This window comes from Brevibacillus fluminis (assembly GCF_052072235.1).
GTDB lineage: Bacteria > Bacillota > Bacilli > Brevibacillales > Brevibacillaceae > Brevibacillus_D > Brevibacillus_D fluminis_A.
The window spans coordinates 4,852,672-5,083,357 of the sequence record NZ_CM125436.1 but is presented as its reverse complement, the minus strand read 5'-3'; the positions used below and the strand labels follow the sequence as shown (position 1 = coordinate 5,083,357).

General features: G+C 52.5%; 222 protein-coding genes, 3 pseudogenes and 4 riboswitches (2 of these 229 running past the window's edge). Of the genes and pseudogenes, 160 read left to right on the top strand and 65 right to left on the bottom strand.

All coding sequences use genetic code 11. The features are described from left to right. The 5 genes from ctaD to ACTID9_RS24915 form a co-directional block, all read left to right on the top strand. Positions 1-714 carry the final stretch of a cytochrome c oxidase subunit I gene (ctaD, locus tag ACTID9_RS24935; RefSeq protein ID WP_441067775.1) on the top strand. The gene continues 1,131 nt to the left of window position 1, outside the view, so the window shows 714 of its 1,845 coding nt (coding positions 1,132-1,845); its start codon lies beyond the left edge, outside the window; it ends in the stop codon at positions 712-714. Continuing rightward, entirely contained in the window at positions 714-1,349 is a 636-nt protein-coding gene (locus ACTID9_RS24930) for a cytochrome (ubi)quinol oxidase subunit III (RefSeq protein ID WP_441067773.1), read from the top strand. The genes ctaD and ACTID9_RS24930 overlap by 1 nt, the downstream gene beginning before the upstream one ends. A 2-nt stretch (positions 1,350-1,351) precedes the next feature. After that, complete coding sequence (locus ACTID9_RS24925; protein WP_441067771.1) at positions 1,352-1,669, top strand: cytochrome C oxidase subunit IV family protein; 318 nt, start codon at positions 1,352-1,354, stop codon at positions 1,667-1,669. 75 nt (positions 1,670-1,744) lie between these two features. Next, the gene (locus ACTID9_RS24920; RefSeq protein WP_441067769.1) at positions 1,745-2,659 is read left to right on the top strand and encodes a cytochrome c oxidase assembly protein; all 915 of its coding nucleotides are present in this window, start codon (positions 1,745-1,747) and stop codon (positions 2,657-2,659) included. A gap of 34 nt (positions 2,660-2,693) precedes the next feature. After that, positions 2,694-3,152: a DUF420 domain-containing protein gene (locus tag ACTID9_RS24915; RefSeq protein ID WP_441067767.1), complete on the top strand. Its 459-nt coding sequence runs from the start codon at positions 2,694-2,696 to the stop codon at positions 3,150-3,152. Between the two features lie 72 nt (positions 3,153-3,224). On the opposite strand, the gene ACTID9_RS24910 is transcribed toward ACTID9_RS24915, so the two are convergent. Next, positions 3,225-3,992 (bottom strand): sulfite exporter TauE/SafE family protein, encoded by a 768-nt coding sequence (locus ACTID9_RS24910; protein WP_441067765.1) that lies wholly within the window; start codon positions 3,990-3,992, stop codon positions 3,225-3,227. A gap of 322 nt (positions 3,993-4,314) precedes the next feature. Between ACTID9_RS24910 and cyoE the strand changes: the two genes are divergently transcribed. The 6 genes from cyoE (at position 4,315) to addA (ending at position 18,602) form a co-directional block, all read left to right on the top strand. Beyond that, the gene (gene cyoE / locus ACTID9_RS24905) at positions 4,315-5,256 is read left to right on the top strand and encodes a heme o synthase (RefSeq protein WP_441067763.1); all 942 of its coding nucleotides are present in this window, start codon (positions 4,315-4,317) and stop codon (positions 5,254-5,256) included. Between the two features lie 31 nt (positions 5,257-5,287). After that, on the top strand, positions 5,288-6,199 hold the full coding sequence (locus ACTID9_RS24900; RefSeq protein WP_441067761.1) for a COX15/CtaA family protein: 912 nt from the start codon (positions 5,288-5,290) through the stop codon (positions 6,197-6,199). A gap of 156 nt (positions 6,200-6,355) precedes the next feature. Further along, positions 6,356-7,612: an exonuclease SbcCD subunit D gene (locus ACTID9_RS24895; protein ID WP_441067759.1), complete on the top strand. Its 1,257-nt coding sequence runs from the start codon at positions 6,356-6,358 to the stop codon at positions 7,610-7,612. Continuing rightward, on the top strand, positions 7,609-11,259 hold the full coding sequence (locus ACTID9_RS24890) for an AAA family ATPase (protein ID WP_441067757.1): 3,651 nt from the start codon (positions 7,609-7,611) through the stop codon (positions 11,257-11,259). The genes ACTID9_RS24895 and ACTID9_RS24890 overlap by 4 nt, the downstream gene beginning before the upstream one ends. Positions 11,260-11,278: 19 nt before the next feature. After that, positions 11,279-14,764, top strand: a complete 3,486-nt coding sequence (gene addB, locus ACTID9_RS24885) for a helicase-exonuclease AddAB subunit AddB (protein WP_441067755.1) — start codon at positions 11,279-11,281, stop codon at positions 14,762-14,764. After that, positions 14,748-18,602 carry a helicase-exonuclease AddAB subunit AddA gene (gene addA, locus ACTID9_RS24880; RefSeq protein WP_441067753.1) on the top strand — a complete coding sequence of 1,285 codons (3,855 nt, stop codon included), beginning with the start codon at positions 14,748-14,750 and terminating at the stop codon, positions 18,600-18,602. The genes addB and addA overlap by 17 nt, the downstream gene beginning before the upstream one ends. 1 nt (position 18,603) lies before the next feature. Here the strand turns inward: addA and ACTID9_RS24875 are convergent, their stop codons facing one another. After that, positions 18,604-19,299: a DUF4362 domain-containing protein gene (locus tag ACTID9_RS24875; protein WP_441067751.1), complete on the bottom strand. Its 696-nt coding sequence runs from the start codon at positions 19,297-19,299 to the stop codon at positions 18,604-18,606. 136 nt (positions 19,300-19,435) lie between these two features. Here ACTID9_RS24875 and purU point away from each other — a divergent pair, with 136 nt between their 5' ends. Next, positions 19,436-20,335, top strand: a complete 900-nt coding sequence (gene purU / locus ACTID9_RS24870; RefSeq protein ID WP_441067749.1) for a formyltetrahydrofolate deformylase — start codon at positions 19,436-19,438, stop codon at positions 20,333-20,335. Positions 20,336-20,536: 201 nt separating this feature from the next. Then, the gene (locus ACTID9_RS24865) at positions 20,537-21,430 is read left to right on the top strand and encodes an AEC family transporter (RefSeq protein ID WP_441067747.1); all 894 of its coding nucleotides are present in this window, start codon (positions 20,537-20,539) and stop codon (positions 21,428-21,430) included. A 263-nt stretch (positions 21,431-21,693) separates the two neighbouring features. Here ACTID9_RS24865 and ACTID9_RS24860 read toward each other — a convergent pair whose 3' ends face one another. The 3 genes from ACTID9_RS24860 to ACTID9_RS24850 all read right to left on the bottom strand — a co-directional run bounded on the left by ACTID9_RS24860 (position 21,694) and on the right by ACTID9_RS24850 (position 23,881). Further along, the gene (locus ACTID9_RS24860) at positions 21,694-22,359 is read right to left on the bottom strand and encodes an alpha/beta hydrolase (RefSeq protein WP_441067745.1); all 666 of its coding nucleotides are present in this window, start codon (positions 22,357-22,359) and stop codon (positions 21,694-21,696) included. 143 nt (positions 22,360-22,502) lie between these two features. Then, positions 22,503-23,159 (bottom strand): CoA transferase subunit B, encoded by a 657-nt coding sequence (locus tag ACTID9_RS24855; RefSeq protein ID WP_441067743.1) that lies wholly within the window; start codon positions 23,157-23,159, stop codon positions 22,503-22,505. Between the two features lie 29 nt (positions 23,160-23,188). Continuing rightward, positions 23,189-23,881 (bottom strand): CoA transferase subunit A, encoded by a 693-nt coding sequence (locus ACTID9_RS24850; RefSeq protein WP_441067741.1) that lies wholly within the window; start codon positions 23,879-23,881, stop codon positions 23,189-23,191. 260 nt (positions 23,882-24,141) lie between these two features. Here ACTID9_RS24850 and ACTID9_RS24845 point away from each other — a divergent pair, with 260 nt between their 5' ends. Together ACTID9_RS24845 and ACTID9_RS24840 are read left to right on the top strand one after the other, a co-directional pair. After that, entirely contained in the window at positions 24,142-25,755 is a 1,614-nt protein-coding gene (locus ACTID9_RS24845) for a hypothetical protein (RefSeq protein ID WP_441067739.1), read from the top strand. A gap of 85 nt (positions 25,756-25,840) precedes the next feature. After that, complete coding sequence (locus ACTID9_RS24840) at positions 25,841-26,644, top strand: Cof-type HAD-IIB family hydrolase (protein ID WP_441067737.1); 804 nt, start codon at positions 25,841-25,843, stop codon at positions 26,642-26,644. A gap of 59 nt (positions 26,645-26,703) precedes the next feature. Here the strand turns inward: ACTID9_RS24840 and ACTID9_RS24835 are convergent, their stop codons facing one another. Both ACTID9_RS24835 and ACTID9_RS24830 read right to left on the bottom strand, forming a co-directional pair. After that, on the bottom strand, positions 26,704-27,261 hold the full coding sequence (locus ACTID9_RS24835) for a GNAT family N-acetyltransferase (protein ID WP_441067735.1): 558 nt from the start codon (positions 27,259-27,261) through the stop codon (positions 26,704-26,706). A gap of 105 nt (positions 27,262-27,366) precedes the next feature. Continuing rightward, positions 27,367-27,726 carry a putative RNA methyltransferase gene (locus tag ACTID9_RS24830; protein WP_441067733.1) on the bottom strand — a complete coding sequence of 120 codons (360 nt, stop codon included), beginning with the start codon at positions 27,724-27,726 and terminating at the stop codon, positions 27,367-27,369. 162 nt (positions 27,727-27,888) lie between these two features. On the opposite strand from ACTID9_RS24830, the gene ACTID9_RS24825 reads away from it, so the two are divergent. The 5 genes from ACTID9_RS24825 to ACTID9_RS24805 all read left to right on the top strand — a co-directional run bounded on the left by ACTID9_RS24825 (position 27,889) and on the right by ACTID9_RS24805 (position 34,492). Beyond that, positions 27,889-29,133, top strand: a complete 1,245-nt coding sequence (locus ACTID9_RS24825) for an efflux RND transporter periplasmic adaptor subunit (protein ID WP_441067731.1) — start codon at positions 27,889-27,891, stop codon at positions 29,131-29,133. After that, positions 29,123-32,377 carry an efflux RND transporter permease subunit gene (locus ACTID9_RS24820; RefSeq protein WP_441067729.1) on the top strand — a complete coding sequence of 1,085 codons (3,255 nt, stop codon included), beginning with the start codon at positions 29,123-29,125 and terminating at the stop codon, positions 32,375-32,377. The genes ACTID9_RS24825 and ACTID9_RS24820 overlap by 11 nt, the downstream gene beginning before the upstream one ends. Before the next feature lie 32 nt (positions 32,378-32,409). After that, entirely contained in the window at positions 32,410-32,913 is a 504-nt protein-coding gene (locus tag ACTID9_RS24815; RefSeq protein WP_441067727.1) for a VanZ family protein, read from the top strand. Between the two features lie 221 nt (positions 32,914-33,134). Next, a complete protein-coding gene (locus tag ACTID9_RS24810) occupies positions 33,135-33,554 on the top strand; it encodes a S1 RNA-binding domain-containing protein (protein ID WP_441067725.1) in 420 nt (139 codons plus the stop codon). Between the two features lie 125 nt (positions 33,555-33,679). Further along, a complete protein-coding gene (locus ACTID9_RS24805) occupies positions 33,680-34,492 on the top strand; it encodes an alpha/beta hydrolase family protein (protein WP_441067723.1) in 813 nt (270 codons plus the stop codon). On the opposite strand, the gene ACTID9_RS24800 is transcribed toward ACTID9_RS24805, so the two are convergent. Together ACTID9_RS24800 and ACTID9_RS24795 are read right to left on the bottom strand one after the other, a co-directional pair. Further along, positions 34,478-36,307 (bottom strand): ATP-binding protein, encoded by a 1,830-nt coding sequence (locus ACTID9_RS24800; protein WP_441067721.1) that lies wholly within the window; start codon positions 36,305-36,307, stop codon positions 34,478-34,480. The two genes, ACTID9_RS24805 and ACTID9_RS24800, sit on opposite strands and share 15 nt — an antisense overlap. Continuing rightward, a complete protein-coding gene (locus tag ACTID9_RS24795) occupies positions 36,307-37,320 on the bottom strand; it encodes a BMP family ABC transporter substrate-binding protein (protein WP_441067719.1) in 1,014 nt (337 codons plus the stop codon). The genes ACTID9_RS24800 and ACTID9_RS24795 overlap by 1 nt, the downstream gene beginning before the upstream one ends. Positions 37,321-37,500: 180 nt before the next feature. Between ACTID9_RS24795 and yhfH the strand changes: the two genes are divergently transcribed. After that, on the top strand, positions 37,501-37,632 hold the full coding sequence (gene yhfH / locus ACTID9_RS24790) for a protein YhfH (protein ID WP_441067717.1): 132 nt from the start codon (positions 37,501-37,503) through the stop codon (positions 37,630-37,632). A 50-nt stretch (positions 37,633-37,682) separates the two neighbouring features. Here the strand turns inward: yhfH and ACTID9_RS24785 are convergent, their stop codons facing one another. The 3 genes from ACTID9_RS24785 to ACTID9_RS24775 all read right to left on the bottom strand — a co-directional run bounded on the left by ACTID9_RS24785 (position 37,683) and on the right by ACTID9_RS24775 (position 39,207). After that, a complete protein-coding gene (locus ACTID9_RS24785; RefSeq protein ID WP_441067715.1) occupies positions 37,683-38,195 on the bottom strand; it encodes an N-acetyltransferase family protein in 513 nt (170 codons plus the stop codon). 336 nt (positions 38,196-38,531) lie between these two features. Beyond that, positions 38,532-38,723 carry a hypothetical protein gene (locus ACTID9_RS24780; RefSeq protein WP_441067713.1) on the bottom strand — a complete coding sequence of 64 codons (192 nt, stop codon included), beginning with the start codon at positions 38,721-38,723 and terminating at the stop codon, positions 38,532-38,534. Positions 38,724-38,823: 100 nt separating this feature from the next. Next, positions 38,824-39,207 (bottom strand): hypothetical protein, encoded by a 384-nt coding sequence (locus ACTID9_RS24775; protein WP_441067711.1) that lies wholly within the window; start codon positions 39,205-39,207, stop codon positions 38,824-38,826. A gap of 161 nt (positions 39,208-39,368) precedes the next feature. Between ACTID9_RS24775 and ACTID9_RS24770 the strand changes: the two genes are divergently transcribed. The 7 genes from ACTID9_RS24770 (at position 39,369) to ACTID9_RS24740 (ending at position 46,124) form a co-directional block, all read left to right on the top strand. Then, positions 39,369-39,614 carry a hypothetical protein gene (locus tag ACTID9_RS24770; protein WP_441067709.1) on the top strand — a complete coding sequence of 82 codons (246 nt, stop codon included), beginning with the start codon at positions 39,369-39,371 and terminating at the stop codon, positions 39,612-39,614. A gap of 51 nt (positions 39,615-39,665) precedes the next feature. Next, the gene (locus tag ACTID9_RS24765) at positions 39,666-40,022 is read left to right on the top strand and encodes a response regulator (RefSeq protein WP_441067707.1); all 357 of its coding nucleotides are present in this window, start codon (positions 39,666-39,668) and stop codon (positions 40,020-40,022) included. Positions 40,023-40,204: 182 nt separating this feature from the next. Continuing rightward, the gene (locus ACTID9_RS24760; RefSeq protein ID WP_441067705.1) at positions 40,205-41,425 is read left to right on the top strand and encodes a PucR family transcriptional regulator; all 1,221 of its coding nucleotides are present in this window, start codon (positions 40,205-40,207) and stop codon (positions 41,423-41,425) included. A 163-nt stretch (positions 41,426-41,588) separates the two neighbouring features. Further along, the gene (ald, locus tag ACTID9_RS24755) at positions 41,589-42,713 is read left to right on the top strand and encodes an alanine dehydrogenase (RefSeq protein WP_441067703.1); all 1,125 of its coding nucleotides are present in this window, start codon (positions 41,589-41,591) and stop codon (positions 42,711-42,713) included. 91 nt (positions 42,714-42,804) lie between these two features. Continuing rightward, positions 42,805-43,857, top strand: coding sequence for a hypothetical protein (locus tag ACTID9_RS24750; RefSeq protein WP_441067702.1), 1,053 nt, complete (start codon positions 42,805-42,807; stop codon positions 43,855-43,857). Between the two features lie 68 nt (positions 43,858-43,925). Next, positions 43,926-45,014 carry a quinone-dependent dihydroorotate dehydrogenase gene (locus ACTID9_RS24745; RefSeq protein ID WP_441067700.1) on the top strand — a complete coding sequence of 363 codons (1,089 nt, stop codon included), beginning with the start codon at positions 43,926-43,928 and terminating at the stop codon, positions 45,012-45,014. Positions 45,015-45,170: 156 nt separating this feature from the next. After that, a complete protein-coding gene (locus ACTID9_RS24740) occupies positions 45,171-46,124 on the top strand; it encodes a 3-hydroxyacyl-CoA dehydrogenase family protein (RefSeq protein WP_441067698.1) in 954 nt (317 codons plus the stop codon). A gap of 73 nt (positions 46,125-46,197) precedes the next feature. On the opposite strand, the gene ACTID9_RS24735 is transcribed toward ACTID9_RS24740, so the two are convergent. Further along, complete coding sequence (locus ACTID9_RS24735; protein WP_441067696.1) at positions 46,198-46,632, bottom strand: MarR family winged helix-turn-helix transcriptional regulator; 435 nt, start codon at positions 46,630-46,632, stop codon at positions 46,198-46,200. A 479-nt stretch (positions 46,633-47,111) separates the two neighbouring features. Further along, positions 47,112-47,195: riboswitch (cyclic di-GMP riboswitch) on the top strand. A gap of 153 nt (positions 47,196-47,348) precedes the next feature. On the opposite strand from ACTID9_RS24735, the gene ACTID9_RS24730 reads away from it, so the two are divergent. Together ACTID9_RS24730 and ACTID9_RS24725 are read left to right on the top strand one after the other, a co-directional pair. Then, complete coding sequence (locus ACTID9_RS24730; RefSeq protein ID WP_441067694.1) at positions 47,349-49,574, top strand: methyl-accepting chemotaxis protein; 2,226 nt, start codon at positions 47,349-47,351, stop codon at positions 49,572-49,574. Next, entirely contained in the window at positions 49,571-50,731 is a 1,161-nt protein-coding gene (locus tag ACTID9_RS24725; protein ID WP_441067692.1) for an ATP-grasp domain-containing protein, read from the top strand. The genes ACTID9_RS24730 and ACTID9_RS24725 overlap by 4 nt, the downstream gene beginning before the upstream one ends. Positions 50,732-50,843: 112 nt before the next feature. On the opposite strand, the gene ACTID9_RS24720 is transcribed toward ACTID9_RS24725, so the two are convergent. Further along, positions 50,844-51,548: a L,D-transpeptidase family protein gene (locus ACTID9_RS24720; protein ID WP_441067690.1), complete on the bottom strand. Its 705-nt coding sequence runs from the start codon at positions 51,546-51,548 to the stop codon at positions 50,844-50,846. Between the two features lie 653 nt (positions 51,549-52,201). Further along, positions 52,202-53,620 carry a type I glutamate--ammonia ligase gene (gene glnA / locus ACTID9_RS24715; RefSeq protein WP_441067688.1) on the bottom strand — a complete coding sequence of 473 codons (1,419 nt, stop codon included), beginning with the start codon at positions 53,618-53,620 and terminating at the stop codon, positions 52,202-52,204. A 250-nt stretch (positions 53,621-53,870) separates the two neighbouring features. Between glnA and panE the strand changes: the two genes are divergently transcribed. From panE to pyrH, 5 genes are all read left to right on the top strand, one after another. Then, entirely contained in the window at positions 53,871-54,794 is a 924-nt protein-coding gene (gene panE, locus ACTID9_RS24710; RefSeq protein ID WP_441067686.1) for a 2-dehydropantoate 2-reductase, read from the top strand. A 19-nt stretch (positions 54,795-54,813) separates the two neighbouring features. Further along, the gene (locus ACTID9_RS24705) at positions 54,814-55,749 is read left to right on the top strand and encodes a 4-hydroxy-3-methylbut-2-enyl diphosphate reductase (RefSeq protein ID WP_441067684.1); all 936 of its coding nucleotides are present in this window, start codon (positions 54,814-54,816) and stop codon (positions 55,747-55,749) included. A 16-nt stretch (positions 55,750-55,765) separates the two neighbouring features. Next, positions 55,766-56,965, top strand: coding sequence for an MFS transporter (locus ACTID9_RS24700; RefSeq protein WP_441067683.1), 1,200 nt, complete (start codon positions 55,766-55,768; stop codon positions 56,963-56,965). A 47-nt stretch (positions 56,966-57,012) separates the two neighbouring features. Next, positions 57,013-57,333, top strand: coding sequence for a DUF4870 domain-containing protein (locus tag ACTID9_RS24695; protein ID WP_441067681.1), 321 nt, complete (start codon positions 57,013-57,015; stop codon positions 57,331-57,333). A gap of 239 nt (positions 57,334-57,572) precedes the next feature. Further along, positions 57,573-58,310 carry a UMP kinase gene (gene pyrH / locus ACTID9_RS24690; RefSeq protein ID WP_441067679.1) on the top strand — a complete coding sequence of 246 codons (738 nt, stop codon included), beginning with the start codon at positions 57,573-57,575 and terminating at the stop codon, positions 58,308-58,310. A gap of 60 nt (positions 58,311-58,370) precedes the next feature. On the opposite strand, the gene ACTID9_RS24685 is transcribed toward pyrH, so the two are convergent. From ACTID9_RS24685 to ACTID9_RS24650, 8 genes are all read right to left on the bottom strand, one after another. Next, positions 58,371-59,135, bottom strand: a complete 765-nt coding sequence (locus ACTID9_RS24685) for an SDR family oxidoreductase (RefSeq protein WP_441067677.1) — start codon at positions 59,133-59,135, stop codon at positions 58,371-58,373. 141 nt (positions 59,136-59,276) lie between these two features. Continuing rightward, positions 59,277-59,657 (bottom strand): spore coat protein, encoded by a 381-nt coding sequence (locus ACTID9_RS24680; RefSeq protein ID WP_441067675.1) that lies wholly within the window; start codon positions 59,655-59,657, stop codon positions 59,277-59,279. Positions 59,658-59,669: 12 nt separating this feature from the next. Then, positions 59,670-59,966, bottom strand: coding sequence for a ferritin-like domain-containing protein (locus ACTID9_RS24675; RefSeq protein WP_441067673.1), 297 nt, complete (start codon positions 59,964-59,966; stop codon positions 59,670-59,672). Between the two features lie 77 nt (positions 59,967-60,043). Beyond that, positions 60,044-60,853 (bottom strand): hypothetical protein, encoded by an 810-nt coding sequence (locus ACTID9_RS24670; RefSeq protein WP_441067671.1) that lies wholly within the window; start codon positions 60,851-60,853, stop codon positions 60,044-60,046. A 51-nt stretch (positions 60,854-60,904) separates the two neighbouring features. Next, positions 60,905-61,765, bottom strand: coding sequence for a pyrroline-5-carboxylate reductase (gene proC, locus ACTID9_RS24665; RefSeq protein ID WP_441067669.1), 861 nt, complete (start codon positions 61,763-61,765; stop codon positions 60,905-60,907). Between the two features lie 24 nt (positions 61,766-61,789). Further along, a complete protein-coding gene (locus ACTID9_RS24660; protein ID WP_441067667.1) occupies positions 61,790-63,058 on the bottom strand; it encodes a glutamate-5-semialdehyde dehydrogenase in 1,269 nt (422 codons plus the stop codon). A 50-nt stretch (positions 63,059-63,108) separates the two neighbouring features. Continuing rightward, on the bottom strand, positions 63,109-64,236 hold the full coding sequence (gene proB / locus ACTID9_RS24655; protein WP_441067665.1) for a glutamate 5-kinase: 1,128 nt from the start codon (positions 64,234-64,236) through the stop codon (positions 63,109-63,111). Positions 64,237-64,611: 375 nt separating this feature from the next. Further along, entirely contained in the window at positions 64,612-65,229 is a 618-nt protein-coding gene (locus ACTID9_RS24650; RefSeq protein ID WP_441067663.1) for a DL-endopeptidase inhibitor IseA family protein, read from the bottom strand. A gap of 162 nt (positions 65,230-65,391) precedes the next feature. Between ACTID9_RS24650 and ACTID9_RS24645 the strand changes: the two genes are divergently transcribed. From ACTID9_RS24645 to ACTID9_RS24630, 4 genes are all read left to right on the top strand, one after another. Beyond that, entirely contained in the window at positions 65,392-65,805 is a 414-nt protein-coding gene (locus tag ACTID9_RS24645; RefSeq protein ID WP_441067661.1) for a hypothetical protein, read from the top strand. Positions 65,806-66,007: 202 nt separating this feature from the next. Further along, a complete protein-coding gene (locus ACTID9_RS24640) occupies positions 66,008-68,416 on the top strand; it encodes a 3-hydroxyacyl-CoA dehydrogenase NAD-binding domain-containing protein (RefSeq protein WP_441067659.1) in 2,409 nt (802 codons plus the stop codon). Positions 68,417-68,431: 15 nt separating this feature from the next. Then, positions 68,432-69,613, top strand: coding sequence for an acetyl-CoA C-acyltransferase (locus ACTID9_RS24635; protein WP_441067657.1), 1,182 nt, complete (start codon positions 68,432-68,434; stop codon positions 69,611-69,613). Between the two features lie 22 nt (positions 69,614-69,635). Further along, positions 69,636-71,417, top strand: coding sequence for an acyl-CoA dehydrogenase family protein (locus ACTID9_RS24630; protein ID WP_441067655.1), 1,782 nt, complete (start codon positions 69,636-69,638; stop codon positions 71,415-71,417). Between the two features lie 95 nt (positions 71,418-71,512). Here the strand turns inward: ACTID9_RS24630 and ACTID9_RS24625 are convergent, their stop codons facing one another. From ACTID9_RS24625 to ACTID9_RS24605, 5 genes are all read right to left on the bottom strand, one after another. Then, positions 71,513-71,734, bottom strand: a complete 222-nt coding sequence (locus ACTID9_RS24625) for a hypothetical protein (protein WP_441072727.1) — start codon at positions 71,732-71,734, stop codon at positions 71,513-71,515. A 247-nt stretch (positions 71,735-71,981) separates the two neighbouring features. Continuing rightward, positions 71,982-72,491 (bottom strand): cupin domain-containing protein, encoded by a 510-nt coding sequence (locus ACTID9_RS24620; protein WP_441067653.1) that lies wholly within the window; start codon positions 72,489-72,491, stop codon positions 71,982-71,984. 271 nt (positions 72,492-72,762) lie between these two features. Then, positions 72,763-73,425: a methylthioribulose 1-phosphate dehydratase gene (locus tag ACTID9_RS24615; protein WP_441067651.1), complete on the bottom strand. Its 663-nt coding sequence runs from the start codon at positions 73,423-73,425 to the stop codon at positions 72,763-72,765. Between the two features lie 12 nt (positions 73,426-73,437). Continuing rightward, positions 73,438-74,103: a 2-hydroxy-3-keto-5-methylthiopentenyl-1-phosphate phosphatase gene (locus ACTID9_RS24610; RefSeq protein ID WP_441067649.1), complete on the bottom strand. Its 666-nt coding sequence runs from the start codon at positions 74,101-74,103 to the stop codon at positions 73,438-73,440. A gap of 3 nt (positions 74,104-74,106) precedes the next feature. Further along, the gene (locus ACTID9_RS24605) at positions 74,107-75,318 is read right to left on the bottom strand and encodes a 2,3-diketo-5-methylthiopentyl-1-phosphate enolase (RefSeq protein WP_441067647.1); all 1,212 of its coding nucleotides are present in this window, start codon (positions 75,316-75,318) and stop codon (positions 74,107-74,109) included. A 128-nt stretch (positions 75,319-75,446) separates the two neighbouring features. Further along, positions 75,447-75,575, bottom strand: a riboswitch (SAM riboswitch). Between the two features lie 231 nt (positions 75,576-75,806). Beyond that, a riboswitch (SAM riboswitch) is annotated at positions 75,807-75,925 on the top strand. Positions 75,926-75,936: 11 nt separating this feature from the next. On the opposite strand from ACTID9_RS24605, the gene ACTID9_RS24600 reads away from it, so the two are divergent. From ACTID9_RS24600 to mtnA, 3 genes are read left to right on the top strand one after another with little or no spacing between them, the layout of a single operon-like run. Beyond that, positions 75,937-76,632: a DUF1722 domain-containing protein gene (locus ACTID9_RS24600; RefSeq protein WP_441067646.1), complete on the top strand. Its 696-nt coding sequence runs from the start codon at positions 75,937-75,939 to the stop codon at positions 76,630-76,632. Positions 76,633-76,662: 30 nt separating this feature from the next. Further along, complete coding sequence (gene mtnK, locus ACTID9_RS24595; RefSeq protein ID WP_441067644.1) at positions 76,663-77,877, top strand: S-methyl-5-thioribose kinase; 1,215 nt, start codon at positions 76,663-76,665, stop codon at positions 77,875-77,877. 33 nt (positions 77,878-77,910) lie between these two features. After that, positions 77,911-78,951 carry an S-methyl-5-thioribose-1-phosphate isomerase gene (gene mtnA, locus ACTID9_RS24590; RefSeq protein ID WP_441067642.1) on the top strand — a complete coding sequence of 347 codons (1,041 nt, stop codon included), beginning with the start codon at positions 77,911-77,913 and terminating at the stop codon, positions 78,949-78,951. Between the two features lie 61 nt (positions 78,952-79,012). Here mtnA and ACTID9_RS24585 read toward each other — a convergent pair whose 3' ends face one another. Further along, positions 79,013-79,459: a hypothetical protein gene (locus ACTID9_RS24585; RefSeq protein WP_441067640.1), complete on the bottom strand. Its 447-nt coding sequence runs from the start codon at positions 79,457-79,459 to the stop codon at positions 79,013-79,015. Positions 79,460-79,549: 90 nt separating this feature from the next. Between ACTID9_RS24585 and ACTID9_RS24580 the strand changes: the two genes are divergently transcribed. The 10 genes from ACTID9_RS24580 (at position 79,550) to ACTID9_RS24535 (ending at position 93,076) form a co-directional block, all read left to right on the top strand. Then, positions 79,550-80,116, top strand: coding sequence for a GNAT family N-acetyltransferase (locus ACTID9_RS24580; RefSeq protein ID WP_441067638.1), 567 nt, complete (start codon positions 79,550-79,552; stop codon positions 80,114-80,116). 183 nt (positions 80,117-80,299) lie between these two features. After that, positions 80,300-82,054 (top strand): ABC transporter ATP-binding protein, encoded by a 1,755-nt coding sequence (locus ACTID9_RS24575; RefSeq protein WP_441067636.1) that lies wholly within the window; start codon positions 80,300-80,302, stop codon positions 82,052-82,054. Beyond that, positions 82,051-84,129 (top strand): ABC transporter ATP-binding protein, encoded by a 2,079-nt coding sequence (locus ACTID9_RS24570; RefSeq protein ID WP_441067634.1) that lies wholly within the window; start codon positions 82,051-82,053, stop codon positions 84,127-84,129. The genes ACTID9_RS24575 and ACTID9_RS24570 overlap by 4 nt, the downstream gene beginning before the upstream one ends. Positions 84,130-84,742: 613 nt before the next feature. Beyond that, a complete protein-coding gene (locus tag ACTID9_RS24565) occupies positions 84,743-85,489 on the top strand; it encodes an aspartate/glutamate racemase family protein (protein WP_441067632.1) in 747 nt (248 codons plus the stop codon). 36 nt (positions 85,490-85,525) lie between these two features. Continuing rightward, positions 85,526-86,878: an MFS transporter gene (locus ACTID9_RS24560; RefSeq protein ID WP_441067630.1), complete on the top strand. Its 1,353-nt coding sequence runs from the start codon at positions 85,526-85,528 to the stop codon at positions 86,876-86,878. A gap of 49 nt (positions 86,879-86,927) precedes the next feature. Continuing rightward, the gene (locus ACTID9_RS24555) at positions 86,928-87,470 is read left to right on the top strand and encodes a helix-turn-helix domain-containing protein (protein WP_441067628.1); all 543 of its coding nucleotides are present in this window, start codon (positions 86,928-86,930) and stop codon (positions 87,468-87,470) included. A gap of 45 nt (positions 87,471-87,515) precedes the next feature. Further along, on the top strand, positions 87,516-89,558 hold the full coding sequence (locus ACTID9_RS24550; protein ID WP_441067626.1) for a hydantoinase/oxoprolinase family protein: 2,043 nt from the start codon (positions 87,516-87,518) through the stop codon (positions 89,556-89,558). Between the two features lie 3 nt (positions 89,559-89,561). Beyond that, positions 89,562-91,289 carry a hydantoinase B/oxoprolinase family protein gene (locus tag ACTID9_RS24545; RefSeq protein WP_441067624.1) on the top strand — a complete coding sequence of 576 codons (1,728 nt, stop codon included), beginning with the start codon at positions 89,562-89,564 and terminating at the stop codon, positions 91,287-91,289. 41 nt (positions 91,290-91,330) lie between these two features. Further along, positions 91,331-91,666, top strand: a complete 336-nt coding sequence (locus ACTID9_RS24540) for a cupin domain-containing protein (RefSeq protein WP_441067622.1) — start codon at positions 91,331-91,333, stop codon at positions 91,664-91,666. Between the two features lie 219 nt (positions 91,667-91,885). Beyond that, positions 91,886-93,076, top strand: coding sequence for an MFS transporter (locus ACTID9_RS24535; protein ID WP_441067620.1), 1,191 nt, complete (start codon positions 91,886-91,888; stop codon positions 93,074-93,076). Between the two features lie 216 nt (positions 93,077-93,292). Here ACTID9_RS24535 and coaA read toward each other — a convergent pair whose 3' ends face one another. Further along, positions 93,293-94,264: a type I pantothenate kinase gene (gene coaA, locus ACTID9_RS24530; protein ID WP_441067618.1), complete on the bottom strand. Its 972-nt coding sequence runs from the start codon at positions 94,262-94,264 to the stop codon at positions 93,293-93,295. A 240-nt stretch (positions 94,265-94,504) separates the two neighbouring features. Next, the gene (locus ACTID9_RS24525; RefSeq protein WP_441067616.1) at positions 94,505-95,335 is read right to left on the bottom strand and encodes a stalk domain-containing protein; all 831 of its coding nucleotides are present in this window, start codon (positions 95,333-95,335) and stop codon (positions 94,505-94,507) included. Positions 95,336-95,563: 228 nt separating this feature from the next. Here ACTID9_RS24525 and ACTID9_RS24520 point away from each other — a divergent pair, with 228 nt between their 5' ends. Genes ACTID9_RS24520 through ACTID9_RS24505 form a run of 4 tightly spaced genes read left to right on the top strand, consistent with a single transcriptional unit; the run spans position 95,564 to position 98,953 of the window. Further along, positions 95,564-96,859 (top strand): right-handed parallel beta-helix repeat-containing protein, encoded by a 1,296-nt coding sequence (locus tag ACTID9_RS24520; protein WP_441067614.1) that lies wholly within the window; start codon positions 95,564-95,566, stop codon positions 96,857-96,859. Next, on the top strand, positions 96,856-97,383 hold the full coding sequence (locus tag ACTID9_RS24515; RefSeq protein ID WP_441067612.1) for a nitrous oxide reductase accessory protein NosL: 528 nt from the start codon (positions 96,856-96,858) through the stop codon (positions 97,381-97,383). Before ACTID9_RS24520 ends, ACTID9_RS24515 begins: the two co-directional genes overlap by 4 nt. A gap of 15 nt (positions 97,384-97,398) precedes the next feature. Beyond that, positions 97,399-98,223, top strand: a complete 825-nt coding sequence (locus ACTID9_RS24510; RefSeq protein ID WP_441067610.1) for an ABC transporter permease — start codon at positions 97,399-97,401, stop codon at positions 98,221-98,223. Next, entirely contained in the window at positions 98,216-98,953 is a 738-nt protein-coding gene (locus ACTID9_RS24505) for an ABC transporter ATP-binding protein (RefSeq protein WP_441067608.1), read from the top strand. Before ACTID9_RS24510 ends, ACTID9_RS24505 begins: the two co-directional genes overlap by 8 nt. A 34-nt stretch (positions 98,954-98,987) precedes the next feature. Here ACTID9_RS24505 and ACTID9_RS24500 read toward each other — a convergent pair whose 3' ends face one another. Then, positions 98,988-99,716 (bottom strand): polysaccharide deacetylase family protein, encoded by a 729-nt coding sequence (locus ACTID9_RS24500; RefSeq protein WP_441067606.1) that lies wholly within the window; start codon positions 99,714-99,716, stop codon positions 98,988-98,990. A 69-nt stretch (positions 99,717-99,785) separates the two neighbouring features. Here ACTID9_RS24500 and ACTID9_RS24495 point away from each other — a divergent pair, with 69 nt between their 5' ends. From ACTID9_RS24495 to pdxR, 13 genes are all read left to right on the top strand, one after another. Continuing rightward, positions 99,786-100,586, top strand: a complete 801-nt coding sequence (locus ACTID9_RS24495) for a DUF2797 domain-containing protein (protein ID WP_441067604.1) — start codon at positions 99,786-99,788, stop codon at positions 100,584-100,586. 43 nt (positions 100,587-100,629) lie between these two features. Beyond that, positions 100,630-101,010, top strand: a complete 381-nt coding sequence (locus tag ACTID9_RS24490; protein ID WP_441067602.1) for an arsenate reductase family protein — start codon at positions 100,630-100,632, stop codon at positions 101,008-101,010. Then, entirely contained in the window at positions 101,007-102,185 is a 1,179-nt protein-coding gene (locus ACTID9_RS24485) for an aminotransferase class I/II-fold pyridoxal phosphate-dependent enzyme (RefSeq protein WP_441067600.1), read from the top strand. The genes ACTID9_RS24490 and ACTID9_RS24485 overlap by 4 nt, the downstream gene beginning before the upstream one ends. Before the next feature lie 127 nt (positions 102,186-102,312). Continuing rightward, the gene (locus ACTID9_RS24480; RefSeq protein ID WP_441067598.1) at positions 102,313-102,852 is read left to right on the top strand and encodes a peroxiredoxin; all 540 of its coding nucleotides are present in this window, start codon (positions 102,313-102,315) and stop codon (positions 102,850-102,852) included. A 133-nt stretch (positions 102,853-102,985) separates the two neighbouring features. Then, positions 102,986-103,438: a redoxin domain-containing protein gene (locus ACTID9_RS24475; RefSeq protein ID WP_441067596.1), complete on the top strand. Its 453-nt coding sequence runs from the start codon at positions 102,986-102,988 to the stop codon at positions 103,436-103,438. 61 nt (positions 103,439-103,499) lie between these two features. Beyond that, complete coding sequence (gene gcvH, locus ACTID9_RS24470) at positions 103,500-103,880, top strand: glycine cleavage system protein GcvH (RefSeq protein WP_122919285.1); 381 nt, start codon at positions 103,500-103,502, stop codon at positions 103,878-103,880. 173 nt (positions 103,881-104,053) lie between these two features. Continuing rightward, positions 104,054-104,668 carry a PH domain-containing protein gene (locus ACTID9_RS24465; protein WP_441067593.1) on the top strand — a complete coding sequence of 205 codons (615 nt, stop codon included), beginning with the start codon at positions 104,054-104,056 and terminating at the stop codon, positions 104,666-104,668. Positions 104,669-104,919: 251 nt separating this feature from the next. Then, complete coding sequence (locus ACTID9_RS24460; protein ID WP_441067591.1) at positions 104,920-105,951, top strand: ABC transporter substrate binding protein; 1,032 nt, start codon at positions 104,920-104,922, stop codon at positions 105,949-105,951. Between the two features lie 96 nt (positions 105,952-106,047). Further along, positions 106,048-107,103, top strand: coding sequence for an ABC transporter substrate-binding protein (locus ACTID9_RS24455; RefSeq protein WP_441067589.1), 1,056 nt, complete (start codon positions 106,048-106,050; stop codon positions 107,101-107,103). A 41-nt stretch (positions 107,104-107,144) separates the two neighbouring features. Then, the gene (locus ACTID9_RS24450; RefSeq protein WP_441067587.1) at positions 107,145-108,068 is read left to right on the top strand and encodes an ABC transporter permease; all 924 of its coding nucleotides are present in this window, start codon (positions 107,145-107,147) and stop codon (positions 108,066-108,068) included. Next, entirely contained in the window at positions 108,069-108,863 is a 795-nt protein-coding gene (locus ACTID9_RS24445) for an ABC transporter ATP-binding protein (RefSeq protein WP_441067585.1), read from the top strand. It begins immediately after the preceding gene. A 176-nt stretch (positions 108,864-109,039) separates the two neighbouring features. Then, on the top strand, positions 109,040-110,254 hold the full coding sequence (locus tag ACTID9_RS24440) for a branched-chain amino acid ABC transporter substrate-binding protein (RefSeq protein ID WP_441067583.1): 1,215 nt from the start codon (positions 109,040-109,042) through the stop codon (positions 110,252-110,254). 146 nt (positions 110,255-110,400) lie between these two features. Next, on the top strand, positions 110,401-111,819 hold the full coding sequence (gene pdxR / locus ACTID9_RS24435; RefSeq protein WP_441067581.1) for a MocR-like pyridoxine biosynthesis transcription factor PdxR: 1,419 nt from the start codon (positions 110,401-110,403) through the stop codon (positions 111,817-111,819). A gap of 26 nt (positions 111,820-111,845) precedes the next feature. On the opposite strand, the gene ACTID9_RS24430 is transcribed toward pdxR, so the two are convergent. Further along, positions 111,846-112,268 (bottom strand): Gmad2 immunoglobulin-like domain-containing protein, encoded by a 423-nt coding sequence (locus ACTID9_RS24430; RefSeq protein WP_441067579.1) that lies wholly within the window; start codon positions 112,266-112,268, stop codon positions 111,846-111,848. A gap of 200 nt (positions 112,269-112,468) precedes the next feature. Between ACTID9_RS24430 and ACTID9_RS24425 the strand changes: the two genes are divergently transcribed. From ACTID9_RS24425 to ACTID9_RS24395, 7 genes are all read left to right on the top strand, one after another. Beyond that, complete coding sequence (locus tag ACTID9_RS24425) at positions 112,469-112,903, top strand: hypothetical protein (protein WP_122919275.1); 435 nt, start codon at positions 112,469-112,471, stop codon at positions 112,901-112,903. A 47-nt stretch (positions 112,904-112,950) separates the two neighbouring features. Continuing rightward, positions 112,951-113,343 carry a VOC family protein gene (locus tag ACTID9_RS24420; protein WP_441067577.1) on the top strand — a complete coding sequence of 131 codons (393 nt, stop codon included), beginning with the start codon at positions 112,951-112,953 and terminating at the stop codon, positions 113,341-113,343. Between the two features lie 65 nt (positions 113,344-113,408). Beyond that, the gene (locus ACTID9_RS24415; RefSeq protein ID WP_441067575.1) at positions 113,409-114,275 is read left to right on the top strand and encodes an MBL fold metallo-hydrolase; all 867 of its coding nucleotides are present in this window, start codon (positions 113,409-113,411) and stop codon (positions 114,273-114,275) included. Positions 114,276-114,407: 132 nt separating this feature from the next. Next, complete coding sequence (locus ACTID9_RS24410; protein ID WP_441067573.1) at positions 114,408-114,758, top strand: hypothetical protein; 351 nt, start codon at positions 114,408-114,410, stop codon at positions 114,756-114,758. A gap of 388 nt (positions 114,759-115,146) precedes the next feature. Then, positions 115,147-116,724: a phosphoenolpyruvate carboxykinase (ATP) gene (pckA, locus tag ACTID9_RS24405; protein ID WP_441067571.1), complete on the top strand. Its 1,578-nt coding sequence runs from the start codon at positions 115,147-115,149 to the stop codon at positions 116,722-116,724. A 74-nt stretch (positions 116,725-116,798) separates the two neighbouring features. Beyond that, positions 116,799-117,752: a carbohydrate kinase family protein gene (locus ACTID9_RS24400; protein WP_441067569.1), complete on the top strand. Its 954-nt coding sequence runs from the start codon at positions 116,799-116,801 to the stop codon at positions 117,750-117,752. Positions 117,753-117,845: 93 nt separating this feature from the next. Then, on the top strand, positions 117,846-118,436 hold the full coding sequence (locus ACTID9_RS24395) for a DUF1802 family protein (protein ID WP_441067567.1): 591 nt from the start codon (positions 117,846-117,848) through the stop codon (positions 118,434-118,436). Positions 118,437-118,514: 78 nt separating this feature from the next. On the opposite strand, the gene ACTID9_RS24390 is transcribed toward ACTID9_RS24395, so the two are convergent. Further along, positions 118,515-119,390, bottom strand: coding sequence for an NAD-dependent epimerase/dehydratase family protein (locus tag ACTID9_RS24390; RefSeq protein WP_441067565.1), 876 nt, complete (start codon positions 119,388-119,390; stop codon positions 118,515-118,517). Between the two features lie 259 nt (positions 119,391-119,649). Between ACTID9_RS24390 and sufC the strand changes: the two genes are divergently transcribed. From sufC to sufB, 5 genes are read left to right on the top strand one after another with little or no spacing between them, the layout of a single operon-like run. Then, positions 119,650-120,435 (top strand): Fe-S cluster assembly ATPase SufC, encoded by a 786-nt coding sequence (gene sufC / locus ACTID9_RS24385; RefSeq protein ID WP_441067563.1) that lies wholly within the window; start codon positions 119,650-119,652, stop codon positions 120,433-120,435. A gap of 18 nt (positions 120,436-120,453) precedes the next feature. Continuing rightward, a complete protein-coding gene (sufD, locus tag ACTID9_RS24380) occupies positions 120,454-121,752 on the top strand; it encodes a Fe-S cluster assembly protein SufD (protein ID WP_441067561.1) in 1,299 nt (432 codons plus the stop codon). Continuing rightward, positions 121,753-122,979, top strand: coding sequence for a cysteine desulfurase (locus ACTID9_RS24375; RefSeq protein ID WP_441067559.1), 1,227 nt, complete (start codon positions 121,753-121,755; stop codon positions 122,977-122,979). Further along, positions 122,966-123,403 (top strand): Fe-S cluster assembly sulfur transfer protein SufU, encoded by a 438-nt coding sequence (gene sufU / locus ACTID9_RS24370; RefSeq protein ID WP_441067557.1) that lies wholly within the window; start codon positions 122,966-122,968, stop codon positions 123,401-123,403. Before ACTID9_RS24375 ends, sufU begins: the two co-directional genes overlap by 14 nt. A gap of 45 nt (positions 123,404-123,448) precedes the next feature. Next, complete coding sequence (gene sufB, locus ACTID9_RS24365) at positions 123,449-124,846, top strand: Fe-S cluster assembly protein SufB (protein ID WP_441067555.1); 1,398 nt, start codon at positions 123,449-123,451, stop codon at positions 124,844-124,846. A 57-nt stretch (positions 124,847-124,903) separates the two neighbouring features. Here sufB and ACTID9_RS24360 read toward each other — a convergent pair whose 3' ends face one another. Continuing rightward, the gene (locus ACTID9_RS24360) at positions 124,904-125,095 is read right to left on the bottom strand and encodes a tyrosine-type recombinase/integrase (protein WP_441067553.1); all 192 of its coding nucleotides are present in this window, start codon (positions 125,093-125,095) and stop codon (positions 124,904-124,906) included. A 336-nt stretch (positions 125,096-125,431) separates the two neighbouring features. On the opposite strand from ACTID9_RS24360, the gene ACTID9_RS24355 reads away from it, so the two are divergent. From ACTID9_RS24355 to ACTID9_RS24315, 9 genes are all read left to right on the top strand, one after another. Beyond that, entirely contained in the window at positions 125,432-126,457 is a 1,026-nt protein-coding gene (locus ACTID9_RS24355; RefSeq protein ID WP_441067551.1) for an NYN domain-containing protein, read from the top strand. Positions 126,458-126,851: 394 nt separating this feature from the next. Next, positions 126,852-127,478: an STAS domain-containing protein gene (locus ACTID9_RS24350; RefSeq protein ID WP_441067549.1), complete on the top strand. Its 627-nt coding sequence runs from the start codon at positions 126,852-126,854 to the stop codon at positions 127,476-127,478. Positions 127,479-127,760: 282 nt separating this feature from the next. After that, positions 127,761-128,459, top strand: coding sequence for a hypothetical protein (locus tag ACTID9_RS24345; protein ID WP_441067547.1), 699 nt, complete (start codon positions 127,761-127,763; stop codon positions 128,457-128,459). Between the two features lie 264 nt (positions 128,460-128,723). Further along, positions 128,724-129,956 carry an aminopeptidase gene (locus ACTID9_RS24340; RefSeq protein WP_441067545.1) on the top strand — a complete coding sequence of 411 codons (1,233 nt, stop codon included), beginning with the start codon at positions 128,724-128,726 and terminating at the stop codon, positions 129,954-129,956. A 194-nt stretch (positions 129,957-130,150) separates the two neighbouring features. Then, entirely contained in the window at positions 130,151-130,969 is an 819-nt protein-coding gene (locus tag ACTID9_RS24335) for a suppressor of fused domain protein (RefSeq protein ID WP_441067543.1), read from the top strand. Between the two features lie 6 nt (positions 130,970-130,975). Beyond that, complete coding sequence (locus ACTID9_RS24330; RefSeq protein WP_441067541.1) at positions 130,976-132,097, top strand: DUF418 domain-containing protein; 1,122 nt, start codon at positions 130,976-130,978, stop codon at positions 132,095-132,097. Between the two features lie 359 nt (positions 132,098-132,456). Next, positions 132,457-132,969 (top strand): NfeD family protein, encoded by a 513-nt coding sequence (locus tag ACTID9_RS24325; protein WP_441067539.1) that lies wholly within the window; start codon positions 132,457-132,459, stop codon positions 132,967-132,969. A gap of 17 nt (positions 132,970-132,986) precedes the next feature. Next, positions 132,987-134,567 carry an SPFH domain-containing protein gene (locus ACTID9_RS24320; RefSeq protein WP_441067537.1) on the top strand — a complete coding sequence of 527 codons (1,581 nt, stop codon included), beginning with the start codon at positions 132,987-132,989 and terminating at the stop codon, positions 134,565-134,567. A gap of 28 nt (positions 134,568-134,595) precedes the next feature. Then, on the top strand, positions 134,596-135,039 hold the full coding sequence (locus ACTID9_RS24315) for an OsmC family protein (protein WP_441067535.1): 444 nt from the start codon (positions 134,596-134,598) through the stop codon (positions 135,037-135,039). Between the two features lie 74 nt (positions 135,040-135,113). Here ACTID9_RS24315 and ggt read toward each other — a convergent pair whose 3' ends face one another. Continuing rightward, entirely contained in the window at positions 135,114-136,718 is a 1,605-nt protein-coding gene (gene ggt, locus ACTID9_RS24310) for a gamma-glutamyltransferase (RefSeq protein ID WP_441067533.1), read from the bottom strand. Positions 136,719-137,013: 295 nt separating this feature from the next. On the opposite strand from ggt, the gene ACTID9_RS24305 reads away from it, so the two are divergent. Together ACTID9_RS24305 and ACTID9_RS24300 are read left to right on the top strand one after the other, a co-directional pair. Beyond that, positions 137,014-137,631 carry a chromate transporter gene (locus tag ACTID9_RS24305; protein ID WP_441067531.1) on the top strand — a complete coding sequence of 206 codons (618 nt, stop codon included), beginning with the start codon at positions 137,014-137,016 and terminating at the stop codon, positions 137,629-137,631. Then, entirely contained in the window at positions 137,628-138,179 is a 552-nt protein-coding gene (locus ACTID9_RS24300) for a chromate transporter (protein ID WP_441067529.1), read from the top strand. Before ACTID9_RS24305 ends, ACTID9_RS24300 begins: the two co-directional genes overlap by 4 nt. A 104-nt stretch (positions 138,180-138,283) precedes the next feature. Here the strand turns inward: ACTID9_RS24300 and ACTID9_RS24295 are convergent, their stop codons facing one another. Both ACTID9_RS24295 and ACTID9_RS24290 read right to left on the bottom strand, forming a co-directional pair. Further along, on the bottom strand, positions 138,284-138,772 hold the full coding sequence (locus ACTID9_RS24295; RefSeq protein WP_441067528.1) for an Lrp/AsnC family transcriptional regulator: 489 nt from the start codon (positions 138,770-138,772) through the stop codon (positions 138,284-138,286). Between the two features lie 123 nt (positions 138,773-138,895). Next, positions 138,896-139,339 carry a M67 family metallopeptidase gene (locus ACTID9_RS24290; protein WP_441067526.1) on the bottom strand — a complete coding sequence of 148 codons (444 nt, stop codon included), beginning with the start codon at positions 139,337-139,339 and terminating at the stop codon, positions 138,896-138,898. Positions 139,340-139,374: 35 nt separating this feature from the next. On the opposite strand from ACTID9_RS24290, the gene ACTID9_RS24285 reads away from it, so the two are divergent. From ACTID9_RS24285 to ACTID9_RS24260, 6 genes are all read left to right on the top strand, one after another. Further along, entirely contained in the window at positions 139,375-140,232 is an 858-nt protein-coding gene (locus tag ACTID9_RS24285; protein ID WP_441067524.1) for a DUF72 domain-containing protein, read from the top strand. Between the two features lie 19 nt (positions 140,233-140,251). Next, positions 140,252-141,076 (top strand): sulfite exporter TauE/SafE family protein, encoded by an 825-nt coding sequence (locus ACTID9_RS24280; protein WP_441067522.1) that lies wholly within the window; start codon positions 140,252-140,254, stop codon positions 141,074-141,076. Between the two features lie 77 nt (positions 141,077-141,153). Continuing rightward, the gene (locus ACTID9_RS24275) at positions 141,154-142,587 is read left to right on the top strand and encodes a bifunctional metallophosphatase/5'-nucleotidase (RefSeq protein WP_441067520.1); all 1,434 of its coding nucleotides are present in this window, start codon (positions 141,154-141,156) and stop codon (positions 142,585-142,587) included. A 45-nt stretch (positions 142,588-142,632) separates the two neighbouring features. Beyond that, the gene (locus ACTID9_RS24270) at positions 142,633-142,869 is read left to right on the top strand and encodes a DUF6154 family protein (protein ID WP_354094623.1); all 237 of its coding nucleotides are present in this window, start codon (positions 142,633-142,635) and stop codon (positions 142,867-142,869) included. A 69-nt stretch (positions 142,870-142,938) separates the two neighbouring features. After that, entirely contained in the window at positions 142,939-143,241 is a 303-nt protein-coding gene (locus tag ACTID9_RS24265) for a YunC family protein (RefSeq protein WP_441067518.1), read from the top strand. Between the two features lie 411 nt (positions 143,242-143,652). Beyond that, a complete protein-coding gene (locus ACTID9_RS24260; RefSeq protein ID WP_441067516.1) occupies positions 143,653-144,729 on the top strand; it encodes an HD-GYP domain-containing protein in 1,077 nt (358 codons plus the stop codon). Here the strand turns inward: ACTID9_RS24260 and corA are convergent. Further along, positions 144,707-145,642 carry a magnesium/cobalt transporter CorA gene (gene corA, locus ACTID9_RS24255; protein WP_441067514.1) on the bottom strand — a complete coding sequence of 312 codons (936 nt, stop codon included), beginning with the start codon at positions 145,640-145,642 and terminating at the stop codon, positions 144,707-144,709. The two genes, ACTID9_RS24260 and corA, sit on opposite strands and share 23 nt — an antisense overlap. A gap of 202 nt (positions 145,643-145,844) precedes the next feature. Further along, positions 145,845-145,927: riboswitch (cyclic di-GMP riboswitch) on the top strand. A gap of 123 nt (positions 145,928-146,050) precedes the next feature. Here corA and ACTID9_RS24250 point away from each other — a divergent pair. Next, on the top strand, positions 146,051-147,346 hold the full coding sequence (locus ACTID9_RS24250; RefSeq protein WP_441067512.1) for a protoglobin domain-containing protein: 1,296 nt from the start codon (positions 146,051-146,053) through the stop codon (positions 147,344-147,346). A gap of 248 nt (positions 147,347-147,594) precedes the next feature. Here ACTID9_RS24250 and ACTID9_RS24245 read toward each other — a convergent pair whose 3' ends face one another. After that, on the bottom strand, positions 147,595-148,197 hold the full coding sequence (locus ACTID9_RS24245) for a DapH/DapD/GlmU-related protein (RefSeq protein WP_441067510.1): 603 nt from the start codon (positions 148,195-148,197) through the stop codon (positions 147,595-147,597). A 127-nt stretch (positions 148,198-148,324) separates the two neighbouring features. Continuing rightward, positions 148,325-149,020: pseudogene (locus ACTID9_RS24240) on the bottom strand (polyphosphate kinase 2 family protein); the annotation flags it as partial. Positions 149,021-149,159: 139 nt separating this feature from the next. Between ACTID9_RS24240 and ilvA the strand changes: the two are divergent. The 5 genes from ilvA to ACTID9_RS24215 all read left to right on the top strand — a co-directional run bounded on the left by ilvA (position 149,160) and on the right by ACTID9_RS24215 (position 155,627). After that, on the top strand, positions 149,160-150,437 hold the full coding sequence (gene ilvA, locus ACTID9_RS24235) for a threonine ammonia-lyase IlvA (protein ID WP_441067508.1): 1,278 nt from the start codon (positions 149,160-149,162) through the stop codon (positions 150,435-150,437). Positions 150,438-150,516: 79 nt separating this feature from the next. Then, positions 150,517-151,770 (top strand): GNAT family N-acetyltransferase, encoded by a 1,254-nt coding sequence (locus ACTID9_RS24230; RefSeq protein ID WP_441067506.1) that lies wholly within the window; start codon positions 150,517-150,519, stop codon positions 151,768-151,770. Positions 151,771-151,903: 133 nt separating this feature from the next. Continuing rightward, on the top strand, positions 151,904-152,632 hold the full coding sequence (locus tag ACTID9_RS24225) for a copper homeostasis protein CutC (RefSeq protein WP_441067504.1): 729 nt from the start codon (positions 151,904-151,906) through the stop codon (positions 152,630-152,632). Positions 152,633-152,849: 217 nt separating this feature from the next. Further along, the gene (locus tag ACTID9_RS24220; RefSeq protein WP_441067502.1) at positions 152,850-154,103 is read left to right on the top strand and encodes an exosporium glycoprotein BclB-related protein; all 1,254 of its coding nucleotides are present in this window, start codon (positions 152,850-152,852) and stop codon (positions 154,101-154,103) included. Between the two features lie 261 nt (positions 154,104-154,364). Continuing rightward, on the top strand, positions 154,365-155,627 hold the full coding sequence (locus ACTID9_RS24215) for an MFS transporter (protein ID WP_441067500.1): 1,263 nt from the start codon (positions 154,365-154,367) through the stop codon (positions 155,625-155,627). On the opposite strand, the gene ACTID9_RS24210 is transcribed toward ACTID9_RS24215, so the two are convergent. Further along, positions 155,592-156,389: an ABC transporter ATP-binding protein gene (locus tag ACTID9_RS24210; RefSeq protein ID WP_441067498.1), complete on the bottom strand. Its 798-nt coding sequence runs from the start codon at positions 156,387-156,389 to the stop codon at positions 155,592-155,594. The genes ACTID9_RS24215 and ACTID9_RS24210 overlap by 36 nt on opposite strands. A gap of 381 nt (positions 156,390-156,770) precedes the next feature. Between ACTID9_RS24210 and ACTID9_RS24205 the strand changes: the two genes are divergently transcribed. The 9 genes from ACTID9_RS24205 (at position 156,771) to ACTID9_RS24165 (ending at position 167,181) form a co-directional block, all read left to right on the top strand. Beyond that, the gene (locus ACTID9_RS24205; RefSeq protein ID WP_441067496.1) at positions 156,771-157,220 is read left to right on the top strand and encodes an RrF2 family transcriptional regulator; all 450 of its coding nucleotides are present in this window, start codon (positions 156,771-156,773) and stop codon (positions 157,218-157,220) included. Continuing rightward, positions 157,204-157,398: a YezD family protein gene (locus tag ACTID9_RS24200; RefSeq protein WP_441067494.1), complete on the top strand. Its 195-nt coding sequence runs from the start codon at positions 157,204-157,206 to the stop codon at positions 157,396-157,398. The genes ACTID9_RS24205 and ACTID9_RS24200 overlap by 17 nt, the downstream gene beginning before the upstream one ends. Positions 157,399-157,602: 204 nt before the next feature. Further along, a complete protein-coding gene (locus ACTID9_RS24195; RefSeq protein WP_441072725.1) occupies positions 157,603-158,628 on the top strand; it encodes a sulfate ABC transporter substrate-binding protein in 1,026 nt (341 codons plus the stop codon). A gap of 21 nt (positions 158,629-158,649) precedes the next feature. Next, positions 158,650-159,486, top strand: coding sequence for a sulfate ABC transporter permease subunit CysT (gene cysT, locus ACTID9_RS24190; RefSeq protein WP_441067492.1), 837 nt, complete (start codon positions 158,650-158,652; stop codon positions 159,484-159,486). A gap of 13 nt (positions 159,487-159,499) precedes the next feature. Further along, on the top strand, positions 159,500-160,378 hold the full coding sequence (gene cysW, locus ACTID9_RS24185) for a sulfate ABC transporter permease subunit CysW (protein ID WP_441067490.1): 879 nt from the start codon (positions 159,500-159,502) through the stop codon (positions 160,376-160,378). Beyond that, positions 160,375-161,448, top strand: a complete 1,074-nt coding sequence (locus tag ACTID9_RS24180; protein WP_441067488.1) for a sulfate/molybdate ABC transporter ATP-binding protein — start codon at positions 160,375-160,377, stop codon at positions 161,446-161,448. Before cysW ends, ACTID9_RS24180 begins: the two co-directional genes overlap by 4 nt. Positions 161,449-161,625: 177 nt before the next feature. After that, positions 161,626-162,228: a TetR family transcriptional regulator gene (locus ACTID9_RS24175; RefSeq protein WP_441067486.1), complete on the top strand. Its 603-nt coding sequence runs from the start codon at positions 161,626-161,628 to the stop codon at positions 162,226-162,228. 171 nt (positions 162,229-162,399) lie between these two features. After that, positions 162,400-165,093, top strand: a complete 2,694-nt coding sequence (locus ACTID9_RS24170; RefSeq protein ID WP_441067484.1) for an ATP-binding protein — start codon at positions 162,400-162,402, stop codon at positions 165,091-165,093. A 36-nt stretch (positions 165,094-165,129) separates the two neighbouring features. Then, complete coding sequence (locus ACTID9_RS24165) at positions 165,130-167,181, top strand: PAS domain S-box protein (protein ID WP_441072723.1); 2,052 nt, start codon at positions 165,130-165,132, stop codon at positions 167,179-167,181. 34 nt (positions 167,182-167,215) lie between these two features. On the opposite strand, the gene ACTID9_RS24160 is transcribed toward ACTID9_RS24165, so the two are convergent. Further along, on the bottom strand, positions 167,216-168,244 hold the full coding sequence (locus ACTID9_RS24160) for a M23 family metallopeptidase (protein WP_441067482.1): 1,029 nt from the start codon (positions 168,242-168,244) through the stop codon (positions 167,216-167,218). Between the two features lie 137 nt (positions 168,245-168,381). On the opposite strand from ACTID9_RS24160, the gene larC reads away from it, so the two are divergent. Then, complete coding sequence (larC, locus tag ACTID9_RS24155; protein WP_441067480.1) at positions 168,382-169,359, top strand: nickel insertion protein; 978 nt, start codon at positions 168,382-168,384, stop codon at positions 169,357-169,359. Here larC and ACTID9_RS24150 read toward each other — a convergent pair. After that, positions 169,356-170,129 carry a LarC family nickel insertion protein gene (locus ACTID9_RS24150; protein WP_441067478.1) on the bottom strand — a complete coding sequence of 258 codons (774 nt, stop codon included), beginning with the start codon at positions 170,127-170,129 and terminating at the stop codon, positions 169,356-169,358. The genes larC and ACTID9_RS24150 overlap by 4 nt on opposite strands. Before the next feature lie 99 nt (positions 170,130-170,228). Between ACTID9_RS24150 and ACTID9_RS24145 the strand changes: the two genes are divergently transcribed. Then, entirely contained in the window at positions 170,229-171,506 is a 1,278-nt protein-coding gene (locus tag ACTID9_RS24145) for a DNA recombination protein RmuC (RefSeq protein ID WP_441067476.1), read from the top strand. A gap of 83 nt (positions 171,507-171,589) precedes the next feature. Further along, complete coding sequence (gene lipA / locus ACTID9_RS24140; RefSeq protein ID WP_441067474.1) at positions 171,590-172,477, top strand: lipoyl synthase; 888 nt, start codon at positions 171,590-171,592, stop codon at positions 172,475-172,477. Positions 172,478-172,531: 54 nt separating this feature from the next. On the opposite strand, the gene ACTID9_RS24135 is transcribed toward lipA, so the two are convergent. Beyond that, entirely contained in the window at positions 172,532-173,476 is a 945-nt protein-coding gene (locus ACTID9_RS24135; RefSeq protein ID WP_441067473.1) for a YhcN/YlaJ family sporulation lipoprotein, read from the bottom strand. 122 nt (positions 173,477-173,598) lie between these two features. On the opposite strand from ACTID9_RS24135, the gene ACTID9_RS24130 reads away from it, so the two are divergent. Then, positions 173,599-174,153 carry a YutD family protein gene (locus tag ACTID9_RS24130; protein ID WP_441067471.1) on the top strand — a complete coding sequence of 185 codons (555 nt, stop codon included), beginning with the start codon at positions 173,599-173,601 and terminating at the stop codon, positions 174,151-174,153. A gap of 52 nt (positions 174,154-174,205) precedes the next feature. Here ACTID9_RS24130 and ACTID9_RS24125 read toward each other — a convergent pair whose 3' ends face one another. From ACTID9_RS24125 to glpX, 3 genes are all read right to left on the bottom strand, one after another. Next, positions 174,206-174,484: a hypothetical protein gene (locus tag ACTID9_RS24125; protein WP_441067469.1), complete on the bottom strand. Its 279-nt coding sequence runs from the start codon at positions 174,482-174,484 to the stop codon at positions 174,206-174,208. Between the two features lie 109 nt (positions 174,485-174,593). Next, the gene (locus ACTID9_RS24120; protein WP_441067467.1) at positions 174,594-174,863 is read right to left on the bottom strand and encodes a DUF3055 domain-containing protein; all 270 of its coding nucleotides are present in this window, start codon (positions 174,861-174,863) and stop codon (positions 174,594-174,596) included. A gap of 9 nt (positions 174,864-174,872) precedes the next feature. Then, positions 174,873-175,847 carry a class II fructose-bisphosphatase gene (gene glpX, locus ACTID9_RS24115; RefSeq protein ID WP_441067465.1) on the bottom strand — a complete coding sequence of 325 codons (975 nt, stop codon included), beginning with the start codon at positions 175,845-175,847 and terminating at the stop codon, positions 174,873-174,875. A 138-nt stretch (positions 175,848-175,985) separates the two neighbouring features. Here glpX and ACTID9_RS24110 point away from each other — a divergent pair, with 138 nt between their 5' ends. The 4 genes from ACTID9_RS24110 (at position 175,986) to ACTID9_RS24095 (ending at position 178,400) form a co-directional block, all read left to right on the top strand. Then, complete coding sequence (locus ACTID9_RS24110) at positions 175,986-176,102, top strand: amino acid ABC transporter permease (RefSeq protein WP_122919420.1); 117 nt, start codon at positions 175,986-175,988, stop codon at positions 176,100-176,102. A gap of 13 nt (positions 176,103-176,115) precedes the next feature. Further along, a complete protein-coding gene (locus ACTID9_RS24105; protein WP_122919421.1) occupies positions 176,116-176,550 on the top strand; it encodes a DUF86 domain-containing protein in 435 nt (144 codons plus the stop codon). Between the two features lie 351 nt (positions 176,551-176,901). Continuing rightward, complete coding sequence (locus ACTID9_RS24100) at positions 176,902-177,543, top strand: helix-turn-helix transcriptional regulator (RefSeq protein WP_441067462.1); 642 nt, start codon at positions 176,902-176,904, stop codon at positions 177,541-177,543. Between the two features lie 68 nt (positions 177,544-177,611). Then, entirely contained in the window at positions 177,612-178,400 is a 789-nt protein-coding gene (locus ACTID9_RS24095; protein ID WP_441067460.1) for a TIGR01457 family HAD-type hydrolase, read from the top strand. On the opposite strand, the gene ACTID9_RS24090 is transcribed toward ACTID9_RS24095, so the two are convergent. After that, a complete protein-coding gene (locus tag ACTID9_RS24090) occupies positions 178,360-178,884 on the bottom strand; it encodes a phosphatidylglycerophosphatase A family protein (protein ID WP_441067458.1) in 525 nt (174 codons plus the stop codon). The genes ACTID9_RS24095 and ACTID9_RS24090 overlap by 41 nt on opposite strands. Positions 178,885-179,016: 132 nt before the next feature. Here ACTID9_RS24090 and ACTID9_RS24085 point away from each other — a divergent pair, with 132 nt between their 5' ends. Continuing rightward, entirely contained in the window at positions 179,017-180,066 is a 1,050-nt protein-coding gene (locus ACTID9_RS24085; RefSeq protein ID WP_441067456.1) for a hypothetical protein, read from the top strand. A gap of 30 nt (positions 180,067-180,096) precedes the next feature. Next, positions 180,097-181,029: an alpha/beta hydrolase gene (locus ACTID9_RS24080; protein ID WP_441067454.1), complete on the top strand. Its 933-nt coding sequence runs from the start codon at positions 180,097-180,099 to the stop codon at positions 181,027-181,029. A gap of 29 nt (positions 181,030-181,058) precedes the next feature. On the opposite strand, the gene ACTID9_RS24075 is transcribed toward ACTID9_RS24080, so the two are convergent. Next, a complete protein-coding gene (locus tag ACTID9_RS24075; RefSeq protein ID WP_122919427.1) occupies positions 181,059-181,286 on the bottom strand; it encodes a NifU family protein in 228 nt (75 codons plus the stop codon). 233 nt (positions 181,287-181,519) lie between these two features. Here ACTID9_RS24075 and cysK point away from each other — a divergent pair, with 233 nt between their 5' ends. From cysK to ACTID9_RS24050, 5 genes are all read left to right on the top strand, one after another. Continuing rightward, positions 181,520-182,443 carry a cysteine synthase A gene (gene cysK, locus ACTID9_RS24070; protein WP_441067452.1) on the top strand — a complete coding sequence of 308 codons (924 nt, stop codon included), beginning with the start codon at positions 181,520-181,522 and terminating at the stop codon, positions 182,441-182,443. A gap of 2 nt (positions 182,444-182,445) precedes the next feature. Continuing rightward, on the top strand, positions 182,446-183,579 hold the full coding sequence (locus tag ACTID9_RS24065; protein WP_441067450.1) for a bifunctional cystathionine gamma-lyase/homocysteine desulfhydrase: 1,134 nt from the start codon (positions 182,446-182,448) through the stop codon (positions 183,577-183,579). Between the two features lie 28 nt (positions 183,580-183,607). Next, positions 183,608-183,937: a YuzD family protein gene (locus ACTID9_RS24060; RefSeq protein ID WP_441067448.1), complete on the top strand. Its 330-nt coding sequence runs from the start codon at positions 183,608-183,610 to the stop codon at positions 183,935-183,937. A gap of 66 nt (positions 183,938-184,003) precedes the next feature. Further along, on the top strand, positions 184,004-184,345 hold the full coding sequence (locus tag ACTID9_RS24055; protein WP_441067446.1) for a hypothetical protein: 342 nt from the start codon (positions 184,004-184,006) through the stop codon (positions 184,343-184,345). Between the two features lie 326 nt (positions 184,346-184,671). Continuing rightward, positions 184,672-187,626 carry an EAL domain-containing protein gene (locus ACTID9_RS24050; RefSeq protein ID WP_441067444.1) on the top strand — a complete coding sequence of 985 codons (2,955 nt, stop codon included), beginning with the start codon at positions 184,672-184,674 and terminating at the stop codon, positions 187,624-187,626. Between the two features lie 41 nt (positions 187,627-187,667). Here the strand turns inward: ACTID9_RS24050 and ACTID9_RS24045 are convergent, their stop codons facing one another. Continuing rightward, positions 187,668-188,732, bottom strand: a complete 1,065-nt coding sequence (locus ACTID9_RS24045) for an NAD(P)/FAD-dependent oxidoreductase (RefSeq protein WP_441067442.1) — start codon at positions 188,730-188,732, stop codon at positions 187,668-187,670. A 200-nt stretch (positions 188,733-188,932) separates the two neighbouring features. Here ACTID9_RS24045 and ACTID9_RS24040 point away from each other — a divergent pair, with 200 nt between their 5' ends. Next, the gene (locus tag ACTID9_RS24040; protein WP_441067440.1) at positions 188,933-189,190 is read left to right on the top strand and encodes a DUF1450 domain-containing protein; all 258 of its coding nucleotides are present in this window, start codon (positions 188,933-188,935) and stop codon (positions 189,188-189,190) included. A 57-nt stretch (positions 189,191-189,247) separates the two neighbouring features. On the opposite strand, the gene mqnE is transcribed toward ACTID9_RS24040, so the two are convergent. Further along, positions 189,248-190,351 (bottom strand): aminofutalosine synthase MqnE, encoded by a 1,104-nt coding sequence (gene mqnE, locus ACTID9_RS24035; RefSeq protein ID WP_441067438.1) that lies wholly within the window; start codon positions 190,349-190,351, stop codon positions 189,248-189,250. Positions 190,352-190,740: 389 nt separating this feature from the next. Between mqnE and ACTID9_RS24030 the strand changes: the two genes are divergently transcribed. The 3 genes from ACTID9_RS24030 (at position 190,741) to erpA (ending at position 191,995) form a co-directional block, all read left to right on the top strand. Beyond that, positions 190,741-190,968 (top strand): aspartyl-phosphate phosphatase Spo0E family protein, encoded by a 228-nt coding sequence (locus ACTID9_RS24030; RefSeq protein WP_246009443.1) that lies wholly within the window; start codon positions 190,741-190,743, stop codon positions 190,966-190,968. 223 nt (positions 190,969-191,191) lie between these two features. Beyond that, positions 191,192-191,530 carry a cupin domain-containing protein gene (locus ACTID9_RS24025; protein ID WP_441067435.1) on the top strand — a complete coding sequence of 113 codons (339 nt, stop codon included), beginning with the start codon at positions 191,192-191,194 and terminating at the stop codon, positions 191,528-191,530. A 105-nt stretch (positions 191,531-191,635) separates the two neighbouring features. Then, a complete protein-coding gene (gene erpA, locus ACTID9_RS24020; RefSeq protein WP_441067433.1) occupies positions 191,636-191,995 on the top strand; it encodes an iron-sulfur cluster insertion protein ErpA in 360 nt (119 codons plus the stop codon). Between the two features lie 163 nt (positions 191,996-192,158). Here the strand turns inward: erpA and ACTID9_RS24015 are convergent, their stop codons facing one another. Next, positions 192,159-193,727 (bottom strand): acyl-CoA synthetase, encoded by a 1,569-nt coding sequence (locus ACTID9_RS24015; protein ID WP_441067431.1) that lies wholly within the window; start codon positions 193,725-193,727, stop codon positions 192,159-192,161. A gap of 154 nt (positions 193,728-193,881) precedes the next feature. Here ACTID9_RS24015 and ACTID9_RS24010 point away from each other — a divergent pair, with 154 nt between their 5' ends. After that, the gene (locus tag ACTID9_RS24010; RefSeq protein ID WP_441067430.1) at positions 193,882-194,421 is read left to right on the top strand and encodes a DUF402 domain-containing protein; all 540 of its coding nucleotides are present in this window, start codon (positions 193,882-193,884) and stop codon (positions 194,419-194,421) included. Positions 194,422-195,332: 911 nt separating this feature from the next. Here the strand turns inward: ACTID9_RS24010 and ACTID9_RS24005 are convergent. The 3 genes from ACTID9_RS24005 to ACTID9_RS23995 form a co-directional block, all read right to left on the bottom strand. Further along, the gene (locus tag ACTID9_RS24005; RefSeq protein ID WP_441067428.1) at positions 195,333-195,839 is read right to left on the bottom strand and encodes a SurA N-terminal domain-containing protein; all 507 of its coding nucleotides are present in this window, start codon (positions 195,837-195,839) and stop codon (positions 195,333-195,335) included. 105 nt (positions 195,840-195,944) lie between these two features. Continuing rightward, on the bottom strand, positions 195,945-196,199 hold the full coding sequence (locus tag ACTID9_RS24000) for a hypothetical protein (RefSeq protein ID WP_441067426.1): 255 nt from the start codon (positions 196,197-196,199) through the stop codon (positions 195,945-195,947). 113 nt (positions 196,200-196,312) lie between these two features. Beyond that, on the bottom strand, positions 196,313-197,323 hold the full coding sequence (locus ACTID9_RS23995) for an NAD(P)/FAD-dependent oxidoreductase (RefSeq protein ID WP_441067424.1): 1,011 nt from the start codon (positions 197,321-197,323) through the stop codon (positions 196,313-196,315). 344 nt (positions 197,324-197,667) lie between these two features. Here ACTID9_RS23995 and ACTID9_RS23990 point away from each other — a divergent pair, with 344 nt between their 5' ends. The 5 genes from ACTID9_RS23990 to ACTID9_RS23970 all read left to right on the top strand — a co-directional run bounded on the left by ACTID9_RS23990 (position 197,668) and on the right by ACTID9_RS23970 (position 200,319). Further along, a complete protein-coding gene (locus tag ACTID9_RS23990; protein WP_441067422.1) occupies positions 197,668-198,858 on the top strand; it encodes an NAD(P)/FAD-dependent oxidoreductase in 1,191 nt (396 codons plus the stop codon). An 11-nt stretch (positions 198,859-198,869) separates the two neighbouring features. Beyond that, a complete protein-coding gene (locus tag ACTID9_RS23985) occupies positions 198,870-199,118 on the top strand; it encodes a hypothetical protein (protein ID WP_441067420.1) in 249 nt (82 codons plus the stop codon). Between the two features lie 110 nt (positions 199,119-199,228). Then, positions 199,229-199,708 carry an NUDIX domain-containing protein gene (locus tag ACTID9_RS23980; protein WP_441067418.1) on the top strand — a complete coding sequence of 160 codons (480 nt, stop codon included), beginning with the start codon at positions 199,229-199,231 and terminating at the stop codon, positions 199,706-199,708. Positions 199,709-199,812: 104 nt separating this feature from the next. Beyond that, complete coding sequence (locus ACTID9_RS23975) at positions 199,813-199,971, top strand: YuiA family protein (protein WP_441067416.1); 159 nt, start codon at positions 199,813-199,815, stop codon at positions 199,969-199,971. Between the two features lie 87 nt (positions 199,972-200,058). Next, positions 200,059-200,319 carry a YuiB family protein gene (locus ACTID9_RS23970; protein ID WP_441067414.1) on the top strand — a complete coding sequence of 87 codons (261 nt, stop codon included), beginning with the start codon at positions 200,059-200,061 and terminating at the stop codon, positions 200,317-200,319. Between the two features lie 67 nt (positions 200,320-200,386). On the opposite strand, the gene ACTID9_RS23965 is transcribed toward ACTID9_RS23970, so the two are convergent. Then, positions 200,387-200,557 (bottom strand): hypothetical protein, encoded by a 171-nt coding sequence (locus ACTID9_RS23965; protein ID WP_441067413.1) that lies wholly within the window; start codon positions 200,555-200,557, stop codon positions 200,387-200,389. A gap of 172 nt (positions 200,558-200,729) precedes the next feature. Between ACTID9_RS23965 and ACTID9_RS23960 the strand changes: the two genes are divergently transcribed. Further along, on the top strand, positions 200,730-201,365 hold the full coding sequence (locus ACTID9_RS23960) for a 3D domain-containing protein (RefSeq protein ID WP_441067411.1): 636 nt from the start codon (positions 200,730-200,732) through the stop codon (positions 201,363-201,365). A 43-nt stretch (positions 201,366-201,408) separates the two neighbouring features. Here ACTID9_RS23960 and ACTID9_RS23955 read toward each other — a convergent pair whose 3' ends face one another. Both ACTID9_RS23955 and ACTID9_RS23950 read right to left on the bottom strand, forming a co-directional pair. Next, a complete protein-coding gene (locus ACTID9_RS23955) occupies positions 201,409-202,191 on the bottom strand; it encodes a cobalamin-binding protein (protein WP_441067409.1) in 783 nt (260 codons plus the stop codon). Positions 202,192-202,235: 44 nt separating this feature from the next. Beyond that, positions 202,236-202,721, bottom strand: coding sequence for a divergent PAP2 family protein (locus ACTID9_RS23950; protein WP_441067407.1), 486 nt, complete (start codon positions 202,719-202,721; stop codon positions 202,236-202,238). A gap of 130 nt (positions 202,722-202,851) precedes the next feature. Between ACTID9_RS23950 and ACTID9_RS23945 the strand changes: the two genes are divergently transcribed. From ACTID9_RS23945 to ACTID9_RS23910, 8 genes are all read left to right on the top strand, one after another. Beyond that, a complete protein-coding gene (locus ACTID9_RS23945) occupies positions 202,852-203,232 on the top strand; it encodes a DUF309 domain-containing protein (RefSeq protein WP_441067405.1) in 381 nt (126 codons plus the stop codon). Positions 203,233-203,279: 47 nt separating this feature from the next. Next, complete coding sequence (locus ACTID9_RS23940) at positions 203,280-203,717, top strand: CoA-binding protein (RefSeq protein ID WP_441067403.1); 438 nt, start codon at positions 203,280-203,282, stop codon at positions 203,715-203,717. A gap of 14 nt (positions 203,718-203,731) precedes the next feature. Continuing rightward, positions 203,732-204,331 carry a sulfite oxidase-like oxidoreductase gene (locus ACTID9_RS23935; RefSeq protein WP_441067401.1) on the top strand — a complete coding sequence of 200 codons (600 nt, stop codon included), beginning with the start codon at positions 203,732-203,734 and terminating at the stop codon, positions 204,329-204,331. 606 nt (positions 204,332-204,937) lie between these two features. Beyond that, positions 204,938-205,318 carry a hypothetical protein gene (locus tag ACTID9_RS23930; protein WP_441067399.1) on the top strand — a complete coding sequence of 127 codons (381 nt, stop codon included), beginning with the start codon at positions 204,938-204,940 and terminating at the stop codon, positions 205,316-205,318. Continuing rightward, the gene (locus tag ACTID9_RS23925; protein ID WP_441067397.1) at positions 205,311-206,015 is read left to right on the top strand and encodes a hypothetical protein; all 705 of its coding nucleotides are present in this window, start codon (positions 205,311-205,313) and stop codon (positions 206,013-206,015) included. The genes ACTID9_RS23930 and ACTID9_RS23925 overlap by 8 nt, the downstream gene beginning before the upstream one ends. Positions 206,016-206,171: 156 nt before the next feature. Next, positions 206,172-208,091: a DUF4077 domain-containing protein gene (locus ACTID9_RS23920; RefSeq protein WP_441067396.1), complete on the top strand. Its 1,920-nt coding sequence runs from the start codon at positions 206,172-206,174 to the stop codon at positions 208,089-208,091. A 118-nt stretch (positions 208,092-208,209) separates the two neighbouring features. After that, a complete protein-coding gene (locus ACTID9_RS23915) occupies positions 208,210-209,742 on the top strand; it encodes a DUF4077 domain-containing protein (RefSeq protein WP_441067394.1) in 1,533 nt (510 codons plus the stop codon). 387 nt (positions 209,743-210,129) lie between these two features. Beyond that, positions 210,130-211,245: an aminopeptidase gene (locus tag ACTID9_RS23910; RefSeq protein WP_441067392.1), complete on the top strand. Its 1,116-nt coding sequence runs from the start codon at positions 210,130-210,132 to the stop codon at positions 211,243-211,245. A 237-nt stretch (positions 211,246-211,482) separates the two neighbouring features. On the opposite strand, the gene ACTID9_RS23905 is transcribed toward ACTID9_RS23910, so the two are convergent. Further along, entirely contained in the window at positions 211,483-212,217 is a 735-nt protein-coding gene (locus tag ACTID9_RS23905; RefSeq protein WP_441067390.1) for an MBL fold metallo-hydrolase, read from the bottom strand. A 114-nt stretch (positions 212,218-212,331) separates the two neighbouring features. Beyond that, positions 212,332-213,093, bottom strand: a pseudogene (locus ACTID9_RS23900) (serine hydrolase domain-containing protein); the annotation flags it as partial. On the opposite strand from ACTID9_RS23900, the gene ACTID9_RS23895 reads away from it, so the two are divergent. The 6 genes from ACTID9_RS23895 to ACTID9_RS23870 all read left to right on the top strand — a co-directional run bounded on the left by ACTID9_RS23895 (position 213,087) and on the right by ACTID9_RS23870 (position 220,555). Continuing rightward, positions 213,087-214,061, top strand: coding sequence for a MerR family transcriptional regulator (locus ACTID9_RS23895; RefSeq protein ID WP_441072721.1), 975 nt, complete (start codon positions 213,087-213,089; stop codon positions 214,059-214,061). The pseudogene ACTID9_RS23900 and the gene ACTID9_RS23895 overlap by 7 nt on opposite strands. 184 nt (positions 214,062-214,245) lie before the next feature. After that, positions 214,246-215,103, top strand: a complete 858-nt coding sequence (locus ACTID9_RS23890) for an MBL fold metallo-hydrolase (protein WP_441067388.1) — start codon at positions 214,246-214,248, stop codon at positions 215,101-215,103. Between the two features lie 13 nt (positions 215,104-215,116). After that, entirely contained in the window at positions 215,117-216,529 is a 1,413-nt protein-coding gene (locus ACTID9_RS23885; RefSeq protein WP_441067386.1) for an MATE family efflux transporter, read from the top strand. Between the two features lie 246 nt (positions 216,530-216,775). Further along, a complete protein-coding gene (locus tag ACTID9_RS23880) occupies positions 216,776-218,026 on the top strand; it encodes a sensor histidine kinase (protein WP_441067384.1) in 1,251 nt (416 codons plus the stop codon). Positions 218,027-218,334: 308 nt separating this feature from the next. Then, the gene (locus tag ACTID9_RS23875) at positions 218,335-219,711 is read left to right on the top strand and encodes a DJ-1/PfpI family protein (RefSeq protein WP_441067382.1); all 1,377 of its coding nucleotides are present in this window, start codon (positions 218,335-218,337) and stop codon (positions 219,709-219,711) included. A gap of 13 nt (positions 219,712-219,724) precedes the next feature. Further along, positions 219,725-220,555, top strand: coding sequence for a methyl-accepting chemotaxis protein (locus ACTID9_RS23870; RefSeq protein WP_441067380.1), 831 nt, complete (start codon positions 219,725-219,727; stop codon positions 220,553-220,555). 95 nt (positions 220,556-220,650) lie between these two features. On the opposite strand, the gene ACTID9_RS23865 is transcribed toward ACTID9_RS23870, so the two are convergent. Continuing rightward, on the bottom strand, positions 220,651-221,856 hold the full coding sequence (locus ACTID9_RS23865) for an MFS transporter (RefSeq protein WP_441067378.1): 1,206 nt from the start codon (positions 221,854-221,856) through the stop codon (positions 220,651-220,653). A 142-nt stretch (positions 221,857-221,998) separates the two neighbouring features. Next, positions 221,999-222,301 (bottom strand): ArsR/SmtB family transcription factor, encoded by a 303-nt coding sequence (locus ACTID9_RS23860; protein ID WP_441067376.1) that lies wholly within the window; start codon positions 222,299-222,301, stop codon positions 221,999-222,001. Positions 222,302-222,481: 180 nt separating this feature from the next. Here ACTID9_RS23860 and ACTID9_RS23855 point away from each other — a divergent pair, with 180 nt between their 5' ends. Continuing rightward, a complete protein-coding gene (locus ACTID9_RS23855) occupies positions 222,482-223,972 on the top strand; it encodes a nitrate/nitrite transporter (protein WP_441067374.1) in 1,491 nt (496 codons plus the stop codon). A gap of 51 nt (positions 223,973-224,023) precedes the next feature. On the opposite strand, the gene ACTID9_RS23850 is transcribed toward ACTID9_RS23855, so the two are convergent. Further along, positions 224,024-224,731 carry a Crp/Fnr family transcriptional regulator gene (locus ACTID9_RS23850; protein WP_441067372.1) on the bottom strand — a complete coding sequence of 236 codons (708 nt, stop codon included), beginning with the start codon at positions 224,729-224,731 and terminating at the stop codon, positions 224,024-224,026. A 185-nt stretch (positions 224,732-224,916) separates the two neighbouring features. Between ACTID9_RS23850 and ACTID9_RS23845 the strand changes: the two are divergent. From ACTID9_RS23845 to ACTID9_RS23820, 6 genes and pseudogenes are all read left to right on the top strand, one after another. Next, positions 224,917-225,957: pseudogene (locus tag ACTID9_RS23845) on the top strand (hypothetical protein). Next, a complete protein-coding gene (locus ACTID9_RS23840; protein ID WP_441067370.1) occupies positions 225,944-228,118 on the top strand; it encodes a molybdopterin oxidoreductase family protein in 2,175 nt (724 codons plus the stop codon). Before ACTID9_RS23845 ends, ACTID9_RS23840 begins: the two are co-directional and overlap by 14 nt. Continuing rightward, on the top strand, positions 228,111-228,680 hold the full coding sequence (locus ACTID9_RS23835; RefSeq protein WP_441067368.1) for a 4Fe-4S dicluster domain-containing protein: 570 nt from the start codon (positions 228,111-228,113) through the stop codon (positions 228,678-228,680). The genes ACTID9_RS23840 and ACTID9_RS23835 overlap by 8 nt, the downstream gene beginning before the upstream one ends. Before the next feature lie 15 nt (positions 228,681-228,695). Beyond that, complete coding sequence (locus ACTID9_RS23830) at positions 228,696-229,202, top strand: Rieske 2Fe-2S domain-containing protein (RefSeq protein WP_441067366.1); 507 nt, start codon at positions 228,696-228,698, stop codon at positions 229,200-229,202. 183 nt (positions 229,203-229,385) lie between these two features. Then, positions 229,386-229,634: a hypothetical protein gene (locus tag ACTID9_RS23825; RefSeq protein WP_441067364.1), complete on the top strand. Its 249-nt coding sequence runs from the start codon at positions 229,386-229,388 to the stop codon at positions 229,632-229,634. Between the two features lie 107 nt (positions 229,635-229,741). After that, positions 229,742-230,287: a hemerythrin domain-containing protein gene (locus ACTID9_RS23820; RefSeq protein WP_441067362.1), complete on the top strand. Its 546-nt coding sequence runs from the start codon at positions 229,742-229,744 to the stop codon at positions 230,285-230,287. A gap of 131 nt (positions 230,288-230,418) precedes the next feature. Here the strand turns inward: ACTID9_RS23820 and ACTID9_RS23815 are convergent, their stop codons facing one another. Continuing rightward, positions 230,419-230,686, bottom strand: partial view of a DUF3231 family protein gene (locus ACTID9_RS23815; RefSeq protein WP_441067360.1) — the end only. 776 nt of this gene lie beyond the right edge of the window; 268 of the gene's 1,044 nt are visible here — the last part of the coding sequence; the start codon falls outside the window, past its right edge; the stop codon is at positions 230,419-230,421.

Sequence of the window (230,686 nt, the reverse complement as noted above, 5' to 3'; positions counted from 1 at the left end):
AGCTATTTCGTCGTTGCTCACTTCCACTACGTTATCGTCGGTGGTTTGATCAACGGATTGTTCTCCGGTCTCTATTACTGGTGGCCAAAAATGTTCGGTATCACCCTGAGCGAAAAAGTAGGGAAATGGAACTTCTGGCTGTTCTTCATCGGTTTCCATTTGACCTTCTTCCCGCAGCACTTCCTCGGCTTGATGGGGATGCCGCGCCGCGTATTTACGTTCTTGCACAACCAGGATCTGGATACAGGCAACATGGTCAGCTCGATCGGTGCGATCATCATGACCGTCGGTGCACTGCTGTTCCTGGTAAACATCCTGGTAACTGCGAAAGCCGGCAAAAAAGCACCAGCAGACCCATGGGATGCGCGTACGCTGGAATGGTCCATTCCATCGCCGCCGCCTGAGTACAACTTTGCCCAAACACCATTGGTTCGCGGTTTGGATGCCCTCTGGGTCGAAAAAATGGCGGGCAACAAAGGCATGACATATGCAGAGCCGCTCGGTTCGATCCATATGCCGTCGCCATCGTTTATCCCGTTCCTGATGTCTGTATGTTTCTTCATCGCAGGCTACGGCCTGATGTATCACATTGTTCCAGTGATCGTGATCGGCTTGGCCGGCGTACTGGTATGCATGTTCTTCCGCTCCGTATACGATGACCACGGTTATCATATCGAACCGGATGAGATTGACGAGAAGGGGGTTAAGGCGTAATGGGAAACGATCATGCACTTCACCACGGCGCTCTTCCTGACGAACCGGAAAAAGCCACCCTTGAAGGTAGAAATAAGGTTCTCGGTTTCTGGCTCTTCCTCGGCGGGGAAACCGTATTGTTCGGCAGCTTGTTTGCCACCTTCCTGGCACTCCGTCATCAAACGAATGGCGGCCCGACCGGAGCAGAATTGTTCCAATTGGGCATGGTTGCAGCCGCAACCTTCATTCTTTTGACCAGTAGCTTGACATCTGTATTGGCGATTTTGGCGATGCACAAGAAAAACGTGAGCGCGATGGTCGCTTGGCTGGTCGTCACGGTCATCTTGGGTCTTGCGTTCCTCGGTCTTGAAATTTATGAGTTCACCGAGTATGTGCATGAAGGTCACACGATGACTTCCAGCGCATTCGGTTCTGCTTTCTATACGCTTGTCGGCTTCCACGGTGCGCACGTATTGTTCGGTGTGCTTTGGATCAGCCTATTGATTGCACAGGTCTTCAAAAAAGGCCTGACAGTCGTCACGGCACCAAAGCTGTATGTTGCAAGCCTGTACTGGCACTTTGTTGACTTGGTGTGGGTTTTCATCTTCACAGTGGTTTATTTGATGGGCATTATGGGCGAAAAGGTGGCTGGATAACGATGGGAGCAAATGCACACAACACTTCGGTAGAGCGCAAACCTGTAACGAAGCATGATGGGGCAAAAGTTCATCTCGTAGCATTCTTTTTGTCGATCGTACTGACCATGCTGGCGTTTGTTGCAGTCGCGTATGAGGCGGTTCCGCGCAAATTCGTGTTTCCGTTTATCTTGCTGCTAGGCATCGTTCAAGCTGCATTTCAATTTTATGTGTGGATGCATGCGAAAGATCGCGCTCATGAATTCCCGAAAATCGCGGTATTCGGCGCAGTTCTTGTCATGCTTCCGGTGTTTCTTGTATTTACATTGTTGATTTGGTAAGTTGGTTGGGGGCGCTGGCAATAGTGCCCCCTTTCCTTTAAACTTGAGGATAGCTTGTTTGAGAGGGGGATGATTATGAATCACGACCAGATGAACCACATGAACCATTCGATGACGACAGGTTCCGGCTTTGATACCTTTGTACAGCTTTGGGGACCTGAGATCATGCTGATCGCCGTTTTGCTCGCAGCGCTTTATTTAGCGGTTGTTGGTCCTTACCGTAATCGATTCGCAGATTCCGCTCCTGTTCCGCGTCATAAAAAACTCGCCTTTATGGCGGGCTTGTTCATGTTTTACCTGGCTCTCGGCAGCCCGGTTGCATACTATGGACACCATTTTCTCTTCAGCGTCCACATGGCACAGCAGTGCCTCCTGTTCATTTTTATGGTGCCTCTGATGATCATGGGCACACCTGCGTGGTTGGTTCAACCGCTCTTCAATCGGAAAATTCTCGGGGCGGTCCTGACAAAGCTGACCAATCCGTTTCTCGGTATAATGTTTTTCAACATGCTGTTCTCGTTTTACCACATTCCGCAAATCTTCGATGCCTTTCACGCGATGCCGGCGTGGAATATCGCGTTTCACGTACTCTTGACCTTGCTGGCCTTCCAAATGTGGTGGCCGATCCTCACGCCGATTCCGAGCCAGCAGCGCTTGTCTGAGCTGCGCAAAATGGCGTATATTTTTATCAACGGGCTTTTGCTGACGCCAGCGTGCGCACTGATCACATTTGCGGGAACACCTTTGTTCGAAACCTACATGAATGCCCCTCAGCTGTTCGAGTACCACAGCGTGCTTGAAGACCAGGTGCTCGGTGGCGTATTGATGAAGCTGATGCAAGAAGCGAGCTATGGCTCGATTCTGGCTTACACGTTCTTCCGTTGGTATCGCAAGGAACGCGAAAAAGATGCGCCGCTTGACGTGCTGCCGAACCAACAAATGGCCATACTGCCTCGACCTGTCGGGGATGGCAACGGCGGCACAGCATAGGACCGACTATTTGTAAACTGAAAGGGTTTTTTTGATGGTTACAATCTTGCCTACAATCAGTACATCTTTCATCGTCCTGAGTGCGATCTGTGTTGCGATTGGCTGGTATTATGTCAAAAAGAGGAATCTGGATGCCCATCGAAAATGGATGGTCGTCGGAGGAATTTGCGCCTCGATCTTCTTCCTTACCTACGTATCCCGCACGGCTTTTGTCGGTAATACGTTGTTCGGCGGGCCAGCCGAAATCAAAATGATTTATCAGATCTTCCTGGTGTTCCACATCATTTTGGCAACGGTGGCGGCTGTCATGGGGATTATCACCTTCCTGCACGCCTACAAAAACCGGATTGCCAAGCACAAAAAGATCGGACCTTGGACAGCGTCGATCTGGTTTGCCACCGCGATTACGGGAGTTACGGTTTACACGCTTCTGTACGTGATTTATCCGGGCGGCACAACGTCCAGCGTCATCAAAGTCATACTGGGCTTCTGACAAGAAAAACCGCCGGTGCTTACGAAAGCAGGCGGTTTTTTTGCATGTGGAGCGCAGAGACGATGAAAGACTTCAGAGAAGCTTGATTCCGCTGATCAGGATCAGCAGGGTAATGCACCAGCGCAAAAGGAAGGTAGGCACCTTCGTCGAAAGAATGCTGCCGAGAAAAACGCCGGGAATCGAACCGCTGAGCAGCTGAACCATCAAGGAATAATCCACGTTGCCGAAGCTTGCGTGCGCGAGACCGGCGGCAGTGACGAGCAGTAGGGCGTGGGCGATGTCGGTTCCGACGATTTCCTTTCCGCTCATCGGGAAAAGATACATGAGAGCGAGTGCAAACAGAGAGCCGCTGCCGATGGAGGTCAACCCGACGATGAAGCCGAGGATGGCCCCGATGGCGATGGGCAGGCCGCGTTTTTCGGCGAACGGTTTTTCCGGCCGGTCACTTGGCTTGCCGCTGCGACGGGAGTGAATGGCTTTGATAATCATGCAGACGGGGATCAAGATCAGGGCGAATCCGAGCACCTTTTTGATCAGGAAATCACTGCTGCCGTAAAGGTGACGGATCCATTGGCTGGTTAATACGGCGATGATCGCGCTGGGGACGCTTCCGATCGCAAAGAGCCGGACCACCTTCCAGTTGACGGTTTGCTGCCGCCAATGCTGAAAGGTGCCGAAAATCTTCGTGATCGAGTTATAGGCGAGATCGGTGCCGACGGCGATCGTGGGTGAAATGCCCAGTAGGATCAAAAGCGGTGTGAGGATTGCCGCACCGCCAACGCCAGTCAAGCCGACCATGAAACCAACGAACAGACCGATCGCGGTTAAGTGAAAATCCATGCGGGCATCCGTCCTTTTAAAACGGTCGATGAAATTATGGTTAAAAGGGGAAGGGCTATAACACACTATGGTTAGCCACCCATTTCTGTGCAGGAGACAGAAAAAATAGGCAGAGGGAAGTTTGCTAATTTGTCACCAGTACGTGTGTTTTTGCGCTGCTGTATTTGATAAAGTAGCTTTGTCGGGTAGTAGCGAGAGTGCGCTTTTGCCCTGTTGTTGACTGTGTTTGACAAATTTCGTTACAATGACGTTATGTCGATTTTTGGTCGTTTTTGAGCCGGGTTCTTAAATAGATAGAGCGTCAGAAGGAGGTATTTTGGGAATGGATCAACCCGCCGTTTACGAAGAACGCATGCAGTCCGAGCCATCACTCGCAAGCGAGCATGTGGATACGCCAAATCAGAAAGCGACTTGGCGAGATTATTGGCAATTGTGCAAACCAGGCATCATTACATCGAACTTGATGACAGCTTTCATCGGCTTGTGGCTTGCAGCAGCAGGGACGCTGCAATTGGCTTTGACAATCAATACGCTGTTGGGGACTGCGCTGGTCATCGCGTCAGGCGCAGCTTTGAACAACTACTGGGACCGCGATATCGATACGAAGATGAAACGGACGAAAAACCGGGCGGTCGCAACCGGCAAAATTACGCCGCGTACGGCACTGCTGTTCGGTCTGTCGCTTCTGGTGATCGGCCTTTTGATTTTGACTGTGCTGGTGAATCCGCTGGCAGCCGTGTGGAGCCTGATCGGCCACGTGTTCTACGTGCTGATTTACACGCCGATGAAGCGCGTGTCTTCGCTCAATACCGTCGTGGGCGCGATTTCCGGCGCAACCCCGCCCGTCATCGGCTGGGTGGCGGTAACCGGCCGTGTGGATATGGGGGCATGGCTGCTGTTCCTGATCATCTTCATCTGGCAAATGCCGCACTTCCTGTCGCTTGCCATGATGAAAGTCGAGGAGTACGGAAATGCAGGCTTGCCGATGCTGCCGAATGTCAAAGGGTTCGAGGAAACCAAGCGTCAAATGTTCCTCTGGACCGGGGCGCTGGTTCCAGCATCGCTCTTGCTGTTTTTCCATGGCAACGTAGGCTACATTTACTTGATTACCGCGCTGGTGCTTGGCGTCGTTTACCTGGTTGAGCTGTTCAAAGGCTTCCATACGAAAGACGACATGGCATGGGCGAGAAAATTGTTTGGTTATTCCTTGATCTACCTGACGGCGATGTGTGCCGCGATGTTCATAAGCGCGATCCAGTTCTAGGGTGATCATCAGGATAAAATGAGGTGTCGAAATGGATCGGTGGCTGAAATGGCTCGCCATTTTCGCAACTATCATCATGATGCTTGTCATGATTGCCGGATCGTTGGTGACCAAAACCAACTCCGGACTCGGTTGCGGGAATGACTGGCCGCTATGCAACGGGAAATGGGTACCTGAATATACGCTGCAATCCATGATTGAATACATGCATCGGTTCGTGACCGGCTTGGCGGGGATGGTTGTCGTGCTGTTCACGGTCTGGGCATGGCGTCGCTATAAAGGAAACAAAGAGGTTCGCGCGACTGCCATCATCGGCCTGTTCTTCATCGTGCTGGAGTCGTTAGTCGGAGCGTCGGCTGTCATATGGCCGCAAAGCTCGCCTGTACTGGCGCTGCATTTCGGATTTTCCTTGCTTGCGTATTCAGGAGTATTTTTGTTAACGCTGTTCGTACTGAGCAAAGAGCGATCGCAGGTTGTTGTCCAGACAAAGCTTGCTGCGGGTCATCGCAATTTGATCTGGTTTACGACGATTTTTGCTTACGGGGTTGTGTATCTCGGCGCGTACGTCCGCCATACCGGCTCCAACCTGGGATGTCCGGACTGGCCGCTGTGCCATGGCCGGTTGATCCCCGAGCTTTCCGGCCAAGTGGGCATTCAGTTCGCACACAGGCTCGCGGCTGCCACGCTGCTATTCTTGCTGCTGGCAGTGATGGTGATCGCCATCCGTCATTACAAAGAGACGCGCCGCGATATTTACGTGGCAAGCATTTTGTCGTTCGTCTTGGTGGTCGTGCAGGTGTTCAGCGGCGGCTACGTGATTTTGTCCAAGCTGAGCTTGTTTGCTACCCTTTTCCACTCGTTTGTCATCACGTGCCTGTTCGGCGTGATGTGCTATCTCTGCCTGCAGTCGCTGAAAGGACCGCAGGAGACGAGCAGCAAATAAAAGATCGGCGTTGAACCGCTCCCGTTGTGCGCAAGGGGTGCGGTTTTTCTTTTTTTTGCCTGCCACTCCCAACAAGAGATGTTTTCCTTATACGCAGCAGTCTATCTTTTGATAGAATAAACATATGCAAACACATGATCGATTGAGGTGAGAGGAATGAGAGTGCTTCATACCGCAGACTGGCATTTTGGCCGGTTGCTGGAGGGACGTGACCGGAGATTGGAACAGGAGGCATTTGTAGCCGAGCTGTGCGCGATCGCTGACGAGAGGAACGTGGATGTTGTGCTGATTGCAGGCGATGTGTACGACTCGGTGAATCCGCCGGCATGGGCGGAGGAATTGTTTTACGAGGCATTGGAGCGGCTCTCCAAAAACGGGAAACGCGGTGTCGTGGTCATTGCGGGCAATCATGACCAGCCGGAACGGGTGCGCGCTGCGGCGCCGCTTGCACACAAGCAAGGGATCGTGCTGCTTGGCTTGCCAAAGGAAGCGCCGTTTTGTACGGAGCCGGACACGCCAGCCGAGCAGGTGCGCATTTTGCAGGGAGGGCCATCCTGGTTTGAGCTGGCGGTGCCGGGGGTGGCACATTCGGCGGTCATCATCGCCTTGCCTTATCCTTCCGAGGCGCGGCTGCGGGAACTGATCAGCGAGAGCTTTAGTCCGGAGCAGATGCAGCTCGCCTTTTCCGAGCGAATTCGCGACTTGCTGGCGGATCTGTCCGGCCACTTCCGCGCAGATACGGTGAATCTCATCATGAGCCACATGTTTGTCATGGGCGGAAATGAGAGCGATTCGGAACGGCCGATTCAAATCGGCGGCACGCATTCGGTTTCGCTGTCGGCATTTCCTGAACAGGCCGATTATGTGGCATTGGGGCATCTTCATCGACTGCAAAAGCTGTCGGACAAGCCGCTGGTCCGCTATAGCGGCTCGCCGCTCGGCTACAGCTTTTCCGAAGCCGGGCAAAGCAAGGCCGTCGTCATGCTTGATCTCGTGCCGGGAGAAGCGCCGGTAGAGGAAATCATTTATTTGCAAAGCAGCAAGCCGCTTGCCCGCTGGAAGGCGACCGAAGGCATCGGGCAGGTGGAGCAATGGCTAGCCGAGGGGCGTGACGCGGAGGCGTGGATTGAGCTGGAGCTGCATGTCAGCGATACGATCGATCCGGCCGAATTTCAGCGGTTGAAAAAGCTGAGCGACCAATTCCTCAAAATCCAGCGTGTGGCAGTAAAGCCGGAAGTGAGCAGCGAGGAAGCGGAAGAAACGCGGCAGGAGCGCGCGCAGATGAGCCCTGAGCAGCTGTTTCGGCGCTTTTATGAGCGGAAAAAAGGGATGCAGCCGGATGAAAAGCTCATTCAGCTGTTTTCCCGCTTGATGGTGAATGAACAAGCGGATGAGGGAGGCGGATTGGCATGAAGCCGATACAATTGCAGATCGCCGGTTTGCACAGCTACCGCGACCAGGTGGAGATCGATTTCGAAACATTGTGCGCAGCAGGATTGTTCGGCATCTTCGGTCCGACCGGAAGCGGCAAATCCACGATTCTGGATGCGATCACGCTTGCGCTGTACGGGCAGGTTGTCCGCGCAGGCGGAACTTCCCATCCCCAAGAGTCGCTGAATCAGCATGAGCAGCGGCTGTTTGTCTCGTTCACATTCGAATTGGGGCTTGATCGCGAACGGAAGCGCTATACGATCGAGCGAGAATTCGGACTCGACAAAAAGGGGAAGAAACGGCAGCCGGAGGTACGGCTGATCGAGCGCGCCACCGATGATGGAGCGGATATCGTGCTGGAGTCGAAAGCGACGACGGCGACACAAGCGGTTGAACAATTGCTCGGCTTGACGCTGAACGATTTTACCCGCGCGGTTGTGCTGCCGCAAGGGCAATTCTCCAAATTTTTGACGCTGAAAGGCAGCGAGCGCAATGAAATGCTGCAGCGCATCTTCCAGCTGCACGAATATGGAGAAAAGCTGGGGGAGCGGATTCGGCGGACAGTCGAACAAAATAAAGAAGCGGTGAACCGGATCGAGAAAGAGCTGGCGGCTTTAGGCGACGCGGGCCCTGACGCTTTGGCGGGGGCAGAGGCGGAGCTGGCCGCAGCGATGGAGCAGGCGCAGCGCTTTACCGCGCAGCGCGCTGATTTGGAGAAACAAAAAGCGGAGCAGGAGCAGCTGCGCGCCTGGCAAAGGGAGCTTGGTCAGATCGAGCAGGAGCTTTTGCAGCTGGATAGCCGCAAGCAGGAGATGGACTCGCTGCAAGAGCGCAGCCTGTTGATCGAAGCGGCGCTGCACGTGTGGCCGCAGCTGGAAAAAGTGGAGCGGCTTTTAGCGGAGCATGTGGCGCTTGGAACCCGTCTCGATTCGCTGCGCGCGGAAAAGGCGCAGGCAGAGCAAGCGCATGAAGAAAGCGAGCGGCGCTTTTTGCAGAGCCAGGCGGAGCGAAAAGGAGAAGAGCCGCTTTTGCTGGAGCAAAAAGGCAAGCTGGCGCAGGCGCTGGAATGGGAGCAGGAGCTTGTCGCGCTGAAGGCGGAGCTTGTGCAGACACAGCAAAAATGGCAGCAGCTTGCGGCGCGGCAAGGCGATGTGCACGCTCGTCTTGGACGGCAGCAGGAGCAGCTGGCAGAATGGTTCAAGCAACGGGAGGGCATGGAGGCAGAGCTGCGCGAGACTACCGTGGCCGTCGAAGAGCGCAAATCCATCCTCGCGCTGCGCGAGCTGAAGCAGGCGTGGGAGCGAGAGCTTGCCCGCACCCGGCAGCTGGAAGCGGAAGCTGCGCGCGCGCACGATGAGCTGGACAAGCAGACGGAAGCTGCCAAGGAGCAGGAAGTGCGCTGGAAGCAGGCTACCGCAAAGCGGGAGGAGCTGGCAGAACGCATCGCTGCTGTTGAAGCGCAGCCTGTCATGGGGGAAGAGGAACTCGCTTCCATGCGTGACGTATTGCAGCAGATGCGCAACATCGGGAAAGAATGGCGCGAGCTTGGCAAAGAACAGGAAGAGTGGGCGAAAAAGCGGGCGGAATGGGAAGCCCAGCGCAAGCGCGTGCAGGCCGCACTGGAAAAAGCAGAGGCCGATCATGCGCAAAAGTCGGCCATCGCCGTCAAGCTGCAGGACGAAAAAGCGCGGCTGGAAGAGGAACTGCAGAAATGGCGCCAGCACAACATGGCGAGAGTGCTGCGCGAGCATCTGCACGATGGGCAGGAATGCCCGGTTTGCGGCTCGGTGGAACATCCGCGTGCCAAAGCGGGAGCGGTGGAGACGGAGCATGCCATCGAGCAGGAAGGACAGGCGATGCTGCAGCGGCTGAAGGCTGCTGATACGGCTCTGAAAGCGGCTGAGCAGGAAGCGCGGGAGGCTGAGCAGCGTCTGCAACAGGAAAAGGTGGCCGCCGCGGTTACAGGCGAACGCGAGGCTGCATTGACCGAAGAGCAGCGTTCCCATGAGGCGCGTCTGGCAAGAATCAGGCAGGAGTGCCGCGATTGCGGCGAGAGGTGGACTGTCGCAAGTGTCGACGATCTCCTGGAAGTATACCAAGAGCAGGACAAGCTGCTGCGTACGAAAACGGAGGAGCGGGTGCGGCGCAAGCAAGAGCTGGATCGGCTGATGGCGGAGCAGAAGGAGCAGCACGACCAGGAGCTTGCCCAACAGCGGCTGTATGAGCGGCTGCAGGTTAGGCTGGAGCAGGCCCGCGAAAACGTCAAGGCGGCAAAAGCGCGGTGGGAGGAAGCAGACCAGCTCACCAAAGCGGCAGCGCAAGCTTTGCATGTCAGCCGCAAGGACATGCCGATCGAGGCGATCGAGCCAGTATATGCACAGATTGAGGAGCGTGACCGGCGGCAGGCGCAGCTCGTTGCCTTGCGCAGCGAATTGGAGCCGCGAATCCAGCAAGCCCAAGCGAACCTGCAAAGCTTGCAGGCGGAGCAAGCCGAGCTGGAAAAGGAAGCAGCGGTGGCGAAAGAGCGGATTGGCAAAGAGGAGCAGCTGTGGAATGAAAAGCATCAGCGCTGGCACGAGCGGACCGGCGGGGCAAAGGCGGCAGACTGCCTGGCACAGGTGGAGAGCAAGCTGACCTCGTTGCAGCAGGCTGCGGAAGAGGCGGAGCAGGCTTTTGCCCGTGCGCGCGAGGAGCGCCAGCGTGTGCAGGAAGCGCTGGTGCAGGTCGAATCGTCCGTTCAGGCGCAGGAGCGGCAGCTCGAGATGGAAAAAGCCGCGCTTGCCGACATGCTCCAAGCCACGAAGCTGCAAGATAACGCAAGCGTCATGGCGTACTGCCAGGAGCGCGACCAGCTCCCCGCTTATCGGGAAGCGATCCGCTCCTATCAAACACGTATCGACCAGCTTCACTATGATGCGGCGCGCTTGCAAGACAAGCTGGGCGACCGCGTCGCGACGGAGGAAGAGTACCAGCTTCTTTGCGAGGCGTGGGAAGCGCTGGAGAGCCAGCTGCTGTCCTCGCGCGATCGGGTGGCGGTCTCCCGCCAGACGCTGACCCGGATTCAAAGCTCCCATGAGCGCTGGCTTGCGCTGCACGCCGACTGGCAGGAACGGATCGATGAACTCTCCCGACTGGAAGAGCTGAGAAAGCTGTTTGAAGGGAAAGCGTTCGTCCAGTTCATCGCGGAAGAGAAGCTCGCGTCGATCGCGCGCGACGCTTCCTACCATTTGATGCAGATGACCAAAAATCGTTATGCGCTGGAGCTGGGCGATGGCGGCGAATTCGTGCTGCGCGATGAAGCAGCGGGCGGAATCAGGCGCGCGGTCAGCACGCTGTCCGGCGGTGAGACGTTTCTCACCTCGCTCGCCTTGGCACTGGCCCTTTCCGTCGAAATCCAGATGCGGGGCGCAAAGCTGGAATTTTTCTTCCTGGATGAAGGCTTCGGGACGCTCGATCCCGAGCTGCTGGAAGTGGTTTTGCATGCATTGGAGCGATTGCGCATGAACGATTTGACGATCGGGATCATCAGCCACGTGCCGGAGCTGCGCGTGCGGATGCCGCGCAGATTGATCGTGACGCCGCCGGAACCGCTTGGAGCGGGCAGTCAGATTCATGTGGAAATGGAATAAACGGGAAGGAGGAGAAACGGTGTCGGTTCGATTGATTGTAGGAAGAGCGGGTACGGGAAAAACGACCCGCATGATTGAAGAGCTGCACGAACGGCTCATGCGAGAGCCAGCTGGCGATCCGCTGCTGTATATCGTGCCGGAGCAGGCGACGTTTCAGGCGCAGTATCGGCTTGCCACCTTGCCCGAATTGGGGGGGACGATCCGCGCGCAGGCGATCAGCTTTGAGCGGCTGAGTCACAATCTGATGGCGGAGCTGGGCGGACATGCGCTTACTCCGGTGAATGAAATCGGGAAGCAGATGGTGCTGCGGCTGCTTTTGGAGCGCCATAGCAAGGAGCTGCAGGCGTTCCATCGGGCTGCGCTGCAGCACGGCTTCGCCGCCCAGCTCGCACGGATGATCAGCGAGTGCAAAACGTACGGCATCCATGCGGACATGCTGAAGGAGCGGGATTGGGGAACAGGGACGCTGGCAGGAAAGCTGCACGACCTTTGTTTGCTGATGAACGCCTATGATGGCTACTTGCTGGAAAACGGGTATGATGCGGACGAGCTGGTGGCCCGGATGACAGAAAATATCGGACAGTCCGACTGGATTGCGCGCGCAGAAATTTGGATCGACGGGTTCAGCGGATTTACCCCGCCGGAGTTCGCCGTGATTAAACAGCTCATGCTGCATGCGCGGCGCGTGACGATCGCCCTCACGCTTGATCCGCGGCATAATACGCCCGCCGCTGCGGCAGATGAGCTGCAGCTGTTCTACCCGACGCTGCAGACATACCAGCGCTTGCAGACGCTGGCAGAAGAAGCCCGCGTCGAGGTCGAAGAGCAGGTGGAGCTGGACGATCCGAAGCGGTTTGCCGCAAGTCCGCTGCTTGCCCATATCGAGCAGCATTACTTTTCCTGGGAGACGCCGACGGCGAGGCCGGGGGCCCGACGGGAGGGGGAACTGTCGCTCTATACGGCGGCCAACCGACGCGCAGAGGTGCAGGCGGTCGCGCTGCAAATCCTTGCGCTGGCCCGCAAGGAGAACTACCGCTATAGCGATATGGCTGTTCTTTTGCGCAACATGGACGACTATGCGGATGAGCTGGAAGGGACGTTTGCCGACTATCAGATTCCGTACTTTCTGGACCAAAAGCGCACGGTCATGCATCACCCGCTGATCGAGCTGATTCGCTCGGCACTTGAGGTGGTGACGGGGCGCTGGCGGTATGAGGCGGTTTTTCGCTGTCTCAAGACCGACTTGGTCGCAGAACTGGCGCAGCCTGTCGGGCAAAGCCGCTCGCAGATTGACCAGCTGGAGAACTACGTGCTTGCGTACGGCATCCAGGTTGGCGATTGGAAAAAGGAAGAGGCTTGGAATTATCATGGAGCCTCGATGAAAGGCTTCGAGAAAATTGATTCGTGGCGGCGCCGCTATGGAGAACCGCTGCTCTCGCTGGAACGAGGCCTGAAGCAGGCTGGTCATGATGGCAGACAGCTGGCTGCAGCGCTGTACAGCTGGCTTGTGGAGCTGCAGGTGCCGCAAAAGCTGGAAGCGTGGCAGGAGCAGGCGCAGGAGGAGGGCGATTTGGAGGCAGCGCGGGTGCACGGCCAGGTGTGGGACGGCGTCATGGAGCTGCTCGACCAAATCGTCGAGGTGATGGGCGAGCAGCAGATGAGCCTCGATACGTTCGCCAAGGTGATCGACAGCGGGATGGAAGGGATCTCGCTTGGGATCGTGCCGCCAGCGATCAATCAGGTGAGCATCGGTTCGATGGAGCGCTCGCGTCAGCCTGATGTCAAAGCGCTGTTTATCCTCGGTGTCAATGAAGGGATGCTCCCGATGCGCCCCAAGGAAGACGGCCTTTTGGACGAAGCGGAGCGCGACAGGCTCGCGGCAGCCGGCATCGAGCTGGCGCCAAGCGCCAGGCAGCGCCTGCTCATGGAGCAGTTTTTATTGTATCAGGCATTGACCCGCCCGTCGGAACGGCTATGGCTCAGCTGCGCGCTGGCTGATGAGGAAGGGAAGGCGCTCTTGCCTTCCAATGTTTTTGATCGCCTGAAAGAGCTGCTTCCGGATGAAAAGGTTCGCTTCTTTTACAACGAACCGATCAACGTCGCGGAGGAGGACGCGTTTTTGTTGGGGCGTCCGCGCCAGGTGTTCGGCCATTTGCTGACAGTGATCCGGCAGATGAAAAAAGGAACGCCGCTCGCGCCGTTTTGGCTGGAAGTGTATGACTGGTTTTTGACGCATTCGGACGATGTCGAGCGCGAACGGCGCCTGCTGTCCGGCTTTGCCTACACCAATCAGGCGAAGCCGCTGGCGAAGCGGCGCAGCAGGCAGTTGTACGGAGAGCAGCTGCGCATGAGCGTATCGCGGCTGGAACGGTTCCAATCCTGCGCATTCAGCCATTTCGCTTCGCATGGTTTGCGGCTGAAGGAGCGGCTGAGCTATCGGCTGGAACGGTTCGATGTCGGGGAGCTGTTCCACGCGTCGCTCAAGCTGGCCGTCGATAAGCTGAACGGCTCCGAGCAGGAATGGTCGGGCATGACGGAGCCGGACAGCTTGCAGCTTGCAAGCGAGGTCGTCGAGGAGCTGATTCCGCAGACGCGTGGGAGCATCCTCAACCGGACGGCGCGCTACCGCTATATGGCAGGCAAGCTGAAGCGTGCGGTGGGGCGCGCGATCTACGTGCTGGGTGAACATGCGAGACGAAGCCGGTTCGTGCCGATCGGTCTGGAGATCGATTTCGGCCCAGATGGAGAATTGCCGGGGATGACGCTTGAAATCGCGCCGGGGATCACCGTCCAGCTGGTGGGGCGAATCGACCGTGTGGACCAGTCGATCGACGGCGAGCGCACCTATTTGCGGGTGATCGACTACAAATCAAGCCCCAAGCAGCTGCAGCTGTCCGATGTTTGGAACGGGCTGAATTTGCAGTTGCTGGTCTATCTCGATGTGGTCGTTTCCAATGCCCCGCAATGGCTGGGCAAACCGGCAGAGGTCGGCGGCGTGTTCTACTATCAGGTGGCAGACCCATTCGTTACGGAAAAAAGGGCGCTCTCGGAAGCGGAGGTCGCCAAAAAACGCGCAGCCAAGCTGAAGATGAAAGGTTTGATGCTGGCGGATACGGATCTGGCCCGCTTGATGGACGAGCAGGTGGAGACCGGCAAATCGGACTTGTTCCAAATCGCGATCAACAAGGACGGGTCTTTTTCGCAGCGTTCATCGTCGGTCGCGACCAAGGAGCAGTTCGACATGCTGCAATCGTACGTGCGCGGGCAGATCAAGCAGCTGTCCGCCCGGATGATCGACGGCGACATCGCCATCGCACCGTATGCCATTGGCCAGACGGTCGCCTGCATGACCTGCGATTACAAGGCGGTGTGCCAGTTTGACGCGAGGATGGCGGGCAATGAGCAAAAGCAGTTGACCAAATGGAAAAATCCAGAGGTGTTCGCCAAGCTGGAGCAGCTGCTGGCAAATGAACAGAGGGGGGAGCAGCATGGTTCAGATCGCTGAGACGAGCAAGATCGCCAAGCCGGACAAATGGACACAGGAGCAGTGGCAGGCGATCATTCAGACCGGGAACAATCTGCTGGTCGCGGCCGCTGCCGGTTCAGGGAAAACCTCGGTTCTGGTCGAGCGGATCATCCGCAAGATGACGGACCTGCCGGAACCGGTCGGCGTCGATCAATTGCTGGTGGTGACCTTTACCAATGCCGCGGCAGCGGAGATGCGCCATCGGATCGGCGACGCGCTGCGCACGGCATTGGTCGCTCATCCGCATTCATCCTTTTTGCGCAGGCAGCTGGCTTATTTGCAGCGGGCGTCGATCACCACGATCCACAAATTTTGCCTCGGGCTGTTGCGTCAGCACTATTATGCGGTTGACCTTGACCCGGATTTTCGCATCGGGGATGAAATGGAGACGCAATTGCTGCGGCAGGATGTGCTGGAAGCCAAGCTGGAGGAATGGTATGAAGCGGACGAAGCGTTTTGCCGGCTGGCTGACACGGTTGTTGACGGGCAGGACGATGATCGGCTGATTTCGCTGATCTTTGGGCTGTACAACTTTTCGCAAAGCCATCCCCGCCCGCAGCAATGGCTGGATGAGGCGGCTTCGATGTTCCGGTGCGCAGGGACGCAGAGCATCGATGAATTGCCGTGGACACAGAGCGTCGTTCAAGAAATCGTGTCCGAGCTGGAAGCGTTGGCCGAAACGGCAGGACAGGCGATTTTGCTCGCGTCCTCCCCGGAAGGGCCGAACGCCTACGCAGGCTTGCTGGAACAGGAAAAAGAAGCGCTGCAGCGCGCCGCTAAGGCTGGAGAAGAAGGCTGGGAGCGGCTGGAACAGATGGTTCGCGCCATTTCCTTTCAGAAGCTCCCTACCGTAAAGGATTCCGATCCGGAGCTGAAAAAGCAGGTGCAAAAGCTGCGCAACAAAGTGAAAGAGGGAGTCAAGGACATTCTGGACGAGCATTTTGGCGCGCAGCCGCATGAGCTTCTGGAAGACTTGCTGAAAACGGCTCCGCATATGGAAACGCTGGCTCGCATCGTCGGTGAATTCGCGGCAGCGTACCAGGCCGCCAAACGGATGCGCACGATCGTCGACTTCAACGATCTTGAGCATATGGCGCTGGCCGTGCTAAGCGAAACGGATGAATCGGGGCAGATTGTGCCGTCCGCTGTGGCGAAAGGCTTGCGCGAGCAGTTTGCCGAGGTGCTGGTCGACGAGTATCAGGACATCAACCTGGTGCAGGAAACCATCCTGCGGCTCGTGTCGCGGGAAGCTGCTGTCGACGGGGTGTCCAACCGGTTCATGGTTGGCGATGTCAAGCAGAGTATCTACCGATTCCGCTTGGCGGAGCCCGGTTTGTTCATGCAAAAATATAAGACCTACCCTCACCCGGATCTGGCGACAGACGCAAGCGATGGCGTTCGTATCGATTTGGCCGCCAATTTCCGCAGCCGCAAAGAAGTCGTTGACGCGATCAACTTTTTGTTCCGCCAAATCATGTCGCCTGGCGTAGGCGAGCTGGATTATGACCGGTCAGCCGAGCTGATTTTTCAAGCCAGCTATCCGGAGATCGAGCCGGAGCGGCTTGCGGTCGAAATGCATCTGATCGATCGGACGGGTCCGGAAACGGAAGACATCGCAGAGGACGCAGGCGCAGCGGTCGCCGCCTCGGGAGCAGAGCCGGATGACAGCGGAACGACTGGCGAGCCCGCCGAGGAAAACCCGACGGAGGAAGCTGGTGTCGCAGAGCTGGAAGCCCGCCTGATCGCCAAGCGCATTCGCCAATGGATGGAGCCGGGGGAGGGCGAGAAGCCGCTTCTGGTTTACGACCGAAAAGAGAACGGCATGCGCCCGCTCGCGTATCGCGACATCGTGATCCTGCTCCGCGCCACGTCCAGCTGGGCGCAGCCAATGACCGAAGAGCTGCGGGCAGCGGGCATTCCGGTGTACGTGGAGCAGAGCGACGGCTATTTTGAAGCGACGGAAGTTGAGTTGATGATCTCCTTGCTCAAGCTCGTCGACAATCCGCTGCAGGACATTCCGCTGGCGGCGGTCCTGCGCTCCGCATTGGTCGGCTGCAGCGAGGAGGAGCTGGCGGAAATCCGCATTCAAGAGCCTGCAGGCACGTTTTATTTAGCGGTTCAGGCATTTGTCGAAAGCGATGGCCAGACAGAGCTGCACAAGCGCGTGCGCTCGTTTTTCCGCCAGCTGGCTGCGTGGCGCACGGTCGCCCGCCAAGGCTCGCTCACCGGGCTGCTGTCGCTCATTTATCGCGAGACCGGTTATCTGGAGTATTTGGCGACGCTGGAAAACGGCGAGCAGCGGCAGGCCAACCTGCGCCTGCTCTACGATCGGGCGCGGCAGTACGAGGCGACGTCCTATCGCGGGCTGTTCCGTTTCCTGCGGTTCGTCGAACGGCTTCGGGAAGCAGGCAGCGACCTCGGCGAGGCGCGGACGATCAGCGAGGCGGAGAATGTCGTGCGGATCATGACGATCCACAAGAGCAAAGGGCTGGAGTTCCCTGTCGTCTTTGTAGCTGGCATGGGCAAGCAGTTCAATCAGATGGACATGATGAAGCCGTTTTTGCTGCACAAGGAGCTGGGCTTCGGCCCGCAGGTCGTCGATTTGCAGTTGCGCCTGCGCTATCCGAGCCTCGCGCAAAAAGGGATCAAACACCGCTTGAAGCGAGAGATGCTCGCGGAGGAAATGCGCGTCTTGTACGTCGCGCTGACCCGCGCGCGCGAAAAGCTGGTGCTGGTCGGCTCCTCGAAAAAGCTGGCGGATCGGATCGGCGGCTGGTGCGATGCGGCTGGTCATAAAGAGCGGCTCGGCGATGGCGCACTGTTGAAGGCCAAAGGGTATCTCGACTGGGTCGGCAGCGCGCTCGTCCGCCATCCACACGCGCAGCCGCTGCGCAATTACTTGCCAGAAGGCAGCTTTGCCGCGGCCCCGGGCATCATCCGTGATCAATCCCGCTGGACGTTTCATTTCCATCAGGCAAACGAGCTGGTGCGCAAGGTGGAAGAGGATGAAAAGCTTGCCGTGCTGTGGGAGCGGCTGGTAAGGCGCGAGCCGATCGCCGATCTGGCAGCGAACAGAGACCCACAGTGGCGGCAGCGTATCGACGCTGAGCTTTCGTGGCGAGACCCGCATGCGGAAGCGTCGGCGACGAAGGTCAACTGGAGTGTCAGCGAACTGAAAAAAGCGGCGCAAATGGAGAACCAGCCGTTTGCAATGCCCAAGATCACCCGGAAGCCCCGGTTTTTATCGCAGGAGAAATCGCACCGCTTTACCGGAGCGGAGCAGGGCACCATTTTGCATACGGTGCTGCAGCAGGTGGATCTTGCGAAAGCCTTGGACAGCGAAGAACTCGCGCGGCAAATCCAGGAGATGGTCAGCAGGCAATTTTTGACGGCAGAAGAAGCGCGACAGGTCGATGTCGAGCGAATCTTGGCCTTCTTCCACACGCCGATCGGCATGAGGCTGAGGAAGGCGAAAGCGATCCACCGCGAGCTGCCTTTCACCATGGCGCTCCAGGCAAGCGAAGTGTCACCGGATTTTGCGCCGGACGCGTACAATCAGGTGCTCGTGCACGGGATCATCGACTGCCTGTTTGAGGAGGAAGATGGCACGCTGGTGCTGCTTGACTTCAAATCGGATGCGTTCCGCGATGATTCGCCCGAGCAAGCTTCCGCGCAAATCGTCAACCGCTATCGCGAGCAGATTCGCCGCTACGAGCAGGCCGTTGCGCAAATTTGGAAAAAACCTGTGGATGAGAGTTGGCTGTATTTGTTTTCAGGCGGCATAGGCGTGCGGATCGATACGGAGGATCGCGGGTAATCTATTTTGTTCCTTTCAAGGTATTGAACCAATGCTGCCGCCACGTCTGCTTATGGATCGCGATGGTATACGTTTGATGCTGCAGTTGCAATTGATAGGTGTAATAGTCGGCTGCCGGTTGGATTTCGGCCGGCAGCGGCAAGCCGTCGACAGCTTCAACTGAAAGGAATTCATCTTTCCATTGCAGACTCGCGAAGCTCCTCAGGTGCGCGAGCCCATTTTCTTTTGTCATCGGAAGCAGCGGAGTTCCGTCCAAAGGAAAGAACCTGGACTGATCGCATCCGGTGAGACTGTCAGCGACCTCATCAAACCGGGCGCACGTCATGGTCGTGACGGAAGGAGAGCCGAATTTGTCATCGGTCGTATCGATCGTCACTTGATAGGTATGCTGCTCGGACTGATAGACGATGGTATGATGGATGGGGTCCCCCTCGGTCGTATACTTGTCAAACGTCCAGCGCACAGAGGTGCCTTTTTTCGCTTCCGCAAAAAATTGCCGCTTCAGCTCGCCGTTCTCTACACGGGTATGGATGTAGGCCGTCTTGCCAATGTCGAGGACGTCCGGTGCCGGAGCTTTTACGTCAGCAAAAGGAAAGAGGATGGCAAGAGGCGTCAGCCACCTTTGTGACATCGCGTAGGTCAAAAGCAGAATAAGCCCCAAACCGATAATAAAACCAGCCAAAAACCGCCGTTTCATCACAATCGCTCCCTCAATCGTTTTCTCTTTGACGAGAGAATAGGGGGAGCTGTTTCAACCAAATTTTTTTTGCCAAGCACGAAAAAAAGAGAAGTGCTATACTGGGGAGAAAATGCTTTGATGGAGGCTACTACAGATGTACCGTTTGTCTGATCGGGAATGGCACAATTATCGTGAAAAAAACAAGGACCGCGCAAGAATGCTGATCGAGTGTCCGGACCGGGCGGGGATCGTCGCAGAAGTTTCCCGTTTCCTGTTTGAGCATGGCGCCAACATCGCGCAGTCTGACCAATATACGACAGACCCTGAAAATGGGCGATTTTTTATGCGCGTCGAGTTCGACGTCGTTGATCTGGAAAAACGCTATGAAGAGCTGCAGCGCAATTTCGCGCAAATCGGCGAATCGTTTCAAATGAACTGGTCCATCGTGGAGGCGAAGCGCCGCAAGCGGATGGCGATTTTCGTGTCGAAGGAAGACCATGCATTGCTTGAGCTGTTGTGGCAATGGAATTCCGGCGTGCTCCATGCCGATATTCCGATGGTCATCAGCAACCACCCGGATTTGAAGGAGACGGTCGAGTCGTTCGGCATTCCGTTCTATCACATTCCGGTGACCAAGGAGACAAAACAGGAAGCCGAGCAAGCGCAGATCGAGCTGGTCGAAGGAAAAGCCGACCTGATCGTGCTGGCGCGCTACATGCAGATCCTGTCGCCATACTTCCTGAAAGATTACCAGCACAAAATCATCAACATCCACCATTCGTTCCTGCCAGCTTTCGTCGGAGCGAAGCCGTATGAGCGCGCGTATGAGCGCGGCGTGAAGCTGATCGGTGCGACCGCGCACTATGTTACGGAAGAGCTGGATGCGGGTCCGATTATCGAGCAAGACGTCCATCGTGTGAACCACCAGTTTGACGTGAGCGATTTGAAGCAGATCGGCCGTCAGGTGGAGCGCACCGTATTGGCGCGTGCAGTCGGCTGGCATCTCGAAGACCGCGTGCTGGTGTATCAAAACAAAACGGTTGTATTTCCATAGAACAGACGGATAGGGAAGCTACCCTGGCGTAGCGGGATCGAAAGCAACATAAGAAGGTCACTTTCTGGAGGAATTTTCATCCGGGAGGTGGCTTTTTTATTGAATCAAAACGAAGACTCGCCGTATCAGGCGAGTTTTTTTCCGTGTGCCTCTGCTATACTGTTCGTAACATTCACTCCATTCGGAAAGGAGGTATCGACTGTGATTTTTCTGCAAGTCATCCTGCCGGTCTTGCTGATCTTTCTTTCGGGATACATTCTTCAGCGTATCTTCAAGCTGGATCTCAAGCCGATATCGACACTGGCGATTTACGTTTTGTCGACTGCCCTGGTGTTTCGCACCTTTTACAAGACAGTCCTGGATCTTCAGCTATTTTACATCGTCATCATTTCCATGCTGCTGTTGGGCGCATTGATTCTTCTCACCCTGCTGACGGCAAAGCTGCTCAAATACGACAAGCAGCAAGAGAGCGCCATGATGCTTTCGACCGCGTTTATGAACAGCGGAAACTACGGGACCCCGATCATCCTGTTTGCGTTTGGGCAAAGTGGGTTCACGTACGCTGTACAAATCATGGTCTTTCACTCCATTATCATGGGCGTGTTCGGTGTGTATTTTGCTTCGCGAGGCAAAGGGGGAGTAGGGACCGCGATTAAAGCGGTGTTCAAGCAGCCCTCCAACTATGCGGTAATTGTCGCGATCCTGTTTCAACAATTGCACATCGTCATCCCCCAGAGCTATGACCAGGCGATCGACCTGGTGGCACAAGCGGCGATTCCGGTCATCATGCTGATTCTCGGCATGCAGCTCGCCAATGTGTCGTCCGCGAACTTCGAATGGCAGGAACTCAGCGTCGCAAGCGTCATCCGCCTCATCGCCTCTCCGCTCCTGGCCTATGCAATCTGTCTGTTCTTTCCGATCGACCCGCTGCTGCGAAATGTGCTGGTCATTCTTGCGGCCATGCCGTCCGCCGCTACGACAGCGATCTACGCGATCCAGTTCAACATGCGGCCACAGTTCGTATCCAGCAGCGTGCTGGTGACAACCGTGATCAGCGTAGGAACGCTGACGTTATTGCTGAGCGTGTTGCAATGAAGGAGAGGAGAAGCCAGCAGCCCAGGGACTCGGGGAAAAAGGGCAGAGCACAGCCTTGACAACGCCAACAGAGGCGGAGCAGCAAAACGGAACGGCTTTCGCGCGTCAGATCATCCCTGAGATACACCCGCCGCGCAGCGTGTGGCATTGGCGCGCGGTTCCGTTTTGCTGCGGAGCCGGTCTTGCACGCTTCCCTGCAGGCGATGTCACGAGCGAAGCGGCGCCCTTTTTCCCCGAGTCCCCGTGTAACCACAACAGCCAACCTAAACCCGCCGAATCCGCTCCGTAATCACCCTGATCGCCTCACCCGCCTCCGAACCCTTAAGCAGCAAATGCCCAGACTCAGGAAAATAGCTGACATCAACCTCATCGCTTCCGATCGATTGCCGTAACAGACCGGCGCTGATCGCCTGAACCGTGTCATCCCGTTCTCCCTGCAAAAGCAGACACGGGCAGGTGACGGCGGGCATGATCGATTTGGTTTCGCCCAAAAGCTGGCGGAATTGCAGCATGCTGCGCAGCGGGATGCGCACCATTCCCTGCACATAGCGAGCCGCCTCCGTGCCGAAATCGTCGCGCAGATTGCGCAGCGCCTGCCTTACATCCCAGTAATGGTAGGGAGTATTCATGGTGACGAGCAGCTTGACCGGATACTGGGCCGCCACTTGAATCGCCAGCAAGCCGCCCATGGAAAAGCCGATCACGACGATCTCCGAGGCACGCATGGAGAGGCGCTTGTAGGCCTCGATCGCCGAGTTTACCCATTCGTGACGCGTGCTCTGCCGCAAATGGCGACGCGTCCGCCCATGCCCATCCAATGTCGGGCATTCCACGGCATAGCCTAGCTCGCTCAAATGGCGGGCGAGGGGCATGACCTCATGAATATCGCCAGCAAAACCGTGAAGCACCAGACAGCCGATTGATCGCATCGTATGGATGCCTCCTTTTGCGAGAAATTGTGAAAAAGCCCGATAACCCAAGTATATCTTTTGGCAGGTCTCGATTCTATTTTGCGTATAAAAAAACCAGCCTCTCGCAAAGAAAGGCTGGATTCGTTCGACCAGTAACACAGTTACAACTGAATCGTCTTCACATTCTCCGAAATGATCAACGGCGGTTCCGTGCACGCCTGAATGTCTTCCGGCGTAAACCCTTCCGCCACCTCAACCAAGACCAGCCCTTCCGCCGTTACATCCATCACCGCGCGATCCGTGATGATCCGGTTGATCACACCTTTACCTGTCAGCGGCAGGGCGCATTCGTTCAGCACTTTGGTTTCGCCGTGCTTGTTCACATGCTCCATGATCACGACGATCTTTTTCGCGCCATGGACCAAATCCATCGCACCGCCCATGCCTTTCACCATTTTGCCCGGAATCATCCAGTTGGCCAAATCGCCGTTGGCGGATACTTCCATCGCGCCCAGGATGGCGAGGTCGATATGACCGCCGCGAATCATTCCAAACGACTCGGCGCTGGAGAAGTAGGCCGCGCCCGGAATGGCGGTGACCGTCTCTTTGCCAGCGTTGATCAAATCTGGATCGATCTCGTCTTCAGTCGGGTAGGGACCGATGCCCAAAAGCCCGTTCTCGGATTGCAGAACGACGGTTTTGCCCTCGGGAATATAGTTGGCGACCAGTGTCGGCATGCCGATTCCCAGGTTCACGTAAAAACCATCCTCGATTTCTTGTGCTGCGCGCATTGCGATCTGTTCACGTGTGAGTGTCATGAATATCCTCCTTTCAACGGGTATGCTGCTTATTTGCTGACGGTCCGGCGTTCGATTCGTTTCTCGAAAGACGGAGCCTGTATGATGCGTTGCACATAGACGCTTGGCGTATGGATCGCATCGGGATCGAGTTCGCCGTTCTCGACGATTTCCTCGACCTCAACGATGGTGATTTTGCCAGCAGCGGCCATCATCGGGTTGAAGTTGCGCGCGGTTTTGCGGTAGACCAGGTTGCCCATCTTGTCGGCCTTCCACGCCTTGATCAGGGCGAAATCGCCTGTGATCGCGGTTTCCAGCAAATATTCCTTGCCGCCAAACACGCGTGTTTCGCGCCCTTCCGCAATCGGCGTACCTACGCCAGCTGGCGTATAGAAAGCCGGAATGCCCGCGCCGCCCGCACGAATGCGTTCTGCCAGCGTACCTTGCGGCGTCAGTTCCACTTCCAGCTCACCGGAGAGGAATTGGCGCTCGAATTCTTTGTTTTCCCCGACATAGGAGGAAACCATCTTCTTGATTTGCTTTTCCCGCAGCAAGAGCCCGAGACCCCAGTCATCCACACCGCAGTTGTTGGAGACAACGGTCAATTGACGGACGCCTTTATCGCGCAAGGCAATGATCAAATTTTCTGGTATGCCGACAAGTCCAAAACCACCGACCAGCAATGTCGCATCATCGTGGATGTCTGCGACGATCTCGGTGTAGGAGGTATAAATTTTCGCCATGGCGTTCACTCCCGCATCAAAAAGTTAAGATCAGATTACTACTCATTATATAAAGCAGGGTAACAAACATGTTGCAGCCAGGCCTTCTTGCAGCCAATCGGTACAGGCTCGCGTTTGTAACCGGTTTGTAACCTTGCTGTTAACGGATTGTAACGCTTTTATCCGCCCCGGGCGGTACGATGTACATGTAAGCGAAGACGCACGCGAAAACAACGAAACAACGATACAGCAATACAGCAACAATTCACGGAGGGGTATCTATGAAAAAAATGATGGCAATGACGACGGCTGCAGTGATGTGCGGCGGATTTCTGGCGACAGCATGGGGAGCGGCAAACGTTCCGGTCAACGCGATGACAACCGAGGCGGCAGCACAGACGTTTGCGCCTGGACAGGCGTTTGCAGCAAAAGAGCTGCCGTTTGCACAGAGCATGACCGTGCTTGATGCGACGCAGATCGATGTGACGGGCGACGGCGAGGCAGACGATGTGCTGTTGCTTGGTCATAAAGAAAAGGCAGACGATCTGTACAGCACAGACGTGACCGTGGTGGTAAAGGACGGGAAGGCGAAAACGTATGCGAAGCTTTCTGTCGGCAAGGTTGACGGCGGCTATGAGCCAAAAATGACCAGCATGGATTTCAATGAGGACGGCGCAAGCGATCTCTTTGTTCAGCTGGCCAACGGCGGAAGCGGCGGCACCAGTACATACAGCCTGCTGACGTTTGCAGGAGGCAAAGGAAAAGAGCTGGTTCCCCAGGAAAAATTGAGTGAAGGCATTACGCTGGAAGCCAAATTCATCGACGGCTTCAAAGTGCAAGTGACCAACAAGCTGACAGGCAAAACAAGCACAATCGACATCAGCGCGGGAAAAGAAGCGTACCTCGATGCCGGCATCTATGACAAAGCAGGCAAGCTCCTCATTCCGGTGAAGGGGGCTTATGACGGATACAGCGCGCTCACTCCACAAATCCAGCCGGATGGGACGATTGCACTGGCTGGCGTGCAGCAAATTTGGGGAGCGGCGCATGCCGATACGATCGGGATTGCCAAGACGGTATGGGCGCTGGAAAATGGCCAGCTGACGCTGAAAGAAGCGGTGATCAGCCCGCTCGATCGCGATAACCTGCCATCGGCACGCGTGGAGGCGAACAAACCGTTTACGGAAAAAGACGCGAAGCCAAACACCATGATTGTCGATGCCAAATATGCCGATGTGACAGGGGACGGAGTGAAAGATGATATTTTGCTGGTGGGCACCAAGGAAGCGGACAGCCCGTACGTGACCGATTTGCGCGTCGTCGTGAAAGACGGCAAAACCGGCAAAGAAGCGCAGACAAGCGTAGGAGAAGAAAATGGCGGTTACGAGCCAGCCTTGTTTATCGGACAGTTCAACAAAACGCCTGGCAAAGAGGTGCTGGTGGAAACGGCGACAGGCGGCAGCGGCGGCGTGTATACGTACAGCTTGCTCTCCTTTGCAGATAACAAGCCAGCCGAGGTCGTCAAACAATCGCTCCTGAACCAGGGACTCTCGTATGACATCCAATTTGCCGACCAGTTCAAGGTGAATCTGACCAGCACAGCAGATAAAGACATGCAGACGATTGATGTGAAGGGCGCCAAAGACGCTTACATCGAAATGGGCATCTACGCCAGGGACGGGGTGCTGAAAGAAAAAACAACCGGCATGATCGACGGTTTCGGCCAGCTTGCCCCGATTGATTCAGACGAGGACGGCGTGCTGGAACTGCGCGGTTTGCAGCGTATTTCCGGCGCCTACCATGCGGACGGATTGGCGACTGCGGTTTCTGTTTGGAAAGTGGACGGCGACAAGCTCATGCTGCAAACAAAAGAGATTGTGCCGTTGAAACGATAATCAACGTCCGAGGGAGTCTCTTCCTTTGCGCCTTCTTTTTGTTGGGGTACAATAAAGCCAGCGATAGGGGAGGGAAGAGAAAGAGATGATCAAACTGTTCGTAACCGATTTGGATGGAACGCTGCTGGACGACGATAAACAGGTGCCGGAAAAGAACCGCCAGGCATTGCGCGAGCTTGCAGAGGCCGGGGTGGAGATTTGCCTGGCATCGGGTCGTATGCATGGCGAGCTGACGACCATCATGGACGATTTGCGGGTGGCATGTCACCGCATCAGCCAAAACGGTTCCTTCGTCTATACGCGCGAGGAGAAGCTCTTGCACAGTGACGCGTTTGAACCTGTGCTGGCCAAACGGCTGTATGCTGCGGCGCGCCACTACGGCTTCGTGGAGATGATCAGCGTGGGACAAACGATTTATACGCCCAAGAAGTCGGAGGCAACAAAAAAGATTGAGGCACGCATGCTGATGCCATTTGAAGTGAAACCCGATGTCGTGGAGTCGTTTGCCCCCGACTTTGCGCCTTGCAAGCTCAGCTATTTTGGTGAGATGGAGAGATTGCGCGAGATGCAGGCGGCGATCCGGGAGGCTTTCCCGGGGGAAGTGGAAGTGGTCGTGTCCGATGTGGATTGCGTCGATTTCATGCCGATTCACGTCTCCAAAGGCGTGGGGCTGCGCTATTTGCTTAAAGAATTGGGTGTCAGGCCGGAGGAAACGGTCGTCATCGGCGATTCCTTCAACGATCTGTCGATGTTTGCGCTCACGCCGCACAGCTTTGTGATGGCGCACAGCGACGCGGACGTGCGCAAGCGGGCGAGCCGGGAAGCAGATTCGGTGGCACAAGCGACCGAGTGGGTTTTGCAGACGAATGCGACCGCTGGCGTGCGGTGAAAAACCAGGGAGCGGTCCGGGCGGTTATCGGTCAACCGAGCGGATCGCTTTTTTGTTTTTCAATTCCGTGCATAAGCCTTTTTATGGAACGCAGTAATGAAGGAAAACAGACGCTGCCCATCCTTGGGCAAGCGGCTTTCAGGCGAAAGCTCCACATACATCGCCTTGTACGTTTCCGGGACCCAGATGTACGTGTGGATGTAATCTGTAAGCGTAAATCCGCATGACTCCCAAAACCGGATGCGGCTGCGATTCATTTCCGATTCCTCGGCTTCCACCTCGACGATGATTCCGTCCATGCGAGGCATGGTCTGGGCCCATTCCTTCAGCATGGCCATGAAGCGCTGGCCGATGCGTTCCCCGCGCCGCGTTGCTTTTACAGCGAAATAATCGATCAAAAGCGCCGAGGCGTCAGCGGACTGCGATTTTCCGGTCAACGCCATGGCGACCGCCTCATCCCCATCCATCAAAACATGCAGATTGCACATGTTTCTCGCAAACATCCGCTCGATCAGCTCGCGTTTTTTCCGCCCGTGCGCGGGAAACGCCTCGTAATAGATCGGCTCCGCCTGCTGCCACAATGCACCGTCCCACTGATCACTTGTCAGCATGTTCATGTCAAAACCTCCTGTGGCGCTGAACGCGCCTTTGACGCTAGGCGCGTCTTGACGCTGGACGCGTCTGCAAAAAACCGCCCGGGAAAAAGGGCGGTTTGATTCATTTTATACGGTAGCCGTTGCTTTTCCAACCAACACGGAGACATCGATCGTAATCTCCAGCTTTTGCAATGCGGTGGTTCGCAAAACGTCCGCATCCGCCGCGATGGATGAGCTGCCAGCGAGCAGCTCGCTGATGTGCGCGTGAAGCACGTTGTAGAAACCGCTGTCGCACACGGCAGACCGCGCGGCGAACAAGCGACTGCCATAGGTCGGTTTGAGCGGGGCAGGCAGGAAGTTCACGTAACCGTGCCTGGCCAGATCAAAAGAATGTCGATTCAAGCATTGCACATGTTTGCCACCCACAAGCTGCATGGCGCTTGTGCAAAGCGGACAACGAAAAACGGATGCACGGATCGGTTTCATTGCCCCACATACTAAAATTTATAAAAAATAATAAAGGTTTTCAGAAAAATGATACATAACCTGTGACAGCATGTAAAATTATATTTACCATTTATAAATAATTTGCTGAGGGATTTTTTACCTAAAAAAGAGAAGAAAAGGTTTTTTACGGGGGTTGTGAACATGAAAAAACCATATGCGGTGTTGCTGGCGGTTCTTTTGTTGACGGCCGGTTGCGAAAAGCTGGAATCGCAGGTTGAGCAGCTGCGCGATCGGGAAAAAGAAACCGTGCTGAAGGTCAAAACCGTAAACGCATACGTTCTGGAGCCGAAGCAGGGCGGACTTACGCAGGAGATAACCGGTACGGTCGTCCCGCAAAAAGAATTGCCGCTGTCATTTGGCTCTTCGGGGAAAATTGCAAAAATATTTGTGCAAAAAGGAAGCGTTGTGAAAGCGGGCGAACTGCTCGCGTCGCTGGATACGACGGTATGGCAGCAGGAGATCGATGCGGCGCAAAGCCAGGTTGATCGCGCCGCGCTGCAACGGGCGAAGACGCTGAAAGGCGCGCATGAGACGGATGTGACGCAGCAAAAGCTCAAAATCGAGCGAGCGCGGCAAAATCTGGCCAAAGCGTCGGATGAGCTGAACCGCGCCAAGCTGCTGTACCAGAACGGGGCGATCTCCAAAGAGGAGCTTGATACGGCGGCGCTCGCCCAAAAGCAGGCGGCGATGAGCCTGCAGGAAGAGGAATTGAGCTTGAGCAAGCTGGTTGAAGCGGCGGATAAGCTCGATGTGGAAGCGGCAGACGCACAGGTTAAAGAAGCGGCGGCGCAATTGGGACGGGCGACACAGGATTTGAAGCAGGCACAGCTCCATGCGCCGTTTGGAGGCATCGTCGCCGCCATTCCGATGCAGGAATCCGAACAGGTGGGCGCCGGGACGGAAGTGGTGCGGCTGATCGATCCATCGTCCTGGATGGTTAAAATCCAGGTCGAAAACGACCAGATCGGCAATTGGAAAAAGGGCCAGACGGTGACTGTCGTGACCCCGGGCGGTGAAGAGCTGGGGGGGCAAGTCAGCTTTGTTTCGCCGATTCTCGATCAAGCGACCGCAACCTATCCGGTGGAAATCGCCGTAAAAGGCGATGTGGCCGATTGGAAGGCGGGGATGACGGTCACCTGCCGTTACGATGTCAAAGGCGGGAATGCGCTCCTCGTGCCAGTGTCCGCAGTGGGCATTTCCGATGAATCTCACTATGTGATGAAGCTGGCCGATGATACGGTCCAAAAAACGGAGATTCAGGTCGGACCGCTTTATGGCGAGTATTACCAGGTGTTATCCGGGCTTGCGGCGGGCGACCGAATCGTCAGCCAAGGGCTTTCCTATGTGCTTGATGGCGAAACGGTGAGGGTAGCCGATGATCAATAACAGCTATCGCAAACAGATGGTTGCGCTGCTCGCGCTGCTCCTCATCGTGTTGGGAATCACCGCATACAGCAAGCTGCCTGTCGCAGTTTACCCTGACTACGAGCTGTCCACATACCTGATCACTGCTCCGGCTAGCGGAATGACGCCGGAGGAAGCCGAGGAAAAAATCGCGCGCCCGCTCGAAGACAAGATTCGCGAGCTGGGCGGCCTGGAGAAAATTACGACGATCACGCAAGCGGGATCGGTCCAGCTTACCGTAAAAGGAAAGCCGGATGCCGGCGGCCGCTTGCAAGCCGAAATAGCCAAAAAACTCGATGAAGCCGCAGCGTCGCTCCCTGTCAGCCGCAATGACCTTAAATGGAAGCGGCTCGAACCTGAGCATGGTCCGCTCGCGTTCTTGCTGCTGCACGGCGGGGACTTGAGCACGCTTGCGAACATCGGCAAATACACCGTACGGGAGCAGCTTGCACAGGTCGCGGGCGTCTCGCGGGTAGAGGTCGGGAGCGGTCTTGCCAATAAGGTGGAGTTGGTTTTTTCGCCGGCGATGCTGAAAAATTACGACGTGACACCCGGCGAAATCATCCAGCAGCTGCAGCAGCAAACCGCACAGGCTGGAATCGGCGGAATCGGCGAAGGAATCGACCAGACGCGCTTTTTATGGACGAGTCAAGCTTCTGCGCCGGAAGCACTCGGCAAAACGATCATATCGACGAAGAAAGGCAATGTTGCACTGAAGCTGCTTGCCGAAATCAAGGACCTGCGGGGCAGTCAGGCTGACCAAATGACCTTGTATAAAGGAGAGCCGGCTCTTGCCATCAATGTGTATGGAAGGGAAGATGCGCGGGCTACCGAAACGGCGTCCGAACTGAATCGCGTCGTGGAGAGCATCAACGATCAGGGACAAGGCAAATTCATGCTGGAAGTCATCGAAAACAATGCCACGCCGATTGCGGACTTTTTGAAGCGCCTGCTGTTGTTCGCGGCAGTTACGGCAATCATCGCGGCTTCCTTTATCGGTTCCTGGCTGCGCCAAACTGCGGCTGCGGTTCTTTCCTTTCTGGCCATCGTGCTGGTTGCATGCGGTGTCCTTGGCGGCATGTGGCTGTACGGCGCGACGCTGAATGTGACGACAGCCGGGGCGTTGTTTATCGTCCTGCTGCTCGCCGTAGGAGCGTTGCTTTCGCTTTTCGCCCGATACGCCAAGCAGTCCATACACGATCAGGCGACGATCGATCGGCAAACGAGGCCGTTATTGCTTTTGGCGGTTTGGCCGATATTCGCATTGCTCGGCATCGCGGCCGTCCTGTTTACAACCGACTTTCTCAAAGCGACCGACATCCCGGTTTTGTATGAGGCAATTCCGGTATTGCTGATCGGCGCTGTAGTGTTGGCCGTTGTCATCGGATTGATCGTTCCTACGCTTGCCGCAGGATGGCTCAGGGAGCACGCGCTTACGCATCAGCCACAAGCCAGGCAGGCGAGCATGTTCACAAACTGGCTGTTCAAACGATGGGAGCGGCTGCTCGCGCGCAAAACCTTGCCGTATGTTGTCACACTGCTGGGCACCGGACTTCTCTATGTTTTCTTTCATACGTTTGTGACGGTCGACCCGTTTTTGAAAACAGACAGCGACAAGACGACGATGGTGTTGCCGACAATTCACGGCGGTACGCAGTCAGCCGCCTTGACAGCGGCCCGCACGGCTGAAGAGAAGCTGCGCACGCTCAGCGACGTTCAAGATGTGTACGTGACCGTAACCAAAGAGGAGCTGCGGTTCACGATCTATATGAAAAGACTGGCGGAGCGTGTGCGCACGCCGTATCAATTTGAAAAAGCGCTCAATGAGCAGATGCGCGACATCCCGCAGACCGACCCTTTTGCGCTTGTCGTCGGCGACGCCAAATCGAAACGGCTTGAGTTCACGATCAAGGGAACATCGCTAGGGACGGCGAACGAAATCGCATCGCGCCTGGCGGATTACTTGCAAAATTCGCGGATGCGCGATACGAAAAACAACCGGCTGCTGACCGACGTCCGAATCGGCGATACGGATTCGACCCTGTATGTAAACATGATTCCGCGGCAAGACATGCTCGCGCGCTACCATATTTCCGAAGCGGCTGTGAAAAGCCAGGTGGAAGGCTACCTGGGGGAGCAAAGCGTGGGGAACGTTCGCTGGAACGATCAGAGCCTGTCCATCACGGCATCCTATCCGAAAAAGGAGATGGAGCATGCCGATCAGGTCAAAAACGTGTTCATCCGCACTCCCGCCGGGTCTGTCCGACTGGGTGAGCTTGTGGAATGGCAGTTGGTGAAGGCACCGGCAGTCTACAAGCGCGAAGACGGCATGTACATGATCAAGGTAAGCAGCGCGGTATCCGACCAAAGCCGTATCGACGGGCTGTCGTACTACTTGCCGATCATGATGAAAGACACGATCACAATCCCGGACGGGTACACGATCTTGTCCGGGGAAGACATCCGCAAGCAGGAGAAGGAGGAGGCAGACAAGACGGATACCGCAACGCGCGTCCTGTATTCGTCACTCGCAGCAATCGCGTTTTGTCTGGTCAGCTTGCTGGTGCACCGTACGATCCGGCACGCGGCGGTCAGCCTCTTGCTTGTGCCGCTGGCGTCATTTGCAGTGGTGGGAGGATTGCTCTGGTACAACCGCCCGCTTAACCTGATGGCTGTAAGCGGAGCAGCGGCCGTGGTTGCGCTCATGCTGCAGCAGGCTTACGTGCTGATCGATGGCATGGAGCGGCAGGCAGAAGGTGTGAAGCGACCGATTGCGACGCGAATTCAAGCGGCTTTTACGGAGTATATCCCGATTATGCGCGTGCTGCTCGTGACGCTTGTGGTCGGTTTGCTCCCGCTTTTCGGCTTCTGGAGAAGGGGGGACGATTTCGTCGCTTCCTTTACAGCGGTGTTCACGCCGGGAATCGTACTGATCGCTTGGGCTGTCATGGTGATCGTCCCGGGATTATACCATGCGATGGCACTGCGCGCGGAGCGTGGCCCGGCGATGTCGCTGGCCCAGCTGAACCAGCAATTGTATGCGTGGTTCCATAATACGAAAGTGAAGCGCAAAGACCATCGCGAGTGGAAACGCAAACAGCGCGCCGCCGCGATTCAGCACAGGCGGGAACAGGCAGCGGCGGAACGTGAGCCGCGCAAAACCGGTCTGCAGCGCGAAGATTTCCAGCCGATCGCCGATCTCTCTTCGATTGACCGCCAATCGTGATATACTTGGCAGTGAGAGAAGGAGGTTCATCGGTGAAAGGTTCATTTCTCATCTATTTTGCTTTGCTGTGCATCGTGCTCGGCGCTACCTTTTATTCATCCTCGACGCCTTACGAGAAGCAGGACATTCGCGGAAACATCGGTCACCTGATCGACGCGAAGAAGGCGAGCCACTATTTGGGCGGCATTTCCTTTGTGTACGGCAAAAAGGAAATCAGCATCAAAGCGTTGGGCGTCCCGGGATTTATCGAGTTTTTCATCCGAAAGGCGACGCATTTCCTGACGTTTGCATTGACGGCGTTCCTGATGTATCATGTTCTGCGTGGCTGGACAATGCCGCAGACAGCATTGCCCTGGAGCGGTTTTCTCGCACTGGCGGCTGCCGTGCTGGATGAGTGGCACCAATCGTTCACGCCCAACCGGACGCCCATGCTGTCCGATGTTGTGCTGGATGGAACGGGTATATGCCTCATGCTGGTAATGATTGGGCTTGTTCTGGCATTTCGTACCAAGCGAAAACGGAGGCCCGTCGGCTGAAAGTGCAGGCGGAGTGGCAACGGCGCTCCGCCGCGCATACCTTGTATCAATGAGAATGGCACATTCAGCGAAGAACGTTGGCAGCTAAAATTGTATTTCTCGCTATTTACGCGTATAATGGGCTTTTCACAAAAATAAGTTATCTGCTATACTAAAAGAATGAGCCCCACGAAATGCGGCTCGTGACACTTTCGCGAAAAGATAAAAGGAGTGCAAACTGAATGGCAGTACAAGTGGGAAGCATCATCGAGGGAAAAGTGACCGCAATTAAACCGTTTGGGATGTTCGTGGCAATTAACGAAACACAACAAGGGTTAGTGCACATTTCCCAAGTGGCAAACGGATTTGTCAAAGATATTAATGAACACTTTTCCGTAGGAGCCCCAGTTAAAGTGAAAGTTCTCTCCATTGATGATGCAGGGAAAATCTCGCTTTCGGTTCGTGCTGCTCTGCCGGCGCCGGAACGTGAAGCTTCCGAAGAGCGTCGAGGCGGCGGATATCGCGGTGGCGGTCGCGGTGGAAACGACAGACGCAATGAAAACAGCGCGACTTCTTTTGAAGACAAGATGAAAAAATGGCTGAAGCACAGCGAAGAAAACCTCGCTACCATCAACAAAAAACAAGCAAAACGCGGCTACTAAGCGTTGACATATCGTAAAATGTGAGAAGGAACTTTCGGGTTCCTTTTCTTTTTTGTGCAGATATGCTCCGTCAAGGCATTTGGAATACGCGATTGCGGAGTTGGCAAGCTTAATGGAAAAATCCTTTGGAAGGCGAGGAGGGGATTGCGATCAAATATACAGTGCTTCCGCCTGTACAGCCAGGCGTAACGCTTTATGACGTCACATACGACAGCGAAGGGCATCGGGTGAAAGCGATGCTCGCGGTACCCGAACAAGCGGGCAAAAAACCAGCGCTTCTCTACTGTCGCGGCGGGTACAAAAAAGTAGGGAAGGTGCGCGCGGAACGCATCTCGCAGATGGCCTCCTTTGGCTATGTCGTGCTTGCTCCCCATTACCGGGGAAATGAAGGAGGCGAGGGGAAGGACGAATTCGGCGGAGCGGAGCTTCACGACTTGTTTGCCGCCCATGAACTGTTGCTCAGCATGGACGAGGTGGATGCGGGGCGCATCAGTCTGTATGGCTTTTCGCGCGGCGGGATGATGGCGCTGCTTGTCGCAGCCAGGCGCAGCGGGTTTCAGTCGGCGGTAGTTTGGAGCGGTGTGACCGATCTTTTGCTGACCTATGAGGAACGGGCCGACTTGCGCAACATGCTGAACCGGATCGTTGGCGACCCGCAAAAAAATCGCGAGGGCTACTTGGCGCGTTCGCCATGGCTGCTGGCTGACCGAATGACGTGCCCTGTGCTCATCGTGCACGGGACGGCTGACCAAAACGTTGGCGTGCAGCATGCAAAAAAGCTCGCAGAGGCGATGGCTGCGAGCGGGAAAGCGCATGAATTGTGGATAGCAAAAGGAGCGAGCCATCTGTTCGGGCCGCAGGAAATCGAGCGCTACACGCGGCGGATGTTTGACTGGATCATGAAGCAGGAAGAGGCAGCACGGCTACCCCAAACCTGATTCATGCGGTTTTTTCGGCAGGATGATGGTGAACGTTGTTCCTTTTCCGACCTCGCTTTTCACCTGAAGATCGCCGCCATGGTTTTGGATCATGCGCATCGTAATGGGCAAGCCCAAACCGGTGCCGTCGTCTTTATCGGAATAAAACGGCTCGAATATGCGTGTCATCTGTTCAGGCGACATGCCGATGCCCGTATCGGTTACGGCGATAAACAGCTTGTCCGCGTCTTGCGTGCTTTCGATCGTCAGCGTGCCTCCATCCGGCATCGCTTCCAGGCTGTTTTTCATCAGGTTGAGCAAAATTTGCTTGAACTGCTCCACATCGACATGCAGGAACGCGTCTTTCTCATATGTTTCCTGAATCATGATGTTGTGGAGTGCGGCCTCGCCTTTCATCAATGGCAGGATAGCGGAAACGACCTCTTCGAGCGTGACCTCCCGATAGTTGGGCTGCGATGGCTTGGAGAGCATCAAAAGCTCGGTCACGATGCGGTTGACGCGCTCGATCTCCTGGATGATCAGCGGTACATAATAACGGCTCCGGTATTCTTCTGTCAGATTTTTTTCCAAAAGCTGCATGAATCCGTAGATGACGGTCAGCGGATTGCGGATTTCATGAGCAGCGCCGGCCGCAAGCTGGCCGACCAGCGATAATTTTTCCGACTGGTGCATATAGGCCTGGATCTTTTCCTGTTCGGTGATGTCGGACAGCACCATCATCCAGCCGATTTCGCTGCCGTCCTGCTGGACGAGCGGGGCATACGAAACGAGCGCCAGGAAGGTGGAGCCATCGGGTTTGTACAACGTGATCTTGCGGTTTTCAAACCATCCGGGACCGTCGCCATCTTTGCGCGCCCATATGTCGGGCGTCGGCGACTTGGGCAGGAATGTTTCGTTCAGCTCGACAAGCGTCTGGGCTTTTTCGTTCAGATGCACTTCATTCGACGGCGTATAGTAGGTGATGACGCCGACCGGCAACGTGTTGAGAATTTGTTCGCGCACCTGCTTTTCCTCGGTCAGGATTTGGTTTTGCCGCTGCGTATGCAAGAACAGCTCGGCGACATTTTTGGACATCTTGTTGAATTCGCTGGCCAATTCAAAGAACTCGTCCCGCGCTTCATGCGTGATCTGTTTGCCAAAAGCGCCGCGCGACACCTGTCTCATCTGCTGAATCAGCGATTCGATCGGATGGAGCAGCTGCTTGCGAAAATAAAAGGCGGAGAACAGCCCGAACAGGATGGCCGCGACGGAGACGGTATACGTGATGATCAACGCGACTTGCATGCTGGTATTGGTTTGCTGGAATTCGGCATTCGTATCCGTCTCCAGACTTTGCAAGGTGAACGCCAGCACCTGTTCAAGCTGCATGATGCGCGGCTCCACCTCGGTTTTGAGCACATAGGTGACCGCATCCACATTCTTTGCTTTCAGAAGCGGATCGATCTTGTTAAAAAAAATGAAATCAAGCTCACTGATCTGTGACGCGATGGTGAACAACCGCTCATTTTCTTTCGTCCGCACAATCTGGTCGAGCAGGTTGCGCTGCAGCATGCCGCTGTAATATTTCTCCAAATAAACGGGTTCCCGGGTCTGCGCATACATTTTCAACGCGTACGTTTTCGAGTACAGCTGGTTTTTGAGGTTGAGCAGCGCGCTCGTTTGCGGCAGGATGCGCTGGGACAACCGCAGCTCATCCGTTGTAATTTTGGTCATTTGATAACTGTACAAGAGGGCGACCGTACCGATCAGCAGCATCATGAGCAAGTAGCTGAGCAACATTTTTTGCTGGAATCCCATCTTACGAAAAAAATACATTACGATTTCCTCCCGCTCCCGCTGGTCACGTGCTTTTTCTCCACGATTTGCTGGAGTTCATGATTGATTTCCTGCTGAACCGCCGGAGGAACCATCGGGCCAAACGAACTCAAGCGATTCGCCCCCTCTGCCAGGCCGAACTCCACATTTCCCTGGGGAAGTGTGCCATTGGCGTATTGCTGCAAGATCAACGTGTACACCATGTTGACATCTTGCATGATACAGGTGAGCACATTGTTCGGCGCGATATACCGCTGATCTGCAATATAGCCGATCGCATAGATGTTGGCTTTTTGCGCTGCTGTGATGACAGGCAGATTGAAGCTGTCCCCCAGCGTGTAAATCACATCGACACGATGCGCAATCAAATCTTGCGCTGCTTTCAGCGCAGCCGCATCATCATTGTAGCTGCCGACGGTCTTGACATGGACGGTGGCGAGCGGCTTGATGGAGGCGACACCGCGCTTGAACCATTCAATCTGGATCGCTTCATTTGGCTTGTTGGCCACGATATAGCCGACTTGATGCGTCTTGCTCATCAGCGCGGACAGTTTTCCCATGAGGTATCCGGAATCTTTCATATCATAGCCGATGTTGGTCTGGTTGGGATAGGTCGCTTTTCCGTTAAAGGTGATAAACCGTGTCTTGGGATAATAGGGCGCGACATGGTAAAACGGCTCGGAAAAAGCAACGCCGTGGCCGATCACCAAATCATAGCCTTGGGCGGCGTATTGCGAAGCTGTCTCGGTAATTTTTGCCGCGGATAATTGATCGGCGATTTGCAATTCAAACGAAAAACGATCGCGCAGCCGGCTGATGCTCTCCAGTGCGCTGCTGTTCCAGCCCTGGTCAAAAGAAGGTCCCTCCAATAGAAGTGCGACGCGAAATTGGGGATGAGGGGTTATTTTATTCAGCTGGCTCATGTTGCTGGAAAAACGCCACGTGATGGATACCAGCAGGACGACGACCACGACGACAAACAGAAAAGGAAACCATTGCAGTTGCCTGTTCATGACATTGGCTCCTTTCATAAATGAAGAAAACACAAAAAGCCACTATTCGACAACGAGGGGCGAAATTCCTGCTGAAATCGGGCGAATATTTTTCTTCACTGTTTAAAAACAACTATTCACATTTTGTTACTGTTATAATACAATGTAAGTAACAAAACAAAGAGCAAGGGGAGAAACGCCATGATTCCAGTGTCTGAATTTTATCGCAATTGCCACATCAAATACTGTTCCGAGTGCGGCCACAAAATCGAGGAGCAGCATGAATCCTATCTGTACGAATGCGAACGGTGCATGAATGAAAAAGCTGAATAAGAAAACATAAAAGGCCAGCCAGATGACATTCTGGATGACCTTTTTCTCTATTACCACAGCTGTTTCGCCATGCACAAGACTTTGCCGAGAGCGGGCGTTTCCCGCCATTCATACGCCTCGTAACCGCAGGACTGATAAAAAGGAACGACTCGTTGATTCTGTTCTAATACAGCGAGATGAAGAACGGTGTGTTCATTCTCACGAAGCCAGTCATGCAAGACGGTCAGAGCCTCCCTGGCAAAACCGAGCTGCTGTTTTTCGCGATGCATCATCAGCAGGCCGAGCCAGGGGTTTTTGTCGCGCGGATTTTGCAAGGTGACATGCATCAGGCCGACAAGCTGATCGCCTTGCTGCTCCCGGATTCCGATACAGTGGCTGAAGGGAAGCGCGCGGGTTTCCAGGTCGTCTTTTGCCACTGTGTCGATGGTGACGGTGCGGGAGCCTTCCGACATTTCCATGAAGTCTGGATTCGAATTATAAATCTCCAGCAACGCAGGAAAATCAGATTCGTGAAGAGGGGAATACCGAAGACGTGTGCTTTGGGCAGGAAAAGGAGTGGACATAAGGGAAACACCTCAATCAATGAATTTAACAATCATCTAATTAGATAATAGTAAAATTTATTGTTTTGTCAAGCGTTACAAGCCGAACAGGATGCAGGCGATGACGTAGAGCAGTGCGAGGATGAAACGCTCGATCCTTTGATCCATGCCACATTCTCCTTTACCATGGTGTTTGCGACCTCCAAAAAATTTGCCCTTGGTAAAATATATGCTTTTCTGGAAGTTTTGCTTCTGTACAAATGAAAAAAAGCCGTCCTTTCGCCAAAGCAAAAGGTACGGCCGAACAATTGGGCGATTCCCACGATTCATGCAAAAAGCGGTGCCAGGAATGAGCGGTTACGAGTGGCGCCTGGCTCCCGCCAGAATCGCGCCAGCCAAAAAAGCGGCACCGAAAATGAAGCCTGTGATCTGCGCGGAGGAAAAGCTTTTTTGCAGCGCGGTCCCAAGTCCACTCGCCACAATGCTCAGCAAAATCAAAATCAGTACAAGCGTCTTGTTTTTCATTCCATGTTCAGTCCTTTTCCACATAAAGCTTGTCCTTCCTACGATACCAAATTATGAAAGGACGCGCCAGTCGAAACGAAAAGCCCATGCCCGCAAATGAGGGGCATGGGCTGACGGATTTGGACTAAAACTTGTGGCCGCGCTGCATGGACGCTTGATTTTCCGTCGCATGTGCCATATGGTTGGCCAGATGAACATGCGGCGCTGCAGCGTTTTGATTGGAGTATTGGTTTTGGTATTGATTGATCGATTGCATGGATTGCGGCGACACGTTGCCGTGGAAAACGAGCGCAGCCGGCGAAACTTGATTGTTGTAGGCTGTCATCATCGGATTCGTGGTCGTGTATTGGCCTTCACCCATTCCTTGCGTGTGGCTCATCGCTTGGTGATGATGAAATTGGGCTTGCTGCTGATGGTAGTGCGCTTGTTGGTGAAGTGCATTCGCATGTGCCTGGTGAGCCTGTGCCCATTCGTGGTGCTGCTGGATCAAATGCTGTCTGTTGTGCATGAAAACGCCTCCTGACAAGTGATTGGTTACATGAAGCTGGCATGAACGATATGCCTCCTATCAGTATTCCCGAAAATGCATAGCTTACCACCTGCTGACAAATCCTACTTGCGAGGGGAAGCACGTGCCCCATTTTCAACGACAAGAAGGAGGAAAGCGCGATGGTATTGGAAAAGCAGGTGACAGAAGCGCCGCGGGTGGATATTCCCGATGAGGTGACACATACCAACCAACCGGAGATCATCGAAACGACGCCGCATCCCCAAACTCCTGACCCGCAAGCGCGGGCTTTTTTTTATGTAGGCACGATGCACCACCCGCAGTCGACATCCTGTCGAATTTTCTGGTTTTTTTTTACTAGAGAAAAGGCTCTGCATCAGCTAATATCGAATGTGCATGCTGGTTGATTAAATAGAGAGTTACTAACGTTTTTATTAGTGCGAATTATTGGGGGAGTCATGTTGGCGCGCATATTAATTGTTGATGATGCGGCGTTCATGCGGCAGATGCTGGTGCAGATGCTGGAGGACAAATACGAGGTGTGCGGTGTAGCTTGCAACGGGGTAGAGGCGGTGCGCAAATATAGAGAGCTACAGCCCGACATCGTCACGATGGATGTGACGATGCCCGAGATGCAAGGGATTGATGCGGTGAAGGAGATCATGGGAATCGACCCTGAGGCGACGATCTTGATGTGCTCGGCGATGGGGCAGCGGCAGCTGGTCATTGAGGCAATCAGGGCGGGCGCGAAAGATTTCATCGTGAAACCGTTCCAGAAAGAAAAGCTGCTGGAGGCACTGGCACGCTGGGCGTAGCATTCATACATAATCGGCATCGGAAAAACTGCGGGCACGCAGTTTTTTTACGCTTCGGCAGCCGGTTTCGCGGGTTTTGAATGAGAGGGGGAAAGCAGTTTTGCCGCTTTCGCGTTATAATAGAAAGAACAAAAAGCTCTGGCATGGATGGGGCAGCGTTTTTGTAAAAAGAAGGTGAGAAGATGGCCGAAAGCCCAGATTACTTCAATCAGTTTCAGCAGGCTGATATCGACGAACTGGCCGATGCGATCGCTGAACTGGTGCAGAATCCGATTACAATTGAAGACTCCGATCATAAGCTGATCGCCTACAGCTCGCACGGTGACAGCACCGACCAGGCACGCTGGTCCACCATTATGGGACGGCGGGTACCGGAAAAAGTGCTGACCCGCTTATGGAAGGATGGCGTTTTCGCCCAACTGCTCACGTGTGATGAACCTGTACATATTCCGGCCAAAGATGAAGTGGGCCTGGGGAACCGCGTAGCGATCGCGATTCGCAAGGGGACAGAGGTATTGGGGTACATTTGGGCACAGGAAGTCGTGCGTCCGATTACCCCTCGCGACGATGAGATTTTAAAGCAGGCGGCTCGCGCTGCGGTCCCCCGTCTGGTTCAGCGCCAAGGAAAGCGCAAAGCGGAGGAGCAGCGGCGCAAGGAATTTTTCTGGGAGCTTCTGCTGGGGAACCACGCCAGCGAGTCGGCGATCCGGAAAAAGGCCGAATCGCTGACGCTTGTGCTGCCATCTCCCTATTTGATCTGCATGATCGACGCGAGCGGCGTGCATCTGGAGCAATTTTTGTATCCGCTGTTGATGCGCGACAAGCTCTTGTGGGTATTGGACGGGACACAGCTGATCCTGTTCATCGGCCTGCCGGCGGTTGCCTCGAAGGAAGGGACCACGATCACGCAATATGTCGAGCAATTTTTGCACGAAGCGCTGTCCCGGGTGGGGGACCAGATGATCGCAGGCTACGGACAGTCGTACCAAGGCTATACCGACATTGTGAAAAGCTACCGGGAAGCGCAGCAGGTGCTGCAGGTGAAACGGATTTTTCCGCAAGAGACGAGCACCATTCAAGGCTTCCAGCAGCTGGGGATCTATCGCTTTTTGCTCCAGTTGAAAAGATGGGGCGATGCCGAAGGGTATGTCAGCGAACGGTTGGCGAAGCTGAAGCGGTATGACCGCGAAAATCAGGCGAATCTGCTGGAAACGCTGGAGACGTTTCTGGACATGGCCGGCCGGGTGAATTTGACCGCCAAACGCCTTCACATCCACATCAATACGTTAAGCTACCGGCTGCGCCGGATCGAAGAAATTTTGGAGCTTGATCTCGATGACCAAAATCAGCGCACCTCCCTGTATTTGGATCTGAAAATGGATAAACTGGAAAAGGAGCGGTAGAGGGCGTCAGACGGCATGTCGCGGTCTGTGTTTGTGAAAATCCACAAACAGCTTGCTGGTAAAATCAAGAGAATCGCCAAAGAGAATCCGGGGAAAAGACTGTACAATGTAGATATGAGTTTGAACCGAACCATTAACGTTGCCATAAAGGGAGGCTTTTATCATGATTGTAGGTATTCCCAAAGAGATTAAAAACAACGAAAATCGCGTAGCGATCACTCCAGCAGGCGTTACCGCATTGGTGCAAAACGGACACAAAGTCCTGGTCGAAACCAACGCCGGACTCGGAAGCGGTTTCACGGACGAAAACTACGCGGCAGTTGGCGCGCAAATCGTAGCGACCGCAGCGGAAGCATGGTCCGCAGACATGGTGATGAAAGTAAAAGAACCGCTGGCTCCTGAGTATGAGTTTTTCCGCGAGGGCTTGATTCTGTTCACGTATCTGCACCTGGCTCCAGAACCTGAATTGACTCGCGCTTTGATGGAGAAAAAAGTCGTGGCGATCGCTTACGAAACCATCCAGCTCGACAACGGCTCCTTGCCGCTGTTGACACCAATGAGCGAAGTAGCGGGCCGCATGTCCGTACAAATCGGCGCGCAGTTCCTGGAAAAACCGTATGGCGGCAAAGGCGTGCTGCTGGCTGGCGTACCAGGCGTACCAAAAGGTGAAGTCGTTATCGTGGGCGGCGGTATCGTAGGTACGAACGCAGCGAAAATGGCGCTCGGCCTCGGTGCGAACGTAACGATCCTCGACATCAGCGCAGACCGTCTGCGTCAGCTGGACGACATGTTCCAAGGCCAGGTGCAAACCTTGATGTCCAACAGCTTCAACATTGCCAACGCTGTGAAAAAAGCAGACCTGCTCGTAGGCGCGGTATTGATTCCAGGCGCACGCGCTCCTCGCCTGGTAACAGAAGACATGGTGAAAGAAATGGCTCCAGGCTCCGTTATCGTTGACGTAGCGATCGACCAAGGCGGTTCCATCGAGACGGTTGACCGCATTTCCACACACGATAACCCAACGTATGAGCGCTTTGGTGTTATCCACTATTCCGTTGCCAACATGCCTGGCGCGGTAGCGCGCACGTCCACGCTGGCACTGACCAACGTGACGGTTCCATACGCGCTGCAAATCGCCAACAAAGGCTATGCGGAAGCGATCACCTCGAACAAAGCGCTGGCGCGCGGCGTAAACGTGATCGACGGCAAAATCACCTTCAAAGGTGTAGCCGAGGCGCACAACCTGCCATACCACCCAATCAATGAACTCGTTTTGGTGAAAAACTAAAAATTGCCAATAAATGTTACAGGAGGAGGCGTAAAGCTTTCTCCTGTTTCGTTTAGAATGGAGGTGAAGAAAGAAGAAAGGGGTTGAATCTATGGTCCTTTCACGAAAAAGCAACCTGCTGGTTTTTCTGGTGCTTGCGATGATTGTGCTGGCTGCCGATTGGATGGCGATCGGGGGGATGACGCCGGAGGATGAAAAGATCGTCTCGCTTGGAGTCACCTTTGATTTGGTTTTGGTCGTTCCTCTTTTGTACTATCTCTGCTTTGTGCGCAAACGTGCAAAGTCGCTGCTTTCGGTCATTCCCGTCGTTTTTGCGGGATATGTGACCGCCCGCTATGTGCTTCCATCCACCAATGAACGATTGATGAGTGCTTTGCAATGGGTCATTTTCCCGCTTGAAGCGCTGCTTGTCTGCTTTGAACTCGCCGTGGTCTACTATGAAATACGCAAGCTGGTGCAAGTGATCAAGGCGTACCGAGTAATCAGGCAGACGGAGGCCCATGTGATGGACGCCGCACGCGCAGCGGTCAGCGAAGTGTTCGGCGATCGGGCGTTGGCGACGCTGATCTTTCATGATGTCGCCGTTTTCTACTATTCGTGCCTCGCTTGGCGGCAAAAGGCTTTTACCAAGCCTGATGCAGCTGCTTTTGCCTATCATAAAGAATCCAGCTGGTTTTATTTGATGCTGATGGTCTGCAAGCTGCTGATTTTGGAAGGGGTCGCGGTCCATTTCCTGCTGCAGGAATGGTCGCATCAGGCGGCGTGGCTTGTGTCGGCGAGCCATGTTTATCTAATCATCCTGCTCGTTGCCGATTACAACGCGATGCGGCTGAATCCGGTGCTCGTCGATCAAGCGGGTGTCCGCATCCAGTACGGCCTGCGCATCAGCGCGGACGTTCCTTTTTCGGAAATTGCGAACGTCACTGTTGCTCAAGGGATGGAAATCCCGAAAGAAGAATGGGAGACTACCGTCGGACCGATGTTTGAACAGCCAAACACCGCAATCGAACTGGCACAGCCGCTGAAGGTCCGGGGCTTGTTTGGCATCAGGAGAGAAGTGGGCAAAATTTACCTGACCTTGGACAAACCCGAACAATTTCGCCAAAAGATTGGCGAGAAAACCATGTATACCCGAATGATTTAACAATGCGTTTTTGAGGCGGATGTGGTATGCTCTAAGGCAGACAAAATGAGCCGAGGAGTGGACAAAAGGTGTACCAACTGGTAAGACCCCTGCTATTTGCGATAGACCCCGAAACAACGCATGAACGAACGGTAGAAGCATTGCGCCTGGCCGAGCGTATGCCAGGCGGCAAATCGGTGCTGCGGGCCATGTATGATTTTCAGGATGAACGGCTGCAAGTGAAGCTGTGGGGCCTCACATTTCCCAACCCGGTAGGCTTGGCGGCCGGGTTCGATAAAAATGCGGAGATTTACCGGGGGTTCGCTGCACTCGGCTTCGGTTGTGTGGAGGTCGGGACGATCACGCCGCTTCCGCAAAGCGGCAACGACAAGCCGCGTTTGTTCCGGCTGCCGGAGCATCAGGCGATCATCAACCGGATGGGCTTCAATAACCACGGAATGGGGGCAGCCGCCGGCCATCTCCGCAATTATCAGGAAGCGGGCATCCCGGTCGGGATCAATATCGGAAAAAACAAAGTGACGCCGAATGAAGAGGCGGCGAGCGATTACCAAAAATGTCTGGAAGCGCTGTACAGCTACGGTCATTATTTCGTCATCAACATCAGCTCGCCGAACACGCCGAACCTCCGCGATCTGCAGGAAACGGAAAGCCTGCGCCAATTGCTGCGCGCAATCAAAGCAAAAGCGCAGGAGCTGGAGGCAAACGGAGCTGCCGCAAAGCCGATTTTGCTCAAGGTAGCCCCGGATATGGCATCCGAACAGATGCATGACGTGGTCAAAGCGGCGGTCGAGGAAGGTGCGGCTGGTATCATCGCCACCAACACGACCCTCTCCCGCGAGCCGGTGAAAAACCATGAGCATGCAGGACAAGCAGGCGGCTTGAGCGGAAAACCGCTGACGGAGCGCTCAACTGCCTGGGTGAAGGAAATTTACCAGACCGTGGGCAAGGAAGTACCGATCATCGGCGTGGGCGGGATATTCACGGGTGATGACGCATATGCCAAAATCAGGGCGGGTGCCAGCCTGATCCAGGTGTATACCGGGATGGCATATCAGGGACCTGGCATCGCCAAACAGATCAATCAGCGCCTGGTTCAACTGCTGGCACGCGATGGCTTTACCCACATCCAGCAAGCGGTGGGTGTCGACGCCAGGTAAAGAGGAAAAGGAAAAGACCGAGGCAATGGCATGTCTGCCGCCTTGGTCTTTTCTTTGCTTTTTGCCGTGGCCTGCCTTCATCCGATTTTGTAATTCTGCCATGCTATCATGAATCGAATGACAGGCAACCTGTGCCAAGAGAAGGGAACGTTGTCGATGAAGGAAATCAAACAAGTAGCTGTTATCGGAGCAGGCATCATGGGGCACGGCATCGCGCAAATCTTCGCTGCTGCCGGATTTGTCGTTCGCCTGTACGACATTCATGAGCATATGCTGCAAAAGGCAAAGGAAGCGATTGAGGCAAGTCTTTCGCTGTTCGTCGCCCACGGGATGATCAGCGCGGAGCAAAAAGAGCAGGCATTGGACAATATCCGCTATACGACCTCGCTCGCTGAGGCGGCAGCGGACGCCGATTTCATCACGGAGGCGATTCCGGAAAAGGTTGAACTGAAATGGGAGATGTACCGGCAGATCGAGGAGCTGGCACGTGTGGATGCGATTGTGGCGTCCAACACATCGACGATTCCGATTTCGCAGCTTGCCCGCTATGCGAAATACCCGGAGCGGATGATCATCACCCATTATTTCAATCCGGCGTATTTGGTGCCGCTGGTGGAAGTGGTCAAGCATGAAAAGACGGCCGCTTCCATCGTGGAACTCACGCTTGAGACGATGAAGCGAATCGGCAAGGTGCCGGTGCTGCTGCAGAAGGAAATAGCAGGGTTCATCGCCAATCGGTTGCAGGCGGCAGTCGTACGGGAAGCTTTTCACCTGCTTGAAGAAGGAGTGGCAGGCGCTGCCGAGATCGATGCGGCGATGAAAGCGGGTCCCGGGTTCCGCTGGGCATTCATCGGACCGTTTGAAACGGTCGATTTCGGCGGGCTGGATACGTGGCAAAGCGTGATGAACAATGTGGCGCCAGAGCTTTGCAATGCCGCACAAGCGCCAGCGATGATCAACCAACTGGTAGAGCGAGGAGAGCTAGGGGTGAAGACCGGCAGCGGGATTTACACCCATACGCCGGAAACGGTAGCTGCGGCCATCGCGCTGCGCGACCAGCGTTTCTTGGGTTTGCTGCATAGCAAGCAGAACGAAACGGCAGGACGTTGATCGTGTAAATGACAAAAGCCGCCCGTTCTTGTGGAAGAGAGGGCGGCTGTTTTCTATGAAAATGGCGGCAAGGCTACTCGAGAAAAGTCCGGTTTGCCCGGGTGAGCAGTTCACCGAACAGCTTGCGTTCTTCCTCGGTCCAATCCTTCAGCCACAGGGCGTAACGCTCAACCCGGGCTTGTTTGGTTTCTTCCAATTGACGCTTTCCTTCTTCCGTCAATACAAACGAGCTGGCTCGTCCGTCTACAGGGTCGGGAATGCGCTTGATCAGCCCTTTTGCCTCGAGGCCGGCCGTCTGCCTGCTCACTGTCGAAATGTCGAGGCGGAACTCATCGGCCAACGCTTTCACGCCGACAGGCCCTGATTCATCCAACTGGCGCAATAAGAGATAGGCGGAACGCTCCAGATTGCCAATCCGTTTTTCCGAATTACTGATCGAGATGGAACGCCGCACGAGAAGGGACACCTCGTATTCGATCACGCCAATTGCATTTTTGTCTTTGCTCACTCCATATTCTCCCTTCGCATACACTTCCTCTATACTGTAATGTACCTCATTCCGGCAGAAGATTTCAAACGGATATGGGCAAGGAGCAGTGGCGGCAACAAGAGATTTTTGTTGCGGTTTGCAACCTTTGCGGATAAGGCCCCGTCTGTAACGATGAACGGAACGGAACTACCCCCATTTTTTGATAGCCACTCGCGAACAGCGGGTGGCTATTTGTTTGGTTTGCAGCAGGAAGCCGGAGGAGAGCCTAAGACTTTTGTATGGAGTTTCGTACATGCCATTTTACTTAGAGAGTCAACGAAACCAGCCTGTGCAAGGCGTATGAAGGAAACGGGAAGGTTTGGTTCTTTTTTGCGAAAACAAGTCCGAATAATTGGAAAACTTGTCTTTTTCTCTAATTTTGGTAAGATTGACAAACAGGATGTCTTCAATTATGCTAAATTATGACAAAATAATACAAAATCCTACATATCATTGCAATTTGTTAACGGCAAACTTATCGAAAGGTAAGGACGCAAAGTTACGGGTCTAAGGTCGTAGACTATGATCGCCGGGCTGCCGAATCAGTATGAGTGTGATGCGAAAAGACTATTCGGGCTGCCTAATAGTTTTTTTTATTGCGTTCATAACCGAAAGAACAGGAGGGCATGAAACGAGTAAGGAATGATCAACATTCAGCAACAAGCGCTACATAGAGATAGCAGTGGGAGGACGAGATGGGCCTTAAGAGTTTAAAAATCAGAATGCTTCTCTTGTTTGTCATCATTTTGGTATTCCAGGTAGGGTTATCCGGTTTCGCTTCTTTCTATACGAAAGGTAAAATTCAGCAGGAGGAAATCAACAAGACGAAGCGGCTGATCGACAGCAATATCGAGCTGGTGCAAGAGGAGTTTAACAAAATCGAATTGGTGAGCAAGCTCGCCAATGCCGCATATGAGAAGAAAATGGACGAACTGGCTGCATACCCGGACGAAACCATCAACCAAATGTTCGACCAGAAGTATCTCATGGACAACGGGTTGTATTCCCTGGATCAATATGTGGAAAAAACCAAAGCGGACATCGGGAATGCGCGCATCGAGAAAGGTGCCCGCACGGTCGCGGAAAAACGGGCGATCATGGCAGCGGAAAGCTATGATGGGCTTTTTGCAACAATCAAAAAAACCATTCCGGAATCGCAATGGTACTACTTCACTTCGGTGAACAAGTTCCAGAAAATCTATCCTTTCGTGGCCAACAAGGAAGGAAAATATACGACGGAAAAATCGATGGATGGCGAGTTTTTCACCATCGCATCGCCGCAGAACAACCCGAATCGGGAGCTTAAGTGGACGAAGCCGTACAAGGATGACCTGGGAACAGGGATGATGGTGACCGTATCCAATCCCGTTTATGTTCATGACCAGTTCCAGGGCGTTTTCTCGATCGACGTAACCTTGCAGAGCGTCGAGGCGATCGCGAATTCGTTTGCCTCAGGAGACGGGACGCACGCGATGGTCGTTGACTCGTTCCAAAACGTGCTGACAGGCACGGCGACCAAAAAGGCGGAGGACAAAACCAAACCGGACACAATCGACACCGAGATTCCGGACGCAGACATCAAAGGCTGGATGCAAAATGTTGTCAGCGCGAAAAAAGATTCGGATGAACTGATCGCCAATGACAAAATCATTTTCGCAAGCCCGATCAAAATTACAGGTTGGTATCTGTTCCTGGAAATGCCGCTTGCCAGCGTCCAAAAAATCTCCAATCAGCAATTGTTGCTTGTTAGCGCGCTCATCGCCGTTCTGATTGTCGGGATGATCATTATCTTTGCTTACCTGTCCAAGCGTCTGACCGCATTGACGGTCGTGCGTGACCGCCTGGTGGCGATCGCGTCCGGCGGAGGAGATTTGACCGGACGGATCAAAGTATCCGGTTCCGATGAAATTCGCCAGCTGGCCGATGCGTTTAACGAGTATTTGAACAAGCTGGAGAAGATGATCGGCGATATCAAAAAATCCGCGTTCCATGTCGTCAACCATTCCAATCATTTGGAAAAGAACATGGAGATCAGCACGAATTACATCGAGGGCATCAACCAGAAGAGCGCCGAGCTGAGCAGCGAATCCACCAACATTTCGGCCGTGGCGCAAGAGCTGAGCGCAGCGGTGGAGGAGATTGCGGCGACGACTCGCGACAACTTGTCTACTTTGGGCAACCTGGTTACCGAAATCACCCAGATCAGCACCTTGTCGGCGAACTCCGAGACGGTTGCCAATCGGGCCTTGCACGGCATGGAAAACATCGAGGTGGAAGTGAACAAGTCGGTGGGCATCGTCAAGCAGCTCGAAGAGAGCATGGGCCGCATCAGCGACATTGTGACCACCATGACCGGCATCAGCACGCAGACGAATTTGCTGGCGCTGAATGCGTCGATCGAAGCCGCACGGGCCGGGGAAGCCGGCAAAGGGTTCTCTGTCGTCGCAGAGGAAGTGCGCAAATTGGCGGAGGAGTCCAAGCGCAGCTCTGACAACATTTACGGCATCATCGGCGAATTGCAAAACTCCCTGACGGAGACGATCAAAACGCTGAACAATCAAGGCGATATTATTTTGGTAGAAAAACAAAACGTCATGTCGCTGATCGAACACATGGCAGAGATCAAATCTTCAATCGAAAGCTCGTCGGAACAAATCAAGACGTTTGAAATGAATGTCGACGCCCAAGCGGACGGAACGGACGCATCGTCGCAAAATCTTGGACAAGTATCCGAGAGCATTGCGGAGATGACCACGGCGCTCATTACGATCAATGAAAACCTGAAAAACCAGGCTGACATCCAGTTGGAAATCAATCAGATCGCGGTCGAAATGAAACAAACGTCCGAAACTCTGAATGGCCTGGTTGAAAAGTTCGTAATCAGCGACGATGTACGCGTCGAGGAGGATGAAAAGCAATGATGATGATTTTGGACAAACCTTATGTCTCGCAACTGCTGTCGCAGACGTTGATCAATCTGAAAATCCCTGCGGTAAAATCCGGTGAGGTTCGCATTCCGCTGGATAAATCGATCGCGTTTTTGACGGAGCAGGAAGTGATTGAGCAATTGCGAGATCCGAATGTGGCGATTCTGTGCAACTCGGAATATTCGGTTGCGTCCATTTATCCATACTTGAAAGAAACCTCGATCATCAAGCTGATCGACCTGTTTAAAAACAAGGTGAGGTTTCGTCAGCAGCTGCAAAAGCTGTTCCCGTCCTTTTTCTTTCGGGAATGCACCTATGCGGAGATTTTCAGCCTGCCGGTCGAATCGCTGACGTTCCCGTTGGTGATCAAGCCTGCACGCGGTTTCCGCAGCGTAGGGGTCTATCTCGTGGAGGGACCGGCTGAATGGAAAACGATGCTGGCACAGCTGCAGCAGGACATGAGAGCGGCGAAGGAAATTTATCCGGAAGCGGTCGTGAGCGCCAACAGCTTCATTTTGGAAGAATGGATTCAAGGTGAAGAATATGCGATCGACGCGTATTACAATGAAGCGGGGGAGCCAGTCGTCCTCAATGTGTTCAAGCGGATGTTCGCCCATGAAGCAGATACGTCGGACCGCATTTATTACACGGGGAAAAGCGTTTTGACAGAGGCGCTGGACAAGGTGGAAGCGTTCATGCGGAGCATGGGGGAGGAGCTGCCGCTGAAAAACTTCCCGATGCACTTTGAAGTTCGCATCTCCAAAAACGGACAGCTGATCCCGATCGAAGTGAACCCGCTCCGGTTTGCCGGATTGTGCACGACCGATCTGGGGGCACATGCGTGCGGAGTCAACGTGTACGAGTATTTCTTCGAGCAGAAAAAGCCTGACTGGCCTGCCATCATCAGCTCGATGGATGACTCGATTTTCAGCTTCCTCTGCGCGGAATTGCCGCTCAGCATTGAAGGCAAATCGATCGAATCGGTTCATGACCGCAAGTTCGAGAAAAAATTCTCCAACCTGCTGGACTATCGCCTGATTCCGTATGAAGAGTATCCGACTTTCTCGGTCGTGTTTTACCAAAGCCCTTCGCTGAAAGAGAATGAGCATTTGCTGCAGCTTGACCTGGAACAATATTTGGTGATGAAGTGACGAGCGCGTGCTTCATGCGCTGAATGGAATCGCGACAAAAGCATCCTGGTTTCACGTTCGCGCGTGGAGACAGGATGCTTTTTGTTGTTCTGGCAATTGGTGATGCACAGCCTCACTCGATCAATCCCAGCGCTTCGTACACTTTGACCGAAACGACGCCATTGCGGGCCAAATGATGGTCAGCCTGAAACTTTTTCAGGGCGGCGGTTGTGCTCGGGCCAAACTTTCCGTCACACGTCCCGTTAAAATAGCCGGCACTTTTCAAGCGGGATTGAATCAGCTGCACATCGCCGCCGACATCCCCTTGGGCTAAACGCCGTGGATGACGTCCCGGGTCCCCCAACACATGCCCATAAATCGTGACTTTCGTGCCGATCGGGATCATATCGAACAGTTCTGTGACATCCTTGTTTCGCATCCGGATGCAGCCGTGGCTTAGATGCTGCCCGATTGAATGCGGTTGGTTCGTTCCATGTATGCCGTATATTCCCCAAGGGACGTTTAAGCCCAGCCACCTTGGCCCGAACGACGGGCCCCAGTTTTTCCCTTTGTAGATGACGATGTACTCTCCCACAGGCGTAGGGGTGGACGGGTTGCCGACAGCAATCGGATAAGCCTTTATTTTCAGCCCTTGTTTCCGCACGATCAGCTGGTGCTTCAACGGGCGCACCTCGATGGAATAAAGACTTTGATCAGCAACAATCGGCAGCGATGGTTCCGCATGGGCAGCGGGGAACCCGATCGTAAAATGCGCGAGGGAAACAAGCAGACCGATCGCGATCGCTCGCGGCAAAAGAGAATGGATCATACGACTCATCAAGTATCACTACTTTATTCAAAAGTTTGTTCCGTAAAGGACCTCTTATATTGTTCCAGATGGTTTCGGTTTTTATGAGGGCGAGGCAGAAAGTGGCGATCGCTTAGGCCGACGGGTTTTACGAACTGTTTGCGTTTGACGGAATTTACGATACGTGGACAAGTTCTGTCGAATAAAAAAGAAGGCGACGCAGGTCGCCTTCTTTAATTATGTCCATTGTGCTGCATGTCTTTTCCGATTTCGTTCAGAAGTGTTTCTGTATAGACTCTGTTAAAAGGAGAAAGGTTTTTCGAGGATGTTTGAATGTCATATGCGGTTTTTCTTCTTTTGGTAATGATGTCAAGCATATAGCCTATACCGAACAAGCCGCCGAAGGCAATTATCATAAATACCCAGAGTGGCATCTTCAATACCCCCCTTTTTAAACTAGATACTATATTATATTCATTTTAACGTAGATGACATCTTTTTTATGCTTCCATTTTTTATGATTTAGTTAAAGTTTCCGCCAATGTAAAAAGGGCCCTCTCGAGTGAGAAGGGCCTCTTTTTTGTACAAATAAGTGCAACCGCGGCCCCCACCAAAAAGCTTGGCGTAGCCAGGTTTTCCGCAAAACTCATTGATAAATATGCGTTTTCACGCAAATTTACCCCTTACAGATCGTAATACAGCTCATACTCTTTCGGCGAAACGGTACGCTCCACTTGTTGAATTTCACCGCGCTTCAGGCTGATCCAGTTGTCGATCATGTCTTTGGTGAAGACGCCGCCTTCAAGCAGGAATTCGTGGTCGGCAGCCAGTGCGTTCAAGGCATCGCCCAGAGATGCCGGCGCGCTCTTGATCGATTCTTTCTCCGCGTCGGACAGATCGTAAATGTTTTTGTCGTAAGGACCGAAGCCCAGTTCACGAGGGTCGAGCTTGCGCTTGATGCCGTCGAGACCCGCCATCAACATGGCGGCAAACGCGAGGTACGGGTTTGCGGTGGAATCCGGCGTACGGAACTCGACGCGGGATGCTTTCGGCGTTACGGCAGCCACTGGGATGCGGATCGCAGCGGAGCGGTTTCCTTTCGAGAACACCAGGTTAACCGGCGCTTCGTAGCCTGGCACAAGGCGTTTGAACGAGTTGGTGCTCGGGTTGGTCAACGCGATCAGGGCAGGTGCGTGGTGCAGCAAGCCGCCGATGTAATAAAGCGCCATTTCGCTCAGGTTGGCATAGCCTTCTTTGTCAAAAAACAGCGGGGTGTCGCCGTTGAACAAGCTTTGGTGTACGTGCATGCCGCTTCCGTTGTCGCCGACGATTGGCTTTGGCATGAAGGTCGCTGTTTTGCCGTGCTTGGCTGCGACGTTGCGGACGATGTATTTGAACAACTGCAAATTGTCTGCTGTTTTGGTCAACGTATCGAAGCGGAAGTTGATTTCGCCTTGGCCGGCTGTCGCCACTTCATGGTGATGCCGCTCTACCTTGATTCCGGCTTGGCTCAGCAGGGTGCACATTTCGTTGCGCAGATCCACTTGGGTGTCAGTAGGCTGGACAGGCACGTAGCCGCCTTTGTTGCGCACTTTGTAGCCCAGGTTTTGGCCTTCTGCGCCCGTGTTCCAGCAAGCTTCGCTGGACTCGATCTGATAAAAGGAACCGGACATGCCGGAAGCGTAACGCACATTGTCAAAAATGAAGAACTCGGATTCAGGTCCAAAGTAAGCGGCTGTCGCCAAACCGATGTCCTGCAAATGCTTCTCCGCTTTTTTGGCTACGCTGCGCGGATCGCGGTCGTAAGGCGTGCCGTCCGGGTTCAGGATGTCGCAAACGATATTGAGGGTAACCCGTTCTGTAAAAGGATCGATATAGGCGCTGGATGTATCCGGCATCATGACCATGTCGCTCTCTTCGATGCTTTTGTATCCGACCAGGCTGGAACTGTCAAACGCAACGCCGTTCTCAAATGTGCTCTCATCGACTGCATAGCCGGGAACGGTGATGTGATGCTCGCGTCCAAGCATGTCGACGATGCGGAAATCAACGTATTCCACGTTCTTTTCTTGAATCAAGGTCAAAATGTCGCTAACTCCCATGATGATCCCACTCTCCATCTTCGTATTGTCACGGTTTCGATACTGGTATTATAGTAAGCGATGTCGAAATGTGTCAATAATATTTACGTAAAAATGTTAGAAAAGTTAACATGAAAACGTAACCAATTTTCGACTTTCCTCAAAGATGGCTGGATGTCTCTCACGCTTGGCGTCAGTCGGGTTTTCCACTACAATGAAGGAGCAGAATTCGTTCGTAATAAAAGCAAAAGAGAGCGGGGGAGTTCCATCCATGAAAGTGTTGGTACTGGGAGCGGGAGCGGTTGGCGGTTATTTCGGCGGACGGCTTGTGGAAAAAGGGGCGGACGTCACGTTTCTTGTCCGTGAGCGGCGGAAACAGCAGCTGGAAGAACGCGGGCTGATCATCAAAAGCATTCACGGCGACTTTTCATTTGTGCCCAAGCTGCTGGTGGCCGGAGAAGCTGCAGAGCCGTTTGATTTGGTGATTTTGACGATGAAGGCGTATCATTTTGCCGATGGTGTGGAATCGATTCGCCCATACGTTGGAGAAAACACGATGGTTCTTCCGTTATTGAACGGAATGGCGCATGTGGCCGCTTTGCAGGAAGCGTTCGGCAGCGAGCGGGTCCTCGGCGGGCTGTGCTTCATCGAGTCTACGCTCAACGCGGAAGGCGATGTCATCCAAACGAGCCCGGTGCACGAGATGCTGTACGGGGAATGGACCGGCGGAAGCTCGCAGCGGATGGAACAGCTTGCACAGCTTTTTGCCGGAGCGAACGCTTCGTACCGTGCGAGCGATAACATCCAGCGCGAGATGTGGCACAAATATTTGTTCATCACGACGCTGTCCGGCATGACCACGCTGATGAATTCGGCAGTAGGGCCGATCCGCGATGCGGCCGATGGGGTGGCCTTGACGCAGCAGCTTTTTGAGGAAGTGGCGGCCATCATGCGCAAGTCAGGCGCGTCGCTTGCCGATGACATCGTGGAGCGTCATATGAAAGTGTTCAACAAGCAAGGGTATGCGGTCAAATCCTCCATGCTGCGCGATATGGAAAAAGGCCAGCCGGTGGAAGCAGACCATTTGCAAGGATATTTGCTGGATTTAGCCAAGCAAAACAGCGTGGAAGCGCCGCTTTTGCGAACGATCTACAACAAGCTGAAGGTGTACGAAATCAATCGTTCCCTTTTATAAGGAAGAAGAGGTGGAAACCATGGAGGTCATTAAAATCTCCCCGCGCGGCTACTGCTACGGCGTTGTGGACGCGATGGTTCTGGCGCTGAAAACGGCGCAAAATTTTGATCTGCCCCGGCCGATCCACATTTTGGGCATGATCGTGCATAATGCGCATGTGGTGGATTCTTTTGAACAGCAAGGAATCATTACGCTGGACGGGGAAGACAGGCTGGCGCTGCTCGATAAAATCGACGAGGGTACCGTCATCTTCACCGCGCACGGCGTTTCGCCGGAGGTGCGTAAAAAAGCGCGTGACAAAGGGTTGACGGTCGTCGATGCGACCTGCCCGGACGTCACGAAAACGCACGATCTGATCCGTGAAAAGAAAGAAGAAGGCTACCACGTGATCTACATCGGGAAAAAAGGGCACCCGGAGCCGGAGGGGGCGATCGGCATCGCGCCAGACCATGTGCATCTGGTACAGACGCTCGACGAGGTGGAGGCGCTCTCGCTGCCATCGGATAAGCTGATCGTGACCAACCAGACGACGATGAGCCAATGGGACGTGAAGCATCTGATGGACGCGATCATCAAAAAGTTCCCGACCGTGGAAGTGCACAACGAGATTTGCCTGGCGACACAGGTGCGCCAGGAGGCGGTTGCGGAGCAGGCGGGCGATGCACAGCTGTGCATTGTCGTCGGCGATCCGCGCAGCAACAACAGCAACCGGCTGGCACAGGTTGCCGAAGAAATCGCAAACGTCCCGTCTCACCGCATCTCCGATCTGTCCGAATTGGACATCGAATGGCTGAAAGGGAAGACCAAGGTGGCGGTGACATCGGGGGCCTCGACGCCGACGCCATTGACGAAAGAAGTCATCGCATTCCTGGAGCAGTTTGATGAGCAAAATCCGGCCACATGGGAAAAGGTTCGGACGGTTAACATGAAGAAAATTTTGCCCACGGTAAAATAGCGGGAGGTCATTCCATATGCCCAGTTTGGCAACGGGCGAGATACGTACGGAGGCGAAACGCTCGTACATGTCGATCATTGGCCTGTATCTGTTCATTTACTACGGAACAGGCTCATTTTTTCCGCTCATGGCTCAGTATTACCAATCGATTGGGCTTAGCGGCACGCAAATCGGGACGATCAGTTCGATTACGCCGATCATCTCGATTTTTGCGCAGCCGATCTGGGGGATGCTTTGCGACAAGCTCCGCGTGCGAAGACCGATTTTGATGCTGGCGCTGCTGGCATCCTCCGCCATTTCGCTGCTGTTCACCCAGATTTCCACATTTGCCTGGGTCGTGGTGGTGTTTTCGCTTTTTTCCTTGTTTCAATGCGCGGTCATCCCGATCAACGACAGCATCGCGCTCAACTTCGCGAAACAGCAAAACATGCAATTCGGCAACCTGCGTCTGTGGGGATCGGTTGGCTATGCGATCGCCACGTTGGTGACGGGGTATGCCATTCGCTCATGGGGGCCGCACGCCATCTTTTTCTTTTTCGCGGCTGCAACCGTGCTGGCGATCGTATTTTTGCGCGGGATGAGCGATGAAGGCGAGAATGTGAGGGTGAACGGAAGCATTTTCAACGGCATCGGGGAGCTTGTACGGATGCCGCGGTTCGTCTTGTTTTTGCTGGGGGCCTTTTTCATCTTCGGGCCGATCAATGCGAACAACACCTGGTTTTCGCTCTATTACGAGCATATCGGCGGAACGGTGGTCGGAATCGGTGTGGCTTTCCTGCTGTTTGCGGGAAGCGAGGCGCCTTTTATGAAAGTAGCAGGTTATTTCGCGAGACGCTGGGGATTGGAGACGACGATTTTGATCGCGGCTGTCGCATCGGGCATTCGCTGGTTCTGGTACAGCACGGCGCCGACTACGACGATGGTGATCGCGATGTTTTTCATCCAGGGCCTGTCGGTCGGCTTCTATTTGGCGACCGCAGCACAGTTCGTCCGCGAAAACACGCCTTCGAGCTTGCAGGTAACAGCGCTGACGTTGTACAGCTCGATGGGGCTTGGATTGGGATCGATGTTTTGCAATCTGGTCGGCGGCGTCATTAAAGATACGTACGGCATTCTTCACACATACACGTTTTTTGGGATTGCCACGATGATCGGACTGGTGCCGCTCCTGTTGATCAAGCTGCGGACAAAAGCCAAAATCACCGAAATGCAATGAATGAAGCCCAAGCCCCCTCCCATAGAATGAAACAGGGAGGTGCAGGCATGGAACCGGATTATCAAGATATTCAGGCGAACAAAGTGGTCGCGGCTTTGGCTTATGTGATCTTTTTCATCCCGATGCTGGCCGCGCGTGAATCCAGATTTGCGATGTATCATGCCAACCAAGGACTTGTTTTGTTTCTCGGTGCCCTCGTCGTCAATTTCGTCGGCACGCTGATCCCGATCATCGGGTGGTTTATCATTGTGCCGATCGGCAATCTGCTGATTTTCGTCCTCGCAATCATCGGCATTATCAATGCGATCCAGGGCTTGGCCAAACCGCTTCCTTTGATAGGCAGCATCCAGCTTTTTAATAAGTGGTAGTGTGGGAAAGTTTTTGGTGAAAAGGCTTGCAATTCCGAATGGAACCAGCTAGAGTGAGTAATGGAAAAAACGATGCGAAAGACAGGGGTGAGTGTATGAGCGGCAAAGCGAAGCAAATGGCGAAAAAACTCGTATACTCATTCCTTCCAAAACACTGAAGCGTTCGCTGCTTCGGTGTTTCTTTTTTTGTTGAAGGTTGATAAGGACAGCCAAGTCAAGTTTGCAAGGGGGTTCGCAGGATGAACAGGTACAGGAGAGTGTTGATCAAACTAAGCGGCGGTGCTGTTGCGGGGCACAGCGAGTTTGGCTTTGAACCGGAGCGTCTGGAGCATATTGCCAAGGAAATCATGTCGGTCGCGGAGATGGGGATCGAGGTATGCGTCGTGATTGGTGGCGGCAATATTTTTCGCGGCAATATGGCGGAAAACTGGGGCATCGAGCGGGCCGAAGCCGATAATATCGGGACGTTGGCTACGGTCATCAACAGCCTGATGCTGCGCGGCGTTCTGAAGGCGAAAACAGAGCAGGAAGTCCGTGTCATGACGGCGATTCCGCTGGCATCGGTCGCGGAGCCGTACATCAGGCTGCGGGCAATCCATCATCTGGAAAAAGGGTATATCGTCATTTTTGCCGGGGGAAATGGACAGCCTTACGTGACCACCGATTATCCGTCTGTACAGCGTGCGATCGAGGTTGGCTGCCAGGCGCTGCTGGTCGCGAAGCAAGGTGTCGACGGGGTGTTGAGCGCCGATCCGAAATACGATGCCGACGCCCGCAAATACAAATCGCTTCATTACAATGATGTCCTGCAGCATAATTTGAAAGTCATGGACCAGTCTGCGTTCATTTTGGCCCGCGACTACAGCCTGCCGATCCATGTCTTCAATTTTGACCAGCCAGGCTCGATGAAGGCGATTTGTGAAGGAGAAAATATCGGAACGCTGATCAGCCAGGAATCGTACCTGGAGCTGGCGTAAAAATATCGCAAGCAGCTAACGCACAGGTTAGCTGCTTTTGCTTTAGCGACTCCGATGTCGTTACAAATGAGAGCCGCCGCTTGCATCAAGCAATTGACCGGTGATCCAGCGACTGTCATCTGATGCAAGGTAGGCAGCGATGTCAGCTACATCTTCCGGCTCTCCCCAACGGTTGAAGGTAGAAAGGCTGGCGGCATATTTTTGGCCGTTTGGATCTTGGAGCGTACCCGCATTCATTTCTGTGTTAATAATGCCAGGCAGGATCGCGTTTACGGTTATGTTTCGACTTCCCAGCTGTTTGGCCAAGGCTAGCGTGAATGTGTTGATCGCCCCTTTTGATACGCTGTAGGTGAAAACGCTTGGGGAGGCTGCGCGTGTTACAAACGACGATATGTTGATGATGCGGCCGCCGTCTTTGAGACGAGGCAATGCCTGCTGGGTGACAAAAAGCGGGGCTTTGACATTGATGCTCATCACCTCATCAAACGACTCTTCCGTGGCCTCCTGAAGGGTCAATATTTGCCCGATGCCAGCGTTATTCACAAGAATGTCAAACCGACTATCCCCGGTTCGTTCCCGAAGAGTCTCATCCAATGCGGCATATAAATCGCGTATGCCGCCAAGCGTGACCAGGTCCGCACCGATCGCGAAAGCGGAGCCTCCGTTTTTTTCAATCTGCCGCACAACTTCCTCTGCGTCATGTTGCCTTTTCCCATAATGCACGGCGACCAGTGCGCCTTCTTCCGCCAAGCGCAGTGCGATACCCCGGCCGATCCCCCTGCTGGCGCCGGTTACGAATGCGATTTTCCCATTCAATTTACTCATGCTCTCATCTCCTTGTCTGTGATTTATGTTAGTTATAGCATGAGGGGATATTTGAAATGTTGCTCTCTCATTCCATACGTGAGGGATCGAAGCGCAAAAAAGCCCCGTTTGGCTTCGGGGCTTTTTACATAGGTTTGTTGGCTACCCGCGATACGGGAATTGGGACGAGTACCCGTTGAATTGCTGATAGGCCTGCTGCAGCTTTTGCTGTTCGACAGCCTCCAGCTTGTACCAGCCTTTTTGGAACATGGTATTGTACAGCTCGCGAGCGCATTGCTGCGTTTCGTTCAGCATTTGGAGGTAATCGGCGTGCAGCTGCTGGTGGCTGGATTCCCATGCCGCGATGTTGAGCCCTTCCATCAAGTATTTGCATGTGGAAAGGCCATCGTTGATGAAGTCGCGGTCGTTCATCTCCGGTCCTTTTACTTGCGGCTCACCGGGCGGTTTCGGATTTTGAATGATGTTTTGGTTTTGCTGCTGCTGTTGCTGTCCGTTTGGATTGAGCAGTTGATTGATCATCATACATCGCCCTCCTTATTGCATCGTCTGCGGTTTTGGGATTTTGGCCATGGCGCTGTTGTTATCCACTTGCAGATGGGTGAGCAATTTTTGGTAGTGGCGCTGATGCATTTGCCCCGCTTTATCGAGCTGCTGCTTTACTTGCGGGTCTTTGACTTGCTGCGCATAAAACGCGAATTTTTTAAAAGCCATCAGCTCCCAGGAGAGAGCATCCTTCAAATAGGCAAGGTCTTTGCCCGTAATCACGCGCGGCGGTGTGGGAATCGGCACATTGGCTGCTTGTTGCACAGGGGGGATCAGTGTTGCTGGCATAATCATTCATCCTCCTTCACACGCATAGATGGCGTACAAGGAATAGGGTCTGCAAAGGAGGAGATATTATGCTCCCGCTACGGTGCCAACTCCAGGGAAACGATGTGGACATCGATGCTGGCAGGGGAGATATTGAGGCAATAGCTTGTTTCGTCGTACAGCGCTTGCTGCAACTGCTCGACGATCAACAGCAGATCATCACCCAGCGCTGCGCCAAGCGACAGCTGTACGGTGAGCCGGGGTAGATCGTGGAACGTGTATGTTGTTTTATGAATGCGTTTCACTTGTTCAAAGCGTTGGCACGTAATCTGGACGATTTTGCGCAGCACCTGCTCGTGAATCTGGATGCGTCCGCCTGAGAAGGACGGATGGACCACGGTCGTTTCGCCGAGCACCTCTTTTTTCGGCGAGAGGATTTGCTGGGCATGGGAAATGATTTTTTGGAAAAAATCTTTCTCGATCTCGACCCGGGGCACCGGGATGACATGTCTGCCTTGCGTCTCCCGCATATAGCGGGCCGCATCCATTTCGGCTGGCGTTTTCAAATCTTCAATCGGAATGAACTCGATCGGGTCGGTCAGCTGCAAGGCGCGGGTAATCCGGTGGATCATCCGCTGTGAGGTGCCGAGTATGAGCAGCGTCTCATACGCATGGTCCTGCAGCGCTTTTCTGACCTCGGCCGCATGCTCCTGGTAGTAAAAAATCGCGCGCTTGACGGCCTGGATTTTTGTTTTCTCATACTTGGCGGAGACGCCTGCCACTTTGCGGCCTTGGCTGATCAAGATGCCGTCATCGATGATGGCATCGACATTCAACTGATGGGCCAGCCGGAGGGCGATCGTACTTTTGCCGGTGCCGCTTGTTCCGTACAATGCATACAGCTTCATGGCTTGCACCCTCCTCGCATAAAAATTGACTAGCCCAAGTATACTACAGGTTTAGTTGAATTGCGCGCCAAGCTCCCGTGATCGTTCGGTTGCCCGAAGCACGGCGGAAACGACGGCTTCCTGGAACGAAAACGAATCCAGTACCTCGAGGCCGGCTTGGGTTGTTCCGTTCGGGCTGGTGATCTTTTTGCGCAGCAGGGCAGGCTCCGCATTGGTGGTAAGAAGCATTTGGGCCGCACCGAGGACGGTTTCCACGGTCAGACGGCGGGCGATTTCCGGTTTCAGGCCCGCTTCCACGCCTGCCTTTTCCATTGCCTCAATCATGTAATAAATATAGGCTGGGCCGCTGCCCGACAAGCCGGTGATGATGTCGAGTTCTTCTTCTGGCAGGGCATAAACGGTTCCGATCGCTTCGAACAGGTGCTTTGCAGTCGCGAGGTCCTCTTCATCTGCGAAACGGCCGCGGGACATGCCTGTGGTCGAGAGTCCGATGGCGGAGGAAGTGTTCGGCATGGTGCGAATAATCGCGCATTCGACGCCGAGCCATTCGCGCAAAAAGTCGGTGGACACGCCGGCGATGACCGAGATGACCAATTGGTCTTTGCGCACCAGGCCGCGCAGACTTTGGCACGCTTCGGCCACGTCTTTCGGTTTGATCGCCAAAACGAGGATGTCCGCTTTTTCGATCAGCGCCTTTTTGTCGCGCTCGATCTGAACGCCGAACGTATCCGAAAGCGATTGCAGCCGTTCTTGATCGCTGCGATTGGTGATGTAGATTTGCGAAGCTGGGACGAGTTCGTTGCGCAGTACGCCGCCGATGATTGCCTCGACGACCGAGCCTGCCCCGAGAAAGCTGATTGTTTTCGTATGGAACGCTTGGGCAAGCGAAAGCATTGTGTTTTTCGATTCCATGGTAATCCCTCCTTTGGGCGCGGGTTAGCGGATTTGTCCGTTTCCGCGAATGACATATTTGGATGTGGTCAGCGCCGTCAGACCCATCGGACCTCTTGCATGCAGCTTTTGCGTGCTGATGCCGATTTCGGCGCCAAATCCGAATTCTCCGCCATCGGTAAAGCGGGTAGAAGCGTTATGGTAAACAGCAGCAGCGTCGACTTCGCGGAGGAAGCGGGCTGCATTGGCCTGGTTTTCGGTCAGGATGGCCTCAGAGTGAGCCGTACCGTGCAGGGCGATATGTTCGATCGCTTCGCTGCAATCTTTGACAGTGCGGACCGCGATGATCAGATCGAGGAACTCTGCATCGAAATCGGCTTCCTCCGCTGTTTTCAAGATGGAGGCCAGCTCCGGGTGCAGGCTGCGGGTCCGCTCACATGCGCGAAGCTCGACGCCAGCTTCATGAAGCGCCTTGAGCAGCGATTGCTGGTGCGCGTGCGGCCAGTTTTCATGGAGCAGCAGCGTCTCTGCGGAATTGCAGACAGCAGGGCGGCTCGTTTTTGCATTGATGGCGATCGTTTCCGCCATTGGATAGGCTGCGCTTTCGTCCACAAAAATATGGCAGTTGCCGACGCCTGTTTCCAAAACCGCAACGGTGGAAGTCCGGATGACGCGCTTGATCAGCTCGGCGCCTCCGCGCGGAATGATCACATCGATCAAACCGTTCAACGTGCAGAGCGCATCTACCGATTCGTGGGCGGTGATCGCCAAATACTGAACGGCATCAGCAGGGAGATGCAGCGATTCGAGAGCCTGGCGGATGCTTGCGACAAGCGCCTGATTGGAAGCGAGAGCGGTGCGGCTGCCCCGCAGCACGATGGCGTTGCCGGTTTTCAGCGCGATTGCGGCCGAGTCTACGGTAACGTTCGGGCGAGCTTCATAGACCATGCCGATCACGCCGAGCGGTACGCGCACTTGCTCGATCTCGATGCCGTTTGGTCGCGTCCAGGCATCGATTGTCTCGCCGACCGGATCGGTCAGGGCAACCATTTCCTCCAGGCTGGCGATCAGCCCGTCGATCCGTTTGTCATCGAGCCGCAGACGATCAAGGTAGCTGTCCAGCTGACCGGCAGCCCGCGCCTGCTCTACATCCTCCGCGTTTGCTGCAAGAATCGTTTGGCGATCTTCATCAAGCTTGCGGGCGATCGCGAGCAGCGCAGCGTCCTTTTCCTCACGGGACAGCTGGGCGAGCCGTCTTGAAGCCTGTTTGGCCAAGCGCGCCTGTTTCTCTACCTGGTTTCGAATCTCACTCATTTCTCTCTTCTCCCTTCAATGCTCTTTTTTTGTCTAGTATGGAAAAACGGTCATGACCGCTTTGTTGCCGTGATGGTTTGGGCACATGCCCATTGATCCCGATGGATGACAGTACCGTTGCGCCGCAGCGTGCCTTCCGGCGAAAGCACCGAGCGCAGCGCACTTGCGTCAAAGCGGCTGATGCCACGGCCGATGAGCGTTTCGTCCTCCGTAAAGACTTCCACGACATCACCCTGCAAAAAGTCGCCCGTCACGTTTTTGATGCCGGCAATGAGCAAGCTGCGCTGGTTTTGCAAAATCGCGTCTGCCGCTCCGGAATCGACGTAAATTTGGCCGCTGGTCGGGGAGTGGAGGGCGATCCATTGCTTGCGGGTCGGCAGGGACGGCAAAGACTCCATGTCCTCAAGATAGCCGACATACGTGCCGTTTCCTTCGCCAGCGACGATCGAGAGCAGATCGGTTTCATCGGTCATGCACCCGATAAAGCTCGGCAAGCCCAGGCTTTGCGCCGTCTTGGCGGCGATCAGCTTGGAGCGCATGCCGCCGGTGCCAAGGCTGCCAGCGTCTCCGGCGAGCGCCTCAATATCCGGCGTGATGCTCTCGAGATACGGGATGCGGCTTGCATCCTCGTGCTTGCGCGGGTCTTTGTCGTACAGCCCGTTCGTATCGGTCAGGATGATATACAAGTCGGCGTGGACCAAACCGGCGACCAATGCGCCCAGCATGTCGTTATCGCCAAAGGTCAACTCTGCCACAGACACCGTATCGTTTTCGTTGATGATCGGGACGACTTTTTTGCTGAGCAAGAGCGAGAGCGTTTCGAATGCGTGCTGATACCGCTCGCGATCGGAAAAGTCGCCGCGCGTCAGCAAAATCTGCGCGATGGTGCAGTCGTGCTCTGCAAACAGGTCGGTGTATTTTTGCATCAGCATGCTTTGGCCGATCGCGGCCGCTGCCTGTTTGGCAACGAGCGTTCGCGGTCGCTGCTGATAGCCGAGCATCCGGTAGCCGCTCGCCACCGCGCCCGAGGAGACGAGAACGATCTCGTGCCCTTGCTTGCGCAGGAGGGAAATGGCGGCTACAAGCCGGGACATTTTGGCCGGATCGCAGCCGCCTTGTGCTGCTGCCAATGAACTGCTGCCTACTTTAACGACGATACGCTGCTTTGCCTTCTTCATGACACATACCTCCATATTTCACCGCGCAGATCAAAATAAAAAAACCCTTCCGTCCTCATGTATAAGGACGAAAGGGTTTGACTTTCGCGGTACCACCTTACTTGACGGCATGCCAAATAAGCAGCCATCCAGCTTTTCGCTCCGATGCAAGCAAGAGCGCTTTCCTTGGTAACAGGGGAAAGAATCCTGTCTAGGTTATCCCTAGCCCTCAGGGATGGGTTCAAACCGGTTCGTGGGCGAAATCTCACAGCCGACGGATTTCACTTTCTGGACCAGAAGGACGGTTCTACTATTTCCCTTCAACGCGTTCCGTTTATTTAGTTAGTAATTATGCCGAAGGATGCATCTTTATGTCAAGGGATCATGAAACATTTATCATTCAAAAATTTCTTTTTTGTACGCGCCCGACCGTTTGCTGATCTCGTATTTGTGCGTTTTTTTATCTTTTACGAGCCGGTACGTGACGGTCCGATCGCTTGCAAATTGCGGAAGCGTCGCATCGGTAACGACTGCGACAACGTCCTTGCCTTCGTTTTTGATCGTCGTGTTTTTGCCGGAGATGACCATGGGGAAGTCAGGGTAGGGGATGGCGATGTAAACCTTGTCCTTCACCACGGTCGTGTGCAGATGATTGTATATTTTTTCGGCGAGCGGTTTGGACCAATAGCGGGAAATATGTTTGATGATGGCTTCCTTCGTTTCCAAATGCTTGGGCATCTGCCGATAGGTGACGCCATCCTCCTTGACCGTCTTGGCGTCAGGCATGGAGGCGGCAGCGAAATGCAAGTCCTCCACGACCCGTTCCGCACGATTCAAAAACAGCAGCATATCTTGCTTGTGATACGTCGGATTATCGATGGCGGATACTTTTTCCTTTTTCTTTTTCTCATGCAGGTTTTTCGGATTCGTGATGCTTTTTAGCTTGATTTCTCCGTGTTCACCCGTGCATCCCACGAGCAGAAGGAATGAGAGCAGCGCAATGACCCGTTTCATCAACAGACCTCCTCACACCGAATGGTAGTATTTCCTATGGTGTGAAAGAGCGGCCCAAACTAACCGAGTTAATCATTTCCTCTCATATAGACTTGTTTGTTGATAAAATGTCCTCTATCATGGAATAGGAAAGAATGAGAATCCTTAGTAGAGGTGGAAATCATGTTCGGATTGGGCAAAAAGGCCAAGAAATTGGACTCACACGATATGCTGATCATCAAGACGGAAGAAGGAAAGCGCCATTTCTACCAAGTGACGTTTCCAAGCGTGGTCGGCAACGATATCGTAAGCATGCTGGAAAAGCTGCAAAAATCGAAGTACAACAAGCCGGAATTTCTTGGGGAAATCGGCGGATTCCATATCATTACCTATATTGAAGGCCTGATGTCCGTAGAGGTGAAGGACGAGAACGATCTGGAAGCGCATCCGCTGCCAATCCAGGACTTCGCAAACGTGCTCTTGCGCCGACTGGAAGCGCTTGAGGAGAGCGGCAAGCTGGAAGAATCCGATGATACGGCCTTTTTCATGGGCGAGCTGACGATGCTTCGCGATGGCAGCTTTGTGCCGCAGCAGTAAGGAAAAGACGATTGCAGCAGTATCTGTTTTGGTTTACAATATTTTTGTAAAGGTAAACCCAACGGGAAAAAATCAAACATTCCACGAATTTCCGCAAAAGAATCTTTTTGAATGATCTCTTGGATAGTGAGTGGAATGTTTTTTTACCCAAAAATAATGAATGACCATTCATTCATGAGGCGAAAAGGGAGGGTATTACTCGATGGAACGCAAAATTCGCAAAGCTGCCGTAATCGGCTCCGGCGTGATGGGTGCAGGCATTGCCGCGCATCTGGCAAACGTGGGGATTCCAACGTATCTGCTGGACATCGTGCCGACAGAGCTGACTCCGGACGAAACCAAAAATGGCTTGACGCTGGAGAGTCCCGCCGTACGCAATCGCATCGCCCAGACGGGCAAGGAGCGGCTGCTGAAGGAGAAGCCGGCCCCGCTTGCGGTTAAGGAAAACTTGCAGCTGATCACGGTGGGCAATCTGGAAGACCATCTATCGTATTTGGGAGATGCAGACTGGATCATTGAGGTTGTGGTTGAAAAGCTTGATGTGAAGAAGCATGTTTTTGCCTTAGTCGAGGCGCATCGCAAGCCAGGTTCCATCGTTTCCTCCAATACGTCCGGGATCTCCGTCAATGCGATGGTGAAGGGGCGTTCCGCGGAGTTCGCCGCGCATTTTCTCGGGACGCACTTTTTTAATCCCCCACGTTATCTGAAGCTTCTGGAGATTATCCCAAGCGATGCGACATCGCCCGAGATTGTTTCCTTCATGATGCAATTCGGGGAAAACGTGCTGGGCAAAGGCACGGTGCTGTGCAAGGATACGGTCAACTTCATCGCCAACCGGATTGGTACATACGGCATGCAGGTCACGCTGCATGAAATGCTCCGGCTCGGGCTTACGGTGGATGAAGTGGATGCGCTGACAGGCCCGGTGATCGGCCGCCCGAAAAGCGCGACGTTCCGCACGTTTGATGTGGTCGGCCTGGACACATACGCACATGTGGCCACCAATGTCCGCCAAAACAGCAAGGAGCCCGAGGATCAGAAGATGTTCGAGCTGCCGGCATTCCTGCAACAGCTGGTGGCAAACCGCTGGCTGGGACAAAAGACGGGACAAGGCTTTTATAAACAGGTGAAAACCGCGCAAGGCAAGGAAATCTTGACGCTTGATACCAATACACTAGAATATCGCCCGCGCGAAAAGGTGTCGTTCCCGTCATTGGACGCTGCCAAAACCGCAAAAGGGCTTCCGGAAAAACTGAAAACGCTCGTGTACGGAAAAGATCCCGGCAGCGAGTTTTTGTGGAATTCGTTCAAAAAAGTGCTGCTCTACGCTGCGGCTCGCGTGCCTGAAATTGCGGATGATATCGTCTCCGTCGACCGTGCGATCAAGTGGGGCTTCGGTTGGGAGCTGGGCCCGTTTGAAACATGGGATGCCATCGGGGTGGAGAAGTCGGTGGCCCGGATGCGCGAGGAAGGCGAAACCATTCCGCCGTTGGTGGAAGAGCTGCTCGCCAGCGGCAAAACGTCGTTTTACGAAAAAGCGGCGGGAGAGGTCCACGCTTTCACTGTCGGCGGACGCTATGCAAAAGTGGAGGAATCGGACAAAAAAATCAATTTGGCAGCCTTGAAGGAACAGGGCAAGCTGATCAAAAAAAATGCGGGTGCCGCACTGATCGATCTGGGCGATGGGGTCGCCTGCCTGGAATTCACCTCTCCCAACAACGCGCTCGGCATGGATATTTTGCAGTTGGCCAATTATGCGGCAGATGAAGTGGAGCGCAATTTTACCGGGCTTGTCATCGGCAATCAGGGCAAAAACTTTTGTGTCGGCATGAATTTGGCAATGGCGCTGCTTGAAGTGCAGGACGACAATCTGCTTGAGCTTGACCTGCTTGTTCGCAATTTTCACAAGCTTCAGGCCCGGTACCGTTCGATGCATCGCCCGGTTGTCGCAGCGCCGTTCGGCATGACATTGGGCGGGGGTGTGGAGGTTTGCTATCTGGCGGACCGTATCCAGGCATCGCCGGAGACGTACATGGGCTTGGTCGAGGTCGGCGTCGGGCTGCTTCCGGCAGGCGGCGGTACGAAGGAGCTGTTGTTCCGCGCGATGGAGCATGTACCGGAGGGCGGGACGGTTCCGGTTGATCCATTCCCGTTCGTCGCGCGCGCCTTTGAAAACATCGCGATGGCAAAAGTGTCGACAAGCGGCGAGGAGGCAAAACAGCTGGGGTACATGCGTGCAAACGACCAGGTCAGCGTCAACCCGGATCATCTGCTCTACGATGCGAAACAGCTGGTGCTTGCGATGGATCGGGAAGGCTACAAGCCGCAAGCGCCGCGCAAAATCCGCGTGATCGGCGAGTCGGGCTATGCCAACCTGCGGGCCAGCATTCGCGGGATGAAGCTTTCCGGCTATATCAGCGATCATGATGAGCTGGTTGCGTCGAAAGTGGCGTACGTCATGTCAGGCGGCAGCGTACCGGCGGGCACCGAGGTGACGGAGAGCTACATTCTCGAGTTGGAGCGGAAAGCGTTCCTGGAGCTGCTGCAGCAGCCCAAATCACAGCAGCGGATGCAGCACATGCTGGCAAAAGGCAAGCCATTGCGCAACTAAAGGAGGAGAGAGGATATGAGAGAGGCAGTCATTGTAGCCGGCGCGCGCACCGCTGTCGGCAAAGCGAAGCGGGGGAGCCTGAAAGATGCGCATCCGGTCGATTACGGAGCAGCGGTCATTCAGGAATTGCTCCGCCGCACGCCCCAGCTGGACCCGTCGCAGGTGGAAGATGTGATCATCGGCAACGCGGTGCCGGAAGCGGAGCAAGGGATGAATTTTGCCAGGCTGATCGCGATGCGCTCCGGGCTGCCGACCAGCGTGGCGGGCATTACGATCAACCGTTTCTGCTCGTCTGGCCTGCAGTCGATCGCGTACGCGGCGCATCAGATTTTGGCCGGCTCCTCCGACGTCGTGATCGCCGGCGGTGTGGAAAGCATGAGCTTGCTGCCGATGGCCGGACACAAACTCGCGTTTAACCCGACGCTGATGGAGACGATGCCGGATTTGTACAATAGCATGGGCCATACGGCGGAAGCGGTGGCGAATCGATATGGGGTAACCCGCGAGGACCAGGACGCCTTTGCGGTCGAAAGCCACCGCAAGGCAGCGGCGGCGATTGCATCAGGCAAATTTAAAGACGAGATCGTGCCGTTTCCGGTCAAAAACGTGCAGGTGGATGAACAAGGAAATGTGCGGGTGAAGGAATACCTGTTTGATACGGATGAGGGTGTGCGGCCCGAAACATCGATGGAAGGTCTCGCCAAGCTGAAGCCGGCTTTCCATGTAAAAGGCTCGGTGACCGCCGGCAACTCCTCGCAAACGAGCGATGGCGGGGCCGCGGTCATCGTGATGGAAGCCAGCAAGGCGGCGCAGCTCGGAATCAAGCCGATTGCCAAATTCCGCTCTTTTGCAACAGGCGGCGTCGATCCCGATGTGATGGGAATCGGCCCTGTGGTGGCCATTCCGAAAGCGCTCAAAATCGCGGGTCTGACGCAGGATGATATCGATTTGATTGAGCTGAACGAAGCGTTCGCTTCCCAGGCTGTCGCCGTCATCCGCGAACTGGGGCTTAACCCGGACATCGTCAACGTCAACGGCGGTGCGATCGCGCTTGGGCATCCGCTCGGCTGCTCGGGTGCCAAATTGACCGTGTCGATGCTAGGCGAACTGAAACGTCGCGGCGGCAAATACGGTCTGGTGACGATGTGCGTTGGCGGCGGTATGGGAGCTGCTGGCGTTTTTGAAATGATCGATTAATCGAGAAAGGGAGAGAAGAACGATGGCAGAGACGACCAAAAATGTAATTCGCGGCGGCAGCTTTTTGCTTGATTCCGGCACGTATGACGATGTGTTTACCCCGGAGGAGTTTACGGAAGAGCACAGAATGTTTGCCAAAACGACGGAAGATTTTATCGTGAATGAAGTGGTACCTCAACTGGAACAGATCGAACACCATCAGTTTGACATTACGGTTCGTCTGCTGAAAGAAGCGGGGGAGCTTGGCCTGCTGGGCGTCGATGTCCCGGAAAAATACGACGGGCTGAACCTCGACAAGCTCAGCTCGGCATTGATTACGGAAAAGTTCGCGCGCGGCCGCGGCTTTGCGATCAGCTTTGGCGCTCACGTGGGCATCGGGTCGCTGCCGATCGTTTATTTCGGCAATGAGGACCAGCGAAGCCGCTATCTGCCCGATCTGGCGACAGGACGCCGACTGGCCGCTTATTGCTTGACGGAGCCTGGCTCCGGCTCGGACGCATTGGGCGCAAAAACAACGGCAAAGCTGTCCGCTGACGGCAAGCATTACGTGCTGAACGGCGAGAAGCAATGGATTACCAATGCCGGATTCGCGGACGTGTTCGTGGTGTACGCCAAAATCGATGGAGAGCATTTCACTGCTTTCATCGTGGAGCGCGACTTCCCGGGCGTTTCCTTCGGCGCGGAAGAGAAAAAGATGGGGATCAAAGGCTCGTCTACGCGCACGGTGATTTTGCAGGATGTGCCGGTTCCGGTGGAAAACTTGCTGGGGGAACCGGGCAAGGGGCATCATATCGCGTTCAACATTTTGAATATCGGCCGCTACAAGCTGGCGGTGGGCGCGGTCGGTTCCGCCAAACGCGCGCTGGAGCTGGCGACCACCTATGCGAAGGAGCGCAAGCAGTTCAAAACGCCGATCGCCAACTTCTCGCTGATTCAAAACAAGCTGGCGAATATGGCGATCAAGGTTTATGCAGCGGAAAGCTCGGTTTACCGGACCGTCGGCATGTTCGAGACAGCGCTTTCGGCCTTGGGCGAAAAAGTGGAAGACGGGAAAGAGGCGCTGAAAGCGATCGCGGATTATGCGATCGAATGCTCGATTAACAAGGTGTTTTGCTCCGAAGTGCTTGATTATTGCGTCGATGAAGGCGTGCAAATTCACGGCGGCTACGGCTTCATGTCCGAGTACGAAATCGAAGGGCTGTACCGCGATTCGCGGATCAACCGGATTTTTGAGGGAACCAATGAGATCAACCGCTTGCTGATCCCCGACATGCTGGTGAAAAAGGCGATGAAGGGCGAGCTGCCATTGATGAAGGCTGCGATGGGGCTGCAGGAGGAGCTGATGAGCTACTATCCGTCCGAAATCGAGGATGCGCCATTGGCTTTGGAAAAGCATCTGATCGACATGACCAAAAAAATCATCCTGATGGTCGCGGGCTCTGCCTTGATGAAATACCAGCAGGCGCTGTCCAGCGAGCAGGAGCTTTTGGCGTTGTCCGCCGACATGCTGTCAGAGCTGTACGCGATGGACAGCGTCGTGAAGCGGACGGAAAAGGCGATTGCCAAAAATGGCGTGGCGGCTGCACAGGCGAAGCTCGATTTGACCGTGGCGTTTGTCAGCGATTCGTTCGACAAGGTGGAAGCGATGGCGAAGGAAGCGTTGGCGGCAATGGAAGAAGGCGACAACCTGCGCATGCGCCTCGGTATCTTGAAGAAGCTGACAAGGAGAAATCCCGTCAACACCATTCAGTTGAAACGCCAAATCGCAGCTCGTGTGATCGAAGCGGATGGGTATGTGCTGTAAAAAGGCGGAAGCTGTGGCATTGGCCATGACGTTCTGCAAGGAAAAAAGAGACGTCCGTCGAGAGCGGAACGTCTCTTTTTGATCGTCTGAACGGATCAGTAATAGGGGGATGAATAATAGGGGCTCTCGTAATAATCCGGGTAGCCGTACGGAACGTATGGATAGAAGCCGCCAAAGAAAAAGGGGCTGTGGCGCTCAAAGAACGGTGATTCCCGGAATCCTCTGCGGAATCCGTCGTGAAAGCCGCGTCCACTCTCGAATCCTCCATGAAAACCCCTGTGAAAGCCGCCGTGTCCGCCATGGCGAACCTGCTGGATTTTTTTCGATGATGATGCATGTATGGGCGATTCGCGATGTGGCCTGCAATATGAGGAGCATGGGTCATAGCATTTTCTCCGCTTTCTGGACAAGTCGATTCCCTCCCCGCCAAGTATACTGTATGGATATGAGTGGAGGGGCATTCGTGACTGGACGAATTGCCCCGGTAAAATGCGGAGTAGAGCGCGCATGCAAAAAGGCTGTCAACCTATGCAGGTTACAGCCTTTTTTTGTTGGCGATCGGAATTAGTAGATGGCTTCCCAACCTGCTGGAGTCACGAACAGGCGGATCGCTTTGATTTTGCGGTCATCCATCAATTTGAAGTAGTGACGATAGTAGGATGGTACGGAGATCAAGTCGCCCGGTTCCATTTCAACGTCGAAATAACGGTCGTCCTTGCCTTTGATGGCGAAAATACCGTGGCCGTCTACGCAGAAGCGGCATTCATCGTCTGTGTGGTGATGTTCGCCTTTGAATTTTTCCAACAGCGCGTCCAGGTTCGGGGTCTGGTCGGAAAGCACGATGATGTCAGCCGTTTTGTAGTCGCGGCGCGCGCTGATGTCGGCGATCTCCTCTTTGAAAGCATCGAGGATTGCTTGTTTTTCTTCCTCAGTCGGGCTGTAGTTGTCGCGCAGGTTGTTGTCCAGACGGTCAACGCCCCAATGTTCATAAATGACTTCCTGTGTCGCGAGGAAATCGACGACTGCCTGACCTGTCAAATACTCGTTGTTGTCGTGAAAACGTACTTTTGCCATGGGTGAAGACCTCCTTTTATTTTACAGATAAGAATGTTTGAAAAATTCTTATCCGGGATAAGCGTGACTGTGGCTCCGCCAAGGGTGTGGCGGAACCAAGTCTTACTAATACAGATCGGAATCTGAAACGATCCCGATCCAGCATAAGTGCGACTAAGGTTCCGCAAAAGGCGCGGAACCAAGTCTTACTAATACAGATCGGAATCTGAAACGATCCCGATCCAGCATAAGTGCGACTAAGGTTCCGCAAAAGGCGCGGAACCAAGTCTTACTAAAATGTAGCTGAAACCGTCTGCTTTTGCACGGCCTGGCTGAGCTGCAGCCAGCGCAGGTGGTACTCAAACAGGAATTCAAAAGATTCCAGATGGCGTTTCGCCTCGAAATCGTTGCCGCCCCACGCGTAAATCCCGTGATTGCGGATCAGAACACCTGGGATTTCGGGTGTAATCACTTTTTCGATCGCTTGGGCAAGCTTTGGAATGTCAGCGAAATTTTCTACAATCGGCACCGTGATCTGCGCGTTTTCTTCCCAGATGCCGAGCCCTTTGATCAGCTCCTGTCCTTGGATGCTGAAGGCGCGCTGGCCGAAATACAGCTCGGAGACGAGGTTGTTGCCCAAGGTATGAACGTGGAAGCAAGCTCCGGCATTCGGGATGTTTTTGTAGACGACCGCATGGATCAGCGTCTCCGCAGACGGCTTGAGCGTAGTCGCTTCAACCGGCTTGGCATCGCCGTCGACCAAAAGGTAGTCTTCAGGGGAGAGCTTGGTTTTGTCTTTGCCGCTCGCGGTAACCGCGAAGGTCAGGGGCGAATCGGACAGCTTGATGGACAAGTTGCCGCTCGTTCCAGGGAACCAGTCGCGCTTGGCGAAAGTCAGCTTGGCTTCATCAAGGCGTCTGAATGCATCGATTTTGCTTTCCAAAGTGATGGACATGTGTTCACACCTCTATTTCTTCAGTTGAGTGATGTCTTGCAGTATTTCAATCACGTCGTGGAACGTGGTGAATGGACGGTAGGGCAGTCCCAGCTCTTCGCATTTTTTCTCCAGGAACGAGCGGGCAATGACGAAATCGGCGATTTTGGCGCCGGCCAAATCGGTGATGGAGTCGCCGATCACGACGCGGTAATAGTCATCGGCCGAGTAGCTGCGGATAATCGTTGTTTTGCACATGCCGCATTCGTTCGAGCAATGTTCGTCACATGCATGCGGCCACGTGATCGTGATGGTTTCACCGGAAAAATCGCTATCATTGCAGTAAATGGGGTTTTTCAGCTGGAATGGCGCCAAGATCGGATGAACGAAAAAGTCGATGCCGCCGCTGGTGATCAACAGCTCGATGCCGGTGTCCTCGCAAAAACGGACGAACTCGGCGAAGCCGGGGCGGATCTTGGCTTCCGCTACGATATAGTCGACGATTTCCTGGCGGAGCGAGGAGGGGAGCAGCGTAAACAGTTTGCCTACCCCCGCGCGAACGCTGATCTCCTGTCCCAGGATGCGCTGTGTCAGCTCTTCCCATTCCGGCGGAGCAAAGCGGCGCATGATCGCCACGATGTTGTCTTTTTCGGTGATGGTGCCGTCAAAGTCACAAAACAGAACGAGTTTTTTGCCCATGGATTATTTCCCTCCCCATTTGGCCAACGCGAGGGAAAGCTCCTCGGAATCTTGCGCGGCGTCAGCCAGCGTGCGGCCTTGGACCGCTGCGGCGATCGCGTCGACAAATGCTTTCGCGCCTGCTGTCGCACCGCCCGGGTGGCCGTGGATTCCGCCCCCGGCATTGACCACCTGGTCGACGCCGAAATCGGCGAACAGCTGCGGTACCAGTCCCGGATGAATGCCTGCGGAAGGCACAGGGAACGGCCGCTTGAGCGTAACCGATGGATGGAGGAGATTTTGCGCAAGCTGCAGCGCTTCTGTTTTGTCTAACGCGACATTGCCATATGGCGACGGGAACAAGACGAGGTCAGCGCCAGCCAGCCGCATCAGCTTGCCCAACAGCAGCGGCGTCGCGATGCCGTAGTCGGGAGACGGATAAAACGCACCGGCAAGCGCGGGATGCGCCATGATCGGCACGGTCACATCAGGATCGGCTGCCAAACGGTGCAGGACATCGAAGCCAAACGCCAGCACGTTGAACAGCAGGCAATCGGCGCCTGCTTCAACGGCTTGCTTGGCGCGGTCGATCAGCTGGTGAACAGGGCCGGTCAAGTTCGCCGCATACAGCACTTTTTTGCCGGTGGATTGCTCCACGTCGCGGGCGATCTCGCCAAAAGCCTGAATGCGCGTCAGGAAAGGCGCTTTCTCATCGGCGAAAAAGATTTCGTCATCCTTCACCAGATCGAGTCCACCCATCGCTTGTGCGCGGAATTGCGTTTTCAAGTCATCAAATGGCATGCCGAGGCACGATTTGAAAATGCTCATCAAGAGCGGTCGGTCATAGCCGCGCGTCGCTTCACGGATACCTTCAATCCCGTATTTCGGACCCGGGAAGAGGGAGGAGAAGCTGTCGGGGAACTGAATATCGACCAGCTTGATTTTGCCATCCATCGACAATTTCCCAAATATTCCGGTCAGTAAAGACGGAATATCGGGCGTAAAATTGCGCGTCGGATAGCTGATGGTCACCAAACCGCGCGTTTCGCCGGACTCCAGCACGGAAAGCGGAGTCACATCGACTGCCTCGCCCAAATACGGACGCAGCTCCTCTTGCTTCGCAGCCGGCACATCTGTCCAGGAACCGACCGTCATTCCTACGGCGATCCCTTCGGCTTTTTTGCGCAGGTCTTTCGCTTGGGTCAAATATGTGACAAGGATGCGATCTTGATTCATCCAGGCAAACCTCCTTCAGACGGAAAGTCAACTCGTGTATCATTTGCTTGGCTGAGCGGGAATAAGCGTTTTTGGCAGAAAAAAAACCTCCCGTTGTCAGAGGGAGGCGGCTTTTGTTCCGTCTACTCCTCTCATCACTCAGAGACGAAACTTATGTCTCTGCAGGAATTAGCACCGTTGCGCAGCCTGTATGATCAGACATGCACATGGTTGCCGGGCGTCAAAGGGCCAGTCCCTCAGCCAGCTCACGATAAGAGTGTACAATATATCGCATAAAACAACCACTTTCAAACGTGTTTTATGCCAACCGAAAGCGGTCGAATTTGTGTCCAAAAAGAGCGCTTTTTCAAAAAAAGCATACTGATTCTCACATCATATGATGAGTACGCAAGGGAGTCAATATACAATTTAGGGATTGACACCAATTTATGCACAGAGTATGATTCGACGTATATGCAAGCGTACAACCCAACTGAATAACAATGGATACCTTATCCAGAGGTGGTGGAGGGACTGGCCCGATGAAACCCAGCAACCGACATGACGGAGCGATCCGCATGCACGGTGCTAATTCCTGCAGAAATACGTTCATTCTGGAAGATAAGGGGGAGCATAATCATGGTTACCACTTCGACAAGCGACCTCTTTTCCTCGGAAAAGAGGTCTTTTTTGCAATCGTTGTCCCGCGCCTGGTGTGAGCAAGTTTGGGCGGAGCATAAGTATTTGGTGATGGCGAAATCGTACCGCTGCTACCAGGACATTGCCAAAGCGTTCAAAGCCCAGATCGAGCGTGAGAAAACATCGGGGAATCGATGTTGGTCGGTTTTTACGGAGGAGCTGTCGGCGTTTTTGACGCAAGTGCGCGCACTGCCTGAAGATGAGGGCAATGCCCGCAATGCGCTGTTGCATGCTTTTGGCCATCTGAGCAGCAAGCTGTCCGCTGAAGAGCGGGACGAATGGCTCCGATTGGTGGAGACGGATTTGAAGCTGGCCAATGAACGGTTGTTCTTGCTCGCGATGGAGCATGGGGATGACTATTTGCAGCAATCGCGGCTGTTTGCACCGGATGTTCCCTTGGCGAATGTGTGGGTGCGCTGCAAAGGCGAAAGCTGGTTCATCCACCAAAAGGAAGCCGGCTGGGAAGTCCTTTCACCGCAGGAGGTGGGGGCCGAGCTGGGCAGCCATCGCGTCGATCGGCTGGCGCACTTCCGGCTTGCCGCGCAATTGGGCAATCTGGTCCAGCTGCTGACGCTGTATCAGGAAGTTGTAAATGAAACCGAGCCGTTGGTGACGGTCGATCAAGATAAACGATAATTTCAAGTGACTGCGAGGAGGACATAACAAATGGCATACCGTGCATTAACCGAACAAGAGGCAGTTGAATATGTTCGCAATCTCCCGAATCTTTTTGCTACTGGCGCGAAGCTCGCCAGCCATGAAATCGGGGACGGCAACCTGAATCTGGTTTTTAATATTCGCGATGAGGAAGGCGGCAAAAGCGTAATCGTCAAACAGGCATTGCCGTACGCCCGCGTCGTCGGGGAATCGTGGCCGCTTACGCTGGATCGGGCCCGCATCGAGGCGGAGGCGCTGCAAATCCAGTATAAACTTGTACCGGAACTTGTCCCGCACGTGTATCATTATGATGCGGAGCTTGCGCTGACGGTGATGGAAGATTTGAGCGATCATATCATCATGCGCAAAGGCTTGATCGCCAAAAACCGCTATCCGCTGTTCGCCAAGCACATCGGCCGCTTCCTGGCCCACACGCTTTTTTACACATCCGATATCGGTGCGCATCCGTATGAGAAGAAAGCGCTCGTCGGTTCGTTCATCAATCCGGAGCTGTGCAAAATTACAGAGGATTTGGTATTCACCGATCCATACGAGGATGCGCCGACCAACAACTTCAATCCGCTGATCCGCCCAGAGGTCGAAGCCATTTGGCACAATGCGCCGCTGAAGCGCGAAATCGCCAAATTGAAATACGGTTTCCTCACGCGCGCAGAAGCGCTGTTGCATGGCGACCTGCATACAGGTAGTATTTTTGTAACGGAAACGAGCACAAAGGTCATCGATCCGGAGTTCGCTTACTACGGTCCGCTCGGCTTTGACATCGGTGCCGTGTTTGCCAACTTGCTGCTCAATTACGCAGCGCAGCACGGTTTGGCCAAGGATGACGAGGAACGCGAAAGCTATCGTGCCTATTTGCTCGAAACCGTTGAAGATGTTTGGAGCGAATTCGTTTCGCAATTCGTTCAATTGTGGCACAAGCAGGCGAAGGAACGAAGCGCGCACGTGGAAGGTTTTTGGCAAGACTATGTCAAAAATGTGCTGCAGGATGCAGTCGGTTATGCGGGTTGCAAAATGCTGCGCCGCGTGATCGGGCTGGCTGGCGTCGCCGATCTGAACACAATTGAATCGGATGAGGTCCGTGCGGAAGCGGAACGACTGGCATTGGCGATCGGGCAGGCGCTGATTTTGGAGCGCACCCAAGTGGCGGAAGCGACAGACATCACGGCGATCGTAAACAAGACGGTGAGCTTGGTGCATAGCTAACCGGCAACAAGAATCAATCAGGAGGCTGTAAACATGACGTTATCGGAACAGTTGGTCCCGCTGAAGTGGGCTGACGATCGTTTATATCTGCTCGACCAGACACGGTTGCCAGTGGAGACGATCTATCTGGAACTGACCAAAATCAAGGAAGTATGGGAGGCAATCCGGCATCTGCAAGTTCGCGGCGCGCCTGCGATCGGCATGGCAGCGGCATACGGCGTGTACCTGGGCATTCGCGGCAGCGAAGCGGCAAGCTATGAAGCAATCCAGGCGGAAGCGATCGAGCATGCCGATTATTTGGCGACGTCCCGTCCGACAGCGGTCAATCTTTTTTGGGCGCTCGACCGGATCAAGGAGCGCTTAGCGCGCGAAGCGGGTAAAGCGCCGGAGGAAGTAAAAGCGGCCGTTCTGGAAGAAGCGTTGGAAATCCAGCGCGAAGACGAGGCGGTGTGCAAGCAGATCGGGGAAAACCTGCTGACGCTGCTCGAAGACGGCATCGGCGTTTTGACCCACTGCAACCCGGGCGCATTGGCTACGGCAGCGTACGGAACCGCAACCGCACCGTTTTACTTGGCAAAGCAGCGCGGCTGGAATTTGAAAGTGTATGCGGATGAAACCCGTCCTGTGCTGCAAGGGGCGCGCCTGACCGCGCTTGAGCTGCAAAAGGCAGGCGTGGATGTGACGCTGATCTGCGACAACATGGCTGGCATGGTCATGTCGCAAGGGAAAGTGCAGGCCGTGATCGTGGGAACAGACCGCGTGGCTGCCAACGGCGATGTCGCGAACAAAATCGGTACCTACAGCGTAGCGGTTTTGGCTAAGGCGCATAACATCCCGTTTTATGTCGCGGCGCCGCTGTCGTCCATCGACTTGAATACGCCGACCGGCGCAGAGATCCCGATCGAGGAGCGTCCGGCGGAGGAGATCACCCACGGCTTGGGCAAACAGGTTGCACCAACCGGGATCAAGGTTTACAACCCTGCATTTGACATCACGCCTGCGAGCTACATTACGGCGATCGTAACGGAGAATGGCATTTACAAACCGGAAGAGATCGGCAACAGCAAAAAATAAGAGCAGCGAGTCAAACAAGAACCGCCTTTGTCCATAACGGAAAAGGCGGTTTTTTTGACATTTATGCATGATGTTTTCCGATCGTCTCGAATTCCATATCTGCGACTTTTCGGTTGACGAATTTGAGCTTGTCCTTCATCTCAGCCAGTTCGCCCAGCAACAGGCGGTCGCGCGTCTGGTGTTCGAGGCGTAACTCCCGCTGCTCTTGCAGCAATGTCAGCTGGTTCGACTCAAAGATGTCGGCACGCAATTGAAGCTGTTTGACATCCGATTTCAACTGGGCCATATCGGTTTGTAACAAGGAAACATCGGCTTTTACCTGGGCCATATCAGTTTGCAATATGGCGACGTCGGTTTTCAACTGTTCGACGTCGGTCTGCAACTGCTTGACGTCGGTTTTCAACTGCTCGACGTCGGTCTTCAACTGCTTGATGTCGGTCTTTACCTCTCGCACATCGGTCCGCAGCCCTTTCAGTTCTCCCAAAATCTCCAGCAGCATCTGCTCCATCCGTTCAACTCCTTTACATGGCTTATGACCCATGTTACCATATTCGACAATATTTTGATATTTCCATCCGAAATAAAGAGGGTGTGCACAGTGAGAGAAATACCTTTGTTTGAGCATGCTTGTCTCAAGCCATTGCTGGTAGAGGATGCGGTCGAGATGTTTACGGCGATCGACAGCAATCGCATTCACCTGCGCGAGTGGCTGCCATGGGTGGATGACACCAAAGTTGTCGAGGACACGGTCGAGTTCATCACGCTTACGCTGGAACAAAAAGCACGGAATCAAGGGATTCATTTTGGTATATGGTATAAAGGAAGGCTGGCCGGAACGTTGGGCGTCCACCGCATCGATTGGCATAATGGCAAGACGACGATGGGCTATTGGCTGACCGAATCTTTTCAAGGAAAAGGATTGATGACGTCCGCCGTCATTGCTTATATGAGAGAATACATTTTCGGCGTCTGGCAGCTCAACAAGCTGGAGATTCATGCGGCAACGCAAAATTCGAGGAGCAGGGCGATTCCTGAACGGCTGGGCTTCCATCAGGATGGCGTCTTGCGTCAAAACGAATACTTGAACGGACGTTACGTGGACCATGTCGTGTATAGCCTGGTGGCGGAGGAATGGCAGCGCAATTATACAAAAAATTTGGATTGACAGGAAAATTTCGTTAACTTACGATAGAAAAGTCAGCGAACCGAACGTACGTACTCAAAAAGGGCTGCGGATAGAACGCAACCCTTTTCTATTCGGCAACCGATTGAGGTGGAGTAACACGGTTGCCGAGTCGGAATGGTTCGGATAAACGAATGAAACGTTACGTGGCAGGGAGAGGGTAATTTGCAAACGTTGCAGCGGTTGGCCTGGTTTTTTCGCCGCCATGCCAAACGGTATGTGATCGGCGTTCTTTTAATCTTAGGGGTAGATGTGTTGATGTTGTGGCCGCCGCGCTTGATCGGCGAGGTGGTGGACTCGATCCGCAATGAAACGCTGACCGCAAGCTCATTGACACAGGCGCTTTTGCTGCTGGTCGGGATCGGGCTCATGCTGTATTTGATGCGCATCGGCTGGCGCCACTTTTTGTACGGCGGGTCGCTCCTTTTGGAAAGGACGCTGCGCGATCGGCTGTTTGGCCATTTGACGCGGATGACACCATCGTTTTTTCACCGCAGACGGACCGGCGATCTGATGGCGATCGCCACGAACGACATCCCGGCGATCGAGGTGACGGCTGGGATGGGCGTTTTGACGCTGGTCGATTCGCTGATGATGACACTGCTGACGCTCGGCGTCATGATTTTCACGATTGATTGGAAGCTGACGCTCGCGTCGCTATTGCCGATGCCATTTTTGGCTTGGTCGACCGCTTATTACGGCAGGCTGTTGCACGAGCGGTTTTACTTGTCGCAAGAAGCGTTCGGCAAAATGAACGACCATGTGCAGGAATCGGTGTCCGGCGTCCGCGTGCTGCGCTCTTTTGTGCAGGAGCAGGCGGATGTAGAAGCGTTTCAGCGTGTGAGCGAGGACACCTTGAAGAAAAACATCAATGTGGCGCGGATCGACGCGCTGTTTGAGCCGACCATCAACATCATCATCGGCTTCAGCTTTCTTATTGGGCTCGGCTTCGGTTCGATTCTGGTCATCTACAGCCAAATTTCATTGGGCGATCTGGTTGCATTTAATTTGTATTTGGGGCTTTTGATTTGGCCGATGTTTGCGTTTGGCTGGCTGATGAACATTTTGCAGCGGGGGAGCGCTTCGCTCAGTCGGCTGGAGGAGCTGTTTGCGCAGCAGCCGGACGTGGCGGAAGCGAAAGATGCCGTCGCACACGTGCCACCGGGAGAAATCCGCCTCGACGGGCTGACCTTCGCCTACCCCGACACGGAAAAAGCGGCATTGACCGACATCAGCTTCCGGTTGGCAAAGGGGGATACGCTCGGCATCGTAGGGCGTACAGGCAGCGGAAAGTCCACGTTGTGCCGCGTTCTCCTGCACCAATTCCCGCTTCAGAAAAACGCCGTTTTTATGAGCGGGATGCCGGTTGAAGAGATTTCATTTGAGGCGCTTCGCCAAAAGATTGCTTATGTTCCGCAGGAGCACCTGCTCTTTTCGCGGACGATCAAGGAAAACGTGGCTTTCGGCAAACCGGAGGCGACAGAGGCTGAAATCAAACATGCGTTGAGCCAGGCTGAAATGCTGCGAGACATCGAGCGGTTCCCGGCCGGCCTGCAAACGATGGTGGGGGAAAAGGGCGTGATGCTCTCCGGCGGACAAAAGCAACGGATTTCGATCGCCCGTGCGCTTTTGCCAGATGCGGAAGTGTTGATTTTGGACGATTCGCTCTCTGCGGTGGATGCGCGTACGGAAAAGAAAATTCTCGCTCACCTGCGTGCCGAACGAGCCGGAAAAACGACAATCATCACTGCGCATCGGCTGTCTGCCGTACAGCATGCGCAGGAAATTATCGTGCTGGATGAAGGGCGGATCGTGGAGAGAGGCACGCATGATCAGCTGATGGCCCAGGACGGCTGGTATGCCGAGCAATACCGCCGCCAGCAAATGGAGGAGCAGGTGGAAGGAGAGGAGAGCGCATGACAGGTCAAAGCGTATGGCGCAGGCTCGTGAGCTATGCCGTCCCGTTCCGCAAGCGGATCATGATTGCGCTGGTACTGCTGCTGCTGGGGACGAGCGCCGATCTGGCCGGCCCTTTTATCGCCAAAATCGCGATCGACAGCCACATCCTGAGCATCCAGAAAAATTGGTACCAGTTCGAGCAGCTCCCCGATGGAGAAGAGCCGCAAAGCGTGAAGGTGCAGCATCATATTCTGGTTCGCGAAGATTGGATCGACCCGCAAAAAGCCGTCAAGCTGGGCGGCAAGCCGGTGCAGATCATTACGGAGAAAACGGCCTATTATTTGCTGGATGGACCGCAGCCTGATGGGGGAGCGCCGCACATTCTCCCGCTGGCAGGAAGCGGTGCGTACCGCGTGGTCTTTGCCAAGCCTGGCGGGGGCGGGGCTGCAACGGAGATGGCGGCGGTTCGCCTGACCTCGGATGAAGTCAAGGCATTGTATAGTCACGATATTGGACCGCTGATCTACTTGACGATCGGGTATGGCGTGCTGATCCTGTTTTCCGCAGGGCTGAACTATATTCAGCTGCTGTCGCTGCAAACGACGGCACAGCGCATTATCCAGCGTCTTAGAATCGATATTTTTTCGCATCTGCAGAAGCTGCCGGTCTCCTATTTCGATAAAACGCCGACGGGGTCGCTCGTTTCCCGCGTCACCAACGATACGGAAGCGATTCGCGAGCTGTATGTGAGCGTGCTCGCCACTTTTGTTCAAAACACCGTATTTTTGCTGGGGATTTTGGTGGCGCTCTACATCATGCAGCCGATGCTGGCGCTGTTCTGCACGCTGCTTTTGCCGATTGTCGCCGTACTGGTGCTGACGTATCGACGCATCAGCACGCGTTACTACACGGTGATCCGCGCGCGCCTGGCTGACATGAATGCGACGATCAATGAAATGATTCAAAACATGGGCGTCGTGCAGGCGTTCCGCCGCGAACAAGATGTGGCGAAGGAATTCGCCGAGGTCAACGAAACGTATTACCGGACGAAATTGAAGGAGATGCGGCTAGAATCGTTCATGCTGCGTCCGGCGGTCGATTTTTTATGGAAGCTCTCCTTGGTCATCATCATCTGGTATTTCGGCTCACAGTCGTTTACAGACGTGATTTCATTCGGGGTGCTCTATGCGTTTGTCGATTATATGGGCCGTTTTTTCGAGCCGATCAATATGGTGATGGACCGTTTGTCACAGCTGCAGCAGGCGGTGATTTCCGCCAAGCGCGTGTTTGATGTCATGGATGCGCCGACAGAGACGGAGGAGAAGCGGGAGCGGATGGAGCGCCCGCGCGGCAAAGTCGTCTTTGACAACGTCTCCTTCGCCTACAACGATCAGGATTATGTGCTGAAAAATGTGTCGTTCACGGCGGAACCAGGCCAAACGATCGCGCTTGTCGGGCATACGGGCTCTGGAAAAAGCTCGCTGATGAATCTTTTGCTCGGCTTTTATCCCATCAACAAAGGCTGCATTGAAATCGACGGGCAAAATATAGCGGAGCTGGACCCGAAATCTTTGCGCGAGCACGTCGGCCTGGTACTGCAGGACCCGTTCTTGTTCACAGGCAGCGTTGGATTCAATATCAGGCTGTACAATCAGGGCATCGGGGACGAAAAGCTGCGCGAGGTCGCCAAGGCGGTAAAAGCCGACGCCTTCATCGAGAGGCTTGCAGCAGGTTATGACGAGCCGGTCGTCGAAAAAGGCGCGACGCTGTCAGCCGGACAGCGTCAGCTCATCTCCTTTGCGCGCGCATTGGCCGCCGATCCGGCTATTCTGATCTTGGATGAGGCCACGGCCAGCATCGACAGCGAGACGGAAGCGGTGATCCAGGAGGCGCTTCACGTGCTTTCCAGCGGACGGACGACGTTTATCATCGCGCACCGGCTCTCGACGATCCAGCATGCGGACCAGATCCTGGTGCTGTCTCGCGGAGAAATCGTCGAGCGCGGCACGCATGAAGAGCTGATGGAGCAAAATGGCGTTTACAATAAAATGTATCAGCTCCAGCAGGGGCAGGCGGCTAGCAAGGCGGTTGTGTAGCATTGGCTATGGCAGCCCCTAGAACAACCTACGGTAAAACGTCGTAACTTAATACAGTATCCCGTTCTTCTTGCCTGATGGATGTGTGTCCAATGCAAGCAGAGCGGGGTTTTTTTGCGGAAGCTCGCATTCTGGTAGATACAGCGGGCTTCTTTTTTTGATTGTAGGAACTGTCGACCGGCCGATTTACTCGTAGCCGGTCGGTTTTTTGCCAGCCAACACGTGGAGGGGCGGGGCGAGCTGCCAGAATGAGATATATATGATTTTTTACAGTGATCGCAAAAAATGACGATTAAAATAAAAATATTTACCGAATTACTGTAATTGTTATTGAAATACAGTAAAACATGATTTATATTGATAATTAATTAAAATACAATTATTCGGAAAAAAGAGGTGATAGATGAGCGAAAACGTGGAGAAAAATGGGCTGTACTACGAATTAATGAAGAAAAAATGGCAGAGTTGTTCGAGTGTTGGCAGATTGGAAGCAAAAGTCGATTCAGATTGTTCCTTTAAAAAATACTGTATAGCTGTAATTATCCCGATCTTACTATTTTGGTTGGAAAACGCGAGTAGATGATTCCCAAAAAGAGGCCAAGGGGGAAATTGGTTGATGAAAAAGATATTGTGGATTAACCCGGTCACGACAGATGCCTTTGATCAGATTTTTGCGGACGAATTCGGCAAGATCAAACAGCCTGACACGATCGTCGATGTTGTATCCCTATCGAAATCAGCTGGTCCGCATCATCTCGAATACAACAGTTACGAATTGATGGTTATGCCCGAGCTTTTGACGACGATAAAAAAAGCCGAGGCGGATGGCTACGATGCGGCAATCATCGGCTGCTTCTATGATCCGGCGATCCGGGCAGCGCGCGAGCTGTCGCAAAAGATGGTCATCACCGCTCCGGCGGAGGCTTGCCTGCATGTCGCCACGACGTTAGGCGAAAGCGTCTCGATTATTGTCGGACGGAAAAAATGGATTCCCGAGATGAAAGAAAATGTGCATAAATACGGCTTTGCCGACAAGCTCGCTTCGTTCCGTTCGCTTGATCTGGGGGTGCATGATTTCCAGAAGGATCATGCAGAAACCGAGCGACGCATCAGAAATGCTGCAATTGCCGCAATTGAACAGGACGGGGCAGATGTGTTGGTCCTCGGTTGCACGATAGAGTTCGGTTTTTATAAAACGATCCAGGAGGAGTTGGGCATTCCGGTCATTGACGCCAGCCTGGCCCCGCTCAAATACGCAGAGTTCCTGGTTGAGATCAAGCAAAGATTCGGCTGGAGCCACAGCAAGCTGGTAGGGTATCAATCGCCGCCTGAGCTTGAGTGGGCAGCTTGCCTGCGTTGAAGATACGAAATATTCGCACGAAAGTAGGGGGTTCGAATGAGTGCAAAAGCGGAATTCAGCGAGCGGTCGACAGGAGATGCCGCTCCGATCGAGGTAGGCAAGGTTTTTGAAGAAATGCCCTTTACGTCGCAGCACTGGAAGGCTGGATTCGCTCTGTTTTTCTCCTTTGCCATCGAAGCGTGGGAATTGATGATCATCGTGTTCATCAGCGGGATGATCGCGGCTGATTTCCAGCTCGACCAGGTGCAAACTGGCGAAGTGATGGGCTCGATTTACCTCGGCATGATTCCTGGTTGCTTAGTGTGGGGGAAGATTACCGACCGATTTGGGCGCAAAAAAACGGTGCTGCTCAGCTTTGTTTTGTACGGGCTGCTTTCGTTGCTCAGTTCGTTTTCGGTCAATTTCGAAATGCTGTTTTGGACGCGTTTGATCGCAGGAGCGGCGTTATCTGGCGTGATGGTCGCGACATTCCCGTTCTTTGAAGAGCTTTTGCCGGTCAAGTCGCGGGGGCGGGCAGCCGTTTATCTGGCTTCCGGGTTCCCGATCGGCACCTTGATCGCAGTCGGCATCACGTATTTCTTTGGCCATCTCGGCTGGCACTGGATCATGGCGATCAGCTCGCTCGGCGCTCTCTGGTTTTTGGTTGTCTGGAAGCTGGTGCCCGAATCGCCTTACTGGCTGGCTGGCAAAGGTAAAACGGCGGAAGCGAAGGCTGCGTTGCTGCGGCTTTCCGAGAATAAGGTGGAGGGGCTGCTAAAAGGCCGAACGGTCACGGTGCCCCAGTTGAGTCAAGGCAATTTCATGGATATTTTCAAAGGCAAGCTGTTGAAGCCGACTTTACTGCAAACGCTGATCAATTTCTGCTTTTCATGGGGCTATTGGGCGCTGTTTTTATGGATGCCGTCCATGCTGGCGCAAAGCAAGGGATTATCCTTTGTCTCCAGCCTCGGGTTCGTCGTGCTGTCGGCATTGGCGCAATTCCCCGGTTATTTCGCTTCCTCTTATTTGACCGGCAAATTCGGCCGCAAAAAAGTCATGTTTGTGTTCGTCGTGCTCGCGGCTGTCGGCGGGTTCGGTTTCGCCGCTTCCAACACAATCACCGAGCTGATGGTTTATCTGGTGATCTTGTCCTTTTTCAGCCTTGGCGCTTGGGGCGTTTGGGATGTATGGATGGGCGAGCTGTATCCGACCAACATTCGCGGAGCCGGCTACAGTCTGGGGGCAACCGCGCAGCGCGTCGCCAACTGGATCGCGCCAACGGCAATCGGAGCGTTTCTGGCCACGAACCAAAGCTTTTTGATTACGAACGCCTTCATTACCAGCTTTCTGGTCGTGACCGCGATTACCGTCCTGTTTTTACGGGAGACGGAAGGGGAAATCCTTCATTAAAACATGTATACTAGATACAGTATACTAGAAAAAATGAAGGGGTATCAAAATGGAAGAAATTTATAAACGCATTCGCGATTTGCGCAAACAGCACGACTATACGTTGAAGGATCTCAGCGAAAAAACCGGACTGTCGGTCAGTTTTTTGTCTCAAGTAGAGCGGGGCGCGACATCGCTTGCGATCACATCGCTGAAAAAAATTGCGGATGCTTTTGAAGTGCCGATTACCGATTTTTTCGAGAATTTCAGCAACCAAAACTATGTCGTAAAAGTGGATGAGCAAAAGCCGTTTCGGATCGAGGGCAATACGGCGGAATATCGTCGGTTGGCCGGTGATTTCTCCGGGCGGATGCTGGAGCCGATGATTGTGACCCTTGAGCCGAATACGGTGCAAGGAAGCGTATTCAACCATCCGGGCGAAGAGTTTTTCTACGTGCTGGAAGGTGCCGTCATTTTCGAGGTAGATGGCAAAGAATATTTGCTCAAGGCGGGAGACTCGATTCATTATCCGTCCAACCTGCCGCACATGTGGTCCAATCCGCTCAATCAGACATCCAAAGTTCTCAGCGTGTTGACCCCGGTTATCTTCTAGATAGCCGGATCACCTATACATCTGTTCACAAGAAGGGTGGTTCTTATGAGAGTAGCTACAGATATTGGCGGTACATTTACAGATCTTGTGTATCTGGATGAAACGGGGAAAATTGGCGTAGCCAAAAGCGATACGACTCCTCCTCATTTCGAACAAGGGGTATTGGATGTTTTAAATAAAAGCGGCATCGAAAGTGCTGCAATCGATACGTTTATTCACGGGACGACTGTGATCATCAACGCGCTCACCGAGCGAAAAGGCGTAAAAACCGGCTTGATCACGACAAAAGGCTTCCGCGATGTGCTGGAGATCGCCAGGGGAAACCGTCCCGATCTGTTTAATGTTCGCTATGAAAAACCGACTCCGTTTATCCCGCGCTACTTGCGCCTGGAAGTGGAGGAGCGGATCAATTACAAGGGCGAGGTTCTCACTCCGCTCGACACAAACCAGGTGAGAGCTGCGGTAGAGCAGCTGCGGGCGGAAGGTGTCGATGCCATTGCGATCGCATTCCTACACGCCTATGCCGATGCGTCCCATGAGCGGCAGGCAATCGAGATCGTCAAAGAGGTATGGCCGGAAGTAGCGGTGACCGCTTCCTATGAGGTGACAAAAGAATGGCGCGAATATGAGCGGACAAGCACGGCGGTTCTCAACTCCTATGTCAAGCCGATCGCCGCTTCCTATATCGACAAGCTGGAGCGACAATTGGTCGAGCTGGGCGTGGCCGGCAACAAGTACATCATGCAATCCAATGCGGGGACTACAACTTTCGCCCAATCAAAAGAAACGCCCATCAACATGGTTGAGTCCGGTCCGGTCGCGGGAATTTTCGGCGCGGCGATGCTGGGCAAGCTGATCGGCGAGGAAAATATCATCGCGTTCGACATCGGCGGAACGACAGCCAAATGCTCGCTGATCAATCACGGCGAAGTAAAGGTAACGACCGATTACAAAATCGAGCATGATGACCGCAATGCCGGATACCCGATCAAGGTGCCTGTCGTCGACATCGTGGAGATCGGCAATGGTGGCGGCTCGATCGCGTGGATTGATGATGCGGGCTCGCTAAAAGTCGGACCACAATCAGCGGGCGCAATGCCAGGGCCAGTCGCTTACGGACGCGGCGGGGAAAATCCGACGACAACCGATGCGAATTTGGTTACCGGACGGCTTTCGCCGAAAAACTTCCAGTCGCAGGTAGACATGGAGGCGGTTCGCTCTGCAATTCAGCAAAAAGTGGCGGAATATTTCGATATATCGGTGGAGGATGCGGCGCTTGGCATCATTCGCATCGCCAATTCCAACATGTTGAATGCGCTTAAGCTGATTTCTGTGCGCAAAGGCTATGACCCGCGCGATTTCGCGCTCGTCGCGTTCGGCGGCGGCGGACCGATGCATGCGATGGCATTGGCGCGCGAGCTGGGTGTGAAAAAAGTCATCATCCCGATCGCGTCCGCCGTATTCTCGGCGTGGGGCATGCTGATGACCGATCTGCGCCACGATTATATCCAAACCTACATCCGCCGCGTAAACAGCCTCGATTTCACCGAACTGAACAACCGTTGGGACGAGCTGGAGGAGCAGGCGCAGACGCAATATGCTGCCGAGGGTATCGAGCAGGACAAGATCGTTTTCACCCGCTATGCCGATATGCGCTATCTGGGCCAGGAACATGCGGTAAAAGTGCCTGTGCCAGGCGGCGTGCTGAACGCGGAAACGCTGGCGGAAGTGGTCAACAGCTTCCACGGTCTGCATGAACAGCATTATACCTTTAAGCTTGAGGGCGCTCCGACTGAGATTGTCAACCTGCACTTGACCGCATTCGGAACCGTGCAGAAGCCGGAGGTCGCCAAGCTGGCGAATGTTGGCGACAATGCCGCAAGCGCTTTGAAAGAGACGCGGGCCGTTCTGTTTGAAGGAGCAGGTTGGCTGGATACACGCGTCTACGAACGCGAGGCTCTGAATGCCGGAACCGTGATTGCAGGGCCGGCGATCATTGAAGAGGTGTCTTCTTCAGCCGTCATTTATCCCGGTCAAACGGTTACCGTTGACCCATATGGAAATCTGATTGTACAAACGGGGGTGTAGCACATGATAGGCACAAATGCGAAAAACGACCAGTTTACACTTGAAATCGTCAAAGATTCGCTAATTGCGATCGGCGAAGAAATGTTCCATACATTGGCGCGCACCTCGATGAGCCCGATCATTTATGAAGTGCTCGACTTTGCCAGCGGCTTGACCGATGCCAAAGGACAGCTTTTGACCCAAGGGAATGGCGTGACCGGTTTCATCGGCATGCTCACTTTCATGGTCAAGGAAACGTTGAAAAAATACGGCGAAAAAGGCGCGATCAAGCCAGGGGATATCATTATTATCAACGATCCGTACGGTGGCGGCGGCTCACACTTGTCGGACGTAGGACTGGTCATGCCGATCTTTTACGAAGGCGAGCTGGTCGCATTTTCGGCGAACAAAGCGCACTGGACTGAGGTCGGCGGGAAAGATCCGGGTTCATGGACGACCGATTCGACGGAAATTTTCCAAGAGGGACTGCAGTTCCCGTGCGTCAAGCTGTTTGACGAAGGGCGCCTGAATGAGGCTCTGGTCGATATGATCCGCGCGAATGTGCGCTTCCCCGATCTATCTATCGGTGATATGTGGGCACAGGTAGCGGCACTGCGCACAGGCGAAAAACGCTTTGTCGAGCTGTGCGACAAGTATGGCAAAGCCGTTGTGATGGACTCGATTGACTTTTTGCTGACGCATGGCGAGCAGCTCTCGCGCAAAGAGATTGCCAAGCTGCCCAAAGGTGTTTTTGAGGCGGAAGATTTCATCGATGACGACGGGCTGGGCAACGGGCCGTTTCCGGTGAAGGTCAAGGTGACGATTACCGACGACGAATTTATTTGCGACTTCCGAGGCAGTCACCCGCAGGTACTGGGGCCTGTCAACTGCTCCTATACCGCACTTGTTTCCGCTGTGCGCGTCATCTTTTTGGCGGCGACCAATCCGTCGCAAGATATCAACGACGGCGTCTTCCGCCCGCTGCAGGTCATTGCGGACGATCGCTCGATTTTTTCCGCAGAACGACCGGCGGCGGTATCCACCTATTGGGAGACGATGATGTATGGTTCCGATCTGGTGTGGAAAGCGCTGGCTCCCGTGCTGCCGAATCGACTCAACGCGGGACATCTGCTGTCGGTCTGCGGCGTCGTGCTCTCCGGTCTGCATCAAGATACGAGCGAACCGTTTCTGATCGTCGAACCGTCTGTTGGCGGCTGGGGCGCTGGTCAAGGTTTGGATGGTGCGACTGGACAATTTTGTATCGGCGATGGCGAAACGTACAATGTGCCGGTTGAAGTGGCGGAGACGCGCTATGGCGTCATGCTCGGCGAATACAGCCTGCGCGCCGACGGGGCAGGAGCGGGTGAAAACCGCGGCGGTTCCGGCGTGATTCGCTCGTACCAGGCGATGACTGACGGGCAAACCGTGACGGCGACATTCGGCCGCCACAAATATTTGCCATGGGGCTTCAATGGCGGCGGCGACGGCTCGCGCAACGAGTTCGTGATCGTCAAGGCAAACGGCGAGGTAGCAGGGCCGTTTGGCAAGTACGCTCGCTTCCCGTTGCAAAAAGGCGATGTCGTCCGATTGATCACCGCTACCGGCGGCGGTTATGGCGATCCGCTGAAACGGCCTGTGGAAAAGGTTGCCTATGATGCCAAAAACGGCTATATCACGGTCGAGCAGGCAAAAGAAGTATACGGCGTCCTGCTTGATCCAAGCACATATGAGGTAGTGGGCACAACCCGCTAAACGCAGCAACACGAAATCGTACCGAAAAGGAGAGAACAAAGATGATTGTAGTGAAAACAGATGACGTGAAACCAGAGGACCGGCCAAGTATCTCTCTGAAAACATTATTTCCCGAAGACAGCATCGAGGGCGGGAAAACTGCTTTTGGTTATGTGACCGTACCGCCAAAAGCGCGCATTCCGCTAACGGGAACGGGGGCGCATGAAGGCAATGAATATTCGATCATCGTCAAAGGCTCGATCCTGTCCGTGTCCGGCGAGAAGGAATATCGGCTGACAAAAGGGGACGCCACGCTGATTCCAGCCGGTGAAGAGCATTGGGCGTACAATGATGGTGAAGAAGATTGCGAGATCGTGTTTGCACTGGTGCGCACGTAGGGAATAAGAACAGATAGCAGGCTGTCCATTGCGGCTGATCAACATGATCGCCACGGGGCAGCCTAGTTTTTTTCTGTGAAAAACGTTTCGGCGATTTTTTATGAACAAGAATACCGTTTGCGGAATACAAAACGGTGATAATCGTTTTGTATGTTCACCACCTTGACTTTCTCGTTACTATAGAGTGTATGATGGGGGGATGGAAAGGAGCAATCTGCTATGCCATCTTTGCGTCTCATGCAAACGACATTGATTGTTTTGGTTGGATTTGCCGGCATCAGCCAAGGGTTGACGCTGCCGCTGCTGGCGATTTTGCTGGAACAGCAAGGCGTATCCTCAATCGCCAACGGTGTCAATGCTGCGGCCATGTACATCGGCGTCATGCTGGTGTCGCCGTTTTTGGAACGGCTTCTGCAGCGCCTCGGCTATCGCGGCGCCATTATTCTCGGACTGATCCTGCTTATCAGCACTACCGTACTCATACCGCTGTCCAGCGGGCTTGTCGTCTGGTTTTTCCTGCGGCTGTTCATGGGATCGGGCGACTCGCTCCTGCACTACAATACGCAGCTTTGGCTGACGGCCATCGCGCCGCCGGAAAAGCGTGGCCGCATGCTTTCGATTTACGGATTGGCCTATGGAGTCGGGTTCAGCATCGGGCCATTGGGTATCAACCTGCTGCCGCTTGGCCTGTGGGTGCCGTTTGTTTTGGTCAGCATCCTGTACGCGTCGTCCTTCTTTTTGCTCTCCCGGCTGAAAAATGTGTATCCGGAACCGATGGGGCAGCAGCAGGAGGGCCAAAACCGTTTTGCCTATGTATTCCGCTATGGCTGGTTGGCTTTGATTCCGTCGTTTTTGTACGGCTACATGGAATCGTCGCTGAACGGCAGCTTCCCTGTTTTCGGCCTGCGCATCGGGCTGTCCATGGAGACGGTATCGATTCTGCTGCCGTCCTTCGTGCTGGGCGCGCTGATTTTGCAGATGCCGCTTGGTGCGTGGAGCGATAAGGTCGGCCGCAAACAAATCATGATGAGCTGCGCGGTCATCGGCGGGATCGCCTTCATTTTGTTCCCGCTCGCGCAAGGATCGCTGTGGATGATGCTGACGCTCCTGGTTATCGCAGGGGCGGTCGTCGGCTCATTTTACTCGCTCGGCATGGCCTATGCCGCCGACATTTTGCCAAGCTACATGGTACCTGCCGTAGGCGTCATCGTCGGTGTCAATTTCAGCGCAGGCAGCATCGTCGCCCCCAACCTGAACGGTGTGCTGCTCGGCGTCTCCCCCGGACTGATGTTCACCGTCATGGGCCTGCTCCTGCTCGCTTTCGCTATCGCAGGAATTTTCTTCCGTGTGGCTGCGCCACATTCCACAAGGCAGAAAGAAGAACAGACAGCACAAACGCAATCCATATAAAAAAAGATGTCCTCCAAGAGAGGACATCTTTTTTCATTATTTTTTTATCCCCAATAAAAAGAAGCGGGGAACGACCGCAGCGAAGGGAATTTTGCAAAAAACGGCACGCAGCCTTTACAATGCCAGCCGTTCTCCCCGACCCCCAGTAGGCATTGTAAGAGCGGAGAGCCGTTTTTTGCAAAAATCCCCGATCGACCACCGCAGCCTCTCCGTTTTTTACAACTTTCTCAGCTTCACACTGCTCGTCGTATGATCCGCCTGCTTCTCCAAAATCAACTGCGCCCGACTGCGCGTCGGCAAAATATTTTCCACCAGGTTGATGCTGTTGATCTCTTTCCAAATCGATAAAGCGGTTTCAACAGCTTCCGCATCAGAGAGAGTCGCATAGCGGCGGAAATAGGAATCCGGTTTTTGGAACGCCGTATTGCGCAGCATTTTGAATCGCTCGACATACCAGCGCTGGATGTCTTCCTCGGAAGCATCCACATAGATCGAGAAGTCAAAGAAATCGGAGACGAACACTTGCGGGATCGTTCGCGAATTGTTGGGATCACGCGTGATTTGCAGAACATTCAAGCCTTCGACGATGAGGATATCCGGCTGGCGAATGACCTGGCACTCGTTCGGCAAAATATCGTAGGCCAAATGCGAATAAATCGGCGCCTTCACCTCAGGAAGCCCCGATTTCACATCGGCCATGAATTGAATGAAGCGACGGATGTCGTAACTTTCGGGAAACCCTTTTCGCTTCATGATGCCGCGCTTCTCCAGCGTCCGGTTCGGATACAGGAAGCCATCGGTGGTGATGAGATCGACTTTTGGCGTATTGGGCCAACGCGCTAAAAGCGCTTGCAAAATACGTGATGTCGTACTTTTTCCGACAGCGACACTGCCGGCGACACCGATGATGTACGGCACTTTTTTGCTGCGATTGCCAAGGAAGGTACTGGTGGCATTGTAGAGCTCTTGCGTCGCTTCCACGTACAGGTTGAGCAGACGGGAAAGCGGCAGGTAGATGTCGGATACTTCCTGCATGGAGACGTGCTCATTGAGCCCTTGCAGTTTTTTCAGCTCGTCCTCGGACAGCGTGAGCGGAGTCGAAGCGCGCAGTTCCCGCCATTCTTCGCGGGAAAACGTGATATATGGAGAATAGTTGGTATCAACCACATCATAAGGTTTTTGGAACATGGGCGGATTGCTTCCTTTCCAGAACGGGATTATGCACGGAACGTCTCGCCAACGAAGCGTTAAGTCGTAATGGTATTCTCTCAAACAAAGCCGTTTTTTTCAACGCAAAAGAATACCCAAAGTGCGGCGATGCGAAAGAGGCTGTCGATCCTGCAAAGCGAATCGACAGCCTCTTTCATTTCTACCGTGTTTGCAGCTTTGCCAAAAAGCGTGGCGCCACCGTTTTTTGCAACTTGCTCGCTATTTCGAGCTGATATGGATCGTTTTCGTTTTTCCGTCCCACGTCACATGGGCGCCGACGGCTTCGCAAAGCGCGCGCAGACCGATTTGGCCATGCTGCTCAAGCGAAAGCGTTGCGCTTTTGCTGCCGAGCTTCACCGTCACGCTATCGCCTTTCGCGTTCCAGTTGGCGGTAGCGCCCAGCTTTTGCACAAGCTCTTTCGCGGAGACGGTGACTTTGCCATGCATGTTCATCGGAGCTTGCTGGAAGCTCTGCTTTTGACCGTTGATCATGACGGTGATGCCATGCGCTGCAGCTGCGCCATGGTTCATTTGTCCATGATTCATGTTGCCGCCCATCTTCATCTCGCTTCTTTTTTGCGCCACTTTGTCGACAAACGTCCAGTCGGTTTTCATGGCTTCCAGCTTATTGTTGTTTTTTACGAATGTATCGGCATCTGCAGCGGTCTGGAAGTAAGCGAAACCGTACTGCATCGGCGTTTTGATGTTGGCGGACACCACATTCGCCTTGCCGTACTCGACCCAGGCCAGCGTGTTGTAATCGCGGACCCACATCATCTGCGGCTCGGCGGCAAGCGTGCGCTTGTAGTTCAGCATGCAGCCGGCATCGTCAAAAAACAGCGTTTTTCCATCTGCGGTCAGCATTTGGGCGGTGAATTTGCCCATTTCCTCTTCTTTTAGATACACCTTCATCATGCAGTATGCGCATGTTGTGTCTTTGTCCGGTTCATGGGGAGCAGCCATGTGCCCTTCGTGTGCGCTGACCAGCGAAAAGGCGCCGGAGCAGAGGACAAGCGTCAACATCATCAGCATCATTTTTTTCCAATTCATGAGTGCGGTAACCTCCTTCAAATTCAACCTCTGCGAATAACGGTACCGAATCAGGCGCTCGGTTTGGTATAGCCCGATCGGGTTATTTTCAGCTGGGAAATTATGAACGTTAGGTGAATGATTGGAAAAATGGCCCAGGTGGGCTATTCCCAATTTGGCTGTTTTGCGAAGACCATAGGGTGATACCATTCGAATCTCGCGTGCATGACACAGTGAGGAGTATGACTTATGCGTGTAGGGCGAATTATGGCCGTGCTTTTTCTCTTGTTCTGCTGTTCGGTGCATGCTGCAGCGGCCAAAGGATCGTTACAGTCGATGATCGATCGGGCGGAAGCGGGCAGCACGATTGTTTTGCCGGACGGGACCTATGCAGGACCGCTTCTGGTAGCGAAGCCGCTTACGATCAAAGGGACGTCCAACACGCTGATCGTCGGGGGAGGAGCGGGGCCGGTCATCACGATCGAAGGGTCCGGCGTGACCTTGGACGGATTTGCTGTCGAACAACAGGACGGTGCCGATGGTTCTATCGCGATTGCGGTAAAAGGGACGCATCATCTGCTGCGATCGCTCTCGATTCGCACGGCGGGCGGTGGCGTCGGCCTGGTGGATGCAGCGGAAAACAAGCTGGAATCACTCCAAATCAGCGGGCAGAAGCAAGCGGGCAAGTCTCTTCATAAAGGGAACGGGATTGATCTCTTTGCGTCCCATCGCAACCGGATTGTCCAATGCGCGATCCAAGATATGCAGGATGGGGTATACGTGGAGAAAAGCGACGGAAACGAGTTGATCCGCAACGAAGTGTCAGGCTGTCGGTACGGTCTGCATGCGATGTATGCGAAAGCGAGCGTGCTTGCCGGCAATACGCTGCACCATAACACGACGGGTGCGATGGTGATGGAAGCGCAGGCGACCCGCATTGAAGACAATACGTTTGTGGATCAGCAAAAGCACGTGTTTTCCCAGGGGCTGCTCTTGTATGCCGCAAATGGCGGGACCGTTGCAGGGAACCGTTTTGAGCGAAACCGGGTCGGCGTCTATCTGGAACGCTCCAAAGGCAATGACTTGCATGCCAATCGGTTTGCCGCCAATTTCATCGGGATGCAGGTGCGGCAGTCAGCCGACAATGCGGTGGCCCAAAACGATTTCATCGGAAATGTCGTTCATGCGCAGGCGACCGAGAGCGAGGGCAACCGGCTGCAGCACAATTATTGGGACGATCATCAGGGAGTGGAAGCTGCCGACCGGCAAACGAGCAGCTTGCCGTATGAAATCGATCCGTTTTTCTTGACGGTAATCAAAGCGCATCCGGGTTACCAGCTGATGTTCCAGTCGCCGGGCATGAATTTGCTGAAGCAGCTGCTGAAGGCGGACAGCTCGATGCTTTTGGTCGATGCAGCGCCAGCGCTCGGTCCCCAATCGGTTGGGCGCGGCAGCGGGAAGGAAGCTGGCTGGCCGCTCGGGTTGTCGGCCGGAATGCTGCTTGCCGGCAGCATGACAATTTTTGTACGGGGGAGAAAATCATGAAAAAAACGATCGCGTTGCTTATCGGAATCGGAATCATCGGCGCATTGGCAGGATGCGGCACGGAAAGCGTCCAGCCGGTTCCGATTGATGAAGGCGTCGACATTTGCGAGGTATGCAACATGAGCGTGCCGAACAGCGCGTTTGCGACGGAGCTGATCGTGGAGAGCGGGCGTGTCTACAAGTTCGACGACATCGGCTGTATGCAAGAGTGGATCAAGGAGCACAACGATGAAAAAATAAAAGCCGAATTCGTCCGCGACCACCAATCGGCAGAATGGCTCGACCGGGGTCAAGCAGTTTATGCATTCGACCCGTCATTTCGCACGCCGATGGGCTACGGTGTTCTCAGCTTTAAAGACAAGGCAGGGGCTGAAGCGCTGATCAAACAGGAGCAGAAAGGCACGCTCCTGACTGCGGAAGAATTGAAGTCGCATCAATGGGAACGACATGACGATGCCGTGCAGGATATCAAGAAACAGCTGCTGCAAGAACAAGAACAAAAGAAAGAGCAGCCTGCAAAATAAGGATGGGGAATCGGTATGGTTGATACATGGGTGATGTTTCGCAAAGAGCTGCGCTCCTCGCTCAGGCAGCGTTCCTTTTATTTGTTCGGCATCCTGTTTTTGTTGATGATGGCCCTCATTTTATTGATTCAGCGCAATATTCCCGATGTCGGGGCCTATAACAATATGACCGGAACCTTGCTCAACGTGATGCTGTACTTGCTGCCGCTCATCGTGCTGTTGCTCGGATCGTTTTCCATTACCCAGGAAAAGGAGGAAGGCGGGTTTGCCCTGCTGCTGACCTATCCGCTCTCCTCTGGAAGTTATGTCATCGGCAAATATTTGGGCCAGTTCGTGTCGCAATGGGTTGTCGCCAGCTTTTCGTTCGGGATGGCCGGCGTGATTTGCCTGGCGCTGTCCATTCCGGTCGGTTTCGCGTGGATGGCGTTGCTCTATCTGTTTTCCGTCATGCTTCTCTTCACGTTTTTGGCAGTCGGGATCTTGATCGGAATCGGCTCGTCGAATCGCTGGCAAGCGCTGATGCTGTCCATCCTCGTCTGGTTTGTCTGCATCATGATCTGGCCGATGCTGCTGCTGGGGATTTTGGGGTTTTTGCCGTATCCGCTCGTCCAAAACACCTTGATCGGCCTGTCTGCCCTCAATCCTGCAGAAGCGCTGCGGATTATGCTCACCGCACAGCTGGGCGGCGGGGCCATTTTTGGGCAGCCGTACTATGTGCTGCTCGGCCATCTCGACGGAATGGCAGGCGGGGCATGGGCCATCGGGTATTGCGCTGTTTTCAGCAGCGTCCAACTCGTTCTCGGGAAAATCTGGATGGAGAGGAAGCGCAAGCATGGATAACCAACCGTCTCGGACAGACATGATTTCCGTAAGCGGCGTGAGCAAAAGGTATTGCGGACATACGGCGCTTGCGCCCGTCACGCTCGAATTCGCCCAAGGGCAAATCGTCGCGTTATGCGGGGGAAATGGCGCGGGAAAGAGCACGCTGATCAAAATGATCGCGGGCATGATCCCCCCTTCCACAGGGGAGGTAACGATCGACGGCATCGGCTGGAGGCGAAACCGCACCGCGTATGCAAAAAAAATCGGCTACATGCCGGATGATTTCCAGTTTCCCGGCGGAGTCACGGTGCGCGAATGGCTGGGCTTTTATGCCGCATTGCGTCACGTTCATCCGGAATGGATCGATGAAATGCTCGGCAAAGTAGGCTTGCAGGAACACGCGCACAAGCTGTGCACCAGCCTGTCAAAAGGCATGCGCCAACGTCTCATGCTGGCACAGGCCGCTGTGGCAAAGCCGGCGGTCCTGCTTCTGGACGAACCGACAAACGGTCTCGACCTGCATTGGATCAGCTGGTTTGTCGCCATGATGAAGGAGTTTCGGCAATCCGGGCAGACCATCGTGTTTTCCACCCATCAGCTTGAAGTGGCGACGGAATTGGCCGACGAACTGATTTACATCCACGACGGGAAGCTGTTGAAAACGTTCATTTGCAACCAGGCGGACAGGCAGCACATGCAGGAAGAGATCCAGGACCTGCTTTTCGCGGCCGCCATGCCAGGCGCCTGATCATGACGAAAAAGCACCTCAAGTAGGTGCTTTTCTATTTTTTTACTTTCCCGTTGTCCAATAGCTGGCTTACCGTGACGAATTTGTAGCCTTTTTGCCGCAAGTCGATGATGAGTTCGCGGAGCGCCTTCAGCGTCTGCTTTTGATTCAGGCCCCCATCGTGGAACAGGATGATGTCGCCAAATGTGACGTGTTTTTTCACGCTGTTGGCAATCACGGAAGCGGTGCGGCGCAAGGACCAGTCGCGCGGATCGACGGACCAATGGATGATGTCGTAGCCAGACGTTTGCACGGCGTTCATCACATTCGGGCTCATGACGCCGCCGGGCGGCCGGTAATACTGGGTCAGCAGTCCGGTGGTGCGCAAAATGCTTTGCTCGGAGCGCTTGATGTCATCGTAAATTTCCTGCTCGGTCAGCTTGTTCAGGTCATGATGGAAATAGCCGTGATTCCCGATTTCATGTCCAGCCTTCTTGATCCACTGGATGATTTTGGGGTACTTGTCGACTTGCGAGCCCAAGACAAAAAAGGTGGCGGGCACGCCATACTGATGCAAGGTTTCCAAAATCAACGGCGTATAGACAGGATCAGGGCCATCGTCAAAGGTAAGCGCGACCACTTTGCGCTGTGTGTCGATCCGGTGAATAGGCTCATAGTTGGTCCGAGGCATACCGGATGCCTGCAGCGGAACCAGCCCGATCACTAGCAAAAGAAACAGCAAGGCAAGGCGTTTGATAGCAAGCAGCTCCTTTCTGGTAATCATGCCGTATCCGGCTGATCCTAAGTTTTTATGGTACAATTGAGGGAGTTGCAAGCAAAGGGGAGAGCTGTTTTGGAGAAAAACGGACTGCTGCGCGGGCTTGTCCATACCTATCATGGAAAAGACCAGCCTGTAGACTATTATTTGCATTTAGACGACGAGAAAATCCCACTCAACGATTTGCTCGGATCGGATATTTCCATAACTTACCTGGGGCAGAAGAATTGCATTTCCTGCGGCCGCAAGACAAACAAGACGTTTAACAGCGGATATTGTTATCCGTGTTTCACCAATCTGGCAGAGAATGACCTCTGTATCGTCAAGCCGCATGAATGCCATTTCGACAATGGGACATGCCGGGATGAAAGCTTCGGCGAAACGTACTGCATGATCCCGCACTACGTGTACCTGGCATTGTCCAGCGATGTGAAGGTCGGGCTGACACGCAAGCACAATCAGTTGAAACGCTGGGTCGACCAGGGGGCGATTCGTGCCATCCCGATCGCCGAGCTGCCGACGCGGCGGATGGCTGGCGAGCTGGAGTTTCATCTCAGCCAGTATTTGCCGGACAAGACCAACTGGCGCAAAATGCTGAAGGGCGATGTGACGGACAAAGATTTGCTTTCGATTCGCGATGAGGTGTATCAACACTTTCCGGAACAATTCAAACCGTTCCAGTTGAATGAAAACGAATGGGTGGACATCACGTATCCGATTTTGGAGACTCTCGACAAAATCAACTCCATGTCGCTGGACAAGACGGAAACGATTCAAGGGAAGCTGCTCGGGGCCAAGGCACAGTATCTGATTTTAAGCACCGGCGTGTTCCAGACACGGAAGCACGCAGGGTATCAGGTAGCCTTTCGGGGCTAAATATGGTACCTTCGTGGAAAATCTTGCAAAGAGGTGAAAGGAAATGAGCCAATCGACGCAAACGCTCCGTTTCTACGGATATGACAAGTGCGGCACATGCAGCAAAGCGAAAAAGTGGCTGGACCAGGCAGGCACCAGCTATGAATCGATTCCGATCGTGGATCGTCCGCCGAGCAAGGATGAGTTGCGTGACATGTGGAAAAAAAGCGGACTGGACCTGCGCAAGTTTTTCAATACGAGCGGCCAGTTTTATAAAGAAATGAACCTGAAGGATAAGCTTCCGAGCATGACGGAAGAAGAGATGCTCGAACTGCTCGCATCCAACGGCAAGCTGATCAAGCGCCCGCTGGCAACCGACCAGCAAACGGTGACGGTCGGGTTCAAAGAAGATGAGTATGCAAAAACATGGGGGAAGCACGAATGAGCGGACGTCAACCATCCAAACGGCTCAACCAGTTGACCTCGGCCATTTTTACGGAAATGGCGGAACGGAAGCGCCAGGTCGCCCAGCGCATGCAGGTGATCGATCTGGGGATCGGCAGCCCGGATAAGCCGCCGGCTCCCCACTTGATACAGGCATTGGTTGACGCGGTGCAAAATCCGGAAAACTACGGCTACCCGGGCTCGCAAGGATCGCCTGCGTTTCGCCAGGAAGTGGCGGCATGGTATCGCCATCGTTTTCACGTTGAGCTGAACCCGGATACGGAAATTCATGCGCTGATGGGTTCGCAGGACGGCTTGGCGCATCTCGCGCTGGCATGGGCAGACCCGGGCGATGTCGTGCTCGTTCCAGATCCCGGCTATCCGATTTATGCGGGAAGCGTCCATCTGGCGGGAGCCGAGCTGTACCCGATGCCCCTTCGTGCGGAAAACAACTTTCTGCCGGATTTGGCTGCGATCCCTGCGGATGTGCGCAAACGCGCCAAGCTCATGATCCTCAACTACCCGAACAATCCGGTATCGGCCGTGGCGCCGCTGTCTTTTTTTGCGGAAGTCGTACAGTTCGCCAAGGAAAACGACATCATCGTCGCTCACGATTTGGCTTATTCGGAGATGGCCTTTGACGGGTATCGTCCGCCAAGTTTTCTGGAAGCGCCGGGTGCAAAGGAAGTTGGGATCGAGCTGAACTCGTTTTCCAAAAGCTTCAATATGGCAGGCTGCCGGATCGCTTACGTGGTCGGCAATGCCGAACTGATCAAGCCGCTTGCGATCGTGAAATCAAACATCGATTACGGTGTGTTTGACGCTGTCCAGCAGATGGCGGTGGCAGCGCTTGTGCATGACAGAACGTGCGGCGAGGTGAATCCGATTGGCTCGTTGTACCAGGAACGCCGCGATGTTTTGCTCAGCTCGCTTGCAGAGGCCGGCTGGGTCATCGAGCCGCCGAAGGCGACCATGTTCATTTGGGCGAGAGTGCCGAATGGCTTCACGTCCCGCTCATTTGCGTTCGAGCTGCTGGAAAAGACGGGCGTCGTCGTCATTCCGGGCGATGCGTTTGGTCAGGAGGGCGAGGGCTATGTGCGGATCGCTTTGGTGAAAGAGCCGGATGTGCTCCGCGAAGTTGCGCGCAGAATCAAAGAGAGCGGCCTATTACGTTAATTGTAAAAACTGTAAACATTCCTTAAAATCATTCCTACATTGTATTGACTATAATTTAGACTATTGTTATCATAGGTTGTGTACCGCGTACAACAAATTCGATAAAAAGTTGAGGAGGCACTACATAATGGCACAACGTCTTATTGGTCTACCGGCTCCTGATTTCACCATGAAAACCGCTCTGGGCAACGGTCAAGAATTCGGTCAAGCTTCCCTGTCCGACTATAAAGGAAAATGGCTCGTTCTGTTCTTCTATCCATTGGACTTCACTTTCGTATGCCCAACGGAAATCATCGCGCTGAGCGATGCGATCGAAGATTTCAAAGATCTGGATGCTGAAGTTCTCGGCGTATCCACGGACTCCATCCATTCCCACAAAGCGTGGATCAACACACCTCGCGAACAAAACGGTTTGGGCGGCCTGAACTACCCGCTCGCTTCCGACAATCTGCAAACGGTAGCGAAAGCTTACGGCGTTCTGGATGAGAACGAAGGTATCGCATTCCGCGGCCTGTTCATCATCGATCCAGAAGGCATTCTGAAATATCAAGTTGTAACTGACCTGAACGTAGGCCGTTCCGTAGACGAAACGCTGCGCGTTCTGCAAGCTCTGCAATCCGGCGGTCTGTGCGCTGCTAACTGGCGCCCAGGTCAAGCTAACCTGTAATTCACTTCTTTTTGAAATGAAGGGTCTAACTTACTTTGTTAGGCCCTTTTTTTCTCAGCACGAGCTATGCTGCCTGTTATCGAAAGCAAGTGACTTCAATTCGCATGAATAAGAATGGGGAGGAGCGGTTATAATGCGTTTGCGTGAAGAACTGCCTGATTTTCCTGGAGTTACGGAATGGGTAAACGGCCAAGCGACGAAAGCGGAATTGGCAGGCAAGCCTGTCTTGGTCCATTTTTGGTCGGTCAGCTGCTACATGTGTAAGGAATCGCTGCCGCAGATCAACGAATGGCGCGAGAAGTATGCGGAAAACGGCCTCAAGGTGATCGGTGTCCACATGCCCCGCTCGGAAGCGGATACGAACATTGAGACGATCAAGCAAACGATCGCACAGTATGAGCTGACCCATCCGATCGCCATCGACAACGAAATGAAGACGACGGATGCGTTCGCGAACGAATACGTTCCTGCCTATTACTTGTTTGACGAAAACCTGCAGCTTCGTCACTTCCAGGCCGGTGAAAAAGGCCTGAACATGGTGAAGAAACGGCTGCATCGAATTTTGGGGATTGAAGAGGAATCTTGATCGCTTTGTCCAATTATGTATAGGTATTTATTGAACAGCGATTGACAGGAGGCTAAATCAAATGGAATTTCCTAAGAATCTGCGCTACAGCGAAGAACATGAGTGGGTACGCGTCGAAGGCAACAAAGCGTACATCGGTATCACTGAATTCGCTCAATCCGAGCTGGGTGACATCGTGTTTGTCGAACTGCCTGAAGTAGGGGCAACGATCAAGCAAGATGAGCCATTCGGAAGCGTTGAATCCGTGAAAACCGTATCCGAGCTGTACGCACCGGTCACCGGTACTGTCATTGAGGTGAATGGTGAACTGGAAGATGCGCCTGAACTCGTGAACTCTTCTTCCTACGACAAGGCTTGGATGATCGTTGTCGAGTTGGCCGACGCCAGCGAACTGGACAAATTGATGGATGCCGACAAGTATGAAGCAATGGTAAAAGAATAAGATTGCTTTAGGAAGAATCCCCTGGTTGCCATTGACGGTGAGCAGGGGAATTTTTTTGCAGGTCGGGATTTACAATAAATGCCACTATGCTATTCTGGGTAAGGAACCAAAAATGCCGCCATTCGTATTTCACAGTGGCGGGAAAATTCCGAGTGGGAGAGGGGATTTGCGCGATGTTTGGCAAATTGGCAGCAGACGCTCTTGGATTAAGCGATTTGGGTACAATCATCAAACCGAAGGATTTTGACAAGACAGACTCCGATGATTATGTAATGCATGAAGACGGCGAGACCATTTATTTTCTCATCAAGTCCAAGACAGATGAATACTGCTTTACAAACCAGGCGCTGATTCATTTGGATGGAACCAGTGCGATCAGCAAGAAGCGAATGCTCCGCCGCTTCCCATACTCCACACACAAAATTACCGAAGTCGCATTGGAGACGGCCGGAACGGTCGACCTGGACATCGAGATCAAATTCTCGATCGGTCCTCATCACTATTCTATCGACGTATATAAAAAACATTTGGAAGAAGTAAAAGATTTGTACAAGGCTTTGCAAAAAATCGCCGAAATCATGCATGAAAACGAAGTTGCGCTGGAGTATGCGCGGCAAAGCCTTGAATCCGCTCAAAACACGCTCGGCCGCGTGGCAGGGATTCAAGCGGATGTGGCCAATCAGTTTAAGGAGATCAACCAGTATACCTTTACCTGGTTAACCGAGTCAAAAGAGAAGTACGTCGTGAAAGATTTTGGCAAAGTCTTTGAGAAGTTCATCAATAACTGATGAGAAGATGAAAAGCCCCTCGTCGAGAAGGGGTTTTTCTTTATGAATTGCTGTCCAAAATTTATCACTTTTCAACGTCAAAGCGTTTATGTATGATAGGAAATAGAGGGAAGTTTAGTGATATTACATTTTTTAACACAAAGCATATATTAGACAATTTAGAAGATTTAAAATTAAATATAGTTTTGTAAAGTGTGCTATAATACCAACCAAGTTGAGTTTAGCCTAGCGTAGAAGAGGAGAGAGTTTAGATGAGAAAAAGTAACAAAGCACTGGGAGTTTTTCTGTCCGTTTCCATGATGTTGACATTGGCTGCGTGCGGGGCAAAGCCTGCTGAACAGCCGCAAACGAAGCCGGAAACGACAACGTCTGGGGCCAAGCCTGCGGACAAAACCTACTCCATCGGGATTTCACAGTTCGTGGAGCATCCGGCGCTCGATGCCATTGAAAAAGGGATCGTCGACGGATTGGCGGGTGCAGGTTACGAAGACGGGAAAAACGTGAAGGTTGATTTGCAAAATGCACACGCGGATATGAGCAATACCGTGTCAATCGCGCAGAAATTTGCAGGTGATAACAAGGATATGGTCATCGCGATCGCGACGCCGACCGCTCAGGCAGCGGCCAAAGCGATTGCAGACAAGCCGGTCATTTTTAGCGCAGTAACCGATCCTGTAGCGGCAGGCCTGGTTGGGTCCTTGGACAAACCAGACAAAAACGTGACGGGAACTTCCGATAAGCTTTCGATGAAGAAGCAGCTCGAACTGGTCAAAGGCTTCATGCCGAACTTGAAAAAGTTGGGCGTGCTCTACACGACTTCCGAGGTGAACTCCGGAGTCCAGGTGCAGGAGCTGGAAGACGCAGCGAAAGAGATGGGCGTCGAAATCGTCAAAGCAGGTGTCAGCACAGGGTCTGAAGTGCAGCTTGCCACGCAATCGCTGGTCGGCAAAGCAGATGCAGTGTTGATTCCGGTCGATAACACGGTAGTTTCCGCAGTTGAAGGCGTGCTGATGGCGGCAGAGGCCGCGAAGCTGCCTGTGTTTGCTTCTGATACGGATACGGTGAAACGCGGCGCCATTGCCACTTACGGAATCGATTACTACAAGATGGGCAAGCAAACCGGCGAAATGGCAGCACGAATCCTTGGCGGTCAACAAATCACCCAAACCCCGGTGGAAGTATCCAAAGAAGCAGACCTTTATATTAATGAGCAGGCGGCAGCAAAATTTGGGTTATCCATACCTGAAGATTTGAAGAAGTCAGCGAAAGAGATCGTGAAATAACGCTCATTGATGAGAAAAGGAGCCTGTATTCGACTACGAGCTCCTTTTCTTTGTTTTCTGGGCGATTTCTAAATTAAATGAAGTGGGGGAGTTAAGATGTTCAAACAGAGAAAGAGCAAGCTAACCGTCTCATCCGTTTTATGTACATTGTCGCTTTTGTTTGTTACAGCGTGTGGGCAGCAAAGTGCTGCTCCGGCAGAGAACAAGCCGGCAGAGGCACCGAAGCAGGAAAGCGCGCAGCCAGCTGCGGGTAAACAGGTGAAAATCGGTATCGTGCAAATCGTAGAGCATCCTGCGTTGGACGCGGCTCGCGACGGATTCATCGCTGAAATGGCGAAACAAGGCTACAACGATGGGAAAGAAGTCGTATTTGACAAACAATCCGCGCAAGGTAGCATGGATACGGCAACTTCGATCGTGCAGAAGTTCCAGGGCGATAAAGTGGACATGATTTTTGCCATCGCGACCCCAACCGCTCAAGCGGCGGCGCAAAACATCAAGGACATCCCGGTTGTCTTTACAGCGGTTACGGACCCGGTTGTCGTTGGCCTGGTGAAATCGATGGACAAACCGGAAGGCAACCTGACCGGTACAACCGACATGAACCCGGTTGAAGATCAGCTGGCATTGGTCAAAGATTTGAAAGCGGATGCGAAAAAAGTAGGAATCATCTACAACGCAGGGGAAGCGAACTCCAAAGTTCAGGTTGACCTCGCGAAATCCGTTTCCGGCAAATTGGGTCTGGAAATCGTGGAAGCTTCCATCAGCAGCCCGACAGAAGTGAAACAAGCGGCTGAATCGTTGGTAGGAAAAGTCGATGCGATCTACGTGCCAACCGATAACATGGTGGTTTCGTCCATCGCAGCGGTCATTGGCGTAGCGGAAGCGAACAAAATTCCGGTTGTCGCTGGTGAAGAAAACTCCGTCAAGAGCGGTGCAATCGCAACATACGGTATCCAATACGACAAACTGGGTGCGCAAACAGCTGACATGGCTGTGAAAATTCTCAAAGGCGAAGCGAAACCTGCTGACATGCCTGTAGAAAAACAAGCGGAAATGAAACTGATCGTCAACAAGAAAGCAGCTGAGAAAATGGGTGTGACCCTGCCGCAATCCTTGCTTGACAAAGCGAATGAAGTAATCGACCAGTAATGGAATGAGGCCGATGAAGCCTTGCAAATGAGGAGGAAGCTATGAGTGTCGCAATTAATGGAGCCTTAGAACAGGGGTTGTTATTCGCGCTGCTGGCGCTTGGCGTTTATTTAACCTTTCGTATTCTAAACTTTCCTGATCTGACGGTGGACGGGAGCTTTGCCTTGGGCGGAGCCATCGCCGCCAAAATGATCATTGACGGCTACAGCCCTTTTCTGGCCACGCTGATCGCCTTGATAGGCGGCGCGCTGGCGGGAATCGTGACGGGACTGTTGACCACCAAAGGAAAAATAAATGGTCTGTTGGCAGGGATTTTGACGATGATCGGGCTGTATTCGATCAACTTGAGGATTATGGAGGGCCGTGCCAATCTGCCGCTCTTGCGCGAAGAGACGATCTACACCATGCTGAAGGACTTGCATTTTCCTGACCTGGCCATTGGTGGAACGACCTGGATCACAGGTGTTGCGATACTCTTCCTCCTGTTTGTTGTGATTATCAAGCTGATTATCGACTGGTTTCTGCATACTGATTTGGGGCTTGACCTGCGGGCGACCGGCGACAATTCGACGATGATCCGCAGCTTCGGTGCGAATACCGATTCCACCACGATTATCGGTCTGGCGCTGTCCAATGCGCTCGTGGCGGTCGCTGGTGCTATGATCGCGCAATACCAAGGATTTGCTGACGTCGGGATGGGGACAGGGATGATCGTCATCGGTCTGGCCTCCGTAATCGTCGGGGAAGTGTTGTTCGGCCATATGACGATTTTCCGTGCCACAATCGCGGTAATCGGCGGTTCTGTGGTATATCGTCTGGTGATTGCGCTCGCGCTGCGCGCCGGCTTGCAGCCGTCGGACATGAAGCTGATCACGGCGCTGATCGTCGTCATCGCGCTGGTGTTCCCGACCGTATTCAAAAACGTTTGGAAAAAAACCGCCAAAACCGCGAAGGAGGGAAAATAAATGCTGACGATCTCCAAAGCAGGCAAGGTGTTTAACGCAGGCACAATCAATGAAAAAGTCGCATTGAAGCAGATCGATCTGCATCTGGCTCCCGGTGATTTCGTAACGGTGATCGGCGGTAACGGTGCGGGGAAATCGACGTTGATGAACCTGATCTCGGGCGGATTGCTCCCTGACAGCGGCACGATCACGATCGATGGCCAAGATGTTACGCGCAAGAAAGAGCATCAGCGCGCGTCGCTGATCGGCCGGGTTTTCCAGGACCCGATGGCGGGTACAGCACCGAACATGTCCATCGAAGAAAACTTGGCGATCGCCTATGGTCGCGGCAAAAAACGGACGCTTTCGTTCGGCGTGTCGGCGGCGAAGCGGGAGCTGTTCCGCGAGCAGCTGAAAGTTTTGGACCAAGGGTTGGAAAATCGGCTGAAAGCAAAGGTGGGCCTTCTGTCCGGCGGACAACGCCAGGCGCTCAGCTTGCTGATGGCGACCTTCACCAAGCCGAAAATCTTGCTGCTTGACGAGCATACAGCGGCGCTCGACCCGAAACGCGCCGCGCTGATCGTGGATTTGACCCGCAAAATCGTGGAGCAGAACAAGCTGACCACCCTGATGGTCACGCACAACATGGAGCAGGCACTGCACATGGGGAACCGTTTGCTGATGCTGCATGAAGGGAATATCATCCTCGATATTCCGCAAGAGAAAAAACAGCAGATGACAACCAAAGACTTGCTGAGCGCCTTTGAAGAGGCGAGGGGCGAGGCATTCACCGAAGACCGTTATATTTTGGGCTAGAAAACAGCCTGCATACCATCGCTACGGCCGCGTCGAAGTTCGATGCAGCCGTAGTTTACGCACAAATTTATTTAGTGGAAAATTAAAGTTTTTACCAAGATTCAAATTTGTTGTACAATAGAGCGTGTACGTTCCATTTGGACATTTGTCTACAAACGAAAGAGGGGGTTCCTACAATGAAAAAACAGACAAAGATCGCATTGCTTTCAACAATGTTCGCCGTTACAGCAGCGCTGTCCGGTTGCGGCCAAGCTGCGAAGGCCCCGGAAGGCAATGCCAGCACAGGCGGCGGAGAGCAAGCTGCTGCCGGTGACCAAAAAATCGTCATTGGTTCCGTAGGGCCGCTGTCCGGTTCTGCTTCCGACTACGGCTCTACTGCCTTGCAAGGTGAAGAGTATGCGCTCGCGCAAAAGGCAGAAGATTTTAAAAAGCTGGGCTTCACTGTTGAATTGTCCAAGCAGGATGACCAGGCAGATCCGAAGCAAGGCGTAGCCAGCGCAGAGATGCTGATCTCCGATCCGAATGTACTGGCTGTCGTGGGCCACGTAACGACCGGTTCCTCGATTCCGGCAGCGGCGAAATACGATGAAGCGGGCCTCGTCATGGTATCCCCTTCGTCCACAGGTTCCAACCTGACGGATGCAGGCAAAAAAGTCGTACACCGCATCTGCGCGCGCGACGATCAACAAGGTACCAAAGCTGCGATTTATGCGAAAAACCAACTGGGTGTGAAAACCGCGTTCTTGATCCATGACAAAGGTGCTTATGGACAAGGCTTGGCTGAGCAAGTGAAAAAGCAATTTGAAAAAGACGGCGTGCAAGTGCTGGCATTTGAAGGCGTAACCGCTGGCGAGAAAGATTACAGCGCGATCGTCAACCAAGTGGTTGCAAAAAATCCGGACATGATCTACTTTGGCGGCTACTATGCGGAAGCAGGCATCATCGTGAAGCAAGCGCGTGAAAAAGGCTTCAAAGGCCCATTCATGGGTGGCGACGGTCTCGACTCCGCTGACATGCTGAAAATTGCCGGCGATGCGGCAAACAACGTTGTATTCACGTCCACAGTCGGCGACCTTTCCGGTTCTGACGAAGGCAAAAAATGGATTGCAGATTTTGAAAAAGCGACTGGCAAAAAAGTCGGTATCTTCACTTCTTTCGGCTATGACGCGATGAACGTAACCTTGAACGGCTTGATGGAAGCAATCAAAGCAAACGGCGGCAAAAAACCGTCCCGTGAACAAGTATTGGATGCGATCCACAAAACAAGCGATTTCCAAGGCCAATTCGTAAAAGTCAGCTTCGACGAAAAAGGCGACAACAAATTTGCGCAAGTATTTGCGTACAAATATGACAACAACAACAAAGTATTCATCGGCGAAGTAAAAGAGTAAGAAAGCGAAAGCCGGCACCGTGCCTTCCGAAAGGAAGCGAGGGTGCCGGCTTTTTTGTTTACAAATAATTTTATCCAGTGGCGCTGTCGGGTTTTCTCAGGCACAATAATAGTTAACAGGTACAGAAATAGAAAGGAATAATATGAATGGACATCAGCCCATTGCTTGATGAAAAGCTCGATGAAGCCATGTACATGCAGCTTTATCGTTATTTTAAAGAAGAGATTCAGTCTGCCCGGATTCCGGCGGCCACGCGCCTCCCTTCCATTCGACAGCTGTCCATCCATTTGCAGGTAAGCAAGACGACCGTGCTGATGGCGTACCAGCAATTGCTCGCGGAAGGGTATATCGAAAGCAGGGAACGGAGCGGCTATTATGTCGTGCAGCTGGAAGCGGACTCGCTGGCCGCGTCTGATTCCGCAGAAAAGCAAAATGACAGTCAACAGGAGCAAGAAGGGAATCGCATCCTGTATGATTTTTTCATGTCCGGGATCGATCTGGACCATTTTCCGTTCGACGTGTGGCGGAAATGCTACCAGCAAAGCATGCAGCTTGAGGAAAAAGATTTGCTTTTTTACGGGGATAACCAGGGGGAAACGGGGCTGCGCGAGGCCATTTGCCAGTACCTGTACCAATCAAGAGGCGTGAATTGCTCGGCGGAGCAGATTGTCATCGGCCCTTCCACCTATGCGCTCGTGCAAAGCTTGTGCCAGCTACTTGAATTGGAACGCAAGGACGTTGCGGTGGAAGATCCGTGCTACCCACGGGTACGGGACGTGTTTAATCGGCTTGGGTTCCGGCTGGTGCCCATTCCGCTCGAATCGGACGGCATCAGCTTGGAACGGTTGCAAGAGAGCAACGCGGAGGTGGTGTACATCACGCCTTCCCACCAATATCCGTTAGGGATGGTCATGCCTGTTGCCAAACGGCTCAAGCTGCTGGCTTGGGCGGCGGAGCGGGATGCGCTCGTGATCGAGGATGATTATGATGGGGAATTCCGCTATCGGGGTAAGCCAATTCCATCTTTGCAAGGATTGGACCGAAACGGAAACGTCATCTATGTCGGCACGTTTTCCAAATCGTTGATGCCGGCGATCCGGATCAGCTATATGGTGGTGCCGCAGCGTCTGCTTGGCCGCTACCGCAGCGGGTTGATCACCTATGACCAGACTGCCTCAAGGCTGCATCAAAGAGCCTTGGAGCTGTTTATGCAATCGGGAGAGTGGGAGCGCCATATCCGCAGAATGAGGACGCTTTACCATAAAAAGCATGCCGCGATGCTGCAGGCGATTAGGACGCATATGGGGGAGCGGGTCATCATCACCGGGCAAGACGCCGGCCTCCATCTCGTGCTGGAAGTCAAAAGCAAAGAGTCGGCCGATACGCTTGTAAACGTTGCGGAAGCGCATGGCGTGAAGGTGTACAGCACCGAGCCGATGTGGCATGAACGCAAGGAAGGAATGCGCCCGCTGCTGCTGCTTGGTTTTGGCGGATTGCCGCTTGCGCACATCGAGCCAGGAATTGAACTTCTGAACCGGGCGTGGACACCATATTATGAGAAATAAACAAACCTGGTCAAGGACCAGGTTTGTCAAAACAGCGGAATCGTCAATTCGTGGAGCGGTCGTCCGTCTTCTGCGCTCGCTTCAAAGAGCGTAATGGCAAGCGGTTGGCTATACGCGGTCAGCATGGTCGTATCCAGTTCGATTTGAAAAGTGCCCCAGTCGGGACCGCCCTTGCTTGCAGTCGTGTATCCGCTGGTTACATGCGACTGTCCGCTCGTGACAACATAGTTGACGGTCGCCTCGAATACGCGAGCTTCCCCGCTGATCACATAATGGCCGAACGCGGTCTTCTCTACGGTAACGTTGCGGAACGCTTCGTTTTGATACACCTTCCCTTGATCGCTTGCAGGCGCATTGAAGGCGAGCATGTCCTCATAAGGCACGAATCCGACGGAAACGCCGAATGTCAGCGCAGTGAAGAGCAGCGATTCTCCCATCTTCATTTGCATGGCTGTCCTTCCCTCCAGATGTTGATCCAACGCTCTTTCTAGTATGGGCATTTTCACGCCGCTAAAACCTGACGCACAAGCGCTGGAAGCGGCAGCCTGAGCGAACAGGATTTTGCTGGCTGGCATCAATTTGGTTCTAGCGTGCATGACATAAGTAGGATAGAATCTATAGGACAGGGCTTTTTAGAGGAGGAGAAACTATGGGATTTTGTTGTGGTGCTGGAATGATCGGATCATTTGGAAGTGTACGCCATTACAAAACAATGGTTCATCATGTTCCGATTATGTACTGCCCGGTTTGTGACCGGATTGAGGTTCTGCCGGCAATTGCAGGAGAATACGAAATCCTCGTAGAATACGCACAAGGGGATAATGCACCTGAAGTCGATTTCCGTGAGTTCGTCAATGTTGATCATATAGCAAACATTTTCGAGAATTGTGTTATGATAGATGCAGGAAATAATTTTGGTGATATTTTAAAGCAGCAAATCGATTTATCGCTTGATTTACTGGGTGCCGCTAAAATGTTGGAAGACGATAGCTGGAGAAAGATGCTGAACGATCGTTTGGTCAAATTGACAGAGCGCCTGCAGCAGTTCAACAAACGGAAGCAAACGTCAAACCGCAGCGCATAATAAAGAAGAAGCATAGAAAGATTGTCGCCGCTTGGGAGGAAAGGTCCATGTTTCAAATCAAAGGCGTTCATCACATTGCGTTGAATTGCCGTGATGCGATGAAGGTTGCACTCTTTTTTAAAGAAATTCTGGAGATACCGATTTCGCTGGAAAACCGGGTAGAAGGCGACCCGATTTATTTTCAATTTGGCGATATGACAAGAATCGGATTGCACCAGGCAACCATTGATGGGCGAAATGGTTTTGGACAGGTAGATCATATCGCATTTACCGTCGCATCGCATGATGAACTTGACTATCTAGTCGATAAGCTGGAAACCCGCAATATTTGTTATCGTGGACCGATCGAACGTCCGACCAGCTTTAACCTCTATTTTGAAACGCCGGACGGACATCATCTGGAAGTTCGGTTGGATAAGGATGAGGCTGATGACACCTAGACCAGGTGTCTTTTTTTTTGTAAAAGAAAAATGGGAAATATCACCATCTAAATGGAGGAATGAAGATGAAGACATTTGTACTGCCGGTAAATGGCACCTATGCACAGGATCAATCCGTGACGGTGTTTACGAGCTGTCTGTGGCAAACGACATCGACGGTGGTGGAAACGCCTGAGCGCTTGTTCGTGTTTGATCCGGCATATTTTCCGCATGAGCTCGAAGCGATCGCTGCTTTTGTAAGCTCGATTCGCAAAGGTCGGCCGATCATCCTCGTGCTGACACATGGCGACTGGGACCATATAGCCGGATTCAGCGCTTTTGCCGATGCGACGGTTGTGGCACAGAAACAGATCCTTGCCGAAGGAAGGCTGCAAGATCAACTGGGCAAAGTTTTGTCGTTCGACGAGCGGTACTATGTCGATCGTAAGCAAGCTGGCCTGCTGCCGCGCATCGATCGCGCCATTGATGGAGATGAGCTTGTCGATCTGTGGGGCGTCCGCTTTTTGCCGGTGCCTGGCCATACGAAAGACATGATGGCGACGCTCTTCGTGGAGCAGAAGTTGCTGGTCATGGGCGACATGCTGTCCGATCGGGAATTTCCGTTCATCAACGATAGCATTGCCTATACGGACAGTTTGGCAAAAATCGGGCGGCTGGCAGTAGCTGGCGACATTCAATTGCTTGTCCCCGGCCATGGCGCGCCGGCAGGAGCTGACGAAATCGTGGAGCGCATTCGCTGCGATCAAGCATACATCGAAGAAGGAAGGCGGATCGTCCGCGAAGGCCGTCAAAACGGTTGGGACAAGGAAGAGACGAAAGCGAAGTTTCTTGGCATGACCTATCGCGAACAGCCGATTGCAAAAGGGATAGCTGATATGCACGCAGGGAATTTCGAAGTGTTTTGGGAAGAGGATGTTTTGTCGAATCAATAGCAATTTGCAAAATTTGCCATTATTTTGTTCAGGCCATCGACAAAGGTAGTCATCCGCCCCAATCCCTCGTCAAAGGATTCGACGCTGCCAAAAACGAAAACGATTGGCAAACGAACGAAGCGGGGGATGGGAATGGCGGACGGACTGGCGCGATTGCTGGAAGGGTTTTGTGAACGACTCGAGAAAAAGACGTTTTTGAAACGGTTGACGCGCGATTGGGACAGCCGCGTCCGCATTAGTCCGGTTGAAGGGGAAGGCGCCGTGACGCTCATTTTCGCGCGGGACCGCATTCCGCTGGTGACATGGGCAGACACCGATCCCGTCAATCTGGTGATCACCGGTGGCGAGCAAGACTTGGTGCAACTGCTTAGCGGGAATGAGTGGGAACTGCTGCATGCCCAGCAAAAGGTGGCCGCGCGCGGCGCAATCCGCGATCAGCTTAAATGGGAAGCGCTGCTTCGCTTGACTTGTGCAACGAATTAGCAGCCGAGGAGAAAGTATGTTATAATAGGTGCTGGAAGTGGTCAGACCAATTTTGGGGATGGTCTTCCGGCATTCGCAAGCACAGCTCGGCGATATGCCGAGTTTTTCTTATTTACGCTTGCTCAAAAGCGTGGCTCATGCCTGCAAGTCCCAAAGAATCAGGAAAGACACGGCAGGGCACCGTATACATAAGGTGTACCACCTGAGTGGCGGACGCAAGAAGCAGTCTACACCATTCCCGAGAAAGACAGGCCCTTCACATTTTATTCACACCTAAATTTAAAATTATGTAGCTTATTTCGGTAAATGTGATATACTAATTACAAATTCAACGAGAGATAGAATCACATTGACGATTTGTGATTAATGGAAGGGAGATCGTTCACAAATGGAAACGAAGACGGTAAATCAACTTACTGACGTACTCGCTGCGGCAAATACACAATACAATCTTTCGGTAGCTCAACTGGTCGAGATTGCTGTTAAGCGGGGAGAAGGTGTGCTCACAGACAAGGGTGCACTTAACGCGTTGACAGGCAAGTTCACCGGTCGTTCCCCGAAAGACAAATTCGTTGTGGACGAAGCATCCGTTCATGACAAAATCAACTGGGGACCTGTGAACCAACCGATTTCCCGTGAAAAATTCGACATTCTCTACGCGGATGTGATGGAGCATCTGCAAGGCAAAGACCTGTTTGTTTTCGACGGTTTTGCCGGTGCGGAGAAGACATTCCGTCTGCCGATCCGTGTAGTAAATGAATATGCATGGCACAACCTGTTTGCTCGCCAATTGTTCGTTCGCCCATCCGAGGCGGAATTGGCTGATCATAAAGCGGAATTCACCGTCGTATATGCACCTAGCTACAAGGCGAATCCTGCGGTTCACGGCACCAACTCCGAGACGTTCATCGTCATGAGCTTTGAGCAAAAAGTGGTGCTGATCGGCGGAACCGAATACGCCGGCGAAATGAAAAAATCCATCTTCAGCGTGATGAACCTGCTCCTGCCTGAGCAAAATGTTTTGTCGATGCACTGCTCGGCAAACGTCGGCAAAGATGGCGATGTCGCTCTGTTCTTCGGTCTTTCCGGCACAGGCAAAACGACGCTGTCGGCTGACCCTGACCGCAATCTGATCGGTGACGACGAGCATGGCTGGTCTGACAACGGCGTATTCAACATCGAGGGCGGATGCTACGCGAAATGCATCAATCTGTCGGAAAAAGGCGAGCCGCAAATCTGGAACGCCATCAATTTCGGTACGGTACTGGAAAACGTGGTCGTGGATGAAAATACGCGCAAAGCGGACTACGACAGCGCGAAATATACAGAAAACACACGTGCGGCGTATCCTGTGGAAATGATCCCGGGTGCGGTTATTCCGGGTGTTGCCGGTCAACCAAGCGTTATCATTTTCTTGACCGCCGATTCCTCCGGTGTCATCCCGCCGATCTCCAAATTGAGCAAAGAGCAAGCGATGTACCACTTCCTGTCCGGTTACACCAGCAAAATGGCGGGCACAGAGCGCGGCGTAACAAAACCGCAAGCCGAGTTCTCCACTTGCTTCGGTTCCCCATTCCTGCCATTGCGTCCGGTTGTCTATGCGGAAATGCTCGGGAAAAAGATCGATGAGCACAATGCGCGCGTTTATCTGGTCAACACAGGCTGGACGGGTGGCCCTGTCGGCGTGGGAAGCCGCATGAAGCTGGCGTACACGCGCGCGATGGTAACCGCTGCTTTGAACGGCGAGCTGGAGAAAGCGGAGTTCGTTGCAGACCCAACGTTTGGCGTACAAGTGCCTACTTCTTGCCCGGACGTTCCTGCAGAAGTCCTCTTGCCGCGCAACACATGGGCAGACAAGGCAGCATATGACAACCAGGCGAAAGAACTGGCTCAGTTGTTCATAGAAAACTTCAGCAAAAAGTTCCCGGGTGCAGAAGCGATCGCTGAAGCGGGACCAAAAGCATAATCGACACCACAAGCAACCAACCGTGCAGAACCGTATCTGCACGGTTCTTTTGTAATGAAATGGGGGAATCAAGGATGAGCGAGGTCGTCGCGTTGGGCGAATTGCTGATCGATTTCACGCCGGCAGGCAAATCGGAAAAAGGCAATCAGCTGTTTGAAACAAATCCAGGGGGCGCTCCTGCCAATGTGCTGGCAGCTGTCGCGCGGCTCGGGGGAAAAACCGCCTTCATCGGCAAAGTGGGGGCGGATCAATTCGGCCGTTTTTTGCAAGAAGTGCTGGAGGGCATGGGGATCGATACGTCTGGCCTGTTAGTGACGGATGAAGCGCAGACAACGTTGGCTTTTGTGCATCTGGCGGCGGATGGCGACCGTTCCTTCAGCTTTTATCGCGATCCCGGTGCCGATGTGCTGTTGCGCGCGGACGAGCTTCGGACAGAATGGTTCGGGCACGCTCGATTTTTTCATTTCAGCTCGAATTCGTTGACCGCGGAGCCGGCTCGTTCTGCTACGCACAAGGCGATCCAGCTGGCAAAAGCGCAAAAAGCGCTGATTTCGTTCGATCCCAATATCCGGCTCCCGCTCTGGAAAGAACCTCACCGGATCAAAGAGCAGATTGAGGCATGTCTTCCGCATGTGGACGTTTTGAAAGTGTCCCGCGAGGAGCTGGAATTCGTGACCGGATGCAGCGATCTTGCGGAAGGAACGCTGTGGCTGCATGAGAAGTATGGCATCCGGGTTGTTTTTGTCACGCTTGGAGCAGAGGGCTGTTATTTCCGTGCTGGGGAGCAGACGGGGATGCAGGCAGGCTATACGGTGAAGACGGTCGATACGACAGGCGCGGGGGATGCTTTTTGCGGAGCGGTGCTCTATCGGCTGCTCCAACTCTCCGACCCGTCGGCCTGCCAGGTCGAACAATTGGCTGAGATCGTCGATTTCGCCAATGCGGCTGGCGCACTGTCTACCACAAAGATGGGAGCGATCCCCGCGATGCCGACTCGTGCCCAAATCGAGCAGCTGCGCAAACGGTGACAAGCCGATGACGATTGCGCCTGGAGCTTTGCACCCGGGGGCAATTCTGCTACACTAGAGCCAACATGTAATCGACGGAAAGGGGCGAGTGCGATGCCGACAACTGTACAACAACCGGTCTCCACCTTGTCATTGAAGGAATGGGCGGTAGCCGTCAAGGCATTGGGCGAAGGAAAACAGATCATCACGGTCCGCAAAGGCGGATTGTATGAGGAAACGAGAGAATTTAAGCTTGAAAACAACACCTTTTATCTCTATCCTACATATGAGCACCAAAATGCGGAGATGGTGAAGCCGCAGTACCATGCGCTGCTGAATGCGACGCTGGAAGGATGGAGCATCGAAAAGCCGACCGTAGAGATCGAATACTTTGCGGAAATCACGGACGATGTGGAGCTGATGGACGAGCAAAAGCTGCGTGCCCTGGCGCCATTCCATATCTGGAACGACAATTTTGCAGACGTCCGCCTGCACTGGAAGAAAAAACAGCCGCTGCACATTTTGTTCGCACGCGTATACAAGCTGGCAAAACCGTTTGAACTGCCGATCGACGAGTCCTACAAAGGCTGCAAGTCGTGGCACAATCTGCTCCAGGAAGTCACGCAGCAAGGCTTCTCGCCGGTGCTCTCCGACGAGGAGTACGAACAGCAGCGAGCTGCCGTGATGCAGATTTTGAACAGCTAACAATCGCACAAACAAACCCAGGGAGTTTTTTGACACTCCCCGGGTTTTCTGTTTGAATGGGGCAAAAGAGAATCGTTCTCAGTTGTTGGCCAGCTTTTGCACCAGCTGCGGCAGCCAATCGTTCAAGTCGTTGAAGGGAAAGCCGGCTTGCTTTGCTTTGGCAGTGCTCATGTGCCAGGAGTCGGGGACGCCGAATGGCGAGATGTCCGCTGCATCGGTTTCTGCTGCGGTCACAGCCCGTTTGTCCACCGCTTCTTCGATAAGGTGTAAGAGCGACCCGACGGTGATGCTTCCGTTCGAGCAAGCATTGACGGGGCCGGTCAGATCGCTTTTTGCCAACCAGGAGAGAAAGCGGGCCGCTTCATCCGACAAAATGAAGGAAAGCAGGGCAGCGGGATTGGGCACGCCGATCAGCTTGCCTGTGGATACGCGTTCGATCTGGTCGTGGAGCCGTTTGGTATAATCATCCTCGCCCAAAACGATCGGAAAGCGGACAGCTGCAACGGGGAAGTTCGCTTGCTGGAAAAAGACAGCTTCTGCCTGACGCTTGCCTTCCTGGTAGGTGACAGCGGCGCGTGTTCCCGGGACGATCGGGTACGTCTGTGGAGCGAAATCGGCTTCTTCCAAAGCTTTCGGCCCAAAGTCGTAAACCGACAGCGTCGAGGTCAACAAATAGCGCCCGACTCGCCCGTCGAAAGCAGCGTTTGCGTCCAAAGCATTTTGAGCAGAATAGCAAATGTTGTCGTAGACGATGTCCCAATCTTGCGTCCTGGCGGCATCTTGAAGGGAGCGCGCGTCGTCCCGGTCGATGACCAGCCGCTTGACGTTTTGCCCGAACGGATCGGCTGTGAGACCTCTGGTCGCGACGGTTACATCCGCGCCGGATTCAAGCAGTTTATGTACCAATCGTTTGCCGAAAAAACGAGTGCCGCCCAACACTAAAATTTTTTCCATGTGATCCACCTCCAGCTTCATCATACCATTCACAGCGTGTGCAACGTGAATCGAAATGTGCTGGAGAACGCAAGCGGCTGTAGCCTTTTTCGCATCCATTCCTCACGTCTAGCCTCAAGATTGCTACTATATACTAAACATAAACATTTAAAAAATACAGATATAGTTCCAACCTTGCTTTATAATTATTCTTATTATAAAATGGTAATTGAGAATGGAATGAGAATGTTAGAAGAACGAAAACGGAGGGAAATGTTCGATGAGTGTACCACATCTGCAAATAAACAATCTGCGTGCGAAAATTGAGGACAAGGAAATTTTGAAAGGTCTTTCGCTGGAAATCAAGGGTGGCGAAGTTCATGCCATCATGGGTCCAAACGGTACGGGTAAATCTACCCTCGCATCCACTTTGATGGGCCATCCGAAATACGAAGTGACTGAAGGCTCTGTTTCGCTCAACGGCGAAGACGTATTGGAAATGGCAGTTGACGAGCGTGCGCGCGCAGGTCTGTTCCTGGCGATGCAATACCCATCCGAAATCAGCGGTGTGACCAACTCCGACTTCCTGCGCTCCGCAATCAATGCGCGCCGTGAAGAAGGCAACGAAATCTCCCTGATGAAATTCATCCGTGAAGTCGACAAAAAGATGGGCATTTTGGAAATGGATCAATCTTTCTCCCATCGTTACCTGAACGAAGGCTTCTCCGGCGGTGAGAAAAAGCGCAATGAGATTCTGCAAATGATGATGATCGAGCCAAGCATCTGTATTTTGGATGAGATCGACTCCGGTCTCGATATCGACGCGCTTAAAATCGTAGCGAACGGCGTGAACGAAATGCGCTCGCCTGATCGCGGCTTTTTGATCATCACGCACTACCAACGTCTGCTCAACTACGTGAAGCCTGATTTCGTACACGTTATGATGCAAGGCCGTATCGTGAAATCCGGCGGACCTGAGCTTGCCGAGCGTTTGGAAGCGGAAGGCTATGACTGGGTAAAAGAAGAGCTTGGAATCGTAGACGAAACTGTAAACGCTGGCGCGTAAAGAAGGGAGGAGCAAACGATGACTGTAGATGTACAGCTCCGCTTCGGGCGTGAAGCGATTACCGCTTACTCAAAAGCAAACAACGAGCCCGAATGGGCATTGAATAAACGACTGGCAGCCTTTGATGCTTCCGGCACACTGGCACTGCCGCACCTGGAAAAAACCAAGATCGACAAATGGAACATCGATCAGTTCAATCCTTTTGTCACAGAAGCGAAAGTCGCTGCTGCGGATCAGCTTGATTCCGTGGTTGTTGAGCAAATCGATGCCGCAAACGTGAAAAACCTGCTGGTGCAAAAAAATGCGTCCACCGTATTTTTTGCGGCAACAGAAGAGCTTTCCGCGCAAGGCGTCATTTTCACAGACCTCGCTACGGCATTGGCGAAACACGGCGACCTGGTGGAAAAATATTTGTTCACGGCGATTCCTGCCGACGAGCACAAAGTTGCTGCGCTCCATGCAGCTGTGATGAATGGCGGGGTATTCCTCTACGTTCCACGGAATGTAGAGCTTGCCGTTCCGGTACAGGCTGTCTATGAAGTGGCAGGGGATCACTCCCTGGTCGCTCCGCATGTGCTCATCGTAGCGGAAGCGAACAGCAAAGTGACGTATGTCGATTCTTTCGTATCTGGAACAGGCACGCAAATGGTAGCAAACAGCGTCGTGGAAGTATTCGTCGGCGCAGGCGCAACCGTGCAGGTCGCATCCGTGCGCTCCCTGTGCGATGGCGTGCATGACTATTCCTTCCGCCGCGCGGTTGTCGATCGCGATGGCAAAATGGAATGGATTTTGGGCGAAATGAACGATGGCAACACCGTGACCAACAACACCACGCTGCTGAAAGGCAACGGGTCCAATGCGGATACGAAATGCGTTTCCATCGGTCGCGGCGCGCAGCGTCAAAACATCACCTCGATGGTTCAGCACTACGGCCTCAACTCCGAGTCCGAAATGGTGAGCAAAGCGGTTATGACCGACGAAGCGGTTACGATCCTTAACGGGATCACCAAGATTGAAAAAGGCGCCACCAAAGCAAACGGTGAGCAGGCAAACAACATCCTGATGCTTTCCGAAAAAGCGCGCGGCGACGCCAACCCGATTCTGTTGATTGACGAAGATGACGTGAAAGCAGGCCATGCCGCATCGGTTGGACGCGTCAGCGAAGAGAGCATCTACTACCTGATGTCGCGTGGTATTACGCGCAGAGCAGCGGAACGGTTGATCATCATCGGCTTCCTGGATACGGTTATTTCCCAAATTCCGGTGGAAGAAGTGAGAAACCGCGTTCGCCAAGCGCTCGAAAGGAAGCTGGGCTAAATGAACGCCAAGGAAATCCGCGAGCTTTTTCCAATCTTGAAGGAGCAGGTGAATGGGCATCCGCTCGTTTATCTCGACAGCGCGGCCTCTTCTCAAAAACCGATTCAAGTAATCGATGTGTTAAACACATACTATAAAACGCAAAACGCGAACGTGCATCGCGGTGTTCATACGCTCGGCAACAAGGCGACGGACGAGTTCGAAGGCGCGCGGGAAAAAATCCGCGCGTTCATCAACGCCCGTGAGACCGCCGAGATCATTTACACGCGCGGCACGACCACGGCGCTGAATCTGGTGGCATCGAGCTATGCTCGCGCCAACCTGAAGCCGGGCGACGAGATCGTCACGACGGTGGTGGAGCATCACAGCAATTTCATTCCTTGGCAGCAAGCAGCGAAAGCGACGGGTGCAACGTTCAAGTTCATCCCGCTGGCCGAGGATGGAACGGTGACGATCGAAGCGGTCAAAGCGACGGTGACCGACAAGACCAAGATCGTAGCGATCCACCATATCTCCAACGTCCTGGGCGATACGACCCCGATCAAGGAAATCGCGCAAATCGTGCACCAGCACGGCGGTATTCTCGTCGTCGACGGCGCCCAGAGCGCGCCGCACCAAAAGGTCGATGTGCAAGATCTGGATTGCGACTTCTACGCGTTCTCCGGTCACAAAATGTGCGGACCGACAGGAATCGGTGTCCTGTACGGAAAGCGCGAGTTCCTGGAAAACATGGAGCCGATCGAATTCGGCGGCGAAATGATCGATTTCGTCTATCTGGAAGACTCCACGTGGAAAGAGCTGCCGTATAAATTCGAAGGCGGCACGCCGATTATCGCAGGCGCCGTCGGACTTGGGGCAGCGATCGACTTTTTGGAGCAGATCGGCCTGGAAAATATCGAGCGTCATGAAAAACAACTGGTGAAATACGCGCTGGAGCAAATGCAAGCGATTGGCGGCGTTTCGATTTACGGACCGACCGTCGACCGTTCCAGCCTCATTACTTTCAACGTCGAGAACGTGCATCCGCATGACTTGGCAACGGTGCTTGACAGCTACGGAATCGCTGTTCGTGCCGGCCATCACTGCGCGCAGCCATTGATGCGCCACCTGCAAGTGACGGCATCCGCACGCGCCAGCTTCTACCTGTACAACACGGAAGAAGACGTGGATGCGCTTGTCGCCGGGTTGAAAAAGGCGAAGGAGTATTTTAGCAATGTCTTCTCTTGATGATCTCTATCGTCGTGTCATAATGGACCATTACCAAAAGCCGCGCAACAAAGGCAAGCTGGAAGAAGCGGAAGGCTTGACCATCAACCTGAACAATCCAACCTGCGGTGACAGCATCTCGCTGTCACTCAAGCTGGAGGACGGGAAGGTCACCGACGCCAAGTTCCTCGGGGAAGGCTGTTCGATCAGCATGTCGTCCGCATCGATGATGACCGAGGTCGTCAAAGGCAAGACGGCAGAAGAAGCCCTCCACCTGGCACAGGTGTTTTCGGATCTGATGCAGGGCAAGCCGGTCGACGATTCGCTCGATCTGGGTGACATCGAAGCGTTGTCCGGCGTAGCCAAGTTTCCTGCGCGCATCAAATGCGCAACGCTGGCCTGGAAAGCGTTGGAGCAAGGAATCAAGCAAGGCGAGCAATCATAGCGTACGGTTTTCTTTTAAGATCAACAAGAAAAAGGAGTGAGTACCATGGCGAAAAAAGCCCCTGAATTACAGGATTACCAATACGGTTTCCATGATAAGGACGTATCGATTTTCCGGACGAAAAAAGGTTTGACGCGCGAAATCGTCGAGGAGATTTCCAAAATTAAGGAAGAGCCAGCATGGATGCTCGAATTCCGCCTCAAATCGCTGGAGACTTTCTACAGCCTGCCGATGCCAAAATGGGGCGGCAATCTTGATGAACTGAACTTCGATGACATCACCTACTACGTCAAGCCGTCCGAAAAAGCGGGACGCAGCTGGGATGAAGTACCGGATGAAATCAAGGCTACCTTTGACAAGCTGGGTATTCCGGAAGCCGAGCAAAAATTCCTCGCAGGGGTATCCGCTCAGTACGAGTCTGAGGTTGTCTACCACAACATGCAGGAAGATTTGGAAAAACTGGGCGTTTTGTTCTGCGACATGGATTCTGCAGTGAAGCTGTACCCAGACATCGTGAAAGAATACTTCGCGACCGTCATTCCGCCTGCAGATAACAAATTCGCAGCGCTGAACTCGGCAGTATGGTCCGGCGGTTCGTTCATCTACGTGCCAAAAGGCGTAAAAGTGGAAACTCCGCTGCAAGCCTACTTCCGCATCAACTCGGAAAACATGGGCCAATTCGAGCGTACGCTGATCATCTGTGACGACGATTCGTTCGTTCACTATGTAGAAGGCTGTACAGCGCCGATCTACAGCACGGACTCGCTGCACTCCGCAGTTGTGGAAATCATCGTAAAAGACCGCGCGCGCTGCCGGTACACCACGATCCAAAACTGGTCCGCGAACGTATACAACCTGGTCACCAAGCGTGCCGTTGCGTATGCTGACGCAACCATGGAATGGATCGATGGCAACATCGGTTCCAAGCTGACGATGAAATATCCTGCGGTCATCATGAAAGGACCACGCGCAAAAGGGACTGTATTGTCCATCGCGGTAGCAGGTAAAGGACAGCATCAGGATGCAGGTGCGAAAATGGTTCACCTGGCGCCAGATTGCACGTCCACCATCATTTCCAAATCGCTGTCCCGTGACGGCGGTAAAGTAACCTACCGCGGTCTCGCGCAGTTCGGTCGTAAATCGGAAGGCTCCAAGTCCAACATCAAGTGCGATACCTTGATTCTGGATAACAAATCCACGTCCGATACGATTCCGTACAACGAGATCATGAACGACAACATCACGCTGGAGCATGAAGCGACGGTTTCCAAAGTTTCCGAGGATCAGCTGTTCTACCTGATGAGCCGCGGCCTGACCGAAGCGCAAGCAACAGAAATGATCGTCATGGGCTTCATCGAGCCGTTCACGAAAGAGCTGCCGATGGAGTATGCGGTGGAGATGAACCGGTTGATTAAGTTTGAGATGGAAGGAAGTATCGGTTAACCCTTGCGCCACAAGGGTTTCCGGGCTTCTAAAATGGGCTTGCCCCCATTTTGCCCCCTAAATTTTGACGTATCGCTCGTAAAGGGATAGAGATTCGTCCTCAATTTTCTTGGTAACATGTAAATACGTGTCTGCAGTGACTTTGACGCTCGCGTGGCCAAGTCGCTCGGACACGTATTTTATATTTGCACCGGCTTCAAGCAAATGGACGGCATGGGTATGCCTTAGGGCGTGAGGGGAGCTTAGCACGTTTACAAACCTCTTTGGTCCGCAGCCAGCGGCCGTCGTGTTGATGGATCGAACCCACCCATAAGGGAAACCATTCCGGTCGCCGAGCGACTTTGTTTTGTAACCCTCCCAAAATTTCGGAGGATCTTTTGCTAGGGAAATCTAAAGAAACGATTTTCTTATTAGATTGCGCAGAGCCCTTCTGCGGTGGTACGATGTAACGCTTTTACAGTGGGAGGAGGCAATCGGAAGTTTTAGACTAATATTCTGATACTTTGGATGACTGAAATGGAATTGAATGGTATCCTCTAAGAAGAAAGCCCTAACCTTAAATTCGTCTATTGGTGGTGAAATGCTGTGAGAGATACTGGGAAAACTCAATCTCCTGTTGTCCAAATGCCCACTATGGCGCAATGCAATGAACTTGCTGCCGCAGAAATTCAAAGCATTATGTCAGATGCTATGCAGCAATCATTAATTGCGCCTTTATTTAATGGGATCAGGCAGTTTAACCAGAGTTCCATGTATGACAATGTCGCAATATTCGTTGATTATGACAATGTTTATTGGACACTAACCAAGGGTTACATGCATGATCCGGATTGCTCTGACGAGTCCAAAAATCTGTTTGAAAAATTAACTGCTACATACAACCGGGATAACATACGTGTTTTCAAAGCGTACGCAGATTATGAGCAAATAAAGTCAAACTTGACTAGCCTTCAGAAAAAGCGCATTCAGATTCGGCACGTGTATGCAAACGGGAAGAAAGAGCAAGGTCGGAAAAACTCATCTGACATAGAATTGTGCCTGGATGCAATCGAACTTTGCAATGAAAATCCGAATATCTCTTGCTTTGTGTTTGTAACGGCAGACAGCGACATGATCCCTATTATGAGCAGACTGATGTATAAAGGGAAGCGTGTTGAACTCTATTCCATTTCTTCAGCAACATCCAAACAGTTCGACATGAATCGTTATGCTCATCATTATGTAGATCTCCTTGATTTCCTGGGGATCGAAGCAAAAGAGTATGACCTTGATTCATTAATCGAGCCAGCTCTCAAAGCTATCAAAGGATGGACGGACAAATTTATAACGGACAACTCTAAATTCCTTGGTGATCCAGCGTTAAAAGATCTGTTCCAAAAGGAACTTGGCATCCCACAAGACACAGGAAGCCAGTTGATTGAACGACTCGAAGTGGAAAAATTGATAGAAAAACAGCCTAAAGAGTATTATCACCGCGCAACAAAGCAAACAAGTAATAAGGCGAGCAATAAGTTAACTGCCAATGGTTTGGCCAAAATCAGTGATGCATCTCAAGTGGCAGTTGCTGAGGTTAAGGAAGGAGTCAGTCAAGCGGCAAGTGGTACAGAATAGTCCTTGACATATTGGCTAGGATTGGTAAAATAAGAAATACATTCGCTAGCAACTCTTTCGTTGATAGCTTCCGTTCGTTTCAACTTTCGCTATATTTACTTTCGTTCGCAGAAGGCAGGGATTTTTCCCTGCCTTTTTGCTTTGTCTACGCTCTGATAAGGAATGCAATGTCACGTAATTGAATGACGCGATACGGCAAAGCATCAGGTACCGTATTCCATGTTTACTCAGTATGATCAGCAAGGGGAACACCGGAGACTGCGGTTAATGCCACGGCTCATTGACGATGTCACTGCGATGGTAAGTGAGCGTTATCGGGTGAAATTGTCATAACATATCGACGGGTAAACTGGTTACGTTGCAGCTGCCCAATTTCGCAGGAGCAGGCTGGCAAATGTACCTGATGGTTGCCGGAACGCTTGCGGTCGTGTATTTGTTCCCGCTGCTGACCAAGGCTGTTCCTTCTGCGTCGGTGGCCATTATCATGATGACGCTCCTGTCCATCTCGATGAATCTGGATCTGTGCACAGTAGGGGACATGGGGGAGATCACGCAAACATTGCCGTTTTTCCACATTCCCGACATCACCTTGTCGTTAGAAGCGCTATGGTTTTTGCTGCCGCATTCGCTTGCGCTCGCTGTCGTGGCTACATCCGATATGGCGATCGGCGTTGTAGCCGGAGTCGGGATGAGTGCGCTTGTCTTTGAGTGGAAATCGGCGAAAATCAGGGCACATGGGGAAGTTGATGGCGATGGAGCGAAGGTGTACCGGATTTCGGGGCGACTCTTTTTCGGGATGATGATTCATTTTGTTGATTTGTTTGACTACAAAAATGACCCGGATTCGGTCACGATTGACTTTGGTTCGTCGCATGTGTGGGATCATTCGGCGGTGAAGGCGATTACCAAAATCGTTCGCAAATATGAGCAGCTCGATAAAAAAGTGACGATCGGCAACCTGAATCAAGAAAGCAAACGGCTGGTTGAGCAGGTCGGTCTTGCGTCACTGACCGGTCATTAGGGAGGAAGAAACACGTCGGTTCCGTAGCGGCGTGTTTCTTTTTTTATTCAGAGAATAGAGGATAAGTGTAAGCATTTACAGACATTTACAAATATTTTTTATTGTTCAGAATTTGTTTAGTGGCTGTTTGCTACACTTCTTTTGGGGAAATAAGCGAGTCAGAACAACAGGAGGATTGAGATGCAACGGCTGATGGAACGCCGTGTGCGCTGAAAGGCGCCCGCACGGTGTAGGCTCGTGATAATCCGGAAGGGATAAGACGAGAATAGCGGTGTAAACAGTTTGACAAGGATTAACAATGAGGCTTCCACAGGTCCATGGACCGTAGATGAAACGGTATTTGCCGATGCCGGTATTACGGGAGTGACGGAAGATAATTTGGCTGAAGTCGAGCTGGAGGTAGCTGCCGAATACCAAGAAAAAGGTGCACCGTTGACCAGCCAGGAAATCCAGGCAGGCGTCAATAAAGTCGTCGCGATTATGGCGGTGGATGCAGCAACAGGGCAAAGCAACACGATAACCGTGGCTCAGTTGAATGAAGCGACGGGGCTTGCAACCGCAATTCCGCAAAACGAGGCGTTGTACCGCAGTGCGATTGAGGATGCTGGCGGAATGTTCATGTTAGATACAGCGGACGATATCGCCGGGATGATCGACGTGGTCAATGCTGTGGCGTTGTTGACGGATGGGTCTGTAACTTCAGATAATCCGGCTGACTTGAATCCGCAATTACATGCGCCTGCGGCCACTTCGGGCATAACCTATACTTTTGCAGGCTACGCCCCATCCGCATATGTGAATATTGCAACCGGAACGCCGGAAAACACCGCGACCATTACTAACCGAAATCCCGGAATAGGTGGCACAATTTCGCTTTCTTTGATGATCATATCTGCAACAGGTTATTTCCAGTTTGTTGACTACATGATTACCATTCCTCCTGTCGGCGAGATTACGATTGCCAAAAATGTAGCGAACTAAGCATGGACACAATTCTACTCCGTCTTTTAACCTCACCATTACGGTGGGGTTTTTTATTTTGTTTCCCTATTGAATGAGTGGACGTACAGCACTAATTTGCAAGTGTGAAGGATAAACTAGAGTGTGGTCTTATATGTGAGGAAGGATTTACGAACCTTACTAGCGAATCATCCAATAGAATATTTTTTACCAAAATAAATCGAGGAACCTACATAAACATCACATGATAACACAGCAAAAAATCGCACAAAGGAGGAATCAGATATGAATTCATTCGAAACAATGTTAGACCGTTATGCCGAATTGGTTGTCAAAGTAGGGGTAAACATCCAGCCAGGACAAACGCTCGTCGTGAGCGCAGCGATCGGCTCCGCCGAGCTGGTGCGCAAAATCGCTCGTAAAGCGTATGAGGCGGGAGCGAAGCATGTGCATTTTGAGTGGAATGATGACGAGCTGACGCGGTTGCGGTACGATCTGGCGCCAGACGAAGCGTTCGAGGAGTTCCCGATGTGGCGTGCCAAAGGCTTTGAGGAGATGGCGGAGAATGGTGCGGCGTTTTTGTCCATCGTCGCTTCCAACCCTAACCTGCTGAAGGGCGTCGATTCCAAGCGGATTGCGACAGCCAATCGGGTGGCGGGGAAGGCGATGGAGAAGTATCGGAATTATACCATGTCGGACCAGGTGAGCTGGACGGTGATTTCAGCGCCATCTGCTGCTTGGGCGGCCCTCGTTTTCCCTGATCTGCCGGAAGCCGAACGCATCCCTGCTTTGTGGAATGCGATTTTCAAGGCGACCCGCTGCGATTTGGACGATCCGATTGCGGCCTGGAAGGAGCATAAGGCGACGCTTCGCGCCAAGGTCACCCATTTGAACGAAAAAAAATACCGTGCGCTGCATTACAAGGCGCCGGGAACCGATCTGACCATCCAGCTGCCTGAAGGTCACCTGTGGATCGGGGGCGGCAGCGTAAACAAAGATGGCGTGAACTTCACGGCAAACATGCCGACCGAGGAAGTGTTTACGGCTCCGTTCCGCGAAGGGGTCAACGGTGTCGTCAAAAGCACGAAGCCGCTTAGCTACCAGGGCAATCTGATCGAGAACTTCAGCATCACCTTTGAAAAAGGCCGGATCGTTTCCTTTACGGCGGAAGCGGGCCAAGAGGCGCTGCAGCGTTTGGTCGATATGGATGAAGGCTCCCATTATTTAGGGGAGGTAGCGCTGGTGCCGCACCAATCGCCGATTTCGCAGTCCAATACAATCTTTTACAACACCCTGTTCGATGAAAACGCCTCGAACCATTTGGCGATTGGCCGGGCGTACCCGATTTGCCTGGAAGGCGGCGCTGACATGAGCGAAGAGGAGCTGCAAAAGCGCGGTCTCAACGAAAGCTTGAGCCATGTCGATTTCATGATCGGATCGGCAGAGATGGACATCGATGGCGAGACGGCCGACGGGAAACTGGAGCCGATCTTCCGCAGCGGAAACTGGGCGTTTTAACCAGAACTACTTTACAAGCAATACCGCGAGCGTTTGAGCAGCGCATGCGGTATTGCTTTTTTTGCGATCCATCCATGGCTGCGAGGAAGCACATTCCCCGGCAGCGGCACCCTGTTGTGCGTTGGGGAAAGCAGCCGACGCCAGCTTGTGGTATGATGAAAAGAAATGGTCGAACAACGTGGAGGTTTTTGATTTTGACTGCGGCACATATTGTCATCATGATTTTGTTTGCGATTGCGATGATTTACTACACGATAAAATGGCAAAAGCGGAGAAACGACACATCCGCTCCGGGCCAGCACGTCCCTATGCAGCGCGAGGCCAACGATGCGCTAGACGCCAATCAAAAAGAAGCGGCGCAGCGTAGCGAAGGAGCAGTGCGAGAGCGGGGCGAGCACGAGGAAAAAGCATCGGTTGTTGCCCAACCGGAGCAGGAACGGTCGCTTCCGGAAGAGATTGTCACTCATTACAGGAGCTATTTCCATACAGAAGCGCAGATCGCGGTGGAAGAGGAGACGGAGGAGGGCAAATTCGCGGTGCTGCAGTTCCCGCCTGTCGGCAAACGGGCTTTTTGGGTGAGCGCCACCTGCGGTCTATCGATGAGCGGCGGCGTGGAATTGATCCTGTACTCCGCAGAGCGGGAAACGGGGCTTGCCGTCCATCTGGCTCACGTCGCGGCACAGGCAAGCAGCCGGTTTGTCCAAACAGGGCGCAGCCTGCAGCCGGGACTCGCCTTTGCTCTGCAAGGCCCGATTGTGCCAGGTTCTGCACTCACTTATCTGTACGCCAGCCATCCGCTGTTTGAAGAAGAGAGTTTCAGCCATTTTACCGATGGACAAAAAGTGGTTCGCTTTTTGATGCTGCATGCCATTTCGCCTAGCGAATACGAGTATTTGCAGGCACATGGTCCGGACGCGCTGGAGGCGCTGTTCGTCCAGCGTGAGGTGAATTCCATCGACTTTTTCCGCGCATCGGCCATCGAGGCGGATTCCATCATGAGCGAAAAGGACTGATCACGCGTGCAGCCCTCCATTTCCGAGCAAGAACGAATCTATTCCCTTGATGTGATACGCGGTGTGGCATTGCTCGGCATCCTGCTGGTGAACATGCCGGAGTATGCGTACATGCCACCCCGTTTTACAGGCGCGGACGCGTATGTGCGCCTGTTTTTTGACCTGTTTGTGCAGACCAAATTTTATACGATCTTCAGCTTTTTGTTCGGGGTCGGCTTTTGGGTATTCATGGATCGGGCGGGTAAGCGCGGGGAACAGGTAAACCTGCTGTTCTCGCGTCGTCTGCTGGTCCTGTTTTTGTTTGGCGTTGTCCATCTGCTGTTTTTTCGCGGGGACATTTTGCATTTGTATGCGGCGATCGGATTTTTTCTGCTCCCGTTTTACCGCAAGCGCGAGGGCAGCGTGTTGGGGATGGCGATCGGCTTGCTGGCGTTTTCCATGCTGCCGGTGGTCGTTCTCGCGATGATGAATCTGGATGTCGGGGGCGCGAGCGGAATGCCGTCGAACAAAGCAGGATTTTGGCAAAATGGATGGGATACGATCTGGTATGTATTCGGAAACGAAATCAGTGCGGCACCACAACTGCTTCCCGAAATTCTCGGGCTGTTCCTGCTGGGCCTATACTGCGGCAAAAAACAGGTGTTCACGCAAATCGACCGCTTCCGCCGCCCCTTACGCGTACTACAGATAGCCGGCCTCATCGCCACGCTTCCCTCCTGGTTCCTGATTCTCCTCGCCTTTTTCAAAAGCGAATCGTACGGCACGAATGCGGCCTTTGCATGGGTGTTTTTCAGCGGGAAAACATTGGCGCTGTTCTATGTAACCACCCTCATGCTTCTGCTAGAGCACCCTGCCTGGCAAAAGCGCTTTGCAATGTTTGCCAGGATCGGCAAGCTGGCGATCACCACATATTTGACGCAGACGCTAGCCTGGACGGCGCTTGTAGCATGCTTTCAGCTGGCTGGCGCAGAGCTGACGCTAGTGACCGGAACGATTCTATGTCTCATCTTGTTCGCCGTGCAGCTATGGTGTGCCCGCCTGTGGCTCGCGCATTACCGGTTCGGCCCCGTAGAGTGGCTGTGGCGCATCGGTACGTACGGCAAGCCGCAGCAGTTGAAGCGCTTTTAGATTGCTGATAATGAAACTATCAGAATCCGCTTGCTAAAAGAGATGATCATGTTCCCCATGTCCAGGCTTATGAGAGCTTTTGACATAGGGGTTTTTTTATTTTTTCCAATCTAAGCAAATGGTGTCCTTCCCCCGCAGCGAAGGGATTTTTGAAAAAAACGGCACGCAGCCTTTACAATGCCTGCCACTCCCCGACCCCCAGTAGGCATTGTAAGAGCGGAGTGCCGTTTTTTTCAAAAATCCCCGATCGACAGCCAAAGCCCACCAGCAGCCCACAAAATAGGAAAATTGTCGAAACTTTCCCCACCCCCAACTCGTATTACCTAATGGAAATAACTAACTGGAAAGGAGGCTGTTGGATGGTCTGGCAGGAATGGTTGTTTCTCGGCTGTTTGGGATTCGGACTGATTTATTCCCTCTTTGTGCTGTTTGCCGCGGACATCTCCCTGCACGGTTTCGGCCATGTCGAGATACCTCTGCTACACCCGCTCATGTGGGTAAGCGGAACCGCAGCATTCGGCGGGTTAGGTTTTCTTCTGTGGCGTTTCAGCGGTTTTTCGCCGGGGATTGTGTATTTGTTGGCCGCTTTGGGCGGCGTGGCGGTGGCGATCGCCTCGTATTTCCTGTGGATTCAGCCGATGAAGAATGCGGAGGCTTCGACCGGATACTCCATGAACGAGCTGCAGGGCAAAATCGGCGACGTGCTGGTGACCGTTCCGGCGACAGGCTATGGCGAAGTGTTGATCCCGATGGTGAATGGTGTGACGAATCACATCGCGGCGAGCTTCGAGCAGGAGACGATTGCCGAAGGCGCGCGAATCGTCGTGGTCGAGGTAAAAGAAAATGTGCTGTACGTAGTGCCATATCAATAAAAAAATGAGGTGGTTGCATGAATTTTGAGCCGGTAACGCTGGTCGTGTTAGTCGCAATCGTTGCAATATTCGTTGTTATCGGGATCGCTTTTTGGGCACGATACAAAACCGTCGGAGCCGATGAAGCGATGATTGTCACCGGAAGCTATCTCGGGACAAAAAATGTGCTGTCTGACGAATCGGGCCGCAAGATGAAGATCGTGCGCGGCGGCGGTACGTTTATTCTCCCGATTTTCCAGCAAGCCAATTTCTTGAGCCTGCTGTCGCACAAGCTGGACGTGTCGACGCCGGAAGTCTATACCGAACAAGGCGTGCCGGTAATGGCGGACGGGACGGCGATCATCAAGGTCGGCGGCTCGATCGAAGACATCGCGACCGCAGCGGAGCAGTTCATGGGCAAATCAAACGACGCGCTGAAGGCGGAAGCGCAGGAAGTGCTTGAAGGTTACCTGCGCGCGATCCTGGGCAGCATGACCGTCGAGGAAATCTACAAAAATCGCGAGCGCTTTGCCCAAGAGGTACAGGGCGTTGCCGCAAAAGACTTGAAAAAGATGGGGCTGACCGTCGTCAGCTTCACCATCAAAGATGTTCGCGACAAAAACGGCTATCTCGCGGCGTTGGGGATTCCGCAAATCGCCGCTGTGAAGCGCGATGCGACGATTTCGCAGGCGGAAGCGGACAAGGAAGCGCGGATCAGTCAGGCCAAGGCAGAGGAAGAGGCGAAAAAGGCGGAGCTGTTGAAAGAGACGAACATCGCTGAAGCAGAAAAGGACAAAGAGTTGAAGGTGGCGGAGTTCAAGCAAGAGCAGGATCGGGCGAGGGCGACAGCGGACCAGGCTTACAAGCTGCAGGAGGCCGTATCCAAGCAGCAGGTCACCGAGGAAGAAATGAAGATTGACATCGTGCGCAAGCAAAAGCAGATCGAGCTGGAAGAGCGAGAAATTTTGCGCCGCGAGCGTCAATTCGATGCGGAAGTGAAAAAGAAAGCGGATGCGGAACGCTATGCGGTCGAGCAGGCGGCGGAAGCGGAAAAAGCGAGAAAAATGCGGGAAGCGGACGCTTTGAAATACAGCATTGAAGCGGAAGCGAAAGCAAAAGCGGAGCAAAAGCGGCTGGACGGTTTGGCGATCGCCGAAGCCGAAAAAGCCAAAGGTACGGCTGAGGCCGAGGTAACGCGGCTCAAGCTGGAGGCGGAAGCGGAAGGGAAAGAGAAGCTGGCCGAAGCGTTCGAGAAATTCGGGCAGGCGGCGGTCCTCGATATCGTGGCGAAGATGCTGCCGGAGCTGGCTGCGAAAGTGGCAGAACCGATGAAGGCGATCGACAAGGTGACGATCATCGACACGGGCAACGGGCAAGGCGACGGCGTCAATCGGTTGAGCACCAATGTGACGAAGCTGATGTCCCAACTGCCGGAAATGCTCAAAGATGTTTCCGGTTTGGACGTGAACGAGATGATCGGGCGATTCATGAAACAACCGAACGCGGCGGAAGCGGCCGCACAGGGAAAACACCCGGAGGAGCCTGCACGGCAGCCAAAGGAAGCAAAGAGCGCTGTTCCTCCTCAATCAGGCGTTGAGCAACCTCGCAAGGAAGAGTAAACTGGAGAAAAAGGTTGAGGGTGAGGACATGGAGGAACATCGGTTTCAACTGAAGGCGACATGGGAAGGCGGCCTGTCTGGTACGGGCACATTGAGTGGCAAAGGGCTGAAAACGGCGATTTCCGTTCCGAGCGAAATGAATGGGCCAGGAGTTGGCACCAATCCGGAGGAACTTTTGATCGGTGCAGCGATGAACTGTTACCTGATCACGCTCGCCGCCATTTTGCAGAGGCGTACGCTCACGGTGAAATCGCTCACGCTTCAGTCGGAGGGGATCGTCGTCGTGGAAGGCGGCAAACAAAGCTTCCAACAAATCATCCATCGCCCGCATCTGCTGCTCGCGGATGCGGACGAGGAGCAGGTGAAACAAGCGGAGCAAGCGACACATCGCGCCGAACAGGCGTGCATGATTTCCAAAGCATTGCGCGGCAATGTGGCGGTAACGGTTGAGCCGAGCATCGAGGTCGTGTAAAAGCAAAGAATGTGCTGCAAGAACGGGATGGTTTCCCGACGTTGCCAGCACATTCTTTTTTCATGTTATGCCTGTCAATACCCGATCGCGCACCCATCTTTTCGTGGGTCCGAGCCGCCTTGCAGCATGCCGGTCGCCGGATCGATCAGGATGCCTTGAAAGCCGCCGAAGCAGTCGACCAACGATACGACCTTATGTCCTTTTTCGATCAAGCCGTACCGGACGCTTCCGGCGAACTCGCTTTCAAGCGCAAGCTCATGGTTCTGGTGCAGGTAGCGCATGCGCGGCGCTTCGCCCGCCTCCTGAATGTTCATGCCGTACGCAAGCAGATTTAGCAGCACCTGGACTTGTCCTTGGGTCTGCATGTCGCCGCCCATGACGCCATAGGACAAAAACGGTTGGTCATCTTTTGTGACCATCGCCGGAATGATGGTGTGGAGCGGCCGCTTGCCGGGCTCCAATTGGTTGAGATGCCCTTCCTCGAGCGAAAAGCCGGAACCGCGGTTTTGCAGGGCAATCCCGGTGTCCCCAGCCACGATGCCGGAGCCAAAGCCGTCAAAAACGCTGTTGATAAAGGAAATCGCGTTGCGGTCCTTGTCTACGACCGTGAAATAGACGGTATCGGATTTCATCTCCAGCCCGGGACCGGTTTCTTTGATGACGCGATCCATGGAGATGAGCTGGCTGCGCGCTGCGGCGTATTCCTTGCTGAGGAGCTGATCCAGCGGAATGGCGGAAAACGCCGGATCACAGATGAAATGATCGCGGTCTGCGAGCGCCAGCTTTGTCGCTTCCGCCAGAACATGCACATAGTCAGCGGAATTGTGCGGCATGGATGACAGGTCGAACTGCTCCATGATGTTCAAAATGTTGAGCATGACCACGCCTTGCCCGTTCGGCGGGAGCTGGTAAACGCGATGGCCTTTGTATGTTACGCTGACCGGCTCGACCCATGTGGAGGAATGGCTCGCCAAGTCGTCATGCGTGAGCAGTCCGCCGTGCTCCTCCATATAAGCAGCGATTTTGCGGGCGATTTCTCCTCTATAAAAAGCATCGCGGCCGCCAGCAGCGATCGCTTTCAATGTCGCTGCCAGGCGCGGGTTGACGAACAGCTCGCCTTCTCGCGGCGCTCGCCCATCAAGCAAAAACGTTTCGCTTGCAGCCGATGTAGCGCGCAGCAATGCTTCCTCGCGCTTCCACTGGTTGCTGATGATTTCGGAAACCGGGAACCCTTTTTCCGCATACTCAATCGCGGGCTCCAAAACTTGTGCGAACGTCATGGTCCCGTGTTTCTCGAGAATTTCGGCCCAGCCATCGACGGTTCCGGGCGTTGTGACCGAAAGGATGCCTCTCTTAGGCATCGACGAGAATCCTTTGGAACGGTAAAACTCCCGGGTGGCTTTTTGCGGCGCGCGGCCGCTGCCGTTTAGGGCCTCCACCTTTTTATTTTTCTGGTTATAAAGAAGCGCGAACATGTCCCCGCCAAGCCCGGTCTGCATCGGTTCCACCACCGTCAAGACAGCGGCGGTCGCAACAGCGGCGTCAAAAGCATTTCCTCCTTGCAGCAGAATGCGCAGGCCTGCCGCTGATGCCAATGGCTGGCTTGACGCCACCATTCCGTTTGGCGCGTGCACAACAGAGCGTGTCGCTCGCGGATTTCTTGCCGGACGATCAGCCATACGAGAAGTCCCCCTTTTTGATCGGATAAGAATTTATAAGTGCTTGCGCTTATAAATTCTGGAGCGGAAGAAAAACTTCTACAGATCGAAGGATATGCTTCTTGGGACTGACTTCTGAAAGAAGTTTTTCTTATTTTTCTGTAAATGAATTTCGCATATTTCTTTTGTTAAGTCAATATCGAATTTATTGTTGAATACGAAATTGTTTTTGGATATATTTATTCATAACGTAATTTATAATCGAAAAATGGTTTCATAATGTTCTTGAGAGAACGTAGGGGGAGGAGAGGGCGAGATGGGAGTTGCTCCATATCGGGAGATCGTCATCGCCATGGTGCGGACCGGTATTGTCGGGTACGGTGGCGGGCCGTCTGTCATGCCGTTGTTTCGCCATGAAGCGGTGAACAAATACAAATGGGTGAGCGAAGATGAATTCGGGGAGATTTTGGCGCTGGCCAATGCGCTGCCCGGGCCGATCGCAACCAAAATGGCTGCCTATCTTGGCTATCAGCAGAAAAAAGGGCTCGGTGCGATCGTCGCGGTTCTGGCTCACATTTTGCCGACGAACTTGGCGATGGTAGCTTTGCTCGGGATTTTGTATGCCTTGAAAGATTCGGCGGTCATCGTCGGCATGATCGAGGGGGTGCGACCCGTCATCGCCGTGATGCTGGCCCAGATGGCCTATGAGTTTTTTATGAAGGCGTGGAAGGGATTGGGGAAAGCGGCCAGCGTGTGCTTTGCCGCGCTTGCGTTCTTGCTGCTGTCGATGATTGACCTGCATCCGGCCATCGTCGTTGCCGCGTTTCTTTTATACGGCGCCTTTCATTTGCGCGTGATGAACCGGATCAAGCGGCGACATGAAGAAGCGCAACCGAAAGAAACGACGAAGTCGAACGGAGGGGTGCCGCTATGAGCTTTCTGCTTTTGATGAATCTGTTTTGGGGATTTTTTATGGCCAATATCCTTGGCTATGGCGGAGGGCCAGCGTCGATTCCGCTGATGCAGGAGGAGATCGTGAACCATTATCATTGGCTGACCAATGAGCAGTTCGGCGACATGCTCGCGGTAGCCAATGCCTTGCCGGGTCCGATCGCAACCAAAATCGCTGCCTTCGTCGGCTATCAGCAGGCAGGGTGGCTCGGCATGCTGGTAGCGACGGCAGCCACGGTCGTGCCTTCCATACTGGCGCTGATCTTCCTGCTGCGGCTATTGAATCGCTACCGCAGCTCGGATGCGGTGAAAGGGATGACCTTGCTGGTGCAGCCTGTCATCGCCATCATGATGCTTTTGCTCACGTGGGAGATGGGGCTGGTGTCTTTTCATTCCATCGGGTGGGTGCAATTTCTCGGCATCGCTGCGGTCAGCTTTTTGATGCTGACGAAATGGAAAATCCACCCTGCCGTCGTGATTGTGCTTGCGTTCGTTTATGGCGGGCTCGTGCTTTCCCATTCGGTGGCGTGAGCGTTAGCGACCATCGCGAGACGCTGCGTCCCCTTCTGTACGGTCTGTCGGGTACATTCGCCCGGCCGGCTTGTGCGGAAGGGGACTTTTTCATGAGGCTCCCGTTACAGCTTCATGCCCATTCTGCTCTTGTATCGCTTCAGCAGCAGCTGGGATTCGACGCGCATAATCCCCGGCAAGGTGTAAAGGCGGTTCAGCAAAAAGTTTTCCATCTCTTGCATGTTTTTGAATATTCCGTGCATGTGCAAGGTGCTCGGCCCTGTCATATGGTAAAGGCTTGTCACCGCGGGCTCGCGCGACAGCTTTTCAGCCACTTCATCCAGATGCTTCGGCTCAATATCGACATTGAAAAAGGCGGAAACCTGAATGCCGACTTTGGTCGGGTTGATGACGACGGTGAAACGTTCGATGACCCCGGATTCGGCCAATGCGCTGATGCGCGCCTGAATGGCAACGCGGGAAATGCCGATCTGCTTCGCCAGATCCGTGTATGAGATGCGGCTGTTGTTATGCAGTTCCTGAAGAATTTGCTTATCGATGTCGTCCAGTTCCATCTCGGGAATGCCATTCGCCTCTGAGTATTCGTAGATCATGCGCGGGCCTCCTGTAAAAGAAGATTTCTTGGCAAAAGGTAAGCGAAAGCCGATGTTCACTTTCGATACGAAAAACTATAGCGGAATGCGATTGCAAAAGCAATGACTCCGGTAGGAAGCTGATCAGTCGACCAGCATAAAGGAGCGCGGCTGAAACACGCCTTCCGTCATCTGGTACGCGCGCAGCTTTGGCTCCACTCCCGCAAGCGAAAGAATCCAGTAGCTGAGTGCGGGATAATGCCAGCCGGCATGGTCGGCGAAAGAAGGGAGCGGAGGGGTCAGCGGATGCGTATGAAAGACGCCGAGCCATTGCAGCTGGCTTTGCCCGATCTCGCGCAAAGCGGCGAGAAGCGTTGGCCCGTCCCAGTGAAAGGAAGTGCGGTCAGCTGCCAGCTGCGAAGGCGAAAAGCTGGCGGTGATGTGCGCGCCCGTCCCTCCCAGCAAGGCGGCGAATTCTCTTGGGCGTGCAGTTTGGCCTGCATCGAGCAAGCGCTCGTAGACTTTTCGATCCATCCAGAGTCTGGTATGCTTAGTGGTAAAGGGCTCGCCCATAATGGAAGAAAGCATGATTTCGATCTCCTTGTGACAAAGGATGTAACGTGATGGAAACTAGCAAACTGACCGTAGGCGTCTGCGGCTGGGGCGATCATCATGAGCTGTACACGCAGGGCGTGCGCAGCCAGGACAAGCTGTCGGTATACGCAGGCCATTTCCCCATCGTGGAAGTGGACAGTTCGTTCTACGCCATTTTACCACAAAAAAATTATGAGAAATGGGCGCGCGACACACCCAGCTCATTCGGGTTCATCGTAAAGCCGCATCAAGGCATGACCGGTCATCAGCGCGGTGAGCAGACGGTCGACCGTAAAGAATTGTTCGCACAGTTCGAGGAGAGCATTCAGCCGCTCGTTTGGGCCAACAAGCTGAAGATGCTCCTGTTTCAGTTCCCGCCGTGGTTCGACTGCAAGCGCGAGCATGTCCGGTATGTGCAAGTCTGTGTGGCTGCATTTCAGCAGTACAGCGTCGCAGTCGAGTTTCGCCATCAAAGCTGGTTTGCGCCGCCCTATCGGGACAAGACGCTTTCGTTTTTGCGCGAGCTGGGGGCGATCCATGTTGTGTGCGATGAGCCACAGGCAGGGAATGGCTGCGTGCCGATCGTTCCCGCTGTCACCAACGAAGCGCTGTCGCTCGTCCGGTTTCACGGGCGGAACAACGCCGGCTGGCGCGAAGCAGGAGAGGGACAACACTGGCGCGATGTGCGGTATTTGTATCGCTATAATGAAGCGGAGCTGCAGGAATGGGCGCCGCGAATCCGGACGCTTGGCGAGGAGGCGCAGGAAGTCTGCATCCTGTTCAACAACAACTCGGGCGGGGACGCCGTCGCGAATGCCAAGCGGTTTATGGAGATACTACACATTGAGCCGGAAGGGCTGAACCCTCGGCAAATGGAGCTGTTCTAAAGGACGTGGACGTGTCATCATGATTACCATCGCGGTCTTGTTTTTGCTGATCGGCTTGCTGGCAGGCATCATCGGCAGCCTGGTCGGCATGGGCGGGGGAATGTTTTTTGTACCTGCCCTGCTTTATGTTGTGAACCATTATGATCCCGGCGAGATGACGCCGCAGCTGGCGGCCGGCACTTCGCTGTTTGTCATCGTGGTTACGGCGCTGTCGTCATCGGTTACGTATCTCAAACAGAAAAAAGTAGACATCCAAAGCGCCTTGCTGTTCTTTAGCGGGAGCGCCCCCGGGGCGATCACCGGCGTCTATTTGAACAAGCTGTTCGATTCTCATACATTTTCGCTCGTATTCGGCCTGTTCCAGCTCGCCATGTTCGTTCTGATGATGGTGAAGGACAAGCTGAAGCCGCGCCATGTGGAATGGGAAGTCAACCGAACATATGTGGACGAGAGCGGAACAACCCACACGTACGGCTACAGCCGATGGCTCTCCATTTTGCTTGCGTTTCTGGTCGGCAATGTTTCCTCTCTGTTCGGTGTGGGGGGCGGCATTCTCATGGTGCCGGTCATGCTGATCCTGTTTCGTTTTCCTCCGCATATGGCTACTGCAACCTCGATGTGCGTCATTTTTCTCTCTTCCCTGGTCGGCAGCATCACCAATATCATGCATCATCAGGTGGCATGGCTTTACGTGCTCTCCCTGGCGCCGGGGGCTTTGGCAGGAGGCGTGCTCGGGGCCAAAATCGCTGCGCGGCTGAAAGGGCGCACGCTTGTTTTTTTGCTGCGCATTTTGATTCTCGCGATTGCCGTGCAAATGATAACGGAATATTTTGTAGGCAAATAAGAGAAAAAAGCAGCGTGTAAAATGACGGCACGACCCCATTTTCCATGAATAGGATAAGAGTGAAGGGAGGGAGCCGCGTGACGAGTACCTGTACCTTACATATTTTGCATACGAACGATTTGCACAGCCACTTTGAACAAATGCCGCATATTGCCGCGTTGCTGAAGGAAGAGCGCAGCCGGTGGGAAGCGCAGGGGGAGCATGTGCTGACGGTCGATATCGGCGATCATCTGGACCGGATGAGCGAGCCGACCGAGGCGACGTGGGGCAAAGCGAATACGCAAATATTGAATCGGAGCGGCTATCAGTACGCCACCATCGGCAACAATGAAGGGCTGACCTTGACGAAGGCGCAGCTGAATCAGCTGTACCAGCAAGCCGATTTTACCGTCGTCCTCAGCAACTTGCGCGAGCCGCAGACGGGGGAGATTCCTCCCTGGGCGGTATCGCATGCGATTCATCGCTTTGGCGACGTGCAGGTTGCCATCCTCGCCGTGACGGCTCCTTTTACTCCCGCTTATCGGCAACTCGGCTGGGACGCACTGGCGCCGGGAGCCATTTTGCTTGAGCAGGTCGCGGCGCTTCGCCCGCATGTGGATGCAGTCGTGCTGCTCTCTCATTTAGGGTATCAGCTGGATGTGGAGTTGGCTGAGCAAATCGAGGGGATCGATGTCATTCTCGGCGCGCACACGCATCATTTGCTGGAACACGGCCAGCAGGTCGGCTCGACGCTGATTGCCCAGACCGGCAAATTCGGCCAGCGGGTCGGGCATATTACGCTGTCCATCGATCATCAGAGCAGCAGGGTAACGGCAGCCAATGCGGAAGTGCTCGATCCGCTCGATTATCCCGAGGATACAGCGGTCCGCGCTTTTCTCGCGCAGGAGTTCCGGCAAGCGGAGGAGCTGCTCACGAATACCGTGGCGCAGCTGCCCGTTGATTTTCAGCTGGATTGGGAAAAAGAAAGCCCGTTTGCCACATTTCTTGCGGCGAGCATCCGCGCCTGGACAAAGGCGGACGTGGGGATGGCGAACAGCGGACTTTTGCTGACGGGGTTGCCGGCCGGTCCGGTTACCAAGCTGGAGCTGCTTCGCTGCCTGCCGCACCCGATCAATCCGTGCGTGGTCACCTTGACGGGCGCACAGCTCGCCAAAGTGATGGAACGGGCGATACAGCCCGATTTTATCCACAAAGAGCTGCGCGGCTTCGGCTTTCGCGGCAAAGTGGCAGGCTGGATGGGCATCGATGGCATGACGGTGGAATATAGGGATACACCAGACCGTACAATCAAACAAATCAAAATAGATGGTCATCCGCTGGAACCCGCTCGAGCTTACCGGGTTGCGACAGTCGACATGTTCATGTACAACCGGCGCTTGCTGCCGGAGCTTTTGGACGGGGAGGATACCCGTTTTTTTCTGCCAGAGGTATTGCGGGAAGTGCTTGCTGCCACACTGGGCAATGAGGCGATCGTGCAAACAAGCTTCACGCCGCGCTATACTCGCTGCTGACTTTTCTAGGATTTGGGGAAAGCTAAGTGTCGAGGTGGTAGTTCGATGCGCTTTGTTGACCAATTGTATGAAATGTACCGGGGCCATTTTAACGGGGCGGAAGAAGACATTATCGCCATCGTCGTCGGTACGCTGCAGGAACAGTCGGCCGATGACTTGTACCAGCTGATTGATGAGATGGAGGAGGAAGAGGTCTTCCACATGGTGGCGAACTATTTCATCGAGGTGCTGAAACGCAAAGTCGCGATGGAGGATGAGCGCCCCCGCGATGTCCTGCATTAACCAGCGGTCACTTCCCTGCGTATCCTGCAATAGACGCGCAAGAGCGCGCAGCCGGAGGAGGGAACAAGAATGATTGAGGTAAAACCCATTCGCTTTGAAGAAGGAACGGCGACAGCCGTAACCGTCTATTTGCCCAAAACGACATTGCTATCGGTTTCAACCGATCACGGGTACATCATGTGCGGGGCTTTGGACATTGGATTGTTGAATACCCGTCTGGCAAGCCGGGAAATTCTCGCGGGTCGCGCCGTCGGGGTGAAAACGATCGACGAGCTGCTTGACGCTCCGCTGGAATCGGTTACGGCGACAGCCGAATCACGGGGAATCACGGCTGGAATGACCGGACGCGATGCGATCCGCAAGATGTTTTAATCCAAACGCTCTTTTCTAAGACGCTCTTTTCTAAGAAATTGTTGCTTTTAGAAAAGCCGTGAGTTGCTTGATATTTATAGTACCAAGCGAAGCGTGCATTCACGGTAAATGGAAATCCTATAGACTTCCTGATTTTCATTATAGAACACACGTTTCCACAACAGCAATAGCAACAAAATTTGCGAAAAGAGCCAATCCAAAAATCGACAGCTCTTACTACAAACCGCTCTCTGAATCAAAAATCAGGGGCGGTTTGTTTTTTTGTACAAATCCTCACAATAGGTTCACGAAATGAACTCCTAGCACTATTTTCTATGGTAGATATTTCTATATAATTAAGATTATCTCATGGGGAAAGGTGTCGATGTGATGCGGTTGATTACACTCCGAGAATGTCAACCAGGGGCCAAATTGGCTCGAACCATCTACGCGGACAACGGCGCCGTCCTATTGGCACAAGGTGCCGTCATCACAGAGGCGATGCTAGAACGACTGGTTCGTTTACATATTGAATTGATTTACATAGAGGATGAATGGACCGACAAGCTCAATGTAGATGAGATTGTCAGCGAGGAAACGCGGATCAAGACCCTGGCCTTCATCGAGCAGACGTTTCGCCGGGTGGCCGAAGAGCCGCAGCAGTGGCAAACGCTCTTTTCCGAAGATGAGCTGGGGGCCAAACTGCAGCAGGTGATGAACGCGATCATCGATGAGCTGAGTCAAAACCGGGCGGCGCTCAATTTGTTCGGAACGAGCTGCGCGGTGGATCATTATCATTTTTCCCACTCGTTTCACGTGACCTTGTACACGATTGCGGTTGCATGGAAAATGGGGCTGCGCGATCAGGAATTGGTGAAAATCGGCATGGGGGCCATGCTGCACGATGTCGGCAAAATGATGATTCCCGCAAACATCGCGCAAAAGCCGGGGCGCTTGACCGAGGAAGAATACGAAATCATGAAGCAGCATGCGAAGCTGGGCTACGAGCTGATGAAAAACGGGGACAGCATGATGCAGTTTGCCGCCCAGTGCGCATTGATGCACCATGAGCGCCTGGACGGAAGCGGTTATCCGCAGCAGCTGAAAGGGGACGAAATCCATTCGTACGTGCGGATCTTGACCGTCTGCGACGTGTTCGATGCGCTTTCGTCCCATCGGGTCTACCGGCAGGCGCTGCTGCCGCATGTGGCGATGGAGCTGCTGTATGCCGGCGTGGACAAACATTTTGATCACAAGATCGTCGAAGCGTTCCGCAATACGATCGCGTTGTACCCGCTTGGCCTGTCCGTTACGCTCGATACCGGAGAGAGCGGTGTTGTCACCGGATACAATCAGGGGCTGCCCAGCAGGCCGATTATCCGGCTGCTTCAGGACGCGCAAAAGCGGGCGCTGGAACACCCGCTGGAAGTCGATTTGAGCAAGCAGCTGCACCTGATGATCGCGGAATCCAATCCGATCGCCACCGTCATAGCCAGTCCTTCTTTTTAAAAATGAGGTACATGCCGAGCGCCAGGAAAAACATGAAGCCAAGGACGATAAAATAGCCGTAGCGGGTATGCAGCTCGGGCATGTTGGTAAAGTTCATGCCGTAGATGCCGGTTACGATGGTAAGCGGCATGAAGATGGTGGTCAGCGCGGTGAAAATCCGTGCGATGTCATTGGCGCGACCCGACAGGGCGGACTGGTACGCTTCACGCAAGTTGGCGATCAAATCGCGGAACGTTTCGAAGCTCTCCGCCACTTTAACCGCGTTTTCGTGAATGTCGCCGAAATACTTTTGCAGCTTGTCATCGATCAGCACAAGCTCCTTTTTGTTGAGCGCGGCGATCAAGTCTCGCTGCGGCCCGATCATCTTTTTCGCATATAAAATCTCCCGCCGAAGCCCAATGATTTGGTTCAATTGGGATTTTTGTGTGTTCAAAAGGATTTGTTCCTCCAAATTTTCCAGCATGACCTCGATTTGGTCGATGACATCGAAATACGATTCGACGATCTGGTCAACCAGATGGTAGAGAAAAAGGTCGGCAGCATTCACTTCCTCCTCCCGCAAGAGGGCCGGCATGCGCTGCATCTCGTCAACCGGATGCTTGGTGATCGTAATGATGTAGTGCTCGCCGAGAAACAGGTTCACCTCGCGCAAAAAGATTTCGCGATTCGTAAATTGGATGCTGTTGATCACGATAAAATAATGATTATGGTATTGCTCCAGCTTGGGGCGCTGCTCTTCTTCATCGATGCAGTCCTCAATCGCCAGATCATGCAGGCCGAAAAGCTGCTGGAGCAGGTCTAAATCAAACAGGCCGGCCTCGATCCAGTAAAAGCCGTTGTCGGGCGGTGAAATCGTTTCGTCGATATCGTCGATTACGGTAATCAGCCCATTTTGGACCAGTCGAATTTTCATTACATGCAGCATCCTTCCGTGGACAATCCCTTGTTCAGTTATCAGTATACCATTTGTTGTAAGGAGAGATGTCTTGAGCGACGAATCTCGTTCGAATTCGACAAATGATGAACAAAATGTGAATTAGGAAAATTGGTAATTGCTACTAATAATATGCACTGCTAAAATAATGAAATAGTTTGGATGAGCTAAACCTAATACCATATATGGAATGCTATGAGAAACCGCCTCTATCCTGGGCACTTGGGCGGTTTGGAGCAAGTAGTGCGACCGGCCAACGATTTTGTTGGGCCGGTTTTTTTGACGTTTTTACCAATTGGACAGTGGAAATGGTATTTAATGCTACTAAAATGTGCGGGGTGTATCGAACGTATGAGCAAGGGTCCTTTTCATCGATTATTTCCATTTATGAAAAAAAGACTGCCGGAAAATCACATTGCATTGGTTGTGAATGAGCTGAAAAAGAAGCATGCTGTCGAAATTGCACTTGATGACGATGAGCATGTCCAGCAGATGAAAATGATCGATCTCACCGAAGAGGAACTGTTGATCTGCAAAGCGCTTCAACCCTTCATCATGGCGAATAGCGACGGGATTGTCGAGGCATTTTACCAGTCTGTGCTGGAGGTTCCGCTGCTTCATGAACTGATCCAAAAACACAGCACGATCGACCGATTGAAAAAGACGCTGCAAGCCCACCTGATCGAAATGTTCAGCGGAAAGATCGATCGCGACTTTTTGGACAAGCGCATCCGCGTGGCAGACCGCCATGTGCAAATCGGCCTTGAGCCCAAATGGTATATGGGCGCATTTCAAAATTTGCAAGCGGCGCTGATCGATACCGCCCATCAACATTTGGCGTTGGAAGAGTACGTGCAGGCAAGCAGGGTGATTACCAAAATCCTCAATTTCGAACAGCAAATCGTGCTCGAAGCGTATGAAAAGGAAAACATCCGCCTGCGCACAAAGCAATATGAAATCGTCAAAGCCGAACTGAAAGACAAGATCGGCTCCATCAGCGAGGAATTGGCTGCGTTGACCGAACAGACGACGGCATCGATCGAGGAGCTGATGGCCAACAGCTCGGAAGTCAACCGGATCGTGATGTATAGTACGGAAAAGTCGAAAGAAACGAAAGATTACGCCTATCGTGGGCAAGAGCAGGTCAAAGAGCTGGAAGCGCGCATCAGCACGATCCATCAAAGTACGGAAGAGATGGAGGAAACGGTGACCAAGCTGAATCGCTCCGCAGAGCAAATCAAGAACGTCATCCAGATCGTACAGCAGATCGCGCAGCAAACCAATCTGCTGGCGCTCAATTCCGCGATTGAGGCGGCGCGGGCAGGGGAGCACGGCAAAGGCTTCTCGGTCGTTGCGGGCGAGGTGCGCAAGCTGTCGGAGCAGACGCAGGTTTCCGTCAAGCAAATTTCCAGTCTGATCGGAGAAACCAGCCAGTATACGCAGTCTGTCGTCAAGTCGATCAACAACGTGCAATCGCTGGTGAGCAACGGGTTGAAAGAGTCCGAGGCGACGCGGCGGGCGTTTGATCAGATCGTCAGCTCCATACAGGAGAGCATCGCGCAGATCGATCGCGTGGAAGCGGAGATGAAGATTTTGGTCCGAAGCATCGATGAAATCGGCATGGCCTCGGACAAGGTCGCGATGTCAGCGGATATTTTGAATACGACCGCGCAAAAAATATAGACGTAAAAGAACCTTTCCCGACTGCAAGGAGGAGGCAAGGTTCTTTTTTCATCGTGTAAGAATTTATAAGTGCGCGCGCTTATAAATTCTGGAGCGGAAGACGGAGTACCTCAGCGTCACTTCCAGCATCGCGTCGGTAAAAACTTCCACAGATCGAAGGATCTGCTTCTAGAATGGGCTTCTGAAAGAAGTTTTTCTTAATCGCGGCGTAAGCCAAAGCGCGCAGCCTGGTTTTTGAATGGTGAGTTTCAGGGGATGCTCCCGTTTTTTTGCGCAGGGGATGCGACCATGATTTTGCCTGCGCCGACATCGTGCATGACGACCGCGCCTGCGCCGATGTGGGCCTTGGCACCGACCCGAATGCCCGGAAACAGCGTCGCGTTGGCGCCGATCTCGACATCGTCTGCAAGCGTGATTCCTTCCGAAAGATGCGCGCCGGATTGAATGACGACGCGCTGCCCGATGGAGGCATTTCCTTCGATGGTGACGGCACGGCCGATCCGGGAATGCGCGCCGATTGTGACGGAGTCGCCGACGACGGATAGATCGTCGACCCAGGCGCCTTCCTCGATGTGGCTGCCGGCATGGAGAATGACGCCGGCCCCGACCTTGACGTCATGGGCGAGTTGAAGCGGAGGGAGCGAGGAAGTGGCGGTGAAAGGGAGCTTGCCGAGCGCGCAGCTGGGACCGATGTGGCAGCCCGCGCCGATTTTGGTTTGGGCGAATACGATTGCCGTGTCAGCAATCGAGACATGATCACCGATGACCACGTCGTTGTGGATGATGACGTGGTATCCGATCTGGCAATGGGCCCCCAGTCTGGCTGTGTGATCCATCACGTATCTGCTCAACGCCCCCGACCTCCTTTGGATGGTAGAAAACCTGGCTGCGCCATGCCTTTGGCTTAAGCCGCGGTTGCTCTTATGTATAAAAAAGATTGCCCGCCGAAAGCGAAAGAGGGGCAATCCTGGCTCATTATTCCAATGTATGCACGATCGTTTTTAATATTTTGATGCGTGCGTATTTTTTGTTTTCGGCTTCGATCAGGTGCCACGGTGCAAACGGCGAATGGGTTTTGCGGATCATCTCTTCCACGGCTTCTTCGTACTCGGGGCGTTTTTCACGGTTGCGCCAGTCTTCCTTGGTGATTTTCCAGTTTTTCAGCGGATTGTTTTCCCGTTCCTTGAATCGCTTCAGCTGTTCTTCGGCAGAGATGTGCAGCCAAAATTTGAGTATGTAGGCGCCGTCGTCGTTCAGCATTTTTTCCGTGTGGTTGATTTCGTCATAGGCGCGCTGCCATTCTTCCGGCTTGGCGAACCCTTCGACGCGCTCCACCAGCACACGGCCATACCAGGAACGGTCGAAAATGCCGATCGCGCCTTTTTGGGGAAACCGGGTCCAAAAACGCCACATGTAATGATGCTTCAGCTCATCTGTGGAAGGGGCCGCGATCGGATGAACCTGGAAGCCGCGGGGATCGAGCGATTCGGTGACGCGCTTGATCGCGCCGCCTTTACCGGACGCATCCCATCCCTCGAAGACCAAGATCAGCGGAATTTCCTTTTCATATAACTTGCGCTGCAGGCGCAGAAGTTTGAGTTGATACTCTTCCAGCTGTTCATTGTATTCATTCGCATCCAGCTTTTTCGTTAGATCAAGAGATGACAAAATCATGACAAATCTCCTTTTCTTCTCTGTTTTTAATAAATTCTACCATAAAGCGAAGATAGCAAATGAATACACGCGAGTAAAGAGAATCTGCTACAATAGGCAAATAACCAAAATCCGAATCTATTAAAGAAGGGCAAGGAACATGAGCAAAGTACAAGTGAGCAACGAACAAACCAACAGTGTCCAGGTGCAGGACGTCATCATCGCCAATCAAGCTTTGAAGGAAGTATTGAACAAAACGCCGCTGCAGTACAACGAAGTCCTCTCCAACCGCTATGAATGCAATGTGTATCTGAAGCGCGAGGATTTGCAAATTGTCAGATCATTCAAAATCAGAGGTGCCTACAATCTGATTCAAGGATTGACGCAAGTAGAGCGGGAACGAGGAGTCGTGTGTGCCAGCGCGGGCAATCATGCGCAAGGCGTGGCTCTTTCCTGCAAACTGCTGAAAATATACGGGAAGATTTTCATGCCGACGACGACCCCGCGCCAAAAAATTACGCAGGTGAATCGATATGGCGGGCCATTTGTCGAGGTGATTTTGACAGGCGATACGTTCGACGACTCGTTCAAACGGGCGAAAAGCTATTGCGACGAGCATGAGATGTCGTTCATTCATCCGTTTGACGACTATCGCACGGTTGTCGGACAAGCGACGCTCGGATTGGAAATCATGAACGAGATGGACGAGCCGATCGACTACGTGTTCGCCGGCATTGGTGGCGGCGGCCTGATTTCGGGCGTAGGGTCCTATCTGAAGAGCATCAGTCCCGCAACCAAAATCATCGGGGTCGAGCCTACCGGCGCGCCGGGCATGAAAGAGTCGCTCGCCCGGGATCAGGTAGTCGTGCTTGATACCATCGATACTTTCGTCGACGGGGCGGCTGTGAAAAAGGTTGGACAGCTCAATTTTGAGATTTGCAAGGAAGTGCTGGATGACATCGTGCTTGTGCCGGAAGGGAAAGCGTGCACGACAATCCTTGAGCTGTACAACGAAAATGCGATCGTCGTCGAACCGGCCGGGTCTTTGGCGGTGGCTGCTCTCGATCTGTATCGGGATCAGATCAAAGGGAAGACGGTCGTCTGCATCATCAGCGGCGGAAACAACGACATCGAGCGGATGCAGGAAATCAAAGAGCGCTCGATGATTTATGAAGGACTCAAACACTATTTCATCGTGAATTTTCCGCAGCGTGCCGGGGCATTGCGCGAGTTCCTGGACGATGTGCTGGGGCCGAATGACGACATCACCCGCTTTGAATATACGAAGAAAAACAACAAGGAAAACGGTCCGGCACTGGTCGGCATCGAATTGAAATACAAGGAAGATTACGAACCGCTTGTGGAACGGTTGAACAAAAAAGGATTCCACTATGTCGAAATCAACAAAGACCCGGATTTGTTCAATTTGCTGATTTGATAGAAAATTTTCAAATCGATAAAGATTATTTTACTGAATAATGCTACAATAATGGCAGAAGACGGAAGGGGGTACTGTTATGCGTACGATTCGTGAATTAGGTCCGACAGAGGTGGATGCTTTTGTCGGGTTGGCGGTAAACGCTTATCCAGGCATGAATTCGTTCTCCGAGCAAGCTCGGGGCGATTTGAAAAAGCGGATTGCGACCTCGATGGAGGAGGATGCGATCTGCCGGTTTTACGGGCTGTTTGAAGACGAGCAGATGATTGGCGGCATGAAGTTTTTTGACTTTGATCTGACGCTGCTGACGGTTCCTGTCCAGGCGGGCGGAATCGGCTTCGTTTGTGTAGACTTGCTGCACAAGAAGGAAAAAGTGGCGAAGGAGATGCTTACCTACTATTTGCAACACTACTTGGAGCGAGGGGTCAACATGGCCATGCTCTATCCGTTCCGGGTTGATTTTTACAAGCAGATGGGATTCGGACCGGGGACGAAAATGCATCAGTACCGGTTCCTTCCGACGAGCTTGCCGAAAACCGGGGACAAATCGCGGTGTTCCTTCCTCAAGGCCGATGACCTGCCGGAGATGGTCGAGCTGTACAATCGGCAGGCCGCCAAGACAAATGGGATGATTCAGCGCACAACGTATGAACAGCGGGGAACCTTTGCTTCGCCGGAAACGATCGCAGTGGGCTATCGCGAGGACGGCAAGCTGACGGGGTATCTGACGTTTCTGTTCAAACGTGGGCATGAAGAAAATTTCATCTTCAACCATTTGGTGGTGAAGGAACTCTTTGCCGAAACCCCGGAAGCTTATACCGGGCTGATTGCCTTTTTGCGCAGCCAAGCCGATCAGGTGCAGCGGATCATTTACAACACGCAGGACGACACGTTCCATCAGCTGCTGTCGGACCCGCGCAATGAAAGCGGGCGGATGCTGCCATCCGTTTATCATGAAAGCCATGTTTCCGGTGTCGGTATCATGTATCGGGTGCTGGACGTCAAAGGAATATTCCGCGATTTGGCCGGACACGATTTCGGCGGTCAGACCTGCACGGTCAAAATAACGGTGCAGGACAGCTTTTTGCCGGAAAATCACGGAAGCACGATCGTTGCATTCAATAACGGGGCAGCGACGGTGAGCGAGCAGGACGCGCATGATGTCGAGATCGAGTTGGATATTTCCGATTTTTCCTCCTTGCTCGTCGGTGCCGTGCCCTTTCGCCAGCTGATGCGCTATGGCTTGGTGCGCGTGTCGGACAGCGCATATGTCGAGACGCTGGGCAAGCTGTTCGGCGCATGTGAAAAGCCGCTGTGCACGACCCCGTTTTAACCGACAGGAGTGGAGCGGGTGAACCCTCGGGCAGACGAGCCTGGGGGTTTTTTACATGCAGGCGTAAGGAATTTTCATCAGTCAGAAGGAAAAGCCGCATGCGATTGCAAACGAATAGGAAACAAAGGAAAACATGATAGAAGGAACTGTGACAGGCGAGAGGGAGTGGGCAAGAATGCTGGTAGAAGTGATTACGACGACATTGACCGATGCGAGGCTTGCGATTCAGGGCGGAGCGGACCGGCTTGAGCTGGTCACAGGCATTTTGGAAGGAGGACTTACGCCAAGCTACGGGTTGATCGAGGAGACGGTGCGGGCCGTTGACATCCCGGTCATGGTGATGGTGCGGCCGCACAGCCAATCGTTTCATTATGACCGTGACGACATTCAGACGATGTGCAACGACATCGCACGCATCCGCGAAATCGGGGCGGCGGGCATCGTCATTGGAGCGCTCACGGCTGAGCGGAAAGTGGATACGGCTGCTCTGGAGCGGCTGCTGGAGGCCGCAAACGGGGAGTTGGCGGTGACGTTTCACCGGGCGTTTGATGATGCGGCCGATTTGGATGAGGCGTTGGATACGCTGCTGGCGTATCCGCAGGTGACGAGGATTCTCACCTCCGGCGGGCAAAAAAGTGCCCTGGATGCGGTCGATCAGATGGCTCGCCTCGTGGAGCGGACGCGAGGGACTCATCTGACGATTTTGGCGGGAAGCGGTCTGACGCTTGATACCGTGCAAGGTTTTGCCGGGGCGACGGGTGTTACGGAGGTGCACTTTGGCAGCGGTGTGCGGGTGGATGGCAAGTCGCTTTTGCCGATTGATCCGGGGAGAATTCGGGAGCTAAAGGAACGGTTGGGGTAAAGGAAGTGCGCAAATCGTCGGAGGAGAGCAGTCAAAGCGATGTCTACTGACTGCTCTCTTTTGTGTTCACTGTCATTCTAGCGATCAGGAATCTCTATTGAAAAAGTCAGGAAATGCGAGGGCGAAAACACTTTTCTTGCAAAAATGGTCAAGCGTTGAAAACCACTTTTTCACTCGCTCATAGTATGCAATATGCTTGTGCAAAGGAGGTAAGATTGTGTCAAACTATTTTGGTTTAGGTGGAGCAACAGGTCCGACGGGCCCGACTGGCCCGACGGGAGCAATGGGTCCAACGGGTCCCAGCGGTCCAACGGGAGCGGCTAGCACAGTGACAGGTCCGACCGGAGCTACGGGTCCAACCGGCCCAACCGGTCCAACGGGAGCAGCCAGCACAGTGACAGGTCCGACCGGGTCTACAGGTCCAACCGGTCCAACGGGTCCAACGGGAGCAGCCAGCACAGTGACAGGTCCTACTGGAGCTACGGGTCCCACCGGTCCAACGGGAGCAACCGGTCCTACTGGAGCAGCCAGTACAGTGACAGGTCCGACCGGAGCTACAGGTCCCACCGGTCCAACGGGTCCTACTGGTGCGGCGAGCACAGTGACAGGTCCGACGGGGGCAACCGGTCCGACGGGTCCAACGGGTCCAACGGGTGCGGCAGGAGCAGCCGGAACAGCAGGTCTGCCAGGTCCAACGGGTCCAACAGGTGCTGACGGTGCGACAGGTCCAACCGGTCCGACGGGAGCAGCAGGTCTGGCAGGAGCGACGGGTCCGACGGGTCCGACGGGTCCGACGGGTCCGACGGGAGCAGCAGGTGTGGCAGGTGCGACAGGTCCAACGGGTCCAACAGGTGCTGATGGTGCGACGGGTCCAACAGGTCCAACAGGTCCAACAGGTGCAACGGGTCCAACCGGTGCGACAGGTCCGACGGGAGCAACCGGTCCTACGGGATCGAGCGCAATTATCCCGTTTGCATCTGGTTTACCAGGGTCTTTGACGACCATTGCGGGTGGATTGGTTGGAACGGGCAGCCTGATCGGTTTTGGTAACTCGGCAACCGGCGTTTCGCTTGTAGGTGGAACGATTGATCTCGCAGGCGGGCCAGGTTTGCTTCTCAACATGGCGTTCTCCGTACCGCGGGATGGTACGATTACGTCGATGGCTGGCTACTTCAGTACGACGCTAGCATTAAGCCTTGTGGGAACGACAGTAACGATTACAGCACAGCTCTACAGCTCGACGACACCTAACAATACGTTTACGCCAATTCCGGGCGCTGTGGTGACGTTGGCTCCAGCATTAACGGGAGTTCTTGCAGCTGGAACGATTAGCAGTGGACTTACGACAGGGCTGTCAATTCCTGTAACGGCAGGAACACGTCTGTTACTAGTCTTCTCTGCAACGGCAGCAGGTGTGAGCCTGATCAATACAGTAGACGGCTACGCAAGTGGTGGCGTCGCAATCAGCTAATCGAAGAGCAGCAAAAGGGAAAACGTCAGCTTTGATGCTGGCGTTTTTTCTCTGTACACACAAGACTTCGATGCCCCGGTTCGCGGCTCCACAGATCGAAGGGCCTGCTTCTTGAAAGAGAAAGAAGTTTTGCTTATATCCATAACGGCCCGGATACGCAAAGCGCCCCAATTAACCGTTTTGCCAGTTGACGCTCCACAATAAATTAGTTAATAATCTAATTAGATAATAACCTAATAAGTGAACGGGAGCTGTCTTTCCATGACCAATCAATTGCAAGCCGTCGTTGCCGAGAGCATCTGGCACCGCCGATTTCTCCTCTTGTTCTCTTCCACCATCTTGAAAGTGACCGCGGACCAGTTTGCCGCCATCGCTTTTATCTGGCTGCTGCTGGAAAGCGGAGGGGATGCCACCAGCACCACGCTTCTGTATGTGTCCAATCTTTTGCCGATCCTGTTTTTCGGCGTGTTGGCAAGCCCGTTTCTGGCAAAAGGGAAAGTGACCCACTGGATGTTTTCATCCGATGCGATCCGGGCACTGCTGATTTTGGTCGTGCCGCTCGCCCATTTGACGGGCCAGCCACCATTATGGCTGTTTTTCGTGTCGGCATTTCTGCAATCCGCCTGCGGAGCAATCTATAACCCGGCCTCGGTTTCCCTTCTGCCGCGAATCGTCTCAGCCGATCAGGTGCAAAAGGGGAATGCGCTGCTCCAGTCGGCCAATCAGATGGTCCGGCTGCTTGGATTGGCCGGGGCAGGCATGATGGTGAGCCTGCTTTCCGCTGCGACGACCTTGGTCATCACCGCAGCATTGCTTTGCTTGTCCGCACTATTGCTTCTGTTTATTCACGTTCCGGCTGAACGTACGGATGATGCGCTCGCGCAATTGAACAAAAAAACCGAACAGGCGAGCGGGGGCCTGTCCGGTTATTGGCAAAATTTGCGCCAAGGTTTTCGCGTGCTTGGGCAGCATCGGGCGATTCATGCGATGGCATGGTTTTTCGCATTTGAAAATATCGGGATCGCTCCGCTTCTCACACTGCTTGCGGTCTATGTCCAAAGCGAACTGCACGGTGAGGCGGCACTGTTTGCCATACTGCAGGGCAGTCAGGCGTTCGGGGCTTTGCTGGTCGGCTTCATGCTCGCCAAAGTGAGCGTCAAGCGTCAGGGAGCATTATTCGTCGGCGCAGCCGCCGTTGAAAGCATCGCCGTCATCGGCCTCGGCGCGTTTCCGTGGACATGGGCACTCGTGTTGTGCAGCATGGTGTTTGGCATGACGATGACGGCCATCAATGTACCCGAGATGGTCATCATCCAGACGACGGTGCCAAAGGATCAGCAAGCGGCGGTATTCGCAGCGGTGACCACCATCAGCGTCCTATTTTTGCCGATTGCCAGCTTGCTGATCGGACCGCTGGCCGCCATGTTTGGCGCGGGCACGCTGATCGCGTCCGGGGGCGTGTTTGCGCTTTTGTGCTGCGTAAGCGTGTTAGCGAATCGTAATCTGATCAAACTCAAGCTGTAGCCAGGGACGATTGTTGCGCCATTCCACAGTTACGCTCGTTCCGAAAAACTGGGAGAGCTGTTCCGATGTGAGCAGTTCAGTCGTTCGGCCGGCGCCGAACACTTCGCCATTGCGCAGCAGCAGGGCATGCTTGATCGTCGGCAAAATCTCTTCAATATGATGCGTCACAAAAAGCAAGGTTGGCGCATCGGGCTGTTTGGTGATTTCCTCGACCGTTGCGAGCAATTGCTCCCGCGCGAAAATATCAAGGCCGTTGCACGGTTCATCGAGAATCAAAAGCTTTGGTTTGGAAATCAGGGCGCGGGCGATCAGCAGCCGCTGGCGCTCCCCCTCCGAGCAATGCTGATAGGGCCGGTTTGCCAAATAGCTGCATTTCAGCGATTCCAACAGCTTCCGCGCCTCATCCAGATCATCTTCCGTCGGTTTGTCATGCACGCCGATCGTGCCCAGCCGACCGCTTACCACGATTTCCAGCCCCGTATCGCTGCCATACAGCTTTTGCTGCAGGCTGGAGCTGACCCAGCCGATCGATTTCCGCAGCTCGCGCAAATCAACTGTGCCGAATCGCTGCCCAAGCACGCTGATCTCACCGCGCGTCGGCCACAGATAGCCGTTGATCATGTTAAGCAGCGTCGTTTTGCCTGAACCGTTCAGCCCGACGAGCGCCCAATGTTCGCCGGGTTTTACGTCCCAGTTCACGTCATTGAGGATCACGGTGCCGCCTTCGCGTACCCATGTCACATGTTTCATTGAGATTGTCATACTTGTCCTCCCCTGTCTCTCTCATTTTCGTTTAGTCGCAACATTCAGTTTTAGGTTTGTGACTTATTGTAGTAGTTTACTTGGTGAAATGCCAGTGCCCAATTTTCTTGACGGGGAACCAGACAAAGGTCAGGCGAAATACATGCTGCATACAGTATAGGGAAAATGCCCACCCACGGTATGGGCAGCAAAAAATGCTTGAATGGAAAAGGAAAGATGAATGCGAATTATCTAAAAACACAGTTGACTAATCGGAATAATTGGCATTATAGTTATGGAATAGAATTCATCATCTGTTACCAGATCCGTCCACAAGCATTGTGCATTGCCGATTAAATCTTGACTATCAATGTCAAGGTTCTCAGGATTGGAGGGAGCCACTTGAAGGTATCAAGCAGAGGAGAGTATGCGTTGCGTGCCCTTCTCTCATTGGCGCAGCAGAACGGTGCGGTGCTGCCAATCTCCGCGATTGCGGAAAAAACGCTGGTGCCATTCAGCTATCTTGAACAAATCATGCTGCAGCTGAAAAATTTAGGGTATGTAAAAAGCAGGCGTGGTGTAAAAGGCGGCTATGCACTGCGGCAATCGCCCTCCGAGATCAACATCGGGGACGTGATCAGGCGTCTGGAAGGCCCGCTGGCTCCCATGAACTGCGCCAGCGTCACCGCTTACGAACAGTGTCCCCTCGAAGCCGAATGTATGCTGAAACCGCTCTGGACATTGGTGCGAGACACGGTTTCATTCGTTCTGGACCAGACGACTCTCGACGATCTGGTGAAGCGAAACTTGAAAGGCATAGAGGGAGTGAAGGAGCTTGTCAAAGAAAGCTGAAGACCAAAATCAAGAATTAGTCGTCCGAATATTGCGAGCATTGGAAGGGCTGGAGTTCGGCTCCGTGCAGATCGTCGTGCACGATTCGCAGGTCATTCAGATTGACCGGACGGAAAAGCATCGCTTTCCATTGGAAAAAGCGCAAGCGAAAACCGGCAACACGACAAGAATTTCCTAGAAAAATGAAAAACGCAGCCGATCGGACCACCGAAGGCTCCCACTGACTTGGCCAACTCTTTTTGGGCAGGTTGCGGGAGCTTTTTCTTTTTCTAATCGTTCCCTTGTTTACAGAGAAAAAAAGGAGGGTTTGTTTGTGAATCGTTTTACCGCATGGAGTAAGAAAATCGGAGCTTTTGCAGTAACAGGTGGTCTGGTCATCAGCATGGCTGGGTGCGGAGCCGGAAGCAGTACGGAGCCTGCAAAAGAGGGCAGCGCAGGCGCAAGCAATGCGGGCGCATCCGCTCCGGCAGAAAAGCCGGCCGTAGAGCTGTTGAACGTCTCCTACGACCCGACCCGGGAGCTTTATCAAGAGATCAACGAGAAATTTTCTGCCGAATGGAAGGCAAAAACAGGCCAGACCGTGACGATCAAGCAATCCCACGGCGGCTCCGGCAAGCAATCGCGCTCGGTCATCGATGGTCTGGAAGCTGACGTGGTGACGCTGGCGCTCGCCTACGATATCGATGCCATCGCGGAAAAAGGCTTGCTGCCTGCCGATTGGCAATCAAAATGGAAAGAAAACAGCGCGCCTTACACATCCACAATCGTCTTTTTGGTGCGCAAAGGCAACCCGAAAGGCATTAAAGACTGGGACGATCTGGTCAAACCGGGCGTGTCCGTCATTACGCCCAACCCGAAAACATCCGGGGGCGCACGGTGGAACTATCTTGCCGCATGGGGATACGCCTTGAAGAAAAACAACGGCGATGAAGCAAAGGCGAAAGAATTCGTCGCGAAGCTGTTGAAGAATGTGCCGGTGCTCGATTCCGGCGCGCGCGGGGCAACGACGACATTCGTGGAGCGGGGCATCGGCGACGTGCTGATCGCATGGGAAAACGAAGCGTTCCTCGCCGTCAATGAGCTGGGCAAAGATAAGCTTGATATTGTCGTGCCGTCAATCAGCATCCTGGCAGAGCCGCCTGTCGCCATCGTAGACAAAAACGTGGAGAAACACGGTACGGACGAAGTGGCGAAAGCGTATCTCGATTTCCTCTATTCCGAAGAAGGCCAGGAGATCGAAGCCAAAAATTTTTACCGCCCACGCTTGAAATCGGTAGCGGACAAATACGCGTCCCAGTTCCCGAAAATCGAATTGTTTACCATCGATGAGCTGTTTGGGGGCTGGAAAAAAGTGCAAGCCACCCATTTCGCCGATAACGGCGTTTTCGATCAAATTTATAAGCCATAGCACGCCAGGAGATGAGTCAACATGAATGGTAAGGGAGTGCGGCGCAGCGTTCTGCCGGGTTTTGGCCTGACGCTGGGGTATACGTTGATTTACGTAAGTCTTCTCATTTTGATCCCGCTTTTTTTCCTGTTTGGCAAAGCGGCGACAATCGGCTGGTCCGGCTTTGTCGCCACGATTTTCAGCGAGCGCGTCCTCGCCGCCTATTGGTTGAGCTTTTCTGCTGCGTTCGGCGCTGCGCTGGTCAACTGCGTCTTCGGGTTTATCCTGGCATGGGTGCTGGCCCGCTATGAGTTTCCGTTGAAAAAGCTGGTCGATGGCCTGATTGATCTGCCGTTTGCCCTGCCGACCGCCGTGGCGGGGATCGCGTTGACGACGATTTATTCGCAAAATGGCTGGATCGGTCAGTATGCGGAGGCGCTGGGCATCAAAATCGCTTTCACGCCGCTTGGCATCGTGTTCGCCCTGATTTTCATCGGGCTGCCGTTTGTGGTGAGGACCGTTCAACCGGTCCTCCTGGAAGCGGACCGGCAAATGGAAGAGGCCGCGCACACACTTGGAGCCAGCCGCTGGGTTACGTTCCGGCGCGTCATTTTTCCCAATGTGCTGCCTGCGCTTTTGACCGGATTCACGCTCGCCTTTGCCCGGGCGATCGGAGAGTACGGCTCGGTCGTGTTCATCTCGGGCAACATGCCGATGAAAACGGAGATCGCGCCACTCCTCATCATGACCAAGCTGGAGCAATTCGATTATGCCGGAGCGACGGCGATTGCGGCGGTCATGCTGGTGATTTCGTTTGTCATGCTGCTTGTCATCAATGTGCTGCAATGGAAAAGCGGAAAACGACATTTGGTGGGATAGGGGGAGCTGACATATGAGTGAACAAATCGCAACGAATGCTGTACCGAGAGCGGCCGCCATCTCGCGTAGCGAATCGGGAGGCTCCCTTGTCAAATGGGGGCTGATCGCGGTCGCGCTGCTGTTTCTCGCTTTTTTCCTGATCGTGCCGCTGATCCTTGTGTTCGGGGAGGCGTTTCAAAAAGGCGGGGAGATGTACGTCCAGTCGATTGTCGATGCGGATGTGGTCAGCGCGATCAAGCTGACGCTGCTCACGGCGGGGCTTACGGTGCCGCTCAACGTCGTGTTCGGAGTCGCAGCCGCGTGGGCGATCACCAAATTCGAGTTCAGAGGAAAAAACCTGCTGATTACGCTGATTGATCTGCCGTATGCCGTCTCGCCGGTTATCTCCGGCTTGATCTTTGTCCTTTTGTTTGGGGCGCAAGGCTTCTTTGGGCCTTGGCTTGCCGACCACGACCTGAAAATCATCTTCGCCGTTCCCGGCATCGTTCTGGCTACAACGTTCGTCACCTTTCCGTTCGTTGCCCGCGAGCTTATCGCGGTGATGCAGACGCAAGGCAGCGAAGAGGAGGAAGCGGCGCTTTCGCTTGGCGCCAGCGGCTGGCAAACCTTTTTTCGGGTGACGCTACCCAATATCAAATGGGGCTTGCTCTACGGCATCATCCTGTGCAACGCGCGGGCGATGGGCGAATTCGGGGCGGTATCGGTCGTGTCCGGTCATATTCGCGGGCAGACCAACACGCTTCCGCTGCAGGTAGAAATTTTGTACAACGAATACAACTTTGCCGCTGCATTTGCGGCAGCCTCTCTCTTAACCATCTTGGCTTTGGTGACCCTGGTCATCAAAAATATCGTGGAATGGAAAAACAAGCAATCGGGGAGGATTCATCCATGAGTATCGAGATAAGGCAAATTTCCATGAACTACGGGGCATTCGCTGCCTTGCAGGATGTCAGCTTGCAAATCCAAAAAGGGGAGCTGATCGCGCTCTTGGGTCCGTCCGGCTCGGGCAAAACCTCCCTGCTGCGCGCCATCGCCGGCTTGGAGGCTGTGGGAGAGGGGCAGATTTGGTTCGATGACACCGATGTGACCGAAAAAAGCACGGGGGAGCGCAATGTCGGATTTGTGTTCCAGCACTATGCCCTGTTCAAGCATATGACCATCTTTGACAATATCGCGTTCGGCCTGAAGGTGCGACCGCGCAAAAGCCGCCCGGGCAAGGCGGAAATCCGCCAGCGCGTCGAACATTTGCTCAAGCTGGTGCAGTTGGAAGGGCTCGGCGACAGATATCCGGCACAGCTGTCCGGGGGACAGAGACAGCGGATCGCGCTGGCGCGAGCGCTTGCGATCGAGCCGTCCGTGCTGCTGCTGGATGAACCGTTTGGCGCTCTCGACGCCAAGGTGCGCCTGGATTTGCGCCGCTGGCTGCGGCTACTGCAAAAAAGCTTGTCGATCACCAGCGTGTTTGTCACGCACGATCAGGAGGAAGCGATGGAGCTGGCTGATCGGGTCGTGGTCATGAACAAGGGGCGGATCGAGCAGGTCGGCACGCCGCAGGAAATTTACCATCAGCCTGCCAACGAATTCGTGTACCGCTTTTTGGGCAGGGTGAATCAGGTGCAAACCGAACCGTTCGCTGCAGACGCGCCGATCGGCTATATTCGCCCGCACGAGGTAAAGCTGGCGAAGCACGCGGTTGATCACAAAAGCGTCCCGTCGATTATTACGCACATCCATGCAATCGGGCCGATCGTGCGTCTCGAGCTGGCCCGGCCCGACAAGGAGGAGCTGTTGGAAGCTGAGCTTGGCATCGAGCGGTTTCACCAATTGGATCTCAAGCTTGGGGAGACGGTCTACGCCCAGTTAAACGATGTGGTTATATTCGGGGAAAAGGAACCGAAGCAGCGCTGTGTCAATGCTTCTCCTGCCGTGTACGGCGCCCGTTCGATACACGCGGATGCCTGAATGAAGAGCACTCCTTGAACGAAAGGGGTGCTCTTTTTTTCGGGAAAATCAGGTTCACTCCGTCTGCCGGCAATCCAATATTTTCACTTTTTTCCTGAAAATCAAGAATGGCTATTGAGGTAAAAGTGTGATCTGGACTACAATAGTTGAAAAACAAATCACACCGGAGTGAACATTTTGAAGAAAAATAAATTTCAACTAAAAAGGGAAGCGACCTATGCCAACCTGATTCAGGCAGGTATTGAGGTACTTTGCGAGCGAGGATATTCCGCCTCTTCGATTGATGACGTGGTCAGTCGTGCAGGGTACACAAAGGGGGCGTTTTACGTCCACTTTGAAAGCAAAGAGCAGTTCTTTTTGCATTTGATGGACCATCGCACTGAAAGCCGGGAATCGATGATGGCGGCGGTTTCCAAGGCGCGGGGAGAGGCCATGACGCTGCATGAAGCGGTGTCGTCCGTCGTCAAGGCGTCGATTGCGTTTGTGACGCAGTCGCCGGAATGGATTTTGGTCTATATGGACTTTTTCATCCAGTCCAAACGCAGCGGGCTGATCCAGGCGAAATATATCGAGCTTTACGCAAACTGGATCGCTGAGATCAAACAATTGCTGGAGAAGCTGAAAGAGAACGGACAGGTGTCCGAAGAAATTGACATAGAGTCGAAATCAAGAATGTTGAATGCGTTCTGGGACGGTTGTATCATGCACCATGTCTTTTACAAGGAAGAGCTGGACGAGCAAAAGATCACCGACGCGTTTGTGAAGTTACTGCGTGAATAACGGATTGCTGCGGACCAGGCGCCGCTGTTATAGAAGGCGGATTGGAATTGTACAAATTCTGATCCGCCATTCTTGCAGATTCGACGCGAAAAAAGGTTTTTTGTCATATTTGTAGAATGTACCTGTATCGTTTTCAGGTGGGATGATCCTTGGCAGGAGAGGAAAATGCGGATGAAAATCAAAACCAAACTGTACTTAGGATTTGGTTCAATCCTACTGATGCTTGTTCTCGGTCTGGGCATTATCCAAAACATCCTGATCGATATGAAAAATGTGATGAGCCATGTCGTAATCGACCGTTATGAGAAGGTAAAGCTGGCGACGGCGCTTGGCAACGAAATCCAGTCGATGAGCAATCATCTGAATAATCTGTATATAGCACCAAGAAACAAGCGCGATAACGAAGTGGAAGAGTATCAAAATGCAAGCATCAATGCGGCGACCATCCTGGCGACACTGGAAAAGCGGATCGTGCTGGAGGAACTGAAACAGCTTTTATACAAAAATACGATCCTGTTCGAATCGTACAATCGGGTCGCGGAGGAAGCCATTCAGGCGATCAATTCGGACAATACGTTTTTGGCCACCCAGCTGCAGACCATGCAAGTCATTCCGAAGCGCACCATCCTGATGCAAGGGCTTAAAGATTTTCAAAGCGCTCTGGAAGACAGCATGGACGAGACGCTCGATGGGAATATCAAGGCGTTCGGTTCGACGATTGAACTGTTGACAGCCCTTGTCGTCGTGACCGCAATGGTCGGTACGATCATCACGATCTGGATTTTGCGGAGCATCACGAGCAGCCTCAACAAGGTCACCAAAGTGATCACAAAAGGAAATTATGGCGTGCAAGGGTCGTTTCCGCGGATTGAAGTGACCTCTAACGATGAAATCGGCAAGATCGCGAGCGCCTTCAACCAGATCGCCGCATCGATGGAGGAACATGCCAAGCAGGAAAAGGAATACAAGGAAGTGCTGCAGGAACAGAACTGGCTGAAAACCAAGATCGCCGAGTTCAGCTCGATGTACCAAGGCGTCCATGATTTGCAAGCATTGGCACACCTGTTCATCACCAAAATTACGCCGCTGGTCGGCGCCGGCTTCGGGGTGTTCTACCTGAAGCAGGGAAGCGGCGAGGAGCAACGTTTCGTCAGACTGGCCGCATACGCTGCGATGGAGTTCAAGACCGAGCGGCAAGAATTCCGTCTGGGAGAAGGACTGGTCGGACAATCCGCCCTGGAGAAACGCATGATCCAAATCAACCAGCTCCCGAGCGATTATATCCAGATCACGTCAGGGCTGGGCAAAGGCTTGCCGAACTTCCTCATGGTTGTTCCTGTGCTGTTTGAGGGGGAGGTCATGGCGGTTGTCGAGCTGGCAACGTTCCAAAGCTTCGACTCGCTTCACCTGAAGCTGCTGGATCAAGTGCTGGGCAATCTGGGAATCACCATCAACAGTGTCGATGTGTACATGAAAATCGAAAAACTGCTGAACGATTCGCAGCTTTTGACCGAACAGCTGCAGACGCGGTCCGAGGAACTCCAGAGGCAAAAGGAGGAGCTGAAAAGCACCAACGAACAGCTCGCCCTGCAATTTGAGCATTCCGAGCAGAAATCTAGGGAACTGGAGAAAGTAAAGTTTGCGCTGGAGGAAAAAGCCCAGCAAGTGCTGATCAGCTCGCAGTACAAATCGGAATTTTTGGCCAACATGTCGCATGAGCTGCGTACACCGCTGAACAGCATGCTGATATTGGCGCATATTTTGTCAGAAAACAAAGAGAATAATCTCACGCCTACGCAAGTTGAGTATGCCCATACGATTTATTCCTCAGGAAATGACTTGCTTCGCCTGATCAATGAGGTGCTGGATTTGTCGAAAGTCGAGTCGGGCAAAATGGAGCTGTTTTCGAGCGAAGTGTTTCTGGCGGATGTGCAGACGTTTTTGGAACGCCAATTCGTCCCGGTGGCGAATCAAAAAGGTATCGGGTTTGCCATCACGATCGATGAAAAGCTTGCTGACACGATTTACACCGATGAACAGCGGCTGCAGCAAATTTTGCGGAACCTGCTCTCCAACGCGTTCAAGTTCACGGAAAAAGGCAGCGTCCACATGAGGTTTTACCAAACCGGTGAGGAGCAGGAGAAGCCGATGCTTGCGATTGAGGTCCGGGATACAGGGATCGGAATCGCCAAAGAGAAGCAGGCGCTCATTTTTGAAGCGTTTCGTCAAGCGGATGGCACGACAAGCCGCAAATATGGCGGAACCGGCCTTGGGCTCAGCATCAGCAGGGAAATCGCCCATCTATTGGGCGGCTACCTCCACGTGGAGAGTGAGGAAGGGGTTGGCAGCACGTTTACGCTTGTACTTCCGCTCGTGACGGACAAGCTCGCTTCCGCTACCCCGCTGGTTGCGCATGCCGAGGTTGCCAGCAGCTATTTGCCCATTGCGCCTGAGCTGCCCGGCACCCGGTTGCCAATGCTTGAAAACAGGCAAGTGCTGATCGTCGATGATGATGTGCGGAATGTGTTTGCGCTTGCGACAGCGTTGGAAGGATGCCAGATGAAAGTCCTCTTTGCGGAGAATGGGCGTGACGGGATCGAACGGCTGCGGCAGTCACCTGACGTCGATCTCGTCCTGATTGATATCATGATGCCGGAAATGGATGGGGTGCAGGCGATTCGTGCCATTCGCTCCGATGCGGCATATCGCGATTTGCCGATCATCGCGCTTACAGCGAAAGCGAGTGAGGAAGACAAAGAGATGTGTCTGAGAGCTGGAGCCTCCGCGTTTATCAGCAAACCAATCAAGGTGAACGAACTGTTGGCTTTGATTGCAGAATGGCTTCCTATTGAGAACAACCTTTGATGATAGGACGAAAAGAGGGGTTTATTCGTGAGTGCCATGTTACCCACTGAGCAAAATCCGTCACCGCGCAAAAAGATTGTCGCGCGTTTGAGGCGAATGGGCCAAGCGCCGTTCGCCAAAGCCGGTCTTCCCGCAGAGGCGGAGGACATCCAGCGCGTTCTTCGCGCCGAACACGAGCCGCCGAAAACCAACATTCTTCTGGTGGATGACCGGCCGGAAAATTTGTTGGCACTTGAAGCGATTTTGCGCTCGTCGGAATACCGGCTGGTCAGCGTGAACTCCGGGGAAGAGGCTTTGCGCTGGGTTCTCAAAGAGGAATTTTCGCTGATTCTTCTGGATGTGCAGATGCCTGGCATCAATGGCTTTGAAACAGCGAAACTGATCAAGGCGCGGCAAAAGTCGAAGCATATTCCCATCATTTTCATCACCGCGATCAGCCAGGCGACGGAGCATGTCCTGCATGGGTACACAGTGGGGGCGATCGACTACATATTCAAGCCGTTTCATCCCGAAGCGTTGCAGCGAAAAATCGAAGGGTTCGTCAAGCTCAACCAGCGAACCCTTCAACTGGAACAGGCGAACCAAAAGCTGGAGCGCCTTACAGCCGAGTTGAAAAAAACCGAGGCACTGGCCCGGATCATCGGGGAAACCTCCGTGGATACGATCATCACCATGAGCCAGAACGGTTTCATCGTGACAGCCAATCCGGCAGTAGAGAGCATGTTCGGCTTCTCGCCAGCAGAGGTGATCGGCCGTCATGTTCGGCATTTTCTCGATGAAGCGGATACGTTTACACGCTGCCGGATGGGGATTGGCGATTTTTTCGGACTGAATCAGCATGACAAAGGAATCGGGCAAATCTTTGAGGCGCGCTTCAAGCGTAAGGACGGGTCTACGTTTCCCGGCGACATCCAGGTCGGACAGGCGAATCTGGGAGACATGCAGATGTTCGTATGCTCGATCCGGGATATTACAGAGCGAAAGCGGCTGGAAGAAGAGCGGAAGGAGCAATACAATCGGCTGGAACGGCTCGTCGAGGAGCGCACGGTGGATTTGCGGCGGTCGCAGGAAAGGTTTCGCAAAATGTTCGCGTCCAGCCCCAGCATGATTGCGATTCGCTCGCTTCATGACCACCGGTATTTGACCGTAAATGAAAGCTGGCTGAATACGACGGGATATGATAGCCAGGTTGTGATCGACAATACGGATAACTTGCTGCAGATGTATTTCAAAGCGGAGGAAGGCGAACAAGTCGCACGGATGCCGGAGCTGGACGAATCGGCCCGAAACGCCAAAATATGCTATTATACCAAATCGGGCGACTTGCGTGAGGGGCTGCTTTCCTGCGAGATGATCGACATCGAGGGGGAACGCTGCATTATGAGCGTCGTCACCGACATTACCGAGCAGATTCTGCTTGAAAAAGAAATGGCCCGGCTCGATCGCCTGCACCTCATCGGCGAAATGGCGGCGGGGATCGCCCACGAAATCCGCAACCCGATGACGACTGTGCGAGGGTTTTTGCAAATGTCCAAAAGCATGCCGGACGCGCCGATGCACCAATATGTGGATTTGATGGTGTCAGAGCTTGATCGGGCAAATGAAATCATTACCGAATTTCTGACGCTGGCCAAAAATCGGACGACCAACCGGTATCCGCAAAATTTGAATGTCATCATCGATGCGCTGTATCCGCTCATCCAGGCCGAAGCATTGCTATCTGACAAGCATGTGCTTCTGGAGCTGCATCATTGCCCGAATATTTTGCTCGATGAAAAAGAAATACGCCAGCTCGTGCTGAATCTGGCGCTGAACGGCTTGGAAGCGATGGAACCGGGCGGCAATTTGACCGTCCGGACTTATCCGAAGGATGACGAGGTTATTCTGGAGATTGCCGATGAAGGAACCGGAATCACCGACGAGATTCTGGACAAGATTGGCACGCCGTTCTTCACGACGAAATCCCAAGGCACCGGGCTGGGCATGGCCGTGTGCTACAGTGTTGCGGCACGGCACCACGCATCCATCCACATCAAGACAAGCGAGCGAGGGACGACTTTTTTTGTCCATTTTCAGTCGCTATCCTAGAGCGATCAAGAGCGTTCGATCGCTCTTTTTGCATCTACTGTGTCTTTTTTACACTTCTGACCTTCTGCCGCTCCCATCTTTTCAAATACGGATAAGGGTCAAACGCCCATTCGTCATTCCCCATGTCCCGATACATCCCATAATGCAGATGCGGGGGAAACTTGCCCGATGTACCGGGTTTTCCATATCCGGAGCTGCCGACATAGCCGAGGACTTGTCCGGGTTCGACGATATCTCCCGGCTTCAGCCCTTTGCGGAAAGAAGACAGGTGGGCCAAATAATGGTACACGTTATCCATGTCACGCATGCCGATGCGCCAGCCGCCATAGCGGTTCCAACCGACTACCTCGACAATGCCGTAGCCCGTGCTTAACACAGGGGTTCCATAATCCGCGAAAATGTCGGTGCCTTCATGGATGCGGCGTCCGCCCCATCCGCGCGCATCGCCCCATGTGTTGTTGTAGCTGCAATCATATCGCGCAGGGATCGGGAATGTATGCTGGTGCAGGTCAAGCCGGCCATATTTTTCATAGATGCGGGCAAACTGGTCGATCGTTCTCACCGCGAGATCTTTCTTGTAATAATTCCACAGGCCGATGCGGAAGTCTTCACGAGAGAATCCGTAGGAAGCCAAATAGTTGGTAATCGTTGTCAGCACATCCAGATCATTGGCCTGATCCGCTCTTTGATCACCGGAGCCGTCTTTGCCGATGCCTTCAAAAAAGGTGATCGAGGCTTCATCGTAATCGTCATCTTCCGGATTGAAAAAACCGGACCACTTCTCGGGCGGTATCACAATCGATGTGACGCGATCGGTACCGGGCTGGGGCTCCGCTTTTTTCGCCCCTTTTTTCTTGCGGACCATGGTGCGTTCATATTGATCGATCGCCGCGACATAAAACCAGGGGATCGCATACAATTGCTCCATTTGCACATATAAATCCATTCGTGCCTTGTCCAAGGCAGCCTGGTCTTTTTTTTCTGCGAATGACGGGGCTGAAAAGGCCATAAGTGAAACGAATAAAATGCATGTGCTTACAATAAGACGGCAGAAGATCCTCATCTATTTCCCTCCAGCCAATAGTCTCCCCATCTAGTTTCAACAGGTCGGCGATAAATATGCTCGCAGCATTTTCCATTCCGGTTTGACAGAGATCAAACAACGTGTGCTATGATGCCAAAAAGGAAGGGGGAAGGCGCGTGAAGCTTTATCTGAAAAGCGATCGGCCGCTAACGCTCGCAGCGCTGGCAGGATTATGCCGCGAGCTTGCGGCTGGCATCGTGCCGATGACGGCAACGGTTCCGGTTTGGACGGATAAGCAGCGGGAAGCATGGATCGAACAGATCCTGCAAGTCGCAGCTCCATATGCCGATCAGGCGCCTGATGACTGGTGGCAAGAAGAGATAGACGCCTTGCGGGAACTCGCTCAAAGTCCATTTGTCACGATGGAGTGGATGGTTGCTCCGTTGATCGTGCCAAGGCAGTTTCCCGTTTCTCAGTATGCACTTTTGACAGGGTTTGCAATTCGTGAGGAACTGTCTGCCGATAAATGGCTTTCACCGCTTGCGCTGCTTTATCTGAAATCGATCGGCGCATCAAGCATGCCGCAGCAGCCTGTGAAGGTGGAGCAGGTTGCGTTGAATGAAGGCGCAGCACTCCTTTTGGTTGACTGCGTCGAGCAGGCGCAGATTCACCAACGGGAAATGAGGCAGCATGGCGAGGAGCATATCGATGAAGGGATGATGCTGCTGCAAGCCAATCTGGATGATTGTACGCCCGAATGGCTGGCGTATTGCATGGAACGATTGTTTGCAGCAGGCGCAAACGATGTGTCCGTGATTCCGCTGACCATGAAAAAAGGCAGGCAGGGCAGCATGCTGCAAGTCCTTTGTTACCAAAGCCAACTCGACGCGCTGAAGACGATCTTGTTCGAGGAGACGACAACGTTTGGTATCCGCTATTTTCCGGCAGCGGTTCACCGTTTGGGAAGGCGGGTGGTCACAGTGAAAACCCGCTTTGGCGAGGTAGAGGTCAAACTCGGATACCATCACGGCAAGCGGGTGCAGAGTTCACCGGAATATGAGGCGTGCGCAAAGCGGGCGCGTGAGGCGGGCGTGCCGCTCGGAACGGTGTATACGGAAGCAATCCGGCTCGCGGAAACGCTCGAGGATGATTAAAGCGTGCCGATCATGACGCGCAGCACGTTCGGCTGGTCGGGAAGATTGCGCGTGCCAGCGCCATAACCGATGGACTCGACCGTCATGCCGGGCAACGGGCCGAACTGCGTGACCAGTGCGGCAGCGATCCCTGCTCCGGTCGGCGTCGTCAGCTCTTTCTCGATCGTGCTGGCGCGCAGCGGAATCCCTTTGAGAATCTCCATCGTGGCTGGCGCGGGTACAGGATATAGGCCGTGATCGCAGCGTACATAGCCATTTCCGGTTGGGACAGGCCCGCAATAAAGCTGCTCTATACCGAGGTCTTCAAGCGCGAGGGCGACGCCGACGATGTCCACGATGGAGTCTAATGCGCCGACTTCATGAAAATGAACGGTGTCGAGCGGGATGTTGTGAATCTTGGCTTCCGCCTTGCCGATTTGTTCAAAGACGGCGAGCGCTCTTTGTGTCACGCGCCGTGACAGTCCGGCCGCTTCGATCAGCGCGACGATTTCCATGTAGCGGCGATGCTCATGGGGATGGCTGTGCAGCACGCGAAAAGGGTTGGCTTTGGCCTGTTCGGCTTGCTGCTCAAGATGCAGGTCGATCACATTGAGCTTGAGCGCGTGGACGCCGGTTTTCATGACGGACAGCCATTCCATCCGGAAATCGCCCAGCGACAGCTTGCGCAGCTCGGATTCAATCGTTTCCCGGTTTGCTCCCGCATCCACGAGCGCCGCTAGCGTCATATCGCCGCTCAGGCCGGAAAAACAGTCCAAATAAGCTATTTTCATGGGTGAAGTCTTCCTTTCCACCAAATAATCGGAGTTGAGATTGCCCATAAGTGTAACATTGGCCACATGGCTTGTCATGTAGCAAAGGAGGGATTTGCCATGCAAAATCTGTTGTTGTCCATTTCGCTTGCAGTAAACGCAATCATTTTGGTTTTACTGGTCGTGCTGCTATTGCGAAAAGGGAACCAAAAGCCGCAGGAACAGCTGAAGCAGCATTTGTACGCATTGGAAAAAGCGCAGGAAAAGGTAGAGCGCAGCCTGAAGGAGGAAGCGATCCACAACCGGCAGGAAGGAAATGCCGCCGCCAAGCAAATGCGCGAGGAGCTGACACATTCGCTCGGCACGTTCCACAAGACGATGTCGTCGCAGCTGCATGAGCTTACACTGATGAACGAACGAAAGCTGGAGCAAGTCCGGCAGACATTGGAGGAAAAGCTTGTACAGCTGCAGGAAGACAACGGCCGCCGCCTGGAGCAAATGAGGCAGACCGTCGATGAGAAGCTGCACGCGACGCTGGAGCAGCGCCTGGGCGATTCGTTCAAGATGATCAGCGAACGGCTGGAGCAGGTGCACCGCGGATTAGGGGAAATGCAGTCGATCGCGGCGGGCGTGGGCGACTTGAAGCGGGTTCTCTCCAATGTGAAAACGCGGGGCACGCTAGGCGAAATCGCGCTGGAGTCGCTCCTGGAACAAATTATGACCGTCGAGCAGTATGAAAAAAACGTCGCGGTAAAAAGCGGCCGCAGCGAACGGGTGGAATTCGCCATCAAGCTGCCGGCGGGCGACAGCTCTGACAGCCATGTGTGGCTGCCGATCGATTCCAAGTTTCCGCTGGAAGACTACCAGCGGCTGCTCGATGCCCAGGAATCAGGCGATGTTCAGCTTGCGGCAGAAGCTGCCAAAGCGCTGGAGACGCGGGTCAAGCTCGAGGCGCGGACGATCCGCGACAAGTACATCGAGCCTCCGCACACCACGGAGTTCGCCCTCTTGTTTTTGCCGATCGAAGGTCTTTATGCGGAAGTGCTGCGCCGCCCGGGCTTATGGGATGCGCTCCAGCGCGAGCACCGCGTCATTGTAACCGGTCCTTCCACGCTGTCCGCTTTGCTGAACAGTCTGCAGATGGGCTTTCGCACGCTGGCGATCCAAAAGCGGTCGAGCGAAGTGTGGAAACTGTTGGGAGCCGCCAAGACGGAATTCGGCAAGTTTGGCGATGTGCTGGAGAAAACGCAGAAGAAGCTCCAGGAGGCAACGAATGCGATCGATAGCGCGAAGGTGCGCACGCGCGCGATTGAACGAAACTTGCGAAATGTGGAAGAATTGCCGACAGCAGAAGCCAGCCGGATGTTTCCTGAGCTGGAAACGGTTCCATTGGAGTAACCTTTTGCGCCTCGTTGCTATTGCTCCTTGGAAAAGGACTACACTATAATAGGAGGAAATCAGAGTAATAGGAGTGGGGCCAAATGATTCAAAGGAAACCGGACTGGCTCAAGATCAACCTTGTCTCGGGCGAGGAGCTGGCAAACTTTAAGGAATTAAAGCAGATGATGCGCGGCAAAACACTGCACACTGTCTGTGAAGAGGCAAAGTGCCCCAATATCCATGAATGCTGGGCCAATCGGACTGCAACTTTCATGATTTTAGGAGATATTTGTACGCGGGCCTGTCGTTTTTGCGCAGTGAAGACAGGGCTGCCGACTGAATTAGATTTGGCTGAGCCGGAACGCGTCGCAGAAGCTTCCGAGCAAATGGGCTTGAAGCATGTCGTGGTGACATCTGTCGCCCGCGACGATCTGGCTGATGGCGGCTCGCAAATTTTCGCCGAAACGATCCAAGCGATTCGCCGTCGTCTGCCGCTTGCGACCATCGAGGTGCTGATCCCCGATTTCATGGGCAACTGGGATTCGTTGAAAACGGTGATGGATGCGAAGCCGGACGTGTTGAACCACAACATTGAAGCGGTGCGCCGCCTGTCGGACCGCGTACGTGCGCGTGCAAAATACGACCGGACGCTGGAACTGCTGCGCCAATCCAAGTTGATGCAGCCGACGATCCCGACCAAATCGAGCTTGATGATCGGCGTTGGCGAAACGATTGAAGAAATATTGGAGACAATGGACGATTTGCGTGCGGCAGACGTGAACATCATGACGATCGGGCAGTATTTGCAGCCGACCAAGAAGCATATCGCCGTGGAAAAATATTATCATCCCGACGAATTCGCCATGTTGAAGGAAGAAGGCATGAAGCGCGGCTTCAGCCATGTAGAGGCAGGACCGCTGGTGCGCAGCTCGTATCATGCGCATGAGCAGGCGAATGCAGCCAAAGAAGCGATTGCCCAAGGATCATAAGGCAAGAAAAAATCCCCTGGCTTGTCAGCAAGTACAGGGGATTTTTACTACCTGTTATTTCATTCCGGTCGTGTGATGCATGTCGGATCGGGTACCCATCCGATTGCTCTCTTCACGGTCGGTCATGCCGCCGAAACGTTTGATCAAGGCATTGATTTGCGAATCGTTTTGCGGCAACGTCGAATTGGCGTGGGTGGTCGTGCTGGCGACGCGCGTCAGCTCGGCGATCATGCCAGGGTCGTCCGTCACATAAACCTTGTAATAGCGCGGAGCGATGGACATGGCGTTCATGCGGGCTTTGTTTTTGCTGTCGTGCGCATTTTTGTGGTCCGTGGTGCAGCCGACAAAAATCTCCTCATCCGTTACCAGAACGGTGCTGCTGCGGATGCCCGGAACACTGTTGGTAACGTCGGCGACAGCTTTGGCGAGCGCATTGCGGTCCACATAGACACGGCTGTGGGCAGTCGAATAAGTACGCGCATGAACGGCATCAATCTTCGCATAGCCCATGGATGGCATGTTATTTTGCGCCGTGTTCATGCGTGTCGACTGGTACATGGATTGGCCAGGAACAGTGGCGTAGCGCGTATGGAGGCCGGCATTATTCGTGGTGCCGTACGCGCTGTAAGTGCCTGCGCCGCGATAGCCTGTCCCGCCGTAACCGGTATAGCCCGTCAAGCCGCCTGTGTTGTAGCCGTTGTTATACGTGTTGCCAGTGGCGCCATAACCGGCGGTGCCTGCTGTACCGGTGATTCCTGTACCAGTGCCATAGCCGGTTGTGCCTACGGTGCCATAGCCGTTGTAGCCGGTCCCGTAGTAGTTGGTGGTTCCATCATGCATGGTACCGTAAGTACCGATCCGATGGGCCGCATTTGTCCCATACTGCTGGAGCTTTGTTCCTGCTGGCTGATTGTAATCGGGAGCGGCTGTTTTGTTACCGCAAGCTGTCGCAAGCAAAGCCATTCCTGCCAATGCACCGTAAAGCCATGTCTTTTTCATTGGAACACCTCCTGAAGATAATGTGCCCGGACGCCCAGCGTTGTTTTCGAGGGAAAAACATGTGTACATTCTAAAAATGTGTTAAGATGGTATCGATGTTCTCGCAAAAGGAGGAAGCTGGGTTGATTCGCACACAAGCCGGTATCTATGAACTAATCGAAGAAAACCGAAACGGTTGGAATCCGGAAGCCTTTAAGGAACGGTACAGCGATGTGTTGGACAAGTACGATTTTATTGTGGGCGACTGGGGCTATGGCCAGCTTCGGATGCGCGGCTTTTATGAGAACACAAACCGGAAAGTCCCCTTTGAACAAAAGATCGCCACGCTGGATGAATACTTGCAAGAATTTTGTAATTTTGGCTGTCCTTATTTCGTGCTGCGACGCACCAAAGCGATTTCGCGTGGGGAAGGTGCAGAGCAGCTGACGCAAGCCGAATTGGAAGCGCTTGATATTAGCGAAATCGTTGTGCAGCGTACCGAAACGCCACCGCGTTTTTCGCGCGGCCAGCAAGAGGGGAAACAGGAGCAGAAGCAGCGTCCATTCCGCCAAAAAGAACAGCGTTTCAATGAGCGGTCCAATCGTGACCAGAAGCGACCATTTCCACCGCGTCAACACCGGGAAAAAGTGACCCAGGGTGAGAAGCGGGGTTCCGACCATAAACCGACCAATCCGTGATTCAACGCGAAAAAGCCTCTTTCCGGTTCGTTCCGAGAAAGAGGCTTTTTTGTCAAAAATAATGGCTGCTGATCGCATTTTGCTCCGCAGCCCCGATCGGCCGATAGCCATAATACGGATATGGGTATGGTGGATAGGGGGCATACGGATAATACGGATAGTAGCTTGGTGGATAGTACGGATAATATGGGTAATACGGATAGTAATGATGGTGATGCCTGAACCTTGATGATTCGTGATGATCGTGCCATCTTACGGGTTCAGGCGCGAATGGAGCAGCAGTCTGCATGTCAGCAGGCGATTGTGATTCAAAATTATGTTTCTCTTGCATGGGTACTCATCGACGCTCCTTCTACAAAGCTGATTTCTCGATGTAGTATACGGAGCATCAGCCCAGCAAGCGAGTTGTCCCGCTGAAAATGGGCGCAAAAAAAATGGAACTAAATCACGGTCGCGAGGAAAGCATGCAGGTCTTCCGCTTCCTCATCGTTCAGATTGAAGGCGTGGGCGAGATAGCCTTCCTCGTCCAGATCGTCGTGGCCGATAATGGCGCTGCGGCCATTTTGGATGTTGATGACAACCTTTTTGCCGTAAAAGCGGCTGGTCGTCAGGATGATCAGGTCAAAGCGGACCGTTTCGCCGGTGAAGCTCACGAACCGGGTGTTGACATTTTCCGTTTCATCGTACAGGTAAAAACGTTCATGACTCATGCAAGGCACCTACTTCCACGTCAAATTAGGTTTATTTTCAAGATTATGCAAGGCGCGAATGAAACGCACGGTTTTGGTCTTGGCTCGCATGACCAGCGAGTGGGTCTCGACCGTATCGTCACCCAGATAGCGGACGCCTTGCAAAAGCTCGCCGTCCGATACGCCGGTCGCGGCAAAAATCGCATCATCGCCGCGGACAAGGTCGTCCAGGGTGAAAACCTGGTCAGGATCGGCAATGCCCATGCGGACGCAGCGCTCCCGTTCTGCTTCATTTTGCGGTTTGAGCTGGGCAAGCATTTCGCCACCGAGACACTTGATCGCTGCGGCGCTGATCACGCCCTCCGGCGCACCGCCGATGCCGATGAACAGATCGATCCCCGTGCTTGGCAAACAGGCTGCGATCGCCGCGCCCACATCGCCGTCGCCGAACAGCTTGACCCGTGCGCCCTTTTCACGCACGGCATCGATGATATGCTGGTGCCGCTCGCGCTCCTGAATGATCACCGTAACATCCTGAATGCGCTTGTTGTTGGCCTTGGCCACCTTGTCGATCAGCGTTTCGATGGAATCGTCGAGCGAGACGGTCCCTTTTGCACGCGGGCCGACGACCAGCTTCATCATGTACATGTCTGGCGCGTGCAGCAATGTTCCCCGATCGCCGAGCGCGACGACTGACATGGCATTTCCGTGCCCTTTGGCGACAATGGTCGTGCCTTCAAGCGGGTCAACCGCTACATCCACTTCAGGAGACTCGATCGCCTGATTGCCCACCGGTTCTCCAATATAGAGCATCGGCGCCTCGTCCAGCTCACCTTCGCCGATGACGACAGTCCCGCGCATCGCGATCGTATCGAACATCGCGCGCATCGCGCTGGTTGCCGCACCGTCCGCCTCGTTTTTTTTGCCGCGGCCAAGCCACTCCGCCGAAGCGAGCGCCGCCATTTCTGTTACTCTGACTACTTCTAGCGCCAGTTCCCTGTCCATGTCGTCCTCCTTTTGCCGGTTAATCTATCGTTGTTCAAGGTTCGTACACATTTTAACACATGACAGCTTAATCGCCAGTATATATCGTGACAGAAACGATAATTCTGGTATACTGGGTGAAGAAAAGGGGGAAAAGCCATGACGGGTGGCAATTCTTATTTGCAAGAAGGCGAGTTGGTGTTACTCGCATTGATCCTTACGTTCGTGGGCACGCTATGGTACGCCAAACGCGCGTCCAAGAAGAAAAAACAATAGGCGGGGATTCATCTTGTACGACGTTAATACGACAAAAATCGAACAAGTTTTAACCCATATGAAAAAAATGTTGGAAATTTTGCATGAACTCGTGGCGGAAGGCGAGCAAAGCATCGCGAACAGCCGGGTTTCGACCGTGGCGATGGAGCGTGCTTTGCACCTGTCCATCGAAGCGATCGCTGATGTAGGCAATGCGCTGATCGACGGCTTCATCATGCGCGATCCAGGCAGCTACACCGATATCGTTGAAATTTTGCGAGATGAGCGCGTCATCGACGATCAAGATGCGAAGACCTTGACGGAGACGGTTTTGTTTCGCAAGCATCTCGTGAATGAATATACGCAAGTTCCGGTTTCGCAAATGGTCCGCCTTGTGGAGGAGTCATTGCCAGCATTAGAGGCATTCGCCCCCAAGGTACAGGCTTATTTGAAGCAGGAGCTGTTTTAGTCTGGTCAAAAATGAAAAGCGCGTACCGTGCGCAGACAATAGAGTGCTATCTTTTCGTACCAAAACAGGTGAAGGGATTTGCGGAAAAAAGAAGGACGGCGCCTTGACGATGCCTTCGCACACATCACAACCGAGAAAAGACACCCGTCGCGCAGGGCAAGGCTTTGAGGACGTCCCCTTTGTGGGTAACGTCATAACGTCGTGGAGCTTTTTTCCGGAAATCCTTGAACCACTGTTAGGACCATCAAACCAAACGGCAACTGGCCCGTCTAAGGCCATTTTTTATACTAAAATGTTTACTAAAGAGAGAAATTCGGATACAATGGTAAGAAAGAGGGGCGGTGAATAACGATGACGAGCGACAACAATTCGACCCGTGACCAAATCCTGAACATGTTGAAAACGAAGGGACCACTGCCTGTAAGCGACATGGCGGTTGCATTGGGCATTACGGAAATGGCGGTACGACGCCATCTTAATACATTGGAACGCGACAACCTGATCAAGTCATCCCTCGTCCGCCAAGCGATGGGCAGACCGACGAACGTATACTCCTTGTCCCAGGAAGCGGATGAGCTGTTTCCGCGCAACTACTCCACGCTGACGCTTGATTTCCTGCAAGATTTGCGGGAAATGGACGGCTTGGGCAAAGTGGAAAGCTTGTTCAAACGCCGGGAAGACAGGCTTGAAGAAGCCTACCGGACGCAGATGTCCACGAGTGACAAGCTGCGGGATCGCGTGGAAACATTGGCTGAATTGCAAAACCAAAAGGGTTATATGGTCGAATGGGAGCAAGACCCGACGACTGGCAACTTTTTCATCAAAGAGTTCAATTGCCCGATCGCGCAGGTGGCTCGCGAATTCACGCAGGCGTGCAACTGCGAGCTGTCGCTGTTCCGCCGCGTGCTGAAAGCGGAAGTGGATCAAACCTCTTGCATGGCAAAAGGCGGAGACCACTGCGTTTTCCGCATTCACGCAGCAGCCGAACAATAACGTATGAACAATCCACTCGATCGGGTGGATTTTTTCTATATCTCCCCAGTGGAAACAGGAGGGCATCGATGAAACGGTACAAAGGGTTTTTGCTTGATTTGGACGGGACCATCTATCGGGGGAATGAGCCGATCCCGGAGGCCGTGGTCTTTATGGAACAGCTCAGGAAGCGGAATATTCCGTACCTTTTTCTCACAAACAATTCGTCCACCTCGCCAGAACATGTAGCCCGCCGACTCGAAGGGATGGGCATTCCTGCAAAGGGCGAGGAGGTGTATACGACCAGCATGGCGGCAGCGACGTACTTGCGCGACCAGCTGCCGCAGGGAGCCGCCATTTATGCGATCGGTGAGCAAGGCTTGGTGCAAGAGCTGGAGCAGGCAGGCTATCAGTTGACAGCAGCGCAGCCGGATGCCGTCGTGGTAGGAATTGATCGCAGCTTCACCTATGAAAAATTGGCGATCGCCGCCAAAGCGATTCGCCAGGGTGCACGATTTCTTGCCACCAACAACGATGCCGCATTGCCAACCGAACACGGGCTTGCGCCAGGCAACGGCTCCATCGTTGCAGCGGTTGCGGTCGCGTCCGGGACAGAGCCTGTCGTCGTCGGCAAGCCGGAGCCGCTGATCGTTGATTACGCCTTGCGCAAGCTCGGGCTGGACAAAAATGACATACTGCTGATCGGCGACAATCTGCATACCGACATTCTGGCGGGACGCAACAGCGGCGTCGACAGCCTGCTCGTCTACACCGGCTACTCCACGGCAGCGGATATTGAACGCTTTTGCATTCACCCTACCTATGAGGCCGACAGCCTTACGCAGTGGTGGGAGGCGTATTCTCCGTTTCTTGATTGACGCGATGGGCGATGCGGCTTGAGGCCGCCGCCGCAATCGCCCCGACCAAATCATCGAGGCACGTATGGACACCGTACTTTTTGTCGTTCAATTTTTCCAAAATGCCGTATTTGATCTTGTCTACATAGCCGTAATTGGTAAACCCGATGCTTCCATACAGGTTGACGACGGCGAGCGACAAGACCTCGTCGACCCCGTACAACGGTTCATCCGCGTCGAGCATTTCTTGCAGCGGGGAGAGCAGTTGCCCTTTTTCTGCCAGCATATCCAGCTGGATACCGGTCAGCAGCGCGTTTTGCACCTCGCGTTTTTTGAGCACGGCATGAACGCTTTCCATGCACATCTCCATCTGCAGGTTGGGCACGTACTGTTTCTGCAAAAAAAACACAATATCGGCGATATCCTCAATCCGCACTCCCCGTTCTTGCAAAAGGGAGAGGGCTTTTTCATAAACCTGTTTACTGCTCACTTGACTGAATTTCATCCGAATGCCTCGCTTTTTCCAAAAGGTACTGATAGGTTGCCCCAATCGTCCGGTTCTATCCGCGAAAAATAGGCACCTATCCCGGCTGGCAGTCATATTGTGCTATAGGCAAGTTTGCAGGAGGGATCGAATATGGAGGAGATCGCAGCGAAGCTGCAGGAAAAATACGGCCTGCGCGTCTTCGGTGGCCAGGAAGTGGGCAGCAGGTATGAGTTGGATACAGACAGCGGCACATACTATCTGTTTTCCTGCCCGGCTGCCTATCGCAGCAAGGCCAAATTCGTCGGAAGCGTGGAGCAGCATCTCGCCAAGGCGAGCGCAATTCATTTGCTGCCATCGGCGACAACCTATCAGAATGAAGGATATTTTCTGCATGATGATAAATTGTATTATGTGAAGCAAGGCGTTCGTTCCGGCTCGCTGGCGAATGAGGCGTATGTGATCGGAGAGTCGCTCGCCCGCTTTCATCAGGCGACAGCCAGCTTTACGGGCGAAAAGTCGTTTCGCACATTCAGCTCGTTGGGCAATTGGCCGGAACTGTGGCGGCAAAAGCTCAAACAATTCGATGAGCACCGCGACCAGCTGGATGATCAGGAGGAAGTAACACCGTTCGATGAATATTTGCTGACCACCTACACCTATGTCAGTCAGCTTGGCGATGCAGCCGTCCAGTATTTGGAGGATACCGGTTACACGAAGAAAGCCAAGACACCCGGCAAATACGGTAAGGTCGCTTTTCAAAATTTTGATGAAAGCTTCGTCTTCTTCGCAGAATCAGGCGAGCAGCTGGTCGCCGGCGAGTGGAGCTGGATTCTCGATATGCGCAGCCGCGATATTGCCCAGTGGATCAAGAGCGATATACGCCGCAACGGATGGGATGAGCAAAAAGTTCTCGCATTTCTCGCCGGTTATACCGATGTCGAGCCGCTTGCCGAAGAGGAATTCGCTTGGGTGTATGCGCTGCTGATGTACCCGGGCCGCTTTCTCAAGCAGGTCGAGATGGTCAGGCAGTCGGCGGAAGAGGAGGAAGAAGAGTTGGAGGACATGGGAGATTGGGAGGCCAAGCTTGACGGCGAGCTGTTGGCGATGGAACCGGTGCTGCAGCATTTTCCGCGCCTGGTCAGCAACCGCTATGGCGCTGCGATTCCAGCGCTTGAGTGGTCGCTGTGGAACAACTCCTGATCCATCAAGAAAGGAGACGGTTGCAGGCATATGGCTTTTTTTGCGATCATCATGGGCGTGCTGCTTGCACTGGCGGCGATCGTTATGCTTGGGGTCAGCGTGTATGTAGGCCACAAGCTGACGAGACCGCCGCGTAAACCGGTGGACATGCAGCCCAAAGACTATGGATTGGAACGTTTTGAAAATGTGCTGTTCAAAAGCCGGGATCATGAAACACTGTTGTCCGGCTGGTATTTTTCAGCAGAGGAAAACGGATGGAAAGCGAACGGGATGTCGCTGGTTATGGCGCATGGCTACAGCCAAAACCGGCAGGAACCCCATCTGCCCGCGCTCGCGCTGGCTTCCCGGCTCGTCGCTGCAGGCTTTCATGTGCTGATGTTTGACTTCCGCAATGCAGGCAAATCCGGTGGGAACATTACGACGGTCGGTTATCATGAGAAGCTTGATTTGCTGGGGGCGGTCGATTTTGCAGCGGGACGGTCAGCGGATGGCCCGATCGGGTTGATCGGCTTTTCGATGGGAGCAGCTACCGCTTTGCTTGCAGCGGCTGAGGATGAGCGGATTCGTGCGATCGTCGCCGACTCGCCCTTTTATTCGCTGCGTGAGTATTTGATGGAAAACATGCCGCGATGGACCAACCTGCCGCACATCCCCTTCACGTGGCTGATTTTGCGCATCATTCCGCTTATGCTCAAAGTGGACATCAACCGGATCAACCCGTGGCAGGCGATCGAGCGGATCATGCCGCGGCCCATTTTGTTTATCCACGGAACGGCTGACGAAACGATTCCGCATGAGAACAGCCAGCGGCTGCTTGCAAAAGCGGACGACGCGCGCGCGCAGCTTTGGCTCGTTCCGAAAGCCGGCCATGTGAAGAGCTTTGCGACTGAGCCGGAGCAATATGGCAATCGCATCATTTCGTTTTTTCTGGAGCAAACAACAAAAACCCCTGCCAACGCGTGAGCATTGACAGGGGCGAGCACTTGCCACAATTAGAATACTTGCTGTACTTCCTTCACGCCTGGAATTTCTTCCAGGAGCGCGCGTTCGATACCCGCTTTGAGGGTAATGGTGGAAGATGGGCAGCTGCCGCACGCACCCATCAGGCGCAGCTTCACAATGCCTTCCTCTACGTCAACCAATTGAACGTCACCGCCATCGCGCTGCAGGTACGGACGAAGTTTATCCAACACTTCTTGCACTTGATCGAACATTTCCATTTCTTTTCACTCCTTCTTTACGGCAACGATACCTATACCATATGCCATGGTACCTTTATTATAATCCCCTTGCAACGAGAAATCCATGAGTTTTTATCCTTAAGTGTATTAAAAGTGTGGTAATAGTGTTCGGATTTTGCCCATTCACAATGTGTTTTGTCCTTTTGGGGTGGATTCATTGTAAATTGCTCATGTTATAATAGAGGAGAACCAAACGAAATGAGGGATTTTTGATGAAGGTGTATCACAGCGTCAAAGAATTGATCGGGAATACCCCGATTGTGGAGCTGACGCAATTTGCGCTGCCAACCGGAGTTCGACTTTTTGCCAAGCTGGAATACTTCAATCCTGGCGGAAGCGTGAAGGATCGTTTGGGCGTGGAATTGATTCGCGCAGCAGAGGAGAACGGACAGCTCAAACCGGGCGGAACGATTATTGAACCTACAGCAGGAAATACAGGAATCGGCGTTGCGCTTGCCGCCGTCGGAACAGGCTATCGTGTCATTTTTTGCGTGCCAGAGAAGTTTTCCCTGGAAAAACAGGAATTGATGCGCGCTTTGGGAGCAGAAGTGGTGAATACACCGACAGAGCAGGGGATCAAAGGGGCGATTGCCAAAGCAAAAGAGCTGGCTGACTCCATTCCAGGCTCGTTTGTGCCGCAGCAATTCGCCAATCCGGCGAACCCTGATGCCCATTATAAAACAACAGGACCGGAAATTTGGGAGCAGATGGATGGAAACGTGGACGTGTATGTAGCGGGCGCCGGATCGGGCGGAACGTTCATGGGAGTTGCGCGTTACCTGAAAGAGCAAAAGCCATCCGTAAAGACAGTCATCGTCGAGCCGGAAGGTTCCATTTTGAACGGCGGCCAACCGGGCCCGCATAAAGTAGAGGGAATCGGCATGGAATTTCTCCCGCCGTTTATGGATACAGCGTATTTTGACGCGATTCACACCATCTACGACGAAGAGTCGTTCCGCTGGGTGAAAGAGCTGGCAGCGAAGGAAGGACTCTTGGTCGGCAGCTCTGCCGGTGCAGCGATGGGCGCGGCCATGCGCGAGGCGGAAGCAGCGGCACCGGGCACCAACATCGTCGTGTTGTTCGCCGATGGAAGCGAGCGTTATTTGAGCAAAAAAATTTACCAGGGAGGAATCTAAGCATGCGATTGAAAACACGTTTGATCCATGGCGGCATTGACGGCGATCCGAATACAGGAGCGGTTTCCGTACCGATTTATCAGGTAAGTACATACAAACAGGAGGCAATCGGCAAGCACAAAGGCTTCGAGTATTCCCGCACAGGCAACCCGACGCGCCATGCGCTTGAAACATACATTGCGGAGCTGGAGGGCGGCGCACGCGGCCTTGCGTTTGGGTCCGGTATGGCTGCTCTCTCCACGATCCTTTCCTTGTTCAACAAAGGAGATCATCTGATTGTGGGTGACGACGTGTACGGCGGTACGTATCGCGTCGTCACACGCGTATTCACCCGCCTCGGTTTGGAAGCTTCCTTCGTGGACACGGGCGATCTCGCAGCGATTGAAAAAGCCGTTCAACCGAATACGCGCGCGATCATCATGGAAACACCGACGAACCCACTGCTGAAAGTGAGCGACATCGCCGCACTCGCAGACATTGCGAAAAGCAAAAATGTGCTGCTGATCGTAGACAACACGTTCATGACGCCCTATTGGCAAAATCCGCTCGATTTGGGCGCGGATATCGTGTTCCACAGCGCAACCAAATATTTGGGCGGCCATAGTGACGTTGTCGCGGGTCTGGTCGTGACGAAAGATGCGGAGCTTGGCGAAGAGCTGCACTATCTGCAAAATGCGATCGGCGGCATTCTCGGCCCGCAAGATTCCTGGCTGCTGCTGCGCGGAATGAAAACGTTGGGCGTACGGATGGAAGAGCACGAAACCAACACGCGCGCACTGGCAGAGTGGCTCAGCAAACGCAGCGACATCAAGAAAGTCAATTATCCAGGGCTGTCCAGCCATCCGCAGCATGAGCTGATGAAAAAGCAAGCGCGCGGGTTCGGCGGCATGATCTCCTTCGATGTCGGAAGTGCAGAGCGCGCGGATGAAGTGTTGTCCAAAGTGAAATGGTTCACGCTGGCTGAATCGTTGGGCGCGGTAGAAAGCTTGATCAGCGTGCCTGCTCGCATGACGCACGCATCGATTCCGGCTGAGCGTCGGGCTGAATTGGGCATTACGGACGGCTTGGTTCGCATCTCCGTAGGAATCGAAGATGTGGAAGACCTGATCGAGGATCTGGAGCAGGCTCTCTCATAAGGAAGTCGATACGGGGAGGAGAGAAGACATGGGAGTAGCGATAAAAGTTTACGGTACAGAACAACTGTGCGCAAGCTGCGTCAATCTGCCGTCTGCGAAAGAAACGGCAGCATGGCTCCAAGCGGCGGTTGCACGGAAGTTCGGTGAAGGAACGACCGAGATCAGTTACAGCGATTTTCAACATCCGGAGACAGAAGATGACAAAATGTGGGCTGAACGTATCGTAACGGAAGATTTATGGTATCCGCTTGTCATTATTTCCGGGGAAATTGTCGGAGAAGGTAATCCGAAGCTGAAAGACATTTACGCAAAACTTGAAAGCATGGGCTTGTCGCCTCTCCAGGATGGCGAAAAATAAAAGCGTCTACTCCTGCCTGTCTCCGCATACATTGTACGGATGAACAGGCAGGGGGGCGTTTTTTTCGTGGAACAGCAAATTGCACGCTATTTTGAATTGAAGCAGCTGCTGAAACAGGCGGAGGAAGAAGTCGACCGGTTAAAGGCTGAGCTGTTGGCTGCTTATGAAGCGCCGGGCACGTATGTGAGCGATGAGTACAAGCTGGTCATTTCCGTACAGGAGCGGCGTGATTACGATGACAACCGGCTGTTTCATGCGCTACCGGACAAAGATGTATGGCGGCTGCTCTCGAAAGCGGACACGACCAAAATAGCAGGGTTGGTTAAATTATCCATCCTCAACGAGCAGATTCTGAACGGAACGTACGAAGTGCGTCATATTCCACAAATCCGCATTTCAAAAAAATAAGAGTGGGACAAGAAGGTATTGTCGGCAATCGGCATACCTTTTTTGTTTTCAAACAAAAATTCACTCCTGCTAGAAAACAAAGGGCTTCATCGGCACAAGCAAGCAGGAAAGTGACAAAATCTGTCGAAAAGGGTAGGTTATCTTTTTGATCGTATAAGTATTTATAAGTGCTCGCACTTATAAATACTGGAGCGGAAGACGGAGTACCTCAGCGTTACTTCCAGCATAAGCATCGGTAAAAACTTCCTTTGACCGAAGAACCTGCTTCTTGAAAGGACTTCTGAAAGAAGTTTTTCTTAAATCCCAAGCCTTCGGGGAGGTAGGACATGAGTGATTCGACGATAGGGCCAGAGCTGGGTCAAACAGCAGACCAATCGCCCGAAGAATTTTATCAATTGATAAAATATGTTCAAGGCCTACTGTACAAAGCAAAGCGTCGCGAGGACGGTCATTTTGTCATCACGGTCATTGAAGGACAGCTACTGGAGCATCTCACGGCATATTTTCCGCACATGATCGGAAAAACCTTGTACGAGTTGTTTCCCAAAAAGGCTGCTGAACTGGAGAAGCTGTTTTTGGAGGCGGCATCCGGGAAATCTGTTCAATTTGAATGGACGCTCGGCAACAGGGTATTTTGCAACACGCTGTCGGCGATTCATGGAAATCGTCAGGAAACGGAAGTCATCGGTTCCGTCATTGACATTTCCGAACTGAAGCAGATGCAAAACGAACGTATAAATCTGATTGAAGATTTTAAAAAGACGTTGCAAATATTGCCGAATGCGGTGTTTAAGTGCTACCGGTCCGCGGAGGGCAAATTTTATTTAACACTGAACGAGGGTGCGCTGGCGGTAGAGTCGAACCTGACGACTGAGCAGGTGATCGGCAAAAGCATCGATGAATTGTTCGATCCGGTGAACGCAGCCATTATCAATCGATCCTATGAACGCGCGTTTACGGGGGAGACGGTCGAATTTTTAACAGAGAAGAACGGGCGTTACTTCCATAACTACGTCATGCCGGTATTCGAGGAAGAAGCGGACGGGACACAACGTTTCGCCGTGAAGGAACTGGTCGGATTCCATTCGGAGGTGACGGAGAAAAAGCGCACCGAGGAAAAACTTCAGGAGATCGTTCGCGCGGTATCTTCCCATACGGGGGAAGCCTATTTCCGGACGTTGGTCGAACAACTGGCCCATATTATGAAAGTGGAAAGCGTCATTTTGGGGAGGACAAGCGCGGGACAGCCTGATGTGATCCAAACGGTTGAAGTGTATTCAAGCGGAGATTTCCGCGAGAATTTTTCGTACAAGCTGTCTGATTTGCTCGATGATGACCGGATGATTGCAAACGGGATCATCGAGGGGAACGACCTTTCGCGGCATATGTTCGCGGGAACGCCGCTTGCAGACAGGGAGCCGGGCTGGCACATGGCATTTCCGCTGCTGCAAACAGACCAACACCTCGCAGGCATGCTGCTGATCGTCAACGCACATCAGCCTGATCCCCTCACCATGCAGATCATCCGAAGCATCGGCAAGGTGTTCGTCAGCCGGACGATAGCGGAGCTGGAGCGCAAGCAGGCCGAGGAAGAGCTGGTTGTCACCAATACGCTGCTGAAAGCCACGCAGGAGTCGCTGCTTGACGGAATCCTCATCGTTGACAGCCACCGAAAAATCATCGGGCACAACAGACGATTCGCAGAGATGTGGCAGCTGCCGGACGAACTTTTGAGCGGCCGGGAAGAGCCCGAGGCACTGCGGTTCGTGCTGGACATTGTCGAGCATGGCGAACTGTTTTACCAGTGGGTGGAACGCGTGTATGCGGACCCTGACAGGGTGGCACGGGAAGAGGTGCTGCTGAAAAACGGGCGCGTGATCGATATGTACACCCAGCCAGCAGTGGCAAAAGACGGCATCCCGTTTTCACGGATCTGGTATTTCCGCGATATTACCGAGCAAAAGCGCAATGAGGAGCAGATCAAGCACCAGGCTTATTTCGACGTGTTGACCGGCTTGCCCAACCGCATGCTTTTCCACGATCGTCTCAGCCAGGCGATTTCGCAAGCGAACCGCAATGGGGAAAAACTGGCCGTCTTGTTTTTGAATTTGGATCGATTCAAGATCATCAACGAAACGCTGAGCCATTTTATCGGGGATGCTTTGTTGAAGGAAGTGTCGCAGCGGCTGGCTGCCTGTTTGCATGCGGGGGATACGCTCAGCAGGCTGGGGAGCGACGAATTCAAAATCATTTTGCCGGAAATCAGCCAGGGCGAGGATGCTGCCAAGGTGGCGCAGCAAATTCTTGACGTTCTCTCGCAGCCGTTCGTTCTCGAAGGACACGACTTGCACATCACGGCGAGCATCGGGATCACCCTGTTTCCCGATGATGGAACCGATAACAAAGAGTTGGTGTTCAATGCCAATGCGGCGATGAGCCGGGCCAAGGCCAACGGCGGCAACCAGTACAGCCTGTATTCCCCCGCGCTGATTTCGACCGCATTGGAAAAACTTTCGCTCGAAAGCGAGCTGCGCAAAGCGGTGGAGCGGGGGGAACTGGTGCTGCATTACCAGCCGAGAATCAACCTCGCCACCAACAAAATCATCGGGATGGAAGCGCTGGTGCGCTGGCAGCATCCGCAAAAAGGGAGGATCTCCCCGGCCGCGTTTATCCCGCTCGCCGAGGAAACCGATTTGATCGTCCATATCGACCGCTATGTGCTCAGAAGCGCGTGCAAACAGGCAAAAGCATGGCAGGATGCCGGCTTTCCTCCGCTGCGCGTAGCGGTGAACATTTCCGCGCGGCATTTTCAGCGGAGCAATCTGATTGAAACGGTTGCGTCGATCTTGGCGGAAACCGGGCTCAGCGGACAGTATTTGGAACTGGAAATTACGGAGGGCACGACGATGTCGGATGCCGAAACCGCCATTTCGCTGATCCGCCAATTGAAAACGTTGGGCATACATATCGCGATCGACGATTTTGGCACAGGCTATTCATCCTTAAGTTATTTGAAAAAATTCCCGATCGATACGCTAAAGATTGACCAGTCGTTCATTCGCGACATTTCGGTCGATTTGAATCATGCATCGATCGTATCCTATATCATTTCGCTCGGCCACAGCTTGCATCTGAACGTCATTGCGGAAGGGGTAGAAACGGAAGAGCAGCGCGCCTTTTTGCAGGCGGGCCACTGCAATGAAATGCAAGGCTATCTGTTCAGTCCGCCTGTTCCACCGGAGGAATTCGAGTGTCTGCTCATGAAAGATAATCAGGCATAAAAAGAAGACCAGTCAAACGCGACTGGTCTTTTGTATATTCACTAGCCCAAATGCTTTTTGTACATCCACAGAACGCCGCTCTTCATGACGCGCGGCATTTGGCCGACGAGGGACAGCTTGCCCATCACGCCGAAGCCTTCTTTTTTCCCGAGGGAGCCGAGAGTTCCCTTGAGCTTGATTTTTGGCAGTGCCGGAATCGCGATGCCTTTCATTTCCGCTTTCAAGGCGACGGCGATCTGTTCACCCTGGCCTTCCGCCAACTGGGCGCTCGGCGCATAAGGGAGGCTCGCACAGTCACCGACAACATAGACGTTGCGGTAATCAGGAAGCTGGTTGTATTGATTCACAACAGCGCGTCCGCTGCCGTCCTGCTCGACAGGAAGCTCGCGGACGATACGGTTCGCCTGAATGCCGGCTGTCCACACGATGGCGTCGCTTGCGAGCGGCTGATTGTGATTGTAGACAACACCTTTTTCCACGCGATCGACTTGCGCGTGGGAAATCAATTGCACTTCATGCTCCACAAACCATTGGGAAGCGTATTGCTGCAGCTTTTTCGGGAATGGGCTGAGAATGCTTTCACCGCGGTCGAGAATGCGAATATTTAAATCAGGACGGCTTTCGCGCAGCTCGGAAGCGATCTCTACGCCGCTCAAGCCGCCGCCGACAACCGTTACTTGTCCGTACGGATTCACGTTGTTGATGGCCGCATACGTGCAGCGTGTTGCGTTCATGGTTTGAATGGAATGGGTAAACTCTTCAGCGCCAGGAATGTTATGGTAACGGTCCTCACAGCCTAAGCCGATTACGAGCCAGTTGTACTCCAGCGTATCGCCGTTGGCAAACAGTACAACCTGCTGTTCCAAGTCAACCTTCGTTACTTCACCGAACTTGGTGGTAAGACGGGAATCGGTTGGAAATGCTACTCGTACATTATGCTCAGGCTCGGTTCCGGCCGCCAAAGCATAATACTCGGTTTTGAGACCATGAAAGGGCATGCGGTCTACCAATGTGATAAAAACATCGTCCGGTAGTTCTGGGGTAAGCATGCGTTCTACAATCCGTAGACCCCCGTAACCTCCGCCAAGGATAACGAGACGTTTCATAGGAAGTATGGTCCTTTCTGTTTCTCCAATGTATTTGTTCATTTTGTTCTATCCAATCTATTTTTAGACGGATTTGTGCAAAAAAGCAAGCAGAATCTTTTTTCCCACATCTTCCACGCTGGATTTTTCACTCATTCGCGGTACAATAGAAAGGTGAAAGGCAACTTTCGTTCGGATTTGGGAAAGACAGGTGATAATCGATGAGACCGATCGTTGAGTTTTGTTCCAGCAACGTATCCTCTTACACCAAAAAGGTGTTTCAAATATTGGAAGAAGACACTGAGCTGGATGCCGTAGAATACGGCTGCCTCGGTCATTGCGGCGAGTGCTACATGGAGCCGTTCGCCCTTGTGGATGGCGAATTCGTCTCAGCGCCAACGCCGGATGAACTGCTGGTCAAAATCAAGGAAAAGCTGCGTGAATCAAAGGAAGCGCTGGAAAAGGACTTTCCCTTTTAATGGTGAAAGTCCTTTTCCATGTCTCTTTACGATCAGAGCCAAGGTGTCGAGATAGGTTTAGTATTCCTTGATTACGTTGTAGAATGTATCGCGCTCCAGCGCTTTTTTGCCGGCGCCTTGAATCAGCCAGACGAGATCGTCGACGGTTAAGCCGGCTTGGGTGAGAGCACCAGCAGCATGGCTGATCCGCTCTTCCACCAATGTGCCGTGAACGTCGGATGCGCCCATGGTCAGCGAAATTTGCGTCAGCTGCGTGCCGATGTTGATGAAATATGCTTTCATGTGCTGCACGTTATCCAGCATGAGACGGCTGATCGCCATCGTTTTCAAGTCATCGAAAGCCGACGTGCGGCGCTTGATGCCGGCAGAAGCCTTCATCGGCTGTACGGCGAGCGGGATGAAGACCATATAGCCGCCTGTCTGATCTTGCAGCTCGCGTACGCGCAGCATATGGATCACGCGCTCTTCCAATGTTTCGATCGAGCCGTACAGCATGGTGGCATGGGTTTTCAGGCCCAGCTCATGTGCGGTTTGGTGAGCGCGAAGCCAGTCGTCGGTACTCGCTTTTTCCGGGCTCATTTTTTCGCGGTAGCGTTCGGTCAAAATTTCCGCACCGCCGCCAGGCATCGTATCGAGGCCCGCCTTGATCAGCTCCTGGATCACTTCGCGGAAGCTGATGCCGGCAATGCGCGAGAAGAACTCGATCTCTGCGCCGGTGTACGCCTTGATGGCGACATCCGGGTATGCTTTTTTCAGCGTGCGGATCGTGTCCAGATAGTAATCGAACTTCTGGTGCTGGTTGTGGCCGCCGACGATATGGAACTCGCGAATGCCTGGGTAGAAGCGGGCTTCGACATAATGAAGCAGCTCATCCATGCTCATGGTGTACGCGCCTTCTTCGTCGATGTCGCGGCGGAACGCACAGAAACGACAGTTCGCTTCGCAAACGTTCGTCGGGTTGATGTACATGTTTTGCACAAAGTACACATTGTCCCCGTTCTTTTGCTGGTTCACATAATTGGCCAGCTGACCGATCGTCAAAAGGTCGTTGGATTGGAACAAGGCGACGCCATCTTCTTTTGTCAGCCGTTCTCCATGCAGTACCTTGTCGCGAATGGCTGCCAGTGATTTGTCCTGAGGTTGGAGTTCGAGGATATTCAAGACAAGTTCCTCCTTTCGTATGCGGGCTCATTCAGACTCGAATGAAAGCTCCGTTCTTTCGGGCAAGACAGAAACATCGTAAAACGCATCAAATACACCTGTCTTGATCCTGTCATTTACGCAGTCAATTCAGGTGGTTACAATAAAGAAAAGTAGAAAATCGAAGCATATGCGCTTCCCTAGAAAGAGACTGACCTTATTATAAAGCTGTTTAAGAAACGGAACAATCATAAACTAGAGGAAATAGGAGACGAGTTGGTAAAAAATTACAAAAACCGCCAATTCTTTATTCTTTTTCTTTATATGTTTGGTAATTTATGTTTGAAAATGACAGTAAATTCCTGTAGAATAAAGGCAAGTAAACTTCATATCAAAGGTAGGAGGAGATTATGATGCGGGAAAAGTTGCTCGAAAAAATCGAACTCCTTCGACAGCAAATGGTTAAATTGGGTTTGGAATGTGGATTGGATCATCCGGACGTACTGGAATGCAGTAAGCAGATCGATCGACTTCACAATGAATTACTCCAGATGGATCATGGCTCGTCTAAGGGGAAAGCATTGAATACGAAGCCTTACCGTTTTTATATATTGGAGTCCAAGATGAACTTTGCTTGAAAGGTAGCCTGCCGTATTTCGATGTGAAGCAAATAGCCAATCATGACGAATAAATACATCCGATTGCCCACAGGGTCGATCGGTTTTTTTGTTCGTATAAGAATTTATAAGTGCTTGCGCTTATAAATTCTGGAGCGGAAGAAAAACTTCCACAGATCGAAGGACCTGCTTCTCGAAAGGGCTTCTGAAAGAAGTTTTTCTTAACATAAAGGAGGCGCTACTTTTGAAAATCAGCAAGGAAAACGCAGAGCATTATCTATGGGGGGAGCGTTGCGACGGCTGGCATCTGGTGAAAAACGGGGCGCTCAGCGTCATTCATGAGCGCATGCCGGCAGACACCCAGGAGGTGCGGCATTACCATGAGCAGGCACAGCAGTTTTTCTTTGTCCTATCAGGTGTCGCTACGCTTGAGGTCGATGGGGAAGTCGTGACCATTGAACCGCATCAAGGGGTGGAGGTACCTCCGCATGTTCCGCACCAGATGATGAACAGGAGTGGGGCGGATGTCGAATTTTTAGTCGTTTCACAGCCAACCAGCCGGGGCGACAGGATCAATGCCTAAACTTGTTGAACATAACACTATCTGGATAGTGGGAACCTTGTTGGCGGACGATTTTCTTAGTATACTAAAGAGGAGAAAGTATGCTTCACAAGGGAGGGAATTAGCATGATCACATTGACGGAACAAGCTGGCTCGAAAGTGAAGGAACTGTTGGCGGCGGAAAACAATCCGAACATCTTCCTGCGTGTCGGGGTACGACCAGGCGGGTGCAGCGGCTTCTCCTACGGCATGGGCTTCGACGATGACGTTCGCGAAGGCGACCATACGATGGAGCAGTTCGGCATTAAAGTGGTTGTAGATGCGGACAGCTATCAATATATTAACGGACTCGAAATCGACTACAAGGAATCGATGATGGGTGGCGGCTTCACCATGCACAACCCGAACGCGATCGCAAGCTGCGGCTGTGGCTCCTCCTTCCGCACAGCGAAGGATGAAGGCAAAGTTGAGAAATGCGACGACTAAACGCCAGAAAAACCTCGATGGTATTGCCAAGCGCGTGCCATCGAGGTTTTTTTCTAAAAAAAGCGGTTTTCAGCATCACCCAAACCGGCGTTACATAGTACAAGGCGGACGAAGAATAAACTAATCGTGAGCCATGCGACACCAGTTTGCTGCAAATGCTCCTTTATTGCTGGGCGAGCATTTCATGCTGGAGACGCAGCTCCCGCTTGAGAATTTTGCCGCTCGGGTTGCGGGGGAGATTATCCGCGATCACGATGAATTTCGGCGCTTTAAACGATGACAACCGCTCCCGGCAAAAAGCCAAAATTTCGTCGGCAGTCAGGCTTTCTCCCGCTTTCGGGACGACGACGCCGGTAACCGCCTCGATCCAGTACGGATGGGGAACCCCAATGACTGCGACCTCAGACACTTTGGGGTGCTGGTAAATCAATTCCTCCACTTCCCGGCTGGATACATTTTCTCCGCCCGATTTGATCATATCCTTTTTCCGATCCACCACCGTAATATAGCCTTCCTCGTCCATCATCCCTAAATCGCCGCTATGGAACCACCCGTTATGAAAAGCGGCTGACGTTTTCTCCGGATCTCGAAAATAGCCCAGCATCGCATGGCTGGTCCGATGTACAATCTCGCCGATCGATCCGCGCGGGACTTCATTCCCTTCGTCGTCGACGATGATGGTTTCGACGTTGAGCGACGGCTTGCCTGCGGAGCCTGGTTTCCGCAGCTGATCATCCGGCTTGAGCACGGTGGCAAGCGGCGCTACTTCGGTCTGCCCGTAAAAATTCCAAAATTGCGCATCCGGTAAGCGCTTTCGTAATTCTTTTAACACTTCGACAGGCATGATCGCCGCGCCATAGTAGCATTTTTTTAGTGAAGAGAGATTGCGGGCCGCGAATTCAGGCGAGCGCAAAAGCGCAATCCAGACGGTCGGCGGGCAGAACAGCTGTGTTGCCTTGTACGTCTCGACCGTTTCGAGCAGCAGATCGGGAGTGGCTTGCTCCAAAATGATGCCGCTCGCCCCCAGATAGACGTATGGGCCGAGAAAGCAATGCAGCTGTGCGCTGTGGAAAAGAGGCAGAGCATGAATGGCGATGTCGTCTTCAGCCATGCTTCCGTCAATTATGGTGCTCACGTATTCGGAGATCAGATTTTTATGGGTCAGCATGACGCCTTTTGGTTTGGATTCCGTCCCGCTTGTATACAAGATATGTGCGATGTCATCATCTTGCAGCTCGACGTCCGGTTCAGTTGCGCTCGCGTGCTCAATCAGCTCGCGGAACAGGTGCCAGCCGTCCTTTGGAGCGGAAGGTTTGGAGATGATCGCTTTTAGGACGATGCTGCATCCTGCCTGCTCGATGGCGTCATCCGCCAATGCGGCGAACTCGGGGGAGGCGAAGCAGGCACTCACCTCGGCATGGCCAAAAATAAAGGCGACATCGTCCTTGTTCAGCATGTAATTGATCGGGACGAGAATGACGCCGGCTTTTGCGAGCGCAAAATTGAGGATGGCGAAGTCCAGGGAGTTGCGGGACAGCACTGCGGCGCGGTCGCCTTTTTGCAGTCCGGAAGCGTGTACCGCATTTGCCGTACGGTTGACGATCTCGTCCAGCTGTGCGTACGTAAAGCTTTCCTCGGCGTATTGCAGCGCCATTTTGGTCGGGAAACGCCTTTTGCTTCGGCGCAGCAAATCCCCTAACGTATTTCTTCTGACACGTTGAATCTCGCTCATGAACGACCCCTCCATAACAAAACAGGTTTGTTTTTGTGCCAATTGCGTTCGTGGTTGTTTTTCAGTATTATAACTCTTTTCTGAAAACTCACCAAGCAGAGGATTTGCCGCTCCCATAACGGAATGCTAAAGATAGCAAGGAAAGGAGCATGCCATGAAACGGAAATTTGCCAATCGACCGGACTGGAAACGAATTTACCAAAAAAGGTATGCATCGATGGAAAAACAAGGAAGTCGGTTTGCGGGGATCGTGACGATTTTTGCCATCGACGAGTTGCGTGAGCCGCTCGTCATGGGCTGCTGCAACGTCAGCGTCTGCGTCGCGGATGCTGGTTACGTCTGGCTGCAGCATTTTCCTGAAAACAGCCATTTTACGCTGACGACGATGTTCAATCAGGCAGGGGAGATCGTTCAGCATTATATCGATATTGTCAAAGAGCATGGGGTGACAAATGAGGGCATCCCCTGGTTTGATGATCTATACCTCGATGTTGTGAAGCTACCGACGGGCGAGCTTGAGATCATCGACGGTGACGAGCTGGATGAAGCATTGCAGAAGGGCGTCATTACGCAGGCCGATCACGATTTGGCGTGGCGGGAAGCCAACCGGATCAAAAGGCTGATCGAACAAAACCGGTTCCCGCTCTTTTCGCTTTGTGCGCCCCATTATCGGGAGTTGCTCAGAAGCGTATAGAAAAGGGGGGACCGGATTATAGGAGGGTGGATGTCACGCACTACGATCAACTGAAGGCGTGTCTTGCAAGTACGCAGCCATCCGTCGTCATATGGGCGTTAATGGGGCAGGAGGAGCTTTTGATCGAGCGGGGGCTTCATTACCTGCTTTCGCTCCTGTCGCCGCGCACAAGGCTGTTGTATTTGTCTACGGATGGAGTATTTGGGATCGGAAGAGGAGATTATCGCTTCACACCTGCGCACCGCTTTTCGATCGCTATAACTGGCAAAGTAAAATTCCGACGCTGCGGGCATAGTAGAAGAGAAAGGAAATCAACAAAGGAGGACACCGCATGTCAAACGAAAAACGCCCGACGACCGCTTCGGCAGGTTCCCGCAGCACGCCGCCCAAGACCGGCGAAAACACAACCCATAACCGTAAAAAATAAAAAACCGGGAGCTTGCCCCGGTTTTTTCATTCCCTATAATCGTTTTTAAAATTCCCAGCTGAATAAAATACAAACCGCCCCCATAGGGAGGCGGCTATAATCGAGCCCGATCGTTTATTTCTGGGTACTAACGATTATTCTCTTTGGCACATCTACCTCCGATGAAGAGGATGAGTTACCGTAAAGACTAACGCTTGTCTCCCGCGAAACTCTCGACGAGGTGATCCACTACATTGTCCACGGCACATCGCCTCCGTTACGGATTTGGGTCCGTTTAAATCGTTGACCACCGGGCTCGATGATAATAGTATGGCCAGCAAAAGGACGCTTATACATCCTAACAGAAGAAAAAATTTCCAAACGGTCCAAGAACAGCCTATTGAAGCGGATCGTTTCCTTGGTAATAATAGAGAGGCACACAATTCCTTGTATAACTGATTTTGGGGAAACTGCTTTATTCAAACAACCAGCCTGGAGTTGGTTGTTATTTTTTTTGCAGCATAGGGTCCGAAATGACGATTTGTGCATTTTTGTTCAGTTCGTCCACATAATCGTTCGGTGTCAGCTTTGTATTGTGCTGTTTGTTATAGGCAGCTGTCAGTTTTTGCACGAGCATCAATTCACGCAACTTGGTGGTCAATGTTTCCTCTGTATAGTTTCTGCGCTCCAAATAGGTCTTATAGGCGTCTTCGGAACCGAGTTTGGCTTTCAATTGCTTCAGTTGGTCCTGCACCTGTGCTTCATCGACAGTGGTTCCCGTTTTCTTGGCTTCCTGCTCGATCAAGATGCTGGACGTCATCGCGGTCAAGGTTTTTTCCCCGTATTTTTCCTTCATGGTGTCATTCAGCTGTTGCTCTGTTACTTTTTCGCCATTGATTGTGGCGACGGTAGCAGAACTATGTCCGCTGCCTCCCGAAGTGGCGACACCCAGGATGACCAGAGCCAAAGCGAGCACACTGATCGTCAGTATGGTCAGATCAAATTTTTTCACGTGATGGTACCTCCGTTTTTTTCGTGATAAGGTCTAGTACGTCGACTAGTATACAATTGAAATGTGGAAAAGCAATGAAAATGGTAACAAAAAACGATGGGAAAATCAGTATGACGCCCACTCGTCGACCGCAACGATCTGTTCCATCTGGCAAAGCGAGCACCATGTTACATGCATGCATTGCCGAAGGGAGAGATCGGGAAAGCCATTGTCCTTTTTCGCATCGTCGATTTCGCGGTAGGGACTGTAATCTCCGTAATAATCAGCCAATCTGCCGGTGTCTTCAAGCTGCAGGCTGCAATTGGGACAAAGCGAGGCTAAAGCGGTGAAGCCGTTGCAAATCGGGCATAACGATTTCATGAAAAAACCCCCTCCATTCCTACTTTGTGCGAGTTCGGAAGGCGCTATGCAGCGATGAGCGGTTCACAGGCAAGGAAAAGCCCCGGACAATCAAGCCCGAGGCGAAAAGGCGCTTATTTTTTAAAGTTATCCATGCTGGATGAGTGGCCAGGCTGCAGTTTGGCATCCGGGTTGATGTAGCCCATGGCATTGTTGACAGCGGTAGGCGCTTCGCCAAAACCCACCGCAATCAGTTTGACTTTTCCCGGATAGGTAGCGATATCGCCTGCCGCATAAACGCCGGGCATGCTTGTCTCCATTTTGGAGTTGACGACGATCGCGCCTTTTTCCAGCTCGAGTCCCCAGTTTTTGATCGGTCCGAGGGACGAGATGAAACCGAAGTTGACGATAACCGCATCGACTTCAAGCTCTTGCTCCTCTTTGGTCGTGACGTTTTGAATCACGACGCGCTCAATGTTTTTGTCGCCGTGCAGCGCGGTGATTTCATACGGTGTCACCACGTTCACTTTGGAGGCCATCAATGTTTCCACACTGTGCTCATGAGCGCGGAATTTATCGCGGCGATGGATCAGCGTCACCTGGGATGCGATCGGCTCAAGCATGAGCGACCAGTCAACCGCAGAATCGCCGCCGCCGATGACCAGCACACGCTGTCCTTTGAACGAATTGAGGTCCGTAACGAAGTAGTGCAAATTGGATTTTTCATATTTCACCGCATCCGGGTGCTCCAGACGGCGCGGTTCAAATGCGCCGACGCCCGCTGTGATGATCACGGCTTTGGAATAGTGGATGCCTTTGTCCGTTGTAATCTCAAACACGCTATCGTTATTTTTTACGACATTTTCGACTTTTTCTTCGAGGCAGATGGTTTGGTCAAATTGGGCAAGCTGCTGCTTCAAGCCATTGACCAGGTCTTGCGCCAAAACTTTAGGGAACCCCGCTACATCATAAATATACTTCTCCGGATAAAGTGCAGCCAATTGACCGCCAAGCTGCGGCATGCTTTCAATAATTTTGACGCTCGCTTGACGCATTCCGCCATAAAAGGCAGTAAACAAACCGGCAGGACCGCCACCAATAACGGTAATATCATAGACTTGATCGTCCTTTTGGAAAAGACTCAATCCAATGCACCTCCGGGTATAGGATGATGGAATAAAGCACACCTATTCATTATAAACATCATAACGAAAGAAAAAAAGGATATCGACCCAATATTGTGAAAAATAGCTTGAAAAGATTGTCGGATTATTGGTAAGATGAATACGATAATGTGAAAAGTTTGTGAAGCCTTTTTTTGGATAGAGTTGTGCATTTTTTCACAAAGTGCGGTTGCCTTTGTACTTCTATCTATTTGGCAGCGTAGCCGCAATGATTTGGGACATTTTATGTACGAACGGCTCTTTGTGAAATTTGCCACATTCTTTTCTCATAGATAAGCCAAATCGGAAAAGGAAGGGATTCTTCAATGAGCACGCCAAAAATTTTGATCCTTGGCGCAGGGTACGGTGGACTTTTGACAACGCTGAAGCTGCAGCAAAAGCTTCACTACAACGAAGCGGAAGTGACATTGGTCAACAAGCATGATTATCATTACTTGACCACGTGGCTGCACGAGCCGGCAGCGGGAACTGCTCCGGCATCCCGCGCGCAGGTGGACCTGCACAAGATCATCGACAAAACAAAAGTGAATTTCGTCAAAGGAACGGTTGCCAGCATCGAACCGGAGGCGCAGACGGCCACGCTCGAGGATGGCACTGTGCTTTCGTATGATTACCTGGTGATCGGCCTTGGCAGCGAACCGGAAACGTTCGGAATCGAAGGCTTGCGCGAGCACGCGTTCAGCATCCGCAGCATCAATGCGGTGCGCCAGATCAGCGAGCATATCCGTTACATGTTTGCCAAGTTCAAAAATGACCCGACCCATCCGGAATATTTGACGTTTGTCGTCGGCGGAGCAGGGTTTACCGGCATCGAGTTTTGCGGCGAGCTGGGCGACCGTATCCCTGAGCTTTGCGAAGAGTTTGATGTCAATCCGGATCTGGTGAAAATCTATAATATCGAGGCGGCTCCTTCTGCGCTCCCTGGCTTTGACAAGGAACTGGTCGACTACGCGATGGAAGTCTTGATGAAAAAAGGGATTGAGTTTAAAATAAATACGCCGATCAAGCAGTGCACGCCAGAAGGTGTCTTGCTTGCGACCGGCGAGGAGATCAAATCGGCGACGGTCGTTTGGACCGGCGGGGTTCGCGGCAACAGCATTGTCGAGCGCTCCGGCTTTGAAGTGATGCGCGGGCGCGTGAAAGTGGATGAATATCTGCGTGCGCCTGGTTATGAGAATGTATTCGTCGTCGGCGACTGCGCCCTCATCTTCAACGAACAAGGACGTCCGTATCCGCCAACCGCGCAAATCGCGGGGCAAGAAGGCGAAAGCTGCGGGGACAATCTCGTTGCATTGGTGCGCGGCGAATTGCTGCAAAAGTTCACGCCTGAGCTGCTCGGTACGCTGGCTTCTCTCGGTAAAGGAGAAGGCATGGGGCAGGTCGGCGGCAAGAAGCTGTTCGGCTCTTCGGCCGCTTTGATGAAAAAAGCGAGCGATCTGCGGTATTTGGTCAAAATCGGCGGTATTGGTCTTGCCATGAAAAAAGTAAAACTGTAAGAGGTATAGCGATGCGCCATTGCAGCGTTCAAGTCAGAGGATTGCTTACACGAGAAGAACTGGACCGTTACAACGGCTTGATGGAAGTCGGCGGCTTTCTGGAAGAGCAGAAGCGCTACGACCTGGCCCATCATGTCCAGCAAGAGATCGACATTTTGATTTTGCCGGCGATCGAGCGCCTGAAAGAAAAGGGGCGCGAGCGGGATCGGGAAAATCTGCGCTACATGATTGATAACGGGCTTTTGGATGAAGAAGACTGATTCCATCGCGCCTGACGAGAACAGCCGCCTTTTTACAGGGTGGCTGTTTTTGCTATACAATGGGAAAATTAACGTGTCAGGTTGGCCAAATGAATGGAGGTAGCGAAAACATGCCGAGAGATTCAAAAGTATGGCTAGGCGCGGCGGGAATTGTGCTGCGCAACAATGAGGCATTGGTCGTGAAAAAAGCGTATGGCGGCATGAAGGGCAAATGGTCGTTCCCCGCAGGCTTCGTCCAGCAGGGCGAGCGCGTCGATGAAGCGGCCGCGCGCGAAGTGTTCGAAGAGACAGGCATTACGGCGCGTCCGCTGCAAGTGGTCGGGGTGCGTTCCGGTGTCATCAAAGAGGAAATCAGCGATAACATGGTTGTCTTTTTGATGGAATACGTGAGCGGCGAACCGCGTCCGCAAGCAGGGGAAATCGAGGTCGCGCAGTTTTTGCCGGTGGAGGAAGTGCTGGCAAGCCCGCTCTCCACGCTCTACATGAAAGCCATTTTGCCGAGAGTGCTGGAGCAGCCTCCCGCGCTGATCGGCAAAGATTACCCGGTGGACCCGGTTTTTGGCTATACTTCCTATAAAATCTTTTCCTGATTTCTTTGCAAATGTGGGCTGATCTGGTATAGTAAAAAAACATTATCGAAACTTTCAGTTAATTCAGATCAGTCAACAGCCAGCAAAGAAAGGGGAATGAGCGAATGAAGCCGATCGTTTCTTTTGAGAACTGCTTGTATTGCAGCGGAGAGGGATATTTCCACGTGATGGTCGGGGGGACCGAGAGCTGCCCACAGTGCCAAGGCACTGGAAAAAATCCGGAGGACAGGGCGGTCCCGCTTGCCGTCATGACGGGAAAATAGCGAATCGCCATTTCCAGATGGATTGACCCACGCTGCGCTTTTCGCTACACTAGACGCTAGAGAACACACGTGTAGTGGAGGCGGCTTATGAATATTATTCAATTTTTGATTTCCATTGTGCTGTTTACGATTCTCGCGTTTGGAATCGGTTTTATTTTAAATATGGTGCTGCGCACGACATGGTTGCCGGTTATCGTATGCGTCGGAGTCGTCGTTGGTGCGCTTGTGTTGAAAAATATTGTCCCCACTGGTTACGATTTGACGATTCTTCTGTTCGGCATGGCCGGCTCCGTGATGAGCGGCTACACGATTCAGCTGTTGCGGAAAAAAGGGTACCGAATGTTTTAACGGTGGCGGGAAAAAACGAAAGCAGGCGAGAAATCAGCCTGCTTTCGTTTTTTTCATTATGAAGGGATCAGTTGGTTGCGGCTTGAATGGCGTTATCCCAGGATGGAAAGTAAAACAGCGCGTTGCGCATCAGCTCGGGATCGGCTGCCTTGACCGCCTTTTTGGCCAACGATCCGCCTCCCGCCTGGATGGTGCGAATGCGTTCCAACACTTGATTGTTGCTCATCGAAGGGTCCATCAGAAACATCTCCTTATGAGTGGGATAGTACCAGTCTGGAAAAGGATGGCGGGCTTTAAACCATTTTCGTTCAAGCAAAAATGTTCGGATGATTCCAATCAATCCTGTGCATTTATGTATACTTCTCTCATTTCTGGACATGACTAGTTGATGAGAGGAGGTTCATTGCTGAATGAACGCGAAGAATTGGAAGAAGTTTATTAGCGCAGCCGCACTCGGCTTGATGCTCCTGACCGGGTTCGCTACCACAGGTTACACGTACAATGTAGCAGAAACGTATTCCAGATGGGACAGCTTTGGTGTCTCGGAAAAACGGGAAGGGGAAAAGGTTGTCAAACGACGCACCGTTTCCGCCAGCTCACTCACACAAGTCATTGATAAAGACGAATACATCGATAAATCTTTTGAACAATATCCAAAAGTGCGTGTTGTGGCGACAGGGTACTATTCAGGCATTGAGTCCACGGGGAAAACGCCGGATCATCCGACCTATGGCATCACATATTCTGGGGTGAAGGTGCAGCGCGCGACGTATTCGACGATTGCGGCTGACTTGCGAGTGTTTCCTTTAGGGACCGTGCTCTACATTCCCGGTTATGGCTATGGCGTGGTAGCGGACAAAGGCGGAGCGGTACGCGGCAATACCATCGATCTTTATTTTGAAACGAAAAAGGACATTTTTGAGCAGTGGGGCAAAAAGACGCTGGAAGTGTATGTGATCCACCGCGGTGGCGGAAAAGTCACCGAGGCGATGATGAAGGGTTTGAATGAAAAAGGAATCGCCGCAATGGCGCAGCCGATCGAGTAAGGCATACAAAAAGCCGGACGGAAGAGAAATCTCTTTTGTCCGGCTATTTCATGTCGGCAACAGGATGGATCAAACCGATCAGTTGCTCCAGACCATCGAGAATGCGCGGCGATGGCCGACAAAAAAGACCTTCCTCCAACAGATGGACATTGCCGCTGGTGATCGCACGCATCGTTTGCCATTCGGGGCGGTCCGTAATCATTTCGCGCTTGATCCGTTTCAGTTCGATGCCGCACCAGACGATGCAAATATGTTCAGGATCGCGCTCCGCTACCATCTCACGGGTCGCCTTTACGTTCGCTTCGGCAAAGTCGGCGAATACGTTGACCGCACCGGCCAGCTCGCTCACATCGGTTAGCCAGTTGCCCCGTCCTGGCGTGTAAATCGGATTGGGCCACCATTCCCAGTATAGCTTGGGGCGTTCAGCAAAAGCGGCTGCCCGCAGACGCAGACGCCCGAGCCGTTCGGTGAATCGCTCCGCTGCGATTGCCGCTTGCTGCGGGATGCCCGCCGCCTGCCCGACCGCGAGAATGTCGGCGGGGATTTCATCGAGATGGCTCGGATTGAGCACAATATGCGGAATATTCCGTTGCTTCAGCAGGTCGATATTCCGCTCCATCCCCGGTACGCTCAAGGACGCGACAACCAGATCGGGCGAGAGCGCTTCGACTTTTTCCATATCGATGGTCAAATCAGGCCCCACACGCGGCAGATGCTGCCATTGCGGCGGCCAATCCGAATGATCATCCAGGCCGACGACTTGCTCATCGAGCCCCAGCTCGAAAAGGATTTCCGTGTTGCTGGGGCAAAGGGAGACAATTCGCATGTGATTCCCTCCATTTTTGCAAGTGTAAGACGAGAGTGGGCACGCTAGATGGTGTAAAATGAATAATACATAACAATGGCGATCAGGATGCCGAGCCAGCCGCCCATAAACACTTCAATGGGCTGATGCCCGAGCAGTTCCTTCAGCTTTTTCGCTTTTTCTTCTTTCGGCTTGATCTTGAAAGTGCGCATGCCTTCCAACAGATGGTTGAACTCGTCAACCAAACGATTCAACACTTCCGCATGCATGCCGGCATGTCTGCGCACGCCCGCCGCGTCGAACATCACGACAATCCCGATAATCGCGGAGATGGCAAACGAGCTGCTGTCAAAGCCTTCGCGAATCCCGACCGCCGTGGAAAGCGCGGTCACAGCGGAAGAGTGGGAGCTGGGCATACCGCCCGTGCTGAACATCAACGGCCATTGCCATGTTTTGGTCGCCAGAAAGTGGAGCGGAATTTTGATAAATTGTGCGATGCCGATTGAAAGGAGTGCCGCCCATAAGGGGAAATTGTTTAAAATTATGCTCATGAATCAGGACCGGTCCTTTCCGTAAACTGTTGCTTCTGACATTATTGTATCAGAATCGCAAGTGAATCATCCGTTAAGTTTTCATTAGTAACGTGCACAGCTTGGACACGCGCGAGGAGTGTGGAAAACGATGACTGCCCAATACCCGGAGCAATACTACGAATTTTTTCGCAAGTTCAACGTCGGCGAGTATTATGAATGCCACGACCTCCTTGAGGATATATGGATGGAGGACAAGACCAATAAGTTTCTGCAAGGAATGTTGCAGTTGGCTGTGGGCATCTACCATTTTGAATGTGGTAATATGAAGGGAGCGAGATGGATGTTTACCAACGCCCGCAAATATCTCGCAAACTACACGCCGGTTTATTGGAGCTTGAACGTGGAGCAGGTGATCGACTACATCGAGGAATGTTTAGCTGCTTTGCCCGAAATCGACAGCATTCCGTATCAAGAAGTGAAAAGCATCCCGTTTCCGTATCGAAAACTGCAACTTGAGCAACAATCATAATCGAGATTGTACCATAATATCAAGACCTCGACAAAGGAGTGTTTACAATGGCATTCACAAATCCAGACAATGACAAGCGCCGCCAGATTTTGGTGGACGCAAAAACCATCGCGGTGGTGGGCTGCTCGAACAAACCGGACCGCACCAGCTACATGATTGCCGCTGCCATGCAGCATGCCGGCTACCGGATCATCCCGGTCAATCCCGTCATCGCAGGGCAAACGGTACTGGGCGAAACCGTGCTCGGATCGCTTCTGGACATCCATGAGCCGGTGGACATCGTCAACGTGTTCCGCCGCAGCGAAGAGACGCTGCCGGTGGCGGAAGATGCCGTGAAAATGGAGCATAAGCCAAAAGTGTTTTGGCTGCAGGAAGGCGTATATAATGAAGCGGCTGCGTCCCTGGCTGCCGAGCATGGCATCGAGGTCATCATGGATCATTGCATCAAAGTGGATCACGCCATTCTGGTTCCGCGCAATCGCTAAAGGAGGGCATACATATGGAGTTGGACCAACAGCAGGGCGGCGCTCCGGCAAAAGACCGCGTGCCGCCGAATCAAAAGGTGACGACAGGCTTTCCGGTGCTGCACTACGGCGATGTGCCTGTATATGAAGATTTGCGCGACTGGACGTTCCGTCTTTTCGGTGCAGTGGAAGAGGAGCAGACGCTCACTTTCGATCAGTTGCTGGAGCTGGGCACGACCCGCGTAACCAATGACATCCACTGCGTGACCGGCTGGAGCAAGCTGGACAACGAATGGGAAGGTATTCCCGTCGAGGCGGTCGTCGCGCTGGCAAAAGTGAAGCCGGAAGCCAAATATGTCGTGCTGCACGCCGAACACGGCTGGACCGCGAACATGCCGCTCGCCGACTTCATGGCCGCGGGCAACGTGTTTGCCACCAAGCATAACGGGGAAGCGCTGACGCCCGATCACGGGTATCCGCTGCGCTTTGTGATCCCGCACCTTTATTTTTGGAAGAGTGCGAAATGGGTGCGCGGTGTGGAGTTCGTGGAGAAGGATAAGCCGGGGTTTTGGGAGAAGAACGGGTATCATATGTATGGAAATCCTTGGAAAGAGCAGAGGTTTGCGTGGGATTGAATGGGAGGAGGAGAGGCGGGAAACCGCCTCTTTGTTTGTTTCAAAGGGTGTTTTACCAATATATTTTAGAGTGCAAAAAGGGTTGAATTTTGTATCATGCAGATAACTGTGGTCAGGGTGATGACCATAAGAGCTTTGTGCGGCTGCTCTTTAGGAGCTAGGTAATAAGGTTGATGATTCAGGGGGAATTCCAGCACCTATTCATGATGTTCACAGAGGCTGGGCAAAGCAAAAGTACCTTTACGTGTGTCTGTTAAGGTAAGGTTCTTAAAGTGAATTTTATTCCAAACAAGCGTTTGACTCATGAATTCCGGTGATTCCTTAAAGCAGGAAAAACCGGCTTTTTCGTATCCAAAAGTTCAATGTATCCATAAATGGTAATTGTGCATAACCCTGTGGGTTTTCTGTGTATATATTGTGCGCATGTTGATAAGTTTGTTGATAACGTGTGGATAATGTGTAAACCTCCTATATTCTCCAAACCTCGATATTCCCCCAACGCATACGACAAAATGTCATATGACATTATAAACAGTTTATCACTAGAAAAGCTGACAATAAATTCCTACATTATTTTTAATAGCATGAAGAGGGGGCTGAATCGTCGTGATGGACTATGGGAGTGACACGCCAATCATCGAACTGAAAAGAAGAGAAATTCTGTTCCTCATCAAAAAAATAGAAAGCATCCCGGATCTGAATACAAACGATTGTGTTAGACAATTGATCGTATGCCTGAACCAATTATGCAGAATCACGGTTGTGACTCCTCCAATCACAGAAATCATGATTTATCTTCATACGTATAAACCCGTTCTCCATGATGCTACTCGAGCAGCAACGAGAACATCTACCGTCCTACAGCTATTATTCCAGATACAAGGGGACATCCAATTGGCAGAACGAAAAATCAGGCAATTTATCCGTAGTGGTTTTGTTGAAGGGAAGAACACTGTTGTTGCTAAGAAAGGTGAGCGATGTGAGTAAAAGCTACAGTCTCTCTTTTTTTCATAAAAATCTCTTACTATCGGTATCCATCGTTCTTTTCATCAGTTCGATTTTGACGGCTGCTCAGTATTATTTACAGAGCGAGGCGACAACCGACTTATTCAAACAGCAGGCATTAGGAATGGGGAACGTAATCGTTAAAACCTTACATCCAGAAGACGTAAGGGAGGTTGCCACAGCCCCGCTTGTGACGGACCATGGACAACAAAAACTGATGCGACAACTTGATTTGTTAACCCGAGAGAATGATACCCTGATACGAACGTATCTATTCCCCTCAGAAATAGACAAGCAGAGTGGCCTAATCATTCTTTCGGCAGCCCCTCGTTCCAATGCAGGATTGGTTCCCGGCTCCACGTACCACCCGCCCCAAATTTTGCTTGATGCGGTTGGAGAAACGCTGACGAATAAGAGAGCGACTACGACAAATCTGTACCATAATAAAACAAACGACGTGATCAGCGTTCTGATCCCCCTTGCTGACGGGGACAAGGTGATCGCTGTATTCGGAGCCGATCTGGATGCGAGCCTCATCGAAGAATATCGGATCGAGCTGCTTGGCAAAAGTTTGGGTCTCTTCATCCTTCTTGCAGGAATCGCCATGGTCATACAAACCATTATTATTCGAAAACTTCTATCACCTGTGAAAGATTTGATCAATGCTTTTATGGAGTAAGCAATCAAGACCCCTTCGTGGGCTTCCTTTTCTGTGTAGTGGGGCACAAACGAGGGGGCTTCTTTTGCATTGTTATTTCTCTTAATTGACAATATATTCAGAATCACGGATGATTTAGGAGACTAAATGTGAAAAAAGTGCGTAAGGAGATTTGATATGTTCAATTGGATTAAAGCAAAATGCCTATCAAATCTAGAACAGGAGTCGCAGCGCAACAACTTGTTCTTATTTTTACTGATTATCGCCATTATTTTGGGAGAAGCCAATATCCTCTTGAATGTTCCGTTTTTTAACGACGAAAATATTTATTTTTTATTTGCTGCTACGATTGGGATTTCACTCGGAATCATCTGTAATCTTCTCGTCACCACGTATTTCAAGTACATCATGATGTTCTTCATGTTTTTGTTTACCGTTCTCCATCTCTATTTGTTTAGTCCATATCCGGCAGTATTTCAGATGTTTTACTTCTATTTGGCGATCTCTCTTATTTATTTGAATTCACGATTAATCTTATTTTTTGGGTCCTTAACCGTCGTTTTCACGTTTGTGGGTCACTTGTTTTGGAAGGAGATTTTTTTTCCATGGTCCGACTTTAAGTATGTCAACATTCCATTAGGGCTGTTTATTGAGACCACCCTTGTCCTTTGGGCAATTACGAAAATCGGCACAAGTTATAACCTGATTGAGAATTCGAATCATCAAATGAAGAAGCTGTTAAAGGAAAATGAAGAGCAACTGGAGTTAATCGAGCGACAGAACAAGGTGTTAGAACAGTATGTGAATCAAATTGAGCAACTGATCCTTCAGGAAGAGCGCAATCGCATGGCGAAGGAATTGCATGACACGATCGGTCACACCATCACATCGCTGATTATCGGGATGGAAGCAACCAAAAATGTTGTGTTCACGGATTCCTCCAAGTCGCTCGCTACGCTCGACCATTTAATTGAAACAGCACGCAACTGCTTGGATGAAATGAGACAAAACGTCTATCAAATATCCATCCAGAACAATCGGGAGAACCTGGAAGAACAGATCGAGGGAATCCTGCAAGAATTCCGCCAGAATACAGGGACAGAGGTTCGTGTTCGTTCATTTGGGGATCGATATGAAATGGGCCAACAAGTCAATTTTGTATTTGTCCGCTGTTTACAGGAGTCGTTAACCAATGCCCTGCGGCACGGACATGCTACCTCGATCGACATCTCCTTGTTCTATCAATCCGAAAATGTAAAACTGATCATTCAAGACAATGGAAGCGGATTTGATGAAGAAAACATCGGTTTTGGACTGCGTACGATGCAAGAAAGAGTCGAGAGCATCCAAGGAAAACTGACCATTTCATCGGAACAGGGAAGAGGAACAAGTATTATCGTTCACATTCCACGCCAACGCTACCTTGCCAAGAATGAAATTAGCGTACTGATTGTGGACGATCATGAGTTTATTCGAGAAAGCTTTCAAATACAGCTTTCTTTAGAGAACGATGTGGATGTAGTAGGAGTTGCTTCGAACGGGAGCGAGGCTGTCCAACTTTGTGAGGAGATGCAACCCAACGTTGTTTTAATCGATATTCACATGCCTGGAATGGATGGGGTAGAAGCGACCAAAATCATCAAGCAAAAATGGCCCCATATCCGCGTCATCATTCTGACGACGTTTCATGAGGTCCAGTATGCGGTTGAGGCGATTAATGCGGGGGCAGAAGGATACCTGATGAAATCGACCAACCCCAAAAACATAGCGAATGCCATCCGACTGGTTTACAACGGAGGCGACCTCATTTCTCAGGAAATGGCAAAGCTGCTCATTTCAGAGATCCGGTTAAAAGAGAATCAGAAAAACGATTTCGCGGATGAGGCGTTGATCGATACGAAGAAGTTCAATTTGAAGGAACGGGAAGTCCAAATACTAAAATGCCTGACACAAGGGGTTAAGTATAAGGAGATTGCCATTCGACTCAATCTTTCGGAAGGCACTGTACGTAATTATATTTCAGCGATCTACTCCAAACTGGAGGTGCGAGGGCGACAGGAAGCTACACGCGTAGCCAAAGAAAATAGAATCATTTAATGAGCAAAAATTCCTAGAGATTCTAGGGATTTTTTTGTCATATGACATCTTTTATGACCACTTGATGACAACAGTTGGCTACATTAAAGGAAGACATGATACTGAGGAGGCACAACAGATGTTGAGGTGGATTAAGAACAGCTTCTTGGATAAACTGGATTCCGACGCTCAAAAGAACAAATTAACCATGCTAATCATTTTTCTCACTTATGGTTATGGAGAGATCAATGTCCTAGTAGGTGGTGGTATTCCTTTTTTACACCCGATCAACCTCATTTTCTTTGGAACGGGGGGCGCGATTTTTCTTGTCGGTGTGATCTTGGCCCGTATTCCTTCAGCTGAAAGACAGTTTAAATATGTAATGACAGGTCTCAATATTGGGTATACGATTTTGCAATTTTGGATTTTTAATAGCATTCCCAATATCTATGAAGCGATCTACTTTACGTTAGCGATGCCACTCATTTATCTTAATGGCAGGCTGATTTGGTTTGCTGGACTTAGCCTCATCGGATTCAGTTTCGTCGGATATAGCATGATGCACGATTTGTTTTTCCCGAATCGGCCGGCTGCGTTTACGAATGTTTCCATTGGGTTGTTGTTTCAAACGACGATTCTCATGTGGGGCGTAACTCAAATTGGAAAATATCTGATCGGTAAAGTCAGAAAAGAAAAGGAAGAAGCAAATCATCAATCAAAAGAGCTGGAACGAACACATCAATTAATCGCAGAAACGATTGACCAGCTGAGAGAAAATTTCAAAACGCTGAAAGAAAATGTATTGGTGTCCTCTCATTCTTCAGAGGAAATTCGGATCGCCTTTAAAGAGATTGCGTCAGGTACACATGCACAGGCAGAAAGCGTTGTTCAATCGGCCGAACAGCTTCATGATATGGAACAGAAGACAGGAAGTATCTTGTCCCAGGTGAAGGCGGTCGCAATCGATATTACCAACAGTCGTCAGCTTGCGAATGTCAGCAAACAAGAACTAACGCAGTTTGATAAAAATATGAGCGGACTCAATGAAGTGGTTCACCAGACAGGAATGGTAGTTCGAGACCTGACAGAACAGACAAACAAAATCAATGAAATTGTTACGCTCATAACGGGAATCGCTTCGCAAACAAATCTGCTTGCTCTTAACGCCGCAATCGAAGCAGCGAGAGCCGGAGAGCAAGGCAGAGGGTTTGCGGTGGTGGCGGACGAGGTGCGTAAACTTGCCGAACAGTCACAGAATTCAGCAGAAAATATTCAGGTGATTCTGAGAAGGTTTAAAGAACAAGCGGAAATGATTGAAGAGCAGATCGTTCGCGGGGAAGCCGTCCAACAAGAAAGCAATGTCATGTTGCAAAAAGTGTTTACCAATGTGGATCAACTCAGCAATTTTATTCATTCGATCAACAACGTGATGGACAGCATTGTCATACATCAGCAGGATTTTATGTCCAAATCGTCAACTGTGGCGCAAGAAATTGCGTATGTATCCAGTGTGACCGAGGAAACATCCGCTGCCACGCAAGAAGTTCTGGCAAGCATCGAAGAAGAAACCAATCGAATTACCAACTCCGTGAAGGCTTTGGAGAATGTGAATGCATCTATCGCTACTTTGGAACAGATGGTACACGAGACAGAGAGAAAGCGGGATTCGTGATACGAAATGAGGGAGGGCAGCTTTACAATGGTGGAAAACTTGTTACGTATGATTAGCACCATGAGACAGCAACTTGTTCAGCTCGCCATCCTAATTGAAAATGGCGATTTTCGGCTTGCTAACCGAAAATCGCCTTTTTTGTGTGTGAGACTGGCTCCATAGAAAAGTTGAAATGGGAAAAGGAATGTTTTCGCTTTTTATTATTTGAATAGTAGTGATAATTGGAAATGGGGGTACCAGAGAATGACCGATTGCGAAGTCGATCTTTCTGCCAAAGCGTTGCTTGCAAGTAATCTGGGTGCGTAAATCGGTCTAATCGTAGGTTTGCCACTTGAACGTTCACTGGGCAAAAAAACTTTGAAAATAAGTAGAGAGAAGGAATAAAAGATGGATATAAGATTGCAGAAGCTGGCGAAGAATATCGTTCATCATTCTACGAACATCCTTCAGAATGAAAATGTACTGATTGAAGCATTCGATGTTGAGAATGACTTGGTACAAGCTGTTGTCCGTGAAGTACAGATCAGGGGAGGGAACCCGTTCGTCAACATTCGTGATAATCAAATCATCAGAACCCTATTGATGAATGCAACGGAACAACAGGTGAAGACGTGGACAGAAATCGATGCACACCAAATGAATCGGATGGATGCTTATATCGGGATCAGGGGAAGCAAAAACATCTACGAATTTTCAGACATCCCACCTGAAAAACTACATTTGTACCATCAAATCTATCAAAAGGAAGTGCATATCAATACACGCGTAAAGCATACGAAATGGGTCGTTTTGCGGTTCCCGGACCCATCCGTTGCGCAACTTGCCAAAATGAGTACGGAAGCGTTTGAGGAATTTTTCTATAATGTGTGCACGATGGATTATGAACGAATGAGCAAAGCGATGGATACTTTGGTGGATGTCATGAATCAAACGGACAAAGTGAGAATCGTTGGCCCTGGAACCGATTTGACGTTCTCGATAAAAGACATTCCGGCAATCAAATGTGCAGGCGAATTAAACCTGCCTGATGGAGAGGTCTATACGGCTCCGGTAAAGGAATCCGTTAACGGAACAATATCGTATAACACGCCTTCCCCATACAATGGGTTTGTTTTTGAAAAAATCGTTCTCACCTTTGATAACGGAAAAATTGTAAAGGCGACCGCTAATGATACCGAACGAATCAATCGAGTGTTTGATACAGATGAAGGTGCCCGGTTTGTTGGTGAATTCGCTATTGGTGTGAACCCGTATATTAAAAAGCCAATGAACGATGTACTATTTGATGAAAAAATTGATGGCTCGATACATTTTACACCGGGTCAGGCTTATGACAATGCCGACAATGGAAATCGGTCATCCATCCATTGGGATATGGTGTTAATCCAAAGACCGGAGTATGGTGGAGGAGAAATCTGGTTTGACGATCGATTGATTCGGAAAGATGGTAGATTTGTTGTGCCTGAGCTAGAGGGGTTAAATCCGGAAAATTTGATGAACTGAACGATAGGCAGGAGCAGTAGTGCTTGCCATACAGGCTCCAATAATTCATTTGCGTTATACTTTTTCTGCTTTACTGCTTCTTTTTGAGCGGGTTTTGATTTAGACCGATTATGATCAACGGTGATCCATGGAAGGAGCTGAGAGGCGGGAAACCGCCTCTTTGTTCGTGTTAACGGAAAAGGGAGAGATTTTCTGGGGATTATACAGGGATGCGATGAATAAACCCGTATCTATCTATTACTTTCCCATCTGTTGGCAAAGCTGCATGACTTCATCGGAAAGTAACGGATCACCGTGCCCGTGAACATACCACTGGATGGATTCTTTCCCCAAGCGGTTCAGCATGTTCCAATCCACGCTATCTTCCGGCTTCCGTAGATGAAACGGAGGCGGATAGAAGCAGTCGGCTACGAAGAGCACACCTTGACCAACGACTTCCACGGTGATCGAATCGCTTGCATGGGGACCTCCTACCCATTGCAGCTGCAAAGGTATGTCATCAACATGCAACGTCAGCTGGTCGGTAAAGACGCGATTTGGCTTCACGATCTGCAATTCACTCCAGTCATCGACTACAAGCAGCTTGGCCTGGTTGCTTCTCTCCATTAATGGATTCTCCCGCATTTCACGCTCCAACCACTTTGGTCCCCAAGGAATCTCAGCCATCTTCTCCATCTCATGTGCGCACAACTGGCAGGCAATTACCTCAGCATCAAACACGCAGCTTCCAAATGTATGGTCCCAATGATGATGCGTATAAATAATGGTTGAAACAGGAGGAGCTTTTATCTCATTCAGCGCTCTCTGGATCGCCCTGGCATGGCCCGGGCTGTTTCCGCAGTCAATCAATACGGTTTGGTTAGAGGTAATGATTGCGCCCACAACGGGTTCGATACGCTCCGATTTTTTGCCATGCGGGTAGATCCAGACGTATTCCGTAATCTGCCGCAACAAAACCTCGTTTTCCGCCATGTTTCCCGCTCACTTTCTGACATAAGCTTTTCTTTCTACTTTAACAGGCGATCAGGGAAGCTGTCATTCGAAAAGAATAGCCATTGTTCGGGCGGATCAGGCGCGAGATCGGCGTCAGTCTTCGATTGCCTGGTAGACCATGGTCCAGAAGTCGTGGATAACCCGCGCCGAATCCGCAGTGGACATTCCGACCTGGGTGAGCAGGATTCCGGTGAGCTGGTTGTCCGGGTCGGCGTAGGTCGAGGTGCCGCTACCGCCGTCCCAGCCGAATTGGCCGATGGACGCGTAGTCGCCGCGGTAGGTGCGCACTGCCATCCCCATCCCCCAGCCGCCATGCTGTCCTTGACCGAATGACACATGGACGTTGTCGGCAGCCATGGCGTTTCGGACAGCTTGTTGCTGGGACGTGAGGCGGTTGGTGGTCATCAGCTCGACGGCGGGTCGGGACAAGATCCGTTCGTTCCCGTGCATCCCGTGATTCAGCAGCATTCGGAAGTAGGCGTGGTAGTCGTCGACGGTGGAGACCAGTCCGCCGCCGCCGCTCTGGAACGCCGGAGGCTGGCTGTGGCGTCCCCCTTCGGCCTCATCCCACACGATGAACTCTCCGGTCTGCGGGTCGGGGGTATAAAGGGGCGGCAGCCGGTCGATCTTGTTAGCGGGCACGTGGAAACCGGTGTCCTTCATCCCCAGAGGATCGAAGATGCGTTCACGCAGGAACGTCTCAAACGACTGGCCCGTGACTCTGGCGACGAGCACGCCGAGCAGATCGTTGCTGATGTGGTACTGCCAGCGCTCTCCGGGATGGACATATACCTGTGATTGTCGATGTATTATTTCAAGTAGGGGCATTGAAGTCATTGACCAGGGACATGGTTCATAATAAAATATCCAAAACAATCGAAATTTTCTTTAGTCCATTCCTTTGTACGTTCCCCCTATGTGTCGCAACTGTTCCCGGTGAAGGGTTTTGCCGTCATACTCATAAGAAGGTGATTATCATTTATACGATCGGAGACTTTTCGAAAATCAGCAAAGTATCTCCCCGAATGCTGCGCCATTATGATAAGATGGGTCTGCTTAAACCGAAATACGTCGAGAAAGATACGAGATACAGATACTATACAGAAGAAGAAATGTACGTCATTTCCATGATCAAAAAGCTCAGGCGCTATCAATTCTCATTAAAAGAGATCAAATCGATCGTGGAAAACAAGAGTAATTACCACACAAAAGAAATGATGGAAATGCAACTATCCCGCTTGCTTCAGTCCACCAGCGCGTACAATACGATTATTTCAGAACTGAAAAAAGAAATCCGCATATTGAACAGCACATCCCCCTCTTCTCCTTCTCTTTACGACTACGATATCATGATCGGAAACCGGCGCGAGCAGCTCGTGATTTGCAAACGGCAGAAAGCCGGTCTTGACGATTTGCACTCGATCATTACTGACTTGATCCACTTTATCCAGACGAGCAATACGATCGTCCCCCTTGGTGTGTACATGGTTATCTTTCATGACATCTACGATAAATTTGAAGTGTTTAATCCGGCATGCTCTGATATGGAAGTCTGTATCCCCGTAAATGCAGAAATTGAAAGAGGAGCGTATTCCTCCCGAAAAATTGAAGAAGGTCTGTACATCAGCACGACACATATCGGCAACTACGATTCGATCGGCAATGGTTATGTTGCGCTGCTAAAGTGGGCAAGAGAAAACAATTACATGATCGCTGGCCCTCCGATTGAACGGTGTTACAAGGATGGGTTAACCAATTGCTCGCCGAGTGAATACGTGACGGAAATATCCTTCCCGGTAACATGTTTCGAACAACCTTACTAAAGAGTGAAGCGGCCCTTAATGTCGGGGGCGCTTTTTTTTGAATCCGGTAAAAACGGAGGCTTATAGAGTATTGACCTTATCACAGTGTCATAGTGGAAAATGAAAGCGAAAGCCGGATAGGAGGCTGTCATCCATCGAAAATCATTTACCTGAAAATTCGGATTCCAATTAAAGGGGGAACGACATGTCACAGACTACTTTAAAGCGTATGACGGATCACATCTTCTACATGCCACACGATGACCGCACAGATCGACCGATCCTAGCCGCCGTTTCCGGTTCAAACCTCATATTGGGGATTGATGCAGGCAATTCATCTGCTCACGCCGATCTGTTTCTTCAAGAGCTGGCTACATGCAAGGTGCCGAAGCCAGATTTGCTTGTGTTAACCCATTGGCATTGGGATCATGTATTCGGATGCAATCAAATGAATCTCCCGGTTATTGCCCATATCGGCACACAGGAAGCGCTGGAAAAAATGGCTGTTTGGGAATGGACGGATGAAGCGCTGGATCAGCGGGTCCACGATGGCAGAGAAATCCTCTTTTGCGCCGAGATGATTAAAAAAGAGTTTCCAACTCACCGCGATATCCAGATTGAAAAGGCGACTGTCGTGTTTGAACATAAGCTGGAAGTCAACCTGGGCGGAATCAACTGTCTCATTCAGCATGTCGGAGGAGATCATTCCCCTGACTCCTGCATTATCTATGTAAAAGAAGATCATGTGTTATTCATCGGAGACTGCCTCTATCCGAATTATCACAATGGAGATTGGTCTTATACGGAAAAAAACATTGTCAAGCTTCTCGATTATCTGGAAACATTCGATGCGGATCACGTCGTCATTTCGCATCGTAATCCGTTGACCAAAGCTGAATTTCAACAGGAAGCCGCTTTCTATCGGCACATCTGCCACCTGCTCGGCAAACATGGAAACAATACATCCGCGATCAGGGCGGACCTCTCCACTTTCGTCGGAAGAAAACTCGATGAAACAGAGCTGCTCATTGTGGATTGTTTTGTAAATGGTCTCAATAGATAAAGGGGGTATGCAAATGGAAAAAGACGATAAGGTCCCGACATCGCGAACAAGGCGGGATGAATCCATACTGGGAACAAAAAGTATCCCGCGATTATTTTTGCGTTTTGCTTTGGCAGGAATTATGGCCAATATGATTATGGGAATCAATTTGTTTGTCGATGGCTATTTCATCAGCGGCTTTTCGGTCCGTGAAATTGCAGGGATCGGAATTGCCTTTACGGTCGTAGCTTTTTTGCGAATGGTTGGCGTACTTTTTGGTGTGGGAGCCGGTGCGGTCATCTCCATCAGGCTTGGAGAAGGCAAAATTGACGAGGCGAGAAGCATAATGGGCCAAATCGTGTGGTTTACCTTTTTTGTCTCCATTCTGATCGCTATCTTTGGATTGGTCTTTAATCATGAAATCATGACCATGTTTGGAGCAAATGAGGAATCTCTTCCTTACGCGGTTACATATAGCCGACTTCTGTGGATTTCCTTGCCATTATCGGTATTGGCCATGGTAGTAAGCATTTTAACCAATATCGATGGGAAACCAGGTTTATCAATGAGCAGTTGGATCTTCGCCTCGGTTTTTTCCGCAATGTTAGAATCGATTTTGGTAGGGAAGTATGACATGGGGATCATGGGTTCGTCCTGGGCAAATTCGGTTGCGCTGTCGATTCCATCTTTGTTACTATTCTATTTCTGGTTTGGCCCAACAAATCTTAAGCCAAAGTGGAAAGACATGAAAATAAAAGTAAAAACAGTGGTGAGAGTAGTTTGGACAGGCTTTGCATCTTTCTCTAGCCAATTGATGAATTTTATTGCAGTTATTATATTTAACAACTTACTGTTAAGCTACGGCGGTGAGCTGCACGTTGCAATTTTCACCATCATAAGCGGTTATATCACTTTTTTGCTTTCGCTTGTAGCGCTCGGGGGGATGATCGGACTCCAACCGATCATTAGTTATAATTTCGGTGCAGGCAACTTCGACAGAGTGAAACAAGCGATTCAAATGGCAATTGTCTTCACGGTAACCTTATTCGTGATATTGACTACAGTCTTGATTGTATTGGCCGACCCGATCATGTCTTTTTTCACTGGCGGCAATCAAGATTTACAGCAACTTGGCGTATGGACCGCAATTGTATATAATTTCCTGTTTGGTTTACATGCTATTAGTGTGCTGATCGCCGGCTATTTCGAAGCACAAGAGCGAAATTGGACCGCGACATGTATAAGTATTAGTAAAATACTGTTGTTTTTGTTCCCGTTTCTCTTCATTTTTCCAATTTATTGGGGGGTTACTGGCATATGGTACGCAGCTCCTTGTGCAGAAATACCAGGTATTCTGATTACCATTTACTTTATTCGAAAAGAATTCAAACGTTTAAAAGATGCCCCTATTATGACGACGACATCATCCACACACACTTTCCTTTAAGAGGCGGATTTCCGTCTCTTCGTTTGTTTTACATCTTGAGTCTACCGACCGAAAAAAAGGGGAATTGAACACATCCGGGGTATTGATTATGATTGTGATGATTGGAGGTGTAGCAGGATTAAATCGCTGTATACGCGCGTCGTATTGGTTTTTATTTGCATTGTGATGTTGAGTTTGTTCGCGGCGTTTATGGTCAGTACCTGGATGTTTGATGGGAGGAAGCAAAATTTCATAGAAGAAACGCTGGTGAAAGACGGTAAAACCATCATCGAAGCCTATCAGGCGAATCCTTCCGCCGAGTTGGGAGCGTTTGTGCACGGTTTCTCTGGCCTCTCTCTATACAGTATCCAACTATACAATAAAGATGGTGTGCCCCTGCTTGAAGAAAAAGAACCCATGCATGTGGAGCCGGGTAACATTCAGCAGGTTCTTGCCGGCAACATTGCACGCGGTCTGAAAACAGAAATGCCAGGTCTCCCCATGGTGGGGGTTCCTTTTTCGTTGAAAGGTGATCCTTACGCTTTGTTTCTTACGGTAGATAAACATACGGTAGAGCAAGAGCAGGAAAGTATGCCTTGGATTCATGCTTTATATATTCTGGTTCTGTTTATTGGCAGCTTTCTGATTTTGATTGCCGCACGCTATGTCGTCAATCCGATCATGAAGTTGACGGAAGCTACGAAGAGGATGGCAAAAGGGACTTTTGATTCCGCGAACCTTCCCATGAATCGCAGGGATGAAATTGGTCAATTGAGCGTGAGTTTTCATGAAATGGCGAAAGAGCTGGCGAAACTGGATCAAATGCGGAAAGACTTTGTTTCGAGTGTTTCTCATGAGATTCAATCACCGTTAACTTCCATTTCAGGATTTACGAAAGCGTTAAAGCAGAAGAAAATGAGCGAGGAGAGCCGTCTCCGCTATTTGACGATTATCGAGGAGGAGAGCGAGAGGTTATCCCGCTTGGGGCAAAATTTACTGCAGCTCTCTTATTTACAACAGGAACAGCATCCATTAAAGGTTACCCAATACCGATTGGATGAACAGCTGCGGAAGGTTGTCATTACACTAGAACCTTTATGGACCGAAAAAGCAATCAACATGGATGTCGATGTTAAGGCAGTAACCATTCATGCGGACAAAGATCAACTGGACCAGGTGTGGATTAACTTGCTGAACAACGCGATCAAATTCACTGCTCCTCACGGTACGATACGCATTCAATCGATGGGCAAAGCGCATCAACATATCGTATCGATCACAGACAGTGGAATCGGGATTCCTGAAGAAGAACTTGTCAATATTTTCAAACCGTTTCACAAAGTGGACAAAGCCCGCAGCAGTTCGGTAAAAGGAAATGGACTGGGGTTATCCATCGTCAAGCAAATCATCGATATGCATGACGGCGACATTCATGTGTCCAGCAGTCTTGGTACCGGAACAACGTTTACGGTCACACTTCCTCGCGAGAACGAGAAAACCAATGAACGATACTTATAAAAAACGATCGCCCTGCGTGGAGGCCACTGAAAAACTACCGATTCTTGAAAATCAAAAGATTTTAGGGGGTACAAATCTGTCTCCCTGAACGTGAAACGAGCCTTAGAAGCGATTCTAGAGGCTCGTTTTTCTTTGCGTATTTAGTTTCGCTCAACTAAGAGGACTTTTTCAGTGGCCTCCCTGCGTGGGGCGGTATTTTTTTTACCGTTCATGTCCATTCATATTGCGTTCACACGGCTGATTTATAGTAATGGCATGGAAAGGTAACGGAAACAAAACGAAAAATTTTGATCAGAGGAGAATCAAAGATGAAGGTATTAGTACGTGTCGTTGTCTATGTCATGACGTTCGTTCTTCTTTTCGGAGGTGTCGGTGCGTTGGGGTATATTCGTTCCAATCAGGGATACTGGATGCCCACCCGGCAAACACCAATGCCTGCTTTACAAAGCGTGAGCGTGCCTGAACATGATCCGAAAAAACCTACAGTCGCTGTCCTTTTGGCCAATCCGACGACAGAAGTGTTTGATTTTATGGTCCCGTATGAAATGTTCGCAATGACTGAGGCTTATAACGTGTATGCAGTTGCCCCGGACAAAAACGTGAAAACACTCTCCGGCGGTTTGGATCTGATGCCGCACTATTCTTTTGATGAACTGGATCGATTATTAGGGAAAAGTCCCGACCTGATTGTGATCCCCGCCATGCCTATGGTTGACGAGGCGAAGTATAAGCCTGTCCGGGAATGGATCCAAAAACATGCGGATACGAAGCTGGTAAGCATTTGCGCTGGAGGGCTGAATCTGGCCGATACAGGTTTATTGAAGGGGAAAGAAGCAACCACCGACTGGAAAAGTTTTGATTATCAAGAAATCAATAAATATCCGGAAACAAAATGGCGAAGAGGTGTGCGGTATGTGGCGGACGGGAACATCGTCTCTTCAGCAGCTCTCACTTCCGGAATCGATGCCGTCCTCTATGTGATTTCACAGCAATTAGGCGAACCGATGGCGGAGAAAATCGCGAAAGAGATGAATTACCCTTCTTACGCTTTCGTAAAAAATCCGCAGGTAGCCCCCTATTATGTTGATCGAACCGAAATGATTTTTACGTTCAATCAGGCATTCCAATGGAACAAAAAAAGCGCAGGGGTATTGTTGTATAACGGGATGGATGACGGAGCATTATCTACGATTTTTGATACCTATGCTGCTTCTGGAACGACAAAGGTTTATACGATCTCAGACGCCAAGCAGCCGATCGTTACGAAGTATCACCTTAACCTGGTTTCCCGCTATCAAATGGCGAACGCGCTGAAACTCGATCGCATGTTCGTTCCGGGAGTGGAAGCGGAGACTATAGCTGCAGCAGATGTCAAGCAGTGGAGCGAAAAGGGAAATAACGTGGTGCCTGAGTTCATTCACAGCGGTTACGGAGACAGATTTATGTTTGATGCTCCGCTTGAAGATTTAGCCAAGCAAGAGGACGTCCTCACCGCTAGATATGGTCTCAAGCGTCTGGAATACCGTGCTACCCATCTTGCTTTTGAAGGCAATCCATTTTCCTATGAAGCTTTCGGTATACCGGTTTTGCTTGGTTTTGCAGCATTGCTTCTTGCTTTCTCGATTGATAGACGATTCATGCAAAAAGGGAAGAGAGGCCGCCATCAATTAGTAACACGTTCATAAGGAGGATAACAGGATGAATAGTCTCGAACAGGCAATTTCGCTTGGGCCTGTACTTACCAAAATTTTCTGTGACGATGACATTATGGTGGCGGTTACCGACACCGAAAAGTATGTGTACTTTTCTCCTTCAAAATCACTCAATGCCGGTATCACGATCGGTCAGCCTTTTCTGAATTACGACTTGTTTGGAAACATCAAAAAATCCAAAGGCAGGGAGGAGATGATCTCTCCACCAGAGTATGGACCGCCGTTTCGGGCAATTGGATATCCGTTGTTTGACGACACCGGGCAATGGATCGGGTCCCTTGGTTTCGGGTGTAGTTTGCATAAAGAATACTTGCTCAAGGATATGATCGGGAAGTTGGAACAAATTGCGAATACAATCGGAGATCAAACGCACTCTATCACAGCCCATGCCGAACAACTCTCGGCTACGATTCAGGAAATATCGGCGACTTCCACAGCAAATTTGCAAAAGACCGAGAGTATGGATGAAGTCATATCGTTTATCCATACGATTGCGCAACAATCAAATTTACTCGGTCTGAATGCGGCGATCGAGGCTGCAAGAGCTGGCGAGTATGGGAAAACATTTTCAGTTGTTGCCACTGAAATAAGAAAACTATCGCGTCATTCTGAAGAGTCTTCGAAGAAAATCGGTGCCTTTTTAGAACAAATGAAAAGTTCAATTATAGGAATGAACGACAGCATGAATGATATTCGTCAATCTTCCAGCGAACTCGCCATTCATTCTGAATTATTCACGAAATTGACGGAAGAATTAAATCAGGTGAGCGAAACATTAAATAGCTTTGTCACGGATTTATTAAAAGCGAAATCCTGACACCGCATCGATTACAGAAAGAAGAGACGGGAAACCGCCTCTTCTTTCGTTTCAAAGGAAGCTCTCGCTGGTTTGCCGATCGGGAAGCACCTGAGTCAGTCTGACAAAGCATGTTGTTGTGCCATGCCTTCTTTTCTTGCCTCTTGTCTTATCCATGAAAATAATAATAATGACGCCACGACTGCAATTGCCACACTGATCGTCCCAAACCACGGGATGGATGACAAGGATATCCGATCCACGGCGAGGCCGCCGATTCCCGCACCTGCTGCCATCGATAATTGCATCATAGACTGGTTGAGCCCGAGCATGACTCCCGAATATTTCGGCTCAATTCGGATCAAATTGTATTGCTGTGTAGGACCGGACGACCATGCTGCAAATGACCATAAGACTAGGACAACAACGAGCATCCAAGAGTTCTTTAAAGAAACGGCAACAGCAGATAGTAACAGGAAAGCCGTGATGTGCAGGAGCATTCCCCCGATTAGCGTGAAAGTAACGCCCCATTTATCTGTACTGTAACCACCGAATTTGGAACCGATTAAGCTTGCCACGCCGAACGCCAGCAATACTCCGCTAAGCACTTCTTCATGTAAGCCCGCAACCTCGAGAAGATAAGGCGAAATGTAGGTATACGCGATCGAGTAACCGCCAAGCCAAAAGAAAGTGATCGAGAGTCCAAGAGCCACTTTTTTGCTTTTGAGGAGAGCAAGCTGTTTGGATAAAGGTACAGGGGTATCGCCTTTTATTCGCGGAATCGTTCTATGTAGAACAAAGATGGACAGAAGCCCGAGTATGGCAATGAAACCGAACACCGATTTCCAACCGTATGCAGAGGCAATCATGCGACCAAGAGGAACCCCGATAATTAGTGAGGTAGTAAACCCCATCACTACCGTTGCAATCGAGCTGGCTTGTTTACCTTCGGGCGCAATTTTCGCTGCGATATCCAAGGCGGTTACAACGACCATTCCTGCACCTAAAGCCATCAGCACGCGCGCAAACACAAAAAGCCCGAAGCCTGGCAAAACAAAAGACAAAATGTTGGCTAACACGAAAATTCCCAGCGCACCAACGAGCAGCTTTTGCCTCTCGATTTTTGCCGTCAAAGCCATCAATATGGGGGTGCAAATTGCATATACAAAGGAAAAAACAGTCACAAACTGTCCGGCTGAAGTAATGGAGATACCCAGCGTATCCGAGATTTTGTCTAAAATACCTGAAATGACATACTCCGATGTCCCGACTAAAAAGCTGACAATCGCTAAAAAATAAACCTTCCAAGTGCTCGCCTTCATTTCGCCACTCCTTTTCAATTCGCATCTACATATAATAAATTATCGATTTGTAGCGCGTGAAAAATCTACACATTACAATATATCGATGTGTAGGACTGAAACAAACCGAATCCCCAGGAGAGCATTCAGCTTGTGGTTGTCATTAAATTTCGTTAGTGAAAAATGCACCAATTTCGCGTAAAGCTTCCTCGTTTCTTTTGAAGTACGTAAACTTACCGATCCGCTCAGCCGTGATCAGACCTGCCCGCTGGAGTATCGATAAATATTGGGAAGCTGTGGACTGTGTCATTTTCAGCTTTTCTGTGACTTGACCAACACATACCCCGATTTTACTCATATCAATCCCTTCGTGGGGCGTAAAATGTTTTTCAGGCTCTTTTAACCAATGCAAAATTTGTAATCTCGGCTCGTTGGACAGTGCTTTAAAAACTTCAATCGGCTCCATACACATTATCATATCGGAATTTATCGATTCGTCAAGTTCTTTTATACAACCGCCTCGCCGAGTTTTCGTTTGAATCGTGACGAGGAGTTTGTGACAAAAATCACATCCTGAAGATGCATCACCTTTTATCATAAGGAATGAGAAGCAAGCAATCTTTATTCCCAAGTGAAGGGTGATCGTATGGTTCAAAAATGGCAGTTGCCGTTACAGACGTTGAATCTTGTCGTCGGATTTATGGTTTGGGTTATTTTGTCATCACTAATGCCTTTTATCAAGGAATCGGTTCCGTTGAGTCCGGGCGAAGTGGCGTGGGTTACAGCGATTCCCGTGCTGCTTGGTTCGCTGTTGAGAATCCCCATCGGATATTGGAGCAACCGATTTGGTGCGAGAAAGCTTTTCAGCATCAGTTTTCTCCTGTTGTTGGTCCCTGTTTTTTACATTAGCAAGGCAACCACCTATACAGATTTGTTAATCGGCGGGGTGTTTTTGGGGATCGGCGGAGCGGTGTTTTCCATTGGTGTCACCTCTCTCCCTAAATACTTCCCGAAAGAGCGGCACGGGTCGATAAACGGAATTTACGGTATGGGGAATATCGGTACGGCCGTAACCACATTTGCGGCTCCGGTTTTGGCAAAAAGCTTTGGTTGGGCCACAACCGTACAAATGTTCATTTTGTTGCTGGTGGGGTTCGCGATTCTTACCTTCTTTTTGGGGGATAAGAATGAACCAAAGGTCAATACTCCGCTAAGACAGCAAATGATGAGTGTCTACAAAAATAAGAAGCTGTGGTTGGTCAGTCTTTTCTACTTTATTACGTTTGGTTGCTTCGTCGCTTTCACGGTCTACCTGCCCAACTTTTTGGTCAGCCATTTCCAAATCGATAAAGTGGACGCTGGTATGAGAACAGCTGGTTTCATTCTCCTCGCCACGATTGCAAGACCGGTAGGAGGATGGCTTGGAGATCGATGGAATCCGTTCAAGACGCTGATGATTGTGTTTGCCGGGCTCGCCCTTGCTGGAATTTTGCTGTCTTTTTCGCCAGCGATCCAGATGTATACGGCAGGATGCTTGCTGGTTGCCCTCTGTGCCGGAATCGGGAACGGAGCAGTGTTCAAACTGGTTCCGATGTATTTCTCGAAACAAGCCGGTATTGTAAATGGAATTGTCTCTGCCATGGGGGGATTGGGCGGGTTTTTCCCACCGCTGGTTTTAACCCTGCTGTTTAATCTGACTGGGCATTATGCTATCGGGTTTATGGCATTGTCGCAGTTTGCATTGGCCAGTTTGATCATCGTGATGTGGCTGTTTTATCAGGAGAAGCTGCAGCTCGCGGCTACGATTATGGAAAATACAGGGGAAGCGATTCTGATTACCGATCCGAAAGGGGTCATCAGGAGTGCGAACCAGGCGTTTACGAGAGTGACCGGTTATGCAATGGATGAGGTGATTGGCAAGTCCCCTAATATTTTGAAATCAGGCAAGCAGGATGCAGTTTTTTATCAAAAGATGTGGGAATCGATCCGGAAGAATGGCTATTGGCAAGGAGAGATCTGGAATCGCAAGAAAAATGGCGAGCAGTATCTCCAATGGTTGACCATCAGCGCGATTCAGGACGATGCCGGTGATACGCAGTATTATGCCGGGATGTTCAGCGAGCTTACAAAGCAATAAATACCGCCAAAAACATGTAAAAAAAGTCTTGGGCTGTCGGCCCGAGACTTTTTACATTTGACAGAAATCAGGAGGGCAATCATCACAAAAAATAGCCTCTTTTAGAAAAGCAAGGTTTTTGATCAGGATATGTCCATGGGGGAGCAGATCGACGACGCCCTGTTTTTTTAGATCGGACAGCATCCGGTTGACACTTTCGCGTGTCAAGCCAAGGAATTGGGCTAAATCGCGATTGGTAAGCGAAAGATCGATGAGAATCCCGTTCGGGTGGGGCTTTCCATACGTGTTGGTCATGCGGATTAACGTGGAGTAGAAGGCGCCGATCTTTCCATTGAGAAGCAGATCGCGAAATTTGGACTGCATCCGCCTGTTCATCAGCCCCATCCATCGCAGGAACTCTACACAGAATTGGCCGTTTTTGATCAGCATTTTTTCCAGCCCTTGACGGGGGATGATCCATACCTCGCCAGCCAGCAACATGGTGCCTGTGGAGGTGTATGTCAATTCCTGCTCAAAAAGTCCGGAGACGCCGACAAGCTCACCTGCGCCAAATATTTGCAGCGTCAGCTCTTTTCCATCGTTGGTTGTCTTTGTCAGTTTGATTTGACCTGATGCAATTAAAAATAACTGGGTGGCTTTTTCACCATCCATAAACAAGGTGGCATCGGGCGTATAAGTTTTGCGAATCGCTAAGGTTTCAAGACTTTTGACAAAATCGGGAGTGACCTGATCGACAAAAGTAATCCCATTTCCGGTCATGCGGGTCCCCCTTACTGTTAAAGATACAGTCGCACCCATTATATCACCCGAAATTAAAATTTGTGCGGGAAAATCATAGTAACGGGGCGAGGATGTGAAGAACATCACATCCTGGGGTGTAGTCAGTTGCTACAATTGTCTCGAACGAAAGGACTTTGAGCGAGCGACTGCAAGGAGGGTGTTGTATGGATTATTTATTTGCTTCCAAGGTGGCGAAGCGTGCTTTTATCATCATTTGCTGTTTATTTGCCATGACTTATGTGGGATCACGCTTTTTTACTCATATTGACCTTGCGCTGTACGGGTATATGGTGGGGACGCTTGTCTTTATCGGAGGGTTTTTGTACCGGTTTTCAGCGTGGGCTGACCGCCCGCCCACCAATATTATTCTAAAAAAAGGGCTGCGTCTGCTTTTTCGAAAAAGCACGCCAAAAACAACGGTGGATCATCTGGCAACCTATCGCTTTATCTGGAATCGGGGATGGTATCGTTGGACACAGCATGTCTTGTTGGGCTGGTGATGCATCCTGTCGGCATTTGTCACGTTTCCGCTGGTGTTTGGCTGGATGTATTTTACGATGGCGGAGAACGGGTACTACCAGGTCGTGTTTATGGGTGTGAATGTCCTGACCGTACTGGCGGATGGATGGATCGCCTTTCTCTTTTACAATGCGCTCAACATCACCGCATTCATGGTGATTGGCGGCGTGGTCATGGCTTTGTATCGCAGAATCAAGAACATGCAGGCACGAGCGGAACAAACGTTTTTTTACGATTTTCTCCCGTTGTATCTGTTGCTGTTTGTCAGCGTGACAGGCTTGATGTTAACAGCAAGCAACCTGTTCCTGGGGGGCTTCGGACACCCGCTCATGACCGTGGTCCATCAATTCGCAGTCATTGTTACACTCATCTATCTGCCGTTTGGGAAACTGGCGCACATCCCGTTCCGGCCCATGAGTGTATTCGCCCGCAATTACCGCGAACATTATGGCGAACAAGAAATGAAAACATGCAAAGTGTGCGGCAGCGGCTTCGTTTCTGCCGAACAATCGGCGGACGTTATCGATGTGCTGAAGAAAAACGAGATGTCTTTCCAAATGAAGGAAGGCTTCAATCTGGCCGAACTCTGCCTGCCGTGCCGTAGAAAATATCGGATGTACCGCTTTACAGGAATTCCTACGCACGAGATAAACGCCAGGGAGGCAAACCAGAATGCAAAAGGATAAATTTTTTAAAGTCATCGAAAACAAGATTCATCCCAATGAGAAATTGGTCGGTACGCACTGCAGTTACTGCGGCATGCAGTGCGGAATGTACCTGCGTGTGGATACAACGACGAACAAGATTATCGGGGTAGAGCCGCGATACGATTTCCCTGTCAACCTGGGAAAGATGTGCCCAAAGGGAGTTACGGCTTATCAGCAGGTGAACCATCCGGATCGCATTGAGCGGCCGTTGATTCGAGAGGATGCTTCTTTAAAAGGCACATCGGAAGGATTTCGGGAAGCGACATGGGAGGAAGCGCTCGGGTTGATCGTATCCCGGTTCAAGGAAATGCAAAACGCTTACGGCAAAGATACATTGTCTGTCTACTCCGGCGTTTCCATGACCAACGAAAAATGTTATCTCACAGGTAAATTTGCCCGGGTCGGTTTGCAAACCCGTTATATTGACTACAATGGCCGCTTCTGCATGTCTTCAGCGGCGGCGGGATTTAATCGCAGCTTTGGGATCGATCGTGGTTCTACCGTTCCCTGGACCGACCTTCATCAAACGGACTGCTTGTTTATCGCAGGTTCAAACGCGTCTGAATGCCACCCTACGAGCATGTTTCGGATTTGGGAAGTGCAAAATCGAGGCGGGTATCTGATCGTAGCTGATCCAAGGGAAACGCCTTTGGCACGCCGTGCGGATATTCACCTGGATTTGCGCCCCGGTACAGATTTGGCTTTGGCAAACGGAATGGTTCACCTCCTGATCAAAAACGGACATATTGACGAACACTTTATTCAGAATCATACCAACGGCTTTGAAGAAACGAAAGAATTGGTCGCTTCCTTTACCCCGGAGTACGTGAGTGAAGTAACCGGAATTGATGTGGAAAAATTGATTCGGGCAGCGGATATTTACGGCAGGTCGCCGGAGGCTATCGTGATGTTTTGCCGCGGCGTCGAACAGCAGTCAAAAGGCACGGACAACGTGTCTGCCTATACGAACATGGCGCTGGTCACCGGCAAGATCGGCCGTCCCAAATCAGGCGTGGCTACCTTTACCGGTCAAGGCAACGGCCAGGGTGGTCGGGAACACGGGCAAAAAGCGGACCAGTTACCTGGGTACCGCAAGATGGATAATCCGGAACATGTGCGCGAAATCGCGTGCGCCTGGGGCATCCCGGTGGAGGAAATGCCGCAGAAAGGCGTCTCTGCCTATGAGATGTTCCAGCTCATGAAAGATAAAACCATACGCGGGTTGTATTTGCTCTGTTCCAACCCGGCTGTAAGCGCGCCAAATCTCAACCATGTTCGAGAGTCGCTGAAAAGCCTGGATTTTATGGTGTGCTGCGATTTTTACCTGTCAGAATCAGCTGAATACGCTGACGTTGTTCTGCCTGTGACGACATGGGCGGAGGACGATGGGACGACAACGAATCTGGAAGGCCGTGTCATTCGGCACCGCCAAGCGCAGGAGTGGTACGCCGAATCCAAGCCTGACTGGTGGATTCAGATTGAAATCGCCAAACGAATGGGACGGGGAGAATACTTTGAACACCTGAAGTCTCCCCTTGATATATTCAATGAATTGCGCCAGGTCTCCAAGGGAGGGGTAGCCGACTACTACGGGGTGACCTACGAGAAAATCGAGCAGCAAAACGGTGTATTCTGGCCATGCCGCACGGAGGATGACGAAGGGCAGCCCCATCTGTTTCTGGATAAGAAATTTTATCACCCGGACGGCAAAGCAAAAATTTGCGCCCTGCCTTACCGCCCGCCGGCTGAAGAACCGGATGAGGAATATCCGCTGCGGCTGACAACAGGACGGGTTGTCTTTCACTACTTGTCCGGTAACCAAACAAGGCGGATTCCGTTCCTGAAAGCCATGTATCCGGACCCGCTTCTCGAGGTCCATCCACAGACGGCCCGCCGTTACGGGATTGAACACGACGAGCTGGTGACCCTGAAGACGAGAAGGGGAGAGGCGCAGTACCGTGTAAAAATCATCGAGGCGATTCGAGAGGACACGGTGTGTGTTCCCTACCACTGGGGGAAAGAGGAATCCATCAACCTCCTGACCAACCCGGCGTTGGACCCGTACAGCAAGATGCCGGAATTTAAAGCATGCGCCGCGCAAATCATCAAGCAAAAACAGGATGGTGTTCGCAATGGATAAACAGGTCTTATATATCGAAATGGACAATTGCATTGGTTGTCGAAGTTGTTTGGCGGCGTGCACGCAATGCGGCGGACATGACAACCGCAACCGAAACGATGTACTGGATGTGGACCCGTTTGTCAGCAGGCAAACCATTCCGCTCATGTGCTTTCACTGTGTCAATCCGGCTTGCGCGCGCAGTTGTCCCGCCCAGGCAATTCAAATCGCTGATAACGGTGCGGTTTTGTCAGCCTTGGTAGAGAAATGCATCGGTTGTCAAAACTGTACGATTGCATGTCCCTATGGGATTCCCAAATTTGATGAAGCGCAAAATCTGATGTACAAGTGCGATCTTTGTTACGACCGGACGAAAGAGGGGATACCGCCCATGTGCGCATCGGTTTGTCCGACCAACACACTGCAGTGGATCAACGAATCGGAGCTTGAAAGCAAACGAGCGCAAGTACCGATGGCCAATGGAAAATGGATCGCCAGCCAGTCGCCGGAAGGTTTGGAAGGCGAAACAAATGTACGAATCAGTCTGCCTGGCATTCTGCAAGGAAAACAAAAGCTGTTTTAGAAAGGAGCAAGGGTTATGGAGAAGGATGACAACTATACCCATAATATCAATCGGTCCAACGAGCGCAGCCTTGATCGGCGGAGTTTTATGAAAACGATGGTAGGGGCAGCCGGCCTTTTTGCGGTATCTACCCTTCCATGGGGGGCACTGGCTGCCAAAGAGCTAATGGGTCCAACTGACAAATCGTTTCCCAAGCAAAAAGTTGCGAATCTCTCTGATCTACAGCCTGGAGATGCCGTTGAATTTGCTTATCCGGGGGAACATGACGGCGCTCTGTTGGTGTGCTTGAAGGAGGGGGAATACAAGGCGTATCAAAATGCATGCACACACCTGCGCTGTCCGGTATTTTGGGATCGTGAGGAGAAGGAGCTGCTATGCCCATGCCATCATGGAAAATTTGATGCGGCCACGGGGCGGCCGCTTGCTGGACCTCCCAGACGGCCGCTGCCGGAAATTGTCCTTCAGCAAAAAGATGGTGCCGTATACGCTGTAGGGGTGAAAAAATATGAAGAGCAACTATAGGAGCCTGCTCCTGTTGGTGTTGATACTGTTCGCAAGCATTGTATGCACGCAGTATACGGTTAATATGTATTTTGCCCAGCGGTATGTCGAGGTGCTATTGTTCTGCGGTTCCGCGGTGGTGCTGTTCCCGCTGGCATGGGTGGTTTATGTCAAAGATCGTCGCGATCGTCGAGGACAAAGAAAATGACGAACAAGCAAATGATTGCTGTACTTTACCAAAAGCTCCCCTCCCTGGTGGGGCAAAAAATGGGCATTCTCATTCGGGATTTGGCGGAGAATGCGGAACCGCACGCTGCACCTCCCATGGAAAGGAAGCTGGCAAAATGGGAGATCACGGAGGATGAGGAGCATCTGCGGCTCTATTTTAATCTTTGCCAGTTTGTCGCGATTCCCATTCTTGAATGGGCCAATGACTTTTTTCCCAGAGAATAACGGGACCCTTATGGTTGCGCAAGACAATCGGGGACAACTGGAGTATCGCGTTTCTTTTTGCAACGAACCTTGAAACAGGGGGAATTTCCTTTAGAGGAGGGGTTTCAATGGAACAACACCGTACTGGATGTATGGGGATGCTGCATGAGTTCGGAAGAAAGAGGAATTTGTGTCCGCCATTGCAAAGCTTGCTGGTCGAACACCGGTCCTTGGGTGAGAAGATGAGTCAACTTGCCCATTTGGCAAAAGAACTGAAGCGGTCTCCAGCCCCCGTTAGCGGCCAAATGCTCAAGGAACTTTACGAGTTGGGTTCCGCGTTTCGGACGGAACTGGATCAGCACTCCCGGCGTGAGGAAGAAGGATTGTTTCCCATGATGGTGACTTACATTGGACGGGAAATGGGACCGATGGCCGTAATGGAACATGAACATCGTGAAGCAAAAGTAAACATTGAGCTGTTTCTACATGTATTTGAAAAAGTGAAGCTTGCTGAACATGATGAAATAACAGCTGCCCTGACCCATTTGCAAAAGGCTGTGGAACTATTAATTCAACATTTCTTTAAAGAAGAAAATGTGTTGTTCCCGATGGCCGAACAATTATTAAGTCATGAAGAGAAAGAGCGGTTACAGGAAATGCTTCAGCGACTTTAACGAGAGCACAGCAGATTGCAATTTACGTTTTCCCCTCTTCCCGCCACGCGACGGGGGCTGTCCCATGGTCCACATGAACCATTTGAGACAGCCCCCGTTTCATTTTATCCGAAGTGATTTCTCTTGAGGATTTACTTCCTGTTTGATGTCAGAGCATCACGATCGATGGCTTGAGGCGGCTGCTCCAACCAACCATGGCTGATCAAGATATTCGCTCCATCCTCCACATAATTTCCAACTTCCACAAGCAAACGACCATATTTTGCAAGCACATCATGTCTTGCACACATAGAGATTGCATTGCCATAAGCTCGAATTCGGACCGCATACATATCCAGCTTGTGAAATAGCATCAATCGATCCGAAAAGGGGGAAACAGTGGACGTTGTCACTAACTGG

Coding starts and splice junctions, on each gene's coding strand:
- ACTID9_RS24225 (WP_441067504.1), top strand. CDS start 151,904: ATGATAGAAGGAACTGTGACAGGCGAGAGGGAGTGGGCAAGAATGCTG.
- ACTID9_RS24765 (WP_441067707.1), top strand. CDS start 39,666: ATGTTGGCGCGCATATTAATTGTTGATGATGCGGCGTTCATGCGGCAG.
- ACTID9_RS24160 (WP_441067482.1), bottom strand. CDS start 168,244: ATGAGGATCTTCTGCCGTCTTATTGTAAGCACATGCATTTTATTCGTT.
- ACTID9_RS24630 (WP_441067655.1), top strand. CDS start 69,636: ATGGCAGAGACGACCAAAAATGTAATTCGCGGCGGCAGCTTTTTGCTT.
- purU (WP_441067749.1), top strand. CDS start 19,436: ATGTACCGTTTGTCTGATCGGGAATGGCACAATTATCGTGAAAAAAAC.
- ACTID9_RS24700 (WP_441067683.1), top strand. CDS start 55,766: ATGCCCAGTTTGGCAACGGGCGAGATACGTACGGAGGCGAAACGCTCG.
- ACTID9_RS24800 (WP_441067721.1), bottom strand. CDS start 36,307: ATGTATTTTTTTCGTAAGATGGGATTCCAGCAAAAAATGTTGCTCAGC.
- ACTID9_RS24415 (WP_441067575.1), top strand. CDS start 113,409: ATGAAGACATTTGTACTGCCGGTAAATGGCACCTATGCACAGGATCAA.
- ACTID9_RS24785 (WP_441067715.1), bottom strand. CDS start 38,195: ATGTCCACTCCTTTTCCTGCCCAAAGCACACGTCTTCGGTATTCCCCT.
- ACTID9_RS24375 (WP_441067559.1), top strand. CDS start 121,753: ATGAACGCCAAGGAAATCCGCGAGCTTTTTCCAATCTTGAAGGAGCAG.
- ACTID9_RS24645 (WP_441067661.1), top strand. CDS start 65,392: ATGTTCGGATTGGGCAAAAAGGCCAAGAAATTGGACTCACACGATATG.
- ACTID9_RS24775 (WP_441067711.1), bottom strand. CDS start 39,207: ATGCACAACAGACAGCATTTGATCCAGCAGCACCACGAATGGGCACAG.
- ACTID9_RS24400 (WP_441067569.1), top strand. CDS start 116,799: ATGAGCGAGGTCGTCGCGTTGGGCGAATTGCTGATCGATTTCACGCCG.
- ACTID9_RS23840 (WP_441067370.1), top strand. CDS start 225,944: ATGCAAAAGGATAAATTTTTTAAAGTCATCGAAAACAAGATTCATCCC.
- ACTID9_RS24425 (WP_122919275.1), top strand. CDS start 112,469: ATGGGATTTTGTTGTGGTGCTGGAATGATCGGATCATTTGGAAGTGTA.
- ACTID9_RS24810 (WP_441067725.1), top strand. CDS start 33,135: ATGGCAGTACAAGTGGGAAGCATCATCGAGGGAAAAGTGACCGCAATT.
- glpX (WP_441067465.1), bottom strand. CDS start 175,847: ATGGACAGGGAACTGGCGCTAGAAGTAGTCAGAGTAACAGAAATGGCG.
- ACTID9_RS24535 (WP_441067620.1), top strand. CDS start 91,886: ATGCCATCTTTGCGTCTCATGCAAACGACATTGATTGTTTTGGTTGGA.
- ACTID9_RS23985 (WP_441067420.1), top strand. CDS start 198,870: ATGCGCCATTGCAGCGTTCAAGTCAGAGGATTGCTTACACGAGAAGAA.
- ACTID9_RS24165 (WP_441072723.1), top strand. CDS start 165,130: ATGTTACCCACTGAGCAAAATCCGTCACCGCGCAAAAAGATTGTCGCG.
- ACTID9_RS24120 (WP_441067467.1), bottom strand. CDS start 174,863: ATGAGTCATGAACGTTTTTACCTGTACGATGAAACGGAAAATGTCAAC.
- ACTID9_RS23965 (WP_441067413.1), bottom strand. CDS start 200,557: ATGGACCCTTCGATGAGCAACAATCAAGTGTTGGAACGCATTCGCACC.
- ACTID9_RS24095 (WP_441067460.1), top strand. CDS start 177,612: ATGAAACGGTACAAAGGGTTTTTGCTTGATTTGGACGGGACCATCTAT.
- ACTID9_RS24820 (WP_441067729.1), top strand. CDS start 29,123: ATGATCAATAACAGCTATCGCAAACAGATGGTTGCGCTGCTCGCGCTG.
- ACTID9_RS24480 (WP_441067598.1), top strand. CDS start 102,313: ATGGCACAACGTCTTATTGGTCTACCGGCTCCTGATTTCACCATGAAA.
- ACTID9_RS24445 (WP_441067585.1), top strand. CDS start 108,069: ATGCTGACGATCTCCAAAGCAGGCAAGGTGTTTAACGCAGGCACAATC.
- ACTID9_RS24680 (WP_441067675.1), bottom strand. CDS start 59,657: ATGATGATCAATCAACTGCTCAATCCAAACGGACAGCAACAGCAGCAG.
- ACTID9_RS24250 (WP_441067512.1), top strand. CDS start 146,051: ATGAAAAAAAGACTGCCGGAAAATCACATTGCATTGGTTGTGAATGAG.
- ACTID9_RS23960 (WP_441067411.1), top strand. CDS start 200,730: ATGAACGCGAAGAATTGGAAGAAGTTTATTAGCGCAGCCGCACTCGGC.
- ACTID9_RS24390 (WP_441067565.1), bottom strand. CDS start 119,390: ATGGAAAAAATTTTAGTGTTGGGCGGCACTCGTTTTTTCGGCAAACGA.
- ACTID9_RS24650 (WP_441067663.1), bottom strand. CDS start 65,229: ATGAAACGGGTCATTGCGCTGCTCTCATTCCTTCTGCTCGTGGGATGC.
- ACTID9_RS23870 (WP_441067380.1), top strand. CDS start 219,725: ATGAATAGTCTCGAACAGGCAATTTCGCTTGGGCCTGTACTTACCAAA.
- ACTID9_RS24915 (WP_441067767.1), top strand. CDS start 2,694: ATGGTTACAATCTTGCCTACAATCAGTACATCTTTCATCGTCCTGAGT.
- ACTID9_RS24640 (WP_441067659.1), top strand. CDS start 66,008: ATGGAACGCAAAATTCGCAAAGCTGCCGTAATCGGCTCCGGCGTGATG.
- ACTID9_RS24170 (WP_441067484.1), top strand. CDS start 162,400: ATGAAAATCAAAACCAAACTGTACTTAGGATTTGGTTCAATCCTACTG.
- ACTID9_RS24670 (WP_441067671.1), bottom strand. CDS start 60,853: ATGAAGCTGTATGCATTGTACGGAACAAGCGGCACCGGCAAAAGTACG.
- ACTID9_RS24825 (WP_441067731.1), top strand. CDS start 27,889: ATGAAAAAACCATATGCGGTGTTGCTGGCGGTTCTTTTGTTGACGGCC.
- ACTID9_RS23920 (WP_441067396.1), top strand. CDS start 206,172: ATGTTCAATTGGATTAAAGCAAAATGCCTATCAAATCTAGAACAGGAG.
- ACTID9_RS24730 (WP_441067694.1), top strand. CDS start 47,349: ATGGGCCTTAAGAGTTTAAAAATCAGAATGCTTCTCTTGTTTGTCATC.
- corA (WP_441067514.1), bottom strand. CDS start 145,642: ATGAAAATTCGACTGGTCCAAAATGGGCTGATTACCGTAATCGACGAT.
- yhfH (WP_441067717.1), top strand. CDS start 37,501: ATGATTCCAGTGTCTGAATTTTATCGCAATTGCCACATCAAATACTGT.
- coaA (WP_441067618.1), bottom strand. CDS start 94,264: ATGTTCCAAAAACCTTATGATGTGGTTGATACCAACTATTCTCCATAT.
- ACTID9_RS24340 (WP_441067545.1), top strand. CDS start 128,724: ATGAATTCATTCGAAACAATGTTAGACCGTTATGCCGAATTGGTTGTC.
- ACTID9_RS24295 (WP_441067528.1), bottom strand. CDS start 138,772: ATGATCTACGAATACTCAGAGGCGAATGGCATTCCCGAGATGGAACTG.
- ACTID9_RS24230 (WP_441067506.1), top strand. CDS start 150,517: ATGCGTACGATTCGTGAATTAGGTCCGACAGAGGTGGATGCTTTTGTC.
- ACTID9_RS24585 (WP_441067640.1), bottom strand. CDS start 79,459: ATGGAGCAGATGCTGCTGGAGATTTTGGGAGAACTGAAAGGGCTGCGG.
- ACTID9_RS24860 (WP_441067745.1), bottom strand. CDS start 22,359: ATGCGATCAATCGGCTGTCTGGTGCTTCACGGTTTTGCTGGCGATATT.
- ACTID9_RS23830 (WP_441067366.1), top strand. CDS start 228,696: ATGGAGAAGGATGACAACTATACCCATAATATCAATCGGTCCAACGAG.
- ACTID9_RS24570 (WP_441067634.1), top strand. CDS start 82,051: ATGACAGGTCAAAGCGTATGGCGCAGGCTCGTGAGCTATGCCGTCCCG.
- ACTID9_RS24150 (WP_441067478.1), bottom strand. CDS start 170,129: ATGAAAATAGCTTATTTGGACTGTTTTTCCGGCCTGAGCGGCGATATG.
- ACTID9_RS24490 (WP_441067602.1), top strand. CDS start 100,630: ATGAGCCAATCGACGCAAACGCTCCGTTTCTACGGATATGACAAGTGC.
- ACTID9_RS24460 (WP_441067591.1), top strand. CDS start 104,920: ATGAGAAAAAGTAACAAAGCACTGGGAGTTTTTCTGTCCGTTTCCATG.
- ACTID9_RS24045 (WP_441067442.1), bottom strand. CDS start 188,732: ATGAAACGTCTCGTTATCCTTGGCGGAGGTTACGGGGGTCTACGGATT.
- ACTID9_RS23905 (WP_441067390.1), bottom strand. CDS start 212,217: ATGGCGGAAAACGAGGTTTTGTTGCGGCAGATTACGGAATACGTCTGG.
- ACTID9_RS24925 (WP_441067771.1), top strand. CDS start 1,352: ATGGGAGCAAATGCACACAACACTTCGGTAGAGCGCAAACCTGTAACG.
- ACTID9_RS23855 (WP_441067374.1), top strand. CDS start 222,482: ATGGTTCAAAAATGGCAGTTGCCGTTACAGACGTTGAATCTTGTCGTC.
- ACTID9_RS24830 (WP_441067733.1), bottom strand. CDS start 27,726: ATGAAACCGATCCGTGCATCCGTTTTTCGTTGTCCGCTTTGCACAAGC.
- cyoE (WP_441067763.1), top strand. CDS start 4,315: ATGGATCAACCCGCCGTTTACGAAGAACGCATGCAGTCCGAGCCATCA.
- ACTID9_RS24705 (WP_441067684.1), top strand. CDS start 54,814: ATGGAGGTCATTAAAATCTCCCCGCGCGGCTACTGCTACGGCGTTGTG.
- ACTID9_RS24910 (WP_441067765.1), bottom strand. CDS start 3,992: ATGGATTTTCACTTAACCGCGATCGGTCTGTTCGTTGGTTTCATGGTC.
- ACTID9_RS24430 (WP_441067579.1), bottom strand. CDS start 112,268: ATGCAAATGAAGATGGGAGAATCGCTGCTCTTCACTGCGCTGACATTC.
- ACTID9_RS23850 (WP_441067372.1), bottom strand. CDS start 224,731: ATGACCGGAAATGGGATTACTTTTGTCGATCAGGTCACTCCCGATTTT.
- sufD (WP_441067561.1), top strand. CDS start 120,454: ATGACTGTAGATGTACAGCTCCGCTTCGGGCGTGAAGCGATTACCGCT.
- ACTID9_RS23860 (WP_441067376.1), bottom strand. CDS start 222,301: ATGGAGCCGATTGAAGTTTTTAAAGCACTGTCCAACGAGCCGAGATTA.
- proB (WP_441067665.1), bottom strand. CDS start 64,236: ATGAAGAAGGCAAAGCAGCGTATCGTCGTTAAAGTAGGCAGCAGTTCA.
- ACTID9_RS24920 (WP_441067769.1), top strand. CDS start 1,745: ATGAATCACGACCAGATGAACCACATGAACCATTCGATGACGACAGGT.
- ACTID9_RS24195 (WP_441072725.1), top strand. CDS start 157,603: ATGGCTGGGTGCGGAGCCGGAAGCAGTACGGAGCCTGCAAAAGAGGGC.
- ACTID9_RS24555 (WP_441067628.1), top strand. CDS start 86,928: ATGGAAGAAATTTATAAACGCATTCGCGATTTGCGCAAACAGCACGAC.
- ACTID9_RS24135 (WP_441067473.1), bottom strand. CDS start 173,476: ATGAAAAAGACATGGCTTTACGGTGCATTGGCAGGAATGGCTTTGCTT.
- ACTID9_RS24720 (WP_441067690.1), bottom strand. CDS start 51,548: ATGAGTCGTATGATCCATTCTCTTTTGCCGCGAGCGATCGCGATCGGT.
- ACTID9_RS23970 (WP_441067414.1), top strand. CDS start 200,059: ATGAATATTATTCAATTTTTGATTTCCATTGTGCTGTTTACGATTCTC.
- cysW (WP_441067490.1), top strand. CDS start 159,500: ATGAGTGAACAAATCGCAACGAATGCTGTACCGAGAGCGGCCGCCATC.
- ACTID9_RS23835 (WP_441067368.1), top strand. CDS start 228,111: ATGGATAAACAGGTCTTATATATCGAAATGGACAATTGCATTGGTTGT.
- ilvA (WP_441067508.1), top strand. CDS start 149,160: ATGAGCAAAGTACAAGTGAGCAACGAACAAACCAACAGTGTCCAGGTG.
- ACTID9_RS24660 (WP_441067667.1), bottom strand. CDS start 63,058: ATGAGTGAGATTCGAAACCAGGTAGAGAAACAGGCGCGCTTGGCCAAA.
- ACTID9_RS23990 (WP_441067422.1), top strand. CDS start 197,668: ATGAGCACGCCAAAAATTTTGATCCTTGGCGCAGGGTACGGTGGACTT.
- ACTID9_RS24900 (WP_441067761.1), top strand. CDS start 5,288: ATGGATCGGTGGCTGAAATGGCTCGCCATTTTCGCAACTATCATCATG.
- ACTID9_RS24725 (WP_441067692.1), top strand. CDS start 49,571: ATGATGATGATTTTGGACAAACCTTATGTCTCGCAACTGCTGTCGCAG.
- ACTID9_RS24090 (WP_441067458.1), bottom strand. CDS start 178,884: ATGAAATTCAGTCAAGTGAGCAGTAAACAGGTTTATGAAAAAGCCCTC.
- ACTID9_RS24780 (WP_441067713.1), bottom strand. CDS start 38,723: ATGTGGAAAAGGACTGAACATGGAATGAAAAACAAGACGCTTGTACTG.
- ACTID9_RS24695 (WP_441067681.1), top strand. CDS start 57,013: ATGGAACCGGATTATCAAGATATTCAGGCGAACAAAGTGGTCGCGGCT.
- ACTID9_RS24615 (WP_441067651.1), bottom strand. CDS start 73,425: ATGTCCATCACTTTGGAAAGCAAAATCGATGCATTCAGACGCCTTGAT.
- sufB (WP_441067555.1), top strand. CDS start 123,449: ATGGCGAAAAAAGCCCCTGAATTACAGGATTACCAATACGGTTTCCAT.
- ACTID9_RS23865 (WP_441067378.1), bottom strand. CDS start 221,856: ATGAAGGCGAGCACTTGGAAGGTTTATTTTTTAGCGATTGTCAGCTTT.
- ACTID9_RS24855 (WP_441067743.1), bottom strand. CDS start 23,159: ATGACACTCACACGTGAACAGATCGCAATGCGCGCAGCACAAGAAATC.
- ACTID9_RS24550 (WP_441067626.1), top strand. CDS start 87,516: ATGAGAGTAGCTACAGATATTGGCGGTACATTTACAGATCTTGTGTAT.
- ACTID9_RS24100 (WP_441067462.1), top strand. CDS start 176,902: ATGACGAGCGACAACAATTCGACCCGTGACCAAATCCTGAACATGTTG.
- ACTID9_RS24065 (WP_441067450.1), top strand. CDS start 182,446: ATGCGATTGAAAACACGTTTGATCCATGGCGGCATTGACGGCGATCCG.
- ACTID9_RS24440 (WP_441067583.1), top strand. CDS start 109,040: ATGAAAAAACAGACAAAGATCGCATTGCTTTCAACAATGTTCGCCGTT.
- ggt (WP_441067533.1), bottom strand. CDS start 136,718: ATGGCTGATCGTCCGGCAAGAAATCCGCGAGCGACACGCTCTGTTGTG.
- ACTID9_RS24180 (WP_441067488.1), top strand. CDS start 160,375: ATGAGTATCGAGATAAGGCAAATTTCCATGAACTACGGGGCATTCGCT.
- ACTID9_RS24050 (WP_441067444.1), top strand. CDS start 184,672: ATGAGTGATTCGACGATAGGGCCAGAGCTGGGTCAAACAGCAGACCAA.
- cysK (WP_441067452.1), top strand. CDS start 181,520: ATGAAGGTGTATCACAGCGTCAAAGAATTGATCGGGAATACCCCGATT.
- ACTID9_RS24675 (WP_441067673.1), bottom strand. CDS start 59,966: ATGCCAGCAACACTGATCCCCCCTGTGCAACAAGCAGCCAATGTGCCG.
- ACTID9_RS24770 (WP_441067709.1), top strand. CDS start 39,369: ATGGTATTGGAAAAGCAGGTGACAGAAGCGCCGCGGGTGGATATTCCC.
- ACTID9_RS24320 (WP_441067537.1), top strand. CDS start 132,987: ATGAATTTTGAGCCGGTAACGCTGGTCGTGTTAGTCGCAATCGTTGCA.
- ACTID9_RS24215 (WP_441067500.1), top strand. CDS start 154,365: ATGACCAATCAATTGCAAGCCGTCGTTGCCGAGAGCATCTGGCACCGC.
- ACTID9_RS24560 (WP_441067630.1), top strand. CDS start 85,526: ATGAGTGCAAAAGCGGAATTCAGCGAGCGGTCGACAGGAGATGCCGCT.
- ACTID9_RS24420 (WP_441067577.1), top strand. CDS start 112,951: ATGTTTCAAATCAAAGGCGTTCATCACATTGCGTTGAATTGCCGTGAT.
- ACTID9_RS23915 (WP_441067394.1), top strand. CDS start 208,210: ATGTTGAGGTGGATTAAGAACAGCTTCTTGGATAAACTGGATTCCGAC.
- ACTID9_RS24850 (WP_441067741.1), bottom strand. CDS start 23,881: ATGGCGAAAATTTATACCTCCTACACCGAGATCGTCGCAGACATCCAC.
- ACTID9_RS24930 (WP_441067773.1), top strand. CDS start 714: ATGGGAAACGATCATGCACTTCACCACGGCGCTCTTCCTGACGAACCG.
- ACTID9_RS23955 (WP_441067409.1), bottom strand. CDS start 202,191: ATGCGAATTGTCTCCCTTTGCCCCAGCAACACGGAAATCCTTTTCGAG.
- ACTID9_RS24740 (WP_441067698.1), top strand. CDS start 45,171: ATGAAGGAAATCAAACAAGTAGCTGTTATCGGAGCAGGCATCATGGGG.
- ACTID9_RS24395 (WP_441067567.1), top strand. CDS start 117,846: ATGCCGACAACTGTACAACAACCGGTCTCCACCTTGTCATTGAAGGAA.
- ACTID9_RS24545 (WP_441067624.1), top strand. CDS start 89,562: ATGATAGGCACAAATGCGAAAAACGACCAGTTTACACTTGAAATCGTC.
- mtnK (WP_441067644.1), top strand. CDS start 76,663: ATGGCATACCGTGCATTAACCGAACAAGAGGCAGTTGAATATGTTCGC.
- ACTID9_RS24525 (WP_441067616.1), bottom strand. CDS start 95,335: ATGAATTGGAAAAAAATGATGCTGATGATGTTGACGCTTGTCCTCTGC.
- ACTID9_RS24270 (WP_354094623.1), top strand. CDS start 142,633: ATGCGCTTTGTTGACCAATTGTATGAAATGTACCGGGGCCATTTTAAC.
- glnA (WP_441067688.1), bottom strand. CDS start 53,620: ATGGGAGTTAGCGACATTTTGACCTTGATTCAAGAAAAGAACGTGGAA.
- ACTID9_RS24145 (WP_441067476.1), top strand. CDS start 170,229: ATGCAAAATCTGTTGTTGTCCATTTCGCTTGCAGTAAACGCAATCATT.
- ACTID9_RS24465 (WP_441067593.1), top strand. CDS start 104,054: ATGTTTGGCAAATTGGCAGCAGACGCTCTTGGATTAAGCGATTTGGGT.
- ACTID9_RS24085 (WP_441067456.1), top strand. CDS start 179,017: ATGGAGGAGATCGCAGCGAAGCTGCAGGAAAAATACGGCCTGCGCGTC.
- ACTID9_RS24350 (WP_441067549.1), top strand. CDS start 126,852: ATGTACCTGATGGTTGCCGGAACGCTTGCGGTCGTGTATTTGTTCCCG.
- ACTID9_RS24485 (WP_441067600.1), top strand. CDS start 101,007: ATGAGCGGACGTCAACCATCCAAACGGCTCAACCAGTTGACCTCGGCC.
- ACTID9_RS24505 (WP_441067608.1), top strand. CDS start 98,216: ATGGATAACCAACCGTCTCGGACAGACATGATTTCCGTAAGCGGCGTG.
- ACTID9_RS24450 (WP_441067587.1), top strand. CDS start 107,145: ATGAGTGTCGCAATTAATGGAGCCTTAGAACAGGGGTTGTTATTCGCG.
- ACTID9_RS23885 (WP_441067386.1), top strand. CDS start 215,117: ATGGAAAAAGACGATAAGGTCCCGACATCGCGAACAAGGCGGGATGAA.
- pdxR (WP_441067581.1), top strand. CDS start 110,401: ATGGACATCAGCCCATTGCTTGATGAAAAGCTCGATGAAGCCATGTAC.
- ACTID9_RS24750 (WP_441067702.1), top strand. CDS start 42,805: ATGGTCCTTTCACGAAAAAGCAACCTGCTGGTTTTTCTGGTGCTTGCG.
- lipA (WP_441067474.1), top strand. CDS start 171,590: ATGATTCAAAGGAAACCGGACTGGCTCAAGATCAACCTTGTCTCGGGC.
- ACTID9_RS24280 (WP_441067522.1), top strand. CDS start 140,252: ATGATTACCATCGCGGTCTTGTTTTTGCTGATCGGCTTGCTGGCAGGC.
- ACTID9_RS24685 (WP_441067677.1), bottom strand. CDS start 59,135: ATGAGTAAATTGAATGGGAAAATCGCATTCGTAACCGGCGCCAGCAGG.
- ACTID9_RS24040 (WP_441067440.1), top strand. CDS start 188,933: ATGAGACCGATCGTTGAGTTTTGTTCCAGCAACGTATCCTCTTACACC.
- ACTID9_RS24605 (WP_441067647.1), bottom strand. CDS start 75,318: ATGAATCAAGATCGCATCCTTGTCACATATTTGACCCAAGCGAAAGAC.
- ACTID9_RS23935 (WP_441067401.1), top strand. CDS start 203,732: ATGGAGTTGGACCAACAGCAGGGCGGCGCTCCGGCAAAAGACCGCGTG.
- mtnA (WP_441067642.1), top strand. CDS start 77,911: ATGACGTTATCGGAACAGTTGGTCCCGCTGAAGTGGGCTGACGATCGT.
- ACTID9_RS23945 (WP_441067405.1), top strand. CDS start 202,852: ATGACTGCCCAATACCCGGAGCAATACTACGAATTTTTTCGCAAGTTC.
- ald (WP_441067703.1), top strand. CDS start 41,589: ATGATTGTAGGTATTCCCAAAGAGATTAAAAACAACGAAAATCGCGTA.
- pckA (WP_441067571.1), top strand. CDS start 115,147: ATGGAAACGAAGACGGTAAATCAACTTACTGACGTACTCGCTGCGGCA.
- ACTID9_RS24840 (WP_441067737.1), top strand. CDS start 25,841: ATGATCAAACTGTTCGTAACCGATTTGGATGGAACGCTGCTGGACGAC.
- ACTID9_RS24500 (WP_441067606.1), bottom strand. CDS start 99,716: ATGATTACCAGAAAGGAGCTGCTTGCTATCAAACGCCTTGCCTTGCTG.
- panE (WP_441067686.1), top strand. CDS start 53,871: ATGAAAGTGTTGGTACTGGGAGCGGGAGCGGTTGGCGGTTATTTCGGC.
- pyrH (WP_441067679.1), top strand. CDS start 57,573: ATGAACAGGTACAGGAGAGTGTTGATCAAACTAAGCGGCGGTGCTGTT.
- ACTID9_RS23890 (WP_441067388.1), top strand. CDS start 214,246: ATGTCACAGACTACTTTAAAGCGTATGACGGATCACATCTTCTACATG.
- ACTID9_RS24620 (WP_441067653.1), bottom strand. CDS start 72,491: ATGGCAAAAGTACGTTTTCACGACAACAACGAGTATTTGACAGGTCAG.
- cysT (WP_441067492.1), top strand. CDS start 158,650: ATGAATGGTAAGGGAGTGCGGCGCAGCGTTCTGCCGGGTTTTGGCCTG.
- ACTID9_RS23820 (WP_441067362.1), top strand. CDS start 229,742: ATGGAACAACACCGTACTGGATGTATGGGGATGCTGCATGAGTTCGGA.
- ACTID9_RS24635 (WP_441067657.1), top strand. CDS start 68,432: ATGAGAGAGGCAGTCATTGTAGCCGGCGCGCGCACCGCTGTCGGCAAA.
- sufC (WP_441067563.1), top strand. CDS start 119,650: ATGAGTGTACCACATCTGCAAATAAACAATCTGCGTGCGAAAATTGAG.
- ACTID9_RS23825 (WP_441067364.1), top strand. CDS start 229,386: ATGACGAACAAGCAAATGATTGCTGTACTTTACCAAAAGCTCCCCTCC.
- ACTID9_RS24315 (WP_441067535.1), top strand. CDS start 134,596: ATGGAGGAACATCGGTTTCAACTGAAGGCGACATGGGAAGGCGGCCTG.
- ACTID9_RS24510 (WP_441067610.1), top strand. CDS start 97,399: ATGGTTGATACATGGGTGATGTTTCGCAAAGAGCTGCGCTCCTCGCTC.
- ACTID9_RS24075 (WP_122919427.1), bottom strand. CDS start 181,286: ATGGAAATGTTCGATCAAGTGCAAGAAGTGTTGGATAAACTTCGTCCG.
- gcvH (WP_122919285.1), top strand. CDS start 103,500: ATGGAATTTCCTAAGAATCTGCGCTACAGCGAAGAACATGAGTGGGTA.
- ACTID9_RS24875 (WP_441067751.1), bottom strand. CDS start 19,299: ATGAAACGGCGGTTTTTGGCTGGTTTTATTATCGGTTTGGGGCTTATT.
- ACTID9_RS24845 (WP_441067739.1), top strand. CDS start 24,142: ATGAAAAAAATGATGGCAATGACGACGGCTGCAGTGATGTGCGGCGGA.
- ACTID9_RS24600 (WP_441067646.1), top strand. CDS start 75,937: ATGGTTACCACTTCGACAAGCGACCTCTTTTCCTCGGAAAAGAGGTCT.
- ACTID9_RS24305 (WP_441067531.1), top strand. CDS start 137,014: ATGGGAGTTGCTCCATATCGGGAGATCGTCATCGCCATGGTGCGGACC.
- ACTID9_RS24010 (WP_441067430.1), top strand. CDS start 193,882: ATGAAACGGAAATTTGCCAATCGACCGGACTGGAAACGAATTTACCAA.
- ACTID9_RS23975 (WP_441067416.1), top strand. CDS start 199,813: ATGAAGCCGATCGTTTCTTTTGAGAACTGCTTGTATTGCAGCGGAGAG.
- ACTID9_RS24000 (WP_441067426.1), bottom strand. CDS start 196,199: ATGAAATCGTTATGCCCGATTTGCAACGGCTTCACCGCTTTAGCCTCG.
- ACTID9_RS24795 (WP_441067719.1), bottom strand. CDS start 37,320: ATGAACAGGCAACTGCAATGGTTTCCTTTTCTGTTTGTCGTCGTGGTC.
- ACTID9_RS24300 (WP_441067529.1), top strand. CDS start 137,628: ATGAGCTTTCTGCTTTTGATGAATCTGTTTTGGGGATTTTTTATGGCC.
- ACTID9_RS23950 (WP_441067407.1), bottom strand. CDS start 202,721: ATGAGCATAATTTTAAACAATTTCCCCTTATGGGCGGCACTCCTTTCA.
- ACTID9_RS24520 (WP_441067614.1), top strand. CDS start 95,564: ATGCGTGTAGGGCGAATTATGGCCGTGCTTTTTCTCTTGTTCTGCTGT.
- ACTID9_RS24110 (WP_122919420.1), top strand. CDS start 175,986: ATGACGGGTGGCAATTCTTATTTGCAAGAAGGCGAGTTGGTGTTACTC.
- ACTID9_RS24610 (WP_441067649.1), bottom strand. CDS start 74,103: ATGGGCAAAAAACTCGTTCTGTTTTGTGACTTTGACGGCACCATCACC.
- ACTID9_RS23910 (WP_441067392.1), top strand. CDS start 210,130: ATGGATATAAGATTGCAGAAGCTGGCGAAGAATATCGTTCATCATTCT.
- ACTID9_RS24030 (WP_246009443.1), top strand. CDS start 190,741: ATGATGCGGGAAAAGTTGCTCGAAAAAATCGAACTCCTTCGACAGCAA.
- ACTID9_RS24890 (WP_441067757.1), top strand. CDS start 7,609: ATGAAGCCGATACAATTGCAGATCGCCGGTTTGCACAGCTACCGCGAC.
- ACTID9_RS24515 (WP_441067612.1), top strand. CDS start 96,856: ATGAAAAAAACGATCGCGTTGCTTATCGGAATCGGAATCATCGGCGCA.
- ACTID9_RS24060 (WP_441067448.1), top strand. CDS start 183,608: ATGGGAGTAGCGATAAAAGTTTACGGTACAGAACAACTGTGCGCAAGC.
- ACTID9_RS24015 (WP_441067431.1), bottom strand. CDS start 193,727: ATGAGCGAGATTCAACGTGTCAGAAGAAATACGTTAGGGGATTTGCTG.
- ACTID9_RS24835 (WP_441067735.1), bottom strand. CDS start 27,261: ATGAACATGCTGACAAGTGATCAGTGGGACGGTGCATTGTGGCAGCAG.
- ACTID9_RS23940 (WP_441067403.1), top strand. CDS start 203,280: ATGGCATTCACAAATCCAGACAATGACAAGCGCCGCCAGATTTTGGTG.
- addA (WP_441067753.1), top strand. CDS start 14,748: ATGGTTCAGATCGCTGAGACGAGCAAGATCGCCAAGCCGGACAAATGG.
- ACTID9_RS24285 (WP_441067524.1), top strand. CDS start 139,375: ATGGAAACTAGCAAACTGACCGTAGGCGTCTGCGGCTGGGGCGATCAT.
- ACTID9_RS24210 (WP_441067498.1), bottom strand. CDS start 156,389: ATGACAATCTCAATGAAACATGTGACATGGGTACGCGAAGGCGGCACC.
- ACTID9_RS24455 (WP_441067589.1), top strand. CDS start 106,048: ATGTTCAAACAGAGAAAGAGCAAGCTAACCGTCTCATCCGTTTTATGT.
- ACTID9_RS23875 (WP_441067382.1), top strand. CDS start 218,335: ATGAAGGTATTAGTACGTGTCGTTGTCTATGTCATGACGTTCGTTCTT.
- ACTID9_RS24265 (WP_441067518.1), top strand. CDS start 142,939: ATGATTGAGGTAAAACCCATTCGCTTTGAAGAAGGAACGGCGACAGCC.
- proC (WP_441067669.1), bottom strand. CDS start 61,765: ATGGAATCGAAAAACACAATGCTTTCGCTTGCCCAAGCGTTCCATACG.
- ACTID9_RS23980 (WP_441067418.1), top strand. CDS start 199,229: ATGCCGAGAGATTCAAAAGTATGGCTAGGCGCGGCGGGAATTGTGCTG.
- ACTID9_RS23895 (WP_441072721.1), top strand. CDS start 213,087: ATGGTTCATAATAAAATATCCAAAACAATCGAAATTTTCTTTAGTCCA.
- ACTID9_RS24475 (WP_441067596.1), top strand. CDS start 102,986: ATGCGTTTGCGTGAAGAACTGCCTGATTTTCCTGGAGTTACGGAATGG.
- erpA (WP_441067433.1), top strand. CDS start 191,636: ATGATCACATTGACGGAACAAGCTGGCTCGAAAGTGAAGGAACTGTTG.
- ACTID9_RS24410 (WP_441067573.1), top strand. CDS start 114,408: ATGGCGGACGGACTGGCGCGATTGCTGGAAGGGTTTTGTGAACGACTC.
- ACTID9_RS24080 (WP_441067454.1), top strand. CDS start 180,097: ATGGCTTTTTTTGCGATCATCATGGGCGTGCTGCTTGCACTGGCGGCG.
- ACTID9_RS24290 (WP_441067526.1), bottom strand. CDS start 139,339: ATGCTTTCTTCCATTATGGGCGAGCCCTTTACCACTAAGCATACCAGA.
- ACTID9_RS24325 (WP_441067539.1), top strand. CDS start 132,457: ATGGTCTGGCAGGAATGGTTGTTTCTCGGCTGTTTGGGATTCGGACTG.
- ACTID9_RS24895 (WP_441067759.1), top strand. CDS start 6,356: ATGAGAGTGCTTCATACCGCAGACTGGCATTTTGGCCGGTTGCTGGAG.
- ACTID9_RS24125 (WP_441067469.1), bottom strand. CDS start 174,484: ATGCAAGAGAAACATAATTTTGAATCACAATCGCCTGCTGACATGCAG.
- sufU (WP_441067557.1), top strand. CDS start 122,966: ATGTCTTCTCTTGATGATCTCTATCGTCGTGTCATAATGGACCATTAC.
- ACTID9_RS24540 (WP_441067622.1), top strand. CDS start 91,331: ATGATTGTAGTGAAAACAGATGACGTGAAACCAGAGGACCGGCCAAGT.
- ACTID9_RS24760 (WP_441067705.1), top strand. CDS start 40,205: ATGGCCGAAAGCCCAGATTACTTCAATCAGTTTCAGCAGGCTGATATC.